The 230,686-nt window shown below is 36.6% G+C and carries 243 protein-coding genes, 1 tRNA gene, 3 pseudogenes, 3 riboswitches and 2 other annotated features (2 of these 252 cut by a window edge); of the genes and pseudogenes, 112 read left to right on the top strand and 135 right to left on the bottom strand.

All coding sequences use genetic code 11. The features are described 5' to 3' along the window. The 20 genes from SCI76_RS02130 to thrS all read left to right on the top strand — a co-directional run. A protein-coding gene (locus SCI76_RS02130) for an aminotransferase class III-fold pyridoxal phosphate-dependent enzyme (protein ID WP_048020901.1) crosses the window boundary here: on the top strand, positions 1-866 show its 3' portion. 430 nt of this gene lie to the left of the window's left edge; only the last 866 of its 1,296 coding nucleotides appear in the window; its start codon lies off the left edge, out of view; its stop codon occupies positions 864-866. A 28-nt stretch (positions 867-894) separates the two neighbouring features. Next, the gene (locus SCI76_RS02125) at positions 895-2,352 is read left to right on the top strand and encodes an aldehyde dehydrogenase (RefSeq protein WP_048020899.1); all 1,458 of its coding nucleotides are present in this window, start codon (positions 895-897) and stop codon (positions 2,350-2,352) included. 29 nt (positions 2,353-2,381) lie between these two features. Continuing rightward, the gene (locus SCI76_RS02120) at positions 2,382-3,902 is read left to right on the top strand and encodes a M81 family metallopeptidase (protein ID WP_048020896.1); all 1,521 of its coding nucleotides are present in this window, start codon (positions 2,382-2,384) and stop codon (positions 3,900-3,902) included. Next, the gene (locus tag SCI76_RS02115) at positions 3,890-4,369 is read left to right on the top strand and encodes an N-acetyltransferase (RefSeq protein ID WP_028413331.1); all 480 of its coding nucleotides are present in this window, start codon (positions 3,890-3,892) and stop codon (positions 4,367-4,369) included. Before SCI76_RS02120 ends, SCI76_RS02115 begins: the two co-directional genes overlap by 13 nt. A 42-nt stretch (positions 4,370-4,411) precedes the next feature. Then, positions 4,412-5,821, top strand: coding sequence for a lysine 2,3-aminomutase (gene ablA / locus SCI76_RS02110; RefSeq protein ID WP_033578990.1), 1,410 nt, complete (start codon positions 4,412-4,414; stop codon positions 5,819-5,821). A gap of 2 nt (positions 5,822-5,823) precedes the next feature. Then, a complete protein-coding gene (locus tag SCI76_RS02105; protein WP_328180152.1) occupies positions 5,824-6,102 on the top strand; it encodes a YokU family protein in 279 nt (92 codons plus the stop codon). 101 nt (positions 6,103-6,203) lie between these two features. Continuing rightward, positions 6,204-7,685, top strand: a complete 1,482-nt coding sequence (locus SCI76_RS02100; RefSeq protein WP_048020895.1) for an amino acid permease — start codon at positions 6,204-6,206, stop codon at positions 7,683-7,685. A gap of 239 nt (positions 7,686-7,924) precedes the next feature. Further along, on the top strand, positions 7,925-8,671 hold the full coding sequence (locus SCI76_RS02095; RefSeq protein ID WP_328180151.1) for an MBL fold metallo-hydrolase: 747 nt from the start codon (positions 7,925-7,927) through the stop codon (positions 8,669-8,671). 30 nt (positions 8,672-8,701) lie between these two features. Beyond that, complete coding sequence (locus tag SCI76_RS02090; protein ID WP_048020892.1) at positions 8,702-8,959, top strand: hypothetical protein; 258 nt, start codon at positions 8,702-8,704, stop codon at positions 8,957-8,959. 39 nt (positions 8,960-8,998) lie between these two features. Next, on the top strand, positions 8,999-9,460 hold the full coding sequence (locus SCI76_RS02085) for a GNAT family N-acetyltransferase (RefSeq protein WP_048020890.1): 462 nt from the start codon (positions 8,999-9,001) through the stop codon (positions 9,458-9,460). 190 nt (positions 9,461-9,650) lie between these two features. Then, positions 9,651-10,823 (top strand): iron-containing alcohol dehydrogenase, encoded by a 1,173-nt coding sequence (locus tag SCI76_RS02080; protein WP_048020889.1) that lies wholly within the window; start codon positions 9,651-9,653, stop codon positions 10,821-10,823. A gap of 178 nt (positions 10,824-11,001) precedes the next feature. Further along, a complete protein-coding gene (locus SCI76_RS02075) occupies positions 11,002-12,207 on the top strand; it encodes a sugar MFS transporter (RefSeq protein ID WP_063247993.1) in 1,206 nt (401 codons plus the stop codon). Between the two features lie 551 nt (positions 12,208-12,758). Next, positions 12,759-14,021 carry an ATP-grasp domain-containing protein gene (locus SCI76_RS02070; RefSeq protein WP_168760774.1) on the top strand — a complete coding sequence of 421 codons (1,263 nt, stop codon included), beginning with the start codon at positions 12,759-12,761 and terminating at the stop codon, positions 14,019-14,021. Positions 14,022-14,036: 15 nt separating this feature from the next. Beyond that, a complete protein-coding gene (locus SCI76_RS02065) occupies positions 14,037-14,597 on the top strand; it encodes a hypothetical protein (RefSeq protein WP_048020885.1) in 561 nt (186 codons plus the stop codon). A gap of 32 nt (positions 14,598-14,629) precedes the next feature. Further along, positions 14,630-15,568, top strand: a complete 939-nt coding sequence (locus SCI76_RS02060) for a DMT family transporter (RefSeq protein WP_048020884.1) — start codon at positions 14,630-14,632, stop codon at positions 15,566-15,568. 28 nt (positions 15,569-15,596) lie between these two features. Further along, complete coding sequence (locus SCI76_RS02055) at positions 15,597-16,832, top strand: DUF6421 family protein (RefSeq protein WP_168760775.1); 1,236 nt, start codon at positions 15,597-15,599, stop codon at positions 16,830-16,832. 15 nt (positions 16,833-16,847) lie between these two features. Then, on the top strand, positions 16,848-18,149 hold the full coding sequence (locus tag SCI76_RS02050) for a valine--pyruvate transaminase (RefSeq protein ID WP_275211126.1): 1,302 nt from the start codon (positions 16,848-16,850) through the stop codon (positions 18,147-18,149). Between the two features lie 191 nt (positions 18,150-18,340). Then, positions 18,341-18,799: a cell wall hydrolase gene (locus tag SCI76_RS02045; protein ID WP_033579000.1), complete on the top strand. Its 459-nt coding sequence runs from the start codon at positions 18,341-18,343 to the stop codon at positions 18,797-18,799. 433 nt (positions 18,800-19,232) lie between these two features. Continuing rightward, positions 19,233-20,975 (top strand): sulfatase-like hydrolase/transferase, encoded by a 1,743-nt coding sequence (locus tag SCI76_RS02040; protein ID WP_407545000.1) that lies wholly within the window; start codon positions 19,233-19,235, stop codon positions 20,973-20,975. A 665-nt stretch (positions 20,976-21,640) separates the two neighbouring features. Next, positions 21,641-21,869, top strand: a binding site (T-box leader). 39 nt (positions 21,870-21,908) lie between these two features. Then, positions 21,909-22,137: a binding site (T-box leader), on the top strand. Positions 22,138-22,190: 53 nt separating this feature from the next. Next, a complete protein-coding gene (gene thrS, locus SCI76_RS02035) occupies positions 22,191-23,408 on the top strand; it encodes a threonine--tRNA ligase (protein WP_328180149.1) in 1,218 nt (405 codons plus the stop codon). Between the two features lie 171 nt (positions 23,409-23,579). Here the strand turns inward: thrS and SCI76_RS02030 are convergent, their stop codons facing one another. Continuing rightward, positions 23,580-23,786 (bottom strand): hypothetical protein, encoded by a 207-nt coding sequence (locus tag SCI76_RS02030; protein ID WP_063247985.1) that lies wholly within the window; start codon positions 23,784-23,786, stop codon positions 23,580-23,582. 386 nt (positions 23,787-24,172) lie between these two features. Between SCI76_RS02030 and SCI76_RS02025 the strand changes: the two genes are divergently transcribed. After that, positions 24,173-25,573: an amino acid permease gene (locus SCI76_RS02025; RefSeq protein ID WP_168760780.1), complete on the top strand. Its 1,401-nt coding sequence runs from the start codon at positions 24,173-24,175 to the stop codon at positions 25,571-25,573. Between the two features lie 68 nt (positions 25,574-25,641). Here the strand turns inward: SCI76_RS02025 and SCI76_RS02020 are convergent, their stop codons facing one another. Continuing rightward, positions 25,642-26,850 carry an MFS transporter gene (locus SCI76_RS02020; protein ID WP_168760781.1) on the bottom strand — a complete coding sequence of 403 codons (1,209 nt, stop codon included), beginning with the start codon at positions 26,848-26,850 and terminating at the stop codon, positions 25,642-25,644. A 255-nt stretch (positions 26,851-27,105) separates the two neighbouring features. On the opposite strand from SCI76_RS02020, the gene SCI76_RS02015 reads away from it, so the two are divergent. The 8 genes from SCI76_RS02015 (at position 27,106) to SCI76_RS01980 (ending at position 34,772) form a co-directional block, all read left to right on the top strand. Further along, the gene (locus SCI76_RS02015; protein ID WP_048020875.1) at positions 27,106-27,567 is read left to right on the top strand and encodes a MarR family winged helix-turn-helix transcriptional regulator; all 462 of its coding nucleotides are present in this window, start codon (positions 27,106-27,108) and stop codon (positions 27,565-27,567) included. Continuing rightward, entirely contained in the window at positions 27,564-30,230 is a 2,667-nt protein-coding gene (locus SCI76_RS02010) for an MMPL family transporter (protein ID WP_063247984.1), read from the top strand. Before SCI76_RS02015 ends, SCI76_RS02010 begins: the two co-directional genes overlap by 4 nt. A 236-nt stretch (positions 30,231-30,466) precedes the next feature. Then, a complete protein-coding gene (locus SCI76_RS02005; RefSeq protein ID WP_165573448.1) occupies positions 30,467-30,631 on the top strand; it encodes a hypothetical protein in 165 nt (54 codons plus the stop codon). A 200-nt stretch (positions 30,632-30,831) separates the two neighbouring features. Continuing rightward, complete coding sequence (locus SCI76_RS02000) at positions 30,832-31,851, top strand: STAS domain-containing protein (RefSeq protein WP_034266230.1); 1,020 nt, start codon at positions 30,832-30,834, stop codon at positions 31,849-31,851. 188 nt (positions 31,852-32,039) lie between these two features. After that, entirely contained in the window at positions 32,040-32,468 is a 429-nt protein-coding gene (locus SCI76_RS01995) for an SRPBCC domain-containing protein (protein ID WP_063247983.1), read from the top strand. Next, entirely contained in the window at positions 32,469-32,804 is a 336-nt protein-coding gene (locus SCI76_RS01990; RefSeq protein WP_407544995.1) for an ArsR/SmtB family transcription factor, read from the top strand. It abuts the gene before it with no gap. A 184-nt stretch (positions 32,805-32,988) separates the two neighbouring features. Beyond that, entirely contained in the window at positions 32,989-33,777 is a 789-nt protein-coding gene (locus SCI76_RS01985) for an MBL fold metallo-hydrolase (RefSeq protein ID WP_048020870.1), read from the top strand. Between the two features lie 125 nt (positions 33,778-33,902). After that, the gene (locus SCI76_RS01980; RefSeq protein WP_063247982.1) at positions 33,903-34,772 is read left to right on the top strand and encodes an N-acetyltransferase; all 870 of its coding nucleotides are present in this window, start codon (positions 33,903-33,905) and stop codon (positions 34,770-34,772) included. A gap of 165 nt (positions 34,773-34,937) precedes the next feature. Here SCI76_RS01980 and SCI76_RS01975 read toward each other — a convergent pair whose 3' ends face one another. Next, positions 34,938-35,741, bottom strand: a complete 804-nt coding sequence (locus SCI76_RS01975; RefSeq protein WP_230683506.1) for an alpha/beta fold hydrolase — start codon at positions 35,739-35,741, stop codon at positions 34,938-34,940. A gap of 334 nt (positions 35,742-36,075) precedes the next feature. On the opposite strand from SCI76_RS01975, the gene SCI76_RS01970 reads away from it, so the two are divergent. The 6 genes from SCI76_RS01970 to SCI76_RS01945 all read left to right on the top strand — a co-directional run bounded on the left by SCI76_RS01970 (position 36,076) and on the right by SCI76_RS01945 (position 41,835). Next, positions 36,076-37,044, top strand: a complete 969-nt coding sequence (locus SCI76_RS01970) for a rhodanese-related sulfurtransferase (protein ID WP_033579013.1) — start codon at positions 36,076-36,078, stop codon at positions 37,042-37,044. 201 nt (positions 37,045-37,245) lie between these two features. Beyond that, entirely contained in the window at positions 37,246-38,103 is an 858-nt protein-coding gene (locus tag SCI76_RS01965) for an SMP-30/gluconolactonase/LRE family protein (RefSeq protein ID WP_034266244.1), read from the top strand. 221 nt (positions 38,104-38,324) lie between these two features. Then, a complete protein-coding gene (locus SCI76_RS01960; protein WP_080968656.1) occupies positions 38,325-38,687 on the top strand; it encodes a group 1 truncated hemoglobin in 363 nt (120 codons plus the stop codon). Positions 38,688-38,828: 141 nt separating this feature from the next. Next, on the top strand, positions 38,829-40,265 hold the full coding sequence (gene hpaB / locus SCI76_RS01955) for a 4-hydroxyphenylacetate 3-monooxygenase, oxygenase component (protein ID WP_063247980.1): 1,437 nt from the start codon (positions 38,829-38,831) through the stop codon (positions 40,263-40,265). 147 nt (positions 40,266-40,412) lie between these two features. Then, the gene (locus SCI76_RS01950) at positions 40,413-41,219 is read left to right on the top strand and encodes a DUF817 domain-containing protein (RefSeq protein ID WP_168760784.1); all 807 of its coding nucleotides are present in this window, start codon (positions 40,413-40,415) and stop codon (positions 41,217-41,219) included. 55 nt (positions 41,220-41,274) lie between these two features. Further along, positions 41,275-41,835, top strand: coding sequence for a hypothetical protein (locus tag SCI76_RS01945; protein WP_048020863.1), 561 nt, complete (start codon positions 41,275-41,277; stop codon positions 41,833-41,835). A gap of 30 nt (positions 41,836-41,865) precedes the next feature. Here SCI76_RS01945 and htpG read toward each other — a convergent pair whose 3' ends face one another. Continuing rightward, entirely contained in the window at positions 41,866-43,743 is a 1,878-nt protein-coding gene (gene htpG / locus SCI76_RS01940) for a molecular chaperone HtpG (protein ID WP_063247978.1), read from the bottom strand. 210 nt (positions 43,744-43,953) lie between these two features. Then, positions 43,954-44,032, top strand: a riboswitch (ZMP/ZTP riboswitch). A gap of 168 nt (positions 44,033-44,200) precedes the next feature. On the opposite strand from htpG, the gene SCI76_RS01935 reads away from it, so the two are divergent. The 4 genes from SCI76_RS01935 to SCI76_RS01920 all read left to right on the top strand — a co-directional run bounded on the left by SCI76_RS01935 (position 44,201) and on the right by SCI76_RS01920 (position 47,662). Further along, a complete protein-coding gene (locus SCI76_RS01935; protein ID WP_013057119.1) occupies positions 44,201-45,400 on the top strand; it encodes a phosphoglycerate dehydrogenase in 1,200 nt (399 codons plus the stop codon). A gap of 133 nt (positions 45,401-45,533) precedes the next feature. Beyond that, complete coding sequence (locus SCI76_RS01930) at positions 45,534-45,986, top strand: hypothetical protein (RefSeq protein WP_048020859.1); 453 nt, start codon at positions 45,534-45,536, stop codon at positions 45,984-45,986. 274 nt (positions 45,987-46,260) lie between these two features. Next, on the top strand, positions 46,261-46,803 hold the full coding sequence (locus SCI76_RS01925; protein ID WP_407544990.1) for a DUF6143 family protein: 543 nt from the start codon (positions 46,261-46,263) through the stop codon (positions 46,801-46,803). Between the two features lie 709 nt (positions 46,804-47,512). Next, a complete protein-coding gene (locus tag SCI76_RS01920) occupies positions 47,513-47,662 on the top strand; it encodes a hypothetical protein (RefSeq protein ID WP_168760790.1) in 150 nt (49 codons plus the stop codon). A 117-nt stretch (positions 47,663-47,779) separates the two neighbouring features. Here the strand turns inward: SCI76_RS01920 and SCI76_RS01915 are convergent. Then, positions 47,780-47,851, bottom strand: a tRNA-Ala gene (locus SCI76_RS01915). 106 nt (positions 47,852-47,957) lie between these two features. After that, positions 47,958-48,506, bottom strand: coding sequence for an HD domain-containing protein (locus tag SCI76_RS01910; protein ID WP_048020854.1), 549 nt, complete (start codon positions 48,504-48,506; stop codon positions 47,958-47,960). A 226-nt stretch (positions 48,507-48,732) separates the two neighbouring features. Between SCI76_RS01910 and SCI76_RS01905 the strand changes: the two genes are divergently transcribed. Both SCI76_RS01905 and SCI76_RS01900 read left to right on the top strand, forming a co-directional pair. Next, positions 48,733-50,034, top strand: a complete 1,302-nt coding sequence (locus SCI76_RS01905) for a GH25 family lysozyme (RefSeq protein ID WP_048020852.1) — start codon at positions 48,733-48,735, stop codon at positions 50,032-50,034. A gap of 180 nt (positions 50,035-50,214) precedes the next feature. Then, positions 50,215-50,445: a hypothetical protein gene (locus SCI76_RS01900; protein WP_231099237.1), complete on the top strand. Its 231-nt coding sequence runs from the start codon at positions 50,215-50,217 to the stop codon at positions 50,443-50,445. A gap of 141 nt (positions 50,446-50,586) precedes the next feature. On the opposite strand, the gene SCI76_RS01895 is transcribed toward SCI76_RS01900, so the two are convergent. Then, positions 50,587-51,483 carry a DMT family transporter gene (locus SCI76_RS01895; RefSeq protein WP_063247974.1) on the bottom strand — a complete coding sequence of 299 codons (897 nt, stop codon included), beginning with the start codon at positions 51,481-51,483 and terminating at the stop codon, positions 50,587-50,589. Between the two features lie 136 nt (positions 51,484-51,619). On the opposite strand from SCI76_RS01895, the gene SCI76_RS01890 reads away from it, so the two are divergent. The 5 genes from SCI76_RS01890 (at position 51,620) to SCI76_RS01870 (ending at position 58,820) form a co-directional block, all read left to right on the top strand. Then, positions 51,620-53,053, top strand: a complete 1,434-nt coding sequence (locus SCI76_RS01890) for a PLP-dependent aminotransferase family protein (RefSeq protein WP_028413297.1) — start codon at positions 51,620-51,622, stop codon at positions 53,051-53,053. A gap of 513 nt (positions 53,054-53,566) precedes the next feature. Continuing rightward, entirely contained in the window at positions 53,567-54,199 is a 633-nt protein-coding gene (locus tag SCI76_RS01885) for a hypothetical protein (RefSeq protein WP_407544986.1), read from the top strand. Between the two features lie 137 nt (positions 54,200-54,336). Further along, positions 54,337-55,182 (top strand): DUF2971 domain-containing protein, encoded by an 846-nt coding sequence (locus SCI76_RS01880; protein ID WP_028413295.1) that lies wholly within the window; start codon positions 54,337-54,339, stop codon positions 55,180-55,182. A gap of 145 nt (positions 55,183-55,327) precedes the next feature. Further along, on the top strand, positions 55,328-56,527 hold the full coding sequence (locus SCI76_RS01875) for a phosphatidylserine/phosphatidylglycerophosphate/cardiolipin synthase family protein (protein ID WP_048020845.1): 1,200 nt from the start codon (positions 55,328-55,330) through the stop codon (positions 56,525-56,527). A 358-nt stretch (positions 56,528-56,885) separates the two neighbouring features. Then, positions 56,886-58,820, top strand: a complete 1,935-nt coding sequence (locus SCI76_RS01870; RefSeq protein WP_063247972.1) for an alkyl/aryl-sulfatase — start codon at positions 56,886-56,888, stop codon at positions 58,818-58,820. 9 nt (positions 58,821-58,829) lie between these two features. On the opposite strand, the gene SCI76_RS01865 is transcribed toward SCI76_RS01870, so the two are convergent. After that, positions 58,830-58,985, bottom strand: coding sequence for a hypothetical protein (locus tag SCI76_RS01865; RefSeq protein WP_162871471.1), 156 nt, complete (start codon positions 58,983-58,985; stop codon positions 58,830-58,832). 198 nt (positions 58,986-59,183) lie between these two features. Here SCI76_RS01865 and SCI76_RS01860 point away from each other — a divergent pair, with 198 nt between their 5' ends. The 6 genes and pseudogenes from SCI76_RS01860 (at position 59,184) to SCI76_RS01835 (ending at position 67,298) form a co-directional block, all read left to right on the top strand. Further along, the gene (locus SCI76_RS01860) at positions 59,184-60,476 is read left to right on the top strand and encodes a Glu/Leu/Phe/Val dehydrogenase (protein ID WP_048020841.1); all 1,293 of its coding nucleotides are present in this window, start codon (positions 59,184-59,186) and stop codon (positions 60,474-60,476) included. Between the two features lie 237 nt (positions 60,477-60,713). Further along, entirely contained in the window at positions 60,714-61,274 is a 561-nt protein-coding gene (locus SCI76_RS01855; protein ID WP_014460005.1) for a nitroreductase, read from the top strand. A gap of 776 nt (positions 61,275-62,050) precedes the next feature. Next, positions 62,051-63,235, top strand: a complete 1,185-nt coding sequence (locus tag SCI76_RS01850) for a hypothetical protein (protein WP_168760795.1) — start codon at positions 62,051-62,053, stop codon at positions 63,233-63,235. A gap of 278 nt (positions 63,236-63,513) precedes the next feature. Then, positions 63,514-63,789, top strand: a pseudogene (locus tag SCI76_RS01845) (FtsW/RodA/SpoVE family cell cycle protein); the annotation flags it as partial. A 240-nt stretch (positions 63,790-64,029) separates the two neighbouring features. After that, entirely contained in the window at positions 64,030-64,797 is a 768-nt protein-coding gene (locus SCI76_RS01840; protein ID WP_407544982.1) for an ABC transporter ATP-binding protein, read from the top strand. Next, a complete protein-coding gene (locus SCI76_RS01835; protein WP_407544981.1) occupies positions 64,794-67,298 on the top strand; it encodes an FtsX-like permease family protein in 2,505 nt (834 codons plus the stop codon). The genes SCI76_RS01840 and SCI76_RS01835 overlap by 4 nt, the downstream gene beginning before the upstream one ends. A 105-nt stretch (positions 67,299-67,403) precedes the next feature. Here the strand turns inward: SCI76_RS01835 and SCI76_RS01830 are convergent, their stop codons facing one another. After that, entirely contained in the window at positions 67,404-67,904 is a 501-nt protein-coding gene (locus tag SCI76_RS01830) for a hypothetical protein (protein WP_407544979.1), read from the bottom strand. A 123-nt stretch (positions 67,905-68,027) separates the two neighbouring features. On the opposite strand from SCI76_RS01830, the gene SCI76_RS01825 reads away from it, so the two are divergent. The 14 genes from SCI76_RS01825 (at position 68,028) to SCI76_RS01760 (ending at position 75,803) form a co-directional block, all read left to right on the top strand. Beyond that, positions 68,028-68,846, top strand: a complete 819-nt coding sequence (locus SCI76_RS01825; protein ID WP_407544977.1) for a hypothetical protein — start codon at positions 68,028-68,030, stop codon at positions 68,844-68,846. Positions 68,847-69,056: 210 nt separating this feature from the next. After that, entirely contained in the window at positions 69,057-69,470 is a 414-nt protein-coding gene (locus SCI76_RS01820) for a hypothetical protein (RefSeq protein ID WP_033579036.1), read from the top strand. 150 nt (positions 69,471-69,620) lie between these two features. After that, positions 69,621-69,800, top strand: coding sequence for a hypothetical protein (locus SCI76_RS01815; protein WP_033579037.1), 180 nt, complete (start codon positions 69,621-69,623; stop codon positions 69,798-69,800). Between the two features lie 15 nt (positions 69,801-69,815). Continuing rightward, the gene (locus tag SCI76_RS01810; RefSeq protein ID WP_048020824.1) at positions 69,816-70,025 is read left to right on the top strand and encodes a hypothetical protein; all 210 of its coding nucleotides are present in this window, start codon (positions 69,816-69,818) and stop codon (positions 70,023-70,025) included. 95 nt (positions 70,026-70,120) lie between these two features. Continuing rightward, positions 70,121-70,450 carry a hypothetical protein gene (locus SCI76_RS01805; RefSeq protein ID WP_063247967.1) on the top strand — a complete coding sequence of 110 codons (330 nt, stop codon included), beginning with the start codon at positions 70,121-70,123 and terminating at the stop codon, positions 70,448-70,450. Positions 70,451-70,578: 128 nt separating this feature from the next. Continuing rightward, positions 70,579-71,394 carry a protein-glutamine gamma-glutamyltransferase gene (locus SCI76_RS01800; protein ID WP_033579040.1) on the top strand — a complete coding sequence of 272 codons (816 nt, stop codon included), beginning with the start codon at positions 70,579-70,581 and terminating at the stop codon, positions 71,392-71,394. A 431-nt stretch (positions 71,395-71,825) separates the two neighbouring features. Beyond that, positions 71,826-72,299, top strand: coding sequence for a DinB family protein (locus SCI76_RS01795; RefSeq protein WP_033579041.1), 474 nt, complete (start codon positions 71,826-71,828; stop codon positions 72,297-72,299). Between the two features lie 133 nt (positions 72,300-72,432). Next, a complete protein-coding gene (locus SCI76_RS01790) occupies positions 72,433-72,648 on the top strand; it encodes a DUF378 domain-containing protein (protein WP_013057146.1) in 216 nt (71 codons plus the stop codon). Positions 72,649-72,781: 133 nt separating this feature from the next. Next, entirely contained in the window at positions 72,782-72,967 is a 186-nt protein-coding gene (locus SCI76_RS01785) for a hypothetical protein (RefSeq protein ID WP_034266296.1), read from the top strand. A 15-nt stretch (positions 72,968-72,982) separates the two neighbouring features. Continuing rightward, positions 72,983-73,261 carry a hypothetical protein gene (locus tag SCI76_RS01780; RefSeq protein ID WP_048020820.1) on the top strand — a complete coding sequence of 93 codons (279 nt, stop codon included), beginning with the start codon at positions 72,983-72,985 and terminating at the stop codon, positions 73,259-73,261. A 101-nt stretch (positions 73,262-73,362) separates the two neighbouring features. Next, entirely contained in the window at positions 73,363-74,166 is an 804-nt protein-coding gene (locus SCI76_RS01775; RefSeq protein WP_048020818.1) for a cobalamin-binding protein, read from the top strand. A gap of 18 nt (positions 74,167-74,184) precedes the next feature. Next, positions 74,185-74,610, top strand: a complete 426-nt coding sequence (gene fabZ, locus SCI76_RS01770; protein WP_063247962.1) for a 3-hydroxyacyl-ACP dehydratase FabZ — start codon at positions 74,185-74,187, stop codon at positions 74,608-74,610. 120 nt (positions 74,611-74,730) lie between these two features. Continuing rightward, positions 74,731-75,006, top strand: coding sequence for a hypothetical protein (locus SCI76_RS01765; RefSeq protein ID WP_048020814.1), 276 nt, complete (start codon positions 74,731-74,733; stop codon positions 75,004-75,006). Positions 75,007-75,182: 176 nt separating this feature from the next. Further along, complete coding sequence (locus SCI76_RS01760) at positions 75,183-75,803, top strand: CoA pyrophosphatase (protein WP_048020811.1); 621 nt, start codon at positions 75,183-75,185, stop codon at positions 75,801-75,803. A 34-nt stretch (positions 75,804-75,837) separates the two neighbouring features. On the opposite strand, the gene SCI76_RS01755 is transcribed toward SCI76_RS01760, so the two are convergent. Further along, positions 75,838-76,482: an SDR family oxidoreductase gene (locus SCI76_RS01755; RefSeq protein ID WP_028413280.1), complete on the bottom strand. Its 645-nt coding sequence runs from the start codon at positions 76,480-76,482 to the stop codon at positions 75,838-75,840. A 411-nt stretch (positions 76,483-76,893) separates the two neighbouring features. On the opposite strand from SCI76_RS01755, the gene SCI76_RS01750 reads away from it, so the two are divergent. Continuing rightward, positions 76,894-78,405 carry a class I adenylate-forming enzyme family protein gene (locus tag SCI76_RS01750; RefSeq protein WP_048020810.1) on the top strand — a complete coding sequence of 504 codons (1,512 nt, stop codon included), beginning with the start codon at positions 76,894-76,896 and terminating at the stop codon, positions 78,403-78,405. Between the two features lie 34 nt (positions 78,406-78,439). Here SCI76_RS01750 and SCI76_RS01745 read toward each other — a convergent pair whose 3' ends face one another. Next, positions 78,440-78,898 (bottom strand): MarR family winged helix-turn-helix transcriptional regulator, encoded by a 459-nt coding sequence (locus SCI76_RS01745; protein ID WP_013057155.1) that lies wholly within the window; start codon positions 78,896-78,898, stop codon positions 78,440-78,442. 400 nt (positions 78,899-79,298) lie between these two features. Between SCI76_RS01745 and SCI76_RS01740 the strand changes: the two genes are divergently transcribed. After that, positions 79,299-80,261: a VanW family protein gene (locus tag SCI76_RS01740; protein WP_033579048.1), complete on the top strand. Its 963-nt coding sequence runs from the start codon at positions 79,299-79,301 to the stop codon at positions 80,259-80,261. Between the two features lie 43 nt (positions 80,262-80,304). Here SCI76_RS01740 and mbcS read toward each other — a convergent pair whose 3' ends face one another. The 6 genes from mbcS to SCI76_RS01710 all read right to left on the bottom strand — a co-directional run bounded on the left by mbcS (position 80,305) and on the right by SCI76_RS01710 (position 88,499). Then, entirely contained in the window at positions 80,305-81,885 is a 1,581-nt protein-coding gene (mbcS, locus tag SCI76_RS01735; RefSeq protein ID WP_328174916.1) for an acyl-CoA synthetase MbcS, read from the bottom strand. 156 nt (positions 81,886-82,041) lie between these two features. Continuing rightward, positions 82,042-82,740 carry a hypothetical protein gene (locus tag SCI76_RS01730; protein WP_407544969.1) on the bottom strand — a complete coding sequence of 233 codons (699 nt, stop codon included), beginning with the start codon at positions 82,738-82,740 and terminating at the stop codon, positions 82,042-82,044. A 1,661-nt stretch (positions 82,741-84,401) separates the two neighbouring features. Further along, positions 84,402-85,145 carry a hypothetical protein gene (locus SCI76_RS01725; protein WP_048020804.1) on the bottom strand — a complete coding sequence of 248 codons (744 nt, stop codon included), beginning with the start codon at positions 85,143-85,145 and terminating at the stop codon, positions 84,402-84,404. A 172-nt stretch (positions 85,146-85,317) separates the two neighbouring features. Continuing rightward, a complete protein-coding gene (locus SCI76_RS01720; protein ID WP_048020802.1) occupies positions 85,318-85,812 on the bottom strand; it encodes a cupin domain-containing protein in 495 nt (164 codons plus the stop codon). Between the two features lie 67 nt (positions 85,813-85,879). Continuing rightward, a complete protein-coding gene (locus SCI76_RS01715) occupies positions 85,880-86,881 on the bottom strand; it encodes a hypothetical protein (RefSeq protein ID WP_394531683.1) in 1,002 nt (333 codons plus the stop codon). Positions 86,882-87,095: 214 nt separating this feature from the next. Further along, positions 87,096-88,499, bottom strand: a complete 1,404-nt coding sequence (locus tag SCI76_RS01710; RefSeq protein ID WP_048020798.1) for a glutamate decarboxylase — start codon at positions 88,497-88,499, stop codon at positions 87,096-87,098. A gap of 224 nt (positions 88,500-88,723) precedes the next feature. Here SCI76_RS01710 and SCI76_RS01705 point away from each other — a divergent pair, with 224 nt between their 5' ends. Next, entirely contained in the window at positions 88,724-89,245 is a 522-nt protein-coding gene (locus tag SCI76_RS01705) for a hypothetical protein (RefSeq protein ID WP_034266323.1), read from the top strand. Positions 89,246-89,303: 58 nt separating this feature from the next. Here the strand turns inward: SCI76_RS01705 and SCI76_RS01700 are convergent, their stop codons facing one another. From SCI76_RS01700 to SCI76_RS01650, 11 genes and pseudogenes are all read right to left on the bottom strand, one after another. Continuing rightward, entirely contained in the window at positions 89,304-89,615 is a 312-nt protein-coding gene (locus SCI76_RS01700; RefSeq protein ID WP_048020795.1) for a hypothetical protein, read from the bottom strand. Between the two features lie 132 nt (positions 89,616-89,747). Next, positions 89,748-91,656 (bottom strand): annotated as a pseudogene (locus tag SCI76_RS01695) (GTP-binding protein). Positions 91,657-91,772: 116 nt separating this feature from the next. Beyond that, positions 91,773-91,964: a hypothetical protein gene (locus SCI76_RS01690; protein ID WP_048020791.1), complete on the bottom strand. Its 192-nt coding sequence runs from the start codon at positions 91,962-91,964 to the stop codon at positions 91,773-91,775. Between the two features lie 295 nt (positions 91,965-92,259). Beyond that, positions 92,260-93,054, bottom strand: coding sequence for a formate/nitrite transporter family protein (locus tag SCI76_RS01685; protein WP_048020790.1), 795 nt, complete (start codon positions 93,052-93,054; stop codon positions 92,260-92,262). A 188-nt stretch (positions 93,055-93,242) separates the two neighbouring features. Beyond that, the gene (locus SCI76_RS01680) at positions 93,243-93,587 is read right to left on the bottom strand and encodes a DUF2294 domain-containing protein (RefSeq protein WP_048020788.1); all 345 of its coding nucleotides are present in this window, start codon (positions 93,585-93,587) and stop codon (positions 93,243-93,245) included. A 398-nt stretch (positions 93,588-93,985) separates the two neighbouring features. Next, entirely contained in the window at positions 93,986-94,177 is a 192-nt protein-coding gene (locus SCI76_RS01675; RefSeq protein WP_048020785.1) for a hypothetical protein, read from the bottom strand. 118 nt (positions 94,178-94,295) lie between these two features. Then, the gene (locus SCI76_RS01670) at positions 94,296-94,487 is read right to left on the bottom strand and encodes a hypothetical protein (RefSeq protein WP_033579061.1); all 192 of its coding nucleotides are present in this window, start codon (positions 94,485-94,487) and stop codon (positions 94,296-94,298) included. A gap of 101 nt (positions 94,488-94,588) precedes the next feature. Beyond that, complete coding sequence (locus tag SCI76_RS01665; protein ID WP_048020783.1) at positions 94,589-95,152, bottom strand: MFS transporter; 564 nt, start codon at positions 95,150-95,152, stop codon at positions 94,589-94,591. Continuing rightward, on the bottom strand, positions 95,149-96,585 hold the full coding sequence (locus SCI76_RS01660) for an FAD-dependent oxidoreductase (protein ID WP_407545235.1): 1,437 nt from the start codon (positions 96,583-96,585) through the stop codon (positions 95,149-95,151). The genes SCI76_RS01665 and SCI76_RS01660 overlap by 4 nt, the downstream gene beginning before the upstream one ends. Before the next feature lie 198 nt (positions 96,586-96,783). Then, a complete protein-coding gene (locus SCI76_RS01655) occupies positions 96,784-96,921 on the bottom strand; it encodes a hypothetical protein (protein ID WP_014459963.1) in 138 nt (45 codons plus the stop codon). 79 nt (positions 96,922-97,000) lie between these two features. Further along, positions 97,001-98,983 (bottom strand): methyl-accepting chemotaxis protein, encoded by a 1,983-nt coding sequence (locus SCI76_RS01650; RefSeq protein ID WP_394531687.1) that lies wholly within the window; start codon positions 98,981-98,983, stop codon positions 97,001-97,003. A 149-nt stretch (positions 98,984-99,132) separates the two neighbouring features. Between SCI76_RS01650 and SCI76_RS01645 the strand changes: the two genes are divergently transcribed. After that, on the top strand, positions 99,133-99,357 hold the full coding sequence (locus tag SCI76_RS01645) for a hypothetical protein (RefSeq protein ID WP_014459961.1): 225 nt from the start codon (positions 99,133-99,135) through the stop codon (positions 99,355-99,357). Positions 99,358-99,392: 35 nt separating this feature from the next. Here the strand turns inward: SCI76_RS01645 and SCI76_RS01640 are convergent, their stop codons facing one another. Then, positions 99,393-99,893: a metallophosphoesterase gene (locus tag SCI76_RS01640; RefSeq protein ID WP_048020777.1), complete on the bottom strand. Its 501-nt coding sequence runs from the start codon at positions 99,891-99,893 to the stop codon at positions 99,393-99,395. 156 nt (positions 99,894-100,049) lie between these two features. On the opposite strand from SCI76_RS01640, the gene SCI76_RS01635 reads away from it, so the two are divergent. After that, on the top strand, positions 100,050-100,349 hold the full coding sequence (locus SCI76_RS01635; protein ID WP_048020775.1) for a hypothetical protein: 300 nt from the start codon (positions 100,050-100,052) through the stop codon (positions 100,347-100,349). Positions 100,350-100,496: 147 nt separating this feature from the next. Further along, the gene (locus tag SCI76_RS01630) at positions 100,497-101,606 is read left to right on the top strand and encodes a metallophosphoesterase (protein WP_048020774.1); all 1,110 of its coding nucleotides are present in this window, start codon (positions 100,497-100,499) and stop codon (positions 101,604-101,606) included. A 20-nt stretch (positions 101,607-101,626) separates the two neighbouring features. Here SCI76_RS01630 and mug read toward each other — a convergent pair whose 3' ends face one another. From mug to pxpA, 11 genes are all read right to left on the bottom strand, one after another. After that, a complete protein-coding gene (gene mug / locus SCI76_RS01625; protein WP_063247954.1) occupies positions 101,627-102,139 on the bottom strand; it encodes a G/U mismatch-specific DNA glycosylase in 513 nt (170 codons plus the stop codon). Between the two features lie 68 nt (positions 102,140-102,207). Then, a complete protein-coding gene (locus SCI76_RS01620) occupies positions 102,208-103,545 on the bottom strand; it encodes a coiled-coil domain-containing protein (protein WP_407544960.1) in 1,338 nt (445 codons plus the stop codon). Between the two features lie 586 nt (positions 103,546-104,131). After that, a complete protein-coding gene (locus SCI76_RS01615; protein WP_033579069.1) occupies positions 104,132-104,941 on the bottom strand; it encodes a uroporphyrinogen-III synthase in 810 nt (269 codons plus the stop codon). Positions 104,942-104,968: 27 nt separating this feature from the next. After that, positions 104,969-105,733, bottom strand: coding sequence for an IclR family transcriptional regulator (locus tag SCI76_RS01610; protein WP_033579070.1), 765 nt, complete (start codon positions 105,731-105,733; stop codon positions 104,969-104,971). 134 nt (positions 105,734-105,867) lie between these two features. Next, on the bottom strand, positions 105,868-107,232 hold the full coding sequence (accC, locus tag SCI76_RS01605) for an acetyl-CoA carboxylase biotin carboxylase subunit (protein WP_407544958.1): 1,365 nt from the start codon (positions 107,230-107,232) through the stop codon (positions 105,868-105,870). Positions 107,233-107,274: 42 nt separating this feature from the next. Next, positions 107,275-107,736, bottom strand: a complete 462-nt coding sequence (accB, locus tag SCI76_RS01600; RefSeq protein WP_033579072.1) for an acetyl-CoA carboxylase biotin carboxyl carrier protein — start codon at positions 107,734-107,736, stop codon at positions 107,275-107,277. Between the two features lie 22 nt (positions 107,737-107,758). After that, entirely contained in the window at positions 107,759-108,754 is a 996-nt protein-coding gene (locus SCI76_RS01595) for a biotin-dependent carboxyltransferase family protein (RefSeq protein WP_407544955.1), read from the bottom strand. Beyond that, positions 108,751-109,506, bottom strand: a complete 756-nt coding sequence (pxpB, locus tag SCI76_RS01590) for a 5-oxoprolinase subunit PxpB (RefSeq protein WP_034266379.1) — start codon at positions 109,504-109,506, stop codon at positions 108,751-108,753. Before pxpB ends, SCI76_RS01595 begins: the two co-directional genes overlap by 4 nt. A 17-nt stretch (positions 109,507-109,523) precedes the next feature. Next, positions 109,524-110,315: a putative hydro-lyase gene (locus tag SCI76_RS01585; protein WP_407544953.1), complete on the bottom strand. Its 792-nt coding sequence runs from the start codon at positions 110,313-110,315 to the stop codon at positions 109,524-109,526. 52 nt (positions 110,316-110,367) lie between these two features. Then, on the bottom strand, positions 110,368-111,606 hold the full coding sequence (locus tag SCI76_RS01580; protein WP_033579076.1) for an NRAMP family divalent metal transporter: 1,239 nt from the start codon (positions 111,604-111,606) through the stop codon (positions 110,368-110,370). A gap of 24 nt (positions 111,607-111,630) precedes the next feature. Next, the gene (gene pxpA / locus SCI76_RS01575) at positions 111,631-112,392 is read right to left on the bottom strand and encodes a 5-oxoprolinase subunit PxpA (protein WP_028413248.1); all 762 of its coding nucleotides are present in this window, start codon (positions 112,390-112,392) and stop codon (positions 111,631-111,633) included. 393 nt (positions 112,393-112,785) lie between these two features. On the opposite strand from pxpA, the gene SCI76_RS01570 reads away from it, so the two are divergent. Continuing rightward, a complete protein-coding gene (locus tag SCI76_RS01570; protein ID WP_394531689.1) occupies positions 112,786-114,381 on the top strand; it encodes an alpha-amylase family glycosyl hydrolase in 1,596 nt (531 codons plus the stop codon). A 134-nt stretch (positions 114,382-114,515) separates the two neighbouring features. On the opposite strand, the gene SCI76_RS01565 is transcribed toward SCI76_RS01570, so the two are convergent. From SCI76_RS01565 to SCI76_RS01555, 3 genes are all read right to left on the bottom strand, one after another. Then, a complete protein-coding gene (locus SCI76_RS01565) occupies positions 114,516-115,439 on the bottom strand; it encodes an anti sigma factor C-terminal domain-containing protein (RefSeq protein ID WP_048020757.1) in 924 nt (307 codons plus the stop codon). Further along, a complete protein-coding gene (locus SCI76_RS01560) occupies positions 115,423-115,929 on the bottom strand; it encodes an RNA polymerase sigma factor (RefSeq protein WP_053074078.1) in 507 nt (168 codons plus the stop codon). The genes SCI76_RS01565 and SCI76_RS01560 overlap by 17 nt, the downstream gene beginning before the upstream one ends. 211 nt (positions 115,930-116,140) lie before the next feature. Continuing rightward, positions 116,141-116,767 (bottom strand): type 1 glutamine amidotransferase family protein, encoded by a 627-nt coding sequence (locus tag SCI76_RS01555; protein ID WP_048020755.1) that lies wholly within the window; start codon positions 116,765-116,767, stop codon positions 116,141-116,143. Positions 116,768-116,903: 136 nt separating this feature from the next. On the opposite strand from SCI76_RS01555, the pseudogene SCI76_RS01550 reads away from it, so the two are divergent. After that, positions 116,904-117,158: pseudogene (locus tag SCI76_RS01550) on the top strand (amidase); the annotation flags it as partial. A gap of 373 nt (positions 117,159-117,531) precedes the next feature. Here the strand turns inward: SCI76_RS01550 and SCI76_RS01545 are convergent. The 7 genes from SCI76_RS01545 to SCI76_RS01515 form a co-directional block, all read right to left on the bottom strand. Then, complete coding sequence (locus SCI76_RS01545; RefSeq protein WP_048020753.1) at positions 117,532-118,089, bottom strand: DedA family protein; 558 nt, start codon at positions 118,087-118,089, stop codon at positions 117,532-117,534. Next, complete coding sequence (locus SCI76_RS01540) at positions 118,076-119,344, bottom strand: cell wall metabolism sensor histidine kinase WalK (RefSeq protein ID WP_196299091.1); 1,269 nt, start codon at positions 119,342-119,344, stop codon at positions 118,076-118,078. Before SCI76_RS01540 ends, SCI76_RS01545 begins: the two co-directional genes overlap by 14 nt. A gap of 230 nt (positions 119,345-119,574) precedes the next feature. Further along, a complete protein-coding gene (locus SCI76_RS01535; protein WP_328180139.1) occupies positions 119,575-120,261 on the bottom strand; it encodes a response regulator transcription factor in 687 nt (228 codons plus the stop codon). A 56-nt stretch (positions 120,262-120,317) separates the two neighbouring features. Then, entirely contained in the window at positions 120,318-120,875 is a 558-nt protein-coding gene (locus tag SCI76_RS01530) for a class I SAM-dependent methyltransferase (protein WP_048020747.1), read from the bottom strand. A gap of 347 nt (positions 120,876-121,222) precedes the next feature. Further along, positions 121,223-121,669: a GNAT family N-acetyltransferase gene (locus SCI76_RS01525; RefSeq protein WP_048020746.1), complete on the bottom strand. Its 447-nt coding sequence runs from the start codon at positions 121,667-121,669 to the stop codon at positions 121,223-121,225. Between the two features lie 104 nt (positions 121,670-121,773). Then, positions 121,774-122,190: a MarR family winged helix-turn-helix transcriptional regulator gene (locus SCI76_RS01520; RefSeq protein ID WP_407544948.1), complete on the bottom strand. Its 417-nt coding sequence runs from the start codon at positions 122,188-122,190 to the stop codon at positions 121,774-121,776. A gap of 346 nt (positions 122,191-122,536) precedes the next feature. Beyond that, positions 122,537-123,532 (bottom strand): acryloyl-CoA reductase, encoded by a 996-nt coding sequence (locus SCI76_RS01515; RefSeq protein ID WP_048020743.1) that lies wholly within the window; start codon positions 123,530-123,532, stop codon positions 122,537-122,539. A 148-nt stretch (positions 123,533-123,680) separates the two neighbouring features. Here SCI76_RS01515 and SCI76_RS01510 point away from each other — a divergent pair, with 148 nt between their 5' ends. After that, positions 123,681-124,274 carry a TetR/AcrR family transcriptional regulator gene (locus tag SCI76_RS01510; protein ID WP_168760813.1) on the top strand — a complete coding sequence of 198 codons (594 nt, stop codon included), beginning with the start codon at positions 123,681-123,683 and terminating at the stop codon, positions 124,272-124,274. Between the two features lie 672 nt (positions 124,275-124,946). Next, a complete protein-coding gene (locus SCI76_RS01505) occupies positions 124,947-125,795 on the top strand; it encodes a class I SAM-dependent methyltransferase (RefSeq protein WP_048020740.1) in 849 nt (282 codons plus the stop codon). 297 nt (positions 125,796-126,092) lie between these two features. On the opposite strand, the gene SCI76_RS01500 is transcribed toward SCI76_RS01505, so the two are convergent. The 6 genes from SCI76_RS01500 to SCI76_RS01475 all read right to left on the bottom strand — a co-directional run bounded on the left by SCI76_RS01500 (position 126,093) and on the right by SCI76_RS01475 (position 130,662). Further along, positions 126,093-127,721 (bottom strand): FAD-dependent monooxygenase, encoded by a 1,629-nt coding sequence (locus tag SCI76_RS01500; RefSeq protein WP_048020738.1) that lies wholly within the window; start codon positions 127,719-127,721, stop codon positions 126,093-126,095. Between the two features lie 581 nt (positions 127,722-128,302). Beyond that, positions 128,303-128,734 (bottom strand): VOC family protein, encoded by a 432-nt coding sequence (locus SCI76_RS01495; protein ID WP_013084307.1) that lies wholly within the window; start codon positions 128,732-128,734, stop codon positions 128,303-128,305. Between the two features lie 437 nt (positions 128,735-129,171). Continuing rightward, complete coding sequence (locus SCI76_RS01490; protein ID WP_407544945.1) at positions 129,172-129,423, bottom strand: hypothetical protein; 252 nt, start codon at positions 129,421-129,423, stop codon at positions 129,172-129,174. 99 nt (positions 129,424-129,522) lie between these two features. After that, complete coding sequence (locus tag SCI76_RS01485) at positions 129,523-129,849, bottom strand: DUF6678 family protein (RefSeq protein WP_048020735.1); 327 nt, start codon at positions 129,847-129,849, stop codon at positions 129,523-129,525. Between the two features lie 49 nt (positions 129,850-129,898). Continuing rightward, positions 129,899-130,246: a hypothetical protein gene (locus SCI76_RS01480; protein WP_048020733.1), complete on the bottom strand. Its 348-nt coding sequence runs from the start codon at positions 130,244-130,246 to the stop codon at positions 129,899-129,901. 47 nt (positions 130,247-130,293) lie between these two features. Further along, positions 130,294-130,662 carry a hypothetical protein gene (locus SCI76_RS01475; RefSeq protein ID WP_048020732.1) on the bottom strand — a complete coding sequence of 123 codons (369 nt, stop codon included), beginning with the start codon at positions 130,660-130,662 and terminating at the stop codon, positions 130,294-130,296. A 244-nt stretch (positions 130,663-130,906) separates the two neighbouring features. On the opposite strand from SCI76_RS01475, the gene SCI76_RS01470 reads away from it, so the two are divergent. After that, positions 130,907-131,587 (top strand): hypothetical protein, encoded by a 681-nt coding sequence (locus SCI76_RS01470; RefSeq protein ID WP_048020730.1) that lies wholly within the window; start codon positions 130,907-130,909, stop codon positions 131,585-131,587. A gap of 100 nt (positions 131,588-131,687) precedes the next feature. Here the strand turns inward: SCI76_RS01470 and SCI76_RS01465 are convergent, their stop codons facing one another. The 9 genes from SCI76_RS01465 to SCI76_RS01425 all read right to left on the bottom strand — a co-directional run bounded on the left by SCI76_RS01465 (position 131,688) and on the right by SCI76_RS01425 (position 136,871). Further along, on the bottom strand, positions 131,688-132,233 hold the full coding sequence (locus tag SCI76_RS01465; RefSeq protein ID WP_048020729.1) for a DUF4241 domain-containing protein: 546 nt from the start codon (positions 132,231-132,233) through the stop codon (positions 131,688-131,690). A 143-nt stretch (positions 132,234-132,376) separates the two neighbouring features. After that, on the bottom strand, positions 132,377-133,048 hold the full coding sequence (locus SCI76_RS01460; RefSeq protein WP_048021464.1) for a hypothetical protein: 672 nt from the start codon (positions 133,046-133,048) through the stop codon (positions 132,377-132,379). 22 nt (positions 133,049-133,070) lie between these two features. Next, positions 133,071-133,649: a DUF4240 domain-containing protein gene (locus SCI76_RS01455; RefSeq protein WP_407544941.1), complete on the bottom strand. Its 579-nt coding sequence runs from the start codon at positions 133,647-133,649 to the stop codon at positions 133,071-133,073. A gap of 180 nt (positions 133,650-133,829) precedes the next feature. Further along, the gene (locus SCI76_RS01450; RefSeq protein WP_155404477.1) at positions 133,830-133,988 is read right to left on the bottom strand and encodes a hypothetical protein; all 159 of its coding nucleotides are present in this window, start codon (positions 133,986-133,988) and stop codon (positions 133,830-133,832) included. 111 nt (positions 133,989-134,099) lie between these two features. Beyond that, on the bottom strand, positions 134,100-134,453 hold the full coding sequence (locus SCI76_RS01445) for a DUF2185 domain-containing protein (RefSeq protein ID WP_048020727.1): 354 nt from the start codon (positions 134,451-134,453) through the stop codon (positions 134,100-134,102). A 143-nt stretch (positions 134,454-134,596) separates the two neighbouring features. Then, positions 134,597-135,196 (bottom strand): hypothetical protein, encoded by a 600-nt coding sequence (locus SCI76_RS01440; protein WP_230683501.1) that lies wholly within the window; start codon positions 135,194-135,196, stop codon positions 134,597-134,599. Further along, a complete protein-coding gene (locus SCI76_RS01435) occupies positions 135,193-135,603 on the bottom strand; it encodes a hypothetical protein (protein WP_048020722.1) in 411 nt (136 codons plus the stop codon). The genes SCI76_RS01440 and SCI76_RS01435 overlap by 4 nt, the downstream gene beginning before the upstream one ends. Before the next feature lie 93 nt (positions 135,604-135,696). Next, positions 135,697-136,098, bottom strand: a complete 402-nt coding sequence (locus SCI76_RS01430) for a DUF4304 domain-containing protein (RefSeq protein WP_048020720.1) — start codon at positions 136,096-136,098, stop codon at positions 135,697-135,699. Between the two features lie 89 nt (positions 136,099-136,187). Continuing rightward, on the bottom strand, positions 136,188-136,871 hold the full coding sequence (locus SCI76_RS01425) for a DUF2711 family protein (protein WP_048020715.1): 684 nt from the start codon (positions 136,869-136,871) through the stop codon (positions 136,188-136,190). Between the two features lie 531 nt (positions 136,872-137,402). On the opposite strand from SCI76_RS01425, the gene SCI76_RS01420 reads away from it, so the two are divergent. From SCI76_RS01420 to SCI76_RS01410, 3 genes are all read left to right on the top strand, one after another. Then, positions 137,403-137,834, top strand: a complete 432-nt coding sequence (locus SCI76_RS01420) for a hypothetical protein (protein ID WP_048020711.1) — start codon at positions 137,403-137,405, stop codon at positions 137,832-137,834. 100 nt (positions 137,835-137,934) lie between these two features. Next, entirely contained in the window at positions 137,935-138,345 is a 411-nt protein-coding gene (locus tag SCI76_RS01415) for a hypothetical protein (RefSeq protein WP_048019287.1), read from the top strand. Positions 138,346-138,463: 118 nt separating this feature from the next. Further along, on the top strand, positions 138,464-139,075 hold the full coding sequence (locus SCI76_RS01410; protein ID WP_048019286.1) for a hypothetical protein: 612 nt from the start codon (positions 138,464-138,466) through the stop codon (positions 139,073-139,075). A 138-nt stretch (positions 139,076-139,213) separates the two neighbouring features. Here SCI76_RS01410 and SCI76_RS01405 read toward each other — a convergent pair whose 3' ends face one another. After that, on the bottom strand, positions 139,214-139,645 hold the full coding sequence (locus tag SCI76_RS01405) for a hypothetical protein (protein WP_048019285.1): 432 nt from the start codon (positions 139,643-139,645) through the stop codon (positions 139,214-139,216). A 395-nt stretch (positions 139,646-140,040) separates the two neighbouring features. Between SCI76_RS01405 and SCI76_RS01400 the strand changes: the two genes are divergently transcribed. After that, a complete protein-coding gene (locus SCI76_RS01400) occupies positions 140,041-140,934 on the top strand; it encodes a DMT family transporter (protein ID WP_048019284.1) in 894 nt (297 codons plus the stop codon). Between the two features lie 578 nt (positions 140,935-141,512). Beyond that, on the top strand, positions 141,513-141,821 hold the full coding sequence (locus tag SCI76_RS01395) for a DUF3139 domain-containing protein (protein WP_048019283.1): 309 nt from the start codon (positions 141,513-141,515) through the stop codon (positions 141,819-141,821). 123 nt (positions 141,822-141,944) lie between these two features. Here the strand turns inward: SCI76_RS01395 and SCI76_RS01390 are convergent, their stop codons facing one another. The 11 genes from SCI76_RS01390 to SCI76_RS01340 form a co-directional block, all read right to left on the bottom strand. Continuing rightward, on the bottom strand, positions 141,945-142,115 hold the full coding sequence (locus SCI76_RS01390; RefSeq protein WP_155404454.1) for a hypothetical protein: 171 nt from the start codon (positions 142,113-142,115) through the stop codon (positions 141,945-141,947). Positions 142,116-142,264: 149 nt separating this feature from the next. Beyond that, a complete protein-coding gene (locus tag SCI76_RS01385; protein WP_048019282.1) occupies positions 142,265-142,819 on the bottom strand; it encodes a hypothetical protein in 555 nt (184 codons plus the stop codon). A 418-nt stretch (positions 142,820-143,237) separates the two neighbouring features. After that, positions 143,238-143,876, bottom strand: coding sequence for a hypothetical protein (locus SCI76_RS01380; RefSeq protein ID WP_255901079.1), 639 nt, complete (start codon positions 143,874-143,876; stop codon positions 143,238-143,240). A gap of 86 nt (positions 143,877-143,962) precedes the next feature. Next, positions 143,963-144,508, bottom strand: a complete 546-nt coding sequence (locus SCI76_RS01375; RefSeq protein ID WP_048019280.1) for an SMI1/KNR4 family protein — start codon at positions 144,506-144,508, stop codon at positions 143,963-143,965. Between the two features lie 238 nt (positions 144,509-144,746). Further along, positions 144,747-145,568 (bottom strand): SMI1/KNR4 family protein, encoded by an 822-nt coding sequence (locus SCI76_RS01370; RefSeq protein ID WP_048019279.1) that lies wholly within the window; start codon positions 145,566-145,568, stop codon positions 144,747-144,749. A 149-nt stretch (positions 145,569-145,717) separates the two neighbouring features. Next, positions 145,718-146,275, bottom strand: coding sequence for a hypothetical protein (locus tag SCI76_RS01365; protein ID WP_048019278.1), 558 nt, complete (start codon positions 146,273-146,275; stop codon positions 145,718-145,720). A 20-nt stretch (positions 146,276-146,295) separates the two neighbouring features. Then, positions 146,296-146,601, bottom strand: coding sequence for a hypothetical protein (locus tag SCI76_RS01360; RefSeq protein WP_048019277.1), 306 nt, complete (start codon positions 146,599-146,601; stop codon positions 146,296-146,298). Positions 146,602-147,061: 460 nt separating this feature from the next. Further along, positions 147,062-147,643 (bottom strand): type 1 glutamine amidotransferase family protein, encoded by a 582-nt coding sequence (locus SCI76_RS01355; protein WP_048019276.1) that lies wholly within the window; start codon positions 147,641-147,643, stop codon positions 147,062-147,064. A 575-nt stretch (positions 147,644-148,218) separates the two neighbouring features. Then, positions 148,219-148,764, bottom strand: a complete 546-nt coding sequence (locus SCI76_RS01350) for a hypothetical protein (protein WP_063247923.1) — start codon at positions 148,762-148,764, stop codon at positions 148,219-148,221. Positions 148,765-148,873: 109 nt separating this feature from the next. Then, on the bottom strand, positions 148,874-149,332 hold the full coding sequence (locus SCI76_RS01345) for a GNAT family N-acetyltransferase (RefSeq protein WP_048019274.1): 459 nt from the start codon (positions 149,330-149,332) through the stop codon (positions 148,874-148,876). Continuing rightward, complete coding sequence (locus tag SCI76_RS01340; RefSeq protein WP_243494693.1) at positions 149,319-150,752, bottom strand: class I adenylate-forming enzyme family protein; 1,434 nt, start codon at positions 150,750-150,752, stop codon at positions 149,319-149,321. The genes SCI76_RS01345 and SCI76_RS01340 overlap by 14 nt, the downstream gene beginning before the upstream one ends. A gap of 153 nt (positions 150,753-150,905) precedes the next feature. On the opposite strand from SCI76_RS01340, the gene SCI76_RS01335 reads away from it, so the two are divergent. Together SCI76_RS01335 and SCI76_RS01330 are read left to right on the top strand one after the other, a co-directional pair. Further along, positions 150,906-151,463, top strand: a complete 558-nt coding sequence (locus SCI76_RS01335) for a biotin transporter BioY (protein ID WP_048019272.1) — start codon at positions 150,906-150,908, stop codon at positions 151,461-151,463. A gap of 14 nt (positions 151,464-151,477) precedes the next feature. Continuing rightward, complete coding sequence (locus tag SCI76_RS01330) at positions 151,478-152,572, top strand: acetyl-CoA C-acyltransferase (RefSeq protein WP_048019271.1); 1,095 nt, start codon at positions 151,478-151,480, stop codon at positions 152,570-152,572. An 11-nt stretch (positions 152,573-152,583) separates the two neighbouring features. Here the strand turns inward: SCI76_RS01330 and SCI76_RS01325 are convergent, their stop codons facing one another. The 6 genes from SCI76_RS01325 to SCI76_RS01300 form a co-directional block, all read right to left on the bottom strand. Next, positions 152,584-153,240, bottom strand: a complete 657-nt coding sequence (locus SCI76_RS01325; RefSeq protein ID WP_048019270.1) for an MtnX-like HAD-IB family phosphatase — start codon at positions 153,238-153,240, stop codon at positions 152,584-152,586. A 17-nt stretch (positions 153,241-153,257) separates the two neighbouring features. Continuing rightward, entirely contained in the window at positions 153,258-156,464 is a 3,207-nt protein-coding gene (locus tag SCI76_RS01320; RefSeq protein ID WP_048019269.1) for a DEAD/DEAH box helicase, read from the bottom strand. Positions 156,465-156,596: 132 nt separating this feature from the next. Further along, the gene (locus tag SCI76_RS01315; protein WP_407544932.1) at positions 156,597-157,814 is read right to left on the bottom strand and encodes an MFS transporter; all 1,218 of its coding nucleotides are present in this window, start codon (positions 157,812-157,814) and stop codon (positions 156,597-156,599) included. After that, on the bottom strand, positions 157,814-158,353 hold the full coding sequence (locus tag SCI76_RS01310; protein ID WP_048019267.1) for an NADPH-dependent FMN reductase: 540 nt from the start codon (positions 158,351-158,353) through the stop codon (positions 157,814-157,816). The genes SCI76_RS01315 and SCI76_RS01310 overlap by 1 nt, the downstream gene beginning before the upstream one ends. Positions 158,354-158,492: 139 nt before the next feature. Next, positions 158,493-159,131: a response regulator transcription factor gene (locus SCI76_RS01305; protein ID WP_033579092.1), complete on the bottom strand. Its 639-nt coding sequence runs from the start codon at positions 159,129-159,131 to the stop codon at positions 158,493-158,495. A 15-nt stretch (positions 159,132-159,146) separates the two neighbouring features. Continuing rightward, positions 159,147-160,265: a GAF domain-containing sensor histidine kinase gene (locus tag SCI76_RS01300; RefSeq protein ID WP_063247919.1), complete on the bottom strand. Its 1,119-nt coding sequence runs from the start codon at positions 160,263-160,265 to the stop codon at positions 159,147-159,149. 341 nt (positions 160,266-160,606) lie between these two features. On the opposite strand from SCI76_RS01300, the gene SCI76_RS01295 reads away from it, so the two are divergent. After that, the gene (locus tag SCI76_RS01295; RefSeq protein ID WP_033579093.1) at positions 160,607-160,945 is read left to right on the top strand and encodes a hypothetical protein; all 339 of its coding nucleotides are present in this window, start codon (positions 160,607-160,609) and stop codon (positions 160,943-160,945) included. Between the two features lie 95 nt (positions 160,946-161,040). Continuing rightward, positions 161,041-161,325, top strand: coding sequence for a hypothetical protein (locus tag SCI76_RS01290; RefSeq protein WP_028408390.1), 285 nt, complete (start codon positions 161,041-161,043; stop codon positions 161,323-161,325). A gap of 44 nt (positions 161,326-161,369) precedes the next feature. On the opposite strand, the gene SCI76_RS01285 is transcribed toward SCI76_RS01290, so the two are convergent. Then, complete coding sequence (locus tag SCI76_RS01285) at positions 161,370-161,927, bottom strand: helix-turn-helix domain-containing protein (protein WP_063247918.1); 558 nt, start codon at positions 161,925-161,927, stop codon at positions 161,370-161,372. Between the two features lie 85 nt (positions 161,928-162,012). Between SCI76_RS01285 and SCI76_RS01280 the strand changes: the two genes are divergently transcribed. Beyond that, positions 162,013-162,990 carry a multidrug resistance efflux transporter family protein gene (locus SCI76_RS01280; protein ID WP_063247917.1) on the top strand — a complete coding sequence of 326 codons (978 nt, stop codon included), beginning with the start codon at positions 162,013-162,015 and terminating at the stop codon, positions 162,988-162,990. Positions 162,991-163,036: 46 nt separating this feature from the next. Here SCI76_RS01280 and SCI76_RS01275 read toward each other — a convergent pair whose 3' ends face one another. Then, a complete protein-coding gene (locus SCI76_RS01275) occupies positions 163,037-163,825 on the bottom strand; it encodes a DUF4240 domain-containing protein (protein ID WP_047750885.1) in 789 nt (262 codons plus the stop codon). Positions 163,826-164,120: 295 nt separating this feature from the next. On the opposite strand from SCI76_RS01275, the gene SCI76_RS01270 reads away from it, so the two are divergent. After that, positions 164,121-164,549, top strand: coding sequence for a GNAT family N-acetyltransferase (locus tag SCI76_RS01270; RefSeq protein ID WP_063247916.1), 429 nt, complete (start codon positions 164,121-164,123; stop codon positions 164,547-164,549). A gap of 67 nt (positions 164,550-164,616) precedes the next feature. Here the strand turns inward: SCI76_RS01270 and ilvD are convergent, their stop codons facing one another. Beyond that, on the bottom strand, positions 164,617-166,293 hold the full coding sequence (ilvD, locus tag SCI76_RS01265) for a dihydroxy-acid dehydratase (protein WP_063247915.1): 1,677 nt from the start codon (positions 166,291-166,293) through the stop codon (positions 164,617-164,619). Between the two features lie 225 nt (positions 166,294-166,518). Between ilvD and SCI76_RS01260 the strand changes: the two genes are divergently transcribed. Next, positions 166,519-167,463, top strand: coding sequence for an alpha/beta hydrolase (locus SCI76_RS01260; RefSeq protein ID WP_063247914.1), 945 nt, complete (start codon positions 166,519-166,521; stop codon positions 167,461-167,463). A gap of 18 nt (positions 167,464-167,481) precedes the next feature. On the opposite strand, the gene SCI76_RS01255 is transcribed toward SCI76_RS01260, so the two are convergent. The 7 genes from SCI76_RS01255 to SCI76_RS01225 form a co-directional block, all read right to left on the bottom strand. Beyond that, the gene (locus tag SCI76_RS01255) at positions 167,482-168,408 is read right to left on the bottom strand and encodes a manganese-dependent inorganic pyrophosphatase (RefSeq protein ID WP_014459925.1); all 927 of its coding nucleotides are present in this window, start codon (positions 168,406-168,408) and stop codon (positions 167,482-167,484) included. Between the two features lie 255 nt (positions 168,409-168,663). Further along, positions 168,664-169,122 carry a hypothetical protein gene (locus SCI76_RS01250; RefSeq protein ID WP_034266457.1) on the bottom strand — a complete coding sequence of 153 codons (459 nt, stop codon included), beginning with the start codon at positions 169,120-169,122 and terminating at the stop codon, positions 168,664-168,666. 104 nt (positions 169,123-169,226) lie between these two features. Next, entirely contained in the window at positions 169,227-169,508 is a 282-nt protein-coding gene (locus SCI76_RS01245) for a hypothetical protein (RefSeq protein ID WP_028413191.1), read from the bottom strand. 137 nt (positions 169,509-169,645) lie between these two features. After that, positions 169,646-169,873, bottom strand: a complete 228-nt coding sequence (locus tag SCI76_RS01240; RefSeq protein ID WP_328174923.1) for a hypothetical protein — start codon at positions 169,871-169,873, stop codon at positions 169,646-169,648. A 225-nt stretch (positions 169,874-170,098) separates the two neighbouring features. Beyond that, positions 170,099-171,172, bottom strand: coding sequence for a branched-chain amino acid aminotransferase (locus SCI76_RS01235; RefSeq protein ID WP_028413189.1), 1,074 nt, complete (start codon positions 171,170-171,172; stop codon positions 170,099-170,101). 219 nt (positions 171,173-171,391) lie between these two features. Beyond that, entirely contained in the window at positions 171,392-171,877 is a 486-nt protein-coding gene (locus tag SCI76_RS01230) for a hypothetical protein (protein WP_014459920.1), read from the bottom strand. Positions 171,878-171,897: 20 nt separating this feature from the next. After that, positions 171,898-172,485 (bottom strand): lysophospholipid acyltransferase family protein, encoded by a 588-nt coding sequence (locus SCI76_RS01225; protein ID WP_394557138.1) that lies wholly within the window; start codon positions 172,483-172,485, stop codon positions 171,898-171,900. Positions 172,486-172,754: 269 nt separating this feature from the next. On the opposite strand from SCI76_RS01225, the gene SCI76_RS01220 reads away from it, so the two are divergent. From SCI76_RS01220 to uraH, 3 genes are read left to right on the top strand one after another with little or no spacing between them, the layout of a single operon-like run. After that, positions 172,755-174,077, top strand: coding sequence for a nucleobase:cation symporter-2 family protein (locus tag SCI76_RS01220; RefSeq protein WP_047750881.1), 1,323 nt, complete (start codon positions 172,755-172,757; stop codon positions 174,075-174,077). A 12-nt stretch (positions 174,078-174,089) separates the two neighbouring features. Continuing rightward, positions 174,090-174,617 (top strand): 2-oxo-4-hydroxy-4-carboxy-5-ureidoimidazoline decarboxylase, encoded by a 528-nt coding sequence (uraD, locus tag SCI76_RS01215; protein ID WP_028413185.1) that lies wholly within the window; start codon positions 174,090-174,092, stop codon positions 174,615-174,617. Beyond that, positions 174,614-174,970 carry a hydroxyisourate hydrolase gene (uraH, locus tag SCI76_RS01210; RefSeq protein ID WP_063247911.1) on the top strand — a complete coding sequence of 119 codons (357 nt, stop codon included), beginning with the start codon at positions 174,614-174,616 and terminating at the stop codon, positions 174,968-174,970. Before uraD ends, uraH begins: the two co-directional genes overlap by 4 nt. A gap of 36 nt (positions 174,971-175,006) precedes the next feature. Here the strand turns inward: uraH and SCI76_RS01205 are convergent, their stop codons facing one another. Then, the gene (locus SCI76_RS01205) at positions 175,007-175,507 is read right to left on the bottom strand and encodes a GNAT family N-acetyltransferase (protein WP_048019258.1); all 501 of its coding nucleotides are present in this window, start codon (positions 175,505-175,507) and stop codon (positions 175,007-175,009) included. A gap of 416 nt (positions 175,508-175,923) precedes the next feature. On the opposite strand from SCI76_RS01205, the gene SCI76_RS01200 reads away from it, so the two are divergent. The 3 genes from SCI76_RS01200 to SCI76_RS01190 all read left to right on the top strand — a co-directional run bounded on the left by SCI76_RS01200 (position 175,924) and on the right by SCI76_RS01190 (position 179,196). Then, positions 175,924-176,418: a hypothetical protein gene (locus tag SCI76_RS01200; RefSeq protein ID WP_063247910.1), complete on the top strand. Its 495-nt coding sequence runs from the start codon at positions 175,924-175,926 to the stop codon at positions 176,416-176,418. Positions 176,419-176,829: 411 nt separating this feature from the next. Then, positions 176,830-177,759, top strand: coding sequence for a PD-(D/E)XK nuclease family protein (locus SCI76_RS01195; RefSeq protein WP_063247909.1), 930 nt, complete (start codon positions 176,830-176,832; stop codon positions 177,757-177,759). Positions 177,760-177,915: 156 nt separating this feature from the next. Then, positions 177,916-179,196, top strand: coding sequence for an Nramp family divalent metal transporter (locus SCI76_RS01190; protein WP_063247908.1), 1,281 nt, complete (start codon positions 177,916-177,918; stop codon positions 179,194-179,196). 93 nt (positions 179,197-179,289) lie between these two features. Here the strand turns inward: SCI76_RS01190 and SCI76_RS01185 are convergent, their stop codons facing one another. The 3 genes from SCI76_RS01185 to SCI76_RS01175 form a co-directional block, all read right to left on the bottom strand. Further along, positions 179,290-179,799 carry a hypothetical protein gene (locus SCI76_RS01185; RefSeq protein ID WP_048019255.1) on the bottom strand — a complete coding sequence of 170 codons (510 nt, stop codon included), beginning with the start codon at positions 179,797-179,799 and terminating at the stop codon, positions 179,290-179,292. A gap of 255 nt (positions 179,800-180,054) precedes the next feature. Beyond that, entirely contained in the window at positions 180,055-180,678 is a 624-nt protein-coding gene (locus SCI76_RS01180) for a hypothetical protein (protein WP_063247907.1), read from the bottom strand. 203 nt (positions 180,679-180,881) lie between these two features. Beyond that, positions 180,882-181,670: an HAD family hydrolase gene (locus SCI76_RS01175; RefSeq protein WP_063247906.1), complete on the bottom strand. Its 789-nt coding sequence runs from the start codon at positions 181,668-181,670 to the stop codon at positions 180,882-180,884. Positions 181,671-181,868: 198 nt separating this feature from the next. Between SCI76_RS01175 and SCI76_RS01170 the strand changes: the two genes are divergently transcribed. Beyond that, the gene (locus SCI76_RS01170) at positions 181,869-182,321 is read left to right on the top strand and encodes a MarR family winged helix-turn-helix transcriptional regulator (RefSeq protein WP_033579104.1); all 453 of its coding nucleotides are present in this window, start codon (positions 181,869-181,871) and stop codon (positions 182,319-182,321) included. A 36-nt stretch (positions 182,322-182,357) separates the two neighbouring features. Here the strand turns inward: SCI76_RS01170 and SCI76_RS01165 are convergent, their stop codons facing one another. The 9 genes from SCI76_RS01165 to thiT all read right to left on the bottom strand — a co-directional run bounded on the left by SCI76_RS01165 (position 182,358) and on the right by thiT (position 192,393). Continuing rightward, positions 182,358-182,792: a hypothetical protein gene (locus SCI76_RS01165; RefSeq protein ID WP_013083346.1), complete on the bottom strand. Its 435-nt coding sequence runs from the start codon at positions 182,790-182,792 to the stop codon at positions 182,358-182,360. A 141-nt stretch (positions 182,793-182,933) separates the two neighbouring features. Next, positions 182,934-184,016 (bottom strand): tyrosine-type recombinase/integrase, encoded by a 1,083-nt coding sequence (locus tag SCI76_RS01160; protein WP_048019252.1) that lies wholly within the window; start codon positions 184,014-184,016, stop codon positions 182,934-182,936. A gap of 381 nt (positions 184,017-184,397) precedes the next feature. Beyond that, positions 184,398-185,594 (bottom strand): TcaA NTF2-like domain-containing protein, encoded by a 1,197-nt coding sequence (locus SCI76_RS01155; RefSeq protein ID WP_047750877.1) that lies wholly within the window; start codon positions 185,592-185,594, stop codon positions 184,398-184,400. A 47-nt stretch (positions 185,595-185,641) separates the two neighbouring features. Next, on the bottom strand, positions 185,642-186,574 hold the full coding sequence (locus tag SCI76_RS01150; RefSeq protein WP_048019250.1) for a TcaA NTF2-like domain-containing protein: 933 nt from the start codon (positions 186,572-186,574) through the stop codon (positions 185,642-185,644). Positions 186,575-186,713: 139 nt separating this feature from the next. Then, positions 186,714-188,063: an ethanolamine permease gene (gene eat, locus SCI76_RS01145; protein ID WP_048019249.1), complete on the bottom strand. Its 1,350-nt coding sequence runs from the start codon at positions 188,061-188,063 to the stop codon at positions 186,714-186,716. Positions 188,064-188,084: 21 nt separating this feature from the next. Continuing rightward, a complete protein-coding gene (gene eutC, locus SCI76_RS01140; protein WP_168760839.1) occupies positions 188,085-188,798 on the bottom strand; it encodes an ethanolamine ammonia-lyase subunit EutC in 714 nt (237 codons plus the stop codon). 14 nt (positions 188,799-188,812) lie between these two features. Continuing rightward, positions 188,813-190,183: an ethanolamine ammonia-lyase subunit EutB gene (locus tag SCI76_RS01135; protein WP_310883857.1), complete on the bottom strand. Its 1,371-nt coding sequence runs from the start codon at positions 190,181-190,183 to the stop codon at positions 188,813-188,815. Between the two features lie 26 nt (positions 190,184-190,209). After that, positions 190,210-191,628, bottom strand: a complete 1,419-nt coding sequence (locus SCI76_RS01130) for an ethanolamine ammonia-lyase reactivating factor EutA (protein WP_255901131.1) — start codon at positions 191,626-191,628, stop codon at positions 190,210-190,212. A 156-nt stretch (positions 191,629-191,784) separates the two neighbouring features. Further along, positions 191,785-192,393 carry an energy-coupled thiamine transporter ThiT gene (thiT, locus tag SCI76_RS01125; RefSeq protein WP_047751853.1) on the bottom strand — a complete coding sequence of 203 codons (609 nt, stop codon included), beginning with the start codon at positions 192,391-192,393 and terminating at the stop codon, positions 191,785-191,787. 32 nt (positions 192,394-192,425) lie between these two features. Next, positions 192,426-192,526: riboswitch (TPP riboswitch) on the bottom strand. Between the two features lie 174 nt (positions 192,527-192,700). Beyond that, positions 192,701-192,885, top strand: a riboswitch (Lysine riboswitch). Positions 192,886-192,988: 103 nt separating this feature from the next. On the opposite strand from thiT, the gene SCI76_RS01120 reads away from it, so the two are divergent. Then, positions 192,989-194,428: an amino acid permease gene (locus tag SCI76_RS01120; protein ID WP_168760841.1), complete on the top strand. Its 1,440-nt coding sequence runs from the start codon at positions 192,989-192,991 to the stop codon at positions 194,426-194,428. 36 nt (positions 194,429-194,464) lie between these two features. Here the strand turns inward: SCI76_RS01120 and SCI76_RS01115 are convergent, their stop codons facing one another. The 5 genes from SCI76_RS01115 to SCI76_RS01095 form a co-directional block, all read right to left on the bottom strand. Next, positions 194,465-194,833, bottom strand: coding sequence for a hypothetical protein (locus SCI76_RS01115; RefSeq protein WP_048019245.1), 369 nt, complete (start codon positions 194,831-194,833; stop codon positions 194,465-194,467). 103 nt (positions 194,834-194,936) lie between these two features. Beyond that, the gene (locus SCI76_RS01110) at positions 194,937-195,428 is read right to left on the bottom strand and encodes a GNAT family N-acetyltransferase (protein WP_033579112.1); all 492 of its coding nucleotides are present in this window, start codon (positions 195,426-195,428) and stop codon (positions 194,937-194,939) included. Positions 195,429-195,522: 94 nt separating this feature from the next. Continuing rightward, complete coding sequence (locus SCI76_RS01105; RefSeq protein WP_033579113.1) at positions 195,523-196,107, bottom strand: cysteine hydrolase family protein; 585 nt, start codon at positions 196,105-196,107, stop codon at positions 195,523-195,525. Positions 196,108-196,128: 21 nt separating this feature from the next. Then, entirely contained in the window at positions 196,129-196,437 is a 309-nt protein-coding gene (locus SCI76_RS01100) for a cupin domain-containing protein (RefSeq protein WP_013057236.1), read from the bottom strand. Then, entirely contained in the window at positions 196,412-197,179 is a 768-nt protein-coding gene (locus SCI76_RS01095; RefSeq protein WP_328174933.1) for a YqcI/YcgG family protein, read from the bottom strand. The genes SCI76_RS01100 and SCI76_RS01095 overlap by 26 nt, the downstream gene beginning before the upstream one ends. A gap of 152 nt (positions 197,180-197,331) precedes the next feature. On the opposite strand from SCI76_RS01095, the gene SCI76_RS01090 reads away from it, so the two are divergent. Further along, the gene (locus tag SCI76_RS01090) at positions 197,332-197,973 is read left to right on the top strand and encodes a LysE family transporter (RefSeq protein WP_063247899.1); all 642 of its coding nucleotides are present in this window, start codon (positions 197,332-197,334) and stop codon (positions 197,971-197,973) included. Here the strand turns inward: SCI76_RS01090 and SCI76_RS01085 are convergent. The 4 genes from SCI76_RS01085 to SCI76_RS01070 all read right to left on the bottom strand — a co-directional run bounded on the left by SCI76_RS01085 (position 197,959) and on the right by SCI76_RS01070 (position 204,139). After that, positions 197,959-198,780, bottom strand: a complete 822-nt coding sequence (locus SCI76_RS01085; protein WP_048019242.1) for an alpha/beta fold hydrolase — start codon at positions 198,778-198,780, stop codon at positions 197,959-197,961. The genes SCI76_RS01090 and SCI76_RS01085 overlap by 15 nt on opposite strands. A 212-nt stretch (positions 198,781-198,992) precedes the next feature. Next, on the bottom strand, positions 198,993-201,419 hold the full coding sequence (gene parC / locus SCI76_RS01080; RefSeq protein WP_221834050.1) for a DNA topoisomerase IV subunit A: 2,427 nt from the start codon (positions 201,417-201,419) through the stop codon (positions 198,993-198,995). Further along, positions 201,416-203,392, bottom strand: a complete 1,977-nt coding sequence (gene parE, locus SCI76_RS01075) for a DNA topoisomerase IV subunit B (RefSeq protein WP_063247897.1) — start codon at positions 203,390-203,392, stop codon at positions 201,416-201,418. Before parE ends, parC begins: the two co-directional genes overlap by 4 nt. A 333-nt stretch (positions 203,393-203,725) precedes the next feature. Beyond that, on the bottom strand, positions 203,726-204,139 hold the full coding sequence (locus tag SCI76_RS01070; protein ID WP_013057242.1) for a CoA-binding protein: 414 nt from the start codon (positions 204,137-204,139) through the stop codon (positions 203,726-203,728). Positions 204,140-204,344: 205 nt separating this feature from the next. Between SCI76_RS01070 and plsY the strand changes: the two genes are divergently transcribed. Beyond that, positions 204,345-204,938, top strand: coding sequence for a glycerol-3-phosphate 1-O-acyltransferase PlsY (gene plsY, locus SCI76_RS01065; protein ID WP_063247896.1), 594 nt, complete (start codon positions 204,345-204,347; stop codon positions 204,936-204,938). A 379-nt stretch (positions 204,939-205,317) separates the two neighbouring features. Next, entirely contained in the window at positions 205,318-205,608 is a 291-nt protein-coding gene (locus tag SCI76_RS01060) for a HesB/YadR/YfhF family protein (RefSeq protein WP_013057245.1), read from the top strand. Between the two features lie 40 nt (positions 205,609-205,648). On the opposite strand, the gene SCI76_RS01055 is transcribed toward SCI76_RS01060, so the two are convergent. The 3 genes from SCI76_RS01055 to tlp all read right to left on the bottom strand — a co-directional run bounded on the left by SCI76_RS01055 (position 205,649) and on the right by tlp (position 207,931). Further along, positions 205,649-206,071 (bottom strand): thioesterase family protein, encoded by a 423-nt coding sequence (locus SCI76_RS01055; RefSeq protein WP_028408348.1) that lies wholly within the window; start codon positions 206,069-206,071, stop codon positions 205,649-205,651. Positions 206,072-206,149: 78 nt separating this feature from the next. Beyond that, a complete protein-coding gene (locus tag SCI76_RS01050; RefSeq protein ID WP_168760844.1) occupies positions 206,150-207,577 on the bottom strand; it encodes a phospholipase D family protein in 1,428 nt (475 codons plus the stop codon). A gap of 111 nt (positions 207,578-207,688) precedes the next feature. Next, positions 207,689-207,931 carry a small acid-soluble spore protein Tlp gene (gene tlp / locus SCI76_RS01045; RefSeq protein ID WP_013057249.1) on the bottom strand — a complete coding sequence of 81 codons (243 nt, stop codon included), beginning with the start codon at positions 207,929-207,931 and terminating at the stop codon, positions 207,689-207,691. Between the two features lie 172 nt (positions 207,932-208,103). Here tlp and SCI76_RS01040 point away from each other — a divergent pair, with 172 nt between their 5' ends. After that, the gene (locus SCI76_RS01040) at positions 208,104-208,718 is read left to right on the top strand and encodes a hypothetical protein (protein WP_168760845.1); all 615 of its coding nucleotides are present in this window, start codon (positions 208,104-208,106) and stop codon (positions 208,716-208,718) included. Between the two features lie 28 nt (positions 208,719-208,746). On the opposite strand, the gene SCI76_RS01035 is transcribed toward SCI76_RS01040, so the two are convergent. The 4 genes from SCI76_RS01035 to acnA form a co-directional block, all read right to left on the bottom strand. Beyond that, entirely contained in the window at positions 208,747-208,890 is a 144-nt protein-coding gene (locus tag SCI76_RS01035) for an acid-soluble spore protein N (protein WP_014459885.1), read from the bottom strand. A 44-nt stretch (positions 208,891-208,934) separates the two neighbouring features. Next, positions 208,935-209,078 carry an FbpB family small basic protein gene (locus tag SCI76_RS01030; protein WP_014459884.1) on the bottom strand — a complete coding sequence of 48 codons (144 nt, stop codon included), beginning with the start codon at positions 209,076-209,078 and terminating at the stop codon, positions 208,935-208,937. Between the two features lie 212 nt (positions 209,079-209,290). Further along, positions 209,291-209,890 carry a TlpA disulfide reductase family protein gene (locus tag SCI76_RS01025; RefSeq protein WP_028413159.1) on the bottom strand — a complete coding sequence of 200 codons (600 nt, stop codon included), beginning with the start codon at positions 209,888-209,890 and terminating at the stop codon, positions 209,291-209,293. Positions 209,891-210,085: 195 nt separating this feature from the next. Next, on the bottom strand, positions 210,086-212,806 hold the full coding sequence (gene acnA / locus SCI76_RS01020) for an aconitate hydratase AcnA (RefSeq protein WP_407544913.1): 2,721 nt from the start codon (positions 212,804-212,806) through the stop codon (positions 210,086-210,088). Positions 212,807-213,027: 221 nt separating this feature from the next. Between acnA and sspO the strand changes: the two genes are divergently transcribed. The 4 genes from sspO to SCI76_RS01000 all read left to right on the top strand — a co-directional run bounded on the left by sspO (position 213,028) and on the right by SCI76_RS01000 (position 215,107). Beyond that, positions 213,028-213,177, top strand: coding sequence for a small acid-soluble spore protein O (gene sspO / locus SCI76_RS01015; protein WP_013083371.1), 150 nt, complete (start codon positions 213,028-213,030; stop codon positions 213,175-213,177). Positions 213,178-213,389: 212 nt separating this feature from the next. After that, complete coding sequence (locus SCI76_RS01010; protein ID WP_013057256.1) at positions 213,390-213,530, top strand: small acid-soluble spore protein P; 141 nt, start codon at positions 213,390-213,392, stop codon at positions 213,528-213,530. Between the two features lie 152 nt (positions 213,531-213,682). After that, positions 213,683-214,123: an Hsp20/alpha crystallin family protein gene (locus tag SCI76_RS01005; RefSeq protein ID WP_063247891.1), complete on the top strand. Its 441-nt coding sequence runs from the start codon at positions 213,683-213,685 to the stop codon at positions 214,121-214,123. Between the two features lie 150 nt (positions 214,124-214,273). Further along, positions 214,274-215,107 carry a Ku protein gene (locus SCI76_RS01000; protein ID WP_048019234.1) on the top strand — a complete coding sequence of 278 codons (834 nt, stop codon included), beginning with the start codon at positions 214,274-214,276 and terminating at the stop codon, positions 215,105-215,107. 22 nt (positions 215,108-215,129) lie between these two features. Here SCI76_RS01000 and SCI76_RS00995 read toward each other — a convergent pair whose 3' ends face one another. The 9 genes from SCI76_RS00995 to SCI76_RS00955 all read right to left on the bottom strand — a co-directional run bounded on the left by SCI76_RS00995 (position 215,130) and on the right by SCI76_RS00955 (position 225,273). After that, entirely contained in the window at positions 215,130-215,528 is a 399-nt protein-coding gene (locus tag SCI76_RS00995; protein WP_048019233.1) for a hypothetical protein, read from the bottom strand. A 187-nt stretch (positions 215,529-215,715) separates the two neighbouring features. Next, a complete protein-coding gene (locus SCI76_RS00990; protein ID WP_063247890.1) occupies positions 215,716-217,428 on the bottom strand; it encodes a DUF2357 domain-containing protein in 1,713 nt (570 codons plus the stop codon). After that, the gene (locus SCI76_RS00985) at positions 217,382-219,016 is read right to left on the bottom strand and encodes an MrcB family domain-containing protein (RefSeq protein ID WP_407544909.1); all 1,635 of its coding nucleotides are present in this window, start codon (positions 219,014-219,016) and stop codon (positions 217,382-217,384) included. Before SCI76_RS00985 ends, SCI76_RS00990 begins: the two co-directional genes overlap by 47 nt. Positions 219,017-219,447: 431 nt before the next feature. Beyond that, positions 219,448-219,900: a hypothetical protein gene (locus SCI76_RS00980; protein WP_372451734.1), complete on the bottom strand. Its 453-nt coding sequence runs from the start codon at positions 219,898-219,900 to the stop codon at positions 219,448-219,450. A 71-nt stretch (positions 219,901-219,971) separates the two neighbouring features. Beyond that, a complete protein-coding gene (locus SCI76_RS00975) occupies positions 219,972-220,451 on the bottom strand; it encodes a (2Fe-2S)-binding protein (RefSeq protein WP_063247888.1) in 480 nt (159 codons plus the stop codon). Position 220,452: 1 nt separating this feature from the next. Then, positions 220,453-221,286 carry a xanthine dehydrogenase family protein subunit M gene (locus tag SCI76_RS00970; RefSeq protein WP_063247887.1) on the bottom strand — a complete coding sequence of 278 codons (834 nt, stop codon included), beginning with the start codon at positions 221,284-221,286 and terminating at the stop codon, positions 220,453-220,455. Further along, complete coding sequence (locus SCI76_RS00965) at positions 221,273-223,603, bottom strand: xanthine dehydrogenase family protein molybdopterin-binding subunit (protein ID WP_221834055.1); 2,331 nt, start codon at positions 223,601-223,603, stop codon at positions 221,273-221,275. Before SCI76_RS00965 ends, SCI76_RS00970 begins: the two co-directional genes overlap by 14 nt. 18 nt (positions 223,604-223,621) lie before the next feature. Then, the gene (locus SCI76_RS00960; protein WP_168760847.1) at positions 223,622-224,266 is read right to left on the bottom strand and encodes an NTP transferase domain-containing protein; all 645 of its coding nucleotides are present in this window, start codon (positions 224,264-224,266) and stop codon (positions 223,622-223,624) included. Between the two features lie 2 nt (positions 224,267-224,268). Further along, positions 224,269-225,273 carry an XdhC/CoxI family protein gene (locus SCI76_RS00955; RefSeq protein WP_168760848.1) on the bottom strand — a complete coding sequence of 335 codons (1,005 nt, stop codon included), beginning with the start codon at positions 225,271-225,273 and terminating at the stop codon, positions 224,269-224,271. A gap of 184 nt (positions 225,274-225,457) precedes the next feature. Between SCI76_RS00955 and SCI76_RS00950 the strand changes: the two genes are divergently transcribed. Both SCI76_RS00950 and SCI76_RS00945 read left to right on the top strand, forming a co-directional pair. Then, positions 225,458-225,688, top strand: coding sequence for a hypothetical protein (locus SCI76_RS00950; RefSeq protein WP_033579133.1), 231 nt, complete (start codon positions 225,458-225,460; stop codon positions 225,686-225,688). 12 nt (positions 225,689-225,700) lie between these two features. Continuing rightward, entirely contained in the window at positions 225,701-225,934 is a 234-nt protein-coding gene (locus SCI76_RS00945; protein ID WP_013057270.1) for a hypothetical protein, read from the top strand. Positions 225,935-226,062: 128 nt separating this feature from the next. Here the strand turns inward: SCI76_RS00945 and SCI76_RS00940 are convergent, their stop codons facing one another. Further along, positions 226,063-226,302 carry a hypothetical protein gene (locus SCI76_RS00940; protein ID WP_033579134.1) on the bottom strand — a complete coding sequence of 80 codons (240 nt, stop codon included), beginning with the start codon at positions 226,300-226,302 and terminating at the stop codon, positions 226,063-226,065. A gap of 70 nt (positions 226,303-226,372) precedes the next feature. Here SCI76_RS00940 and SCI76_RS00935 point away from each other — a divergent pair, with 70 nt between their 5' ends. From SCI76_RS00935 to SCI76_RS00915, 5 genes are all read left to right on the top strand, one after another. Further along, entirely contained in the window at positions 226,373-226,846 is a 474-nt protein-coding gene (locus SCI76_RS00935) for an Hsp20/alpha crystallin family protein (protein WP_047750864.1), read from the top strand. Between the two features lie 147 nt (positions 226,847-226,993). Beyond that, positions 226,994-227,890: a hypothetical protein gene (locus SCI76_RS00930; RefSeq protein WP_063247884.1), complete on the top strand. Its 897-nt coding sequence runs from the start codon at positions 226,994-226,996 to the stop codon at positions 227,888-227,890. 92 nt (positions 227,891-227,982) lie between these two features. Then, positions 227,983-228,114, top strand: coding sequence for a hypothetical protein (locus SCI76_RS00925; protein ID WP_013057274.1), 132 nt, complete (start codon positions 227,983-227,985; stop codon positions 228,112-228,114). A gap of 76 nt (positions 228,115-228,190) precedes the next feature. Then, positions 228,191-228,745 carry a PadR family transcriptional regulator gene (locus tag SCI76_RS00920; protein ID WP_034266508.1) on the top strand — a complete coding sequence of 185 codons (555 nt, stop codon included), beginning with the start codon at positions 228,191-228,193 and terminating at the stop codon, positions 228,743-228,745. After that, on the top strand, positions 228,742-229,212 hold the full coding sequence (locus tag SCI76_RS00915) for a DUF4188 domain-containing protein (RefSeq protein ID WP_063247883.1): 471 nt from the start codon (positions 228,742-228,744) through the stop codon (positions 229,210-229,212). Before SCI76_RS00920 ends, SCI76_RS00915 begins: the two co-directional genes overlap by 4 nt. A gap of 194 nt (positions 229,213-229,406) precedes the next feature. On the opposite strand, the gene SCI76_RS00910 is transcribed toward SCI76_RS00915, so the two are convergent. From SCI76_RS00910 to SCI76_RS00900, 3 genes are all read right to left on the bottom strand, one after another. Beyond that, positions 229,407-230,102 carry a hypothetical protein gene (locus SCI76_RS00910; RefSeq protein ID WP_063247882.1) on the bottom strand — a complete coding sequence of 232 codons (696 nt, stop codon included), beginning with the start codon at positions 230,100-230,102 and terminating at the stop codon, positions 229,407-229,409. Positions 230,103-230,169: 67 nt separating this feature from the next. Next, positions 230,170-230,511 carry a DUF3147 family protein gene (locus SCI76_RS00905; protein ID WP_047750859.1) on the bottom strand — a complete coding sequence of 114 codons (342 nt, stop codon included), beginning with the start codon at positions 230,509-230,511 and terminating at the stop codon, positions 230,170-230,172. Next, positions 230,504-230,686 carry the 3' end of a MarR family winged helix-turn-helix transcriptional regulator gene (locus SCI76_RS00900; RefSeq protein ID WP_033579142.1) on the bottom strand. It continues 225 nt past the right edge of the window, so the window shows 183 of its 408 coding nt (coding positions 226-408); the start codon falls outside the window, past its right edge; the stop codon is at positions 230,504-230,506. Before SCI76_RS00900 ends, SCI76_RS00905 begins: the two co-directional genes overlap by 8 nt.

Here is a 230,686-nt window from a genome sequence, read left to right as displayed (position 1 = left end):
CATTAGGAGCTACAGCTATTACGGCTTCAAGCTCCAAGTACCGAAGCTACTACGAGCCGATTTTGGGAGAAGTGTATCACGCGCCTTATCCGTATCCAAGTCAGCTTCCTAATATTGACGAGGAAGAAGCGGAAGCATATTGCTTAAATCAACTGCAAAAGCTGTTTGAACTGCGAGTGGATCCTTCACGCGTAGCGGCGATTGTTATTGAGCCAGTCATGGGCGAAGGAGGCTATTACCCTGCTCCTTCTAGCTTTTTACGCGCACTGAGAGACATAGCGAATGATTATGGCATTCTGCTTATCTTTGATGAAGTGCAAACGGGATTCGGGCGCACTGGAAAAATGTTTGCCGCAGAACATGCTGGAGTCACACCAGATATTTTAGTTTTAGCAAAAGCTCTTTCCGGTGGTATGCCTTTAGGAGCGATTGTAGCAAGCCGAGAACTGCATGAGAAATGGCCAACAGCCGGACATGGTTCTACTTTTGGTGGAAATCCAGTATCGTGCGCAGCTGCTTTAGCTAACATTTCAATCATTGAAGAAGAAAAGCTTGTAGAGCGCAGTGAAAAAGTAGGTGCCGATATTGTGAAACGTCTTCAGCATTCTATCGGACATTTACCGGCTATTAAAGAGGTTAGAGGAATTGGGATGATGATTGGCATTGAATTTCATGTTGAAACAGCAGCTGCTTATGTTCCTGCCATTAAATCAAAAGCGCTGGAAAGAAGACTGCTTATCATGAACTGTGGAGTCAAAGGGCAAACCATTCGCTTAATGCTGCCGCTGAATATTGATAAAGACGTGCTGAATCAAGGGCTGTCTTTATTAGAAGAAGTCATCACAGAAGCAGTTTCAATTAACTAGCTTTTTAAATGAAAAGGAGGGTAACGATATGAGTCAAACTAAAATCGAACTGTTACAAGGAGATTTATATATTAACGGCGAGTGGGTAAGTGAAGAGGAGCAAACCTATTTTAAAAGTATAAACCCTGCAACACAAGAGCTCGTCGGAATGTGCGCAGCCGCTACGGCTAGTCAAGTCGATGCTGCCGTAAACGCGGCTAGTAAAGCCTACAGCCACTGGAAAAATATATCTATTCCTGAACGTGCAGCATTTTTAACAAAAGCAGCTGGGCTTTTTGAAAACAGAAAAGAAGAGCTAGCCCAAGTAATGACAAAAGAGATGGGAAAACCGCTATCAGAATCCATAGGGGAAGTTGGTGTCGTCATTGCAACAGCTCAGTATATGGCGGGAGAAGGAAGACGTTTGTTTGGCGAAATAGTGCCCGCTGGCTTTCCTGACCGAGATATAAAAATGGTTCGCGAACCGCTTGGAGTTGTGGCATGTATTACACCTTGGAACTTTCCTGTTTCTCTCGCTTCTTATAAAATGTTTGCCGCTTTAATTGCTGGCAATACCGTTGTCTGGAAGCCGGCTTCAGAAGTGGCGCTCTCAGCGAAGATTTTTATGGAAGTATTGCACGCTGCGGGGCTTCCAAAAGGAACGATTAACTTGCTTACAGGATCGGGCAGAATCGTTGGACAAAAGCTTGCTACGCACTCTGAAGTGAAAATCATCTCATTTACAGGTTCTACGGAAGTTGGTCAGCAATTAGCAGAAATGAGCAGCAAAACCTTAAAGCGTATTTCTTTAGAGCTAGGAGGAAAAAACGCGGTTATCGTATTAAAAGATGCCAATCTGGATAAAGCAGCAGAGGGAATCGTTAAATCAGCATTTACGACAACGGGGCAGCGCTGTACCGCAGCTAGCAGAGTCATCGTGGAGCGTTCAGTAAAAGAAGAGTTGTTGAAAAAAGTAATAGCTCTTACAGAAGAAATGAAGATTGGAAATGGTCTTGAACAAGGAGTTGTGATAGGACCGCTTGTTAATGAACAGCAGTGCCGTTTAGTAGAAGATTACGTACAAAAAGCGGTAGAAGAAGGCGGGAATATTGCGCTCGGAGGTCGTGCTTTATCAGAGTTAGGAACTTGTTATTACATGCCTACAATCATCGATAACGTCCATTCAAATCACACAATTGCTCAAGAAGAGATTTTTGGTCCCGTGCTTGCTTTTATTGAAGTAGATGGCTACGAAGAAGCAATGAGCGTCAATAATGGAACGGTGTACGGACTTTCCACTTCTATTTATACAAGCAGCTTGCACTATGCCAGCCGAGCTGCCAAAGACGCTGTTAGCGGATTAGTCTATATCAATAACGGAACATCTAATGCTGAAATGGGGGTAGCATTCGGTGGAATGAAAATGTCTGGCAACGGCCACAGGGAAGTTTCTCATCATGCATTTGATGTGATGACAGAATGGAAGTCTGTCTACACCAACTATTAATCTCGCACCTTAGCGAAAAGGAGGAGCACATGTCTTCATATCGCATTGGCATTGCCTTTTTTTATCATGAATCTCACAGCTTTAGTCCATTAAAAACAGAAATAGAACAGTTTGTACAAGAAGGATATTTTGTTGGAACGGAAATATATAAAGCATACTCAGGAACCAAAACAGAAGTAGGGGGATTTTTGGATGTATTAAAGCAAGAGAAGCAAGTAGAAATCGTTCCCCTTGTTTGTGCAGCTGCAATTCCGTCTGGGGTTGTATCTTCGGCAGCTTATTACACAATTGAAAAGCAAATGCTGCATATGCTTACTCACGCCGGCCCGCTAGATGGCTTATTAATCGCCTTGCACGGCGCAATGGTAGCAGAGCATCTTTTCGATCCGGAAGCTCATTTGTTAGGTCAAATAAGAAGCTGTATAGGAAGTGACGTTCCCATTGCTACTACGCTCGATATGCACGCAAATATCAGTGAAGATATGCTTACGTACACGCCGCTACATTTCGGTTTTAAAACATATCCTCACGTTGATATGTATGAACAAGGAGTGAACGCAGCGCGAGCGCTTTTAACACAGGTAAAAGAAAGCGCTATCTATTATGCGTCTTTAAAAAAACTGCCCATGCTTTTGCCGTCGATTAATATGCGAACAGCAGAAGGACCGATGAAAAAAATGATTGATCTTGCTAAGCAAGCCGAGCAAGAAGAAGACGTATACAATGTTTCCATTTTTGGGGGCTTTCCGTATTCTGATATTCCCATTGCGGGAGCAAGCGTGCTCGTAACAGCTTTGAATCCGGAAACAGCAGAAAAAACAGCAAATAGACTAGCTTCTCAATTTTGGAGTATAAAAGAGGAATTTATGGTAGATTTGCCTACCGTTGAAGAAGGTCTGCAAACAGCGTTAAAACGATCAAACGAACAGCCAATTGTGCTCGCTGATATAGCGGACAATCCTTTAAGCTGCGGAAGCGGTGATACAACAGAGCTTTTAGAATACATGCTGAAGCTAAATATGCCGGGGACACTGTTTGGAGGTCTTTATGACCCTGAATCTATTAAACAATGCGTGCAAGCAGGAGTTGGAAGCTACGTCTCTCTTTCCTTAGGAGGAAAAGTTTCTCCTGAGTTTGGAAAGCCCGTTGAAGTTGAAGCAAAGGTCATTGGCTTATCAGAAGGTGAGTTTTACAATTCGGGACCGTTTAATCAGCATTTAAAAGTAAATGTAAAAGGCGCAGCTCATATTCGAGTAGGAGAATTGGATATTTTGTTGATTGGAAGGCCGATATCAGCAAACGATCCTGAACTTTTTCGCCATATCGGTATCGAGCCAGCAAGGAAAAAAATCATTGGTTTAAAAGCTAAAAATCATTTCAGAGCCGCTTTTGAACCGCTTGTAGGGTCTATCATCTATGTGGATGCTCCAGGCGTAGCGTCAAATCGCTTAACGACCTTTAATTATCAGCACCTTCCAAGTCCAATATGGCCGCTGCAAGATGCAAAATATGAAAGTGAAAAAAGGAGGAAAGAAAAATGGATGCATTAAAAGAGCAGTATTATATCGAAGTCCCAGAGTCGTTAAGTCCCGCGCAGCAAAAAATGATGATTGAACTTGAAAAAGATGCGTTTCCGGGCATGGGAGCCGTTGATGAACAGACGCTTGTACCTTTAGCGCGCTACGGAAAGCTCATTCAATATTTCCAGGAAAATGACGCAAGGCCAATTGCCATTTGCGAGCTGCTTAGAGATTACAAAGATGTCACAAAAGCTTATATCTTTGGGTTCTACGTCCGCTCTGATAAACAAGGAAGCGGAATTGGACAGCTGTTCTTAGAAGAGATATTTTCGATTCTACAAAAAGATAATTTTGAAAGCGTTTGTTTGACTGTGAATGTAAAAAATGAAGGCGCTGTTAAGCTGTATAAAAAAATGGACTTTACGATTAAAGAAACGCGAGCAGGAGAGTTTGGCGAAGGAGAAGATCGCTATTATATGGTGCGGTCAATTTCTTAGTAGAACATCTATTCAAAAAATGAACCTTGGAGGGAATATAAAATGAAAAATACATTATATAAAGCAAGCAGACATTGGAAAGAAATCGAGCTTTGGAAAGATGTAACGGACGAGCAGTGGAACGACTGGGTATGGCAGCTGACAAACACGATTAAAACATTGGAAGATTTAAAGAAAGTGATTAATTTAACACCTCAAGAAGAAGAAGGCGTTAAAATTGCAACTAAAACGATTCCGTTAAACATCACTCCTTATTACGCATGGTTAATGGATGAGAATGATCCGAAATGTCCAATCAGAATGCAGTCCGTTCCTATTTCAGAAGAACTGCATAAAACAAGGTATGATTTAGAAGATCCGCTTCATGAAGATGAAGATTCACCGGTTCCTGGCTTAACGCACCGTTATCCCGACCGCGTGCTGTTTTTAGTTACAAATCAGTGCTCCATGTACTGCCGCTATTGTACAAGAAGACGTTTTTCAGGACAAATCGGAATGGGCGTTCCAAAAAAACAGCTGGATACAGCGATTAATTACATTGCAGCCAACCCTCAAATTCGTGATGTATTAATTTCCGGAGGAGACGGCCTATTAATCAATGACAATATTTTAGAATATATTTTGAAAAATTTGCGCGATATTCCGCACGTAGAAATTATTCGTATCGGTACAAGAGCGCCGGTCGTGTTCCCTCAGCGCATTACAGAAAATCTGTGCAACATCTTAAAGAAATATCATCCGGTTTGGCTAAATACGCACTTTAACACATCAATTGAAATTACAGAAGAATCAAAGCGTGCATGTGAAATGCTTGCGAACGTAGGAGTTCCAGTTGGAAACCAAGCGGTTATTTTAGCCGGAATTAACGACAGCGTGCCAATCATGAAGCAGCTTATGCATGATTTAGTAAAGATCCGCGTGCGTCCTTACTACATTTATCAATGTGATTTATCAGAAGGAATCGGCCATTTCCGTGCGCCAATCAGCAAAGGGCTAGAAATTATGGAAGGACTTCGCGGCCATACGTCCGGCTATGCAGTTCCTACGTTTATCGTGGATGCTCCTGGAGGAGGCGGTAAAATTCCGCTGCAGCCAAACTATATTATTTCTCAAAGCTCCAATAAAGTGGTGCTTCGAAATTTTGAAGGTGTTATTACGTCTTATCCAGAGCCGCAAAATTACCAAAGTGGAAGCGCAGAAGAATTTTATAAAAAAGTATATCCTGAAGTGTTTGAAAAATTTGAAAGCAACGGTGTTCTTTCGATTATTGATGATACAAAGTTCAACTTAACGCCAGAAGGTCTAAACCGTCTTGACCGCCGAAAAACGTATGACCAAAATCCAGAGCATAGCTCTTTAAAAGACAAGCGTGAAAAGCGCGATCAATTAAAAGAGAAAAAATTTGAAACGCAAATGAAAAAATACGAAACGGCAGGAGCGAAGGAGGAATAATATTGAAGTGCCAATGGTGCGAATCATATGAAGCCAAGGAGACGGATGCAACGGTTTATTGGGAGCTTCCTGACGGTACAAAAGCTATAGAAATTAAAGAGACGCCTTCCATTACATGTTCAGAATGTGGAATTACGTATCAAACAGACAAAACAGTTGGACACATTGAAGATCAACTGTTTTTAATCAACACCTCTGCCTTAGAAAAAAGTGTAACGTACGAACAGCTTATGAGCCTGCCTCGTCTATTAAAACGAAACTACTTTGATTTTTCAAAGTGAGCAATAAAGGATCCATCTCCTACTTTTTATAGGAGATGGATATTCTTATACGCTTTACGTTAAACATGTTCGCATAGTTCTTTTATGAAGGTGGGATAAGTATGGAAGCGGTCGATATAAATCGTAATGAAGAAGAAAAGAAGCAGGACGATAAGCATATAAAACGCCATTTAAAAGCTCGTCATATGACCATGATTGCCATTGGAGGTTCAATAGGAACTGGCTTATTTCTAGCCACGGGATCTTCCATCCAAACTGCTGGACCGGGAGGAGCGCTGATTGCTTACGGGGCTATTGGAATTATGGTTTACTTTCTCATGACTAGCCTTGGAGAAATGGCCACGTTTATGCCGGTATCAGGTTCTTTTTCAACGTACGCCAGTCACTATGTAGACCCAGCTCTCGGCTTTGCGCTCGGCTGGAACTACTGGTTTAACTGGGCTGTTACGCTCGCTGTAGAAATAGCTGCTTCTGCTATTATCATGAAGTTTTGGTTCCCTGATGTGCCAAGTATTATCTGGAGCGCTTTGTTTTTAGGCTTAATTTTTTTACTTAATTTCCTATCTGTAAAAAGCTATGGAGAATCTGAATATTGGTTTGCTCTCGTAAAAGTAGTAACCATCATTGTATTTATCGGAGTGGGCCTTCTGACGATCTTTGGCATCTTCGGCGGTGAATATATCGGCTTTAAAAACTTTACATTAGAAGAAGCGCCGGTCAACGGCGGATTTCTGTCCGTACTAAGCATTTTCTTTATCGCGGGATTTTCTTTTCAAGGTACAGAGCTAGTCGGTATTGCGGCAGGGGAAAGTGAAAACCCTCAAAAAAATATACCAAAAGCCATTCGCCAAGTCTTTTGGCGCATCCTTCTATTTTATATTGCAGCCATTGCTGTAATCGGGCTTATCATTCCTTACACCAGTCCATCTCTTCTAGGAGGAGATGTGGATAACATTGCGGTTAGTCCATTTACGCTTGTTTTTGAAAAAGCAGGAATTGCTGCAGCTGCTTCGGTGATGAATGCTGTTATTCTTACATCCGTTTTATCAGCCGGAACATCTGGTTTATATGCTTCTACGCGAATGTTATGGTCAATGGCCAATGAAGGGCAAGCGCCTAAAGCGCTTCGGAAAATTAATCGTCGAGGAATTCCAGTAAATGCGCTTGTTTTAACCACTATTATTGGCGGTCTTGCCTTTTTAACATCCGTTTTTGGTGATCAAATGTATATGTGGCTTTTAAACGCTTCAGGTATGAGCGGATTTATTGCGTGGATTGGTATTGCCGTCAGCCACTATCGTTTCCGAAAAGCATATGTTGCTTCAGGACAAGATCTAAATGATCTAGCCTATAAAGCAAAATGGTTCCCTCTAGGTCCTGTTCTTGCATTTGGAATGTGCCTCATTGTTATTTTAGGACAAAACTATCAAGCGGTACTTTCCGACAAAATTGATTGGTACGGCTTAACGGTCTCCTACATTGGCCTGCCTCTCTTTTTAGCGACGTGGTGGGGATATAAAATAGCAAAGAAAACCAAGGTTGTACCTTTGCACGAGTGCATTCAAAAAGAGGATAAGAAATAAAAAGGCCATAGTGGCTAACGACAAAGAAAAAAGGTGAACCCCGGACAGTGGGGTTCACCTTTTCATTTATAAAAATCGATTATTTTACACTCTATTATACAAATATCATATCATAAAAAGTGATTTTTTTCCAGTCTGGTTTTTATTTTGTTTATTGATAAAATTCAAGAATACCACTGCATGCTAAGCAATTGTGGAGGTTGGAAATCTTTGTACTTTAATAAGAAAAGGGGTTCGTAATGAGAATTTCTGCAGGTGTTGAGATGCTACAGTTGACTGCCAGAGCTTTTGACCAAGATATAATATTAAATCCTACGTTAGTTTGGAATAACGATGAAGCTATTCTAATTGATACAGGAATGCCTGGGCAAACCGATCAACTGAAAGAGATCTTGGGTGAATTGAATATATCTATTGAACAGCTAAAAGTAATTCTTCTAACGCATCAAGATCTAGATCATATAGGGTGTGCGACTGATATACGAAAAAAATCAAATGAAAATATCATCGTATATGCTCATGAATTTGATAAGCCGTATATTGAAGGGAAACTTCCGCTTATTAAAACGAATGCGAGCCGAATGAGTAACGAAGAACTAGCAGCTATACCTGATGAAATAAAATATTTATATAAAAATCCTCCAAAAGTTGAGGTAGATACAGTATTAAAAGAAGATCAACTGCTTCCATATTGCGGAGGCATTGAAGCTATTTTCACTCCCGGACACACGCCTGGGCACGTTAGTTTTTATTTAAAAAAATCAAAAACGCTGGTTGCGGGAGATGCTTTAGTATTGGCAAATGGAAAGCTAATGGGACCTGTTAAAAAAACGACTTTAAATATGGACCAAGCAGTTCACTCACTGGAAAAATTCTTACACTACGACATTGAGCATGTTATTTGCTATCACGGAGGTTATTTTCAAGGCTGTCCGAAAGAAGCGATTTTAAGGATAAAAGAACACGTTGCAGAGAGACAAAGTTAAGATAAATAGAAACCAAAGGGGATGGATAAAATGTTTACACCAACTATTAGCGTTCAAAAAATAAATGATAGCCTCATTATAAAATGGCAGCTTGCACACTTTACGATTCCGTTAGAAGACATTCTTGAAGTAACGGAAGATGACACGTACGGAGGCAAAGAAGCAAACGCCATTCGAATCGGCCCTCCGTATGGAACGACTGACCGCATCTTTATAAAAACGACCAATAAAAACTATCTATTATTTACCTCAAACGCACCGGCTATATTAAACGAAATAAATTCATAACGACCACTACTAAATACGAGATATATAGGAGAGAAAAAATTGAAGATTAGCCGTACTTTCGATGCTGATACAATTGCCAAGCTTAATCAGTCTGTTCATCAACTGCATGTAGAATTATCCCCCGAGCGCTTTCAAATATATGATTTTCAGAAGATACATGAATTTTTTAAGAAAGTGATGGAAAACGATAGGTTTATCTTTCTTTTAGCAGAAGATGAAGGACAGCATGTAGGATTCGCTTGGGTTGAAATAAAACAGTATTCAGAAACAGTGTTTAAAAAAGCTTACAAGTCAATTTATGTTCATCAAATAAGTATCGCAGAACTCCACAAAAACAAAGGGTTTGGTTCAAGTTTGATGAAAGAAATTTATAGCATTGCCCGTACTCAAGACATAAATACAATTGAGTTGGATTACTGGAGTGACAATACGGTTGCGGAGAGCTTTTACGAAAAAGAAGGCTTTGTTACGTATAGAAAAATGGTTTATAAAGAGCTTTAAAGAGAGCATTTACTTGCTCTCTTTTTTATGTCTAGGAAGCCATTTTCTTCATTTTAATCACTCAATAAAACAAAGTACGCGATTTGAGAACTTAACTCTTGAAAAATTTTTGTTTTACATTTATACTTACATTCTTGTTCGCGTAATGCGACAACTTACTTTATATTCAACTAGGAGGTATACAGATAGTATGGAAAATTTCATTTATCACAATCCCACAAAACTAATCTTCGGAAAAGATCAGCTTCAAGCATTATCAGAAGAACTCCCGAAATACGGAAAAAATATTTTGCTTGTATACGGTGGAGGAAGCATTAAGAAAAACGGTTTATATGATCAAGTTCTTACGCTGTTAAAAAAGCTAAACGTAAACATACACGAGTTAGCGGGAGTAGAACCTAACCCTCGATTATCTACGGTACGAAAAGGAATTGAAATTTGCCGAAATGAAAACATTGACTTCATGTTAGCAGTCGGCGGAGGAAGCGTTATTGACTGCACAAAAGCAATCGCTGCCGGAGCTGAGTATGAAGGCGACGTTTGGGATATTATTAACAAAAAAGTAACGGCTACAAAAGCACTGCCGTTTGGCACGGTATTAACATTGGCAGCAACAGGTTCTGAAATGAATCCTGATTCTGTTATTACGAATTGGGAAACAAATGAAAAATACGTTTGGGGAAGCGCCGTTACGCACCCTGTATTTTCTATCCTAGATCCTGTGAACACGATGTCTGTTCCTAGAGATCAAACTATCTACGGCATGGTAGACATGATGAGTCATGTGTTCGAACAATATTTCCATAACGTGAAAAACACGCCTTTACAAGATCGTATGTGCTATTCCGTATTACAAACAGTAATTGAAACAGCACCGAAATTGCTAGAAGATCTGCAAAGCTACGAACATCGCGAAACGATTTTATATTCCGGAACAATCGCATTAAACGGAACACTTCAAATGGGATACTTTGGAGATTGGGCTTCACATACAATTGAACACGCGGTATCAGCAGTATATGACATTCCTCATGCGGGCGGTTTAGCAATCCTATTCCCAAATTGGATGCGACACGTTGTAGATCAAGATGTAACTCGTATGAAACGCGTCATGACAAACATGTTTGATATTGAAACTGCAGGTAAAAGTGACAAAGAAATTGCGTTAGAAGGAATCGATAAGCTAAGCGCTTTTTGGTCAAGCCTTGGTGCACCTTCTCGCTTAGCAGATTACGATATCGGAGAAGAGCGACTAGATGAAATTGCTGGAATTGCTGCTCGTGAAATGGAGCACGGAGGTTTCGGTAACTTTAAGAAACTAAATAAAGATGATATTTTAGCTATTTTAAAAGCATCACTATAAGGTGAATAGCAAAAAGAAGGAGACATAGATCTCCTTCTTTTTGTTTTATCTTATAAATGATTGGAACTTAAGTAGCGTATGGAGAAATTTTTTTCTAGGATTTCGGTTAATAATCTAAGAAAAACCTTTATAATTGAGTACAGAAAGAACGCTTTAGAGGATATAAGGGAGTGGGAAGATGAAAAAATTTGCGCTAGCTTCATATGCGCTTTATTTGTTGGGCGGATTAGTCATTACAGCCGTAGGATCCGTCTTACCGCAATTGTTAACACATTACCATGTGTCTTATACAGTTGGCGGGCAGCTTGTATTAGTAGGTTCTTTAGGATTTTTGATAGGAGTTCCGCTATCTTCTTTTCTATTAGGACGCTTCAGCGAAATGAATTTACTTACAATTTCCGCATTAATGATAGCGCTATCACAAATAGGTATGCTTTTATTGCCTCCATTTGAGTGGATTATCGTATTCAATTTCTTAAATGGTATTGGTGTAGCGGCCTTGGAAGTAGTTGTAGCTACTTTAATGATGGAAGTATTTATCGGTAGAAGAGCTATTGTTATGAGTTATTTAGAAGTATCATTTGGCCTGGGTGCGCTGTTGATGCCGTTAATAGCTAGCTTATTGATTTCACAGAACAGCTGGAGGTATTCATTTTTTATAACCAGTATACTAGCTTTACTAATGGTTGTAGTCTGTAAAATGATTCCTTTTAAAAAAGAGACTGTTTCAACTTCAGAAAGCGGTGCTTCAGACGCCAACTCAGAACCTGCGCCTGTGCTTGCTAAAAATCAAAGATGGAAAATACTCGCTCTTTTTAGTGTAATGATTTTTATGTACGCCGGAGTGGAAAGCAGCATGAATAATTTTCTTTCGTCTATTTTTATCGTGTATCTAGATGTAATTCCATCACAGGCTACTTTAAGCATAAGCGTTTTTTGGGTGGCTATGCTAATAGGACGAGTAGCTACTGGATGGGTTATTCGAATCGTTACATACGAACGCTATCTTTTTGGCAGCATTGGAGGAACAATTGTGAGTTTAGTGCTGTTTATCTTGTTAAAAGAAGCAGTAGCAGGCTATATTTTATTAGCGTTTTTAGGGCTTGCAATGTCAGGTATCTATTCGATAACGATGGTATATGCTAACCATACGTTTACCGGATCTGCTCGTATTGTCACCAGTTTAATTACTGGTTTTTCAGGGCTTGGAGGAGCTATTTTCCCTGCACTTATTGGCTTTACTATGGACGCAAGCGGAATTATCTCAGCACTTTGGTACATAACAGCTTTTGCATGTTTATATCTTCTGGCGCTTTGCATCATTTTTTTCGTTCAGCGTGATGCAAAACAAAAAGCTAATAATCATTTGCAGCCTATGAAATAAATTTTACGTCAAAAAAAGAAGTGAACTTATAAGTTTACTTCTTTTTCTTTTTATTTTCTCTTTCGTTATAGTAAACAAAAAGGGTTCACATAAATTCAAACAAGAAAGTGAAAAATGGATATATCTATGAAAAAGGAGCGCAATATGAAAGAAGTGAATATAAAGGATCCCGCATTAAACCCCGACGTGGCATTAAAAAGAATACTAAATGAGATGGCTGAAAAAGATGTAACTTTATAAATGGTTACTATCTATTTTAATAAAAAACATAAAAAAGAAAGGTTGAACCTAGGTCGACCTTTCTTTTTTTATAAAAATTCTCATTAAATTTTTTCTAACAATATCTTTATAATCAAATAGCAAAATTCCTGCTTTTAATTTCGCTTTAGTATTAACCCTACAAACCATTCTTTTCTTTACTTTTTACTAATATACCAAATATTCTATATATTCCTAATGTTATATAAAATTAAATTGACAAATATATGAAGCGATCATTAGAATTTAGTCATCGAACAGTGAAGAGCTGTTTAAAAGTAGGGGGGAAGTAAATGCCGTTACAAAACAAGCATCTAGCAGTTGTGTTACAAAATACATATTTACCGTTTATTTTTGAAGAAGCAGAAGCTCTCGGAATTAAAGTGACGTTTTTTTATAACCAAGAAGAAGTAGAACCTAAGCATCTTAAAAACGTACAAAATTTCATACCCATTGATTTATTTCACACCCCAGACAGAGCTCTTGAGATTATTAAAGCAGAGCATCACAAAAATCCTTTTGACGGCATTATGACATTATATGAGCCTGCGTTAGAGTTTGTAGCTCAGCTGACAGAAGAATTAAACTTACCGGGCTTATCACCGTTTGTGATTAGTAACTGTCGCAACAAACAGAAAATGAGAGAGGTTTTAAAAGATAATGATCTTAACACTCCGTATTTTAAAGAGGTTGAAAATACGGAGGAATTAACGAATCTTTCACTGCCTTATCCTGTCGTAGTAAAACCTTCTAACGGATTTTCCAGTCAAGGTGTATCACGAGCGAATAATAAAAAAGAACTGATTGACAGCATAGAAAAAGTGAGACGCGTAAATGAAGAAGACCTAAGTAAATTCACAAAAAATAAAACGGGCATGGTAATTGAACAATTTGTAGACGGACCAGAGTTTGCTATTGAGACGTTTTCTGTAGAAGGAGAAGTTTATGTACTTTCTATAGGTTATAAAGGAAATTCCAAAGGCCCTTTTTTTGAAGAAGGTGTTTATATAGCTCCAGCTCCCCTAGAAGAAAACGTTTTGGAATCTATTTCGCAAGAAGCAGCTAGGGCAGCAACCGCTTTAGGGATTGAGAATGGCCCCGCCCATATTGAATTACGCTTGGACCCAGCGGGAAAACCTTATGTGATTGAAATAGGAGCGCGCATTGGAGGGTCTGGGATTTCTCATTATATCGTAAAAGAAAGTACAGGTATTAACTATATGGAGCTAGTTTTTCACTATGTATTAGGATTAAAACCTCCTGTATTAAAAAAGGAAAGAAAACGAAAGAAAGTGGTGGGCAACTACATTATCCCTGTGCAAGGCCATGGGATTTTTAAAGAAATTCGAGGCTTAGAAGACGTGCGTAGAGACACTGAAGTAAAAAGGGTTATTCAATTTATAACTGAGGGGACAGACATTTTACCATATCCGCACTTTTCAGGTTACCCTGGATTTATTTTAACCACTCATGACTCTTATTCCGACTGTGAACAGTATTACAGCTATTTAGATAACAAAGTAAAAATCGTTTATCAAAATAAAGTAAACGCATAGGGGGTATCAAAGGCTATGATAGTTGCAGAGTCGTCTAGTAAGAAAAATAAGCAGCTTCAAAAGATTAGCATTATCCATACCTTAGGGCCTGAAGGAACAAATTGTGAAAAAGCAGGCTATCTGTGGTTTGAACGCCAAAGCATACAAGGTCAGGTCTTTTTGCATCAAACGTTGGAAGAAGCTTTAGTTCATGTAAAAGAAACGGAGAGTTCTGCTCTTTTAGGCTGCGCGGTATATCCTTACTTACATGATATTGTGTTCAAAAATTTAACTAGTTTAGAGCTAGTAGATAGCTTTATTATGCCAACGTATAACATGGTGCTTGCCTCAAAAGAAGAGGTGATAGCGAACAACAGTTTATTAATCGCTTCACATCCTGCCCCTGTTGATTTAGCTCATTCTATCAGTCCCAATGTTCAGTTAGTAAATAGTAATGCTCAAGCGGCGATTGATTGCTTAGAAGAAAAAGTAGACGCATGTATTACAACAAGTAAAGCTGCTAACGAGCAGGGGTTAACAGTTTTAAAAGATTTTGGAGAAGTGCCGATGTGTTTTACGCTCCATGGAAGAAAATAGGCTTAACTTTAAAAAAGAAATAAGGTGAAACAGTGATTTCTAAATTAACCCGTATTCATGTACATCTTTTGTTTTGTCTATTAGCCGTCATCGGGGGAACGACATGGGCTTTTCAAAAGACTGGATTAAAGGATAGCTTGCCTCTATGGTCAGCAGGTATGAGGTTTTTAATTGCTAGTTTAATAATTGCCCTCTACCTCTTATTCACAAAAAAAATGGCCGTTTCAAAAGAAGTAGTAATCATTTCAGCATTAAACGGAATTTTGTACTTTGCTCTACCGTTTGGTTCTGTTTATTGGGCATCCGTCTATTTGCCAAGCGGGCTTGTTTCCGTTTTAGCTGCCAGCATTTCAGTATTTGCTCTTTTATTTAATCGCTTATTTAAAGGAACACCCGCTACAAAAGGGCAAAAGATAGGTGTAGTCATGTGCCTAATTGGTATGAGCGTTGTATTTGGAAATCAGCTGTTTATACAGGGAAATGTTACTCAAATAGTAGCCATGATTGTCATTTTAATGGCTATGCTAGGTTCTGCTTTTATAACTGTTCAAGTTCAATCTCGCATAAAATCCTTGCCTATTATGACCTTTAATTCTTTTTCGATGCTAAGTGGAGGCGCTTGTTTACTGATTGTTAGTTTATTTATAGAGAATGGAAACCGCACTTTCTCTGGGGTTAGTCTTATCTCATTATTGTACTTGGCTATTATAGGATCGGTCTTGGGGTTTTCTATTAATATTTATTTATTAAAAAAATGGCATATATCAAAAGCAACGGCGCATCTATTTATTTCACCGGTTATCGCCTTATATGTAGGATTTGTCTTTTTAGGTGAAACATTAAACAAACAGGTCTATATGGGTACAGCGTTTGTAATAACGGGGGTTATATTTATTAACTTGAAAAAGCAAATAGAGAAAAACACACATAACTCTACTCTTAAATCATCTAAAAATATTTCTGCTAAGTAGCTGTTCTAAAAAAAGGAGGGTTTTAATCATGTTAACAAAAAATCATACTCAAAGTTTAGTGGAGTTATTAAACGATAAAATAGTACCTACTCTATATGAGATAAGAAAATATCAGGGCCCAAATGGAGAGGTCAAAAGAAATTACGAAACAGCTAGAGAGCTCTTATTAAAAGTAGTTACTGAAACTGAAACAATATATAACTCTTTAAATTTACCTGAAGTGTGGAATGCATTAAAAAATGACGTATGTGATTGGATTGAAAGAGGACTCGATCAATCTCCTTATTTTGATCAAACGTTAATTGCTTATAGCCCGCCTGCAAACGGAGAGGTGACGTTCTTTTTAGGACCGATTGTAACGCCTAATGGCCCTACAAAAAGAGGGTTTTATTTAGAAGCCTTTATCGCCGTTCGTGATGAACCTGAAATCATGAACTCCATTGAAGCAGACCTTCCTCATCCTAAAAATGGATGTGAATCTTTAAAGCTGTTGGCTGGTACTCAAGGATTTATGGAAGGGAAGTGTATTGTATTTTTCCCTGAGAATGTAAAAACAAAAGAAAAGGTAACAAGTCAAAACTTCGCGATATTTTTCTTTAATAAATTTCACAGCATATACAATGATGATACATTAAAAAGAGCGTATTCTATCTTTCCTGATTTTAACTTTAAATCTCATACTATGAATAGAGAAGACACCTATCAGGCAAGGGTAATCTGGGGATATCTACATGATTATTACCATCACTGCGGAAATAAACCTTTTGACCAGCATATACAGGCAAAAATGAATTTTTTTGCAGGCATACTGGAAGAAGTTAAAGTAGACTGTCAGACGGTGCTGACTCTTCATAAAAGAAAATATCCTTTTTGGGAAGAGATAACAGAATTTGTTCTCTTTGAACGTCTATTAAGGTATCCTAGTCAGCATAATGCACCTCGAAACTTTGATTCTGGCACAGGATTTTTTCTTTTTAGCTGGTTAGTTGTAAATGGGCGTTCAATTTCCCGAAAAGAAGACCATGCTTATTTAGATTTAGACATGTGTTTGAAGGAACTAGACCTTTTAGTAAAAGAAATTGAACAACTTGAAACAATTCAAAGTGACTCTGGCTATAAAGAAAAAGCTGAACGCTATGTTCGAAAATACTTACTGCCTAGTGAGAACGGTGATAAATTTGTTATCCCGGACAATTACTTTATTAATCAGCAAAATAAAAAGATTGAAGTTCCATACTTACTATTCGATGACCATAATCTTTAAGGAGAAGGTGCACTAGTGACTGGTTTGCATTTAAGTAAAATAGGAAGCAAAATGACTAATAAAGTAGGCGTTCGCGCTATTATGCATGACATCCAAGAAGTGCTCAATTCTGGTCTCAATCAATATGTGAATTTAAGCGCTGGCAATCCTGCCATACTCCCTCAAGTTTATGAAATGTGGGAAGAAGCTTTAAGAGATATTGTGAACGACAAACAACTAAAGAATTTGATTAGCCAATATGGTTCTAGTTACGGTACGTATGAATTAATTGATTGCATAAGAGAATACTTCTTTAGGAATTATCGTATTGAGCTGGACAGAGAACAAGTCTTAATCACTTCAGGAAGTCAAAATCTGTTTTTTTTAGCTATAAATTCATTTTGTGGTACAAGTAAAGAAGGAAGAGTTAAAAAAGCATTAATACCTATGCTGCCAGATTACGCTGGGTACAGCGGAGTGGCACTAGAGGAAGCTATAATAGAAGGAATTCCTCCTATCGTCTCAAAGCTTGATCATCATACGTTTCGTTATGAATTTAACAAACAGGCATTCAAAGATAAAATAGCACAGGACCCAGATATCGGAGCTGTCGTATTATCAAGACCTAATAATCCAAGCGGCAACATTCTTTCAAAAGAAGCCGTACACTTTATATCCCAAGTATGCAAGGACTATAACATTCCATTGCTAATTGATTCAGCGTACGCACCTCCTTTTCCGGCTATGAACTTTGTTGAAATGAATCCAATTATACATGACAACATCATTCACTGCATGAGTCTTTCTAAAGCCGGATTGCCTGGAGAGAGAATAGGAATTGCTATAGGAAAAAGTGACTTCATAAAAGTAATGGAAGCATTTCAATCAAATATTTTGATTCACTCTTCTAGGTTAGGTCAGCGGATGGTGGTTAACACCTTAAAGAACGGAAAGTTACCTGGAATTTCAGCTAACTATATAAGAACTCATTATAAACAAAAACATGACTATTTAAAAAATCTTTTAACTACACGTATGCCGGATGATACTCCTTGGTATTTACATAAAGCGGAAGGTTCGTTGTTTGGTTGGCTTTGGTTAGAAGGTTTGCCTTTCAGTGATAACGATCTATACAATAAATTAAAAGCAGAAAACTTGATTGTAGTACCAGGCGGATCATTCTTTCACGGCAACCGGTCTTGTCCTCACAACCAGGAGTGCATTCGTATAAGTCTTACTGCTACAGATGAGGAGTTAAAGAAAGGAATTGATATTCTTTCGTCAGTAGTCAAGAAAGTATACAGTTCAGATTTTATATGTGAAACAGAAAAAATCTAATTTCTTAAAGATTTAGAAGTGCAACTAATACGTAATCATAAAAGGTCCAAGTTTATAAGTTAAAGATTGCTTAAAGAAGACAATGACATCCAATTTCTTTTGGAATTGGATAATTTTTTGCAATGAAAGACTCCTATATTTCTGCTAGCATATGAACCACGTCAAGAAATAGCAAGGAGGCTTTTATTTTTATGATGAAAAAACTAGTAATTGCTATCGCAATGCTTATCCCGAGTTTTGGTGCAGGTTACTCAGCATTTGCTGCAGCACCCGCTCATGAACAGCACATTCAAGTAAATAAAAATGATAAAGAACTATTAGCTCGTCTTGTATCAGCTGAAGCCAAAGGAGAGCCGTACGCAGGCAAAGTAGCCGTGGCAACAGTTGTATTAAATAGAGTCGACAGTAGCAAATTCCCTGACACTGTAAAAGGCGTTATTTATCAAAAAGGTCAGTACAGCCCAGTCAGCAACGGTCAAATTAATAAACCTGCAGACAAAGGTTCAAAAAAAGCTGTGGAAGAAGCCATTAACTTCCAAGGTCAAGGAAAAGGTTCATTATTCTTCTTTAATCCTGATAAAACGGGAGATCAATGGCTGCGCCAAAAACAAGAAACAATTAAAATAGGGCATCATGTATTTGCAAAATAATAAAAAAGCTAATGGCTAGCTACGTGCTGTCATTAGCTTTTTTAGTTATTAAAAATATGAGGTGATAACTTGAAAGAGAATATGATGTTTGCTTGGATAGCTTCATGGTTAGCTCTTGTTGGTCAGCTCATTTTTTTATGGGAGTAGCGCTTGTTACAGGGGATTGGCGCTACATGATGTGGAGTTTTATGATAAGCGTAATCGTAGGTATACCTAGTATAATGGGTACCTATAAACGAAATCAGCAGCTAAAAGCATACAAAAAATAAGGAATATCGTATTGAAACGCGTTATGAAAGACTTAGAGAAATCTTCTAAGTCTTTTTTTGTTTGGGTATAAAAAGACATGAACCGTACTCCGTTCTTCTAAAAAAAGTACTTTTTACATAGTTTATCAATACAGAACATTTGATAAACACGCGGAGGAGTAAACATGAAGGAGCAGCCTAATTTTTTGTTGATTATGGTGGACGAAGAACGATTTCCACCCGTATATGAAAGTAAAGAAGTAAAAAAGTGGCGAAAAAAACATTTAAAAGCACATGAATTTTTAAAACAGCATGGAATGGGGTTTACTCGTCACTACGTCGGTTCTACAGCCTGTTCACCGAGTCGAGCTACATTGTTTACAGGGCAGTACCCTTCCTTGCACGGAGTGACCCAAACGCAAGGTATCGCAAAGAAGTCACAAGATCCTGATATGTTTTGGCTGCAGCCTAATACCGTCCCAACGATGGGAGATTATTTTAAGCAGGCTGGGTATCAAACCTTTTATAAAGGAAAATGGCATATTTCTGATGAGAACATCTTAATTCCAGGAACACATAACGTTTTTTCTAGCTACCAGATGCAAACAGGAATACCGGATCCAGAAAAAGAGCGCCTCTATCAACGGGCTAATAAGCTTGAAAAGTTTGGTTTTTCAGGGTGGATTGGTCCAGAGCCGGAAGGGAAAAACCCGCACAATTCTGGTTCATCTGCGGCCATTGGAGTGAGTGGACGAGACGAAATATATGCAGAGGAAATCATGGAGCTTATTCAACGATTAGAATATCAAAAGACTGCGCAGCCTTGGCTCATGGTAGCTTCGTTTGTGAACCCGCATGACATTGCGCTGTTCGGAGCGATCACCAAACACCTTGCTATGTTTCAGTTTTCTATTGATGAGACAATTCCGAACATTGAGCCGCCACCTACTATTAGAGAATCTTTACAAACGAAGCCTAGCGCTCAAAGCAGCTATAAATACATCTACCCAAAAGCGCTGCAGCCGACGCCAAATTCTAGTTTCTACCGGCGCTTATATTATCAGCTTCAAAAAAATGTTGACAAACAAATTTTGAAAGTCCTTCAGACTATAGAACAATCTTCGTTCTATGACAATACCATTATTATTTTCACGTCGGATCACGGTGATTTGCTGGGGGCTCACGGAGGACTACATCAAAAATGGTACAACATGTATGAAGAGTCGATTCACGTGCCGCTTCTCATTCATAACAAGCATTTGTTTCCTAGTTATCAACGTACAGACGTACTGACTAGTCACGTTGACTTGATCCCGACAATGCTTAGCTTGGCTAATATCGATGCTTCCGCTGTTCAAAAGCAATTGCAAAAAAGTCATACGGAAGTACATCCATTTGTTGGGCGAGACCTCTCAGGAACGTTGAGAGGAGAAACATCGCTCTATCAAGAAAAAGCACCGATTTTCTTTATGACGGATGATGACCCGACAAAAGGACTTCACCAAACAAATTTTTTAGGAGAAAGCTATCCGTCAGTCGTTCAGCCTAATCACATTCAAGCGGTCATTGTCGAGTTTCAATCAGCCGCAGGAAAGGAAATCTGGAAATACGCTCGATACCATGATAATCCGCAATTTCGGTCAGCACCTAACGAAAAAGATGAAGTCATCCACCGAGAGCAATATGAAAGTTACCCTGTAGATCTTACTAACCTTAAAGAAACATCGGTTCCGGATCAAATTGAAATGTACAATTTGACCAAGGATCCGTTAGAAACAGTAAATTGGGCTTACCCGTATTTTTCAACAAATGAAACAAGGAAAATTCAGCGGCAGCTTGATGTTATTCTTAAAGAACAACTCAGGAAAAAACGGATTTTTCCGCAAAGTGGAAGCATGTACCAGGAGCTTCCGTCTAAAGATAGATAAAAAATAGTTTCGACGAGTTCAAGCCTAATATTGGTGTAAGTAGAAAAAGGTATATTTAATATTTTAGTATATAAATAAAAAAACTGATGATACTTGTGCTATGTTACTTATTCTGATTTGAGCAGTACTGGATTTTAATTCGTTAATAATACTTAGATAAAGCAAATAAGTGCTTGTAATATCTTTCTTTTTTGCCTTTATTTTTACACAATAAAGGTAAAAACAAAATAAAATGCAGGTGTTAATATTATAATAAAAAACTTTTTAAGCCCATATATTCCTAAGTAACTTTTCGGAAATTTAAGCATAAATTAATTCTATAATATTAAAAAATAAAAATTATTTCTTGACTTCTGTAAAATTTATACACTATAATCACTTTTAACAACTAACAAACATTATTTGGCAATGAAAAGGACATGAATTAGGTGCCGTTTTCTTCGCAGAGAATAGGGTCAGCGGCTGGGAGCCCTTAAGAAATCATCTAATTTACCACCTTAGAGCTATTGCAGGGAATGTGCATAACTGAAACTGCAATCGGTAAAACCGTTATCTTTTTTGAGCGTAAAATGCATACAGGTATTTTACGGAATTAGGGTGGTACCACGACCGCATTCGTCCCTTCACTAGGGATGAGTGCGGTTTTTTATGTAGAAAAAATGAATATACAAGCATTGAAAAGGACATGAATCATTTTTGGATTTTCTTTACAGAGAGTAGGGTCACTGGCTGAGAACCCTTAGAAAACGAAATGAATTTACCACCTTGGAGCTGCGGCGGGGAATGTGTATACACTGAAACTGCAACCGGTAAAACCGTTATCTTTTTAAGCGTAAAATACGTATAGGTATTTTACGGAATTAGGGTGGTACCACGACCGCATTCGTCCCTTCACTAGGGATGAGTGCGGTTTTTTATGTAGAAAAAATGAATATACAAGCATTGAAAAGGACATGAATCATTTTTGGATTTTCTTTACAGAGAGTAGGGTCACTGGCTGAGAACCCTTAGAAAACGAAATGAATTTACCACCTTGGAGCTGCGGCGGGGAATGTGTATACACTGAAACTGCAACCGGTAAAACCGTTATCTTTTTAAGCGTAAAATACGTATAGGTATTTTACGGAATTAGGGTGGTACCACGGCCGCATTCGTCCCTTTACTAGGGATGAGTGCGGTTTTTTTGTTGAATAAAAACATATTGGAGGAATGAACATGTCAAAACAAATGGAAGCAGAAAAACGAAATCATCAAAAATTAGGTCAAGAACTGGAGCTGTTTATGTCGATGGAAGAAGCTCCTGGTATGCCGTTTTTCTTACCTAACGGAATGATTGTTCGAAATGAGTTAGAAAACTACTGGAAACAAAAGCATTACAAAGCAGGCTATCAAGAGATAAAAACTCCCATCATGATGAAACAGGAGCTATGGGAACAATCAGGGCACTGGGAGCACTATCATGAAAATATGTATTTTTCAAATGTTGACAAACAAAACTATGCGATTAAACCGATGAATTGTCCGGGAGCCATTTTATTGTTTAACAGCAAGCGAAGAAGCTATCGAGAACTTCCGGTTCGATACGCAGAACTTGGATTGGTTCACCGCCACGAGCTTTCGGGCTCTTTAAACGGACTGCTAAGAGTCCGGTCATTCACACAGGACGATGCGCATTTATTCGTAGAACTTAATCAGATTGAAGTTGAGATTAGCCGCATTCTAGCGTTTATCCATGACTTTTATTCACATTTTGGCTTTGATTACAAAGTGGAGCTATCCACACGTCCTGAAAAATTTATGGGAGATATTGAAACATGGAATCAAGCAGAAAAGTCGCTTCAATCGGTGCTAAATGAAAAAGGCTTAGACTATCAGGTAAATGAAGGAGACGGAGCTTTTTACGGGCCGAAAATCGATTTTCATATTTTAGATTCCCTAGGCCGCAGCTGGCAGTGTGGAACAGTTCAGCTTGATTTCTTAATGCCAGAGAAGTTTGACTGTATGTATATTGGAGAAGACAATAAACCGCACCGTCCCGTAATGATTCACCGCGCTATATACGGTTCCGTTGAACGATTTATGGCCATCTTGATTGAACATTATGAAGGTCAATTTCCTCTTTGGCTGGCTCCTGTTCAATTTAAGCTTTTGCCTATTGCACCGCCGCATGTGGAATATGCATACAAGGTGAAACACGAGCTGGAGTCACAAGGGTATCGTGTTGAAGTGGATGATCGTATTGAAAAAATAGGTTTGAAAATTAGAGAAGCCGAAATGCTCAAAGTTCCTTATATGGCCGTAATAGGAGATAAAGAAGTAGAAAATAAATCGCTTGCTATGCGAAAGCACGGGAAGAAAAACATTGGAACAGTAAGTGTTGAAGAGGCAGCTGTACACTTGAATAAAGAAAAAAATTCAAACGGAGTTTATTGAAGCCATTTACCTTGCTAAATAGAAAAATCCGATTTTTTAAGTCGGATAGTGATTCCCTTCATCTTGTCTTACACCAAAATGAAGGGAATATTGAACTAGAAGGGTATAAGATAATATATATCAGCAGTATAACTTTTGCCTTAGACAAACGCCGGTATTTTATGAAAAAAATTATCTTGTTCCATTCGAATCGTTTGTACGGGGGAAAGCTGAATCTTCATTTGACAATTTGTTCATAGGTTGCTGACCTCGCTTCTTTTTAGAAGGAGAATAAAAAAGAAATTTAAACATAAAGTACACTCCTAATGCTAGTAAAATACAGCCAATAAGTAAGTTAAGCATCTCTCTCCGCCCTTCATACGCTTCAGTTTTCATCATTATAACACCCGTTGAGGTAAAACATTCATCGTTCTGTAAATAATCCCTATGTCAGGAATTTATATTTGAAGATAGGTAGCGAAAAAAACTATCTGGAAATGAATCTATTTATTTTTTAGAATATTAATTTTATTCAAACTTATTATACATAATCACAACGATGATTTCTTTATTTAGTTGATAAAGACAAAATAGAGAGAGATTAAGAAATCGCTTACAAAAACTCTTGAAATATATATAATGATATTAGTATACTAATAGACAAGTTAGTAATTATTTCTATATAATTACTTCTGTATCTGAAGTAAAAACGCGTAGTCAAATAGGAAAAGACGTCATTTTTAAGTTTTTTAATGGATGAGTGGCAACAGAGAGGAGAGAGTGCAATGGGAAAACTATTTAAAAAGAAGTCAATCGAGCAATTATTAGAACAAAGTCAAAACAAATCTCTAGTCAAAACATTAGGGGCATTCGATTTGACTCTTCTTGGTATTGGAGCCGTAATAGGAACAGGGGTTTTAGTTTTAACAGGCTTAGTAGCTGCTAACGATGCGGGGCCAGCCGTTATTTTTTCTTTTATACTGGCTTCTATTGTATGCGGTTTTGCAGCGCTGTGCTATGCGGAATTTGCTTCAACTATACCTGTATCTGGGAGCGTTTACACCTATACATATGCAACCATCGGCGAAGTGGTAGCACACTTAATGGGATGGACATTGCTTTCCGTCTATTTATTAACGATGTCAGCAGTAGCAAATGGATGGTCTTCTTATTTTAATAATTTTTTAGAAGGCTTTGGTTTTTCACTCCCAAAAGAATTGATTACGATCCCTGCAAACGGAGGCCTGGTGAACCTTCCTGCTATTTGTATTACCCTTCTTATTACATGGCTGCTTTCAAGGGGAACTAAAGAAAGTAAAAAAGTGAATAATTTCATGGTGCTTGTTAAATTATTTATTATCCTTCTCTTTATTGTTGTAGGAGCTTTTTATGTGAAGCCATCTAATTGGACTCCTTTTATGCCTTATGGAATTGAAGGTGTTGTGACAGGGGGAGCGGCCGTATTTTTTGCTTTCTTGGGTTTTGATGCTTTATCTACATCAGCAGAAGAAGTAAAGAACCCGCAGCGCAATTTGCCAATTGGAATCATTAGCTCACTCGTGATCTGCACAATTATTTATGTAGCAGTATGCCTTGTTATGACTGGAGTTGTTTCGTACAAAGAACTGAACGTTCCAGAAGCAATGGCTTATGTTCTTCATTCAGTAGGACAAAATGCAGTGGCAGGAGTTATTGCTGCAGGAGCTGTCATTGGAATCATGGCTGTTATTTTCGCCTACATTTATGCAGCAACACGAATTTTATTCTCAATGAGCCGCGACGGCTTGCTACCAAAAGCATTTGCTAAAACAAATGAGAAAACGGGAGTTCCGACTCTCTCCACTTGGCTAGTAGGAATTATCGGAGCGTTAATTTCAGGATTTATCGATTTAAAAGAACTTGCGAATTTAGCAAATATCGGAGCACTTTTAACTTTCGGTATGGTGGGCGTCAGCATTATCATCTTACGCAAAACGCACCCAACTTTAAAACGTGGATTTACAATGCCGTTTGTCCCGGTTTTACCAATTTTATCTGTATTATCTTGTTTATTTTTAATGATTAATCTTCCTAAAACAACATGGCTATATTTTAGCATATGGATTGTGCTTGGTATATTTGTGTATATAGGTTATTCTCGTAAACACAGTCGATTAACAAGTAAAGAAATGAAAAAAGCGAGTTAGAAGCAAAAAAAAGAGCCTTTCATCCAAGAAAGGCTCTTTTTTTTGCTTTTTGTTCAGTTGTTAGACAGTTAGGACGATTGTTCACTATGTTTTTTGCGTGTTTCCACAATAAACAGACAAGTGCTAATAACAAAAGCCGTTCCTACAAAAATAGCGCCAACCCAAGGAAGTGAAGTAAGTCCCATATGGTTAATAATTACGCCTCCGAAAAAGGCGCCAAAAGCATTTCCCAAGTTAGCAAATGAGTGATTCGAAGTAGAAGCTAAAGCAGGTGCTTCCTGTGCTAAGTTCATAATTTTCACTTGAATACCAGGCATTACAGCAAAAGCTGCTGCTCCCCAGAAAAACAGCGTGATAATAGCTGCTGCTGGGCTTTTAACAGTAAACGTAAAAATAGTCAGCACAATACAAAGAAAAGCAAATATACCTACAACCGAAGGCATTAGCTTCCAGTCTGCAAGCTTGCCTCCAACAACGTTTCCAAGCGTAACACCACATCCGTATAATACAAGTATCCACGTAACGCTGTGTTCACTTACTCCCGTAACGTCTTCAAGAAGCGGTGTAATGTACGTAAACACAGTAAATAAACTACCGCATCCTATTGCGCTTAAAAGAAGCATTACAAGAAGTTTTGGTTGGGTAAAAGCAGCAAACTGCTGTTTTAGACCTGTTAATTTGTCTTGACCAAGCTTTGGGATAAACAGAATAATACCGATAAATGCAATAATCCCCATAATCGTGATAGCTCCAAACGAAGCTCTCCAACCTAAGTGTTGACCAATAAATGTTCCTACAGGAACGCCGATGATATTTGCAATAGTTAAACCTGCCATCATCGTTGCGACAGCACTTGCTCGCTTATGCGGTTGTACGAGCCGTGAAGCAATAACAGCGCCTACTCCAAAGAACGTACCGTGACATAATGCCGTAACTAAACGAGCTCCCATTAAAATTCCATAGTTGGGTGCAATAATAGCAATTGCATTTCCGAGAATAAATAAAAGCATGAGTAAACAAAGCAGAAGCTTTTGAGGAAGTCGATGAGTAAAAATAGTTAAAATTGGCGCGCCGATTGCTACTCCTAAAGCATAGCCTGTAATGAGCTGACCAGCAGTCGAAATGCTAACATGAAGATCTTCTGCAACGTTAGGCAGTATCCCCATAATAACAAATTCTGTCATTCCGATAGCAAAAGCTCCAAGAGTTAACGAGATGAGAGCAATTGGAAAGGAATCTTTCTTACTGACCTGCTCATTAGCATGCATTGTATCCATGTGTGTTCACCCTTTCTGTGTATAAAATTTATATCTCCTTGAAAAGAAGTCAATTACTAATAATACTTAAGTGATTGAGCTTTGACAACCAAAAAAGCTGATGTAAGCGGTATCTTTTCGAATTCCATTTATCTTTATCATATATGAAGACAGTCAGACATAAATTTATTGACAGAATAAAGTTTAGTCCTATAAACTATTTTTAAAGTGGGATAGTTTATACCTATAAACTAAATGCGCAAAGGAGAGAAAGAAGTGACGAAAAGCAAGTTATATCAAGCTGTAGAACTTTTTGAAGAAGTGCTGTTTGTAGGAACAGAAGTCATTCACAGAGAGATAAGCCATAACCTCTTCGAACATGTCTCTAGGCAGCAGTTTGATTTGTTAAATAGTTTAATGATTAAAGGTCCGTCTTCACCTGGCAGTCTTGCAGTCTTGCAAGGTGTTCATAAAAGTGCCATTTCGAATCGAATCAAAAAACTGCTCGAAAAAGGGCTTGTGGAGTGGGACACTAATGAACTAGAGAGCGATAAACGTTCTAAGCTTATTAGGATTACGGCTGAAGGCGAAAAGGTAATAAATGACGGAAATGCCGCGTGTTTTAGTATCATTGAGAATTTGTTTGATGATGTAGAAGAAGAAAAAATAGATACATTTATTGAAATTCTTACGATGGCAAAAGAAAAGTTAACTACAAAAGGGGAAAGCAAAGAATGAAATTTATTGTGAAATTTAAATGGGTGATTGCGGCCTTCATTTTAGCTTTAACAGTTATATTGATGCTAACGGCACCAAATTTAACAAAGCTCGCAAGTGAAAAAGGACAGTCTCAGCTTCCTGATGATGCCGTTTCATCTAGAGCCAGCCAAATTCTCAAAAATGCCGGGGAAGACAGTAACACCATCAGCATGGTGATCAAGCTAGATAACGCATTAGATAAAGATAGTGAGAAACAAATACAGAAAATCATTGATAAGACAGAGAAAATTAAAGGTATAAAAGATGTTACAACGCCTTTAACAGATGATCAAGATGTTCGTAATCAATTAATGTCTAAAGACAAAAAAACCGTTTTAGTTCCGGTTACTGTCAGTGGATCGGATGAAAAAGTTGAAAAAATAGCGAATCAGATTTATGATAGCGTGCCAAAAGACACTACGGTATATGTAACAGGTGCATCTCTTATTAATCAGGATTTTGCACACAGTTCAGAAGAAGGGTTAAAGAAAACCGAGTTTATTACTATCTTCTTGATTTTAGGTTTGCTTCTACTCGTTTTCCGTTCAGTCGTGACGCCGTTTATTCCTATTTTAATTGTGGGAATCACATACTTAATCAGTCAATCGTTACTAGGTATTTTAGTTAAAAATGTCGATTTTCCAATCTCAACGTTCACGCAAACGTTCTTAGTAGCTATTTTGTTTGGAATAGGTACGGATTACTGCATTCTTTTACTTAACCGTTTCCGTGAAGAATTGGCTAACGGACATGATAAAGTAGAAGCCACGATCACGGCTTACCGTACAGCAGGAAGAACGCTATTTATCAGCGGAATTGCCGTATTTATTGGTTTTGCAGCCATCGGATTTGCCAAGTTTGCTATTTTCCAATCGGCCGTTGGCGTAGCAGTGGGAGTTGGTGTGCTGCTAGTGATTTTATTTACTCTGCTGCCACTTTTTATGGTTACGCTTGGAGAAAAATTATTTTGGCCGTCTAAAAAAGTGGCTTCTCATAGCGATAATAAGCTGTGGGGATTTTTAGGAAGAAAGGCAGTAGCGCGACCGTTCGTATTTTTAGTCATTACAGCGATTATTACCGTGCCTTTTATTGTAACGTATGACTCAAAAGTATCGTTTGATTCTACTGCTGAAATAAGCAGTGATTATAAATCTATAAAAGGACTAAATGCTATCAGTGACGCACTGGGAGAAGGAAAAGCATTTCCTGTCAATGTTATCATTAAAGGAGATAAAGAGTTAACAAAGGCGGATGTTATTCCGTATTTAGGAAATATAAGCAAAGCAATTGAAAAAGTGGATCACGTGGATTCTGTTATGACAATCACACAGCCTACCGGAGAAAAGATTGATGATTTATATGTTAATTCACAGCTGGGCTCTGTATCAGACGGAATCAAAGATGCTGTTAAAGGAATCGGAGATGTACAAAAAGGATTAAGTGATATTGAAAAAGGGCTAAATCAAATAGCTGACCAAACGGGTTCTGCTTCTAAAGAATCTGGCGGGTCACTTGCACCTGCCGCAGACGGATTAGCTCAAGTTAATCAACAGCTGCAGCTTGTCAGCACTCAGCTCTCTACAACAGGAAATGTGCAGCAAGCGGTTCCTCAGCTTGCAGCAATCAGCAAACAGCTTACTACCATTCAAACCGGTCTTCAACAAGCAAATGAGAATCTTTCAGCTCAGCAAGGTCAAGTTGGAACGTTATCAGACAGTATCAACCAGTTAGCAAAAGGCGTTAACAGTGCGAATGACGGACTGACGAAGATCTCAGATGGCTTAACAAAAGCAACAGGTATGCTTGATAACATGAGTGACAGCTCAACAGTTAGAGATACGGGTATTTATCTTCCAACAGAAGTGATGAAAGATAAAGGGTTTAAACAATCCATCGACAACTATTCTTTTGCAGATGGAAAAGGAGTTAAGCTCAGCGTAGTGCTTGATCAAAATCCATATTCTGAAGAAGCCATTTCAACCGTAAAAAATATTGAAAAAGCGGTGGCAAGCGAAGTCGTTGATACGCCGTTTGAGCATACAGAAATTGTGTACGGAGGCGTATCGAGCTCGAATGCAGATTTAAAAGATTTATCCACAACGGATCTTTCACGCACAATGGTTGTTATGATGATTGGACTGTTTATTGTGCTGACCATTTTATTCCGTTCAATGATCATGCCTGTATACATGATTGCTTCACTGTTGCTTACGTATTATACAGCAATGGGAATCTCAGAGCTTCTATTCGTTGATATAATGGGGAATGACGGAATCAGCTGGGCCGTGCCATTCTTTAGTTTTGTTATTTTAGTTGCTCTTGGAATTGACTATTCTATTTTCTTGTTAGACCGTTTTAACGAAGAAGTGAAAAGCGGCGTAGCAGAAGGCATGGTTACGTCTATGAGTAAGATGGGTTCGGTTATTATTACTGCCGCTATTATCCTAGCCGGAACGTTTGGGGCTATGATGCCATCAGGTGTATTAACGCTTGTTCATGTAGCAACAGTTGTTATCATCGGTCTTTTACTTTATGGTCTTGTTATTCTTCCGCTTCTTATGCCAGCGATTGTCGTGACGCTTGGAGAAGGAAACTGGTGGCCGTTTCTTCGAAAAAAAGAAAAATACAAAGTAGAAGAATAACTTATATATGCTGGATTTTATCACCAATCAGATATAACGTTAAGCATTAGATAGAGTAAAAATGAAGGATAGATGAGCGTCATGAGACTGCTTTATCTATCCTTTTTTTGTGCTATTAGAAAACTTGAGCATGATTAAAAGTAAACTTAAGAAGGCGCTGTGATAAATATACCGGGTCGAATAAAAGGCTTCCTACTAGGAAAACCTATAGTCAAAAACATGCGGAGGTCTTTTTAATGAAATTTGTAAATCTTTTAGCTAATCAGCGAGAAAAACGACGCGAACAAATGCGTGAAGCAGGCACATGTCCAGACTGCTTAGGAAAACGTTTTCACCATGTTGGGCTTTATTTTGTGCACGTTTATGAATGTCCGAGCTGTCAGGGGAATGAGGAAAACTAAATAATTCAGCCGAAAAGCTTCTTCATAAAATAGAAGCTTTTTTTATTTCACCACTATTACAAGCTCAGTAGGTTGAAAAGAATTGTTCCTTTAGAGCTAATAATGATAAGATTAAAAAAAGCAGCATCCAAGGTAATTCATACTCACTTTTACGTAAAAACCACTATAGTAGAGAGACTATATAAAAAGGAGATTCCGGCATGGGTGAAAAAAAGAATATTGATATAGGTGGTCTTAGTTTTGCTTGGGATTTAGAAAAAGGAAAATTTAGCTTTGAAGGAGAAGATGCGATTCTTTTTTGGATTTCTTCGGCGATGAAAACATTGTTTGACACAATCGAAGAAATATCTGGAGAAGAGGCAGCTTCGGTAGTACTGGAAACTACTGGTTTTCGACAAGGATTAGTAGTAGGAGAGTACTTTCAAAACATGAAGGGCGTAACGGTTTTTGAAGCGGCTGAGTTAATTACAAATACATACGCTTCGGCTGGATGGGGAAAAACTACTATAAAATATTTAGATCCTGAAAGTAAAACTCTATCTGCTGAATTAAAAGACAGTTGGGAACATAAAATTAACGTGGCCCAAAAGAAAACAAAGGGAGGAAATTTTCTTCCGGCCCATTACGCAGGGATTTTCACAGGACTATTCGGAACAAACATTTGGTACAAGGTGATTCAACATCAAATAGAAGGGCATGAATGCACCACAGTAGAATACTTCCCTTCCAACATTGATATCACTCAAAATATTCATCAATTAGCGAGAAGAAAAGAAGCGCAGAAAATAGAACATTTGCAAAACATTGTAGCAGAAAAAACAGCAGAGTTAAAAGATCTTATTAAAAAGCTTTCTTCTCCTATTATTCCGGTTTTGGAAGGCATAGTCGTCGTTCCTTTGATTGGCAAGTACGACGAGGATCGAACGGAAGATTTGATTGTCAATACATTAAATAACCTCCCAAAACATCAGGCTAATTATCTTGTGCTGGATTTAACCGGATTGGATAAAGAACTTACTGAATATACGGCAAGTCTTATTGAAAAATTAGGTGCAGCAGCGTCCCTGATTGGTACGAAAACAATTTTAGTAGGAATTTCTGCTGACTTAGGCTTAGTTATATCAAAGACTCATATTGATTTATCAAAATATGATTGTTTTCAAACATTGCAGCACGGTATTCACTATGCATTGGCACAAAGCGGACGAAGCATCGTTTAAAAGATATATTTGAAATATAACAAAATGCACTCATTCAACATCATAACAAATTTCTTTATCAAAGAACGGAGATGTATTGAAGGATTTCATTTTTCGAAAGAAAAATTGACATGAAACCAAAAGGTGTTATATTATTTTTATATAAAACCTTTTGGTGTTATTTTTGGAAAAGGAGAATGAAGACAACGATGAATGATAAAAGTGTAGTAGAAGATGTAAAACAGACGATAATATTTAACGCGCCGATTCAAAAAGTTTGGGATAAAGTAGCAACCGCAGAAGGGCTCCAACAATGGTTCATGCCTAATGATTTTCAGCCTCAGGTAGGATATGAATTTCATTTGCAATCGCCTTTTGGACCATCTCCGTGTAAAGTATTAGAAATAGATGCACCAAACTATCTTTCTTTCTCTTGGGATACAGATGGATGGGTCGTTTCGTTTACCTTAAAAGAAATGGGTAATCAAACTGAATTTACGCTTATTCATAGCGGCTGGAAAGAAGCTGAAACACTTCTTGAAAAAGCAAACGAAAAGAGTTCAGTGGTACGAGATAGAATGAGCTACGGGTGGACTAGTCTCGTGAATGAAAAACTTCGAAAGGTTGTTGAAAACTAAATGACTTCATCAGCTGCCAAGCATGATATCTTTCAAGCCATTGCTGATCCTACTCGAAGAAAAGTACTTGAGCTGCTTTCTGAAAAAGAATTGCCTATTTCAGAAATAACGTCCCATTTTTCAATAAGCCGTACCGCTGTTGTCAAGCATCTTCATATACTTTCAGAAGCAGACCTAGTCCATGGACAAAAAAAAGGCAGAGAAAAAGTGTATCATCTTCAGCCAGAGCCTTTGAAAGAGATAAAAGATTGGCTTTCTTACTACGAACAATTTTGGACAAACAAATTATCTATTCTTCAGCATGTTGTTGAAAGAGACGAAGAAAGAAAGCAATAGAAAAAGCATAAAAACGTTTTTTATAAGGAATATAGCAAAGCCAGTCGTTAAAAAGACTGGCTGTTTTACATAAAAGCTGGTTTTATTCTAGAAGGACAAATAAAAGAAAGATGCAGAACACCATAGGGCATTTCTTAAAATAAAAAGATAGACCTTTAGAAGAAAAAAAGGGGGAAACAGAGCAATGAACAAGCTTTTATTTTATGGGACGAGCGATGCTCAAGGAGTGCCTCGATTATTATGTGACTGTAAAGTATGCACGCAAAAAGATCCATTAAATCAGCGCACAAGACCTAGTGCACAGTTCACACTGGACGGTAACGTGTGTTTGATTGATGTATCACCTGATTTTAAACATCAATTTCATTTATACAATAACAAAAAAATCCCTTCTACCGTGTTTATTACTCATCCTCACAATGATCATGTTGCTGGTTTAGGGGATTTAGCCGACTTATGCTACTGGAATAATGTAAGTACAGAAGTCGTAGGAGCGCCTGAAGTCATCAATGAGTTAATCAAAAGATTTCCTTATCTCGCAAAAAGAAAAGGGCTTACCTTTAATGGCACGTTAAAGTGGGAAAGCGAAGAAACGGCCATTACGTTTCATAAAGTAAATCACGGATTTAACGGTTATTCCTACGGCATTGTGGTTCATCAAAAACAAGGCGAACGCTGGGCGTATGTATCCGATTCTTTTAATGTGACAAATGAACAGTGGAAGCCTTTTTACCACTTAGATTTACTGATATTCGGTACATCTTTCTGGAAAGAATATCTTCAAAAAGAAAAAAGATCCGTATATGATGTGACAGAGGCAATGGAGATTAAAGTGAAGCTACAGGCAAAAAACATGGTGTTTACTCATTTATCACATGATATCGATATCAGAAAGCACGCTGAGATGCTTTTAGATAAAAACGTAAGCTTTGCCTATGACGGACGCGAGATTTCATTACCTTATTTGTGTTGAGATTAGTTAATATTATATAGAATAATAATTTCAAACTAGGAAGGTAAAAGGGGTTAATAAGCAGGGATAGCTTGAAGTAGGAACGAACACGACACTAAATTGGAGTTAAAGAAGGGGATAGTGTTATGGATGCTATTATAGAAAAAGCAAATAACCTCGGTGAGTTATCTCGATTTCTATCAGAAACAAATAGTCAGAAAACATCACATATTAGTTATTGTGGTGAAAAAGAAGAAGAAATCTACCAGACATTAAAAGAAGCTTTTATTAGTGACGAGGGCGATATTAAATTTTTAATCGCTAGAAATAGGACAGGAGAAATTTTAGCGGCTATTGGATTTGATATCGAAGAAACGGTAGCAGAAGTGTGGGGACCTTTTAATAAAACATCTTCTATTTATTTGCAATCTCAATTATGGAAACAGTTAGTTAATGAAAATCCTTTGATTCAAAAATTTCATTTTTTTATCAATGAAGAAAATGAGCTGCAACAAGTATTTATGAATGAAATAAAAGCAAAAAAGACTGGTGAACACTTGATCTTAGAAATTAAAGAACAAAATTTTGATAAAGTTATTGAAATGAAAAGCGAGCCATTTAAACATAGTGATTTTCAAGCATTTGAAATGCTGCATAACGCAATGTTTCAAAATACTTATTATGATGGAAAAACAATTATTGAGAGACTTAACGATAGAAATATGTTAAAGATACTTAAAAATATGTCTAATGAGTTGCAAGGCTATGCGTACTTTGAAGTCGATACTGAAATGCGAGAGGCTTCATTGGAGTATATCGGTGTTTCAAAAAATGCTCAGAGTCAAGGTCTAGGAACGAGGTTGTTAAAGGAAGTTTTAACAGAGATGTTTTCATTTCCACAAATTAATGAAATTAAACTAACCGTTGATAGAGCAAATAGTCAAGCAAATCGAGTATATATGAAAGTTGGTTTTGAACCAAGAGATATTCTTATAAGTTATCGCCTCAAACTGTAAAAGAGTTAAGTTCAATGAGGGCGGAGAACATTAAGTGTAAAAGCGCTCGGATTTTTTTCGAGCGCTTTTACTTACCATTTATATTGCTGATTTGTAGTTCTAACTTATGCTTCTTTCTATCAACCGAATCCGTTAGAAACAAGGCAATTCTTTTTTTGTTGTAAATTAGATGCGCTCGATAAAATCACTCACAACTTTGTTAAACCGATCGCTTTCTTCGAGAAAAGGGCAGTGACAGCTGTTCTCAAAAACTTCAAGTACAGAACCTGAAACCAGCTTTTGAATATGCCTTCCAGCCGCTACAGGAATGAGTTTTTCTTCTTTTCCAAAGCACAGTAAAGTAGGAATTGTAATAAACGGGAGGAATTCTCGATAGTCCACAATGGATTGATCAAACAAAATAGCACTAGCTATCGACTCGGGCATTTTCGTTACTTCTTTCATAATCCAATGTTTATCTTTTTCAGTTAATTCATCCTTAAACATAAGCGGAATAAAACTCTCTAATGTACTTGTTCGATCAAGCTGAATACCTTGCATAAGCGAAATAAGGGCAGGTAAATCAAATGCACCGATTGGAAAGTCTGACCATTTAAAGTCTGAAGCCATTTCATCTACAATAATATTCCCTTTTACATTTTCTTCACCAAATTGTTTCAAATATTCCCACACAACAAAAGCACCCATCGACCAGCCTACTAATATGACGTCTTTTAATCGATTATTATTTATAAACTCATGCACATCGCGAGCATAAGTGGAAATTGTGTGACCATATGGAGTATGACTTGAATTTCCATGTCCTCTTAAATCCAAAAGAATAGTTTGATACTGTTTCGAAAAAAAAGAAAGCTGGTTGTGAAAAAAACGACTGCTCATCCAAACTCCGTGAATGAAAATAATAGGTGTTCCTTCCCCTTGTTGTTCATAGTATAAAGTTGCACCGTCTTTTAATGTATAAAAAGGCATCATTTCCGCCTCCAATCTCAAAGGTTCATATCTCATCATGTATGCGCAGAAAAGCTCAGGTAGAACGTATCTCCGCAAGAAAATGTTCATAAAAAAACAAATCCTAGAAGTGTTCGCCTTGATATGTTATACTATTACAGGCTTAAATACTGTATGTTTTTGAAACAATCATTCACTGTAATACTTTTTAGATAGAAGCATCCTCATAAAAAGGATGTTGTTTTTGTCGTAATGTACCTTTAAGTAATGAATTGTTACCATCAATTCGGTTCACAATAACCGACCTACATGCATTATATCTTGCAAATATAAACAGATAGGTGGAAGAAGCAACATGACTGAAAGAAAACCATATCAAGTACTACTATATTATTTGTACACTCCAATTGAAAATCCTGAAGAGTTCACAGCTCAGCACTTGGCATTTTGTAAAGAGCTTGAACTAAAAGGACGCATTTTAATTGCGGCTGAAGGGATCAATGGAACAGTATCAGGAACAGTTGAACAAACAGATAAATACATGGAAACGATGAAAAATGATCCTCGTTTTGAAGGTATTGTATTTAAAATAGACGAAGCAGATGAACATGCGTTCAAAAAAATGCACGTGCGTCACCGCAAAGAATTAGTAACTCTTCGATTAGAAGAAGATGTGAATCCTCTTCGCGTAACGGGTAATTACTTAAGCCCAAAAGAATTTTATCAAGCGATGCAAGATGAAAATACGGTCGTAATCGATGCACGAAACGATTATGAATACGATCTAGGCCACTTCCGAGGAGCTGTTCGTCCGGATATTCAAAACTTCCGTGAGCTTCCTGAATGGATTCGCGACAACAAAGATCAGTTTGAAGATAAAAAAATCTTAACGTACTGCACAGGCGGTATTCGCTGTGAAAAATTCTCTGGATGGCTTCTTGAAGAAGGTTTTGAAGATGTAAGCCAGCTTCACGGAGGTATTGTAACATACGGAAAAGATCCGGAAGTACAAGGTGAACTATGGGATGGTCAGTGCTATGTATTTGATGAGCGCATCAGCGTACCAGTTAACCAAAAAGAGCATGTGATTGTCGGGAAGGATCACTTTACCGGCGAGCCTTGCGAACGTTATGTTAACTGCTCAAACCCAGAATGCAATAAGAAAATCTTAGCTTCTGAAGAAAACGAACACAAATATTTACGCGCTTGTTCACATGAATGCCGAGTAAGTCCCCGTAACCGCTATGTAAAAGAACATGGTTTAACAGAGGAAGAATTTGCAGCACGTGTTAAAGAGTTAGAAAACGAACACGTAACTTTATAATAAAAAAACAGCACGCTATATACAGCGTGCTGTTTTTTTATGAAAAGATTCTCTTGTAACCTAGTGTTTAGAGAAGGTTATGCAACGGGTATTTATAAAAAGGAAACATATTCCTGTTTTTTGTTTTGCATACTTAAAGGAATATTTTTTAGAAAGCGATTAAAAAACGGTTGTACATAAAAACAATAAAGGAGCATGAAAATGGAAGCGAAAATTGAAAAAAAGTACGATGGACGTTTACTGGAAGGACCCCTATGGGATGAAGAAAATCAAAGATTAGTGCTAGTAGACATTTTAGATAAAAAACTTCTTACGTACGATCCAAAAACGACAACATTAGAAGATATGGATCTTCCTTCAGTTGTTACAAGCGTTTCTACAACCAATCATTCAAAATTGGTCGTCTCCACTCGTAATCAGCTGCTTTTAGTGGATAAAAACAAAAAGAATCATGAAGAGTATATCCGTTTAGATACTCTTGAAAAAAACATGCGTTTTAATGACGGGAAATGTGATCCATATAATCGCTTTTGGATTGGCACGATGAGTGAAGAAGATGAAGAAGGAAAAGCCCAGCTGTACGTAGTAGATGAAAAAGGTGTAATTAAGAGTGCTAAAGAAGGATTAAGCGTGTCAAACGGGCTAGCTTGGAATCGAACAGGAGACAAATTCTTTCTGGTTGATTCCCCAAAAAATAAAATTATGTCTTATTCATTTTCTAAAGAAACAACAAGGCTCGAAGATGAAAAAGTGGTGATTGACCTTTCAGATATAGACGGGTTTCCTGATGGAATGACAATTGATGAGCACGACCGACTGTGGGTAGCGCTTTGGGGAGGTTCGAAAGTTATTTGTGTAGATCCAGAGAAAGGAGAAATTATAGAATCTATTCATCTTCCTGTTTCCAATGTAACCTGCTGTACATTTGGAGGAGACGATTTACAAACTTTATTTATCACCACAGCTAAGGAAGAAGAAAAATACGAAGAAGCTGCCGGCTCTCTTTTTTCATGCCGAGTAGGAGTAAAAGGCTTACCGGCTTATACTTACGTATATTAGACCAGCACTTATCAAAATGTAATGATTCAGACCAGTAACGATAGATATTAAATGCAGTTTCTACAACTCCTTTGCACTGCGTTCATTCCCTTTACATTTTATTCATTATGAGGAAGAGGAATAAAACATGACGATAACGAATTCCCATAAAGAAGCCTTTCAAAGAATATGAATACTTGTATTGGGTAATAATGGTTAAAGGTACAAAAGGAGGAATTGTTTTGAAACAAACATTGTATGAAAAAGTGGGCGGACAAGAAGCGATTGAAAAAGTAGTAGACTATTTTTATTCTGAGCTTGTTTTAAAAGACGAAACAGTTAGTCACTTTTTCGAGCACACGGATATGGATAAACAACGTCGACATCAAGCTAAGTTTATAAGCTTTGCCTTAGGTGGACCGAATCAATATTCAGGAAAGTCGATGGCTAAAGCGCATGCAAATATGAATATTCAGCCCGAACATTTTAATGCAATTGCTAAGCATCTTCACGATGCACTTGCTCACTTTAATGTTGAAGAGCCTGATATTGACCAAGCATTAAGTAAAGTTGAATCCCTAAGAAATGATATTCAATATAAATAAATCATAAAAAAAGAAGGTTATTGTGACCTTCTTTTTTTTATGCGCAAAGCTGTGATGTATGAAGGAAACATGGAAAAGACATCGTAATATGATAAAAATGCAATAGGTGAAAATATTTATTGAAAGTCTGGGAGTGGGAGTATGTCAGCAATTAATGGGAAGCAATACGTAGAGAGAATCAATCAATTAAAAGCAAATGTATGGGTTGATGGCAAACTCGTAACAGGCAATATATCAGAACATCCGGCTTTTAAAGGAGCCATTAACAGTCAAGCTAAACTTTATGATCTTCAGCATGATAAAAAAATTAAAGATATCATGACATACCAATCTCCGGATTCCGAGGATTTTTTTGGTACATCTTATTTACAGCCTACAACAAAAGAAGAGTTAAAAAAGAGACGAGAGATGACTCAGGAGTGGGCTCGCTTAACTCACGGTATGATGGGGAGAAGTCCAGATTATATGAATACCGTATTGATGGCTTTTGCATCCTCTGCAGAACTCCTGAGAGGAGAAGAAAATTGCTTTCCTGAAAACATCATTTCTTATTATGAATATGTGAGAGAGCACGATTTATCGCTCACTCATACATTCATCGATCCTCAAGTCAATCGAATCCAATTTTATTACGAGCAAAACGATGAACCGATAGCAGCAAAAATAGTTGATAAAAACAATGAGGGAATCGTTATCCAAGGTGCGAAACTGCTTGCTACACAGGGCGGCATGACGGATGAGCTGCTCGTACTGTCTTCAGCGGGCATTCAAGGAAAAGAAAAAGGATTTGCTTTTTCGATTCCAAGTAATACAAAAGGAATTAAATTTATTTGTAGAGAATCATTTGCAGGAAAAGATTCGACGTTTGATTATCCATTAAGTTCTAGATTTGAAGAAATGGATACAATTGTTGTCTTTGACCATGTATTAGTACCGTGGAACCGCGTGTTTTTCTATGAAAATGTAGACGTATCAAATACATTCCTTGCTTCTAGTTCCTTCTCAGCTTTTGCACTGCATCAAGTAACTTCAAGGAGAATTGTCAAAACAGAGTTTGTATTAGGGATTGTACAATCTCTGATTGAAACCATTAACATTATAGACTATCCGCATGTACGAGAAAAAGCAACAGAGCTTATTATTGCGTTAGAAACGATGAAAGCTCTCGTGATGAAAGCAGAAGAAGAAGCGGAGATTGATACATGGGGATACATGCGTCCGAATGAAACTACACTTCGTATTGCCGCAAATATATTTTCAAAAACATATCCTACCTTTACAGAGATTATCCAGCTTTTAGGTGCAAGCGGACTAATGGCAATACCAACGGAAAATACGTGCCGCTCGTTGGTTAAAGAAGATATTACGCGTTATTTGCAAGCTAAATCGAGAGGTGCAGAAGATCGAATTAAGCTTTTTCGACTTGCATGGGATTTAACGATGAGTCCGTTTGGCACAAGGGAAACACTGTATGAACGTTTTTTCTTTGGAGAGCCTGTACAGTTAACCAGTTATCTGTACTTATCTTACGATAAAGAGCGCTATGTGCAGAGAGTAACCGATTTTTTGAAAAGTTAACGGAGAAAACGAATCTCCGCTGGATATGATAGTTTAGTTGCAAAAACAGCGGAGATGCTTATTGAATAAATTTGAAAAATCTGCAATAATTTTCAGGGAATCATTCTGTGAACACACTAAAGAATACTATAAAGATAGGATGTTACAATGAAGCAATTAATCTATTTTGGTTTAGAACAAGCAAAATCTTGTGTTTTTCCTGTTATTATTTTTCTTACATTGGCCATGACAAAAATAATTGAAGTACCGTTCATTTCTAGATATGACCTTATTTTATTAGTCTGTCTAGGAACTCAAGTTTTAATGGTGATGTTTAAACGAGAAACGCTTGATGAAGTAAAAGTCATTGCAGTATTTCATTTAATTGGACTAGCGTTAGAACTCTACAAAGTTCATATGGGCTCATGGAGCTATCCGGAAAAAGCTTTCACTAAAGTCTGGGGAGTTCCGCTGTACAGCGGATTTATGTATGCTAGTGTAGCCAGCTACATGTGCCAAGTGTGGAGAAGGCTTGAATTAAAGCTTACGAATTGGCCTTCTACGTGGATTGTCAGTATACTAAGTATGGCTATTTACCTTAATTTTTTCACGCATCATTTTATTTACGACTTCCGCTGGTTTTTAAAACTTTTTACTTTACTTATTTTTTATCGAACTTTTGTATATTTTACGGTTAACAAACGTACATATCGCATGCCTTTAGTATTGTCTTTTGTACTGATTGGCTTTTTCATTTGGATCGCTGAAAATATCGCAACATTTTTCGGAGCATGGCAGTATCCAGATCAACAGCAGCAGTGGACAATGGTTCATATAAGTAAAATTAGCTCTTGGCTTCTTCTTGTGATTGTTAGTTTCTTGATTGTTGCTTTACTAAAGCATTTAAAAGAAAATCAAAATCAATTTAAACAAAGTAAGAAATCAAAAGAAACAAACGAAATATATGAAAGATAGAAACATAACTATGTACATGCTGTTAATATAAGGTACAGAATCTTTGGAGGCTTATATGCAAGAATATATCTTTTATCTTCCCTATTTTAAATCAGCGGGAAAGACCGTAGCAGTTACAAATGAAAATGGAGAAAATGTCGGACAACTTAAGAGAGTGCATAAAAACATGTGGACTAAAAGTATTGATTTTTTAACTCGTGATGGACTTCCAGTGTTAGATTCTATTTCTTGGTTTCCTATCTTTTCCTGCGGCTTAAAGGTACATGTACAAGTTCAATGGGAAGGAAGAACGGTGTTTATTGATCACGTGAAAAAACACCGGTGGGTGATAAAAGAAAATGGAAAAATAATAGGGGATTTATTAGGTAAAGGAATAATTAAAAACGAAGGAGCACAAGAAATTAGATGGGGAAATAACGTCTACATGTTAAGCAGTCATGAAGCCGTAGAGGAAGCGTGTATTTTTAATCAAAAAAGAGAAAAAGTCGCGGAGTTTAAATCAGACCTTTTTCATTTTAAACAAGGAAAACACTCAATAAGAGTAACAGAAGAACTGCCCGTACCCATTTTTATCGCTTCTTACTATATAACTACTTTTATTATGCCATACATATAATCAGGCGCAGAATGATTCTGCGCCTGATTTTTATATCATGATTTTACAAATATCATTTGTGAATTCAACGGGATCACTAATAGATAAGCCTTCAATTAAAAGAGCTTGGTTATATAATAAATTTGTATAAAGGTCTAGTTTCTCTTTGTCATTTTCAAATGCATCTTTTAAAGAAGCGAATACATCATGATTTACGTTAATTTCTAAAACTTTTTCTGCTTTTACATGCTGATTATCAGGCATAGCACTTAAAATTTTCTCCATTTCAATCGTTACTTCACCATCAGCTGATAAGCAAACGGGGTGTGTTTTTAAACGTTTAGACGCGCGCACATCTCCTACTTTTCCCGCCAAAGCTTTTTTCATATAGTCAAATAGCTCTTTATTCTCTTTTTCCTCAGACTCATTGAGCTGTTCTTCTTCTGCTTCAATCCCTAAGTCACTACTTGAAACAGACTTAAATTCTTTTTCTTTGTACGTCATTAACATTTTAATCGCAAATTCATCGATATCTTCTGTAAAATACAGAATTTCGTACCCTTTATCTGCAACTAATTCTGCTTGAGGAAGCTTTTCAATGCGGTCGTACGATTCTCCTGATGCATAATAGATATACTTTTGATCCTCAGGCATGCGTGATACATACTCGTCTAGTGTTACGAGCTTTTTCTCTGTAGAAGAATAGAATAAAAGCAGGTCTTTTAATACATCTTTGTTGCTGCCAAAGTCACTGTAAACGCCGTATTTTAGCTGACGGCCAAATGATTCATAAAACTTCTCGTACTTTTCACGTTCGTTTTTAAGCAAACTTTTTAACTCATTTTTGATTTTCTTGCCGATGTTTTTGGCAATCAGCTGAAGCTGGCGATCTTGCTGTAAGATTTCACGCGAAATATTAAGAGATAAATCTTCAGAATCTACCATACCTTTCACGAAGCTAAAGTAGTCTGGAAGAAGATCTGCGCATTTATTCATAATTAATACGCCGTTTGAATACAGTTCAAGTCCTTTTTCAAATTCTTTTGAGTAGTAATCAAACGGACTATTTTCTGGAATAAATAAAATAGCATTGTAGCGAATCGTTCCATCCACATTAATGTGAAGGTGAGTGAGCGGTTTATCAAACCCGTAGCGCTTTTCTGAATAAAATTGCTCATAGTCTTCTGAAGTCAATTCATTTTTATTTTTCTTCCAGATCGGTACCATACTGTTGATAACTTGCTCTTCTGTATAATCTTCTAGCTCGTTATCAGAACCTTCTTTAGGACGTTTTTCCGTTATGTCCATTTTAATTGGGTAGCGGATAAAGTCTGAATACTTTTTAATGATCTCTTTTAAACGATACTCTTCTAGATACTCATCATATGTTTCATCTTCTGTATTTTCTTTGATTTTTAAAATGATTTGAGTTCCAACCGTTTCTTTTTCGCAAGGTTCGATTGTATAACCATCAGCACCAGTAGATTCCCATTTATAGGCTTCATTGCTGCCTAACGCTTTACTAATCACCGTTACGACATCTGCCACCATAAACGCTGCGTAAAACCCAACGCCGAATTGGCCAATAATCGTGTGTCCGTCCTTTGTTTCATTTTCATTTTTAAACGCAAGGGAACCGCTTCGCGCAATTGTGCCCAAGCTGCTTTCAAGCTCTTCTTGCGTCATGCCAATCCCAGTATCTGTAATGGTTAAGGTACGGTTAGTTTTATCTGGTGTTACTTTTATGTAATAGCTTTCTTTGTTAAAACGCAAGGAGTCGTCTGTTAAGGCTTTGTAATAAATTTTATCGATTGCATCGCTTGAATTTGATAGAAGTTCTCTCAAAAATACTTCTTTTTGAGAATAGATGGAATTAATCATCATCTCTAATAATCGCTTTGATTCGGCTTTGAATTCTTTTTTTGACATAAGAAGTTCTCCTTTCCAAATAGGGCTTATAAAATAATTAGCACTTGAGTGGATAGAGTGCTAATCACTCTTTTTATTTAACATGTATTAGGATATTTGTCAATATATTAGGAGATTCACTAAAGAGATTAAAAATTTGACTGAAAAAAGCAAACTTTTAAAAAAAGGTTGAACGTTCTGAAAGAGTTTGCTAGAATATACTTAATTTCAAAGACTATATGTGACTGGCGAAACGCGGATAACCGTGAGGAAGCATATAGTGACGTAGCCGTTCGCCTGGGCAGAGGTAAGGGATTAATACATATCTCTTACCTCTTTCTGTTTAGGGGGAGAGGATATAGAAGTTATCAGACATGTAGGCTAAAAAACCAGACTTTTAAAAAAATTAAAAATGAAGTTCCTTTATCCAAAGGTAAAAACATGTAAAACTACGATGATAATCAGAGGAGAGTACAAAATGAGCACATTAACATTAGAAAAAGTACAAACAATCAAAACATTAAACAACATTGCACAAAAAGGTCTAAATGTTTTTAATCAAGAAGGTTATCAAATTGACAACGACAGCGAAAATCCAGATGCGATTGTCGTGCGTAGCTTTAACATGCACAGCATGGCATTTGACCAAAATTTAAAAGCTATTGCACGAGCTGGAGCAGGGGTTAATAATATACCGGTGGACGCTTGCACAGAGCAAGGTATCGTTGTATTTAATACGCCAGGAGCTAATGCAAACGCAGTAAAAGAAATGGTTTTAACTACAATTATGGCTTCTTCTCGTAACTTATTTGCTGGAGTTGAATGGACAAAAGGATTAGACGGCCAAGGTGATCAAATTCCTAAGTTAGTTGAAGCAGGTAAAAAACAGTTTGTTGGAAAAGAAATCAAAGGTAAAACATTAGGCGTTATTGGTTTAGGTGCAATTGGTGCTCTTGTAGCAAACGACGCGCTTGATTTAGATATGGACGTAATTGGTTTTGATCCATTCATTTCTGTTAATACAGCTTGGAATTTGTCTCGCAACGTACAGCGTGCAATGTCTCTAGAAGAACTATTTGCAGCATCTGACTATATTACGGTTCACGTTCCATTAACGGACGACACAAAAGGTGTTTTCAATAAAGAAACGTTTAGCATCATGAAACCTGATGTTCATATTTTGAACTTCTCACGCGGTGAGCTTGTAAACGAAGAAGATATGAAAGCTGCTCTTGAAAGTGGAAAAGTTGGTCGATATATTACAGATTTCCCAAATCAAAATGTCTTGAACATGAAAAATGTTGTGCCAATTCCTCATTTAGGGGCATCAACTCAAGAATCAGAAGAAAACTGTGCGGTAATGGCAGCACGTCAAGTGAAAAATTTCTTAGAAACAGGAAACGTTAAAAATTCAGTGAACTTCCCGAATGCATCTCTACCTTACACTGGGAAAAAACGCGTAGCTGCTTTCCATCACAACGTGCCGAATATGGTAGGACAGCTTACGCAAGTATTCTCAAACTACAATTTAAACATCGCAGATATGGTGAACAGAAGCCGCGGTGAATATGCGTATACAATGATCGATATTGACAATCAAGTAAGTGACGAGATTGTGCCTGAGCTAGAAGAAAAAATTGGTCAAATTGAAGGGATTATTACAAGTCGTATTATCTAATTTGGTTATCATCATATTTTAGTGTTTCAGCCCTAACTTTTCTAAGTTAGGGCTGTTTTTACATGGTATTTATCCTCATATCATTTCCTTCAGTCCCATAGCATATAGAAATACCTTTAAAGAGGTGAACGTTTTGTCAGAAGAAATGATAGGGATTTTGATAGGGTCACTCATCGCGCTGGCAGGAACATTCATTACGTCTGTCGTAGCTATAGCGATGTCGAAAGAGCAATACAAGCAAGAGCTTCGCAAAGCATTTATCCAAAAGAAAGTTGATGCCTATACCCATGTGTGTCAGGTTATTTTAGCTATAAAAAATGATTTACTGACAATAACCGTTTCTTCAGCCGGCTTAAACTGGACGGCCCAATCTATTAACAAACTAGCAGATGTATGTATTACGGAAGGACTGTGGATCGATGAAGAAGACAGCAAAAAGCTGGAGGTTCTGCAAAAGCAGCTTTCAAAGTTTGTATTGGATGAAATAGAACTGTCTAGACATGATATCCTCACAACCTGTTATGAAATTATTGAGTATTGTGAAAAAAAGGTAAGGATTCTTCATTTTATGACTAAAAAAGAATAGGTGATTACTACTTTAAGAAGGGGTAGTAGACGGATTAAAAAAGAATCGGAATATAAGGTCAAAAAACAATCCGTTTATACGCCAGCAGTCGACGAGGGCATTAGTAAGGAAAGGGCCAAGGGGGAATTTTTTGTAAAAACGATAGAAAAAGATAGGCTCAGTACCGGGTCTATCTTTTTGCGTTTATATAAAGATTAAATATATTTATATATGCATGTGTCCAAGCATTTACAGAAAAAACTCCTAAAATATAGTCCAGAAAGGAGACGATTGTATGTCAAATTACGAGTCGAGCAAACCGTATATTAAATCCGTTAATATACCTAATCCTTTATATCAATCGTTAAAAGGAGACTATTTTGTTGGACAAACTGAGCCTATTCGTTTTGATGGAAATAGAAACGCTTCGGGCGGATTAGTGAACCCTTCCGGCTCCGGAGTAGATTTATTTGTGAATGCTTTTACTATCACTAACTATTCAAACGAACCTTTTACTGCTGAAATTTGGTTTAATTCTATCCCCCCTGGAAAAGGAACAACTTCAGATAATGTGAGTCCAGCAAATACTACAATACGTTCAAAGCCAAAAGGTAAAATTAAATTTGCAGAAATGGTAAAAGGCGTTCCTGCTAAAGGGGTAAACGTATTTAACCGTGTTGTTCCGCCGAAAAGTACATTAGTAAGTGATGAAGACGGCAAATTTATCTTTCCAAACAACGGTTCATACGTTATTTTCTTAGTTTCTCCAGAAAATAAAGAAATTGAAGCTGAAATTGCATATGGATGGTTGGAGAAAAAACGTAAGAAGGACTGTTAACTGAATAGGTCTTAGCGATTGTATGAGAAGTGTATGAGCTATTTCATATTTAATACAGTTCTTAACAAACGGTAAGTGTTTATGAAAAGAACTTTACAGTAGCATCCAAAGTTCTTTTTTATAGCTTGCGTTTTTTCGTTTGATTGTAGATATAACTAAAGAAAAACAAGCAAACGTATAATTCCGATTACGCAAGCGATTTGAACGGCATTTAAAGAAGTTGAGGACTCAAGAAGCAAAGCGATAATACATAAGTAGAATGAAGTAACTTTTTTGTCCAGGATATAAGCATGCTTAACATCTCACGTTCATGTCTACATTCACATTATCTTAAGTTTCAATTCATACTGGCTTCATATAAATGAATCATACTGAATGTATTAATGAAAGATACGAGGTGAAACAATGTTAAACAAGCTTTTTAGACTATTTACACAAGAAACCAAGATATCTAAAGATAAAGAAGGAGATCTCCAAGAAGAGAACGATTTTAACGAAGTTTGTGATGATCATTTCATTATAGATGAGTATTAGAAACCTTATAAAACGCTGCAAAATTTCAAGGATTGATTGAGTATATCTGTACAACCAGTAATCGTACAAGGATCGTAAAGGTATACTTTTATGGCCGATTAATATTGATAAATTGCTTTTTACATGAAACAATGCGAAAAAGATGGGCACCCTAAAAGCAAAAGGAGGGGATAAAATGGGCAAAGAACCAAACGATGAAACAAGTGAAGGGCTGAATCAGCTTTTTGAAATCATCAATGCAAAAGGCGATGAGGGCGAACTTAGAGAAATTGTAAGCAGGAGCAGTGAAAAGAATAATTATAAAAATCATGAGGATCAATCGTAAAAAGAAAATAAAAAACCTCTTCATGAAAATCATGAAGAGGTCAGATGAAATAGTATTACACCCATTCCATCCGGCAGAGTTTTAAAGTGTTTTAAACTCTTGATGCGACTGGTTTTATGGAACTGATGGGATTCGAACCCACGACCCCTTGTCTGCCAGACAAGTATTCTCCCACTGAACTACAGTCCCGCTTATGTAGAGTCTTTATTGCCTGTTGACTCTACTATATTTTAATACGTATGACGCACGTTCGCAATAGTTATTTTCAGTTTTTTCTAATTTCTTCATATGAATATTAACTTCTAAAAAAATCATTTACTTCTTGTTTGTACGTATTAAAAAAACTTGGAATTTGGCTTGGTTCCAATCCTTTTTCAGCGTATTTGCTGATGGACTCGTAGTACCATTTCTGTTTTTCGAATCCTCTTTTAAAACTATTCCAAATTGTATCTCCTTGCTGATCGTAGCTTTCTTTTAAAGACCGTAAATTGTCTAATTTATCTGCTACAATTAAAGATTTCACTTCAAGAGAACCAGTTTTCACAATTTGAATTGTATGCTGTTTACGTTCTTCCCAGCTTTTGGATTTGTCTTCTGTATGAGCTTCAACAATCTCCGCTACCTCTAAGCCAAATCTTTGTACAATTTCTTCGAGTGTTAAACTTGTATCTTCTACAGCATCATGCAGATAAGCTGCTGCAATTACTTCTTCACTAAAACCTGCTTTTTCTAAAATATTACCTACGTTAATAGGATGAACGATATAAGGTTTATCAGACAGCTTACGCATTTGGCCGGTATGAGCATGTTCTGCATACCTACGTGCTTCTTTTATTAAAGACATCATATTCCTCCATTTTTTATACAGTATATCTTCATATTATTAGTATAAACGAATATAGCTCTTCTAACGTTATGAAATTGCACAAATTCATTTCTTATAATAAGGTAAGGCTACCAAAAGCCCTTCTTATTGTACGGTTTTTTATAAAGCCTAATATCTATTTAATAGGCCTGTATCAGTTGCCATTTCCTTTTTTATTCATAGTTTGTATGAAGGAGTGATAGCAATGCAAAACCGTAATAATCAAAATATTAAGGTCATTGATGTTTCTCATCACAACGGAACAATTAATTGGGCAAAAGTGGCGTCGGATGGGGTAAAAGGCGCGTATATTAAATTAACAGAAGGTACAACCTTCTTAGATAAAAAATCATATGATAATTATATAGGAGCAAAAAATGCAGGTCTACGTGTAGGCTTTTATCACTTTGCTCATGCTGATAATGATCCTATTGCAGAAGTTAATTTCTTTTTAAATAAATTAGGCAGCATGAAGGTTGATTTGCCTCATTGCTTAGATTTGGAAGAAAATAAAGGGAAAACAAAAGCGCAGGTCACAGCCTTTGCAGTTAGATGGATGGAATATATTGAAAGGAAAACAAGCATTACGCCTATTCTTTACACCGGGTATAGTTTTATTAAATCCAATTTTACAAGCGCCGTGGCAAGATATCCGCTATGGATAGCTCGTTACAGTGGAAGTAACCGTTCCAAGGGATTTACTAATCCAGGTGATACGGCCATTTGGGATAGATGGTCTATGTTTCAATATACAGATCAAGGAAAAGTAAACGGGATTAAAGGCAATGTTGATATCAATGAAATGGATCTGGATTTCTTTAATAGTATTAACACAGGGGTGGCGGTGGTGGAAAATAATCAGCCATCAGCACAATTGCAGCAAGGTGATAGCGGACTAGCTGTAAAAGAACTGCAGCAAAACTTAATTAAATTAGGATTTGAGCTTTCCCAGCAAGGAACCGATGGCCAATATGGCAGTGAAACTGTTGCAGCTGTTAAAGCTTTTCAAGAAAAGTATGGATTAACGTCAACTGGAAAAGCTGATGAGAAAACATTAGCTAAAATGATGGAATTGCTTAAGGGTGTAAGTAATCCTATAGAAGAATCATTACCAAAGGTTACTTCACTCGGAGATAAATATTCTTTTCAAGTAAAAGCGAAGAAGGATATTGGAGTCTACAAGTATGCGAATGTAACAGAGAATTTCAGAACTATAAAAAAAGGCACGGTATTTAGCGTATATGGCTATACGAGTGCAGCATGGGCTGTTCCAGGCGGATTCGTGCAAATGAAAGACGTAGAACCTATCCCAGTTACAATTAAAACAGGCGGATTAAGTAAAGACATGGAAACAGAGTTTCGTGCTTTCTTAAAAAATGAAGGAATTGACAGTGAATTAAACGTACATGCAATAGGTAATCCGTCAGCTGAACTCACAGCAGCTGGACTGGATTTTGTAAAAGTTAAGCAATTTTTAGATAAAAAAGGCTGGTACTACAAGCAATAAACCCCCGCTCTGAAGAGTAGGGGTTTATTTTGAGGTTTTATAAAAAAGAAGAGCAGACATCAATTAAGTAATTAAAATATGTTCTAAATAACAAATTAGGTGGCAACAAAAAAGTTTTTATGTATAGTCGACCTCTAACAGTCATATTTTTAGTCAATGGCTCATGGAGGGTGAATGAATATGAAAAATACGCAGATTCGAATTGAAACACTATCCTATCACTATGAAAGCATTATGGTGAATAATGAAGTAGAGCGTGCGATAAAAAGTATTGAAGTGACGTATCGAGCATATAAACATAACCACGTTTTAAACGGGCACGTAGTACTTTCAGGAGAAGAGATTTACGATCTTCAGCAGCTGACTCACGCAGTGGCTGGGAAAATAAAAGCAGAATTAGAAACTACATAAAAAAGCGCCTTTCTTTAAATTTCAAACATTAAAGAAAGGCACTTTTTTATATTAATTATTAATTAAACTGCAAAAAGAAGAAATTAAAGTATGTTCTAAATAAAATATATAAATAAAAAACATAGCATCTAAGAGAATTCCCTAAGCCCTACGCATTACCTTTGCATTGTGAACTTTCTCTCTTTTACTATGTGTAAGCAACACGCCGCATAACGTAATGATGCTTCCAACAATGGAAGCTGCACTCGGGATATCTTTTAAAAGCAGCCACGCTAAGAAAAAGGACAGCGCAGGAGTTAAGTAAAGAGAGATGGCAGCCTCAGCAGAACCTATACGCGATGTCAGATAAGCGAGTACCATATAGGGAATAACGGTTGGAAATAATCCTAAATATATCACGCTTATTGCTGATCTGACAGAGATATGTGCAAGTTCTGTTTCTAACCCAGGTAAAAAAACAAGCATAGAAATTGTAGCCCCCCAAATACTGTACGTCACAAAAGAAAGGAAACCATATTTTTTTAATAAATTTTTTTGACATACTATATAGACGCTTTCTGCAAGGGCAGCTAGCAGAACCAGTAAGATTCCATTAACTGAGTGTACAAAATTCTCTTTGCTGAAGGTTAAAAGTACAATACCCGCAAAGCTTACTGCAGATCCAATCCATTTTCTTTTTCCGAACTCCTCCTGAAAAAGAAAAATAGCTAAAAGCGAAGAAAAAATAGGAGTAGTCGAGATCAGTAAACTCGCAATACCCGCACTTACCGTTTTTTCTCCAATGTTTAAGGCCGTGTGATAGACGGCAAAACCTAAAAAACCGAGAGCTAAAAGAAGTGGAATATCTTTTATGTCAGGCAAGGGCATGCGTGTGGCTATTGCAATAACTAACAGCACTACAGAAGCAATACTTAACCGAACAAAAGCGAGGTGCTGAGGAGAAAACGATTCCAGCCCTATTTGAATAACTGGAAATGCTGAAGCCCATAAGCTAATCATCAGTATATGTAAGAACACCAGACTAAACGTTAATTTCATACCTATTCATCTCCATTTTTCATTTTGAATCCAACCAGTATCTATTGTGGTTCCCATGTTAATAAACATTTGATAAAATGTCTTCAACCAGTTTGAAAGCAATTAACCCAACCACTTTAAAAACAGGAGTACGTGTATGAATCAAGAGAACAGTTCGAGTTATCCAAAATACAAGCAAATCATTGATTTTATGAAAGAGAAAATTGCGCGTGGAGAATGGCCGATTGGAAGTAAAATTCCTAGTCAGCGAAAGCTTGCTGCTATGTTTGATGTCAACCGAAGTACGGTCATCACCGCATTAGAGGAATTAACAGCGGACGGTTTAATTGAAGGTAAGATGGGAAAGGGAACCATCGTTATAAATAATACGTGGACACTTTTGGCTACAACTCCGCCCGATTGGAATGTTCATGTGAAATCAGGCATGCATCATCCGAGTCAAGCAATGGTACAAGATATTAATGAATCCGAATTTAACTCAAACCTTATTCAATTAAGCAAAGGAGAGCTTTCACCTGACATATTTCCTAAAAACAAAATGAAATACGCCGTAGAAAAAGTAGCAGAAAATATGGAGGTTCTAGGATACGAAGAACCAAAGGGGTATTTGCCTTTACGAAAAGAGTTAAGTGCATATATGAAAACAATAGGGATTGAATCTTCTCCAGATTCTATTTTAATTGTTTCCGGCGCTCTTCAAGCTCTTCAGCTTATTTCAATTGGACTGCTGCAAAGAAACTCTTCGGTTTTGCTCGAAAAACCTTCTTATCTATATTCCTTACATGTATTTCAATCAGCCGGAATGAAACTCAAAGGCCTTGCTATGGATGAGGAAGGAATAAAAGTAACAGCTATAAAACGCGCCGACCCTCAAGAAGGGCAAGCTATTTTATATACAAATCCATGTTTCCATAACCCAACGGGAACATTAATGTCACAAAATAGGCGTTACGATTTGTTGAAAGAATGTGAGGAACATCAGCTTCCTATTATTGAAGATGATTTATACCGCGAATTATGGCTAGATAAACGGCCTCCGCTGCCATTAAAAGCTTTAGATAAAAATGGACACGTGTTATATGTTAGCAGTCTTTCTAAAACATTAAGCCCGGGATTACGGATCGGATGGATAGTCGGCCCAGAACCAGTCATTGAGCGTTTGGCGGATATTAAAATGCAAACAGATTATGGATCTAGCTCATTATCTCAAAGAGTAGCAGCAGAATGGTTTAAAAATGGCTTATATCAACAGCATATGGAAACTGTACGAACGGAATTGCGAACAAGAAGAAAAGTGATGCTGAATGCTTTGGGAACATACGCAGGAGATATAGCAACATGGACGAATCCTGAAGGAGGCTTTTTTATATGGGTGCATATTCAACCTTCTATTTCAATGAAATCTTTATACTCTCGTGCTTTAAAAAGAGGGATATTGCTTAACTCTGGAAGTATTTATGCACAAGAAACCGGCAGTTATCTTCGGCTTTCTTACGCCTATGCCTCTTTACCAGATATCGATAGAAGCATTAAAATTCTTGCTGAACTGATTCGGGAATTGCAAGTATAGTAAAAAAAGGAATAGTGGATTACCCACTATTCCTTTTTATTTGTATCAAACTCTTCTTCTTATAAAAAACATCAAGTAACAACTGACTATATATTACCATCTATAAATACGTGTTATTTTTTATGGAAAAAATAAGTTAATAAAACTTTTAATTGACTTTCTGTACGTTTTACATGTAAATCGTGAATGGTTTTAACTACGTAATCATTATCAAACATTTCCAACACCTCAATTATTGTTAAGTTTCCTGTTTGTTATAGTTTATGAAATCAGCAGATGCATATCATCGGCCATCAGCTGTAACTTTACGGTTTATCTTTTACAACTAAAGGCTGAAACGTACGTTCATGATTGAACGCACGAATAACAGGATATGCAAAAAAATGAAAAGTGTGCACGTTTTGTTTTAAAAAAGCTATATCTTTAAAAAAAGAAAATTGTCACACACATTTATGAATATGTATCTACTAAGTAAGAAGACTTTTTTAGTTGGTGGGATTGAAGGTGAAAAAGATGGATGAATTATTTAAAGATCTTGATCTGTACAGAACGCAAGAAGAAATGAAGCAGTATTTTGAACATACGCAGCAAATTATTCATCAAAACAAAGAGTATATAAAATTAGCCAGACTTAAAAAAGGGCGTTTCAAAAAGTTTTTTGAAGAGTTTTATCCGCTTTATTGCTTCAGCCAATCTTCTTATTGTCCGAGGAATTCAAAATTGAAGCTTATTATTGGAAGTCAAGGATACGACGGATTAATTATTCAGCCGGATGGTACTGAAAAACGAATTGAAATTACTTCTTACAAAGATGGGAAACTGGAATTTGAAGATGCACAGAGGGTCAATTCAGGAAATTTTGCTCTACCCCGTATCCAGACGGAAGGTTCTGTGGAAGAGTATATAGAAAAAGTGCTAGAGAACATTCAAAAAAAGAGCAAAAAAGATTATAGTGGCGCATCCATTTTATTTGTTGTACACACGTTTCATTATTTTGAAGCCTATGGAAAAAGTTCAGCTGCCTTTATTCGTACCTTAAAAAAAGAAATGAAGAAGACAGATTTTCGAGCGGATGAAATTTATTTATTGGAATTAAATCAGCCAGAAAGTGAAAGTGTTAAGCAAAACATTCATTTCATTAAATAAGAAGACACGCTGTAGATGTTGAGGTGTGTCTTCTTTTCTGATAACAGTAGAACTTAATGCAGGTTGATAATTTTGAAAATTACAACAATTAAGTGCTATAATTCAAGTATGAATATGCATTCAGAGGAGGAAAACCAATGGATTTAGCTTATAGAGAGAAAGCGTACGAATATGCCAAAAGATTCGAATCTAGCTATGACGATTATGATGAACGCTATAAGGTGCACAATAATCCGACGGTATGGCGATTTATGCCGCTGGCTGATTTTCAAGATTTACTAGAAACCAATGCGCTTTTTTTCGCAAAACCTGATGCATTTTCAGACCCCCTTGAAGGATGCTCTTCGATGTGGAACATAGAAGAGTTAAGAAAAAAAGGCGAACGTCATAACCGTACCTCTAGAACCTATATAAGAAAAATCCATGAATTTTCTGCTGTTTCATCCTGGCATATCAATGATTACGAAGCCGCTGGAATGTGGGATCTATATTTAAAAGGGAATGATGGCGTAGCTATTAAAACAACCTATGAAAATTTATTATGCAGTATTAAAGATTTACGCTATAAAATCTTCTCTGGAAAAGTGCAGTACATAGACTTCCAAAAAGAAATGATCAGTCACTCTGTATATGACACGTTATTTTACAAGCGCAAATCCTATCAGCATGAAAATGAATTGAGGCTTGTTATTGTAGCAAGTCGTATACACGCTTGGAAGCTGCAAAAGCTATTCGAAATTCAAGGTATTTCCGCAAATCAATGGCAAAAACGAATGGATATCCTCGAAAAAAGATCGTATGAGTTTTCTCACGAGCATGGCAACCTCCTTACATGTAATTTACATCAGCTTATCAACGATATTTACGTATCGCCAAGAAGCGCTCAAAGCTGTGTAGATGAGGTAAAAGCTCTTACTAAGAAACACGGTCTCGCTTATAAAAAGGTTATTCAGTCTGACTTGTATAAGGACTATATTTACTAAATGCTAGCGAAGTACACAAAGGCTTAATCAAAAAATGATTAAGCTTTTCGTGTTACACGTTTTATATTCCCATACATTTCCTCATATAAAATAAAACAAACCTTCAAAGCCTATATATACATATTAGACGAATCAGGAGTACAGTATGGTTAAAAAAATGCTGTTTATTTTAGTATGCGGGCTTTGTTTGTGTTTGTTTTTTCAATGGGACGTAAAAAAAGGCTATAACGCTTATGTTCGCGTACATCCGCTTATCGAAACGCCTGTTTACCAAGGCAAGATAGCGCTGTATACACAAGGAAGTAATTTATATCCTACTTTATTTGAGGATATTAAAAAAGCAAAAAAGTACGTGTACATTCAATTTTTTATTATTCGAGCGGACAACATCAGCATGAAGCTATTTGAGCTATTGAAAGAGAAAGCAGCTGAAGGGGTAAAGGTTAAACTTTCTGTAGATCGTTTTGGAGGAAACGATCTCTCCCGAACACTCATAGATGATCTTAAGAAAAATGGAGTTGAGTTTACCTTTAGTCGAAAAGCAAGCAGGCAGCACTTTTTTTATAGCATTAATCATCGAAATCATCGAAAGTTTGTCGTAGTAGATGGCCAAGAAGCCTATCTCGGAGGTTTTAATATAGGAGAAGAATACTTAGGGAAGCATAAAAAATTGGGCTATTGGCGTGATTACCACTTGCGAATTAAAGGAGAAGGTATTTTTGAAATTGAAAAGCAATTTTTGAAAGATTGGGAAGAAGACACGGGACAACATATATCTCCTCAGCGAGTTCCTATCGCTCGCTCTCACGGAGCAAACTATCAGCTATTGTTTTCAACTGGAGAAGAACTTGAGCAAAAGATGATTGATCTAATCAACCGTGCCAAAGTAAAGCTTACCATTGCTACCCCTTATTTTATTCCAAGTGAACATTTAATGAATGCACTTATTTCAGCAAAAGAAAAAGGCGTTTTAATCGATATTATACTTCCGGACAATACCGATGCGTGGTTCACTAAACCGCCTAGTTACCCTAAAACAGAGCAACTATTAAACAAAGGTATTCGAATTTTCTTATATAAAAAGGGGTTTTTTCACGGAAAAGTAATGGTCATCGATCATACGATTGCCAATATTAGCACAGCCAACTGGGATCCCCGAAGTTTTTATTTAAATGATGAAGCGAGCTGTCTTATTTATGATCGCGAGATGATTGCACACATAGAACGAGAAATTAATGAAGATAAAACAAACAGCCGCAGATTAACCAAAACAGTAATAGATGAAATCCCTAAATGGGAACGTTCTCTTAAAAAAACACCGGAATGGATTTATTATTATTTTTGAAAAAATACCCAAATCAAGTTTTAATTATTTTTCCCCGGGTATATATTCTGTGTAAGGCCAATACAGGAAAGGAGAGACTGTACACATGCATTGTTTTACAGCGACTTCAAGAAACGTATTGAGCACCTTAGAAGGAAGATTTGCTTTAATTACAAAAGGAACATTGGTAAACAATCGTTATACTAAGTGCTAGGCTGTCTAATTCAGACAGAATACTCGACTATTCTATTCAAACATAACATTCAGTATAAAAAAGAAGATGCATGCTAAGCGCATCTTCTTTTTTGTTGACTCTATTTTCTCTCTCTTTTGTACTTCGTCTTATTTTTACGCATAAAATAATAAAAAGGAGGGGGTTATGCTGTTTGATTATGAACGGGAGTTAACGATTGACCGAAAAGATGCTACTCGAAAGACTGCAGTCACTAATGCTGAGACTTATAAAAAAATAGACTGGGAACAAGTGAAATCAGAACAAAATCTTGCGGATGACCAAGCCCTTGTACGCGTACCTTTTCCGCTGATTTTCAAAAAAAATCAGCTGTATCCTGTATGGGATTTAAGAAAGTACGCTTTTTTATTTGAACAATCTACACCTGCTACTGTCCACCCTAAACTGTGGGAACAAGGAAAATTAAATGTACAAGCCGGTTTATATCAAGTAACTGAAAACATCTTTCAAGTAAGAGGCTTTGATATGGCTAATATTACATTTGTTAAAGGGAAAACGGGGTGGATTGTTATTGATTGCTTAACATCCAAAGAAACGGCAGAAAAAGCGCTTGAACTAGTAAACCAGCAGTGCGGGAAGCGTCCTGTTAGAGCTGTTATCTTCTCTCATTCGCATATAGATCATTACGGCGGAGTTCTAGGGATATTACCTGACTCAACACAAAATAAAACTAGTAAAGTTTATGCTCCTGCTGGATTTATGGATGCGGTTATTGATGAAAACGTCACGGCGGCAACAGCAATGACACGAAGAAGTCAATACATGTACGGTATTCGACTGCGACGCGATGAAAAAGGCTTAATTGACAACGGCATCGGAAAAGAAATTTCATTTGGAACAATCACGCTTATTAAAGGAATAGAAGAAATTCATCCTTCCGAACATCATTCTTATGTAAGTAAGAAAATTGACGGCGTCTCATTTCAGTTTCAGCTTACGCCAGGGACGGAGGCGCCTGCTGAAATGAACATCTATATTCCTAGTGAAAAGGCTCTTTGTATTGCAGAAAACTGTACGGCCACTCAGCACAACCTCTATACCCTTAGAGGAGCAAAAGTAAGAGACGCAGCAGCGTGGGCAAAATACTTGCAGCAAGCAATCAATTTATTTGGCCAAGAACTAACAACTGTATTTGGGGTACATAATTGGCCAAGGTTCAGAAACGAGTCGTGCATCACATATATCGAAAATCAACGAGATGTTTATCAATATATTCATGATCAAACATTAAGGCTGATGAATCAAGGCTATACCATCGACCACGTCGGCCGAATGATGAAGCTACCGGAAACCCTATCTCACGAGTGGTATACAAACGGCTTTTATGGAACGGTTAACCATAACGCAAAAGCGGTTTATCAGCGCTATATGGGCTGGTATAACAGCAATCCTGTAGATTTAAATAAACTGTTTCCTGAAGAGTCAGCTAAGAAATATGTAGAGTATATGGGCGGAGCGGACAACATTGTCCAAAAAGCACAGCGCTGTTTTCAACAAGGCGACTATCAATGGGTAGCTGAAGTGACCAAACAAGTTATTTACGCTGATCCTCACCATGTGAAGGCAAAACTTTTATGCGCAGACGCGCTTGAACAATTAGGGTATATAGCTGAATCTGGTCCTTGGCGAAATGAATATTTAACAGGAGCCAAAGAACTTCGTTTAGGTAATATACCGCTGCCAGTCAACATTATTACAAAAGAAGTATGGGATACACTTCCTTTGAAAAATATTTTAGAACTATTTAGCATTCGCGTAGATGGATTAAAGGCGGGCGCATGTAACTATCGTATATTGTTTGTGATACCCGATCGTAATGAAGAAGCTCTCACAGAACTTAAGCATGGAATCTTTAGGTATCTTGGAGATACGCGAAAGAAAGCTGAGGTGACGGTAACGATGTGGCAAGATACCTTATACCGGCTAACAACTACAAATGATCACTCTTATAGCTCGGTCATATTTGTTCAAGGAGATAAATCAAAATGGGATTTCTTTTTGTCTTGTCAGGATTCTATTGATCCAAACTTTAATATTGTGACACCTGTTTCTAAAAAATAGAGTACCTGATTACAGCTCAGAAAGCACATCGTTGACTTTTTGTTCAAAACAGCTGTCGCATGTGAAGATTTCTTTTTCTTGAAAAGATGTTAGCCTTTCTCCACAGATGGAACAGCATTCTATATAGTGATTGTTTCGCTCTTGTTCTTTTCTTTCATGTAACATAGCACTTTCCTCCTTTTCAGTATAAATAGTTTGTCTTATTTCTTTAAGTATATACTAATATCAGCCTATGCAGGGAATATAAGGCTTGCTAATGCAGATTATTTATAAAATAAAAGCGTTGTAAAACCGCCGAAATTGGCACAGGAATTGCATATTAAATCATTGAGAAATTTGAATGATTAATATGAGGTGAACAGAATGTCCATTACAAAAACAGCTAGTGAATTAAAAAAAGAACAGCAGCAAGAACAGGAATCACTTAATTTATTTTTATCTACTCAAACCGTTATTCAAGAAGCGCTTCAAAAACTAGGGTATGGTGAAGAAATGTATCATTTGTTGAAAGAACCGCTGCGCATGATGACGGTTCGTATTCCAGTTAAAATGGATAACGGATCGGTAAAAGTATTTACGGGCTACCGCTCTCAGCATAATGATGCTGTCGGGCCTACTAAAGGAGGCGTACGCTTTCATCCTGAAGTAAATGAAGAAGAAGTGAAGGCATTATCCATTTGGATGAGTTTAAAATGCGGGATTGTCGACCTTCCGTACGGCGGAGGTAAAGGCGGAATTGTATGTGACCCAAGAAACATGTCGTTTGGTGAACTAGAGCGACTCAGCCGCGGCTATGTAAGAGCCATCAGTCAAATAGTTGGGCCTACTAAAGATATTCCTGCACCGGATGTCTATACAAATTCTCAAATCATGGCGTGGATGATGGACGAATATAGCCGACTGCGTGAGTTCGATTCCCCTGGTTTTATTACCGGAAAACCTATCGTACTCGGAGGATCTCAAGGACGCGAAACTGCAACGGCTAAAGGAGTAACCATTTGTATAGAAGAAGCTGTTAAAAAGAAAAACCTTAACTTGCAAGAAGCACGGATTATTATTCAAGGCTTCGGAAATGCCGGCAGTTTTCTTGCTAAGTTCATGCATGACGCAGGAGCAAAAGTAATTGGCATTTCAGACGCGTACGGAGCTCTTTATGATCCGCTTGGTCTTGATATTGATTACCTGCTTGATCGACGCGACAGTTTTGGTACCGTAACGAATTTATTTACAAATGTGATAACAAACGAAGAACTATTAGAAAAAGAATGTGATATTTTAGTACCCGCAGCCATTTCGAATCAAATTACGGTTCGTAACGCTCATCGCATTAAAGCTTCTATTGTAGTCGAAGCAGCGAACGGACCGACTACACTTGAGGCTACGCGCATTTTAGACGAAAAAGGCGTGCTTTTAGTGCCAGATATTTTAGCGAGTGCTGGAGGCGTAACGGTTTCATACTTCGAATGGGTGCAAAATAATCAAGGCTACTACTGGTCTGAAGAGGAAGTAGCTTACAAATTACGCAAGGTAATGGTGGATTCATTTGAAACAATCTATCAAATCGCTCAAGAAAATGACGTAGACATGAGACTTGCTGCTTACATGGCAGGAATCAAAAAATCAGCTGAAGCTTCTCGTTTCCGCGGCTGGGTATAAGATGAAAAACGATTTGGACTACATGTTCCAAATCGTTTTTTATTTACCAGAACTGCCAAATAATTAAAAGAAAACCTGCTAAAAAAACAAACATGCATAAAAAATTGGCATATTTATTTATCGCAACCCGAATGATGGCAAAACAATTGACAGTGAGAATGATTTTCAATTATTCTATATATAAGATATATACATACCTATACTAATAAATTGAATGTAGAAAAGGAGACAGACAGCATGAGCGTATTAGATATTATTAAAGCCAGAAGAACGATTGGGGCTATGCAAGACAAAGACGTATCAGAAGATGCTATCAACCTTATGTTAGAAGCAGGCACTTGGGCTCCTAACCATAAAAAGACAGAGCCTTGGAAATTCCGAGTGTTTACAGGGGATTCACGCGTTCGTTTAGGAGACGAAATGGAACGTATTATGAAGCAAAAAACTGCTCACTTAAGTGAGGAAGAAGCGTTGAAAAAAACAACAAAAGCTAAAAAAGGCCCGCTTCGTGCTCCTGTCATTATTGCTGTAGCAGTAAGTCCTTCAGGAAAAGTGCCTGAAATTGAAGAAATCTCTGCCGTAGCGGCAAGCATACAAAATATGCTATTAGTAGCGGAAGAACAAGGTTTGGCTACAATTTGGAGAACGGGTGATATTGTCTATCAGTCAGAACTGAATGACTTTTTATCTCTAGAAGAAGACGATAAGCTCTTAGGCTTAATTTACGTCGGACACCCTAATAAAGAAGCTTCATCAAAACGTATTCCATATCAAGATAAAACGATTTGGTATCGTTAAAAGGTTCTTCCTGTGCTTCTATAAATATTAAAGTAAAAAGGGGCAGTCACTTATACAATTGTGAGCTGTCTTTTTTATTGTTTTTAAGAAGTGGCAGAAGGGAACTTAACGGGAATATCAAATGATTATTTATGATAAAACAACAAAAGAGAAAGATAAGATACCTTAGATATTTTTCTTTTGTTTACTTTGTAATTAACGCTTTACTGATAGTTAATGCCTTTACAGAAGCAATAGATGGAGGTAGTCTCTTTGGGTAAGGGGAATAATTTTATGTGCCATTATGTTATCATTTCCCTTTGCTTACATGATTTTAGGAGCTCTGATATTCGTCCCATAACTTATTTATAAAATTGAATAGTAGAAAAGATAATGGTTAGGAACCGATAAAACAGTTCATAACATCTTATTCTCCCGAGTGACTAACCTGTATCTCTGTCGTCGTAATTTATAGCTCTTGCCTAGACTTAGGTAGGGGCTATTTTTAACGGGGTGAAAAGGGGAGGAGTGTCAATAAAATTTAAAATTCCAAGCTAAGTAACCGCTGCTTTTTTTCTTCAAAGTTATTGTATAACTTTTTAATATCTTAATATATGGAACGGAATCATAGTCCAATTCTATCTCAATGTGTTGCAGGTGAATAACCTCTATCTAGAAGTGAAGTTTGCTTGAGATCCTATATAAAGCTGTCCTTTACTGGCTGTATGCTTTGCATTGACTGCTTTTTAAAATATAATGTATAGTAAAAATATACTGTATATTCCAAGGTGATTCCAATGAGATTTTTAATTGAGTATAAGGATTTTAAAACGAAAGAAGAAGATAACTTTTCTTTGCAATTATTAGATACTTTTTTAAATGAACATTTAATAGGAGAGTTTCACGGAAGCACGTTTGAGTGTATTTTAATCCGTTTTATAAACAATCCTACCTCTAAGAAGAAGTACAAATTACGTGTTCTCTATGAAAATATAGCCGAAATTGAGTTGCCTGGAAATTTTATCAATAACAAAAATCTTAATATAGAGGATTTCTTAACAGGTCTACATAGAGTTGAAGAGGCTATTGTGCTAGTTAAAACTATAAAACTAAAGTCAGAACTCGACTTTAGTGAAGATAAACTTCTATTAGAGTTTCAACAATCGATAAAAGATGCACCGCGTACACTCGAGGAGCTAAAGGCATACTTCAAGAAGCAAAAGCAAACAGCTCAAAGTAACTGGGCTAAACTAGCTGACCTTTCAATGAAAAGGTCTTTGGCTAATCCAAAACCGCTAACAAAGCCATTAACAACGATTAGTATTTCTGCTCCTATCGAAGAAACAGAACCAAACCACTCTTTTATCTACACCGAAGTTTTCAGCAACCTGCTAAGGAAAGCAGAAGTGATGCTGCCGGGTTATAGTCACATCTTTATACATTTAGCGGATACACTAGTGGAAGCTAAACAAGAGTTTGCCCCGAATCACCGGATAAAAGATGCATTTTCGATAATAGATACTAAAAAATATATGGCGAGTGACAACGAAACTAAATCAAATATGATGTTTAATAGTATAGTTTCAGCATTAAGAAGCATTACGAAGTTTGATCACTTAGAAGAGCATAAAATAGAATCTGTTATTGAAAAAATAAAAGAAGAAGGCACCGACATTGAGCTCACATACTTCTCGAAACAAAATGGTAAGTATTTAGCCGAGGTCATTTATACAGTGCCCAAATCTCATCTTACAAATGCTCCATTTAAACTGCGTGTTACGGACCTTAATTCTAACGTTGTTAAAACTACAAAAATAGATGATATTAATTTATTTTGGTGCCCGTATAGCTTCGGAAGCATAAATATAAAAAAAAATTCAGTTGTTATTAACGGGAGAAAGAGCCAGAGAGCAGAGATTTCAAGGAGAGCTGACAAATTACCGGATGAATACATTTTTAAGATTAAAGATATATTTATTTAACTTTTTATAATGACTAGGAATAAATTTACAATCAGGAACAAAATAGTAGTAAGGATGACCGTTCTTATCCCCAATTTTTTATAAATATCTTATACCCTAAAAAACAAAACAAGCTGGCATTTTAAATGCGCAGCTTGTTTTGTCTGTTTTCGTATTCTTTAAAAACGATTAATACAGGCATCTAATATATCTTCATACTGTGCTTTTGTGTCATCTTTACTAAACTTTGTTCTTCTCGAGAAGTATGAAAAACTCCTTTTCATTATCTTTTTGCAGGATTACTAATAGCTAAGAGATGCTCGTATCTTTTTTATTTGTTACTAGCTATTGGTATCTCTACTATGATTGGCATCCAAACATTTGTTAATCTTAGTGCAGTGTCAGGAATCTTACCAATCACCGGAGTAACACTTCCTTTTGTCAGTTACGGTTTTTCCTCAATTACTTTGCTATTGTTTACAACTGGTGTACTTCCCGAAATCTCTATGTTGGACAAGTTTAAAAATAAGTACAAACAAACTGGTACAGAACCAACTCAATTGAAAAGTGTCTGATTAGAAGATAGCGGCTTACTTCATACCACTATCTTTTTTATACTAAAAGCGAACTAAAGAGACGATATCTTGTTGTGTTTCTTATAAATAATTAAAACTTTTTTACCTATTTTCTTTAAAATGTAAAACTATTCCTGTTTTGAAACGTACTAGATATAGTAGAAATTTACAAAAGGAGAGGCGATATAAGAGTTAACTATCTTTGTTACTACAGAAAAAAACTTACTTCGAGGTGAAGGCGTGAAAAATAAACATATTTTAGAGGTGAAAAATTTAACTAAAGTTTATAAAGGAGAGGGTTATGAAGTTACTGCACTAAATAATATATCCTTTCAGTTAAGGGTAGGTGAAATGGTTGCTGTTATGGGAACAAGTGGTTCAGGAAAAAGCACACTGCTGAACATTTTAGGAGCACTGGATGAACCAACTAGTGGAACAATTAAATTAAAAGGAATGTTTTCAAAAGATATGTTCCAAGAAACTCAAGCTTCAGCGTACAGAAGAGATAATATTGGATTTATCTTTCAATCATTCCACTTATTAAAAGATTTATCTGTAGAAGAAAACATAGCTCTGCCGCTTGTTTTAAAGGGACTTACATCGGATGTAATTGATTTAAAAGTAAATAACGTTGTCGAGCTCTTGGGCTTAACAGCTTGGAAAAAACACCGTCCTGTACAACTATCAGGTGGACAACAGCAGCGCGTAGCTATAGGAAGGGCTATTATAACTGACCCACCTATTATTCTGGCAGATGAACCTACAGGTAACCTTGATTTTAATACTTCCGAAGGCATACTAGACACACTGGTAACCACAAAAAACGAACTTAGCCAAAGCATACTTCTTGTTACTCACGACCCTAATGTAGCTACTTATGCAGATCGCGTTCTATTCTTTCATGATGGCTCTATTGTCGATACGTATATCTGTAGTGGAAATAGTGATTTGGATCATATACTAGAGAAGTTTAAGCTGATTACAAAAGCCGAGAGTCTTAAGATATGAAAACACTACGAGGTTTAGCTTTTCGTTTATTTAAGTCCAATAAATTCATTGTGTTTTCGTCTATTGTAAGTATAGCTATTTCTACCATGCTTGTACTTAGTATGGTTTTATTCTCTTTTAATGCGCAGGACACATTAAAAAGTCAATTAAAACAAACTTACGGTGCGATGGATTTGTCCGTAGGGTTTGATATGAATCAAGGCAAAATTTTGACATCAACTTTAGTTGAAGAAATTCACCAGGATAAAATGGTAGATAAGGTATCAAAAGTATCTATTGCTCATTTAAACCTAAATCAACTACATGCCTCTATCTATACAGTAGGTGTTGAAAATGATTACTTAGCTAAAAGTCGATATCACTTTTCCAAACCTCTAAATAGTAGCTCTGTGGCAATGAATAAGAGCTTAGCCCAAGATTTAGACATAAAAACTGGAGATAAAGTCCTTATTGAAAACAGAACATACACATTAGCGGAAACCGTAAATAATTTATCCGCTACTGGAGTAGCACCGGATATGCTGATACTTAATCAAAAGAATGTAAAACGCTATATTCAAACAAAAGAAAAAAGCAGCGCAGAAGCGACTTATTTATTAATAAAGGCACAAAAAAACGAGAGCGCCTTAAAGTTGGCCAATCATATTAAATCATATAACAAGGACTTACGTATTGATATAGCTGAACAAGATGCAGGCGTGCAAAATAATTTACAATCCTTACATACATTTATTATGGTTTTATCGGCATTGGTATTAATCATCACGTCTCTTATTCTCATTTCAAACTTTGAGCTTTTGCTTTACAAAATGAGAAATCAGTTCGCCATTATGCGGTCGATAGGAGCCACTGCTAAACAGATTAGAGAGATTATCACACTTCAAAGCACCGTTATAAACACCGTAGGTACAGGTGTCGGGTTTTTGCTAACCTTTTGCAGTCAAAGGTACTTATACAGCTGGTTAGGAAAAGTGTCGAAAATAGCTTCCTCTCCATCTGATTTTAACGTAGGTACTGCCGTTATCATTACAGTTGTAATGTTTGTTATTATTCAATTCTTTTTACTCATTCCAGCTTATCGAAGTACAAAAGTATTGCCACTAAAAACAATGCAGAAGAACGAGAAAATTAACTATGGTTTTTCCAAGACAAGAATAGTAATTTTCAAGGTACTAATAGCAATGTCCTTATTTTTAGTTATAGGAAGCCAGGTATTTCCTACAAGAGGCACATACGGACCTGGGATGTTACTAATTACAGTTATTTTAGTCTTGTTTGCCTTTATACTAATCTTTCCTATCCTAGTGACTAAAGGATTAAAGTGGTTTTTACCATATGGAAAAAAACTATTTGGGAAAGAATTTTATATTTCCGTTAAAAATCTAATTCCTCAAGTTAGAAAAAATACAATGATTATCTTAATAATATGCGGATTAATGGTCATTACTGTATTTGGGTCAATTACATTTAGAACCATTCAAAATAATGGACTAACCTACTTAAAAAAAGAATATGTAATGCCGATTATTGTGGAAGCTCGTTCTGACAATTTAAAGATAGATACGGAAGAACTGATTAAAAAGGTAGAAGAGTTACCTAATGTAAAGAGTGTTAGTAATATTAGTTCTCAAAGTACAGCTCGACTTCTAACGTCAGAAAAAAACACAGGTATTAATTACTCGGTAGTCGATATTAAAAGGTTACAACAACAAGGTCTGTTAGAACAGTTTCCTTACAGTAAAAAAACAACTTCAAATAACAAGATTGTACTTTCAAAAAAGTTTGCTGAAAAGAATAACTTAAAATTAGGACAGACAATACATTTAGGATTATACGCACAAAATCAAAACGGATTTTATATAACGGAACAAATAATACCTAAAGGCGATTATGTAATATCCGCTACACCTGACCACCTTCTTGACCATAACCAAGCATTTTTAGACTTAAAGAACAACTTTGAAGGTTTAGAGTTCTATCGATTATATGTGGATTCAAAGAATGTAAAGGCCGCTGTAAAAGAAATTGAGGGCTTAAAAAGCCAGTATCCCGAATTAAAGGTAAGCAGCTATGATCAATCTTTTAAAGAGACAAACGAAATGTTTTATCAGCGTTGGGGAATTTTTATAGTTGTTATTTCCACATTGGTTATTTCTACCATGTTAGGAGTATTTAATTCATTGGCAAATAATATTTATTCAAAACGAAAAGAATTTGCTGTTTTACGCGCGATGGGCATGACGCCAAAATCCATTCGTAAAGTCATTCTTTCACAGGTGAATTTATATATTACGATTGGAGTAATATGTGGAATTGTAATGGGGCTTCTAGTGACATTAATTCTGCTATTAATGGATCCAGGGAAGTTTGTTATAGATTATAAAACAATTCTTTCTGTAGTAGTATCAATGCTTGTAGTTAGCACTTTTTTATTCTCATACGTAAGTCGAAAAATATCTGGACAAGATCTTTCTATAGAGCTTACTAATGATAATAAGTAACTTCTCATATAGATATATTATAATATTAATAAAACCCAATCTCTTTGTAGAGGTTGGGTTTTATTAGTTTCTATAGTTAGTTGCGACTAATAAAAACATTGCTGCTTAATTTCTTGGAACAGGGGAGAGGTAATAATAAATATCATATTCTTTATCAATATGAGGGACTACTTCAGTATCGGTACGGGTTTCAATTGTCATATTTGATTTTGTTGGGGTACCGGCATAAAAATCGTACTTTACACCTTTTGGAGTCGTTATTTCACTAGTGATATCTGTATTTCCCTTTGATTGTTTGATAATAGCTGGATTCCCATTAAAATACCAACGGATTTTTTTATCCTTTTGAGTTAATGTAGCTGTCCCAATACCTATATTGGATTTTTCTTTAATTGTGTAAATAACAATCTTTTCGTTATCTACATATTTGCTTTCACCGATAATGTCTTGTATCCCTGTAGACTCTTTTTTTGCATTTTCAAAGGCTTCATCCTCACTAGAATAGAATTCCACATCTTTTTCACCGTTTACGTTCGTTTCTGAACAAGCCGTTAGTATACTGGCTGACAGTAGAGATGCGAGTAATGCAGAATATAACTTTTTCATACAAACCCCCATTTTATTAATTTCTTTAATTTTAATCTTAATATAAATAGTTAAAATAATCCATTTATGTGATATAGTTGTTCAGTATGTAAAAGTTAAACAACAAAGAAATGGAGTTTCACGATGAAGAATTCAAGGAAGATAGCAGCAGGAGCAGCAATTCTAACTGTTGCTTTTAGTTTAATGGGATGTACCTCAAAAGAATCAATTAGCAAAAGTACAAAACAAGAAGAAGCCCAAAAAGAAATAAAAATAGAGTTAACGTTTCTCCAAAATGAATGTGATCGTCTTATTAATAAAGATGAGGACATAGAAAAAACGTTTCAAAGTTACAAAAATGATTTTAATTTGTTATCTACGTCCGTTAACAGTACTGCAAAGGTTAATAAAATGAATAAGGACGAGTTAGAAATAAGTATCAATAATCTTGAAAAAGATGTCGATAAACTAAATGGAGAAGAGGCTTTCAAAGCTTATACGAAATACACTTCCCCTAAAACAATATATAAAGTAACAATGATGGACAATATGCATTCGGTTATAGAGGCCACTAGAGGTTGGGATGACGGCAAGGATCTAGGTGTATCATTCTTCTACGACCACCTCCATTCCTCTCAAGAAGATATTAATAGAGACATAAAACCTACAGTTAATGACATAACAAACGGACCAGTATACAAACTGCGTATAATAAAAGATGAATTACAAAAGCATCGAGATGCTTTTAGTAAGGAACAGCTTGAAGAGTTAGAAACAGCAATGAAAGGTTTTGATTATTCCTTGGATACTCAATTAAAAACCATCAGATCATATAAAAACATTGTTAACAATCCGTACACAAGTAATAATTATGACTATGAAGAAGAAGAGAAATATAACGGAGCCCGCACGTACCTTACTGATTTTGAATCGAATTTAGGTGTTGCTAAGCCTGAGTATTAAAAACGCATCCTTCCTATAAAGTTTTTGGAGTTTGAGGGGATTAACAAAAAGTGCGTGGATATTTAAATATCCACGCACTTTTTGTATGAATTATTTTAACTAGAAAGATTAATTAGGTGGCAGATACCTAAAATTTACAAAAAAGTGTAATTATTATAAAATTTAGTTAGGTGTACGTTAAACAGAAGTAATTTCTATAGGGGGGATAGTATGAGTTTAAAAGAGAGAGCAACTAAAGAGTTTAAAGAAAGGGTAGATAGCGACGAAGAAATTAGAGAATCTATTTTAACTTACTATGAATGTGAAAGTGGATTTTCGGGACTTGTAGGTGTACCAAATGGAAATTCTGTACCTATTCGAGGTGTTTTAGCTTATACAGAAAAAAGCCTACTTTTTTACGGAGAAGTTTTCTCTAAGCTGCCTATTGTATTACATATCCCATTTAATAAAATCAGGGAAATAAAAACAGGAAAGCAAATCCTTACAATTTTCAAATCAACTTTTACGATGGTTGTTGTTCATGATGATCAAGAAGTTTTCTCTACACGGGGAAACAAGGAGGACTTTTCTAGGTTGGAGTCGTTTTTTGAAAATGTGAATGAAGAAGTATTTCTTGCTAAATAGGTAGTACCAAGATAAGCCTAGACTTAAAAATTAGGCTTATCTTGGTATGGCGTTCGCTAATAACGTACTTTTAAGAAAGGATTTGGTTGTGTATATAGAAAATACGTTAGACGTTAGGATGCTATTTCAGTTCAGAGAGAGGTGGTAAGTATGCGCAAAAGAGATAAAGGGTTTTGGATAGCTTACCTTGTGTTTGCAATTATTATGCTATTAATCTACAAATATATACCGGCTGAAAACGGGTTTCTCGTTATCGTTTTATTTCCTCTAATTTATTGGTTCATCTACGAATTTATATTAAGACCTAAGAAAAGAAGAAGCAATGGTTAAGGAGGGGCGATTTGCTTGTTTTGGAATTATCTTAACATGTCAACAGGACTTATAATAGCTTTAGCAAACATTTTTAATTCTGCATTCCAAGGAAGTATGCGTTGGATTATGGTTGGGTGTGGTTTGTTAATTTTTATATACAATTTAATAGTAACTTTTGATCAAAAACAAAGTGAAGCGGCTAATCAAAATACTGTAGGAATTGTATCTAGAAAAAAGCGTTAATTGTTTTAGGCAGTTCAAAGTACTTAAATTTACTTTTTTTATAAGTGACGCAACGAAGATTCTGGAGTGAAAATTTTATAAGAAAGAGGGAAGTAATGGACGTTCAAAAGGTAGCAAATTTATTTTCGATTTTTGTCTTAATTGCAGCAGGCATTTCATTGGTAATTGGCTTTGTTGTTGCTGTGAGAAGTACAAACTATAAGAAGGGATATATAAGTACTTTTATATCCAGTGTTGTCTTTTTAATAATTATTGTGAGCTGGTATGATAAAGCATCTTCAAACGTTTTTATGGGGACAATACCTTGGATTTTAAATGTTATTGCCGTCATTATTGTGTTACCACTGTACGTGTTAGTTGCTCGCTTTATATTTAAAAAGGTGACAAAAGGACAAAAAGGAACAAATGAAAAAATTAGCGGTTAACTTACTTTTTTTATCGTTTTTCCTAATCTTCACGATTTTAAATAAATGAAGATACACAAAATAATTTTTTATCAATATCCTGTTAGAGAAGGTGATTGATATCATTTTCTGTAAAGGAGAGAACGTCTATGATTAAAGTTAATCAACAAATTGTGAAAATAAGCGATTTAAATAATAGTTCGTTAACAAAAGAAAAAGCAGACATTTTAAAACAAATGGATGCCTATAGGGAAGTGTATGAGTATGCTACATTTGACCAGCTTGATTTTGATGTATCTGTTAAATTACAAATTATTGAATCGTCTGTATTATTGCGCAAAAGCGGCGCTAGGTTTGCTACATTCGCCCGTTCTAGGTGCAACGAAAAGTATTGGAAACGAACCGATAACGGAGGGTTTCAGCTACTACCTACCGTTTCTCCTCATCAGGCCATCGATGATATTTTTTACAACGGACACGAATACGCGTTTGAGTGCGCGACGGCTGTTATCATCATCTTTTACAAAGCTGTATTAAATAATATTGGAAAAGCAAACTTTAACAGGCTTTTTGCTGATCTTTACTTACACGATTGGCAATACGATGAAGATCTTGAGCTCCATGGTTATAAAGGATCTGACTACTTGCCCGGAGACTGTGCGTATTTTAAAAACCCTGATTATAACCCTGATACTCCCCAGTGGAAAGGTGAAAACACCATTGTATTAGATGAAACTCTATATTTTGGTCATGGAATTGGAATTACGACGCGGGAAAGAATTATTGAAGTGTTAAATTTAAAGAGAAAAGACAACGCAAAGCAATCAGCTTACCTGTCAGATGAAATTGTCAGGCTTCACACCGCTCACCTCAGTTATTTGGCGGTTAGATACGAACCTGTTGTTTGGTATGACAGAAACAGCGCTATTATTTCCACTATTGGATCGATTACGTATGTAGCTTGAATGATCAAAGTTTTGATACTTTGGTCTTTTTTTGTAAAAAGGAAAGAATTACATGAAGGTAAATTTGAGAATTCAAAAGGATTTTATGTATAAAAGAAGAATCCATTTAATACACAGGTCTTAAAACTAAAAGGAAAGGAGGAGATTACTATTAAAAATCGTGATAAAAGACGCAAGAGAAAACGCGGCGCATTAAAAGATTATCTGAAAAATAAGCTTGGTCAGCTAAAACCGAAGCCAAACAAAGGACCTGTCTCAAATTTAAAGTCTTCTGCTTAAAAAATCCCCCTAGTTTTTATATAGGGGGATTTTCTTTTGAATTTTCTTTTATTTTAAGGTTTAAATGTTATGAGTGGCATTTAAGGGGTAATTTGTGCACAATAGACATTGAATAGTTTATCTAATACGACAACGTAAGGAGAGATTAGACGATGGAAAACATGATTTTAAAACATATGGACGTTGTAAGAGGAATTACGATTAGTATCCTTGAAAAAACAACAGAAGAGGCAGCGGACATCACACCAAAAGGGTTCAATAACAATATTCGCTGGAATCTTGGACACATTGCCTTTATTCAAGAAAAGCTTGTGTTTGGCTTAGCTGGTGAACCGATGCAAACGCCAGAGAGTTATGAAAGCTTTTTTGGTGCCGGAACAAAACCTGCTGATTGGAACGAGGCTGCTCCATCTCTTGAAGAAATTGCGAATGTGTTGAAAGACCAAGCACGCCGTATTAAAGAGTTCATGCCGGGGCAGTTTGATAAGCAGTTGATCACACCTTTTACAAATAAAGCGGGTATCAACTTTACAACAGTTGGCGAAACGTTTTTATTCAGTTTCTATCACGAAGCGATGCATGTAGAAACGATTAAGCAAATTGGGAAAGCAGCAGCTGCACAATAAGGAAATAAAAAAGAATAAATCACATATTCTTTATAACTATTTTACATAGCGCCTATGCATATACTGATCTATACAGCGCATAAGATGTAACATGAGCTGCTTTTCCTAATGCAGTTCGCAAGGAGGTGACAACGTGAAATTTCTTTCAGGTTTAACGACTCTTCTTGTGATTTTAGGCGGTTTAAATTGGTTAGCTGTAGCATTAGGCGTGAATGTAGTAGAAGAGCTATTTGGCTCTTGGGATTGGTTAGTAACAACGATTTATTGGTTAGTTGGCCTGTCTGCTCTTTATCAAATTTTTGATAAGTTCTTTGGAACGGGAGCGAGTGTCAAAAGCAAAGCGCTATAATAAATATTATTTTTTATTATCTCTTTAGGGGGTTTGAATGTATATTCAAACCCCCTTTTTCATGGATAAAAGACGTGACATCTTTACAAAATACGGTAAAATAAGGTAATAACCAAAAAGTAGGAGGGATGAGATGGAGCTTTGGGGTGTAGTACCTATCTTAGTGTTTGGAGTTCTTTATATAGGAATCATTGCTGGTATGATAGCTGTTATTGTTATAGTGTTAAAGCGAATGAAAGAGAGAAATCAATATTTACGTGAAATACGGGATGAACTGAGAAATCAAAACAAGATAACTATAGCAGAAAATAAAGAATAGAAGAGGGTTTAATAGATGAATAAAAGTGTACTTCCTATCTTTTTTATCGTAAATCTTTTTTTTATTTACTGTTTATTATTTAATCAAGGATACATCTTTCAACTAAAGAATCTACCTTACATATGGGCTATTTATTTACTTATTGGCACCCTTTTAGCTTTTTATTATATGCTGCGATACAAACAAAAAAGAGACGGACAGGTGCTGCTTTCAATCGGTATTTTAACTACAAGCATTAGTTCACTAGGCTGTTTGGGTTTCTTTTATTTCTTTTATCGTGCGATGGGTGGATAAGAAAGAGCACCAAAAGCAGAGACTTCAGTGAAAGTCTCTGCTTTTTATATGGAAATCTATTGTATAATAGAAAAAAAAGAAATGGATGCAGGAGGGGAAATATGCGAATTGTTTCGCTTTGTCCAAGCAATACAGAACTAATAGCGTATTTAAAATGTGAGCATTTGCTCGTAGCAATTGATGATTATTCCGATTGGCCGCAGTCTATTCAGAGTCTGCCGCGTTTAGGTCCCGATTTATCTATTAATATGGATGCGGTGGAAGAAGCCAAGCCAGATTTAGTCCTAGCTTCACTAAGCGTTCCTGGAATGGAGCGAAATATTGAAGAACTTAAAAAACGAAAGATACCTTACGTCGTATATAATCCTAATTCGCTAGAAGATATCCGTCAAAATCTACAGGATTTAGGCCAGCGATTAAATATTGAAACAAAAGCAGCTGAACTGTTAGAGCGGTATGATCAGTTTCTTTCTACATATAAAGGAATGGCACGTCAAATCGAAAAAACCACTGTATACTGGGAATGGTGGCCAAAACCCGTTTTTACTCCTGGAAAAGCAAACTGGCTGACCGAAATTAGCGCGTTAGCGGGAGGAGAAAATATATTTGCTGATCACAAAGAAGCAAATGTACAGAGTGATTGGGAAGAAGTGCTCAAACGAAATCCACATCACGTGTGTTTGGCTTGGGTAGGCGTACAGACAAACAAAGTAAATCCAACGATTTTACACAAGAGACCGAACTGGTCTGACATGCCGGCCATAAAAGAACATCGTGTATATGTACTAGAAGAATGGCTGTATTGTCGTCCTTCACCTCGATTGCTGTTAGGGTTAAAAAAACTCGCGCCGCTTCTTCATCCAGATACGTTTCCTGCATTTGACGGTAAGGACCCTTTATTATAAGAAAAAGGAGCGATACATATGAAAGATATTGAACAAATAAAACATACCCTTCAACACCGCTATCCTTTTTTACTTGTTGATCGCATCTTAGAGCAAGAAGAAGGAAAGCTTGCTGTAGGAATCAAACAAGTAACAGCAAATGAACCTTTTTTTCAAGGTCACTTCCCGGACTACATGGTAATGCCTGGTGTACTTATTGTGGAGGCTCTTGCTCAGCTCGGCGGATTTGCCATGGCTACGGATGACCACCAAAAAGGAAGACTTGCTTTTTTAGCAGGAATAGATGAATGTCGCTTTAAGCGTCAAGTAAGGCCAGGAGATACACTACGCTTAGAATTTGAGATTCTTAAGCAGCGCGGAAAGATTGTAAAAGGAAAAGGAAAAGCATTTGTAGGCAGCGAATTAGCTTGTGAAGCGGTCATTACCTTTGCTCTTGATATATAAGCGTATTGAAGGAAACCGCCTTATGGCATAAGGCGGTTTTTTGTAAATACCTTAGTCAAACTTCCTTTTGATGAAAGAAGAAACGGGGTATAGAAGAAAAAAGGGAGAGGGGAGAATGCGGTGAGAACACTAACGGAAATTGTTGTATTACTCACACTATTGGGTACGTATATAGGCATCTCACTACTTGTCTACAAACGGAAAAGAACGAATCCGTTTTTCTACAGCATTTACTTTTATTTAGCTACCAGCGTCATTTTGATTTGCTTGGTTATCTTTTGGCTTCAGCTTCGTTTTGGACTCACTGATAAGCAAGTAGGAGGATTGCTTATCAGTGTGGTGGCATTCTTTTTACTTATTTATGGTTTGTTAAAAACAAGACAAAAAGACAGGTAGCCGGTGCTATCTGTTTTTATTTATATTTATGTTATATATTTTTATCAATTGTAGTGTCAATTCAATACATCTCTTCATATAATAAAGATAACAGCTTTCTTTTGCAGGTTAGTTGACATCGCAGCTTATAACTCGCTATTCTTTTGATAATTCATTTTGTGAAAGGAAGTGGACGTATGGATGCATCCCGCATTATAGCTAAGTTAGAAAACCGGATGCCGACAATCCTTGGGATGGAGCAGTTCTCCCGCTTCGGCATTCTTGTTCCGCTTATTGAAAAACAAGGGGAACTACAAGTCTTATTTGAAGTAAGAGCGCTCGATTTACGTAGACAGCCCGGAGAAATTTGTTTTCCAGGAGGGCGTGTTGAAAAGACGGATGTAGATGAAAAAGAAACGGCTATCCGTGAAACCTCTGAAGAGTTAGGGATTACACCCCAATCTATTCAGCACGTACAAGCTTTAGATTATATTGTTTCTCAATTCGGAACAATCATTTATCCTTATGTAGGTTTCATTGATGAGTCGCTTGAACTTCGACCGAATCCTTCGGAAGTAGCAGAAGTATTTACCGTGCCTCTTTCTTTTTTTCAGCGTACCGAACCTGATATACACAATATTAATTTCAGAGTAGAACCCGAACATAATTTTCCTTATGACGCGATTATTGGTGGTGAAAATTATAATTGGCAAACAAGAGAGATGGAAGAACATTTTTATTACTATGAAGATCGAGTCATATGGGGACTGACAGCAAAAGTAATTTATCATTTAATACATGTATTAAATGATAAATAAAAAGCAGCGAATACGCATTCGCTGCTTTTTTATATTAAATAGATTGAATAGCTTCTGTGATAGGTGTATCACCTGAAACTAAATCAAAAGAACGTCCGAATGTATGATCTTCACTTAACGTTTCTACTACCACACGCGCGACATCTTCACGAGGAATGGATCCGCGCTCTTTGTTCTCACCGGCATCTACACGTCCTGTTCCTGGTTCGTTTAACAATCCGCCTGGACGAACAATTGTATATGTTAATCCGCTTGCTTCTAAGATTTTATCTGCATAATGTTTGGCTACATAGTAAGGAATTAGTGAAGTATTCCAGTTTTCACGGTGATGTGCTTGAAGGGCGCTTACCATCACAAATCGTTTAATTCCTAAATCTTCTGCAGCTTCCATCGCTTTTACTGCTCCATCTAAATCAATTAAAAGTGTCTTATCATGACCTGTGCTGCCGCCTGACCCTGCGCTAAAGATAACGGCGTCACAGCCTTTCATCACTTCCTTAATTTCATGCACAGTGCCTTCTAAGCTTGCAAAAGCCGTTTCTACACCTCTTGCTTCAAGCTCTTTTGCTTGTTCTTCTTTACGAACCATCGCACGTACAGTGTGCACATCACTTTCATTCAAAATGTTTACAATATGTTTGCCTACTTGACCATTCGCACCAATTACAAGAACTTTCATGTCTAAATTTGCTCCTTTCAAATCCAAATACTTATATATTACTGTTTCATATTCACCGTTTTCATTCAATGAATGAGCTCAAAATCCGGTGAATAAGGGGAAAGTAAGAAAATATATTAAAAAAATGAAAAACAAGAAATAAAAACTAATTTACAAACAAAAAAAGGAAAAAAATAGTTCATTAAACCCAGTGTCTGAACTGTTTAAATTTTGTAAATTTTTCTCAAACCCTTGGTAATACAACACTTCTTAAAAACAGCATCTCTTTTAACATTTCCCGATACAACCTATATAAACACATTTTGATAATTTTAAACTTTTACTTCGGAAAAATTTTTTGTTATTATGTTTTAGTCATTAAAATATTCATGAACGAAATATTTAGTCCGAGCGGACAAAGGAGAGGATAAAATGAACACATTACAATACTTAGTCGCAGAACGTGCAGAGATTTCTCCTCAACATGAAGCACTAGTTGAACATAATGAACGTTATACATTTAATGAATTTCATGAAAAAGTAAATCAATTGTCTCATTACTTCTTAGAGAAAGGAATTCAAAAAGGAGATCGTATTGGTATTTTAGCTCATACAAGCATTGCTTACCCAGTTGTTACAATGGGAATTTTACAAGTGGGAGCAGTCGTTGTTCCATTAAGTAAGAGCATGACACCTTATGAGCTTGATAGCATTATTACAAGCGGACAGTTAAAAGCGATTATCCACCACAATGAATTTACGTCTGTATTAGAAAAAGCGGAACAAACGGCTGGACTTAGCTTTACGTTAAAAATTGAGGATGCAAAAGAATTTACAACTCAATTCTCAGCGTATAACACAAACACACCAGAAGCACTTCCTGAAGTACTTCCTGAAGATTTAGCATTAATGATGTTTACATCAGGTACAACAGGTAAATCAAAAGGATGTATGATTGCACACGGATCGGTAAGTGCCTTTTTAAACTCTGGCGGACAGGAAGAACGTGCAAATATTGATAAAAGCATGCGCTATTTATTTGTTCATCCATTCTTCCACATGAGTTCGATGAGCATTTTATTTATGTGCATTAACACAGGAAACACAATGGTATGTTCTGAAGAAACAGATCCCGCTAAAGTAATTGAGGTAATCGAAAAAGAAAACATTAAAATGCTGTTTGCACTACCACCAGCATTAAAATACATCGTAGAAGAGCTTGAAAAAGGAGATCACTATGATTTCCCTCTAAAACTTGCTGTGTCAGGCGGAACAAAAGTATCAGAGTCTTTAATCGAACAATATGACCGTAACGGAATGATTTTAGCTCAAGGATACGGAAGCACAGAAGCTTGGATTATCAGTTCATGGCATCCTCAAATGGGATGGAAGAAAGTAAGCTCAGCTGGGAAACCGGCTCCACATGTGGAAGTTAAAATTGTAGACCCAGAAACACGTCAAGAAGTTCCAACTGGAGAAAAAGGTGAAGTGCTTGTACGAAGCCCTTATCTATTTAAAGGCTACTGGCAAAACGAAGAAGCAACAAATGCTGTCTTACAAGATGGCTGGTTAGCGATGGGCGATGCAGGTCGATTAGATGAAGACGGATTTCTTTATATTGAAGGACGCTATAAAGATGTAATAGTATATGGAGGAGACAACATCTACCCAGATCAAGTAGAAGAAGTTGTCCTAGCAGCAGACGGTGTGTTAGAAGCGACAGTTGTCGGCATGCCTGATGATGTGTACGGCGAAGTTCCATATGCATTTGTTGTTAAACAAGAAGCATCTGCTTTAACTGAAGAAGATGTAGTGAACTTCTGTAAAGAACGATTAGCACCATATAAAGTGCCAACTGTTGTATTTGTTTCATCACTTCCTAAAAACAGTGTAGGAAAAGTGTTGAAAAACGAAGTGAAAAAACAAGCCTTAGCACACGCATAATAAAAAAGCGGCCTTATAGCCGCTTTTTTTATATTTATTGCTGTAATTTTTGAGATATTTTTTTCATAATGTGAAAGTATTGATCTCTTTCTTCTTCTGATAAGTGTGAAAGTAAATCTGACCAAAAATCGACACGAGTAGCTTGCAATATTTCGACAACTTTTTCGCCTTTTTCCGTCAACTCTACCCACACGCTTCGGCGGTTTTGCTTTTTATATATACGATTCACAAGCTCATCATCTTCTAATTGATTTAATACAATGGTGATAGCACCGGGTGAGAGCCCAAGTACTTTTGTGATATCGCTAACAATACAGCTTTTTTTATCGTGAATCGTCTTTAAGATTGCCTCTTTTGTTGAAGTTAAATGGTAGGGAAGCAAATCATATTTCTCACCGATTACGGTGTTTTTATATTTTAAAAGAGCTTCTTTTACATGATCTATACTTTCTAGCTGATGACTAATCTCTTCTTTGCTATAACGTTCAGTCAAGCGTAAATCCTCCTCATAAAACAAATTCCATTTTTACCATTATACCATGTATAATGCCCATAGAAAAATGAACAACACCGCGAAAATTGTCAGAAAAATTTTAAAATAATTACCATAATTCGTTAAAAAATCCTTGTTTTCGTGCTATTATATATAAGAATAGTAATAACAGGAAACGCATACAACATTTGTTTTCTATTGAGTTCATAAGAAAAAATGGGGTCTATGAACATCATTCCGCTTTACCTCATGTGTTGAATAAAGAAAAAAATATAAAAAATGGTGATTATTCACTTTGGCAGATCGTCTTTTATAAGATGTTTGTATAAAATGAATGTATACATATTTTTATAGAAAAAACATATTGAGGTAAAGCCGAGATATGGGGGGATTCAATTACATGAAGAAAGTCTTAGGGGCGCTCTTGCTTGGCGCGACAATTGTTAGTGCGTTTATTGCGTACGGCATGTATACAAATCATTCCGCAAAGCAAACAGCTGCGATAGAACAAAAACAAGCGGCTAAAAAACCAGAAAAAAAGGCTGAGAAAAAGAAAAAGCCAGTCCTTAAAGTCGAAGAACTGACGTATCAGTTAAAAGATTCCCGTACAGGAGAAGTAATGAAAGAATTCAAGCCGGTTCATTACAAGGATAAAGGTGTATATGATCAAGAAATTAAACAGTTAGCGTCTGAGCTGGCAAAAGGGATCGATACACCTATGCAAAACATAAAAATAGATGAAAATGGATCGTTGACTGGCGGATCCAAGCAAATCATCTTAAAAGAAGCAGAACTTGTTAAAAATCTGCAGAACTTAAATACGAAACAATTGGAGGTAAAGGTTCCGATATACGAAACCGCTCCAAATGTCACGGCAGCATCTGCTCAAGGGATCGCCGATGTATCATTAGCTTCGTATTCTACACGTTTTCGTCCAAGTGATACAAGCAGAAACAGAAATGTTCAGCTATCAGCAGAAGCAATTAATAACGTTGTGTTAGGACCAGGAGATTCATTTTCTTATAATCAAACAGTTGGGGAGCGCACAGCAGAAAGAGGCTATCAGCCTGCTCCTGAAATTATCAATAAACAGCTGGTGATGGGAATTGGCGGAGGTATTTGTCAAACATCTTCTACGTTATTTAATGCGATTGACGGCGCTGGTCTTCAAGTGACAGCTAGGTCTCACCATTCAAAACATGTAGGTTATGTACCTGCGGGAAGAGATGCGACCGTATCGTGGGGAGGACCTGATTTTAAGTTCACAAACAACAAAGATTATCCTGTCATCATTAAAGCATATGCAAACGTAAATACAGGTGTTTTAACGGTAGATGTTCGTACTTCACAGCGTGCTATCTAATAAAAAAAGACGTATCCTAACAGATACGTCTTTTTTTCATTTATTATGCTTTTTGTTGCTCGCGTTCACGAAGTTCCACACGTCGAATTTTACCTGAATTAGTTTTTGGTAATTCATCAATAAATTCAATTACGCGAGGATACTTGTAAGGTGCAGTAAGAGTTTTTACGTGATTTTGCAGCTCTTTAATAAACCCTGTATCTGTTGTTTTCACATGATCAACAAGAACAACATACGCTTTTACTACATGGCCGCGATCAGCATCTGGACTAGCTACAACGGCACATTCTTTCACTGCTGGATGCTTAATTAACGCATCTTCAACTTCAAACGGCCCAATTGTATAGCCGGAACTGATAATAATATCATCTCCGCGTCCTTGGAACCAGTAATAGTTCTCTTCATCTTTAGAAGCGCGGTCACCTGTTAAATAGTAGTTTCCTTTATACGTTTTCTCAGTGCGCTCCATGTCTTTATAGTAGTGCTTGAAAAGAGAAGGGAGGTCTCTACGAACGGCAATGTCTCCAACTTCTCCAGGCTCACAAGGCTCGCCGTCTTCGTTAATGATTTCTACAAACCCTTCAAGCATTGGTTTACCCATTGAACCAATCTTCGTTTTTACACCTTTTAAGGTACCAATCAAAAGGGTATTTTCCGTTTGGCCGTATCCATCACGTACTTGGATATTAAAATATTTTTTAAACACATTAATTACTTCTTCATTTAGCGGTTCTCCGGCAGATACAGCGCTATGAAGGTGAGACAGGTCAAAACGTTCAAGTTCATCAATTTTAGCCATAAAGCGATACTCTGTTGGCGTGCAGCACAGTACGTTTACTTGTTCATCCTGTAAAATTTCTAAAAACTTTTTAGGTTCAAAACGTCCGTTATAGATAATGCCTGTTGCACCTTGTCCAAGTACAGATAAAAACGGAGTCCAAATCCATTTTTGCCAACCAGGACCTGCTGTTGCCCAGACCGTATCGCCTTTTTTAATATCTAACCATTCAGCAGCAGCGATACGAAGGTGAGCATAAGCCCATCCATGAGTATGAACAACGCCTTTTGGCTGTCCTGTTGTACCAGATGTATAAGGAAGGAATGCCGTATCATCCTTAGTTGTTTTAGCTGCATGGAACTGTTCTGATGCATCCGCTGTAAGTGACTCTAAGCGCGTCCACGACGTAACATCAGCACCAAATGTAATTTTATGTTGTAGAGAAGTAGGGAAGTTTTCAATCTTATCGATCTCATTGCAGAAAGGATGGTAAGAAATAATCGCTTTTGCTTCAGCGTGATGTAAACGATATTGGATATCTTTTGCGCGTAATAGTTCTGAAGAAGGAATTACAATAATACCTGCTTTTAAACATGCTAAGTAAATAGCATACGATTCAATAAGGCGAGGTGCGATAACCAACACGTGATCACCTTTTGTTAATCCTAGCTCCGTTAGCCCGTTTGCCACCTTATTTGCTTTTGCTAACAGCTGGTTATATGTAATTTCCTCACGCACACCGTCAGCGTCCTGCCACTTTAGCGCAAGCTGATCGGATGCATGTTTTTCAATTTCCTCTGTTAAGTTGTAATGTTCACTTGGAACTAAATCTTTTAGTTGAATCATAAAAACGACTCCTTATATTATAGATATCAATGATTTTTTATCATTACTATTATTATATTACTAACTATTAGTACTTGCTACTAATTTGTTTTGGGTTTTAGTAAAAAAGCAAAAAAAGACCCGCTTGTCTTATTACGACAGCGGGTACAATATATGTTATTTAAATAAGCTCCATTTTGTATGAATAGGTACTAGCTCTTCTTCAGACTCGTCCTCTTCGTATAAACCACGTTCTTTTAAGTATTCCACAAAATATAAGTCTGCTTCCTTACGTTCATCATAAGGCTTAATCGATAAAACAAACCCTACTTTATGCTGATCTTCATTTTCAACGCCTGAGAGATACGCTTTTACATTATGCTGCAAGAATAGCTCTTTAGCGGGAATAATTAAGTCCTTGACGAACTTCGACAGTAATTCTAACTCAAAGTCGAAGGTGAACTTAGCAATTTTTTCTAGATCTGCAAATACCACGCCGATAAAACTCGTATTATGTATTTCGTAGTCTTTCGTTTTTTCATCCCATTCAATATGTCCGATTTCCTTTAAGTAATTAATAAAATACCCAATGCCTTCATCGCGGCCAAAAGGTTGTTTAGAAAGAACCAAACCGATCTTTTTGTACTTAGGCAGATACACGCATGAGATAGCGGCTTTAACTTTATGCTGTTGAAATAAGTGCGTTGCCCCTTGAAGCAAAGCATCTAAGACATGATGGGTAATTTTCATTTGTTTACGAGGAAAGTGATATTCGTTGCGTGCTAATTCATCTGTATCAGCAAACGTTGCTCCAATAAAGCCTGTATTGGATAGGGTAGGAGGGAGCTTCTTTCTTTTTCTTTTTCGTACCGTCATTCAAAAACACTCCTTGTGATCATCAATACGATAAAAAATAAATCGAACGTATGTTCTTATCTAATGATACAAAAAATGTGTCGAAAAGTAAAGAGAAGTTAACGGAGAATTTGAAATTTTATAATAAAAGTAGCTAATGATCTTAAAACGCAGCGGTCATTAAAAGGTGGAAAAGAAGAGGGGGAGCAAAAAAATAAAAGGCTGCAGATGAAAAGCATCCACAGCCTTTTATATATTCATTAACGAGCTTCTGTTAAAGCTACCATATCTTCATCATCTAAATCGATATCTACGTGACAATCCATTGTGTGAATTGTTTTATCTTCATGATTTCCATAATAAATTGTAATGTTCATGAGTATCGCTCCTTTAAAACTGGATAATGACATCCAATTTATACCGTCATCTATTTGTTTAATATTATACCCGATGAAAAAGGAAACTACAACTAAAATCACTAAAAAGCTGATAGGAAAGGGGTTTATAGTGATTTTAACAAGGAATTAGGTGGAATAAAAATACTTATAACTGTATTTTATTACAGAAAATACGAGGTTTTCACTTTTGTTGATGAATAAAAATCCATTTAATGCAAACTTATGTACTAAATGAAAAATATACGTTCAGTGGCAAATAAATCCTTAATATATTAATTACAAACAGATTTCATCGTTTTGCAAAAGGTTCATTGAGAATACGATGAGAAAAAATGAATGAGTGTAAAACTTAATTTCTATAAGTAAACTCATTCATTTTTCAAACTCTCTAAATATAATCTAAACATCAATCGAACTGATCAATCCTAAAAATAAACTGGTGAAATTCATATGTATTTCTATAAAATCATATCTGCAATTGTTCAATTAGAACAAATTTTGTTGCTAATTAGTTTAGTGAGTTAGATCATATAAATACGAACCCTATCTCATTTTTAAATTCTGTCTCACTATCATAAGTATACTTTTATAACGAGACAGAATTTGTGTTTTATCAATTGGTTCCTAGAATATATATTATGTAAACTAGAAAAAGAAATAAAATCGTTAGGGTCTCCCTTGCTCTTAAATCCTTGGAATACTTTGCTTTTCCTTTAAAATGTGTAGGTTCCTTTTAAATCAGCTGTTTTTGCTTTCGGGATTTTAATTTTTGGGTTGTGAACAGAACTCTCAAAGATCGCCTGAATGACGCGCTTAAGGTCAAATGAATTAAATTATGTACAAGCTATGGATAGATTATATCTTAGAAATGGTTAAAATGACCGCTCACTTAATCGCAATCTCCTGAATACGCCAGTACGTATCATTTTATATGTAATTAAGTAATGCCTTATGCTTTATCCTAGAACTTTACAATTTTGCATCCCAAGTTTAAAGTAGCTATGAATCAGTGTGATAGTAGTTGATTTAATGTAGAAGCGAAAAAAAGGAAAAAGAACAACTTCTTCCCCTCCATCCGCTTGTCATACAAACTTTTCGAGTTACTAGTTTCAAGGCTTCACTCACTAAGGTACGTTTCCTAATCGTAGTCATGAATTTTATCAAATAGCCCAAATTTATTTCTTTTGTAAGTAAACAATGGTGATTCATTAAGAATACAAACTGATTGAACATTAAGTGAAAAATAGCACATGGTGTAACCAGAACACCATGTGCTATTTTTAATTATTTCGTTAATCCGCAAAAACCTGAATCATCCACTTCCTGCATACCATTATCTAGCGCGTACCGAACTTGTGAACACTTCCATAAAGTTCTACTAAATCCAGAAGGGTTTTCCTTCTTTTCCTCTGCCACTTTTTTCTGTGTTTCAGTAGGTAATTTTGGAATAAGATAAGCCGCTGCTTTTTCCTCTTCTACCATGACGGGTGTTACTTTAATGAATAACCCATCTTCGGCAATAGACTTTTCTTCATCTTCGGCACGATCACGTTCACTTTTTTCTTCCGCTTTTCTAGTTCGTTCTTGCTCCTCTTCTGCATGTTTCGCGATAGCTGCTGAATCTTCCCACAATGGTGCTTCTTCTTCAGAGGGAACAGTCTTGTCTTCTCCTTGTAGGGAGGATTCTGAAGAATAATGATCGCTCTTTGATTGTTCCTTTTCTACTGAATTACTTTTAGGGTGTTCTGTTGCGGACCCATGGGCATTACCTGCAGGAGTGTTTCCTTCTTTTGATGAAGGTGTCTCTTGTTTATACGTTGGAGACTGCTCCGCTACATGAGTTGAATTAGTTTTATTGTTGGTTGTTTCTTCTTTTTTAACTTTCTCTCTCTCTGTTTGGTCCGATGACGTAATTTCTTTTTTTGCAGTATTTGATTGATTTTCTTGAGATGTTTGCGCACCTTCCCCACAGCCTGCCAAAAATCCTAGTGTTAAAAACGGAAGTGCCAGTAAGCGTTTCATCTTCATAACAAGTTCCTCACCTTCTTATTCATTGGATGATTGACTTCAATGCAGCGAACTACTTAAGTTCGTACCTACCTTTGTTTCGTTTGCTTTATAGGTTGGATCAGGTGTTTTTAGACTTCGCATCTATTTTTTATATAAAGGAAAATCAACTGAAATTCACTTGCATATAAGCTTATTCTAAGATGAATTTGTAATTATATTTTTCCGCAACATTAACTAATTGTTGCATCTGCTCTGGAGTTGGACCTTGGAAATCTGGTAGCCCAGAATCTTTTGGAACTTGTAAGCCTAATTCTTTTACAAAGCTGTCAAATTTAGCTGGTGATGCTGTGACAATCATTTCTCCACCGTCAATTCCGGCCTCAAATCGATGTGGAATTCCTTTAGGAGCAAAAACGTACTCGTTTTCATTTACCTCAAAGATTTCATCACCTACAAAAAATATAAATCTCCCTTTTTTTATATAAAAAGTTTCATCTTCATTTTCGTGGACATGCAAAGGAGGCCCCATTTTGGGAGGTTCTACAAGGTGAACAACTGAAAAGGCACCATTAGTATCTTCTCCTGAAGCTAATATCGTAATTGTCTCTTGCATAAAATGATACGTATTTTGGTCATTTGGAATTCCGTGTAAAGGTTTGATTACTATATTTTTTAACTCACTCATAAATTATCCCTCATTTGTAATTTAATTTTAAAGGTATTCATCTATCATCTAAAAACCTACTACAGTATTAGTAACCATCTACCGTAACATCAGTAATTGACCCATCACTAGGACTTACTTGATACCAACCTTGTGTAGCTGTATGTTCCTCTCCTGTATCTTCATTACCCACAACATTTTCATAAACATGGATAATATAGTTTCCTGAGTCGTCAAGGTGATCGTATTCTACAAGAAGAGGTGAATCTTCAGATATGCCTTGTTGGTCACGAACTAGCTGGATAGCTTGCTCTTGGGAAACTGTTTGTTCGGCTGGTTCCTCTTCCTCAAGGGTTTCTGTATCTTCTTCTTGCTCTGATTCTGATTCTGTTTGCGCCTCATCTTCCGAATCAGCCTGAGCTTCTTCCTCATCCGCTTTTGCCTGAGCTTCCTCCTGCTGTTTCTTTTCTTCTTCTGCTAAACGTTCTTCTTCCGCTTTACGATCTGCTTCTGCCTGAGCTTCAGCTTCTGCATCAGCCTTTGCCTGCGCCTCTTCTTCTTTTTGTCGGTCTTCTTCTAGCTGCGCGTAGTAATCATCTAATTCTTTTTCCATTTGCTGCTGCTCAAGGTCTGATAATTGCTTTTGTTGTTCTTGTATTTGGTTTTGAAGCAAAGCAATTTGTTCTTCTGAAGCATTATCAACAAAATTGATGTTTTCTACATAATCACCACTGGCGTCAAAATTAACTTCCATCATACAAAAAACATTTTGCTCTTGATTAATCCCGTAGTAAATATACTGATTGTCACCTACTTGGATATACTGATAACCATTCATTACGTTTAATAAGTAGTCGCGATCAGCTTCTTTAGAATTAACGGCTTTTTTAATGGTTGATGCTTTTGTTTGTAATGTATTTGGCGATGATTCTTTTACAGCCGTTTTGTTGCCGTTTTCTTTCGTATGAACCGCTGTTGATTTCTCTGCAGACTCTTCTTTTTGCGATACCGTTTCACTGGACTCATCACTACACCCTGCTAGCAATACGGCTAACAACGGAATACCAAAAGCAACTTTCAACATTTTCATAGACTATTATCCCCTTTTTTTAGGTTTTTTTAGGTTTTATATAATTCTAAAGAACTATAAAACCTTAGGGGTTATTATACCAAAATTAAGAAAATATAAGAATATTTTCTTGTTTGATTTATGTTATTTTTTTGAAAAGATTATCTTTTTATACATAAAAAAACACAAAGCCATGTACTTTTCATAACACGGCTTTGTGTTTTTGTAATCGATGTTAATGATGAAATCCATTGTCGTATTTCGTGTCTTTAAGAACAGGTCTATCCAATGAGTTAAGAAATTCAACGGCTTGTTTGAAATTAACCATAAATAAATGAGCAAGGTCTCTTGAAAATCCATTTCTAACAACAATGCGCATGATTGTGATTTCTTCCATGTCTGCTGGGAGTGGATAAGCAGGCACTTGCCATCCATACGTTCGCAGTTGTCTAGACAGGTCATAAAGAGTCCAGTTTGGCGTGTATCCTTCTTTTAGCTTCCAAGCAAGCACTGGGATATCTGAACCATCTGCGATAATTTCGAATGCTTCCATTTCTCCAATTTCTTTGCTGAGAAACAGCGCGTTTTCTTGGGAGGTTTTTTGCACGGCATAATAGCCCTCTTTACCTAAACGTAAGAAATTGTAGTACTGTAAAAGGACTTGTGCTCCTGGTCTAGAGAAGTTAAGTGCAAAAGTTGGCATGTTGCCTCCTAAGTAAGAAACGCGGAAAATAAGATCTTCAGGCAAGTCTTCTTTTTCTCTCCAAATCACCCATCCTAAGCCAGGATAGACTAAACCGTACTTGTGTCCCGATACGTTAATGGACTTTACTCGCGGCAAGCGGAAATCCCAGATAAGGTCTGGTTGAAGAAACGGAGCGATAAAACCTCCAGAAGCAGCGTCTACGTGGATAGGAATATCTAATCCTGTCTTTTCCTGCAACTCATCCAATGCTTTTGCAATAGCAGCAATTGGTTCGTAAACTCCTGTATATGTGACTCCAAGAATCGGTACGACACCAATTGTATTTTCATCAACCGCATTAATGACGCCTTCTGCATCTAAATAAGGATGATCTTCATTAATGTTCACATAACGAGGCTCTACGTCCCAATAGTTTGCGAATTTCTCCCATACCACTTGAACGGATGAACTAAATACAATGTTCGGCCGTTCTGTTGATAGCCCTTTACTTTTACGCAGTTTTTGCCAGCGTCTTTTTAACGCAAGTCCGCCAAGCATACATGCTTCAGATGAACCCGTAGTTGAAACGCCCATCGTTGTATCTGGATTAGGAGAATTCCACAAATCCGCTAAAATACGTACGCATCTCTCTTCAATAGCCGCTGTCTGCGGATACTCATCTTTATCAATCATATTTTTATCAAAAGATTCGCCGTACAAACGCTTTGCATCAGGCTCCATCCACGTAGTAACAAAGGTAGCTAAATTTAAGCGGGCATTCCCGTCTAAAGCAATTTCATCATGAATGATTTGATAAGCTGTTTCGGGAAGCATACCTTGATCACTAATACGAAGCCTTGGAATCGTCACTTCTCCTTGTCGAGAAAAAAGCGGATTAACAGGAAATTCATCAGGTAAATTTTTTTGTTCACGATGCGGATGCCATTGAGGCATAAAGTATCATCTCCTTATGTATATCTAACAAATTGCTTTACGTTCCACCTGGTGTTGTAACAAGCAGGTCTCCTTTACACATTATGAGCTTTGAAACCTATTTTCATTCTTTTCATTATTCGCAGCACGTAAGGACGAACTTTATTTAATAATACCCATGAAAATAGTCTTATCAAACTCAAAAGGCGTAAGATATGGTAATATATTCTAAAGGAGGTTTTTAGATGGAGAAACAAGGAATTATTTTGCAAGACAAGTTTTTCGAATTAGGTGAATCTCCTATTTATAATGAATCACAAGACATTGTTGGAAATGTCGCATATAAGTTATCTATTGCTAATAAATTTGAGATTTTGAAAAACGAAGAGACCGTGTTTACAGGTAAATCTAAAATGTTTGCCCTTATGCCAAAGCTGATTATTTCAGATCACCACGGAAATGAAGTTGGAATGATTCAACGGAAATTCACTTTTTTTAAAAAGAAGTATCTTTATATTAGAAACGACGGCGATACATATGAAATTACGGGGAATATAACAGATCGTAAATTTGACGTTTTGCGTTCCGGCGTTCCTGTCATTCAAGTCCGCACACTTTCTTCGTTTCTGTCATTACGTCCACACACGTTTGCTTTAGAATTTCTCGAACCTGACCTTGATAAGTGGGAAGGAATTGCGGTTGTACAAGGTGTAAGGATGATGGTAAAAGACGAAAACAGCAGTACAGCTACTGCTCCGGCTCAATAGTGGTTATGTGATATCAAAAAACGAACAAACTTTATATTGAAGTTTGTTCGTTTTTTGATTAAGGACCGAATACTAACGTACCGATGACATGGTAGCCAATTGGTACAAGAAACAAGATGATATTTAAAATAATCGCCCATAGACAGAGCTTGTCTTTTTTTATAAAAAAACCAATAATTGCAGGAACAACCATGAGCGGAACTAAAAAGATAGGTGCGATAATAGGAAGACCTTGAAGCTTTTCAGCCGCAATAAGTCCTGTAAAAAAGTTAAGGATCAATAAAGTATTAATAATGACATATAAAAGTGAAATTCCTCCGAGAATTCCACCTATTATCCCGCTTTTAGTTGTTTTAACAGTAGTATCCATGCTTCTATCACCTCATTTCTAGAAATATAAGTAAACTATACTATAATGTGGTTTTTATTGTAAAGGTATGGAGAAAGCAGCTGGTGAAAGCATATGACGAAAAAAACACTGTAGCGATTGCTACAGTGCTTGTTATAAACAGTGCATTTTTTCTTCTGCTTCTTTCCAAGGAACCGTATATCCCTGTCCTTTGGCGCAAAAGACAGAGGATGAGCTGTATTCCGGATCTGCCTCTTTATTGTAGCGGATTCGTTCAATAACTTCTTCTTCATTATGACAACGTTCATACCCTCCGAATAATAGAGACATCGCTCCTTTTCCGTGCGTAAAAGATGCTAGCGTCGAACCGTAGTTCATAAAAGTAGCAACAGGAACTTTCCCTGTAATAATCGCTTTGTTTTCGGTTGTTACAGGAGAATCAAAGCGGCCGTGTGCGCTTTGAACATCAGCTAATACCCTCCCCATTTGATCAATATCCACTTTAATTTTAAAGTCATAATACGGTTCTAGCACAATACTTTTGGCTTTTTCTAACCCTTGTCGTAATGCTCGGTACGTTGCTTCTCTAAAATCTCCACCGCTTGTATGCTTGTTATGAGCTCGTCCGGTACACAACGTCACTTTTAAATCAGTAATAGGCGACCCCGTTAGCAAACCGTGATGCGGCTTTTCAAATATATGCTGACGGACTAGATTTTGATACCCAACGGATAAATCATCGGCGTGACAAGCATTTTCAAAGGTAATTCCGCTGTTTCGTTCCGCTGCTTCTATTTTCAAGTGAACTTCTGCATAGTGTTTCAACGGTTCAAAATGCCCGTAGCCCATCACTGTATTTTCAATGGATTCTTTGTACAAAATTTCTGGTTCTTCAAACTGTACGTTTATATTAAAACGTTCTTTTATCAGTTTTTCGAGAACTTCAAGCTGAATGGCTCCCATCACATGAATATGAAGCTCTTGAGTCCTTTCTTCCCACGTCACATGTAAAGAAGGATCTTCGGCATCTAATTTTTGATTTTAACGTAGGCAAAAGTTCGTAGGAGCGGCTTTCTTTTAACGTTCCAAGACCGTTTCCAACGGAGGCTGAAGTCAATCCTGTAACTGCAAAAAGTTCGCCGGCTGAACCTTCATTTACGTTTTTGAATGTGCTTCCGTTATAAGCACGAATTTGAGTGATTTTTTCTTCGTATAGCTCTTCGTTTTTTTCATAAGCCACTTCATCACGCACTTGCAGTGTCCCGCTTAGAGCTTTGATAAACGTGATGCGCATGCCGTTTTCATCGTGCCGAATTTTATATACACGCCCTGAAAATGCTTCTTCCTGCGAGTAGTGAGTTTCTGTTAGCAAATCGAGCTTTTCTAAAAAACTTTCAATACCGATGTCTTGCAAAGCTGAGCCACAAGCACACGGGAAAATCCGATTGGCTTGAATAAGCTTTTGCATAGCCGCTTTCCAATAAGCTTGATCATTCTTGCCTTCCATAAATGCATCTAAAAGCTCTTCATCTTTTTCAGCTGTAAATTCAATAAGTTCCTCACTTAACGAGCCGTCTATAAGCTCTGAAGTTATGTCAAAAACATCAGGGGTTAAGTTATGTTTAATATCATTTATAACACGTTCAGGATCTGCTCCTACACGATCGATTTTATTGATGAAAAAGAATACGGGCACACGATGTTTTTGAAGCAGCTGCCAAACCGTTTCTGTATGCCCTTCCACTCCCTCGACTGCGCTTAAGATAACAATCGCATAGTCCATCACTTGAATAGAACGTTCCATTTCAGGTGAAAAATCGACGTGGCCAGGCGTATCAATTAAATAATAAGTAGAACCGTTATATGAAAAAGTTCCTTGGTCAGCAAATACCGTAATGCCCCGTTCTTTCTCAATCGTATGAGTATCAAGAAACGAATCTTTGTGGTCAACTCTTCCTCGCTGTTTAATACTTTTTGTGTGGTAAAGAAGCTGCTCGGAAAACGTAGTCTTCCCTGCATCCACATGCGCTGCAATACCGATTGTTTTGTTAGATTGTTTCATTGTTAAATACCACCTTACTGCTGTATGTATAGCTGTTATTCTCTATTTTATAATAATCGTAAGAAAAAGTGGACGACAAAGGCCTAGAGCTGCTTACATCAAAAAAGAATGCGTGATTAAACATCGCATTCCTTTTTTGTACGGTGTTTGATATCTTTTTTGCCTTTTGCTATAAAAATAGCTACTATAAGGCACCCAATTCCAGCTAAATGCATGATGTTATTACCTGTTGCGCCTAGACTGTTACTAGTCAAACCAACTAAAATACTACCAAGTATAATCAATAAAACAGCAAGCATGAACTTCATTTTTTCACTCTCCATTAGCGTTAGTAAGTTATTAAATATGATTTGCATATGAATCATATAAAACAGTAAGTAGTACTAGATATTCAATTGCGAATGTATTAATCAACATCTAGTTAACCATAATATTATTATGGAAATAATATTATGGATTCAAACGCTCATCGTACCATATTCTAATCGATTTATATGTTATCATACATAAATTGTTAAAAGTACATTTTTTCACCTTTCACTATCAAAAAAGCAGCCTCTTTACTAAGAGACTGCTTTTTTAATGACAACTGATAAATCCTGATTAAGAAGCTTTTTTTAATCGTTCTTTTTGTTTCTGTTGATAAGAAGAAAAATAAATAAGGCCTACAAATACAGCACCACCTATCATATTTCCAATAAAGGTAGGGATAATATTTGTCATAAAATCAATCCACGTAAAGTGACCTGCAAAAATAGCGGCGGGAATAATAAACATATTGGCTACAACGTGCTGAAAGCCAATCGCAACAAATGCCATAATCGGAAACCAAATACCAAGAATTTTCCCCGTAACGTCGTCAGCGCCGTATGAAAGCCAAATAGCTAAACATACAAGCCAGTTGCAGCCCACGGCAGAAATAAGCGTTTTAAAAAATGAGTCGTCAATTTTAGCTTGAGCAATTGCTACCGTTTTATCTAAAAAAGGCCCCGTTTCTGTTAGCCCGACAATATGTCCAAAGAAATACGCAATAAATACGGCACCTAAAAAGTTAGCAAGCGTGACCCAAAACCAGTTATGAAGCAAGTGACGAAGCGAAATTTTTCTTGCATACAGGGCAATAGAGACAGACATCATATTCCCCGTAATGAGCTCTGCTCCGCCAAGTACTACCAGCATAAGACCTACAGGAAAGACGGCCCCTCCTAAAAGATTTGATAAACTTCCCCATTCAGCTGGTAAATTACCAATGACGCGCACATCTAGTAAAAAACCAAGCGCAATAAATGCGCCTCCTAGAAACCCAAGCATAAGAATAGAAGAAAGGGATAACTTCGTCTTTGAAACCCCCGCTTCTAAAGCGATGTTTAACATTTTATCCGGCTTGTGAAATGCCATAAAACTCCTCCTTAATTAAAAAAGGCAGCACTCAAAAACACCTTTTACACAAGGTTTTTGAATGCTGCCTAATAATCCTGCACTTTCTTTACAGTATATCAGTCATCATTATTTATAATAAAACTAAATAAAAAACAAGCAGATCCTACTTCTCTTTCATTTAATTAAATTATGTATTTTGCGTTGTTCTACTGAATATTGGTTTCGAACACAAATACGGAAACGGCGATATCTTCTTCCACTTTGATATCGGAAAATAAATAGTTCAGCTTAGCTCCTAACAAGTCTTCAAGTCCTTCTGGAGGAGATGAAGCATAAAGGTTTTGAATAAGCTTCGTTCTTGCCATATGTACCGTCTCTTTACCTTCGGTTGTTCTCGCGATAAATTGTTCAGCTGGCGTTAAGTTGCCGTACAAAGTTGAAATAGCCATGTTTTGAACGAATACAGTATGAATTCGTTCTGGACCTTTTCCAAAAAGTTTTTTGCGCAGCTTTCGGATAATATCATTAAAATCATGTATTTTTTTAGACACCGGTGTATGCCTCCGCTTATCTCGAGTATGTCTGTCCTGCTCATTCAAGTTTTCAACTAAGAATAAGTTACATTATACATGACGACGTTTACATTGTATACAATGTATCTGTTTTATCCCCGTTAATCCAAACAATCGCAAAATCATTACGAAATGATAAAAAAAATCCTTCACTTATTAAAGTGAAGGATTACCTTTATATCTCTACTTAAAGGTTACAAATGAATTCTCAGTTATTAAAGAAATAACTAAGAACTTTGACAAGATAGCATGTCAAAATAGTCAAGTGGTATGTTTGTACCAGTACTTAATGCTATCACGTTAAAGTCATGGAATCCACTTAGTTTACTTTCATAATACTTTATTTAATTTAAATATTCTTTTTTGATAGGTAGCCCTTAATCTTCATCACGATCTGCTCTAAATTCATCATCAGATAATGAATTTAGTTGATGGCTAAGCTTTTCGTAGTTATCTTGTTTTTGATTTTGTTGTACATCATTAGATATAGGAGGTTTACTAGAAACAGTAGATTTTTTTCTAGTCTCTTCGCTTCCGTTAACTCCAAACCCAACATTGTTATCTGTCATCGGATTCACCTCTTTAACTGTTATTATGGAGAATTGCTCTAAAAAAATAACAGGAAACAAAAGGGACTCCCACTTAGCTAATAGCGGTCCAAGCTTCCTTATTTAACCTAAACCGTATTTAAATAAGAAAATGACCCGCTTTAACTCCATAGACAATACCGATAAAAAAACTTGCTATACCTAGTGTTTGACTTTTACATAAATACTTTATAGTTAAGCCTGGAATCAGACCCCATATAATGATGAAAATAGCGAACGATACTATAATAGAAGACCATGCATCTTGCCCTGATATACTTATACCTTGCATAAACGTTTCTCCTTTCAGTACTTATATCGGGAGAACATAAATTTTTTATAGTATCTTACTGTACGAACTAAAAAATTCAGGTGACCTGTCCATATATGCTTTTACAGCGAATGGTGGCGTTCAAGCTCGATTGTTTTTGGTTTTTGCCATATTAATACCCCTGCCGCTACGTACATAAACGAAGTGATGTAAAAAAGGCTTCCGATTGTCAGAAAATCAATGATATACCCTGTTGCAATAACGGCCAAGGCTGCCCATATAGAGGTCCATAAATGATAGTGTCCTACTTGTTTTCCTGTGTGATCACGATCTGTCTGCCTAGATAACGCTATTTTTTCTGCTGTTTTTTGAAGAGCTCCAAGCAGACCCATTATAATTTGAATGATATACACCTGTGTGATCGTTGTTAAAACAGGAATCACAATCATAACAACGGCCATCCCAAACGTATATAAAAGAAGCAAGCGCTTTTCTCCTACTCTGTCACTCCATGAACCGATCAACGGATGACTCAAAGCTGCGGTTAAAGCAAAAATTCCGTAAGCTAAGCCAAATTGTGAATAGCTATCGCCAAGATTTCGAAGCAGTAAAAGGTAAAAAGGAAACACAATACTGCTTGCGGTAATCATCAGGCTTTGTGAATGTAAGAGTTGTTTGTACGTCATTTTCCATACTCCTTATAAAATAAATTAACGAACGTTTCGTTCCGGTCATATTTTCTTTTCAAATTAAAAAAGGCGGTTGTATGAGGGTAAGCCTCTTCTAATTGCTTCTTGCTTGGGTAGCCGTAGTAAGGCAAGTAATAGCTTCCCTGATGCTGCAGCGTCACATCCACCATTTTTCGGACAACTCTTTGTGTATCAGAGATGCCTTGATTGTCTCTTTTCTGGTTAATAAGTAAAACAAGAGCAAACATATCGTCTTTTGCATAAGACATGACGGCTTTATTATCCTTCTCTACATAGCGAACGGTAATGTTCAATAAATTTAATTCCTCAGTTGATAACACTTGACGTAAATCATCGATGTAAGAAGCAAATTCATCAACTGGAACAAAGTATTCTTGCAAAATTTCCGTCTGGCTAGCACTTTCGTATTCCATAAAATCACTTTCAGAACGCATAACATTATTTCTTGTTTCAAGCCGTCCATTTTGTTTTAAGAAATAAGCCTTTTGTGTTTCCCACAGCATATCTTTGCCCCAGTCGCTATACCGAGACAGCCCTAGCATAAATTTAGGAAGTGCCACTATTTTTTCTGTCTTGAGCGGTTCGTTTGCAGTAGAAGTATTTTGAGAAGATAAACAGTAGTTTGTGACGTACATATCTGTTAGCAATTGATTAGGAGAAACAGAAATACGCGCCATATGCATACGAACGTCAGGGTTCTGCTGTACGTAGTTTTTAAAATACGCTGTATACTGCCTATAATCTAAGCGAATAATTTCATCTTCGTACCATTCATCGTCCGTCAAACGAAGCGTCACATCTAAAATGACCCCAAATAACCCGTAGCCTCCGTTTACTAAAGAAAACAGCTGGGGGTGTTTCGTCCGGCTAATTTCGATAATAGATCCGTCCGCCTGCAGTAGACGCATAGATTTGACCGTATCCATTAAAGAACCGTATCGAATATCTCTGCCGTGTACGTTCACGCTGATAGAACCTCCAACGGTAAAAATATTTTGTGATTGCATAACCTGAAGAGCAAGGCCGTCTTTATGTATATATTGCTGAATATCATTCCACGTTGTCCCGCTTTGAACCGTAATTTCTTTTTGACGGGGCTTGTAATCTATAATTTTATTGTACTGCTTCATATCAAGTAAAATAGCATTAGGATAGTACGTCTGCCCTCCTTGGCTGTGCTGCATCCCTGAAATCGCTATTTTTTCATGATGCTGTGAAGCAGTTTTCACCCAATTTTTAAGCTGTTTTTCAGTGGTCCCATGCTTTATTTCTTTAACTTTTGTAGGAAGAAGCTGTGCAACATCCTCCGTTACAGGACGGGTTTGCTGCTGTTTATAGATATGATATGAGGTATACGAACCTACTAGATAAAAAGATAAAAAAGATCCTAACAACAGGTTTTTCTTCATCACAAACTGTAAGCTCCTTTCTTTATTTCTGTGAAATTATACCATACAAAAAGTGAAATAACACTAATATAGTGTATTTTTACACTATATTATAACTTATTTTGAGAAAGTATATGAAAAAAGCTTGTAATTTAATGTATGTTAACCTTATTGAAACAAAAAAAGAAAAGACACTAGGTCTTTTCTTTTTTTGTTTTTTTATTTTTCAGCTTCGTATGCAACTAAAGCTACTCTTTTTCCCAACGTTTGTTGAAACTGCTCTTCTAGTTGTTTAAGCTTCGCATGCATATCATCGTTAATTGAAGCTGGCTCAAAGGTCATTTTTGTTTGCTCCATCGGATACTGTCACCTCTTTCATATGTGTATGTTCTACTTTTTCCAATATAAAAGAGGTCTATGACGATTTGACGAAAGTTTACAAATTAAATTTGCTAATGAGTGCTGTCAATTGTTCTGCCATTTGAGACAGAGATTGTGCGGAAACAGCAATTTCCTCCATTGAAGCCAGCTGCTCTTCAGTTGATGCAGCCACTTCTTCAGATGTAGCTGCATTTCCTTTAGCAAGGATTGCCATTTCACCTGCTGTACGAGCCACTTCTTCAACCGCTGCTGAAATTTGCTGAGCAGTCGCAGCCACTTCTTCTACTTGCGGAGTCGTTTCGTTCATGCTGCTTAGAATTTGTTCGAACTTTTGAATAGCCGTTTGTGAAATTGTTCGTCCTTCTTCAACTTTGTTTGTAACTTGCTCCATTGTATGTACAGATTCCTGAGTATCTTGTTGAATAGCTTGAATAAGCTCAGAAATTTGAGACGCGGACACTTGTGATTGTTCTGCCAGCTTTCTTACTTCTGCTGCTACAACGGAAAACCCTTTTCCATGTTCTCCAGCTCGTGCCGCTTCGATTGCAGCATTTAAGGCTAGTAAATTTGTTTGAGCAGCAATGCCACTGATTACTTCTAAAATGGTTCCAACTTCTTTTGAACGTTGAAACAAAGTGCGAATCGTTGCATTAGATAGCTCGACGGATTGAGAAATGGATTCCATTTGTTCGACCGTTTCTCTCACGGCTTTTCCGCCTTCTACAGCTTCAGACGTTGTGTGATTTGATAGCTGAGAAACAGTTTCTGTACGCTTGGCAATGGTAGAAACTCCTTGGACAATCTCATCTAAAGAAGCTGCATTTTGGTCAATAACAGCCGTTTGTTTTTCCGCACTAGAAGCCACTTCTTGTATCGCAACCGATACTTGTTCAGTCGCAGCGCTCGTTTGCTGTGAACTGGCCGTTAGCTCTTCTGAAGAAGCAGCCACTTGTTCTGCACTCATTTCAACATTTTGAATTAATGTACGAAGGTTGTTTTGCATCTGACTAAAAGCATACCCTAACTCACCGATTTCATCCTTTGAATTGACGGTAATCGCTGTTGTCAAATCTCCTTCACTAACGCTTAGAGCCTGATTCTTAAGCTGTTTGAGCGGTTTAATAATCGATTGTAACACCACAAAAATGGTAAGACTCCCGATTATCAGACAAACTACAATAATAAATAGTGTTTTGTAAAAAATAGGATGTGCTGCTTCACTCACTTCTGATGAATACATAGTGCCTGCAACTTTCCAGTTCGTTGTTTTATTTGTCGTAAAGACCATCTTTTTTTCATCACCGTTAAAGGTATATTCAAAGAATCCGGATCTCTTTGCATAAAGCTTGTCAAAAAGAGAATCTGTTGCTTTTGTACCTGCTTTTTCCGTAGGGTGAACAATATATTTTCTTTCTCCATCTAAAAGAAATGGATATCCTTTTTCTCCGATTTTCACTTTGCTGACAGCTTTATTGATGCGGCTTATATCTAAATTTAAAGCAATAACCCCTGTGCCATCAGCCATTGTTTTTGCTACAGTAATAACGGTTTGACCTGTAGAGGCTGAGGGATAAGGTTCAGTGACAACTGTTTTCCCTTTGTTTTGCATGGCTAGCTTGTACCAATCTCGTTTTCTGGGATCATAGCCTGCTTTTGTCACTTTTTTAGGCGCTTGAATAAACTTCCCCTGCTGATTTCCTGTAAAAATGCTGACGGCTTCCGGATGAAGCGAAGCATATAAGTTAAAATCTTTGCTTAAAGTAGCCATATCTTTTTCATTGTAGCGCTCGTTGTTTACCACTGATGCAAAAAACTCTACATCATGAATTTTTGGTCCAATGGTATCGTCAATCACCGAATTAATGGACTGTACATTTTGCTGTGCTGTGTTAATAATTTGGTTTTCAATTTCATGTTTCGCTGTTATGTAAGCTGATACACCTATCGTAACAGATGGCACTAATAAGATCGCTGCAAATGCTAGCACCAGCTTTGTCTTAAAGTTATTAAGGGACCTTTTTTTTCTTACTCTCTCCATGCTATGTAGCCTCTCTCTCTGTAGTTAAAAGTGATCGTGCACTTCCTTTCTATCGGCAAGACTTCATATTCCTTTAGTCATCGAGTGTATACATAATTAACAATGGGAGTGAAAAGATAAGAGTACGATAAAAAAAGTAGGTGATTTTAATGGAAGAAAGTAAAAACAGCAAGTCTTTTTCAATGTTTGAAACAGAAAAGGTTCAGCGCGGAGAAGAAAAAGATATTTTTAATATCTATAAAGAAGGAGTAAAAATTGCGGAAGTAAGAGGAACGGATCCTCAAACTCAGCAGGTTATTCCGATGCATGACTTAAACGACTATGAAGAAAATAAGCTTCACGAATATATCGCTCATTTAGACCACACAACGTAAACGTAAAAGTGCTAAAACAAGAGTACCCTCTTGTTTTAGTCTTTAGAATCATAAAAAACATGTTCAAAGTGCGGCGTGTCTTTTTGTATGTACAGCAGTCCAAACGAAAATTGCTTTTGACGCCGCTTGTCAGTAGCGGAACCTGGATTAAACAATGTAATATCACCAATTTGTTTATGAACAGGAATATGAGAATGACCAAAAATTATTGCATCGACTTGTTGATGTTCAAATGCCAAAAGTGCACGTTTTTCAGTCGTTTTTCCTTTGCCATGACCGTGGACTACGCCAATCGTAACATCATCAAACGGAAGAAGTAATGAAGTTGGAAGTACTTGCTGAAGCTCTTCACTGTCCACATTTCCAATCACGCCGTGTACAGGAGCAAAAACGCGCAGTTCATTGTAGACATCTATCGTTTGAAAATCTCCGGTATGAATAATCGCATCAGCTGTTTTCAGTTCGGCTAGGAGTCTTTTTGGAAAATGTTTCGCTCTTTTGGGGATATGAGTGTCACCTAAAATAACGATCTTCATTTATGATACGCTCCTTTTTCATTCAATATGGTGTAGTGTAGCGTATTATGTTGTAATGAAGCAACTCTATACGGAGCGTCAGGCAAAAAATTTCTCTTTTTCGTTTAAGTTTGCGAAAATACTTTACATACTAAGTTACAGAATGGAGTTTTCGAAATGGAAGTAAAAATTAATCGAAACGCAGCAAAAGTATTAAAAAATGCCTTGGCTAGCCCAGAAGGTCAAGGAAAAATGATCCGTGTATATGTAACTATCGACCACGGTGATCATGCGCATTATGATTGGAAATTCGATACGCCGACTGAACATGATGAAATCGTAAAAACAGATAAAGATATCGATATCGTTTTAGATAAACGCGAGAAATTTTTAGAAGGCGTATGGATTCAATATTTCCACGTTCCAGAGCCTGAATTTGTGATTAGCAGCCTTTACCACGCGCATCACCATCATTAATACAAAAAACACACCTTGTTTTATAGGTGTGTTTTTTCGTTTGTGCAACAGGCAAAAATTTTATTGATGAAAGAAGAGATAAAATTTTGTTGAAGCAATAAAAATGAGCTATAGTGGAATTACGGATGAAAGAAAAGAGGTTAGCGTATGAAAGTAAGTGTGTTAGTAAGGTCTATTTTAGTTGTTATTTTATATAATTTATTCGTTCTGTACATCGGATGGAACGCTTGGGTGTGGCTTCACACAATGTTTGAAGTGGAAAACAAATGGATTCTTACGGTGATCGTTGTGTTTTTTGCTTATTCCTTTATCATCAGTCGTGCCTTTCAACAAGTGAGCATGTTTAAGGTTGTAGGATCGTATTGGTTAGGATTTATTCAATATTCAGTCCTTTTGCTTCCTATAAGTAATCTAGCCGTATATATTCTCACTTTTCTAGGCGCTTCGCTTTCTACAGCTATCGATTCAATCGGACTTTTCATGATTGCTGCTTTTTTATTCATTTTTGCTTACGGTACGTATAATGCTTACAGTCCTGTAGTAAGAAAATATACAATTTCGCTTGCTAAAAAGACGAATCGGAAAAACCTTCGCATTGCCGTAGCATCTGATATGCACTTTGGCACATTGTCCGGCAAAAAACATTTACAGCGGCTAATCACTCATGTACAAAAGATACAGCCAGATCTTATTTTACTTCCTGGAGATATTATTGACGATGATCCCCACGTATTCTTTAAAAAAGAAATGGATTATATGATGAAGCAGCTCAAAGCGCCTTTAGGCACATATGGAATTTTGGGAAACCATGAGTATTACGGTGGGAAGATCCCTCAGTTTGTGGAAAGAATGAAAGAAATGAACATTCCTATTTTAATGGATGAAGTGTTAAACATAGGCGATAGCTTGTACTTAATTGGAAGAAAAGATAAGACGGATAAAAATCGAGACAGCTTTTTCGATTTAGCGAGTGAAACGGATCGTTCTCTTCCAGTCATTGCGATGGATCACCAGCCGCTTTCTTTAAAAGAAGCGGAACAAGCAGGCGTAGATTTACTTTTATGCGGTCATACTCACAGAGGACAAATGGCCCCTAATCATTTGATCACAAAGCGGTTATTTGAAATTGATTGGGGCTACAAACAAACTAATCAGCTGCATACCATTGTCTCTTCAGGATTTGGCTTTTGGGGTCCTCCTCTTCGAATCGGAAGCCGGTCAGAAATTATTCAAATTGATATTTCATTTACAAAATAGAGAAAGCCCTAAGGCTTTCTCTATTTTAATGTACGCAGCAACTTCGGAAGTTCTGCGTAAATAGCCACTACTTCATCTATTTTCATCCGAACGAGCCCGCTTGAAGACGGGGCAACAAAATCCATTATTCCTGATACCATCGATTCTTCTTGTTTGCCCCACCTCACTTGCTTGCGTCCGCTGTACTGCTGATAGACACCTTTTCCAACAAAACAAACGATTTTAGGCGTGTATGTAGCGATTTTTTTCTTTAGGATTTCTCTGCCTTCTGCATATTCTTCTTTTGTAATCTCATCAGCTGCCTTTGTAGGACGCTCCACAATATTTGTTAAACCGTATCCTAGCTGTAACAGCCAGTGATCTTCCTCGGGATGGTATTTACGATCTGTTAAACCTGCTTTATGAAGAATCGTCCAGAAACGATTGGTTGGATTAGCAAAATGATGACCCGTTTCACCGGAACGGATGCTTGGGTTAAAACCGACAAATAAAATATCTAAGTTGGGCTGTATATGATCAAAAATAGAGTTCATAGTCATACGCTCCTTACAATGTAAAAAGAAAACATCCAAATTGGATGTTTTCTTTTTACTATACCCTATTAAATACGAACTACGCGTCCGTTGAATTTTTGTTTCCAGTAGCCGCTGCTCATGTTTGCAATTGCAACACCTGTTGAGCTTTGAGCACCGATGAACTTGCCGCCGCCTACATAAATACCAACGTGTCCGTCTTTTTTATATGTATCGAAGAAAACAAGATCTCCAGGCTGGATTTGACTAGAAGACACTTGCGTTCCAGCATGCTTTAACGTTTCTGTACTTACAGATCCAAGAGGCCCAAGGTTAACACCAACTTGAGAATATGCCCAGTGTACAAATGACGAGCAGTCAAATAAACCGTGGTTAATATCAGACTGGCTGCGTCCTCCGCCAAATACGTAAGCAGAGTTTCCAATCCAGCGGTTTCCTACCGTTACAACATTGCTAGCTTTTGGAGCCGGAGCGCTTGTAGGTGCAACATCATTGCTGCTTGCTTTTGGTGCTGCTTTAGGAGAAGGCGAATCAGCTTTTTCAGCTGGTTCTGCCGCTGCTTTTTGAGCTTGTTCGGCTGCTTTCTTAGCTGCCTCTTTAGCTGCTTGTTCAGCTGCTTTTCTTGCTGCTTCTTCCGCCGCTTTTTGATCTTTAATATTTTGTTCAAGCGTAGACTGTTCATTCGCAAGAGAGCTGTCTTTTGATTGTAGAGAAGCTTTTAGTTCTTCATTTTTTGCTTCTTTATCTTTTAGTTCTTTTGCCAACGCATCTTTTTGTTTCTTTTGAGCTGCTAGCTGGACAGTCATTTCATCCAGTTCTGCCTTCATATCTTCTAAGCTAGCAAGCTTAGATTTAACATCTGCTTGTTTTGTTTTTAGTTCGTCTTGCATATTTTTAGTTTCTTTTAAAATACCGCGGTCTGCATCTACAATCGTCGAAACAGCTAGCGCGCGGTCTACAAAATCACCAAAACTTGAAGAACCGAGTAAAACTTGTAAATACTCTACGTTACCGCCGCTTTCTTGCATGGAACGTGCACGATCTTTTAAAATATCATTTCGCTTTTCAAGTTTTTCTTGAAGCAGCTTAATTTCTTTTTCAAGCTGGTCTACTTGTTTAGACGTTTCTTTAATATCCGCTTCTGTTTTTTGGGCTTTTTTATTATTTTCTTCTTCTGCTAATGTTAATCGCTCAAGCTGTGCTTTCATTTGATCTTGTTCTGCTTGAAGGCGTGTTAATTCATCAGAAGCTGCTTTGATGTTAGATTGCACATCTTGGCGTTGATTTTGAATTTGAGATTTTTGTGATTCCATATCCTGAATGGTAGAGGCATACGCTGGAGTTGATAAAACTCGTCCTAGGCCTAATAAAACCATTGTGTTAAGTAAAAGCATTTTCTTTTTCAATATGAATTCCTCCGCTTTCTCGCTCTGTTAAACTAGTAATTTCTAATTATGTATCAATATGTATAAAAGTCTGACAATTTATGTAAAGTTCACTGTATTTGTCGATAAATAGCTAAATATGCTAATGAAAATCTACGAAAATTATACCACGATAAACGTTCAAAAAAAGAATAACAATATTACAATTGTATTTCAGTAATGTAACATTTAACGCTTGTGTATACATTCACTTCTTGCCTGCAAAAATATACCTTTATTTCCCCATGCCAGTGAAAGATCTATCAAGCTTCAAACAGCAGTGCTTTTAGCGTTATAAAGTAGATAATTATTATTGTTTAAGCTGTTTAGATTTAAGATATTTCTAAAAGAAACGTAACAACTCTTTAACATATTCGTCTATTTTTACCCTTTATCTACCATTTTTACAATATTTGAAAATGATTTTCTGGAATAACAATGAATTTATTTCTATTCGATGTTTGAAGAAGTTCAAAAAGAGGACAATAGGCAATTTTCAAACAATATTCGACAATGCTTGGATGAAGCCATACAAAAAACCTTCTCGCCATGAGGCGAGAAGGTTTTTTTAATCACGCTGCTGATAATAGTGTTCTAAAGCTACAATTGCGCTTCCCATTCTTTCTTGGTCAGGAATAACAATACGATCTACTCCTTCTTCTTTTAAAGCAGCAGCGGTTACTTTCCCAACGGCCACAGCTACTACAGAGCTTTCAAAGAGTTCTCGAATGTGATCAGCTTGTCCGTGTTCTCTTGCAAACGAAAATAAAAAGCGGGCTTGGGGAGCGCTTGTGAAATTAACAGCATCGACTTTCCCGCTTGTTAATTCGTTTATAAGCTGTTCCATGACTTCTGCTTTTGGAGGAATATGCTGATACGGTAAAATCTCTTTAAATTGGGCTTTTTGATTCGAAAGAAAATCAATCAATTTTGGTGCAGGATCTCCGTGAAGCTGAAGCGCTACATGCTTTCCTTCAAAAGAAAACGAATGAAGCGCTCTGACTAGGCCCGCTGTACTTCCATCATCATCTCGAACGGTTGGAGTAACACCGAGCTTTTTTAACATATTTACGGTTTTATACCCGCGTGCAGCAATATTAGCTGCTTGTAAAGAAGAAAGGAATTCATCAGCTAGTCCTAGCTTATCTGCTGTTTTATATAAAATTTCCGTCCCGACGCCTGTCGTAAAAATAAACCAATCATAATTTCCTTTTACCAGTTCTTTAATATCTGCTTCTAAGTGTGTGTCATCTAAAAAGATGGTTCCTTGTGCAGGTCGTACAAGCGGGGTCCCGCCAAGGTTTTCAACAATTTTGCTGATTTCTTCTACTTTACGCTGACCTACGAGTGCGACTGTTTTACCTTCTAATCGTTTCAATGGTTTACCTCCATTTTTCTATGTATGCTACTTTAATGAACCTTGATAACCGAGTTTTTCAGAAATTAGGCTCGCCGCTTCTGTTACTTTTTGAATAATGAACGGCAGTCTGTCTCCTTGAAATCTCGCTTCAATTCCCGCTACGCTAATGCCTGCAACCACTTCATTTTGATGATTTACAATCGGCGCGCTCACGGATGTTGTAAAGTTTTCTAATTCAGAGGTGCTAATGGTATACCCTTTTTCTTTTGCTTCTTTTAATACATTTCTTAGTTTCTTTTGATCTGTAATGGTTCCAATACCTATTGGAGTTAGCTCCGTTTGAGTAATATATGCCTCTTGTTCTTTTTCGGGTAAATGCGCCAAAATAATGCGTGAACAAGCTCCTGCATAAAGAGGTGAACGCCTTCCAATTGATGTATAGAGACGCACGGGATGAAGCGTATCTACTTTTTCAATATACATGGCTTGATCCCCATCTCGTACAATTAGATTAACCGCTTCTTCTACTTCGTCTCGGAGCGTTTCCATTACGGGCTTTGCGATATTTCTAATATCTAAGCGATTAGCCACTAGCTGACCAAATTGCAAGAATAAAAGTCCTAGCGAATAGTATCCTTGCGCGTCTTTTGTTAAAAATCCCATCTCTTCAAGCGAACCAACCATCCGATGTAAAGAAGTTTTCGGAACGCCTGAATATTCCATCATTTCTGTGAAGGTCAGCTTAGGGTGGTTGATAAAAAGCGTGAGAATCTGCATGGATTTAACGACTGTTTTATTATTAGCTTGCATAAAACCTTCTCCCTTATTTGTGCGAATACATGTATTTGATAGACGTATAGCTTACTAGCTAATCACAATATGTTCTTTTTATTATACATGAAGAAAAAAAGGAAAGCACTCCCTTATAAGAGCACTTTCCTTTCTTACACCGTTTCTAGTTCTTTAATTGAAATAGGGTTACTTTCTAGAAATTTGGTTGTAAAATCCCCTTCGTTAAAAGAAGGATGATTCAGTAATTCTAAATGAAAAGGAATGGTTGTGTGAATACCTATAATGATGAATTCTTCTAGCGCACGTTTCATTCGTTGAATCGCTTCATTTCGGTCTTTCCCTGTTACAATTAATTTCGCCACCATTGAATCATAAAATGGAGAAATTTCATAGCCTGGGTAAACCGCGCTGTCTACACGAACGCCGTAGCCGCCAGGAGGTAAATACATCTCGACTTTTCCAGGAGAAGGCATAAAGTTTTTAGCCGGATTTTCTGCGTTGATTCGACATTCAATTGCCCATCCCTTTAACTGAACATCCCGCTGAGCAAATGATAGCGGGTAGCCTGCTGCTACTGAAATTTGTTCTTTAATTAAGTCGATGTTTGTTACAAGTTCTGTAACAGGGTGTTCAACTTGAATCCGTGTGTTCATTTCCATAAAGTAAAAATGTCCGTGTTTATCTAACAGAAACTCCACCGTTCCCACACCTGTATAATCGACTGCTTTAGCTGCCGAGACTGCCGCCTTGCCCATTTTCGCACGAAGATTTTCATCTACTGCAGGAGACGGAGCTTCTTCTACTAATTTTTGATGACGTCGCTGAATCGAACAATCTCGCTCACCTAAATGAACTACATTACCTTCTTCATCAGCAATAATTTGAATTTCGATATGTTTTGGTTCTTCTAAATATTTTTCAAGGTATACTCCGCCGTTTCCAAAAGCTGTTTCTGCTTCGTGCTGAGCTTGACGAATCGCTTTTTCTAGCTCCTCTTCGCTATGAGCTAGCCGCATTCCTTTTCCGCCGCCGCCCGCTGTAGCTTTTACAATGATTGGATAGCCTATTTCTCTTGCTACTGGAATAGCGGTGCTGCTATCTTCAATCAGTCCTTCCGTGCCGGGTACAATAGGCACACCGGCTTGTTTCATTGTTTCTCTTGCTACAGCTTTTGCTCCCATTTTACGGATGGCTTCCGCTTTTGGACCAATAAAGGTAATATCATAGGATTCACACATCTCAGCAAAATCAGCATTTTCAGCTAAAAATCCGTAGCCGGGATGAACAGCGTCTGCCTTGGTTACTTGTGCTACGGTAAGCAAATTCCGAATATTTAAGTAGCTTTCTTTAGAAGACGTTTTACCAATACAAAATGACTCCTCTGCTAGCTTTACGTGAAGTGCATCTTTGTCTGCTTCTGAATACACGGCCACGGTTACAATTCCCATCTCTTTACAAGCTCTAATGATACGAACTGCAATCTCACCGCGGTTTGCGATTAACACTTTTTTGAACATAGTGGCTCCTCCTGACAATATGTATACTTTAATACGTATACTTTAATATGATTTTACGGTAAATAGAGGCTGTCCAAACTCAACAACATCTCCGTCTTTCACAAGAATTTCAAGCACTTCTCCGTCCATTCCTGCATCTACTTCGTTAAACAGCTTCATCGCTTCAATTACACATACAACATCTTTACGTTCAATAGTTTGTCCTACTTGAACAAACGGATCAGCGTCTGCTTCTGGCTTGGCGTAAAAGGTTCCAACCATTGGTGATAAGATTTGTTTTTCATTATTCTCTGCTGCGTTTACAGACATAGAATCTTGAGGCGTTTGCTCAGCAGCAGCGGCTTTTACTTCCTCTGTTTTTACTTCTGTAACAGCTGTGTCTTCTAAAGGAATTCCCGCTTTATCAATGACAACTTTTGTTCCTTCATGTTCAATATGGAGCTTTTGAATACCAGATTCATTCATTAATGAAACAACTTCTTGCAATTCACGTACGTTTATCATTTCTTGTCACTCCCGTTTTATGTTATTTAGTTGACGCAAGGTTAATAGCAATCTTCAATTCTTGAAGCAGCTGTTCTTTTTCTAAATAGATTTTTTCTGCTTCATGAAGCGAAATGTGAGAAAAATAGATGGATTCTCCGGGCTTTACTTGAGCTAAAAGCGGTAAATCCGCTGTGATGACTTGAGCGATTTTAGGATATCCTCCTGTAGTTTGGCGGTCTGCTAACAGGATAATGGGATTTCCATCTGGCGGGACTTGAACAGAACCTTGTGAGACGGCTTCAGACAATAGCTCTTTTTTTTCTTGAAGCTGAAGAGAAGGTCCATCCATTCGATAACCCATTCGATCTGATTGATTTGATACTTTAAAGGGTTCTTGAGTAAAATGACTTTGGCTTTCAGCTGTAAATAAATCAAATTGACCCCCATTTATAACACGGACACTTGGTTTCTTTGTAAAATGGACAAATTCTTTATAATTTACGGACCATGAAGAAGTATATACTCCGTTTATCAGTTCATTGGAAAGAAAAGCAGGCTTTGAAGCAGCAGGAACAGATACAGGTAAAACGTCGTCTGTTTGTAATGCTCTTCCTTTATAGCCACCAATTTCGCCCCTCAAATACGTGCTTTTACTATTTAACACTTCATTAATAGAAAATCCTCCAGCTACAGATAGATAAGAACGACAACCAGTTCTACAAGGCCCAAATGATAAAGTGCCTCCTTTTGGAATAAATAAAGGTTTCCACATCGGGACTGGCTTTCCATTGACCGAAGGAGTTAAATCTCCACCTGTGATCGCTACTAAACAATCACTTTCTATTTCAAGGGTAGGCCCCATTAGCGTAACTTCAAGTCCCGCTTCTTTTTCATCGTTACCAACTAGTAAATTAGCAATTCGGAGAGAATAAGAATCCATTGCACCGCTTACAATTACACCGTGCTGCTGAAATCCTTTTCTTCCCAAATCTTGAATGCTTGTTAATAACCCGGCTTTACTAACTCTTATACTCATTTTTCCCCCTCCTTTGCCTGCAGTTCTTGATACTCTTCTTTAGAGATAGGCTCAAATTTTACAATATCTCCAGCCTGCAGCAAACTTGGAGGATTTTGCTCCGGCAAAAACAGTTTAATCGGCGTTTGACCAATTAGCTGCCATCCTCCGGGAGTGGAAATAGGATACACTCCTGTTTGCATTCCTGCAATACCAACCGAACCTGCAGGAATAGAGGTGCGAGGAGACGAGCGGCGAGGCGTAGCAATTTTTTCAGATAGTCCTCCGAGAAACGGAAATCCAGGAGCAAATCCAATCATGTACGCTAAGTATTCGCCTTCAGAATGAATACTTATTACTTCTTCAGGTGTTAAGTTATGGTGACGAGCGACATATTCAAGATCAGGTCCATACTCTCCTCCGTAGCAAACTGGAATGGAAACCGTACGATGGTCTAACTCTTTTTCTGTCTGTTCGTTCTCTAATTTACTTTGAAGGATAGAAGACACTACTTCAAAAGGAGACACAAATTCTTTTTTCTCCTTCTTTTTCACGGCTGCTACCACTTCAAGAGGGTTATAAAAGATCGTAAGGTTCGTAAATGCCGGCACGCATTCAATAAACCCAGGGAAAGGATTTAATTCTATTGAATCTTTACACGTTTTGATTTGTTTATGAATATCGTACTGAATACTATCTCCAAACGTTATAACAAGCGCTGAGTCGCCAAGCGGAGAAATAACAGCTGACGCTTTTGTTACGGTTTGATTCATATCTACACCTCTTTCTTTTATAAAACACCTAGTTTTTCATCTCGAATATCTGTAATAAACATATGTCCAGGAGCATGTGTAATCATAATAGAAAGTTTTGTTTCCATTGCTACAGCTTGAGGAGTTACACCACAAGCCCAAAACACGGGAACTTCGCCTTCTTTGACGGAAACAGCATCGCCAAAATCCGGAGAGTGAAGGTCTTCAATGCCTATTGCAGCGGGGTTTCCAATGTGAACAGGTCCTCCGTGCACAGCTGGAAAACGTGAAGTTACTTGCGCTGCCCGCACTACGTCTTGCTGAGGAATTGGACGCATACTAACGACCGTCGAGCCGTGGAATATTCCCGCTTCAGCGCATGAAATATTTGTTTTATACATAGGAACATTACAGTTTTCTTCAATGTGACGAACAGGTATGCCGTTGTTTAAAAGTGCGTGTTCAAATGTAAAACTGCAGCCGATGAGAAAAGCTACCATATCTTCTGTCCAATAGCCTTTGATATCGGTTACTTCTTTTACCAGTTCCCCATTTTCATAGATTCGATACTTCGGAATGTCTGTACGAATATCTCCGGACGGAGCCGCAAACTTTGGAACAGGAGATCCAACGTCCGTTACATCTAAAAGCGGACAAGATTTAGGATTACGCTGACAGAACAATAGAAAGTCAAAGGCTTGTTTCTTTGGTAAAATAGCTAAATTAGCTTGAGCATAGCCGTTTGCCATGCCTGCCGTTGGGTGAATAAGCTGGTTGTTACGGATTTGCTGACGAAGTTCAGCTGGAGTTAGTTGTGAAAGGTTTGACATGTTTCTATCTCCCATCATTACCCGCACACAACTTGCGTGCGGGCACATTGTTTTATTTAAATAATTGAGGAAGCTGATCCATTAACGTATAACCGCCCATTAAAGCCATTACAATAACGACAAGTACACCAGAAATGGTAAGCCATAAAGGATGCTTATACTCACCAACGATGCTTTTTTTATATGCAGCAACTAGTAATGTTCCAAGGGCGATCGGCAGAATTAATCCATTAATTGCTCCAACTAATAGAAGAACTTTTACAGGTTTTCCAATTAAGACAAACGACAGAGTTGAAATAATAATAAATCCAATAATAATCCAGTTTGAGTTTTTATTAAGTTTTTCACTAAACGTTTGAATAAACGAAACGGATGTATAAGCAGCTCCCACTACAGACGTAATAGCAGCAGACCACATGACAATACCAAAGATTTTATAACCGACGTTTCCTGCTGCGAGCTGAAACACGGATGCTGGAGGATTGGCTGGGTCAATTTGTAACCCTTTAGATACAACGCCAAGTACAGCTAAAAACAAAGCGATTCGCATAACGGAAGTGATAAGAATTCCTGTTACAGAACTTTTAGTGACTTGAGGTAAAGAATCGATGCCTTTTACCCCGGCATCTAAAAGACGATGTCCGCCTGCAAAGGTAATATAACCACCAACAGTACCTCCAACAAGCGTAACGATCGCAATGATGTCGATTTGATCAGGTTTAAAAGATTTCACTACAGCTTCTCCAACGGGAGGTGAAGTAGTAGCTGCTACATATAGCATTAGCCCAATCATGACAAAACCTGCAATTTGCGTGAAGCGATCCATTGCTTTTCCAGCTTCTTTTACAACGAAGATTAGCACGGCAATAACTGCACTAATTGCAGCTCCGGCTGTTGGAGAAATACCTGTAATCGCATTTAATCCAAGACCGGCACCGGCAATATTTCCAATATTAAATGCAAGTCCTCCAATTACAATTAAAATAGCGAGCACGTATCCTAATCCGGGAAATACCATATTGGCGATTTCTTGTCCGCGTTTTTCAGAAACGGCAATAATCCTCCATACGTTGGTTTGAGCAAAGATATCAAGAATAATTGAAATTAAAATAACGAATCCAAAGCTTGCGGCTAAATTTTGTGTAAATACGGTAGTTTGAGTTAAAAAGCCTGGTCCAATAGCCGATGTGGCCATTAAAAAAGCGGCTCCAAGCATTAACGTCCAGTTTACTTTAGGTGCAGCCGAAAGCTTTTGCTGAGGTGTTGATTTTTTTATTGGCTCCAATATCATCTTCCTCCTGATTGTATGTAGTTTTTATTGTGAAATAGCCTTAACTACCACTTCTGATGCTTGTAAAGAACGGTTGACATGACGAGCAAATTCAAGTGCGTGAGCCCCGTCTCCGTGAATACAAATCGTGTCTGCCTGCAATTCTACATCCTTGCCTTGCTGAGATTTGACTTTCCCTTCTTTCACCATTGTAATAACTTGAGAAACAGCTTCGTTGTCATTTTCAATTAAAGCATTTGGTTCTGTACGAGGCGTAAGAGAACCGTCTAACTGATAGGTACGGTCTGCAAATACTTCGTTGGCCGTTTTCAAACCAATTCTGTTACCGGCTTGAATCAGCTCACTTCCAGATAATCCAAACAAAATCAGCTCAGGATTTACGTTGTAAACAGCTTTTGCTATTGCTTCAGACAACGCTTTATTTTTAGCAGCCATGTTATATAGTGCACCGTGAGGTTTTACATGCTGCATTGATAACCCTTCTGCTTGCAAAAAACCGTTTAATGCACCAATTTGATAGACTACGATATCGTAGGCTTCCTGAGGTGAAATATTGATGTTTCTGCGTCCAAAACCGATAAGGTCCTGTAGACCAGGATGAGCACCAATTTGCACTTTTTTTTCAGCGGCCAATTTTACCGTTTTTCTCATGACGCTTGGATCCCCTGCATGAAATCCACAGGCTACGTTCACAGACGTCACGTGTTCTAAAATGGCTTCATCATTGCCAATGCGATAAGCACCAAAGCTTTCCCCTAAATCACAGTTTAAATCTACTTTATTCAATTCGTTCTTCCCCCTTAAAAACTTCATTGTAAGCGTAATCATTTGCAGATAGTAAATAAAATCCAAGCTGAATTATCTGCATTAATACTTCAAGTTCCGTTTTTCGGAACTTAAGTACCGTTTTTCAGTTATATTTGGATTTTAGCACGAGATGATGAATTGAACAACAACATTGTCAGAATATTTGACATAGTCATTATTTTTATTTGGATAATACTCCCTTATTTTATTTGTGTTTTCTATCTATAGCCTTAATATAATGCAGCTTCTTAATGTCATTGGACACAGTAAATAACTAGGTTGTCAGAATAATTACTAGTTCAAAATAATCAAAATGAAATTTTCATTGTAATCGTTTTCAAATAGGTGCTATATTTCAATTGTAGTCAATTTATGCAAACGATTGCAAAAAAAGGGGATGAAACGATGAAAGGGAAAAAATGGACAGCTTTAGCTCTAACACTGCCGCTGGCTGCTAGCTTATCAACAGGCGTTCACGCCGAAACCGTACATAAAGGTAAATCTGCAGCTGCAGATAAAAACGGTGTCTTTTATGAGGTGTATGTAAACTCTTTTTACGATGCAAATAAAGATGGACATGGTGATTTAAAAGGTCTTACACAAAAACTGGACTATTTAAATGATGGCAATTCTCATACAAAGAATGATCTTCAAGTAAACGGGATTTGGATGATGCCGGTCAACCCTTCTCCTAGCTATCATAAATATGATGTAACGGACTATTATAACATTGATCCTCAGTACGGAAATCTGCAAGATTTTCGCAAGCTAATGAAAGAAGCGGATAAACGAGATGTAAAAGTTATTATGGACCTCGTTGTGAATCATACGAGCAGTGAACACCCTTGGTTTCAAGCTGCGTTAAAAGATAAAAACAGCAAGTACAGAGATTACTATATTTGGGCTGATAAAAATACCGATTTGAATGAAAAAGGATCTTGGGGACAACAAGTATGGCACAAAGCTCCAAACGGAGAGTATTTTTACGGAACGTTCTGGGAAGGAATGCCTGACTTAAATTACGATAACCCTGAAGTAAGAAAAGAAATGATTAACGTCGGAAAGTTTTGGCTAAAGCAAGGCGTTGACGGCTTCCGCTTAGATGCTGCCCTTCATATCTTTAAAGGTCAAACACCTGAAGGCGCTAAGAAAAATATTGTGTGGTGGAATGAATTTAGAGATGCGATGAAAAAAGAAAACCCGAACGTATATCTAACGGGTGAAGTATGGGATCAGCCGGAAGTGGTAGCTCCTTATTATCAGTCGCTTGATTCCCTATTTAACTTTGATTTAGCAGGAAAAATTGTCAGCTCTGTAAAAGCAGGAAATGATCAAGGAATCGCCACTGCAGCAGCGGCAACGGATGAGCTGTTCAAATCATACAATCCAAATAAAATTGACGGCATTTTCTTAACCAACCATGACCAAAATCGCGTCATGAGTGAGCTGAGCGGCGATGTGAACAAAGCAAAATCAGCTGCTTCTATCTTACTTACGCTTCCTGGCAACCCGTATATTTATTACGGTGAAGAAATCGGCATGACTGGTGAAAAGCCTGATGAGTTAATCCGTGAACCGTTCCCCTGGTACGAAGGAAACGGACTTGGACAAACTAGTTGGGAAACACCTGTATACAATAAAGGCGGCAACGGCGTGTCTGTAGAAGCACAAACCAAACAAAAGGACTCTTTGTTAAATCATTATCGTGAAATGATTCGCGTACGTCAGCAGCACGAAGAGTTAGTAAAAGGAACGCTTCAATCTATTTCAGTAGACAGTAAAGAAGTTGTTGCTTATAGCCGTACGTATAAAGGCAACTCCATTAGTGTGTATCATAATATTTCAAATCAACCTGTAAAAGTATCTGTAGCAGCGAAAGGTAAATTGATTTTTGCTAGTGAAAAAGGTGCTAAAAAGGTCAAAAATCAGCTTGTGATTCCGGCGAATACAACGGTTTTAGTAAAATAATTCAAAAAACCTCTAAGTAATTACCAGGTAGTCACTTAGAGGTTTTTTTACCTAGAAGGAATAAAAAAAGGATTCTTTTTATTTATCTATCAGTTAATATACAACGGGTTTCCTTCATTTCAAGTCCCTAAAATTCAATATTTATCTACCACTGCTCCCAAACTAGCTGCTTTAACATATGGTTTGTTTTTCAAAGAAAGCAGTTCTTCTTTTGTTCCTGTAACAACTACGCCTATAATCAATCCATTTTTCTGTCTGTTTTTTAAATTTTTCACTTCTCCTGGATCTGTTTTTTGGAGCTCATTTAAAAAGTCTGCTTCTGTTTTAATTTTAGTAGTCGTTAGTTTTGCTCCTAGTTGTGGTGATGGTTTAGAAATACCTAATAGCCATCGCCCATTTTCTGGATTGTTTCTGTAACCAGTAGACTTTCCATAGTTATCTACCCAATACCACGTTTGGTGAGTAGATGTAGGCAGCATCTTTTGTACTTCTTTCAATGTGTAATTTTTATTGAGAGATATGGCCATCTCCATGTATTTATCATTTGGATATTTTTTAATCATGTCAAAGTCATTCGCATACAACTTATATTTGTATTTGGGTACGTAAAATAACATCTCACGTTGCCCATTAGGAATATGATAAACTGTCGTTTCATTGACAATTGTACTACTCATGGAGAATGATGCATTCAAGTTTCCGAGTAAATCATACGTTATTTCTTCTGTATCCCAAGGTATCACTTTGTTTTTAATAACTTTAAATACTTCACTCTTAATAGTCCCCTTTAAAACTCCAATTGAAATTGTATCTGTACTAGTAAATGTATTTGGAGACATCCTCACATAATTTTCTGTGATTAACCGATCAGCAATTTTTTCTCCTTGTGTGTTAATAAAGTAATTATTCCCTTTTACAAATATACCAATAATAAAGCTGACTACGAGTGCGGAGATAAAAATTGTTCGTGAAATTGCTCTATACTTTGCTTTTCTAAGTGTTCTATGTAAAGACTTTTCATCAAAAATAGAATCTAACTCATCATTCGTTTTCTTCATTATATTCTCTCCTATACATCTCTTTAAATGTTTTTCTAGCACGAGCTAAATATGTTTTCACAGCCTCAGGTTTCATATCTACATATTCCGCAATTTGTTTATATGACCACTCTAGCTCGTATTTTAAAAGAAGCAGTTGCTTAAAGGTGGGAGACAACTTTTGAAGTATACTTCTTACTAGAAGCTGATTTTCTTGTACAATCATTATCTCTTCAATTAATCGTTCATTGGTAATAAGGTAATCTTCTACTACCACGTACTGAGATTTTTTGTTCTTTCGACAGTGATCGTAATATAAGTTTATAGCTACTTTAAAAAGCCATGATTTATATTTATCGGTATCAATCGATTCAAGATGAAGAAGTAGTTTACAAACAGCTTCTTGAACAATATCTTTAGCTGTTTCTTGGTTTGCACCTTGTTTAATTAAATATGAGTAAAGTTGATTCATGACAATTTTTAGTTGATCGTTTGATAACCGATTTTTCAAATGTTTTTCCTCCTTCCTGTCTTATAACGTCTGAACAGTGAAAAAGTATACAATTATTTCATATTTTTCTATAAAAAAAGAAAAGTAATTGCTTTTTAGGCAATTACTTTCTTAAACAAAAAATCAATTTAGTTAATATAAAACAGAATATAGGTATCTACAAAAATAAAAAAGAAAATTATTGTAATCCACCTTGTATATAATTAGGAACCTATATTGAGCTCATTAACTGAAAAAAGTATTCGGACTTCTGAGTTTTATTTAAGCTATACCATGAATCTAATGTATTTGATGCAAATACATCTAATTTTTTTAATACGTCCCTCGCGAATTCTAGAGGTGCTACTCCTGAAGCAGTAATCATGTTATTATCGGATACTACAGGTCCAATCTCATACAACTTCTCCCCTTTATAATTAGGACAGACCATTTGCGTATATTCTAAGTTATTAAGCGTATGCTTTCTAGAATCTAAGTATCCACTATTTGCAAGGGCATCAGTAGCACCACAAATTGCAGCTACAATAGTACCAAGCTCTAAAACTTCCCCAACTTTTTTCAATATAGGTTGATGAATCTCCTCACTCCATGTATTTCCTCCCGGTAGAATTAAAAGATCTTTATCCAAAAGAGTGCACTCATCAAGAGAAATATCTGGCTGTATACTCAGCCCCCCCATTGTTTTAATAATTTCTTTATTAACTCCTACCGTCATTACTTTTAAAGGGGCTAAACCTTGTCTGAAATATCTTCCTGAATTTAGTTCAGCAATTAAATATCCATACTCCCAATCTGACATTGTATTAAATACATAAATATAAACTTTTTTTGTTTGCATATTAAGCCTCCCGAACTGACGTTCTCTATATTATACCATTTTAAAGGTATATATCTATAAAAAATGTTAAAATATTCAGAAAAAACAAGGAGATTGAGAATCATTTGAAAGAAAACAAAATAGAAAAAGTCGTAATAGCGTAATAGTAGGATTAACAACTCCACATTATGTATCAACTTTTACTCGAATGAGTGATAATTTAGGATTTGAAACGTATCTCGTATCAGATGCCACAGCTACATTTGCAATAAAAGGAGAAGATAATGCATATTATCCAGCTGAACAAATACATACTGTGTCATTAGCAACTTTAGATAATGAGTTTGCCAAAGTTTTAACAACTGAAGAATTGATCAAAAAGTTAAATTTGACTGAAGCAATACAATCATAAGATCTTTATTTTAACTGTATATCTTCTACAAGTGGAGTTACCATAATGTGACTTTTAGGAATAAAAAAAGAACCTTTGTAAAATTAGGGTTCTGATTAAGATTTATTATTTGTCGTATGCAGCCTTTTACAAGCATATAGCTACTTAAGCCTAATTAATGGTTATCGTAAGTTACTTTTAACATGTAATAATAAATTTATAAATTCCCAAATCGCTAATACCACGCCTAATATCAACAAAAATAAACAAATTGAAGAGAAAAGTTGTTGTATCAATTTCACATCACTTTGCTCCTTTAATTAGATAAGTCCCGTATCACTTAGGTCTTTTATAAAACAAGTTTTTTCATGAGCAGTATGAAGTAGAAATAATATCACGACTCATTTTTATTTCTTTTCACCTTGTAGAAAATGAAGCATAAAAGGGCAATAGCGACTAATGGTAGTACGATAGACAAGGGTTGATGTAACCAAAGTAACACTAATTTGATCCCAATTTTTTGGTTAAACTTATAAACCATAAAAGTCCAGCCGCCCGAATATAGGGAAGATGCTAAAAAGTTAGCTAGCAAATATTTTTTTATCGGAAACTTTAAAATTCCGGCTATATAATGAATAGGGTGTCGAACTCCAGGTGCAAAAAAAGCTAACATAATCGCCCCAGCCCCAAAATGATCAAGTAGCTTTTCGGCTTTTTGTAACCATTTCTTCGCCATCCATTTTTCAATTAGAGGCACCTGTCTAAAGAATTTTCCTACTAGAAAGAACCATAGAAAAGCTATAAAGAGTGTAATCCAAGACGATACCCACACTACATAAGGGTTGATGCCCTTAGAAGCCCAGATACCGACTTGAGTTAGCATTAGAACATCATCAGAAATAGGCGTAAACATAATTTCTACTGATAGTCTAATTAGTTCATAAATCTTCATAAATGGTCTCTTTCTCCTTTGTATCTTGGTGCAAAGGCAACACAACATACATCGTTATCTTGTTTTGCTCGCTTTCTGCCCATATTTCGCCTTGATGAAGTTCAACAATTCGTTTGGCAATGGAAAGGCCAATTCCCGACCCTACGACTTTGCTAGAGCGTGCTTTATCCATTCGATAAAACTTATCAAACAGATGGCTTAATTCTTCAGAAGCAATTTGATCAGTTGTATTAGAAATACGTGCAATGACTTGTTTTTCGTTAGTATAGAGGACTATCTCAATATCTCCACTTTCATGACTGTATTTTTCAGCATTCGAAAGTAAATTATCGAAAACGCGAATCATTTTCTCAATATCTATGGAGATAAAAACAGCCTCATCAGGAATCTCTACTTTTACGGAAAGCCCACGATTTTCAAACATGGGAGTATACTCTCCTACAAGCTGATATAACACCCCACTTAAATCGACTTCTTGAAATTGCATGTCTACGTCAGGTAGAGACAACTTCGTATATTCGAATAGTTCATCCAATAAATTTTTCAATTTGAATGAAATACCGTAGGTGGTTTGAATGTATTGCTCCAGCTCTTCACTATTTTTATACTGTTTATCTTTCAAGAGTGTTAGATATCCAATAATAGAGGTCAATGGAGTTCGTAAATCATGCGAGAGATTTGTAATTAATTCATTTTTGGCTTGTTCCACTTTACGTTCTTTTTCAAAACGTTGCCTCATTTGTTCGGTCATCCAATTGATGTTTTTAGCTAAGAATGACAGTTCATTTTTTCCTTTCACCGGAATGGAATACGTCCAGTCCTTGTTCACAATCCTGTTGATTCCCTCTTCAATCTGCTTAATGTACCGTGTAATAGGCCTTGTCCATAATAAAAACAAGACAAAAAAGATGAGCACACTACCTCCAAGTCCCATATAGACTTGATAAATATATCTATTCGGACTGAAAATAGGATCAAAAGAAGGTCCTTCAATAACGAGGTATCCGATATCATCTTGAAGGGAAAGGAGCGATATAAAAGAAGAATAATGTGTATTAAATGATTGATTGCCCGTAGATTCAGCTGTAAGCTTTTGTTTGAGTAAATACTTTATATTGGTACTTTTTATTTTTTTGTTATTTGAATGAAAAAGAACGTCTCCTTTGGCATTTGCTACTAAGAACCCTAAGTTAGGATGAGCATCCGTTATAGGATTTAGCGTTGAAGCAATGTTATCTATATCATCTAAGTTCATGTGCTTCTCTTCGATTGAATGAGTGAGCTGAACAAGGAGCTTTCTAATAGTCTCTTCCTCTTTTTGTTGCTCTATTTGTTGGTTACGGATATCCCCAAATTGGGGATTTATGAAGATAAAAAGAAAAAAGCTAAGGATAGATACAATCAAGGAGATAATAAAAATAAGGAATAATTTTGTGTTCAAATTGACTGATGGTCCTCCAATTTTGTCTGCATTATTTCTCGTTTTCATGCTTTATAGCCTACGCCCCATACAGTCTGAATATAGATTGGCTTTTTAGGGTTCTCTTCTATTTTGTCTCTAATTTTTGTCATATGGACCATAATTGTATTATCCGACTTATAAAAAGGTTCTTTCCATACAGTTTCATAAATCTGTTGAATACTAAATACTTGTCCTTGATGCTGAAGTAATAAAGAGAGAATTTGAAATTCTTTAGGAGTTAAACGAACCTCTTGATCTCTTACAAACACTTCATTTGTTCTTCCGTTCACTTTTAAGTCTCCCTTTTCTAAAAAGTGGGAAGAAACCTCTCTTTCAGGCGCCATATAGTATCGACGAAGTTGAGATTTTATACGCGCCATCAGTTCTAATGGGTTAAAAGGCTTCGTAACATAGTCTTCTGCTCCACTGGCTAGGCCGTGAATTTTATCCATGTCTTCTGATTTAGCCGATAAAAAGATAATAGGCATGTTATATTCCTCTCTAATTTTTAAGCACGCATCTATCCCATTCATCCCTGGCATCATCACATCTAGAATAATCAGGTCAATTTTTTGTTTTTTTAACATATCTATAGCTGTTGCAGCATTCGGTACATCTACTACTTGATATCCTTCATTTTTTAAATAAATGGACATAAGATTTCTGATTTCGTCTTCATCGTCGACAATAAGGATGGTTCTTTCTGACATGTTTCTTCACTCTTTCTATTCTTAAATTCAATATAAACTAGAGAACATGAATAGGATTAGTTATTACATACGAATACATAAGCTGGTGGAACATTTCTATACACTTTTTCATACTGAATCGTAGTAAAAAAGGATTCAAAGAAAGAGCGTTTTACTTTCGAATATTGGAATGTAATGAACTTGCCTTCTGGTCCCAGCAAAGATCCTGTCTCATGTAAGATCTGTGTAGAAATAGTTCCTGGTAAGCTTGTAAAAGGCAATCCAGATACGATATAGTCTACTTTTTCAATGCCATATTGTTTTAAATAGGCACTTATATTTTCAGCAGAGTCATGAATAATGTACACATTCTCGATATGTCCATATTTCTTCTTTAATATATTATAGAATGTTTCATTGGCTTCTATCGCTAAGAAAATGGTGTCTTTCCGTTTATTTTGAACAATTTCTTCTGTAAATACGCCTGTTCCTGGACCATATTCAATGATACACGTTATTTCCTCAAATGGTATAGGCTTCATCATTTTCTTAGCTAATGATTTAGAGCTAGGCATAATAGCTCCAACTGCACGCGGGTGTCTCAAATATTCTTGAATGAAATGCATGGCATTCATTTATTTCTCCTCGTTTCTTCAGGTGATAGGTTATAAGCAGTAGTTTAATGCCAAAACCTTAATACGATACGAGGAAAAACCTTAACAATTCTTAAGAAATACTTATGAAAAGATAACTTTTATAAAGAATCTGAAAGTAAACGTTATTTGCTGGTCTTAAAAAAGGAGGGCATTAACTTAACCTAAACCTTCAGTCATTCAGAGAAAACAACCTTTTTAGCACCCCATTTCTTTGCTTGTATACTTGTTAACATAAAACGTCTTATTGGAAATAATGTCTCTATAGAACTATCCCTTCAGTTTTCTATATATACTGAAGGGGTAACCTTAACCCTAAGTATTAATTTTTAAATGTCTAATTCTAGCCATTCATCAGCCTCTTTAAAACCAAACTTTTTATATACGGGCCTACCTAAATTTGAGGCTCCAAGCCAAATTTTTATAATACCTGCTGTTTTCGCCTCAGCAACTAGTTTAGTTAATAACTTAGTGGCAATTCCTTGTCCACGGTAACTTTCTTTCGTATACATATTGGTAATATAAGCTTTTTTGCCACTCTTGTTGGTGTAGGTAGGTGGAAATTCATAAAAGACGATAGCACCAGTTGCAATTATTTCTTCATTATCTTCTACTATCCATTCAATTAGAGAACCATCGCTCATTTTATTAGTAAAGAACTCTTTTAGTTCCGTATCAATCTCTTGATTAGGCTCAATTCCTTCATCAACTAATTGTTTCTTTCTTAAATAAATCAATTGATCAATTTCATTGACAGTGGCTTTACAAAATTTCACCTTTTCATCATCCTTATCTCATATAAAATGGGTCAACAATATATTTTCTTTCCTGCTAACGGTTGTACCAATACCATTTGGTGTATAGCTAAAAATTAATCGTTTTAAGTGGAATATACATGTTTTATTTCTTCTCTTAACACAGAAAAAGCATTTATAATTTTCTGTTGTTCCTCCAATGAAAGTCGCTCTAAAATCATTTTTAACTTTTCTTTATCTAATTCTGTGTTTCGTTTCAAGACTTCTTCGCCGTAAGGAGTAAGTTTTACATAAACAACTCTCTTGTCATAAGCAGAACGTTCTTTTTCTAAGATCCCTTTGTTAATAAGTCTCTTAATATGTTCAGAAGCCGTATGATGGGTAACATCAAGCACTTCTGATAAATCCTTTACCGTTACCTCTTTTTTCTTCTTAATCATTTGCATACATCGAATATTTTGGTGGGTTAACGTTTCTTCATGTTTATAGTGCAAGTAAAAATAGATATCGGTTAATGAGTCATTAATTTTCGTAACATCCATATTTTAGTCCTTTCTTATACATCGTTATATACGATATATTAACGATTAATAGGCATAATAACGAGAGAAATAGATATACTAACGCTTATTCTATTAAAAAATGATGCCCTCTAATTATGTCGTCATATGCGATATAATAACAAAAGAAATCAAAGTACACAAGTCCTATATCACATAAAACATTTATCTGTATATATATAGGTTTAGTTCACATAATACGGCTTCTAGGCAACAAAAAAGCTAAGGGTTTAACCCTTAACTTTTTTGGATGTATTTCTCAAATATTTTAAAAATCTTTTATAGTGCGTGATTTTTGACATTAAGAAATCTCAATATAAATTTCTTATCAGACTAATTTTACAATCGTTCTTCCTCTTACATGCCCTTTTAATATGTTAGGAAGAACAGTAGGAAGCTTATTTAAATTAATTTCTTGTGAGATAAAATCTTCAAAATTTGATGGTTTGAAATCTGTTGCTATGCGTTTCCATATTTTCAAACGTGTTTCCATTGGGCAGTATACAGAGTCAATGCCAAGTAAGTTGACGCCCCTTAAAATAAATGGAAAAACAGTAGAGGCCAGTTTTGTCCCAGCTGTTAACCCACTAACAGCAACTGAACCACCATATTGAATCTGACTTAAAACAGAGGACAGAGGATCTCCACCAACAGGGTCAACGGCTGCAGCCCATTTTTGTGCCCCTAAGGCTTTAACCTTTCCTCCATACGTCATATCCCTTGAAATAATGGAATGAGCTCCGAGTTTTCGTAAATACTCATACTCCGATTCTTTCCCTGTGCTAGCTTCTACTTTATAACCCAGAGAGTTTAAAAATGAGACCGCAAAACTGCCAACGCCACCGGTTGCACCTGTCACAAGAACTTTTCCTTTGTCTGGTGATACCCCATTCTCCTCTAGACGTTGTATAGATAGGGCTGCCGTAAAGCCTGCTGTTCCTACTACAATGGCTTCTTTAAGAGTCAAATTTTCAGGTAAAGGTACAATCCAATCACCTGGAATACTGGCATATTCGCTGTATCCACCAAAGTGGGAAACACCTATATCGTAACTTGTTGCAATGACTTCATCTCCTTCATGAAAGCGAGGGTCATTAGAAGAAACGACTACACCTACTAAATCTACTCCTGGTATAAATGGATAATTTCTTACGATTTTACCATCAGGAGTACCTGCTAGCCCATCTTTATAGTTAATCCCTGAATAATGTACCTTGATTAAGACATCACTCTTAGGCAAAAATTCTAGAGAAATATTTTTTACATTCATTGAAAATTCATCATTAACTTTGTCTACTACTAGCGCTTTGAATTGATCTTTCATTTTGTCATTCCTCCTTTGTGAAACTACTTCTAGTATACATTATTATTCTGACCGGTCAAACTTTTTTGACCGGTCAGAATAATTTTTTGTTCAAATTTTATAAAATGTTGTATACTAATTTGTACGTTTAGTTTGCTGGAGGTTTATTATGAAGAAAAAAGCAGAAGAGAGAAAGAATCAAATATTAAGAGCAGCTTTCCAAGCTATGTCAGTACAAGGTTATAATTCGGTTACCTTACAGAGTATTGCTGATCATGCAGAAGTTAGTAAAGGAGTCGTCCATTATTATTTTGAGAATAAGGAAGATACCTTATCTCAACTCCTTGAGTGGCTTACAAATAAAATCTATAACTATGAGCTTGCATCAGTGAATTCAGAGTCTACTCCCTTGGGTAAATTAAAAGCTTATGTAAACTCAGTGTTTGTCGCCCCTGAGAAAAATGCAAAATTTTATAGAGTTTATTTAGATTTCTTGTCTCAGGCAGGTCAAAATGAAACATATAGAAAAATTAATCATCATTTTTATCAAAACTGTTGGGGCATTACATCTGACATTATTACTTCTGGTCAGAAAACAGGAGTGTTTGAACAAAATATTAATATAGAAAACACTTCAAAAACCATGCGCGCTATTATAGATGGATTGCTCATTCAATGGCTAATGAACGAAGATATAAATTCCCATCAATATTACAAAGAGACTTGCTATCAAAGCTTTTTAGACTTGCTAAAAGTTAATTAGATGCTCTTTTTGACTTTTTAATCTGTCTGAACTGTCTACCTTCTATACTTTAAATGATAAACAAGAAGAACAAAGTCTAAAATCAAATGACGCTTTGCTCTTTTTTATAATATGTAATTTCCATAAAAATTAGATAACTAAGGATTTTTATCATAACAAGCATATGTGTTATAAGCTATCGGTAGAAACAATCCAATAATCAAAGTTAGACATATCATATGCAAAGCTAGTCACCATAATGTGAATTATAAGAAACAAAAAACCTGTATTTAAAAATACAGGTTTTTTCATATTTCTCTTCAAAATATCTATTTGAAAATTATTATTGTTAATAAAAATCATTCATTTCCCACCTCTATAATACCACATTTTTGTATTTTTTTTTAGTCTAGTATTTAAATCTTTTTTCAATAAAATACAGAATATGATTAGTATTCATATAAAAGCAATGAGGGGAGAATTTAAAGGTAGCTAGTGAAGTAGAAATTATAGAATAAAAAATTACAGCACTTGGTTACCAAATTTTATTAAATCCTCCATCTGAAGGGGTTTCCTATAGTAAAAGTAATATAAGGTTATACCACCAACGGGCCATTTTCTGGAATAATCCTTTAAAGGTAAAATAGTATTTGAATGTTAAAATCAAATGTAATTGCAAAAGGAGATTCATAGATGAAAGAAAACCAAATCAGTTTTACCGCGATGATGACAGCTTATATTCGAGGTATTCACTCAAAATATGCAAACCACAAAATTTTCAATGACTTTTTGGCATACGAACTAGTTCCTGAAGAACAAAAAAAATTAATAGAGAAGATTATGCCAAAAGAAGCCTTAATGAATTCTACAGCCTCTATCACCCGTTCTCGATACACAGAAGATTGTTTTATGAAGGCGATTGAAACTGGTGTAGAACAGTATGTAATCTTGGGTGCTGGCTTAGATACTTTTGCATTTAGATATCCTGATTTGTTAAAGAGTCTTAATGTATTTGAACTAGATCATCCTGCGACGCAAAGTTTTAAACGTCAACGTGTCGATAAGGTGGGTTGGGGTCATCCAGAAAACCTACATTACATTTCTATTGACTTCACTCGGGAGGATATAGTAAATAAACTCAATTCATCACTAAACTATTCTGCCTTATCCAAAAGTTTTTTTAGCTGGCAAGGAGTTACAATGTATTTATCCAAAAAAGAAGTATATAAAACACTGACTAATATACCTAAAGTAACTCCCTCTGGGAGCATGATAGTATTTGATTACTTCAGTGTAGATGAATTTGATGAGGAAACTACTTCCACTGATTTGAAAAAGAAAGAAAAAATGATGAATAAGATAGGAGAGCCAATGAAAACAGGTTTTGATCCAGCTAGTATGAAGCAAGAAATGGCAGAACTCGGATTGAATTTGCTTGAGAATTTAAGCCCGACGGATATTGAGAAACGATATATGACAGGATTAAATGTGAACTTAAAGGCGCATAAAAACGTGTACTTTGCACTAGCTGTAGTTGAATAAACTTTCATACTCTTTAATTTAGAAGTGTAATACTTTATAGAAAAATTGCTAATTTGCCGCCGATAAGAGTAAATAATAAAGGTAAATACTTTTAAATTTAATATCTAGTTAATATAACAGTTGATCAAAAGATAAGAGATACAATGTGTTATCTGTCTGCAATATCTGATATTGATATTTTGTAATTTTTATGAAAGCTCACTCACAGGGCATACGTTTTAACACGTATGCCTTTTGAGGTGTTATATTCTTTAATTTTTAACTAATCTTAAGTCAGGAGCATGCGTATTAGTTTATTTACCATAGTACGCTAGTCATGACCTGCTTAAGAGTTAGATGAGGATTTGATTCGCCTTCTTTTGTACGCCATGCTACAAAACCATCTGGTCTTATTAATACAGCTCCTTGAGAGGTAACATCGTACACTGCTTCCCAGCTATCCTCGTCCTCATCCTCACACTCAACACAATCTCCTTGTAAACCAATCCCATAAACATTAATAGGAACACCTAGGTGAGAAGATACATTCCGGGTAGCAGTGCGCCAAAGGCTATTATCTTTTCCCGTAAATAAGACGAAATTTTCACCTATTAGATCTAAGGTAGATATACGCTTACCTTGGTACTTCAACCACATATGTGGAGCACGAGTACCTGGCCTTCCGTTTAGTTCTAATTGATCCATTCTATGCGGTGTATCGGAGTTTTCCTTGATAATTGCTGTTGAGTTATATTTATACCCTACAGTAACTGCAGTATGGTCCATACTATTGAGGGTGCTTACACCTTTCTTTATAACATTAAATAACAAATCACTGGCATATTTCGTTGTTACTTCTGCAGCATAGTGTCTTTCATTATGATAAGTTTGGAGCAATCGTGGATGAGCTTGTTTGTGTATCACTGCAGCAAGTTTCCAAGCTAAATTATGAGCATCTTGAATACCTGTATTCGAACCAAATCCTCCGGTAGGTGGCATAAGATGAGCTGCGTCTCCAATTAGAAAGACTCGACTATCTTGAAAACGAGTGGCTGTCTGTTCTGCAGCTGCCCAAGGTAAAATACTGAAGATGACAATATCAAGATTTGAAACTCCTATAGCTTTTTTTAAAATCTCACAGCATCGCTCTTCAGAAAAATCTTCTGGACTTTCTCCAGTTGAGGGATTATAGGCCACATGATAAATCCATTCATCACGATTGTTAACAGTGATGAGCGCACCAAATACTTCTGGATTTAGGATTTGAATCCAGCCAAACTGGCTCGGTTTCAGAAAGCGACTTAGATCAGCCTGAAAGTAGATGTTGATATAATGTCCGCCGATCACTCCTCTTCCTGTAGTTGGAATTTTTGTATGTTGACGAATTGTGCTTTTAGCACCATCTGCCGCAATTAAATAATCACTTCGAATTTTTTCTTTCGTTCCTGTCTCTCTATTTATTATAGTTGCTATAACTCCTAAATCGTCTTGTTGATACTCTATAAGTTCAGTATTATAGCGTATATGCCCTTTTCCCTCTTTAGCAGCTTGAAGAAGGATAGGTTCTAGTTCAATTTGATAACAAGATGCTGGCTTTGAAGGGCTCACCTTTTCAAAATTTTCTATTCTCTCTTTTTCAAGAGCTTTTTGGGAATTCTCCGCAGTTTCTAATTTCTCAGGGTCTATGCTTTTGATTGTCTCTACAGCAATCCTTCCACGAATATTATCTAATGGTTCGCTAGCAGTCCGGATAGCTGCCTCCAATCCAAGTTGTCGAAATATTTCCATCGTACGAAATGTAATCCCTCCAGCTTTTGGATGGATAGCTGTACCAGTGTGTTTTTCAATCAGTAAATAATCAACGTTATGACGTGCCAAAAAGAGAGCAGAGGTAAGTCCACTAAGACCACCACCTACTATTAAAACAGGAACATGTTTGTGTATCATAGAAATTTTCCTTTCAAATTTAAATGTACCCATGGGTCTTACTGAATTCAGTAATCAAACTATAACCTAAAAAAAAATGAAATTGTAGACTGTTTTTAGGTTATGTTTTATAATGATAATAGAGTACGCCCCAAATAAGGGGCGTTTTTTTCTATAACTTTTAAAAGAATATTCACTAATGTTAATGGAAACAACAAACACTTCCTGACTTTATACATGTGTTCTATTCTGTATTATCTTACTGTCTGTGTTCTTCTATTTTATACATGTTAAGTTCTCATAATGGATTTTATCGGTAGGAAATATAAAAGTAATCGTTTTCATTTTTTACTTTCTCAAAATGATTTGATAGGTTATAATAAATACCTACAAAAATATTAAATGATATGTAAGTAACAAGCAATTACACCCTTAATATTTAACTAAAAGAAAAATCCACCTCTCAAATTAGGTGGGTTTTTCTTCTTTAAATGTATGTGATGCACATCCTTAGTTAATATAAAACACATTCAGGAACCCAACCAAGAAAAGCTTGCATGAGAAGAATTCTTGAGATAATAAGAATAACAGCTTTTCATTGATTACTCATTATCAGCAGGTTGTGTGGAAATTTGCCAAGTAACACCGAATTTATCTGTTACTTGGCCATATGATGGGCTCCAAAAAGTTTCTTGAAGTGGCATTCCTACTTGACCACCTTCTTTCAGTTTTTCAAATACTTCTTTTGATTTTTCTACACTGTCTATAGTGATAGCTACCGTTACTTGTGATCCAATTTGGTATGGTTGACCCGGGAATGTATCAGAAAGCATCAAATCATTATCACCAACTTTTAAGTGCGCATTCATTACACGGTCTATTGCTTCTATAGGAGTAGGGAATTCTGGATTTCCAGGCATTTCTCCGAACGTTTGAACTCCAATAACTTTTGCATCCAATGCTTTTTCGTAAAATTTAACAGCTTCTTGTCCATTACCGTTCATAACTAAATAAGGATAAATTCCTAAAACCATTAAAAACACCTCTTTTAAAATTTTAGTTAGACTTTACTAAATCACAGTTAGATGAAAAAAGAACTCACGTTTGATTTAGTCATAACTCTCACTACATATCTATACAACAAATTCATTGGGTTATCCTGCAGCGTTAGTTTATTAAGAAAAAAGATACACGTACATCTGAAAACGTAGATTTCTATGTACACCATATACAAACCTAGTTACCATAAAACGTGTTATCGGAAATTATTTAAAAAACCTATTCTCATTTCTCCGTCATGATAAATTTCTATTACGTATTTATTTTCTACATAAAGAAAAGTGTCACTACCTACAGCTACAACATCGTCATATACGCTTAAGATGTTCTCAAAGTTTGTCTTTAGTACAGGAAAATTGTTTGTACTCCAATATATCTCAAGATCATCGTCATTTATTAAGCTTTTTGCATCTTATAAATAAGTGATTACGCAGTATTTATCAAATTTATCCCATTCTATCCTTCCGTAAAATGTGAATAGGACCTCTTTTTGAAACGAGTAATATCTTTCTTCACTTTTTTCAGGAGAATAAATAATAACGCCTTTACCTAAGGCATTTACACATTCTGAAAAAAGAGGCCCTTTATCCTCTTTTTTCTCTAATTCTTTTCTCATTGCAAATAGAAACTCTAATCTTTTTTGTCGGTCTTGTTTTTTTATCATACAATACCTTTCTTCATATTCTTGTCTTATTTGGAGGTCAAGAAATAGTTAGTATGAGACTCTAGTTATCATAACTAGGATTATAAGAACCACTAGCTATTATAAATAATCTATAGGATTATTGTTTTGAACGTAGCCATAAACTTTTATAACATCATCTTTTGTTTCTCCTGGTATGTTAATTGTTCTAAGTATATTTATCACCTGATCCTTCTCTTCTAAATTTTCGACCTTTATTTCTAACCACTCAATGTTTTTATAATTACCTTTGAAATGATAAAACCAATCTCCATCCCAATTACTTATATACTTAGTTTTGAAATTCTGTATTCTCCAAATTGTATTTATAGAACAATTGTTCATTGCATTTCTAATTTTTTGCCATTTAGTGTTATTCATTACTGATTGATATTCATAAAAACTCATGAAAAACTCCCCCTTAGTGGCCCTAAGTGCGTTATTGGTAGTAGGTGTGCTAAAACTTAATGTCTATCCACTTTCCATTTACGAATTCCTCATAAGTCCCCCATTGAGGATTACAAGTATTTATAGCTTTAATTCTTACTGGTTTAATAATATCTTCCTGACAATCCTTAGTTGGATTTGGTACATAAATCCAGGAAGCTATACTATCTTTTTCTTTTGAAAATTCCTTGCTAAAAAAGTCTTCAGCTTCTTGTAATGTTTCAAAACTATAGTCTACGATTGAAGGTACATCATCTGACGTATTATAAAGAAACATATTTACTTCATCTTTGATGTCCACTATCATAACTTTCTTAATGTCATTTATAGGCATATCTAATATTATGTATTTTCTCATTAAATCTCCTTACTAAAGGTGTATAGTTTATATATTTTATGTTCCTTCTAGGAATCTGAAACCTCTTTTAGCACAACTTTAAATTTGGGTCTAAATACTAAATCCATAATCATTATAAAACGGTCAATTCCTTGATCTATAAATAATCGAATTGCTTTGCTTTCTTTATTATCATTCATGATCTCAATCTTTGTAACCGATTCGAGACTGTAGTAAAAGATCTCATCATCTTCTAAATCCTTTACTGAAAGCGAGAAAAAATTATAGAATGGTGAGATTTTCACTTCAAACCTGTTCATTTCGCTCGTAAAGGTAAAAGTGGACTCATCGTACAAAAAGCTCTCATTTTGGTCCTTTTTAATTGGAATACATTCAAATAATGAAATAAAGTCTAATTCTTCGGGACAATCTCGCATTTGTTTGCTCCTTGGTCGTAACTATTTATTTAAATAGATTCCTTTGCACAATATTAAAAAACAAAAATTCCTCAATTATTTTCCCATATACTTTAATACTCTTCAATTACCTTATGTATATTCCATACAAAGTTAGTTAACGTAATCACAGTGATTAGTAGCATTTCTAAAATTAATGTTTAAAATGGTAGTTAGCTAAGTAATATTTAATTTTTATTTATAAACAAGAAGGGACACCATTTAAATGTTTGATATTCATATTATGGATTGGGCAAAGAAAAGACCTAAAAAGCATTACAATAATATACACGGACTTAGGGTTTTCGAATTGATTTTTTGTAGGGAATTAGAGGATCTAGGATTACAATTAGACGAACTTAACAGTATTACTTTATATTGTCTAGCCGACCCCAATAAGGACATATCATACTCAGAAATGAAAGCTTTTCAGGAGGTTGAAATCCTTCTTCCAGATGATTATATGTTATTTATAGAATTAGAATCTGTTGAAGAAAAATATCAAGCATTTTGTAACATAGTTAGAAGCTATGTAGTACCTGTCTTAGAAAAATACTCTTCATTTTCTTTAGTAACTACACAGAATTATGTAGAAGAAGCTCTAGAAGAAATAGTTAGCCAAGGTTATGAAGCCAGTTTTTTAGTTGCAAAAACACCAAAGAAAAGCCCTAATCGCAAGCTCTTAGCAATGTTAAGGGGAGTACATAGATATTCTGGATTTCAATTATGGTGTGAAGTGTACAATGAAAGAGGCTTAAGAATAATTAATGAGCTACTGGTAGAAGAAGTTGGGAATGAAGTTGTATATGCTAGATTCTTAGGACAGTTGAAATGGGAAAGCAATCAATTGATTACTATTAAGTCTAAAACAAGCAGTTGGATGAAAGAAGTCCATATCCCTTTATAATATAATTTCTACTTGTATATGGTATCCACATCCTTAGTTACCATATACAAAACTCTATGAAGAAGTAAAAGGCTTCCTTTATTGAAAGTCTCTTACTTCTTCATTCTTCTTCATCTTCTACGTAAAATTCCAATAAAACAGCAACAATTTCATTTTGATCATTTTGTTGAACAAAAACGGGGTAGTATCCATCACCTATACCAGACATTGAAACTGTACCACCTGCTACGATGCCAGCTTCGTCATCAGAAGAAGCGATAATGTCTGAGCACGCAACATAATATTTCATGCCTTCTTCATCCATTTCTATCTCATAAATATTTTTTACCTCATATGAAATAGCTTCATCTCTACCGAAAACGGATGCATCAAATATACCCGCCATAGCAGAATCAACGCCGATATTTTTACCTGTTTCTGTCCATTCTGAACCCAATTCAACATCACGGTGACAGGCTATTAATTTAGTTATCGTAAAATCTTCAGTGAAGAAGACAATCGATTCCCATTCTCCACTTTTAGCTGGCTCCAATACCCAAGATAATATGTCACTTTTGTCAAAAGCGTCCTCTACTGGATAACAAGGATCTGAAACAATAAGTTGATTTCCTTTCACCTCGAAAGAACCTAATATTTTTTTATTCATATTTTTACCCCCATTTATCTAATAGTTTAATTCATCTAGTTCTCTAAATGAAGGTGCATAGGATATGCAAAACAAGTTCACATAATCAATCTAAGTAGAAGTACAAAAAGCCCGTAAAAGGGCTTTTATGGTTTATGTAGTTGTTATGTACCTTGTATCTCTGTTTTTAGGGTTAAACATTCTTTACAAAAATAAAAGTATATAATCATTTCTCCCAGGAAAAGGTCCACTACGGATACAAGATCTACTTCAAAATCATGAGTAATACTGGAAACATATTGCATGTCATGGTTACAGATTGGACAGCTTATATCATTTGGCTTGTTAACGTATAGAGGTGCTCCCAACACTCTACATATGTACTCCTGACCAAATAAGTCAAATGCATCGTAGTAGGCATCTTCATTGACTGGTATATCTTCTTCTAACATATCGATAAGTTTGAATTTCGCATAAGGAAGAGGAACAGTTATTTTACCTTCTTCGTCTTGAATCCATTTTTCCTTATCATTTTGAATCAAAACAGTAACACTTTTTGTTGCAGGATTTAATTGAAATAGTTGAGGCTCCCATAAAGTAGAACAATTTAGGCATGATGTTAAAGGTAGTTCTTCTAGTTTAGAAGTTCTAAGTTCACTTAATCGATCATCCTTTAGATCAAAACATAAAATCTGATGTAAATCTTCCCCACATAACCGACATTTTGGTACATTCCACTCTTGTCCTCCAAAACGATGATTATAAACATCATTACCTTCAATAGCTCTAAAGCCTTTATGCCCCTTCCAATGCTGTCCATAAGGTCTATTTATCATTGTAAGCACCCACTTTTTGTTCTTAAAGAGTATTTGACCACCCTTCTTTATTCGAAAATGTCTCATAACTACATCCACTTTCATATTCGAATTCTTTACCCTTTTTTACATAATAAGCTTCTGATGAAAGAGACAATAAAATTTCAAATTCAGTGTCCTTAAGCATTTTTGAAGGATTGGATACGATATCTTCAAAAACTTCTTTACCATGAGCGACGACTTCAAATCTGGCATATAAGAAAAGGTCAGGTGAAAAGTGTTGATCTTGTTGAGAAAAACTGTATTCACCAATTTCTTTTGCATGTTCTTCTGTATCTAATAAGAAAAGCTTATAAGAGAGAGTTTCTTCAAAATGTCTTATTTTCCATGCAGTGAAAGTAGAAAGTTCCTTAATAACAGCCTCTACAATCTCATCTGCATCTTCTTTACTCCAGTCTAATAAAGAAATAATGTTCCAGAAGACTTGATCATCTATCATTTTCTTTGGTTTCACAATCTTGTTTCTACCAGCATAGGCGTCAGCTTCTTCTATTTTCTTCTGCATCTCAAGTTTAAACCCTTGAGGATCTGTTTCTTCTCGCCATTTATAGTAAACATCCATCGCACATTCTTTTGACCATATCCCTCCATACACATTTGACTCTATACCTAATTCCTCTTGAGATAAAGGAATGTTTCCAATATAGATTAACTCTTCAGGTAATCTTCCATCTACCCACTTAAATGTAGGTTCTTCTTTTTCATTAAGTAAAGACTTTGTAATTAAAATCTGACAAACATTCTAATCATCGATTGCAGGCATCTGTTCACCTATATAATTTGTAATACCAAAAAGATAAGAGCGATTAATGATATCCATTACTTTAACTGCACCATACTTATTCATCGGCAATGGAGCAGCAAATATATCTCCTACTTGCACGGTTCTCTTTGAGTTCAATATATGTCATTCCTTTCAATTAAAAGTGTAAGTATAAGTAGAATAACAAGGAACGTTAAAAGAACCTATCATATATAAGCTTATTTAAAGTAATGTATCAACAGGAAGGTTTTATTCCTCATCAAGGACGAAATTACCTTTTTCATCACGAATATATGCAGTACCAGGTTCTGCATCAAGAAACGGCATTATATCTGGATCATAATTGCATATTGTATTTACCAGATAAACACCATGTTTTTTAGAGTTATTCATGTAACGATCATCTTCATCTCCAGAAAGAAACCTCCAACCACTATCTGCTTCGTTATATTCATAGGGTTCTTCTCTATACATATAACCAACCTTACAACCATCTACTGTAATCCTATCAGTTGCAATACATCCTTCATATGAATCAATAAGTTGTTTTATTTGGCTTGCATCTAAATAAAATTTCTTCTCTTTTTTTCTAAAATTAAACATGTTTTATGCTCCTCAATTAATCTATCATCTATTCAGCTTTATTTAAGATACTATAATTCTATTGAATATGTATATCTTATTTATATAAAATGTATTTTAGGTAGCAAAAGACGTTAGAACATTAGTCTAACGTCTTTTAGAAGTTAATTTATTTTAAAGAAGTCTTCAATTATTTGATTAGTCTCATCAGGGCTTCGTAGTTCGACTATGTTATCATTTTCATCGTACGTATAATGATTCTTAAACTGGAAGGGCATAGCTTCATACTGTTTTTCTACTTGCTCTAATACTTGATGAAAGCAGTTATAATTATATTCCTTAATTAGATAAGGTAATCCACTTGGTGAACGCAAATATTCATATTCTTTATAATTGTAAGGAGTGTGTTTAGGCCTCTTTATCAAGATTTTCATGAAATGATTCATAATTTTACGTATTTCATTTTCTTCAACGTATTTCACTAAACCACGTACAGCTATTAATTTCATTTCTAAATCTCGCTCTTTCTTATAGGCCTTTTGAAAAAATTCACCAAGCTGAGAATTATAGATATCTCGTAACACCAAGAGTAATTTATGACGTAGAGAAATGTCCTTTACTTTGAAATATAAATACTTCAAAGTTTCAAGATCATCGAGTTCTATCAATTTTGGCTCTAAATTAAAAATTGATTCTCTAAAGTCCATATTGCCTTCATAAAAAGAACCAGTTTCGTAAGCACTAGATAAAGCTTTATTTATCAATCCCACCAAACTCCGAACACTTTATGATTAGGATACAACTCTGGAGCAATAGGGGGGGGACCAAACATATAATCTTCTTCTATTTCGTCAGGTTCTAAGATTTTAACCCATTCCTCTATTTCTTCGGGATTAGCGCTTGATAGGATATATATTCTTTCCGAAAATGGCCAATATTCCTCGTCTTCCACTTCCATAATTTCAACAAGTACGTCTTGTACACTTGGCTTACTTTTAATTTCCAGTAAAACAGAATAAAAAGTATCAATTCCTGGATGGTCCATAAGATTACAGCCAATAGAACCTTCATCTTCATTACCTTTAAAAAACTCTTCTAGACACACTAAAGGTGCAGTTTGTGCATTAGGATAGCCCTGTTCATATATCTTCTTTATCAAATTATCTTTCATACAATATCCCCACCTTTTAAGCACTTATAACTATGAATATCATATACAACTTAAGTGTACACAACAACTCTTATCGTTACTTAATTATGTATATTAAACCCACCAATTAGCAGAAGAATTCCAGCATTCTTCCCCTTCTTTCAATGATTCTCTCACGTTCAATGAAATCACTTCTGTGTTATCTTTATTAAATTTAAACATTTCATCTATTTCTTTTCCTAACCTTTGTCTATGGGCGGTATCAATATTATAGACCTTTACCTTGCTAGGTGTATAAAACGTTTCAGATACATCTATATGACCTTCTGGAGAACATTTAGAAACCTCTACGTAGAGCACTCCACCCCAAGCACTAAATTGAAACATTAACAAATCAACACGATTCTCCAGTTTTCGATAAAAATGAGGAAAGGAACCTTTAAAACCACGATCTCTCAAAGTAGGAATAACATTTTTTCTTAAAGAATTAATCATATTATCTCTTTCAACAGACACTTTAGCACTCCTTACTCTTTTCTTTGTAATAGCCCTAAGCCTATATACTATAGTCTTCTAGTTATCATAAAATCTATTCTAGGCCCCTACTAAAGGAACAAACTAGGGGATACTTCTTTATCACATATTAAAGCTTCAAGATTGTGGGATTTAATTATATCCTCAATATTTGTATCCTTAGCTAAAAGCAATGTTATAAACGAATCATAGATCCCCATAAATGCAAAATCCATATTTTCATCTGTGATAATTGACTCGTTAGGAGATAAGTTAGCTATTTCTAAAGGTGAGATATCAATGACTTTAAATGAACCATTTGTGTCATGAATAGGTTCAGAAAAATATAAAGTATTTGCCCCTTTTGAACAAAGAACCTTTAATAAACTATCTATTATAAATAGTGAAGTGCAATCAGAATCTGGATAATATAAATCAGGAATAGTTTCAAGATAGGAATTTAATAGATTGGCTAAATCCTCCCTTTCATATTTATATCCAAGCGCACCAGTAGAAGTTTGCAACGCTAAGGATAATTCCTTATAAGACTTTAAGCCACTCTTAGACATTACTTCTATCCATGATATTGGTTCGCCAAGGTTAATCATTTCTTCATCACTAGGATATATATGCTGATAAGGATTTTCTCTCTTTGTTTTTTCCCAACCATAGGGCATCTGAATAAAAGGATGAAATAGAATAGCAGCAGACTTAAAGCCATTAGGTAATTGAGGTAAAATAGGTAAATCCCAGTCTAACCGTATATAATCCAACAATATAGGAACATCTCCTTTTAATGTACTTAGTTAGGTATATTTTATATGTATAGAACATTTACTTCTAGTTACCATAATGTTTTTTTATCGACACAAAAAACAACCTGACAACTAAAATATATTTTAATTGTCAGGTTGTTCTTCAAGATCTATTTTATCAATGCCATATAAAAATACAGTGAAATATATTGAAATATAAAGAATTATAAAAATAGCAGTCCTGTAACCATTGGTTATAAAATCTAAAAAGTGAATCTTCCCTATAAGAATGTCTATCAACATAGGTATAAACATACATAACCATATAAAATTTCTATCTTTAACAATGTTGAAGATAAAAATTATTGAAACTATAATTGTGCAAACTAAATAAATCAAGTATATCCCCCCGATATTATTAAATTTAACACATTTATCTAATAGATTGTTAATTACCATAATCCATATTCTCCGTAGTAAATAAAAATAAAGTGTTTATTTACTAAAAATGCTATTATATATAAATTAAGAAATTTAATAGGAGATTATATTATGTTTAAAAAAATCATATCAGTGCTAATTTCTTCTCTATGTGGTAGTTTAGTAGTTGCTGTAGGAGCCCTTGATACTTCTTCCTATGAACAACTTACTTTTAGTAATTTGATAGCTGGGTTAGTTCTTGGATTAATGTATGTTGTTCCAGTCGTTATTGTTTTAGGCATCCCCTCATCTATTTTAATTGATATTGTAATTAAAAATAGAGATAAGAAATATAAACAATTAATTGAAATAGCACTATACATTATTTTTGGAATGATAGGTGCAACGATAGTTTCACTTATTATCTCATTAGATGATGGTACAAACGGTATAAATCTGTTGGCATTCAAACCTATTTGTATTCTCGCTTTAAGTTGTTCCGTTCCCTTCGGGATTTGTTCGATTTTATTGAACTATAGATTAAAAAAGAGTTCTGTACAGTAGATAAACATTATCCATATTACTCGGTAGTAAATAGAAATAAAATGTTTATTTACTTAAGGTCCTAATATAAATAATAAAACTCTATTGGGAGACTACATTTATGAAAACAAAGATTATACCAGTGATTATTTCATCCATCTGCGGTAGTTTAGCTTTTTCAATTTTATTCCTGGAAGGCAGATATATAGATTTTACTGATTTTATTGACCAATTCGTGACTGGATTGATCCTTATTCCATTTGTTATAGTATTTGGCCTTCCATTTTCTATAATGATTGACACGATTATAAGAGATACAAAGAAGTATAAAGCTTTATTTGAATTCCTACTGTACGTCCTTTCTGGAGTTGTAGGGACTTCAATCATTTTATTAATATTTTCGCTAAGTGATGGTATAAGCATTTTCCTAGAATTTAAACCATTTCTTATTCTTGCCCTAAGTTGCTCAGTCCCCTTTGGAATCAGCTCAATTATATTGAAATATGTATTTAAAACGGTTCCCTCTCACTAAAAACAGTTTGTATGCGCTATACACCTTTAGTTACCATAACGTAGCTTATAGGAACTTATTTACATATCAGTTATAATTATACTTAAAATACACTTTAAGTATTGAAGGAGAATATATAATGGATATTGAAGTAGGGTTTCTTTCCAAAAGCTACATAGGTGATATTCCCTCATGGGGTGGTTTGTTTCCCTTCGGAATAGATGGCGATGCACCTTACATTGTAGAGTATGAAGGTCATGATGTAGACATAGAAACCTTTATTAATAAATGGATGAAAGAATTAAACAGTTTTCCGATATATGCACTTTTTACATATATAAGCTACGATGCAGAAGAAATAGGTAATGTATTTTCATCTGCTAATATTGAATATGTAAAACTAAAAGTAGACAGAGAGACTTTTATTAAAGCTAAAATTGAAGATTATACACACTTTAAAGTCGTTATGCCTTTTTTATATAGCCAAGGAAGTATGAATTGCTTTGCTGCTTGGTCTCTTTCGGAAGATTTATTTAGCTTTGAAAAACGGGATATGAAAACCTTATTTGGGAGAAAAAAGGTTCAAATGCCTATTGTTACATTACGAAAAGATTGCACAGTGTTTTGGATTTTTTACGATGGTGCATCTGTTGTTTCCCTATCTAATGACGATTTATTTTCTTCAACTAATTCAATTATTAGCTCCTTTCCCCAAAATATTAAAGGGGCTGAGGTGGAATATGAAGATTGATTCTTATATCTTATAAGCTTTACAAATCTAATTACCATAATCCATACTCTAGGAAGTTTATTAAAATAAAAAGAGCAAACCCATATTTTTATGAGTTTGCTCTTTGTCATTAACATAGAAATATAAAAATAAGCTCTATTAACCTGCTGCAATAATTTTAAATCTTTTTGTAGGTGAATGTATATCGTCAGTATCTTCATCCGTTCCAAGCCATTTTTTCGAACCACTTTCGTAATATCTCCAATTAGCTGTACGTCCATGACCTTGTTGCCAGATACGAGTTAAATCTCCTTCATTATCACGTTGGAAGGTCCAAACAGTTGCATTATCTTTTGTATCAAGATAAATCCATTCCTTACCTGATTTTGTTAGATAATTATAGTTATCCCAATGAGAACCAGTCATTCGAATTTTATATGATCCAAAATCGTCCACAGGTTCAAATTTTAATGCTGTTCCTGCTCCTTCAACTTCTCGAACATAATCGTAACTTGCATAAACTTCGTAAGATAACCCTTTTCCAGAATGTACATCAACAAGATGATATGTTTTGTTTGGATCTAAACTCATTTTTTCTCACTCTCTTCCCTTTGGAATAATTTGATTTAAAACTACAAAAAATAACAAAATATGATATTTTTTCTAGATAATTAGTTTACAACACATTTTCATATTTTAAAAATGTATGTTATATACATTTTTAAAATATGAAAATGTATGTTATATACATTTTTAAAATATGAAACATTTTTATCGGAAATTATTATTCTTCCATCGTCTCCTCTAAATTTCAGCTTGATACTTAGGAGTGGTAATTCTATAATATAAGTTATTAAAATAACTAAAAGCTGTAAAAGTCTGTTTACAGCAGGTGGATTTTTCGTTTAAATTGATTCTTTTACTTTTCGCCACCCATCTCCTATAGGAGATGGGTGGCTTTATTGTATTTTATGGAGGATTTTATAATGAAGATTTTCAACTATGCCTTACTTGTTTTTCTAGGGGGGTGCTCTTATGGATTCGTATCAACGTTTGTTAAATTGGGGTACAGTAAGGGATTTAGACTAAGTGAAGTGACAGGAAGTCAATACTTCTTTGGTGCTATCATGTTGTGGATTATTGCAATCTTTGTTCCAAAGAAACGTTTGAAATGTAAACAATGGCTTACTTTGACCATAGGAGGCATACCGATGGGGCTAACAGGTATTTTTTATAATCAAGCACTTGATTATATTAATGCCTCATTTGCTATCATTCTTCTATTGCAATTTACATGGATAAGTATGGTTTTGCAATATGTCTTTACAAAAGAAGCACCAAGTCGAAAAAGCTTAATGTCAACGATAATTATTCTTTTCGGCTCTGTCCTAGCTTCTGGATTATTGCAAACAGGAATCATTTTTTCTTTGGCTGGAATTGGCTGGGGGATACTTGCTGCTATTTCCTTTTCTTTTTTTATTTTGATAAGTGGAAACACCAATATACCTGTGCACCCTATTTATAAAAGCGCTATTATGACAACCGGAGCGTCATTACTTATCTTTATTTGTTTACCACCAGTATTTCTTATAAATGGTGAGCTTACAGGTGGGCTATTTATGTACGGTCTTCTTACTGGACTATTCGGTTCACTTGTTCCACCTCTTTTATTTAATATCGGCATGCCTAAAGTAGGCGGAAGCTTAGGAACGATTCTAAGTGCATCAGAGTTACCAACGGCCGTAATTCTGTCTACACTTGTTCTCCACGAAACCGTCACCTTCCTTCAATGGATTGGTGTAATTGTCATTCTAAGTGGAATTGCTTATCCAAATGTTCAGAGTCATAAGACCACTCGTATAATAAAGAAAAACGTATAACATTGATACTTACTATTTCTATAATTTAAAAATTACGCTTCCAAGCATCGTCTAAAAATAGTCACGTTCATATCAGTAAACGCTCCTCAGCAGGAACCAGGAGCATTTGCTGTTTTTATTTATAAAACGAATAAGGCAGACCAACATGAGCAAGCTATTCGAGATGTTTTAGGGCATCTACTCGTAGAACTCACTTAAATAAAATCAGAAAAAAAGATTATCTTCCTATTCAGAAGGTAGTCTTTTTTCTTTATTCTATGTAATAAGATATTGCGAATTTGCTCTGTGAAAATGGCATACATGCTGTGACACTTGAACAAGCTACTTAAGACGCTTTGTACGCCCTGAGGCATCCAATATGGCGAATACTGTATAACATCCAAAAACAGAAAAAACGCTTCTTCCCCGATGGTAGTTTTCTGTTTTATGAGTATATACCCTATAGGATTGTAGTTAACATAAAACATTTTACCGGAACAAATTGAATTATTAGATTAAGAGTATCCAAATACTCCATTTTAGTGTAAAATTACACTAAAATGGAGTATTTATTTTGATCATAAAGAGGAGTCAATGTAATGAAAAAGATAGTAATTATAATCTTATTTTTAGCACTTGGAATAGCTGGTTTTTCTGGTTATATAAATTACAAAAAACATTCTGCTAAAGCAGCAGTAGAAAATTATCTGGTAAACGAGAAGCATATAAGTGAAGATAATATTGAAAAAATAAGTCCCTTTATGGGGAATCTCCAGGGTGATAAAAATTGGTTGGTTTATGTGAAAATTAAAGGTGACAAAAAGAAATATTACTATTACAAAAACGCTAAAAACAATAAGGTTATTCTGGAATCCTATATTTTGAATGGAAAAGAATACGGTAAATGAAAAAGATTCTGTACTAAATACACATGTCTTTATTTCAATAAGTTGTAACCTGATACCAATACAGTTCACATAATGTACCTTACCAGTAGCAAAAAAGAGCTTGGATCAATTGATCCAAGCTCTTTACCAGTTATACCAAATAAAAATTCCGACTATTATTAAAGGCACACAAGCCATTAAAATTCCATAAAGCGAGAACTCAAATTTCTCTGGGTTCCCCATATAAGACCTCATCCCTGCTCTATCTAGGCTAGGCTTTTCAATTTCTGATTCCTTTTTCTCTTTATCAGACATACTAATCCACTCCTCCATCAGGCAATAACATTACTATTAATTACTATTTTATCAGAAAATGGATTTAATTGACGTTATATACTATATTCATTTCTAGTTACCATAATCCAGATTACCAGCACCAAAAAAGGCTCTGAAAAGAGCCTTTTTTAGTAATTAGGTATGTCTTCAAAGGTCATAATCCCTTCAACTTCACATCTCAATTTGTAAAACGCTAAGATTAATGGATGAACACTGGAACTGTATCTCAAATTTTTTAACTTTCTCTTACCTAGCCTTTTATCCAACAGTGCAAAGGCTTTGATAATAACACTCTCAGAATTTAAAGCATTGTCAATGGATAGTTGAGGATACTCAATAAATGCATCATAAACTAGATCGACATTAAAGATACCTTTATCCTCTAGAATCACTGCAGTGTAGTCTGAATCGTTCGTCTTGCCAATAAACTGTGGAAAACATTCATATAAACAGTCGGGAAAAGGTTTCTCAGTCTTCTTTCTTATTTCCGCCCAAAGTTTATCATGTTCCATTAAATAATTTGCTGAAGACGCATTGAAGACTTCCTTTTTATTTAGAGTAATCCATATACGCTTTTGCTCACCAAGAGAAACATTATATTGCGTCAAATGGATACTTAATCTGTGTTTTAATTTATCGCAAATTAAACTCTCTATATTTCCTTTTACTTTTGTCCATTTCATAGTATTATCTTACTCCCGTTTTTTGTTTAAAACTAAATATTACAATTGAGATCGTAGAAATACATTATACAAAACATTCTTATTTTAAATGATATTTTTCCTGTATACTCTATACAAAGATAGTTTACATAAACACTCTTTCCGGAACACATCACAAAAAGAACCCCTTGGCGCACAAGGGCTCGTTTGCTTTTTAATTTTATCGCTTATGCAGCTTTTTATACATCGTTGATCTCACAAGGTTTCTCTTGAAGACGGAGGTAAGAGACATGTATAAAAAGCGAACGTTTTATTCATATGCTCGTACAGAAAAATATAGTCCGTAAGGTAAAAAATGTGTTATTATATGTCTGCACATGCATTTTATAGTAAAAAGCCACCTGTCCTGCAAATAATGGGTGGCTTTTTATTTTGTTAACTAATTTAGTATCCAAGGAACGTAACATATAAATACCATTTCTTCTAATTCTGGTCGTGCAGTAGCTTCTTCATGAAAAAAATAACCATGTTTATATATTAAACCTATCCTTTTCTCGCTTAAAAAATTAAGTATTCCACCTGCTTCTTTATTTCTCCAAAGATGTGATTCCTCATTTTTTAAATAATCAACTATTAAATTTTTAGAAATGTCTTCTTCAGAAAATAAAATAACTGTATCTAAACTTTTGTTAAACAGATCAAGAGTGAATTGTTCATCATCATACTTAGTTAAGTTCTTATAACAATATTTAATCGTTCGAATCTCTTCCGACACAAAAGGTGTGTAATCCTTTTCGTCCTTTACATAAGAATAGTCTAACTCTTTAAATCCATTCTTTTGAAGGTTTCTTTCATATAATAGTTTTTGTATTTTACTCTGGCCCTCAACAGCCTGCAGAATATAAAAAAAGTAACCATTATTACTCAAAAACGAGAATAGCCTATTTTTTTCAATTAGATATCTATTTACTAACCGCATTGCTTCAATGCTATTATCAAATTTATAGTCCCACTTATAAGCCCCTACTTTTGATGCAGGTTCATACTTAGCTAAAAACCGTTTGTTATTTACATTCATCTCTACCTTTTCCTTTGTAACCTTTATATTCTGCCATGTAAATAGACTAAATTACAGGTTTATTCCCTTTAAATCAAACTATGTGATTATTTAAATTCAAAATATATCTCATTAGCTATATTATCTTTACCTTCTTGAACAATCTGGACAATAAAATCTTTAAGAGTATCGTAGCTTTCTATTACTTTTTTTGTTTTACAATCAACTTCCACTACATTTTCATCCTTATTCATTACATAATAAGTATTTTTCACCAAAGAATCTGCAAAAATGAAATGTTCTTTAGGCGTACGCTTTCTCAAATGTATCCCTTGAATATCCTCTACATCAACAGTAGAACGTACTTGTTCTTCAATAGTCAAGCCTTTATAACTTTCAAGTTCTTTTCCACCCATTCTTAATAAATCAAATAAGTAACAACCATTGTAGAAAGAAAGAAATTCTTTATATGCTGAAGGAAAGCTAATTCCTACCCTTGACTCAAACTCTTTTACCTCTTCCCTTGTCAAACTAGGGTGTAGATACGTATGCCATCTATGTTCGAGTTTCCCATACATTACTGTTTTTGTTCGTAATTTCTTATTATCATCTTGGTATATATTTTTTATTTCTTCTTCTAGAAACTCATACATTGTCATCACCTCTGTAACATAATTTTAAATCTTTCAAGGTGAACATGATATACAAAATTAGTTAACATAATACCTCTTCTGGTACACCTCAACAAGCCCTTGTGTAACAAGGGCTTGTTGAGGTGTTAAATTTATCGTTCGTACAGCGAATCCATGTCACTTTAGAATAAAGCTTGATCATGTTTAAATATACCTCATTAAAACGACATGCTATCTAATCTAAAGAACTTATTCCATATTAAGACTCATTTTCTAATAGCTTTTCTTTAATATCTCCAACATATGCTCTAACATCACTATCAGAGTCACGTTCAAACCTACTCATTAATTGCTGAAGGATCTCACTTTCGCATACATCCATAAAGAAATTCCAAACTAAGTTAGCTACTTCAATCCTCACATTCTCATCAAAATGGCTACTAAGATTCAAGAACTTGTCTCCTAACCACTTAATGTCTATTGGATTCTCTGAAAAATCTACGATTTCTTGTGTTATATAACTTAATGCGCCTTTTAATTGATCAATATCATTAGTTAGCATTAATCTCTCTAGATCTGTTTTGGTATAATCCCATTCCAAATTATCATTTAGTTCTTCTTCATTACTAAAAGCATCTTCAATATATAATCCACTTAAAAACAAGTCAAAAGAATTAGCTATCTTAATTATTTGATTTATTTCATTATCGATATATACAATAGGTGGATTACTTCTTACGTGCCGATAATCGAATGCAAGCCAAGTATGACCTTCGCCACTAAAGAGTATGAACCCTTGAGGAATTCCCCATTCTTTTAAGTAATATGGAGTTTTAAGAATGCCATTTTCTTTACTAATCCCCATGATAAAATCTACATTTACGTGTGTTTCAGCCCAAGAAGTAGCAATAGGACATGGATGAGAATTGCAGTTAATTTCTCCTCCATTTTGTAATCTAAGCAAATCAAGATACTCTTTTGGTAAAGACACATTAAAAAATAATTCTGCTTGTTTAATATCTTGTTCTGTAAGAGAGTTTAATCTGTATGTATCTTCAGCAGTTTCTTTCCAAAATTTCATTTCGTCGTCTCCAAATACTTTTAATATTTACTTGCTTTAATAAGTCCCTAAAATCATAAAATTAACCATAGGCACAAAACAAGCTTATAGGATTATACATTCTACAAGCTCTGGACGTTAATACAACATAATTTCTACCTAATCAGATACTAAAGTTGATTTCTATTAGGTAGCAGCATGTAGCTAAAATATTCTTGAAAAACACCCGTCCCTTTAAGCATATTCTTAACAGTGGTAAAATGCTTTTCTACTGCGTTACTATAAGCCGGATTTCTGGATGGAGTTCGTCCGGAAAGGTAAATAAGCTCTATAAATGGATCTTCTTTGTTCAAATTGAAGGATTTATTAATCAGTGAGTCACCGAACTCTTTCGTTTTATCATAATCTTCTCCAAAGTATTCTGGAAACAACTCAATCATAAAACCAAAAACAGCATTAAAAAATGCATCTTCTTTAAAATGGATGATTCCATAATGATAAAGTTCCTGCAGCAATTCTTCATAGTCATCATAATCACTTTCTTGTACTTTACTCGTGTTTTCTACGCCCCATTCTACAACTAAATACCAACACAAAAAGCTAAGTTTGAGAAAAACCTTTAAGTCCTGGGGATTTTCTTTCCAATTATGATATAACTTATTCCTTGCTGCGTTCCAATTAGATTCTTTTTCTAACTGATCGGTATCTTTCAGTTCCCAGTTTTTCATAGATTACCTCCAATTTTCTTTTAGTCTCCTAATATAGATATTTTTTGGATTTCATGATTACTTAATATTTTTATTAATTTGCTCAATGCCGGATGATAATCTCCAGGGATAAATATTTTTATGTTCTCTAAATCCTTTATAAATTGATCAATTTCGTCTCGATCAAATTCTACGTTAGTCAAATAGTAATCTCTAATTTTTCTTAAATACAAATAACTTCTCCAATTATTATTTGTGTGAAACAGAGCATCATGTAATGACCCCTCAATTTCTTTAAAATCAAGAAACCGATCTTCTTTACCGTACATCTCAATATCAAGTCCCATGTGCTTACCTCGCTTTCTGATTAATTTATCCAACTAAAGTAATTATATCGCTTTATAGATAAGTATCCTCTAATTAAATTTAATAAGGACATCCACGATAAAAAAGACCTTAAACTTTAAAAGAGTAGCTGTTGGTAAACAGCTACTCTCTTTGGTACTTTATATCCAGGCCAATCAAGGTTCTCCCATGTAGCCACAAAAAAGCTTTTATAAGAATCTTAGTACTAACTAACTGACCAAAGGGACTTTTTAAAAAGCCCATGATAACAAGACATTAAAATTTCTAAAGCTCCGAAGTGCTGAAATTTGCATCGAATGATCTAGTATACACAAAATCAAACTTGATTTTCTCAGAGAGCGTTTCTCTGCGTATTAAATGCAGGTATCTAATTTTTTTCTTACTTTATACAATACCTTTAAAGAGACAAATTTATTAATGAGCATCCAGACATCTATGCAACTATTTTTTAATAAAACCATTTTTAAATAAAGCGTACCATTCTTCTAACTCTTTCCCTTTTAAAACATCCAATTTACTTAGAATGTCTCTTGAAAATTCTAGTGCACCACTACCGTTAGCTGTAATTAGGCAACCATCACTAACAGATTGTGCTTCTATATAGTTTTTGTCACCTCGATAATTAGGGGCTCCTTCTTTTAAATAAGGTAATGAATTTCCTGTATGTTTATTTTGATCAAGAAACCCGTAATTACCTAAAAAGGTAGTTGCATCACAAATCGCTGCAACAGGAATATTACGTTCAAAACAAAAACTCACAAGTTTCTTTATCTGATGATTTTTCTCTTCTCTCCATCCAGTTCCTCCAGGAATAATTAACATAAAAAATTCTAATTTAGAAGAAAAGTCTTGTAAGCTGTAATCTGGAAGAACAGTCAATCCCCCCATTGAAACTTTAGGATTTTTGTCAATTGCAATTGTTTGAACTTGGAATCCTGCTTCCGGTTTATTTAATTCAGCTGTCACATAACTGGCTTCCCAATCAGCAAAACCATCTGTAATAAAGACCAACACTTTCTTCATGTATATTTCCTCCCTAATTCTTGATTAGAAATATAACCAAGTACATTATCAATCTTCTGTTTAAATTTACCACATTCTAGATATTCCATAAATTAGAGAATTATAACGTTCATAAAAGTATACTTTTGCGAACTTTTGATTTATATAGACAATCTATCATTTTCACCGTTCGTTTAAGTTTTGAAATATTATACGAACGCTCTCTAAAACACATAAAACTTTGCGAACGTTCTTGTTAGGAAAAAATGATGGATTCAAATCGAATCTTGATAGTGTGTTAGAACAAATAGCTTAAAAATAGTAGGATTCTACATCAAACTTTTAATATAAGTTTTGAAAAAGAAATGTGGCCAGCTTGAGATGAAAAATAATTGATTATAGTCATATCTAAAAAAACGCACCTTATTTAATTAATAGTATCTTCTCTCATTATTTCTTTATATTGAAAGAGCTTTATTTACATACGGTGTTTTACACCCTTAATCATGTGAAAACCCATAAGTACAAAAAAACTGGACCTAGATTTAAAATAATCGAAGGTGCAGTTTTTATTAAACATTGTAATTTAATCTTCCTTATTCAATTCCCCAATAGAAAATTGAGTCCATTCCATACTCATCTTCACTGATGAAAATGCCAAATTTCTCATCAACATTTATGAGTATGAACCAGAAATAAGCTCCAGAATTATTAGCTTCTGTATAATATAATACACTTTCTAAGCTTTCATAAAAATCTTTTAATTCAATTGTTAAATTAGGCAATTGTTCATGTTTTCTACCATTATAAATTACAATTTTTTGATTGAGATAACCCTTTATTTTGTTTTGAAATTCTTCTAATTCAACTTTTATTCTTTGTTCATCATGTTTGAAGAATGCCTTAATTTTAAGCTTCGACGAATAAATAAACTCTAGTTTGTCCAGGTAAACTTTTTCGTTATTTATCTCAAACGATGAAATATCTGGAATGCTTTTTTTGAAATCTTCTTCAGCTCTTTTTAAGTAGTTTTTTCTCTTTAATTCAGCTATTTTTTCTTTTCTTAAATAGTTATCTATTGTTCTTCCCTCGCTTTTTGTATCCTGAACGATTTTCTGGGTAATGGGTGCTTCTTTAATCATATCTACCTTTTTTATAAGGATTTAACCCATCTACCACGTGAAAATACGGACCTCTTCCATTTGCATTCCAGTACAGTAAAAAATCCGCGGATATAATCCACGGATTTTTTTACAGCCCTTTTTCCAAACAGTTAACTTGATTATGATGCAGCGGCTTAGTGGCGTACTGGGTAAAACCAAGGCGTTCCCAAAACAGCTTGGCTCTAGGATTTTGAGACAGAACCCCAAGACGTAGAACGGAAATTCCCTCTTCTTTTAGCTTGTCTTCAAACGCTAGATACGCTTGCGTTCCGAAACTGAAATTGTGATAGGCGCTATGAATAATAAAAGCTCCAATCCACGGATGATCATCGTTAGGATTTTGCTTCATGTAATCAATAACCCCTACGTATGTATCGTCGGCTTTTATAAAATAACTGTCTGTTTTTTCATTCATGTATTCTTTAAAAAGTTCTTCTTCCCTCCGCTCTTTCTTGCCGTTTTCTAACACGTTATAAGCTTCGTTTGAATTGATAATCTCTGACACAATATACATCGTGTCAGCTGTAACGGGTTCAAATGAAATCATATGTCTTCCCTTCTTTCTCTGTAAAGTAGCTGTATATCGTTGCTTTGTCAATTTTACCATTTTTCATTCGCGGAAAGGACGTTAAAACTCTCCATACGCGCGGGATTTTATAAGGGGATACTCGTTTTGACAGTGCTTGTCTCACATCAGAAAGAGAAATGTTCTCTAAGACAATTGCTGCACCTACGACTTCTGAACGTTCAGCATCTACTATGCTAAAGACAGCTGCTTCGCTAACGCCCGGTATTTGTAGTAGCAGCTCTTCAATTTCTTCAGCATATACTAAGCTTCCGCTGCTTTTGATTACATTTTTGTCTCTTCCTACGATGGTAATGTTTCCGTCTGGAAGCTGAACCGCAATATCATGCGATGTAACATATCCGTTAAAAAATGAGCGGTTCGTTTCTTCGCTGTCATTAACAAACCCTTCAAATGCTTGAGTTGTTTTCACAAACAGTATTCCTTTGTCTCCTTTTTCTACTTCTTTTCCACGTTCGTTCAGGATTAAAACGTCTACACTGTCAACAGGATAGCCTACTGTATGAGGCAGCGTTTCAGCGGTATCTGGTGAAAGTACCGTAACAAATCCCATTTCAGAAGATCCGTAATATTCATAAAGAGAGGAGTTAGAAAACGCTCGTGAAAATTTCTTTCGAACGGAAGGCGATAATTTATTTCCTACTGAAATCACGGTTTTTGGCAAAAGTCGTTTTTCTTTCGGTCTGCTTTGTACATAACGAAGCAAAGGAGAAATTAACGCGGGTGTAATAGACATACAGCTAGCTTCCTTGTTAAAAACAGCAGAAGGTGTAAACGCTTCTAGCATGATAGCATGCATGCCGCTGCAAAGCGCATGCAAAACCGGATAAAGCTGGGCGGAATACGAAATATGTAAGGGGATAAGTACTTTTTCATGTTTCTGTAAAGAAAATACGTCCGACCATTCTTGAAATGATGAAGACCAAGAATAATGCGATTTTACAAATCCTTTCGGTCTCCCTGTTGACCCAGAGGTAAATCCAAATAAAAATAGATCGGACAGTGCATTCACTTGCCGTATAGGCAGGATTGGTTTTTCTTTTGTTATGTTAGTTAAAGAAGACGTTTTCCATAGCCAATTCGGGGATTGAATAGAAAAATAGGTATCTACTTCAGCATCTGTTAGCTCATTATGTAAAAGCAGCACAATTCCACCGGCTTTTAAAATCGCTAAAAATGACACAACAGCTTCTGCATTGTTTGGCATGCTTAACGCAACGAGCTCTCCTTTTTCCATCCCTTTTTCTTTCAGCCGTTTTTCGGCTTTACATACACGATTCCACATTTGACCGTAGCTTAACTTATTAACAGAATCCGATAGTGCGAGTCTGTCCGGCGTTTGTTGACACTGATTAAAAACTAGTTCTTCAATTCGATTCATTACTCCGTAAGCTCCTTTTTATTTTACTTTTAGTGTACCGTAAATACGGGTTTGAGAAAAGAAAAATGTAAACTTTAATAAAAATTAAGTTGACTAATTTAAGTTTAATAAGATACGATAGTCATGTTTTATCCTACATAGCGGAGGTTTACGATGAAAACAAAAGATATGACGTACGTTGCTTTATTCACGGCTATAATGGGAGCACTAGGACTCGTCCCTCCTATTTTTTTATCTTTTACACCTGTTCCAATTACTCTTCAGCCTATGGGTGTTATGCTGTCGGGAGGAATTCTTGGCGCTAGATTAGGAGCTTTAAGTCAATTTCTTTTTTTATGTTTGCTAGCAGCTGGCGTTCCTTTACTTGCTGGAGGACGCGGAGGAATTGGGGTATTTTTGAGTCCGAGTGCTGGATATATCATTGGCTATGTGTTTGCCGCTTTCTTTATTGGCTGGACGTTAACAAAGTTAAAAAATGTAACGGTTGCAAAAGTTTTTGCTGTCAATGTGTTATTTGGGATTGTGTTAGTCTATGCCTGTGGTATTCCTGTGCAGGCAATGCAGCTTCACATTCCGTTTCTGAAGTCCCTTCAGCTAAGCTTTGTTTACCTTCCAGGTGACTGTATAAAAGCAGCGGTCGCGGCTTATTTAATTACAAAAGTTCGAAAAGCAGTAGCGGTACCTGGCCGTTCGAACACGGCTTCTATGTAAGGAAGTGATGACTTATCTATCAAGCAGCAATTGTAAAAGCGAAGCGTACGGTCATTGGAAAAGAAAAAGGTCTACTGAAAGATTTTCATGTTCAAGAGCTAGCAGCTCCTTTATTAAAACAGCTTAGCGCTGGAATTGAACATGAAATTGATGACGTTATTTTAGGAAATGTTGTAGGTCCAGGAGGAAATGTAGCCAGGTTATCCGCTTTAGAAGCGGACCTCCCTTTTTCTATCCCGGGAATGACCATTGATCGTCAGTGCGGAGCTGGCTTAGAGGCGATTCGAATGGCCAGCTATTTGATAAAAGCAGGTGCAGGAACGTGCTATTTAGCTGGAGGCGTTGAAAGTACAAGTACTTCTCCTTTTGAAAAACGAGCACGTTTTTCTCCTGATAAAATTGGTGACCCTGACATGGGAATTGCAGCAGAAAACGTAGCTCAGCGATACAATATATCTAAAGATCAGCAGGACAGATATGCTCTTTTAAGTCATAAAAGAAGCTGGGAGGCTTTTGAAAAAAGATGGTTTGAAGAAGAAACGCTTCCTCTTCCAAACGTGATGCACGATGAAGCATTTATGAAAAAACGAAACCTAACGAAGCTTCTTCAAAAAGCCAGCCCCATCTTTTTAAAAAATGAAGGCACCGTCACCGCAGCCAACAGCTGTGGAATTAACGACGGAGCCTGCATTGCGCTTGTGATGGAAGAGCAAAAAGCACGCGCTTTAGGCTTTCAGCCCGTTTTGCGTTTTATTGACGCTGATATTTCAGGAGTGTCACCTCTTTACCCTGCTATTGCACCAGTTTCTGCGATTAAAAATATCTTGAAGCGAAATTCTCTTACGGTAGATGATATTGATTTATTTGAAATCAATGAAGCATTTGCTGTTAAAGTTGTCGCTTGCATGCAAGAACTGGGAATATCAGAAGAAAAAGTGAATATTCGCGGAGGAGCGTTGACCCTAGGACACCCTTACGGAGCATCAGGAGCTATTTTAGCTACGCGTCTTTTTTATGAGAGCAAGCGCCGTGACGTGCGATATGTCATAGCAGCTTTAGGAAGCGGAGGCGGAATAGGAACAGCGGTATTATTTGAAGTAATCAAATAATACCGCTGTTTTTATGCCTTTTTTATTACATTATGTTGCATCAAATATTGCTCAATATCTTTAAATGTCTCAACCGGAACAAATGAAACGTTTTGTTCGCGCAGTAAATCTTGCAAAGAATCTTTCGCAAAGGTAACATCTGCATGTTTTGCGGGATGTGAATCCGGTTCGCTGTCTCCAGCAAAATAAATCGTTTCGTATGTCTCTTTTAGTTCTTGAATAACAGCCGATTTATCGATGCCGTAGCGTTCTGAATGCCATCTGTGAGCAGGGTCTAGACGCAAGTGAACATTGTTTTGATGGAAATATCCTTCATTCGAATAAACTTCCACTTTTTCAACACCGTATTTATCTAAAATCGGTTTAATATAGTACGTTGTTCCAGCGCTTAAAATATAAAAATCCCCGCCGTTTTTCTGGACAGCTTTAATAAAAGCGGGCACGTATTTATCAATTGGAATATTCGCTACTTCTTCTAAAATTTTCGGTTCTTCTTGGTGAATGGATTGAAAAACAGTAGATAAAAAATCAATATCTTTCATTTCCCCTGCTTTCCACCGATGGAAAAGTTCTTCACCTTCTGGAAAATACTTTTCAATCACAATCCAGTAAAAATCTTTTTTTGAAATGGTTCCATCAAAATCTGATACAAACGCCCATTTTTTCATTCCTCACACATCCTTTGCTACATACTAAGCAGTTCTCGAAGCTCTTCTTCTGTCAAACTAGAAAGCATTGTTTCTCCCGGCTGAATAACCTGTTCAATGAGTTCTTTTTTCTTTTGCTGTAAGCCGTAAATTTTTTCTTCGATGGTTCCTTGAGAAATAAGCTTGATCACCTGTACAACATTTTTTTGGCCAATGCGGTGTGCACGGCCTGCGGCTTGTTCTTCAATCGCCGGGTTCCACCATAAGTCATATAAAATAACCGTATCGGCTCCCGTTAAATTTAAACCCGTGCCTCCGGCTTTTAATGAAATTAAGAAAATGTCTTGTTCTCCATTATTAAACCGATCCGCCATTTCCACTCGTTCTTTTGATGGCGTTTGACCGTCTAAATAAAAGTATGAGAGATTTTCTTTTTGAAGCTCTTCTCGAATAATATGAAGCATGCTTGTAAACTGAGAAAAGATTAACAAGCGTTTTCCGTTGGCAACCGCATTTCTTGTAATCTCAAGCAGCTGCTCTAATTTGCTTGAATACCCTTCGTAATTTTCAACGAATAAAGACGGATGACAGCAAATCTGGCGAAGTCTTGTTAATCCCGCCAAGATCTTCATTCGGTTTTTATTAAAATCTTCACCGGCTAAAGATGATTTTAACTGCTCTAAATAGCCTACATACAACTCTTTTTGTTCTTTAGTTAGCTCAGATAAATGAGTGGTTTCAATTTTATCAGGCAGTTCTTTTAACACATCTTTTTTTACTCGTCGCAGTAAAAATGGTCTTACAATTCGGCTGACCTGCTCCGATGACATGTTTTTAAACTGGCGAAGCCCTGGAAATAAGCCAGGAAGAATGGTCTGGAAAATTGACCAAAGCTCATCAAGTGAGTTTTCAATAGGAGTACCGCTAAGCGCAAAACGTTTTTTAGCTGAAATAGTCCTAACAGCTACTGCTGTCTTCGTTGTATGATTTTTAATACTTTGAGCCTCATCTAGAATTAAAGCATGAAAATGAAGATGCTGATACAAATCGATATCTTGACGCAGCGTTGGGTAAGATGTAATCCATACGTCAGCTGTGCGTTTTAGCTTCTCCTCACGCTCGCTCGGCGTTCCTGTAATGGTTTGAACCGTTAAATTCGGTGCAAATCTCTCCAATTCGTTGCGCCAGTTATAAATCAAGGAAGCCGGCACAACAATTAAAAAGGCATTGCTGTCTTCATCAAGCTCTTTTTCAGATAAGATATAGGCAATGCTTTGAAGCGTTTTTCCAAGCCCCATATCATCAGCCAGTACGCCTCCTAAAGAGTAGTGAGACAGAGATTTAAACCACTTAAATCCATTACGCTGATAATCACGCAGGGATGCCTGTAAGGATTCCGGTACTTCCCAATCCATTTCCTCTGGAGATTTGAGCTGTGTAAGTAATGTTTTAAATGCTGAGCCAAACTTAGCCGCTGATTTATCACCTGCACTCATAATTTCTTCCACTTGCATTCCTCTGTATAAAGGTACTTGCAATGAGTTATCCTTTAAATCTTTTTCCGTTACGTTCAGCTCCCGAAACAGATTTTGAATATGTTCAAAGCCCTCATTTTCAAGAGGGATAAACGCACCGTTATCTAGACGATGATAGCTTTTCTTTTCTAAGACAGATTTTAAAACATCTTGAACGGTCTGATGATCAATGTCTCCTAAATCAAAATTAATTTCTAATAGCCCATTGCTATTTTGAATGTCAACCGTTGTTACTGGCGCAGAAAAATCCGTATAAGCATAATCTTTCATCTCATCCGTAATATACACATCCGCTATTTCATCAAGCTTTGGAACAATATGAAACAAAAATTCATATAGAGAGTATTCGTCTTGATTTAAGTACAGCTGGTTTTTATAAATATTTAAAGGAGCCGTTTCAATTAAGTCCATAACGCGGTCTTCTTTTTCTAAATCTCGTATCAAGATTTTATCGTGTTTTTCAGACTGGAGTGAAAATGGATTAATCGAAATCTCTCCGTAGTTGTACCGAAGCGTCACAAACAGCTGTTCATCCTCACGGTCAATAAATACTTTTGCTTTTAGTTCAGGTGCAATAATTTGATGGGATACTTCTTTTGCGATATCCACTTTCCCCACTTTTTTCAGTCCCGGAACGACGTGAGATAAAAAATTGCCCATCTGCTCTTCTGCTATAGGTACGACTGGCTTCAAAGGAGCCGTTTTCCGAAGGCCTTCAAGAAGCATACGCTGATCTTGAGATAGCTCATAAAACGTCCCTTTTAAAAATAGCCAACCGTATCGATCAAAAAATGAAGCTTGATGAAGTTCCGTAAAGTCTAGCTCAAATCCAGCTGCCGAGTGCTTATTTATTTGAAATGAAAAAGGAGCTGAACTTTCAGCAAAGATAATATTTTCATATGAATGCCCTTCATGAATAAATGTAAAGTTCCGATCTTTAAGGAGTTGAAATAACTCTTTGGCTACGATAGATGGAATGATTAGTTCTCTGTTATTTGCGGACGAACGATACATAGAATAGGAATTTTTATAAAATGATTCATTCGTCATAATATCCATCAGCATCTCAATGATTTTCTTATCTTCTTCTATAAAAAAATGTTCTGCAGGATCATATTCGAAGCGCTTGGTAAATTCGTGAGTTTGGAATTCTTTAGCGTCTGTTAAGAATTCTTGAATGTTTTTTACTACATACGTCCGATCGACGCCTACTTTCATTTCAAGCGCTACGTACATTCCTTCTGAACGTAAAAATTCTTCTGAGTAAGACTTGCAAATAAATTCTACTTTCAACGGATCTTTATCTGCATATTTCTTATGGTCGCTTATGGTTTGCTGATAGCTCGAAAATAAGTCGATAAAATGATTTACATTTTCGTATTCTTTGCTTTGGCGAAAAGGCTTTGTTTTAATTGGCTGCGGCTTTGCGCGCTCATCGCAAATGGTTAATAAAACAGCTACTTCGTGTTTGCATTCTGAAAACTCGTGATAAGCAGGACAATCGCAGAATGAATAAAAAGAATTTCCTTTTTGTTCAACCATTACTGTATACATTTCCGCTCCTCGAACGGATGCTGTCCACGTAGTGGTCTGTTCATTGTATTCCAAATCAAGCACACGCCCCTGCTTGTAATACGTGTGTCCTCTATAGTACGTTCTGCTTGAGTACGAATCTTTTAATTGTTCTTTGTTTAATGTTTTATTTATCATCGCTTCACAATCTTCCAATCGCATAACAGTCAATGCTGTTGCTGTTTAATTTCTATTCAGAACAAATAATGTCCAACGTCATAAACGTTGAACATTATTTGTCAATTCTTCTATTATAACATGCAACAGACATTATAAAACACTCTTAAGCAGTGCAGACTGTTTTCGTTGTTTTCTTTTGTAGAGTGTCCAGCCTGCCACAGCGGATGATAATAAAAGCAGGCTAAGTCCTAAAAAAGCCAGTCCTATACGATCATTAGCCGTAACGTACGTAAAGAAGAAAATCAATAAAATACGAATCCCTAATGTGATAAAGCGAAAACAGCTGTCGACTCTTCCCACGATAATATTCGGTATTTTTTGCATCATAAACGTATTTCGAGCTACTCTTGTACCTGCATTTGCAAAAGCAAGAAGAAACACAATAGAAAAGTAAACGGGCAGAAGCTTCATAAAGAAGATGATCGATATTCCAAGTGCAAAAAGGCTTATATTCAGCATAATAGCTAGCTCAGTGCCTGTTCTTCTCATAATAGATACGATCAATATCCCTGCGGTTAATGCTCCGAAACCATATACAGCACTTTCAATCCCGTATGCTGCTGGACTTGCGTTTAATTCTTGAGTCAGATAAATAGGAAACAAATAGTTCGTCATCATCACAGCAATGAAAGGCATAAAAGAAAGCAGTAAAAAAAGAGATACCGAGCGATTTTCTTTTATGAATGCTAATCCCTCTTTCATCGCAGTGTGTTTTTTATCGCTTCGTTCACTGCTTTGTTTATATGGAATACTCAATAGAAAAAGGAATGCAGCTATGTACGTAGCTGCATCTACTGTTAAAATCCATTGAAGCGACCAACGGGTAATGACTAGACTCGCTGCAGCCCCTGCAAGCATACTCGATAGCTGGCCTTGTATTTCCATAATACTGTTTAATGATTGAAACACATCTTTTGAAAAAACTTCTTGATTTAATGCAAAAATCGTTGGATAAAAAAACGTGTAGTAAAGGTTTCCGGTTCCGTACAAAATGATGTAGTGAATGGTTGAATAGTCTGTCATAAAACCAACGATAACAAATAGCATGACCGTGATAAAACCTATCAATTCTACGGTTAACAACATTTTCTTTCGTGACATTCGATCAATAAGAACACCTATATACGGAGTAGCCACAAAGCTAATCACCGTCATAATCAGCATAATCGTGCCAAATAGTTTATTTCCATCTGGAGATGCAACTAACAGTAAAGGAATGGCAAGCATCGTAATACCGGAACCAATAGAGGATAAAACATTCGCAGCAACTACGGCTTGAAAGCGACGGTCCTTATAAAGCGCCTTCATCAAACATTTTGCTTAGCTTCTAAAATTTGCTTAGACACTTGTGTATACAGAGTCAGCTCATTAACTAATTCATGAATTCCGTCAGCGGCGTTTTTTCGTAAAGTTCCTTTTTCCACGATGTCTGCAGGGTCTAATACCAACTGCTTAGATAGAACATTCGCATACAAAGCGCGTGTAACGGTTCTAAGGTTGTTTAAAGCATTGATACCTCCTTTTCCTCCTCCTGATACGGCTACAAGTGCGACGGGCTTATGTGCAAAATACGCACTGTTTAAAAAGTCAAACGCGTTTTTTAATGCTCCGCTCATAGCGCCGTGGTACTCAGGCGTCGCAAGTAAGATACCATCCGCTTTTTCTATTGCTTCAGTCAGCACTTTCACTTCTTCTATTTCATACTGATGAGGTTCACCGGTGAATATAGGAAGTGATAATTGACTTAAATCTAGAAAAGAACTTTGATAGCTTTTGTGAAGTTCTCTCGTTACTTGTGTTGTTCGGCCTGTTTCTCTAGGACTTCCGTTAATAATAAGTATATTCATATTTATCTACCCCTCTGTCGTTTGGTTATATGTATAGTATAGGGATGATTGAACTTTTTTCCGTCATGCTATTGATAGAAAGAAAGCTACCAATATAGACTGAGGTGAACAGAGAAAAACCTACAACTAAAGTCGTAGGTTAGGAAATTCCATGCTGAACAGCATATAGAGCAGCTTGCGTGCGGTCTTGAACCCCAAGCTTCGATAAAATATTAGACACATGTGTTTTTACTGTTTTTTCTGTAATATGTAAGGCAGCACCAATTTCTTTGTTGCTTTTGCCTTTTGCAATTTCTTTTAATACGTCTTTTTCTCGTTTTGTTAAGTGATCAATAAAATTGACTTTCTTTTCGCTGCTTTTGGTTAACCGTGTTAGCAAGTGCGTAGTGACTTTGGGATGAAGCTGATTTTCTCCGTTCATTAGCTTTCGAATAGCCGCTACAAGTTCATCTGGATCGCTTTCTTTTAGCTGATAGCCTGAAGCTCCTGCTTCTAATGCCGGTATCACGTGATCTTGATCTGAAAAGCTTGTTAGAATCATGACTTGTATATGCGGTGCTTGTTTTTTTAGTTCTTTTGTTGCTTCGATTCCATCGAGAACCGGCATCGATAAATCCATTAACACAATATGAGGCTCTAGAGATGTCGCTAACTTTATAGCTTCTTCCCCGTTAGAAGCTTCTCCTACAACTTCTAAATCAGGCTGCGTTTGTAAGAAAAAGACAAGTCCTTTTCGGACAACGTGGTGATCATCTGCAATTAAAATCTTTATTTTCATGTGCGCTCCTTTCCGTTATGAAAGAGGAATAGATACTTCCACAATCGTTCCGTTTCCTATGCTGCTTGTAACAGATAGTTTTCCATTTAATCTTTTTATTCGCTCCTGCATGGTTTTTAGCCCAAGCGTCGGCAATTCTGCTGAAGGGCTATACATAAACCCATTGCCGCTATCCCGGACTTTCATAATTACTTGGTCTTTGCTTATATTTACGTTTAGATGTACCTCTGCCGTACCCGCATGCTTTCGGCAATTATTAAAAGCTTCTTGTCCGACTCTCCACAGTGTCTCTTCAATCACAGCAGGCAAAACGGACACTCCTTTAATTTGTTCTTTTACGTTAAGCCCTAGCATTTGACCATAGCTTTTTAACGCACTGACAATGCCGTTTTCTAATCCTTGAGGACGAAGTTGCCAAATTAAAGCTTTCATTTCCACTTGAGCATGCTGAGCGGTTTCTTGGATTAAGGAAAAAGTCTCTTTTAACTGCACATCTTTTGCTAAGCTGCTTCCGGCTTTGGCTGTGACATTAATTGAAAACAACAGCTGATTAACAGAATCGTGAAGGTCTTTTGCCAGCCTGTTTCTTTCTTCAATAAGTTTTACTTCCTGCTGAGATTGAGTCAGCTTAATCCGCTTGATAGCCGTGCCAATTTGAAGAGCGACGGATCCTAATAAATCAAGCTCTCGCTGTTCAAAATGAATTTTATGAGGGGCAGCTACATTTAATAATCCAAAGCGTTCATCCCCTGCTTGTAAAGGAACCGTTGCATGATGAGTAATGTCATGTGTATCTCCCCACTCATGAATGACGGAATCTTCAAGTCTCTTACACTCCATAATATTAGACGCTTTTTGAAGCCGGCCATCCATATACCGGTCAACACACCAGCAGCTTCCATTACACATAGGCTGAGCGGTTTTATTTAATAAAGCTGGCGGTAAATGCTGAGCGGCAATCATCTCATGCTTTCCATTTTCATCAATAAAAAAGATCCATCCTGTTTGTAAATCTGTGATTTGCAGCAGTTTTAAAAGCGCATCATGAAGCATGGTATGTAAATTAGTGCCTTCATTTAAAATCTCGGAAATGTCTTTTAAAATCTTCAGCTCTGAAATATGATCTTTTTCCATAGCCTCTCTCCTATATTATATGATGTATTTTCCATTTTTTATTTTATCACAATTAAAGCTGCTTCCGACTCACAGAACGTTATTTTTAAAGCATTTCCGCTTAGATATGTAAGACCTTTTAACATCAATAATAAAATTTTCAAAAAGTATGTCAGGTAGTTTAACAATTAGCTAGAGTCTTTACGTAAAACGAACTATACTACAGATAATTCAAGTAAGAACAGAAAAAATGAAGGGAAATGAGAAGAAAAAAATATTAAAATTAATCCATTGAAAACGCTTCCAAATATGAAGGCATAGTGCTATTATATAATTATTAACAGAATAGGGATGTGAGAAAGATGAATAAATTATTTTTAGAAGAGTTACGATACATTATCTTGTGTGAAGTGCCTATGACAAAGTACCGAGTAGAGCAGCTTCAAGACAAATTTGATCAAAGCCCATACTTAATTAATGAACTTTATCAACTCCTATTCGAAAAGCGTCACATTTTAGCTTTTGTTGATGATATTGAATCATCCCTGTATGACTATATTGTGAATAAAGAAATGATGGATGCTAAAACGTATTACGGAGCTATTGCACATGCAGCAAATCTTTTCGGCGAAACGCCTACATATATAAAATGCAAAATAAAAAAATATAGACAGTCTTCGATTTCAAGTATCAGTGCCTAAAAGTTGTGCACAGCTGATTCAAATAAAAAGCAAAAAAGAAATCCTAGCACAAGGGTTTCTTTTTTGTACCACTAACATATAGGGAGGAAAATAAGATGAAGACATTTTTTATCACAAATCGCTATTCGTTTCTTGAAACGCAAGTAAATGAATACATGCAATCGTTACTGGTAAAAACGCCTGAGCAAGTTATTTTATATTTCGAAAGACAAATTCGAAAGTATAAAGTGTATTTACAGAAAAAACATCATTACCCAGAGTGTATGGTTCAATCTATCCACCGATTAATTGAAGAATATTCATTAAGTATCATTAAAGTAAAAAAATATATTAGCTATCAAAACAAGCTGATGAATAAACAGCTATTAGAGCCGCAGTAAAACGAATCATTTTTTATGGTTCGTTTTACTGCGGCTCTGCCGCTTTACTCCTCATATTTTAGCAGTAAATGCAGAACAGCGGGACGTTCTTCAAGATTTTTGTAGGAGTGTACATGACTTCCTTCAAATTTTATAGAGTCAAATTGTTTTAGCTCGTATAGCTCTTCTTCGATTTTCATTTCGATTTTTCCTTCCATTACCGTTGCTACTTCAATTAATCCTTTATGATGAGGTTCGGGACAGTATGTAGCAAGAGGAGAAAGAAAGGCTCGGTACATTTCAATTGTCGAATCTATCTGATTTTGAAAAATAAATTCTACTTTCCAAGTTTCGTCCGGTCCTTTGAGAGAAAAACCTTCTCCACACTTAGATAGGGATACTGAAGGCTCCACTGATACTAATTTAGTTAAAGGGATATTTAAGCCTGTTGTTATTTTCCACATTACTCCTAGGGTTGGATTAGTCTCCCCTCTTTCAATTTTCCCTAACGTGAGTTTGCTGACTCCTGTCTTTTCAGCTAGTTCATCCAGTGTCAAATGATTTTGTACCCTGATTTTTCGTAATTCACTGCCTACTTTTTTAATCATCTCTTCCGTATGCATTTCTTCCTTCCTTTCTGATATATATTATGATAAACTTTTTTTAGTGATTAACATATTATAATATATTTAATAAGGAGGGTAAACAATGAAAGCAATAATATGGGGACTATTATCTTCCATGTTCTTTTCCGCTACGTTTATCATTAACCGAGCAATGAATGTATCTGGAACGAGTTGGGCATGGACTGCATCCCTCCGTTTTTTATTCGCTATTCCTATTTTACTCATTTTAGTACTGCTGCAAAAGAAATTTATGCCTCTGTGGAAGGAAATGAAAAAACATCCTTGGTCTTGGCTGGGCTGGGGTACACTTGCAGGAGTAGGTTTTTATTCTCTCTTAAGTTTTTCCTCGCTTTTCGGACCATCATGGCTGGTGGCGGGAACGTGGCAAGTGACCATTCTAGCAGGAGCTCTACTTTCTCCGTTGTTTTTTATAAAAGTTCAAACTGCAGAAGGATATAAAAAAGTGAGAGGAAAAATCCCGCTAAAAACGCTTAGCGTTTCAGCGTTTATTTTAGTAGGCGTGATTCTTATGCAAGTAAAAGAGGCAGAAAATATTACGGCTATGCAGTTTATATTAGGATTTCTGCCTGTTGTTGTCGCTGCTTTTTTATACCCGCTTGGAAACCGTAAAATGATGGAAATATGCAGCGGGAAGCTTGATACGTTCCAACGTGTTTTAGGAATGGCGTTAGGAAGCATTCCGTTAAGTATTATTTACGCTATATACGGCTTCTTTACTACAGGTATCCCGAGTGGGCCACAATTTTCTCAAGCCTTTATCTTAGCAATGAGTTCAGGTGTAATTGCTACGATGACGTTCTTTTACGCAACAGACTTGGCAAAAGAAAATTTAGGTTTGCTTGGAGCGGTTGAAGCAACTCAATCAGGCAGCATGATTTTTACCGTGCTTGGCGAAGTGTTTTTATTAAATGGACGTATGCCAACAGGGATTGCGTTAGCTGGTATGACGATAATCGTAATTGGAATGATTATGAACAGTATGCTAAACAAAAAAACAAAACTGTCTTCGGCCCCTCCGTCGCGTACTCTATCAAAATAAAAAAAGAGGAGATGAAAATCTGTTTAAAGGTTTCCATCTCCTCTTTTTAATATTCGAGATGATTGTTCCAATAGCGGCTCCAAAGCACAGGGAATCGCATCTGTAAACCATCCTCATCATCTTCATCCCAATCAAGATCCAAATCTTGCTCATCGTACCACACTGGATCAAACTGGTCATATTTATCATAATAATAGTCGTTATCTAAACCTGTCTTTTCTTCGTAAGCTTCACACGCTACAGAAAGTAATTCTTCTAATTGAGGAGCATAGCCTTCTGCTTCTAATGGTTTAAGTACAGAAATCATCGTCTCAGGAGATTCAATCGCTTTATAATATATGTCTTTTCCCTGATATAAAAGCCACGCTCTAAAATAATCAAAACAATCATCTGAACAACCGCCCATTACAATATAAGCTGCTGCCCACAATGAAGAAGTATAGGATTGATCAAAATGCTGATTTAGTAGCTGATCAAAGCGAAAAATGTCCTTTTCAGAACGCTTCGCTAGCGTGGAGCGGAGCCATTCCATTTGCTCATCGACATCTAATTTTGTCTTCGCCTTTTTTATCAATTCCCAAAAGAGAGACTCTGACATCGTGCTGTCTTTCATTACTTGCATCGAACAAGTTAAAGGCTTATATCCTTTCTTCAATTTTGCACGAATCAGCTTTTCAGCTTCTGCTTCACAAGCTTCTGCGGAAGCAAACTCTTTCACTTGCATGCGACCGGCTGTATCAACTTTTCCAAAGTGAATGATTAACTTGCTGTCTCTTCTTTCAACTTTCCAAAATTTATTCGATTGCTCATCTTTATACACTAAGGTTATTTGCATGATACATTCCCCTTTTTCATCCCACTACTATTGTGAATAGTTCTCTTTTTACAATTTATGTAGATTCACAGCGATTCATAATCCATTTTCTTTGCTTTTTTAACGTGTTTCAGTTGATTTTACTATTGTTGAGGTCGTTTAAACAGTGAGTAATGACCACAAATTTGTGTAAAATGTTTATTGGTTGCTTTTTGTTGCATTTACAACATTTTATTTTTCCTTTATACTCTTTTTATATCACGTATTTTTATTATACAAAAAAGAAGCCTAAATTCGTAGAAAAGGAAGGATTTTAATGAAAATTGAGCATGTTACAACAAAAGAGCAGCTTGAAGAAGTATTCCGTATACGTAAAACAGTGTTTGTTGAAGAACAAGGCGTGCCCTTAAAAGATGAATTTGATGAGCATGAAGAAACGGCAAAACATATGTTGGTTTATTATAACAACGAACCAGCTGCTTCTGGTAGATTCCGCATAGTAGACGATTACGCCAAAATAGAGCGAATATGCGTATTAAAGGAATTTAGAAAATACGGGCTCGGAAAAGAAGTGGTGACCAGCTTAGAAGAAGCAGCGAAAAAAGAAGGCTTAACTCAATCTAAGCTTCACGGTCAAGTTCAAGCTGAACCTTTTTATCATAAATTAGGGTATAAGACTGCTTCTGATGTCTTTATGGAAGACGGTATTCCACACGTTATTATGAAAAAAGAGTTTACGTGTTAAAAAGGCTTCTTTGCACAGTTGCTTTAGTAAAGAAAAAGGCTCTCCGTAGAGAGCCTTTTTTGTGCTATTAGATTTTCATAATTCCGCCTGTGCTTGCAGAAGTTACAAGTTTAGAATATCTTGCAAGATAGCCTTTTTTCACTTTTGGCTCAAAGCCTTTCCAGTTTGCTTTTCGTTCTGCCCAAACATCTGGAGAAACTTGAACATTCATTGAACGATCTTCAATGTCAATCACGATGTGGTCGCCATCTTCGACAAATGCTAGCGGTCCGCCTTCAGCAGCTTCTGGAGATGCGTGGCCGATTGATAATCCACGTGAAGCGCCAGAGAAGCGTCCGTCTGTTAATAGTGCTACTTTTGCACCTAGTCCCATTCCCATAATTTGAGAAGTTGGAGCTAACATTTCAGGCATTCCCGGTCCGCCTTTTGGTCCTTCATAACGAATGACTACGACATGTCCTTCTTTTACTTTTCCGTTAGCAATACCATGCAGCGCCTCGTCTTGAGACTCAAATACAATTGCTGGTCCTTCATGGCGAGTAATGCCGTCTTGAACACCGCCTGTTTTAATGATCGCGCCGTCTGGAGCTAAGTTACCAAACAATACAGCAAGTCCGCCTTTTCCTGTGAACGGCTTATCGATTGGATGAATAACGTTATAATCTTTTACATCGCATCCTGCAATGTTTTCGCCTAGCGTTTTTCCAGTAACCGTCATCGTATCTAAATGAAGAGCTCCTTCTTTTTTAGATAGCTCGTTTAAAGCAGCCGATACGCCTCCTGCTTCATGTAAGTCTTCAATAAATACATCCGAAGCCGGAGCGAGTTTTGCCAAGTGAGGCACGCGTTCCGCTACTTCATTAATGCGTTCTAACGGATAATCAATTTCAGCTTCATTCGCAAGAGCTAGCGTATGAAGAACTGTATTTGTAGAACCACCTAACGCCATGTCTAAAGCAAATGCGTTGTCGATTGCTTTTTCTGTTACGATATCACGTGGTTTTAAATCTAGTTTAATTAATTCCATAAGTTGTTTAGCTGATTTTTTAACAAATTCTCTACGTTCAGGAGCAACTGCTAAGATTGTACCATTTCCAGGTAAAGCAAGTCCTAACGCTTCAGCTAAGCAGTTCATTGAGTTCGCTGTGAACATTCCTGAACAAGATCCGCATGTCGGACAGCCAAACTGTTCTAATTCAAGTAATCCTTTATCATCAAGTTTACCAGCTTGATGAGCTCCTACGCCTTCAAATACTGAAGAAAGAGAAATCTTACGGCCGTCGCTCGTTACGCCAGCCTTCATTGGTCCGCCGCTAACAAAAACTGTCGGAATATTCAGACGTAACGAAGCCATTAACATCCCAGGCGTGATTTTATCACAGTTTGGAATACATACCATTCCATCAAACCAGTGAGCAGATACTACCGTTTCAACTGAGTCAGCAATGATTTCACGACTTGGTAATGAATAACGCATACCGATATGTCCCATCGCAATACCGTCATCTACACCGATAGTGTTCATTTCAAAAGGTACGCCACCAGCTTCGCGAATCGCATCTTTTACGATTTTACCAAACTCCTGTAAGTGAACATGACCTGGTACAATATCAATATATGAATTGACAACCGCAATAAACGGTTTGCCGAAATCCTCTTCTTTTACACCAGCTGCACGCAGTAGGCTGCGGTGTGGTGCTCTGTCGAATCCTTTTTTGATCATGTTACTTCTTAATTCTGCCACAATAATTCCCTCCGTATTCATCTAACCTATTAAAAACTGAATCTTTTTAAATTGTTTAATAATTTTTAATATAAATACTAATTTAACAAATCACACAAAGGTTTGTAAAGGTTTATGACAAAATAATCATTTTTTATTTTAAAATAGTAAAATCACCTGCATAAATTAGTATAATATATACATATATCCCTTATTTTACAGGAAAACAGAAGGTGGATGCTGAGCATGAAACAATCCTTTTATTACAGAGGTCATCAGGAAAAAGAAATATTTGCACAAAAATGGAATGTTGAAAACCATTCTGCAAAAGGCGTTGTCCAAATAGCCCATGGGATGGCCGAACATATTGGACGCTACGAGTACTTTGCTAATGTATTAACGCAACATGGATATATCGTATATGGGAATGATCACCGAGGTCATGGTCAAACAGCTTTAAAAGATGAAGACAAGCGTTTTTTTGCTGAAGAAAATGGTTTTGATACAGTAGTCTACGACATGATTGCTCTGACTAAGCACATTTCGACGGAACACTCGGACCTACCGATCTTTCTTTTCGGTCACAGCATGGGGTCTTTTCTAACGAGAAGATATATTCAATTGGATACGGATCATATTCAAGGAGTTATTTTAGAAGGTACAGGAACGGTTGATGCGCTAGCTAGAAATGGAGGAACCCTTATAGCTAAACTACAGATGAAAGTAAAAGGAAAACGGTCACCAAGTCCTCTTCTGGATAAACTATCCTTTGGGAAATATAATAAAGCGTTTGAACCTGCTCGTACGTCGTTTGACTGGTTTACCCGAGATCATGAAGTGATTGATGCCTACATAAATGATTCAAACTGCGGAGGAGTTTTTACCACAGGTTTTTTCTATGACTTACTAACAGGAATCAAACAAATCTCTAACTTAGCTAATATAAAGTTAGTTCCATCAAGCCTGCCGATTTATTTGGTATCTGGAGAATATGATCCAGTAGGCAACTATACAAAAGGCGTAGTCAAAGTATATAACGACTTTAAAAAGGCAGGATTACAGGATGTAAGTTATCGTTTTTTTAAAGAGTGCCGTCATGAATTGCTGAATGAATTAAATAAAGATGAAGTGATAGAAGATATACTAAATTGGCTTAACGTGCAAATAGACAAAAAAACGGTTCGTGTGTAGACACGAACCGTTTTTTTGTTAAGCAAATACAGATGTTAATACAGGTACTACTTGTTTTTTACGTGATACAACGCCTTCTAAGACAGCTGTATTGTTTTCAAGCGTTACATTGTATGCTTCTTCTACTTTTGAAGCAGCAGAACCTAATGCTAATGCAGTAGAGTTGCTGTTTAAAATATCTGTAACAACTAAAAGGAATAATTGTAATCCTTTTTCTTCGATTGTTTTAGTAATCGCTTCTTCCAATTCAACTTTGCGCACTAAAACGTCGTTTACGTCAATTGCATTCACTTGTGCAATTTCAACTTTGCTTGTGCCCATGCTGAATTCTTTAGCATCTAATGAAATTAATTGTGAAGCTGTTTTATCACCTAAGTCAGCTCCAGCTTTTAGCATTGCTAATCCGTACTCTTCTGCATCTACGCCTGCAATTTCCGCTAATTCTTTAGCAGCTGCAACGTCTTGGTCTGTGCAAGTTGGTGATTTGAATAATAAAGAATCAGAAATGATAGCTGATAGCATAAGACCTGCGATGTTAGGTTCGATTTCTACGCCGTTTTCTTTATACATCTTGTTTAAGATCGTTGCCGTACATCCAACTGGCTCTGCACGATAGTATAAAGGATCTGCTGTTTCGAAGTTAGCAATACGGTGATGATCAATTACTTCAAGCACACGAACTTGATCAATATCGTTTGCACTTTGCTGGCGTTCGTTGTGGTCCACTAAAATAACTTCATTTGTTTCTTTAGATACTTCATCAACGAAACGTGGTAGTTCAGCGTTGAACTTTTCAAGAGCGAATTGCGTTTCACCGTTAATATCGCCTAATCGAATTGGTTCAGCGTCTACACCTAATTTATTCTTTAAATCAGCGTATGCAATTGCAGAACAGATTGTATCTGTGTCAGGATTTTTATGTCCAAAAATTAACGTCTTTGCCATCTTAAATCTCTCTCCTTCTTACGTATGTAAATAGCATTCTTGCGTAAAGTTAGTTAATTCGTTCACGCAACATTGCCATTTTAACATAAACTTTTACATTATTTTAATTTTTTTGCGAAAAATGATGTTCATCCGCAGATATTTTGCCATTTTGTATCTTTTTCACAGTAAAAACACCTCTATTTCCGATATAAATAGAGGGTTTTATACGTTCATTATATAAAAGTTAACGATAAAACACAACCTGTCTCTCTATCACTTGATAGATAACTTAAACGCAGTATCTTGCCACTTTTGATAAAGAAAAAGTAGAACAGCAATAACCATCATTAGTACAAATAATAAAAAATGATTCATTCCCTTCAGTGTATAAATGTCTAGTTTTTCAAAGATAGGACTCATGACAAATGCCTGAAATAAATCGAACGCTGCATTGATAATCATAAACATCCAAAAGCCAGGATAGGTAAAATAAAAAATAAAAAGCGTTCCTATTATAAATATGCCAAAAGGAAAAGGCGTCATATTAACAAAGAAAAAAAGAGTTTCATTGACTTCCCACCAGTTAAAGCGATCTGCGATTTGAAAAACCACCGTTAACAATACCACTCCGAATAGCGATACAGCCATATACCGCTTTACTCGCTCTTTATCAACTGCAAAAAGCAATAGCCAAGGACCGATAAAAAGCACCCACATTACGATTTGCGCCATGAGCTTTCCACCTTTCACTTTCAAAAAGAGAATATATATTATTCTGTCCTTATTTATGTAAAATAACCAAGAAAAGCACCCTTGTTAAAGGATGCTTTTCTTGGTTATCGTCGCAGTGTAAAGTTGAAATGTTCATTTACTATAGCTCCTAGCTCTTCAAGAAACTGCTGAGCAGTCATTTCCTCTACGCTTTGGGTATACCAAGCAAGCTGAGATTTTTTATGAACATTGTTGTAATATACATCTCTTGACCAATATGTTTTTGATCGGTATGTATAATTAAAGTGAATGAATAGTTCACTCCCGTCTGGACACTGCAACAACACGCGGTAATGTGGATTACGACGATTTTTATCTAAACTCATTTCTTTAATCTGCGCTAACATTATTCACCTCTAAAGCCATTACTTAATCATTTAAAGGTAAATGCCACACCACGCTATATCCTAGCTCTGCCATCAACTAGAAAATCATATATTTTCTAAAATTCTACACGATATAGGACAAAAGAGGAAGAGATAATTTATTGGTGGACGTGTAAAGTTTCATATAAATCTTTTAGCTGCTCAGGGTATTGAGACCTTACGTAATAACCTGTAGGACGGTGCTCGATTAAATGAGAAGCAAATAAGTAGCCGATGAGCACGTACATTTGTTCATCTGAGGTTTCTTGGTTTAATTCCCATTCGAGTCGTTCAGCTAAGTGTGAAGCCAGCTGTTTAATTTTTTCATCATGTGATAAAAAGAGCATTTTGTTCTCCCCCTTATAACGAATAAGTAACGCGGCCAATTCTAATAAAGACAAAGTCTTGCTTTTATAAGGATAATTATATTTTATTTTACAATAAAAGTATATAAATAGTTCAAAATATTCAAAATATAATTTGTTTCTTTTGGACTATTCGGCAACAAACAAAAAAAAGAAGCGGGACAGCTCCCGCTTCTTTTACGTAAAAAGATGTTCGATTATCGAAATTTATTCCACTTCCACTGCCCAGCCGAATGGATCTTCCACTGTACCATTTTGAATACCTGTTAGAGTGTCATACAGTTTTTGTGATACTTCTCCTGTGTTTCCACCGTTGATGACCATTTTCTCGTTATTCCAAAATAGCTCGCCAATCGGAGAAATAACTGCAGCTGTACCTGTTCCAAATGCCTCTTCTAGTTTGCCTTCCGAATAAGCTTGCTTAATTTCTTCCATAGAAATACGGCGCTCAGTTACAGGCATATCCCAGTGTTTTAGCAGCTCAATGATGGATTTACGCGTAATTCCTTCTAAAATGCTTCCGTTCACAGATGGCGTTACTACTTCTCCATCAATTTTGAAGAAAATATTCATGCTTCCTACTTCTTCAATGTACTTGCGTTCAACTCCGTCTAACCACAGTACTTGTGAATAGCCTTTTGAGTCAGAAAGCTGCTGAGCTTTTAAGCTTGAAGCATAGTTTCCGCCTGTTTTAGCAGTCCCTGTCCCTCCGGCTACAGCACGAACAAATTCGCTTTCAACCGCAATTTTTACAGGAGCAATCCCTTCTTTATAATATGAGCCAACTGGAGATAGAATAATGATAAATTGGTAGCGGTCAGATGGCGCTACTCCTAAGTAAGGCTCTGTCGCGATGACAAATGGACGAATGTATAGTGATGTACCTTCAGCAGTAGGAATCCATTCGCGGTCAATTTTAATCAGCTGTTTTAACGCTTCTAATGCTAAGTCTTCGTCAACATGAGGAATACAAAGACGATCGTTTGATTTATTTAAACGTTTGAAATTCTCATCTGGTCTAAATAATAATACTTGCTCTTTTTTTGTTACATATGCTTTTAGTCCTTCAAAAACAGACTGCCCGTAATGAAAGATCATGGATGCAGGATCTAATGTGATAGGTTGATAAGGTACAATACGAGCGTCGTGCCAGCCTTGGCCTTCTGTATAATCCATAATGAACATATGGTCCGTGAAGATTTTCCCGAATTGCAATTGATCAGATTGCGGCTTTTCTTTTTTTGTTTGACTTAGTGTTACATCGATTGAATAAGTTGTCATAGTTGTTTCTCCTTGCTCTTTATATTTACGGGTTTTTCGCTTAAACCTCTATATAAGTTACATTGTACAACTTTAGGGAAGCGTGTCACAATAGTTAGAGACGAAAAATTCTAAAAATTTTATAAAAACTATAAAGAAATAGCACCTAATCGAATTAAGTGCTGAACTGAAAAGGTTTTCTTTCTAAAAAAACTATTTCTACATTTTATTTACAACCATTTATAAACCAATTTTCACTCGGAGCTTTTCATCTTGTATTGAAAATTGTTTGATTTTCCCTACTGGAATGACCTTTATTTTATCAATTTCATTGAGGTTGATATGAATTTGTTTTTCTTCATACGTAGTAACAGGCGGCTTATGAAAAATTCGATAGTTGATCCAATTTTGATTAAGAGGTTTCATTTCATGGATTTTGAATAAAAGCGTACGTTCTTTTGCTTCAAGAGGTTCTAGCACAATGGAAAATGGAATTCTCACCAGAAATTTTTTAATAATTCCATTCACGTGAATATAGGAGTCTTGAAATGAAATAGAAAATTGCTGAATTTGATCTTGCTTTGTCATTTGTTTTTGAAAAATTCGCATGAGCATAGAAGCGGATATAGGAACGGTTACACCGCTTTCAGCCATCTTTTCTTTCATTTTCGCCTGCACATCATCACTAATCACATCGTTTAGCTTTCTCTGTACCCAATCCTTCATGATGCACCTCCGCTATGAAGTTATGTTTCTGTTTCCTCTAACGCACGAATCGAAGCTGTTAAGTGATTTGACACGTCAGCAAGGCGATCTTTTGTCAGTTTGCCTTCAGCAAGGTAGATAGGCTTTCCAAAGGAAATGACAATGGGATCTTTTGAAAATAAATCTTTTACATTTGCGGGTCCTTTGTAAACTGCGGGTACGATAGGAACCTTTGCCATACTTGCTATAGTGACTGCTCCTCTTTTTAAGGGAACGTCTTCCTCCGTTCGCGTACCGCTAGGAAAAATCCCGACGATATGTCCTTCTTTTGCTAATTTAATAGGTGTTTTAATGCTGCTGGGTCCAGGGTTGTTACGATCTACTGGGAATGCGTTAAGTTTTTTTAATACATTACTAGTGAGTATATGATTAAAAAGCTCCTTTTTTGCCATAAAATGAATTTGGTGAGGCAAAATAGCCGCACCAAGCGCTACAACGTCTACCCATCCCTTATGCGAACAAGCGATCACAAAACCTGTGTCTGTTGGTAAAGACTCTTTATTCCTTATGTAAAGCTTACCTCTTCTTTTTAATAAAAATTTACATGCGTGAGCCGCAAGATTATACATAAACATTTCCTCTTCCCTCTATTATTTGAAAATATATACAAAATTATATCACTTGATATTAATATCTGGTACTAAAAAATAAATGTAACATCTTTTTACACGGTAGCTTACCTACTTCTCTATATATTGTAAAAAAGGAGATATTGAAACCTCTGTTTTTGGTCAACTTGACTAATGACATCCCTTGAAAAACATTTTACTATTAATGTATCATTCTAAATGTAATATTTATTAACATTACATGTGATATAATTAAAGGAGGTTTTTAGGTGAATAACCAAAATCGGCCGTTTCGACTAGCTTCATTGGGATTACAGCACGTACTCGCTATGTATGCGGGTGCCATTCTCGTTCCGCTGATGGTAGGACGCGCATTAAATTTAAATGCACATGACTTAGCCTATCTCGTAGCCATTGATTTACTGACCTGCGGACTAGCTACGCTGCTGCAGGCTTGGACGAACAGGTGGTTTGGGATTGGTCTTCCTGTTGTACTTGGAAGTTCATTTGTAGCGGTGACTCCTATGATTGCGATTGGAACTCAATATGGAATTAGCGCTGTTTACGGAGCGATTATTGCCGGTGGTATTTTTATCGTACTGGCAGCAAGTTTTTTAGGCAAAATTATTAAATTTTTTCCTCCAGTTGTCACAGGAACGGTTGTGACGATGATTGGTTTATCACTTGTACCATCCGCTGTCCGAAATATGGCAGGAGGAGTAGGAAGTAAAGATTTTGGTTCTCTTTCTAATCTTCTTCTATCTTTTGGTGTTCTAGCGCTTATTTTAATTTTAAATCGATTTTTCAGCGGTTTCCTTCGTTCTCTTTCTGTGTTGATTGGAATTATAGCCGGAACAATAGCCGCTGTATTAATGGGAAAAGTTAATTTCACTAACTTTAATGAAGCTTCTTGGCTGCACATTCCCACTCCTTTTTATTTTGGGATGCCCACTTTTGAAATTGGACCGATTTTAACGATGATTCTCGTATGCTTGGTCATTATTATTGAGTCTACAGGCGTATTTTTAGCGTTAGGAAAACTGTGTGATCGGGAATTAACTGAAAAAGATTTTACAAAAGGCTACCGTGCCGAAGGAATCGCCATTGTTCTTGGAGGGCTATTTAATGCTTTTCCTTACAATACATTCGCTCAGAATGTAGGACTGGTTCAATTATCGAAAGTAAAAACAAAAAATGTAGTGGTAGTAGCCGGCTTTATTCTCGTATTATTGGGACTTGTTCCTAAAATAGCTGCTTTTACAACCATTATTCCTACTCCTGTTTTAGGAGGAGCAATGGTCGTGTTGTTTGGTTTAGTTATTTCATCAGGCATCAAAATGCTAAGCGCTGTTGATTTGGCTAAACAAGAAAATTTGCTGATTATTGCGTGCTCTCTTTCGCTGGGTCTTGGTGTAACGGTGGTACCCGATTTATTCGCCCAGCTCCCAAATGCTTTGCGTGTAATTGTAAGCGATGGAGTTATTACTGGAAGTTTAGCTGCCATTTTATTAAATCTCTTTTTTAACGCATCGGTTGAACGAAAAGTACCTTCTGTCTCTTTAGAGAAGACAGATTATTCAGAAGTAAAGTAAAGGTGGTTTAGTATGAATAATGTATCTGTGCAGTATGTAAATCAGCTTAGCAAGCAGCATTTTGTCTCATTAGTTGGCGATATATTTGAACATTCACCTTGGGTTGCAGAAGAAGCTTATTCTAAGCGCCCTTTCTCTTCCGTTGAACAACTTCATGGAAAGATGAAAGAAATTGTAGCGCAAGCATCTGTAGAAAAACAGCTTAAGTTGCTGAAAGCTCATCCAAATCTAGGTGAAAATATCGCTATGACATCTGCTTCTACTGAAGAACAAACAAAAGCAGGCTTACAAAACTTAACACAAAATGAGTATGAACAGTTTTCTTCTCTTAATGGAATGTATATGGAAAAGTTTCCTTTCCCTTTTATTTTGGCAGTACGAGGTAAACAAAAAGAAGATATTTACGAGGCAATGCAAAGTCGCTTACAGAATACCAAACAAACGGAGTTTGCTACAGCGTTAGAAGAAGTATATAAAATTGCTTTCTTTCGTTTAACTGATAAAATTACTGAAGATAAGGAGACAAAGAAACGAGCATGACTAAAATTACAACGCATATTTTAGACCTCACTCACGGATGTCCGGCTGCTTTTGTCAAAGTTGATTTCTATCACATCCAGTCAGAAAGTAAACGAATAAAGCTTTCTCATGGTACTACAAATGAAGACGGAAGATTAGCAAACCCGCTCTTCTCTTCTGAAGCGTTTGAATCAGGAAATTATGAACTTTTGTTCCATATTGGGGAATACTATAAAAAACAAGAAGTCCAAACAACAAATCCGCCCTTTTTAAATCAAGTTTCTGTTCGAGTCGGATTGTCTTCTGAACAAGAACATTATCACATCCCTTTGCTTGTGTCACCGTGGGGGTACCAAATTTATAGAGGAAGTTAAAAAAAGAAACGGCGTCTTTAAACGTCGTTTCTTTTTTTAGTTGAGCAATTTAGACATATAGTACTCATCAATAAACAAACCGCCAATTCGCAGTGAATGTTTCTTTGTTCCTTCGATTCCAAATCCTACTTTATCATATAAAGAAAGAGCCTTTTCATGCTGTATAGCGACTGTCAGTTCAAGACGATGAATATGGTGTTCTCTCGCCCATTCTTCAAGTGCACCGATTAAAGCCGTCCCAATTCCTTGATTTTGAAACGTCTTTCGAATACCTAATGTCAAAGAAGCGATGTGAGCGTTTCGGTTAGCTTCGCCCCCTGTTGCAGCTATATATCCCACAAGCATCTCGTTTTCTTCTGCTACAATAATCGTAGAGTTTGGCTGCTGCTTAAAGATTTCGATGTTTTTCTCCTGCTGATCCGTACTCAGCTTTCGCTCTCCACTTTCGAACAGCATAAACTTACTTTCTTCTTCAATCTGTTTAAGCAAATCTACAAAGTTTGCAGCATCATGTAATTCTAGTTCTCTAATTTCCATGCTGATCCCCCTTTTTGTGTGTCCCTTTTGTTTGTATATGTATTGGTTCACCTTTATAAAATATAGCTTTACAGTTTCTTACGAAAAATACGGCTTTTTAAGTAGCTGCAGTAGAACGAAAAACCTACTAATCTCCCTTTTTTTGAAATCCTTTTTTCCTCTGTATAATTTTAAATCACTTATCAACTTCTGTAAATTTTTTAGATTCCCTCTTTTAAATTCCATTTATCTTCCTTTTATATGGGTTTGAATTGGATATAAGGAGACCTTTTATAGAAAACACATGACTATTATCCTGTTTTTTGTGAAGAAAGAAAGCAATAAATGTAATTTCACTTGTAATCGTTTAGAATAGAAAAAGTGGAAATTTTATGTACCTATCCTCTTTAATTATTGGTCTGTGAAAGGAAATTATTATGAAAGTACAACCCGCAAAATGTGGTGTATATGTCTTAAGCGGTCTAGGAGCTGTTACGGTGTTCTTCTTACTCTTACTTAAGAACAGTGCTTTCTTTCTAGAGGAAGAATACGACCAAAACAAACCTGAAGCTGCGCTTGGGGTCAACGAACATACCTATCACCTTCACAAAGGTTCTATTAACTGGTCAAACGGCCGTTCAACAACAAAAAAAGAAATAAATGTATATGATTTATATACATACATATCGCAGCAAAAAAGTATCCCTTTAAAGCAGCAACAATTGGTTAAGCTCCATTTTTCCAACCTAGACGGCGCTTATATTCGCGGCGTGAGCGTGCATATATGGAAAAATAACGGTGAAAAAACCAAGCTGTTTGTCAAAAATAATGAATTTAAGATTCCTGAAAATCAAGGTTTTTACGTTGTAGATATCGTGATTAACTCTACAAGAGGAACAATGCAATATGCGGCAAATGTGCAAATACAGTAAGTTTGGCTGCAGTAAATAAAAGGGGCAGAAATTATAGAAGGGATCAAAAAGTTACCACAAAAAAAGAGAGCAATATGCTCTCTTTTTTATAAAATGAAAAAGACGTCCACGCAGGACGTCTTTGATGCGTTTGTGGCGGGGACCGTGTGACCACATTCACACGTTTAGCTCGAAAGCATGTCCTTCGACTTACACAAATTAGCTCATCGCTTTATTAATATAACATCTGCCATAGAAAAAAGCAACCAATTTTTAAATAGTTTTTTCTATTTATACATATTTCGCAAGAATCCACAAAATAATATGCATGCGTAGCTATTCACTCTCTACACTTTTAGTCTATTTTAACTCATATACGAATACACTAATAGACCAACCTATGCGCAGTTTTTGAAAAAGGATGTGAATAGCTTGTTTCAAATCACTGATTTCCCTGAATTTTCATGGTCCTATTCCAGGCATAAAATGATCACACAGTGCAAACGAAAGTATGCATATCATTATTATGTCTCACACAACGGATGGCTTGACAGCGCTTCTGCACAGTCTCAAAGCGCTTATCGTTTAAAAAAGGTTTCTACTTTATCTATGTACGCAGGACAAGCCGTCCGTCAGGTGATTACAGAAGCCATTTCTGACTATACATCTACACAGATTGTCCCGGGTGAACAAAATTTAGTGAAGAAAGTACAGCAGCTACTAAATAACGCACTGCGTGATTCTACTGACTATGGAGAGCTTTGGTATCATAAGCCTGCTCAGTATAAGATGCTTTTAGAATTCTACGAAAACGGCTATATTTCTAAAAAAGATCTTAAAGACATGCAAAAGCGGGTACACATTTGTGTACATAACTTTTTACAAAGTAAATCGTTTTGCGACGTGGTGTCTTCACCTTCTTTAGAAGTAGATTCTCCTCAGTCGTTTCGTTCTATAAATGTGTATGATCATAAAGTATATGCGCCTTTTCATTCCCTTTTTAAAAATCCAGTCACAGACGAATTTACGATTGTTGATTGGAAAACAAGTAAACAAACAAAAGATGATTTGTTTCAACTGGCAATTTACGCTCTCTACGTGCTAGCTGAATATAATATTTCTGTTGATCAGATAAAAGTCCGAAACGAATACTTGCTTTCAGGCAGTGCGCGTACGTATCAGCTTACTCTTCACGAAATTGAAGCTGTTCTTCGGCAAATCGATACAAGCATTGACTATATGAAAACTTTTTTGGAACACTCAGAGGTAAATCAGCCTCTTCCGCTTAAGCATTTCCCTCAAGCAGATACGCCTTCCTCCTGTCACGGGTGTGCATTTAAAGAATTGTGCCAAACGGGATAAAAAACAGCTGAAGATGATTTATATTTTTTGCTAAACTTTTTTATTGTCAAAAGAACCTTTGCTAGCATATAATTTGCATTAAGGAAACATTTTATACTTCATATAAAAAAATTAGCTTGGGCTATTTATTGTTCATCAAAGAAAGGAGCACTAGACATGAAAGATCAAAACGGCAGTAAAGCATTATCAGCTATGCAGCTAAGTGCTCAAGACGTATTGTCGGGTAAAACAAAAGGAATTAAGCGATTATTACCTTTCTTAGGGCCTGCCTTTATCGCAGCGGTTGCCTATATTGACCCAGGTAATTTTGCTACTAACATCGCAGCAGGCTCTCAATACGGATACATGTTGCTTTGGGTTGTATTAATTTCTAACTTAATGGCTGTCTTAATTCAATCGTTATCAGCTAAATTAGGTATTGCAACAGGCTTGAATTTACCCGAGATAGCACAGGAACACTTCCCGTCCTTCGTTTCTTTTGGGCTTTGGATCCAAGGGGAATTAGTCATTATGGCGACGGATTTAGCAGAATTTATTGGGGCTGCTCTTGGAATTTATTTATTATTTCATATTCCTTTGTTCCCAGCTGCACTCATCGCAGCGGTAGGTTCTTTTGCTATTTTAGAGTTACAAAGACGAGGTGTTCGACTGCTAGAAGCAGCGATTGCAGCAATGGTTTTTATTGTGGTATTAGCTTTTGGGACTCAAATGTTTCTTGCGCATCCAGACGGCGCAAGTGTTGTCCACGGCTTATTTGTCCCTCAGTTTCACGGGACAGACAGCGTGCTGTTAGCTTCTGGGATTTTAGGTGCTACAGTTATGCCGCACGCGATTTATTTGCACTCAGCTCTTACGCAGCGCCGCGTGGTAGGAACTACAGAATCGGAGAAAAAAGCGATTTTCCGCTTTGAATTTATCGATATTGTGATTGCCATGATTATCGCTGGTGCAATTAATGCAAGCATGCTGATTGTCGCAGCCGCTCTATTCTTTAAAAACGGACTAAACGTGCAAGATTTGGACGTGGCTTTTACACAATTTGAACATTTAATTGGTCCTTTTGCAGCTATTGCGTTCGGTGTTGGATTATTATCTTCAGGACTTTCAAGTTCTTCGGTCGGAACAATGTCTGGAGATGTCATCATGCAAGGATTTATTAAACGCAGAATTCCTTTATATCTTCGTCGTTTCATTACAATTATTCCGCCGCTTTTGATTATCGGACTTGGCGTAAATCCAACAAGTGCACTAGTTGTCAGTCAAGTTATTTTATCGTTCGGAATTGCATTTGCGCTTGTACCTCTTATCATGTTTACAAGTAATAAAAAAATCATGGGCGGGTTGGTTAATCATAAAGCAACAACTACTGTAGCTTGGGTGATAGCTGCATTAGTCATTTGTTTAAATATCTTTTTGATTTATCAAACATTCGCATAGTAAATAAATCAAACTTTCAAGAAAAAACAAAAAAGAGACCCTGAAAAGTTAGATATAGTCTAACAATTGGGTCTCTTTTTTATTATTTTTTTATTAAACGATAGTAAAAATGAAGTAGACGAGAGTTCCAATAATGGCCGACAGTACTAAGCAACCTAGTGGATATAAATAAGAATAGTTTTCTTTACGGATTGAAAGAAGGCGATCCACAATAAAAATAAGAATGACGCCCAACATTCCGAATTCAAACATTAATAACCCAAAAATGGCGTGAAATATGAATGACATGATAAAATCAATTTTTTTACTACGGTCTTTTACAAAAGCACTGACTAATAAATCAACGATAACCGTGCCTAACGTCCCCATTATTAAAAAGAAGGGTGTAAAAAATAAAAGGTATAAAGGAAATAAATCAATGAAATTCTGACTGGTTTTTTTAATAGAAAAATTAGGAATTGATTCTTTTATACCTGGCATAAAACAAAAAAGTAAAGTAAAAAGAAACGCAGCTATAATGGCGGCTGATAGCTTTCTATTTAAATGCATGTTTATTTTTTTATTACTAAATTCAGTAGTTGTTTTTGTATGTTTATGATTCATATGTCTTTAACGTGATGTACGCACCTTTTCCTTTCTCATAACTTTTTTATTTATATTTTATGTCTATCTTTTGGTACCAGTAGTTACAATGATACACGTTCTTTTTGAACTTGACTACACTAACGCGTTTTATGTCTATTCTCTTTTTCTTTTTATGTCTATCGTTTGCTCTTTCTATGAGAAACAAGATAGTTTTACAAAAAAACGCCTTCTTTTTCTATACAACAAAAGATAGGCGTTTTTTTCTGTATGTAATTAATAATCTTGTTTGGCTTCTTCAAACTTAAACACATCTGCTCGTTCTGATTGCTGTGTAATTAACAGGTTATACGTATGGTTGGCCTTTTTTGGAATTTTAAATGCAACATCGAGGTTAAGTGGTTCGTCGTCAGATAATGACGGTGATGAAAAAGCTGTCCACAGGGTGTGCGGGGTTTCTGTCAATAAATTTCCTCCATCAGACGGTTCGTAGGTTTGATAAGTTGCTGTGTCTTGTAATGTAAACGTTGTGTCGTTTAATACTACAGCCGAATGTTCATTAGGTGTTCGCTGAAACTGAACGGATACGACAATGTACTGGGTGTTTACTTGTTTAGCTCCTTTAACAGGATAAAATTGTGCATCCGTTGTGGAAACGTAATATTGACCGTGTTTTGATCGTTCTCCAAACGCTAATCGATCATCGGTTTCATCTTCTGTAGCTACCCGGCTTACAGGCGCCATCGTTTCATCTGTTGCTGAAATGGTGTCTGCTCCAGGGGCATGTTTAGGTTGAGGGTTTTTGTAAGTGACGTGCGTATCGCCTTGTTTGTCTTCACAAGCGGCGAGACTTGTGAACAAAACAGCCGCTACAAGGCTTCTGGTAACTATTTTCTTCATGTTATTCCTCCAATGACTAGTCTATATACTATGCTACATGGTATTTATCTGGGAATCAAGGATAAGATTGGTTTACTATGCAGGAAGAAGAAAAAGTGACTGAAGTCAGTGAGGTTTGGAACGGATATAGGACTTTCAGAGACTTTTGTACTTGTTTTTACAACAAAAAAGAGACGATTTACGCCTCTTTTTGTTTGTTCGTATTACGAATTTAGTTCATCTAAAATTGAATGCAGTTCACTTAAATGGGTAATTTCATAAGTAGGAATGACTTCATTTCGCTCTTTATCGTGACGATTAATCCATACAGATTTCATTCCAACGCGAGAAGAACCCAGTATATCTGTCATTAAATTATCTCCAACCATGATCGCTTCATCTTTCTTTAAATCCATAAGTGATAAAGCATGGTCGAAAATAGATGGATCAGGCTTACCCCGGCCAAATGCCCCTGAAATCACAATCTCATCAAAATATGGAACTAGTTCCGATGTAATATCTAATTTGGTATTTTGTAAGTCAGGTGAACCGTTTGTTAACAGCAGCAGCTTGTACTTTCCTTTTAATTGATTAAGCACTTCAAACGTTTCTTCGTATACAAACGGTGTTTTGCGGCGCTCTAAAGGAAAACGTTCAGCTAATTCCGCTCCAAAAGCATCGTCGTGAATTCCTAGAGCACGAAGGCCTCGAGTCCAAGCTTCTTTGCGATAAGTAGGAACAATATCTTTCATTTTTCGGAATTGATCATGATCGTCTAGAAAATTTCCCCATAACCCTTCAAATGGATTAATGCCAATCATTTGCGTAAATTCATAGGTTTCATACGAAGCATATAATTCTCTTGCTTCTTTGCGCACCGCTTCTTCTAGTTCTTCAGGTTTTAGATTATATTTTTCACTTGCATATGTACATGTTGCAAAGAATGCTTCTTTTACGCTTTTTTGATCCCAAAGTAGCGTGTCATCTAGGTCGAAAAATACCGCTTTAATCATGGATGTGTGTACCCCCTACTATTTTTGAAAAAGTTTAACTATTCTTACACTAGATTACAAGGATACACACAATAAGTCTAGTGTATTTGCGATTTATTGTGTAAATTTATTTTTATAAAGGATCACCTTTACAAACAAATTTACAGAAATAAAAACAGCTGATATAATCACAGCAGGTATATATGCAGGAGGTTTTATATGGAATCGTTAGAAGAAATATTCGGCATTCCCACCGTTCGTACAAGTAAGCGCTTAAGCAGAGTCGTTGCCGCACACTTACGTCCTTTTGGGATTACGCCAGAACAGTGGACCGTTTTAAAGCGCGTATCAGAAGCTGAATATAGTACACAGAAGCAATTAGCTGAGCGAGCAGATAAAGATCAAGCGACGCTGACTAAAATTTTAGATTTACTAGAAAAACAAAATTGGATTCAGCGTGTTAGAAATCCAGAAGATCGCCGCTCGTTTTTTATTCAAATAACAGAAGACGGCCTGCGTTTAAAAACGGAAGTGACACCTGCTGTAGAACAGGTATTTTCCGAATTAACGTCCCAGCTAAACGAGCAGCAGGTAAAGATTTATACCGACACTTTACAAAAACTTGAATTCCGCGCCGAACAATTGCTTCAAGACGCAGAAAACCTGCGTTAGATACCCAAAACCCCACAGGTAACATTCTGCGGGGTTTTATACGTAGTTGGCAATACATAATACTTCTTTAATTTTTGAAATCACTTGTTTGGTTTCATCTGTTAAAGAGGTGAATTTAAACGCGATGGATTCTGCATTTGGATTAATGAAGGGTTCTTTATTTGTGTCTTTGCGGTAGTCTTCAATTTGTTCTAAACAATATTTTAAAATAAACGACAAGTTTGCACGTCGAAATCTCAAACTGACGGTAGAAGGCCATCTTTTTTGAAACTGATTGCTCCCTTCATATTGAATCGCTCCGATATAGCGTTCTCCGGATAAAAAAGATTCTTTACTTCGATATAGCTGAACGGTTTGGGCTGTTCCGCTCCAGTCGATATAAATACCTGCTGTTTCACAAACTTCGTATATGTAATGAAAAAGCTCCGTTACTTCTCCGAAATGGTAGTGAAGCGGATGTTTAGCCGTCATAGGTAGCTCCCTCCTTTATCGACTTTCTACCATTATATTGTAGGAAAAGTAACTTATTCATTTATACAACTTATTTCATACGCATAAGCAGTAAAAATGAAAATATATATTTTTTAGTTTACATAAAAATATTATAAGTGATTAGCGATAGCCCGACTTTCGAAACGCGTCGTATACCGTATCCTCTTGAAGTTTTTCAAGATAAACGTTCGTTGTAGCAATAGAAGAATGCCCTACTACTTGTTTCACAACCGCAAGCGGAACGTCATTAGCTAAACTGTTTGTAATAAAGGTATGACGAAACCAATGAGGAGAAATAGACGCGTTTCCTTTCACTTTATAAACAGCTGATTTAATCGTTCGATACAACGTTGTATAGGATAATCGCTTTTTTTCGCCGGTACGATAATACTCTTTAATGGAGTAAAAAAGCGGTTCAGTGTCAAAAGGACTTAGTTCGGTGCTTTCATTTAACGCTTGCCGATAAGTGAAAAGCGTTTCTTTCACATCATCAAACACGGGAATAGTGCGTTCTTTTTTTCCTTTACCAATCACATCTACAACCAAATTTCCGCGGCGGTCTTCGCGGAAGCTTCCCCAATTTAAACTTAGCAGTTCACTTGAACGCATTCCACTCATATACAAAAGCATTCCCATTAAGCGATTGCGCGCTTTGAATTCCTTTTCATGCTGGCGAATGCGCACGACGGATTCTAACGCATTTACAATCACCTGGGCTTCGCGATCGGTTAGCTCTCGGTATTCGGTACGATTTTGTTTTTCCTTATCACTGTAATGTCCTTTTGCGATAGATGGTTTTTCAATCCACGTCGTATACAGCGAAGGATAAAAATGAGTAGCGTGTCCAAACTCTAGCATTCTTCTAAAAAATTCTAGTTTTCTTGCAGCAGTGCGATTGGCATATTGATTTATCATTTCTTCATTAAATAATTTGACTTCCATAAATCCAATCGATTTTAATGTAATCTCTCGTTCATAGAAAAAAGACAGAATCGTTTTCATGTCTTGATTATAAGATCTGATCGTATGAGGAGAAAGTGATTTTTTGATAATACGCATTGAAAAAAAGAGCTGAATAAATTCTTCATCTGAAACGTGCTTTAAATTCAAGTTGTTATCTTCATCTAACAGCTCTGCCTCTTCCCACTGCTCTTTTAGCTGGCGAAACGAATTTTTCGCAGGCGATAATTCAAATTCTTCCATTTTAACCCTCCTAATTACCACAAATAAAGAAATACCTTTTAAATGACCCAAAATTGTATATAACGAATTTTTATCAAACTGCAACAAATACCATTAAAAGTTTTCAAAAACCTCTCAAAACTTAATTTAGAAAGTCGTTTTTTAAAGATTCCAACATAAATATCCATTATATGTAAAATTTCTTCTATTTTCTGCTTATTTTTATACTTTATCATATAAACGCTTGATAAGGAAGAGTTATCTTGCGTTAGTATAGTAAAGTGTTTTTTTAAAATGCTCTTTCTAAAGATTTGCTTTTTATGGTGGAACGTTAAAATCTATCATGATAGGAATTACACAAATTGTGTATACATAAAAACATCACGCAAAGCGTGATGTTTTTTAAAGTGATTCAATTTTTGTCAGATACAACTGTTTGTTGCTGTAAGAAACGGTATACGTTCGGTAATACTCTTTTTCTTGACTTTGACCGTTCGTTGTAATGGAAATAACTTCTTTTGTTTGGATTGTATAGACCGTTTCATCATCATCTTCTTCTTCACTCACAGGTTCAACGTCTAATACCGAATAATCAACGAGTTCTTCTCGAATGTCTCTTTCATACAGCATTTTCACAAGCTGCTTTTGATCATTCCACAAAACACTGTCACGCTGGATATAAGGCTGTACGTGTTCGAATTTATTTGTGTTAATGGACTTTGTTAAATCTCGCAAATAATGTTCAATAAAAATATCTGCTGTTTCTTGATCAACTTTTGGGATATTTTTTAAATTAAACTCTTTTTCTTCCTTCTCTTCTTTTTCTTTTTCATCTTCTTTAAAGTCGTCGATTCGCTGAGAGCTGTTTTTGCTGATGGCATACTTTGTATGGTTCTCTTTGAAAACCATGATTTCTTCCTTTTCCCCTTTTTCATTTGTGCGGGTTGTTTCGCCTTGGTATGAAATATCACTAGAAGGATTAATTGACTTCACGTATTCCATATATTCATCGGCCGTAATGTTGAGGTATTTTTGATGATAGGTAACTTCATCCCATTCATTTAACTTCCATTGCTTATTAACGTATTTAAAATTCATGTAAATGGTCAGTCCGCCGCTTCCTTCTTTACTAATTGGCTCAATGGCTGACACCGAAAATTGCCCGGCGTGATTGTTAATAAGTTCAAATCGAATAAGATGATTAACATCAGGGAAAAAGCTCATATTACATTCTTTACAGTAATAGTTAGTGGAGATACTTTTTAACTTTGTTGCAATTAAAGATGATGTTGCATATGGCGTTAGCGCTTTTTTTAACGTTTCATAATCAGCAGGGTTAGATTCATTATCCCATTCATACTCTTCACCTAATTCTTTATAGGTGCTTGAAATTTTATTCATCGTCTCAACTGCAGTTTTTTCTGCTTTTTTTTCTGATACAAGATCAGGCTTGATAGATGACTTAGCTTGATCTTTTGGGATCACTTCATCTGAGGAAGGTTCGGTTGGTTTGGATAACTTAACTGTTTCTTTTTCTTCACAGGCCGTCAAAACCATTAGCAGCAGTAGAACGAATGCAATCGTCCATTTTTTATGCATAAGGTGTCCTCCTCAATGTCGAATTTAGTCTGTTCTTAAAAGGATTTTTAATTCTCAAACGTATCAAGTACGTAATCACCGCTTGGAATTCCCCATTTTGCCTTTTTATTTTGATCTGTTTTAGCGAGTAACGAAATGGAGTTTTCTTTAAGCGTAATGACAATGGTTCCTTTATTTCCTTGTCCATCATTTTCATATTCAATGGCGGCTTGGTTATTTTCAAAGCGAATATTTTTTTGTTCAACGGTTGACACGCGGATTTTGCTAGGTGGCTGGTACGAATTTATTTTAATCGTCGCTTCCGAGTTGGATGTAGCAAGAAATTGAATGATAGGAGATCCGTTATCATTGCCAGTGGTCCATTTTCCATCGTAGTCGTGTAAATCTGTTGTTTGTGTAGTGGGAGTTTCAGTGTGTGCATTTGGTTTAGATGAAAAGTCGAATGGTTCTACACTCGATAGCTTTAACGTATCGTTTTGGTAAACAGCTGTATAAAGGCGGTCGCAAACTTTGCTGTAAGGATCTTTACCCGGCTGCTTTAATAAGCTTTCCTCGTGGGTTTGTATTTTGAACACATGGTTAGGTTCTTCATACCAATTGACAATATGAAACGTTTGCTTCTTCTGCTCGATGCCTTGTCGTGTGAAATTTTCAACAAGAAGGTTCTGCTCTTTATAAAAAGAACTGTCCGCTTTCAAGTAAGCTTTTAGATCATTAAAAGAGTTGTCATCAACTGCTTTTCCAAACGCTGAAAAATAATCAGTCATCCAGGCTGTGATAAATTTTCCGCTCATTGCTTCTTTATTCAAATCAATTGATTGAATGCTTTCTACCTGTGTTTTTGGTTCATTTAGTACTTTTTTTGCATCTTTTTCTACTATCATTGTATTTCCGTCTTTTATTGTCTCTTCTTGCTGACAGGCTGATAACAGAATAGATGAAACAACCGTGATAATGATTGTATTACGTTTGTTCATCATAATTGCCCCTTCTTTATCTAATATAAATGTATGTATATTCTTCCAACAAACAGACCTAGTATATCATTCTACAAAAAAACGCTCAACCCTTTAATTTCACAAGAAAAACGGCTTGCCTTTACAGCAGCCGTTTTTCTTCTTATTTAATAGATGCTTCTTGATATGAATTGGATGCCTCTTTTTTAAGCTGTCTTGAACCATAAAAAACATAGTAAATAATTGAAAGAAGGAAAATGCCAAGAATCACATACATTAAAGGTAGAGAAACACCAAACAGCATTAAACTTGTTGTAAGCACACTGTATTTTATAATGCTGTATAAGCACAGAATCCCTAATACTAAAGCAACGCTTGGCACTACCGGGTAATTTACTTTAAAAGGACGAGACAAGTTAGGTTCTTTTTTGCGTAAAATAAAAAGAGAAACTAAACTGATGCAGTACATCATCATTGCTCCGAATACAGATAAGATAATAAGGGCATTGGCAAACGTGGCAGATCCAGCGCAAATCACACCGATTGCTCCCGGAATCAACAAACCGCCGACAGGAACTCCTTTTTTATTCGTTTTAGCAAGAAATTTAGGGAAGTAACCATCTCGTGCAAGCGCATAGGTTTGTCTTGAAAATCCCATGATGATTCCATTTAAACTAGCAATCAATCCGAATAGCCCGATAATAGCAACAACGGTTGAAATGCCGTTTCCATATACAGAAGACAGTGCCTGCGGAAGTGGATAATCGGCTAGCTTCCCGCTTCCTCCGCCAAGTCCTGCTGTTACAAATAGTGTAAACAACGTTGCGGTTGCAAGAGTAATAATCGCTCCAATAAATCCTTTAGGAATGTTTTTCTTAGGGTTTTCCACTTCTTCCGCTGCCATTGCTCCGCCTTCTATTGCAAGATAGAACCAAACAGCGAATGGAATAGCCGCTAGTACCCCTGTTGGCCCGTTAATAAATGAATGAGCGTTGAAAATATTTGATGTTTGTACATGAGGCAAACCAGCTACATAAAAAATAGATAAACCAATTAGTGCAACAATGGTAGCTGTAAGCTCAATCACCGCTACTTCTTTTACCCCGATTAAATTTAGTAAAACAAAGAAAATAAAGGCACCTACCGTTGCATATACAGGGTTAACGGCTGGGATAAGAAAGTGCAGGTATGCTCCTGTTGATACCGCAATAGCAGGAGGAGCAAAAATAAATTCAAGCAAGCATGCAATTCCGGCGATATATCCGCCGAAAGGTCCAAGTGCTCTTCTTGCATAAGCTGAAGGTCCACCAGCTTGCGGGATAGATGTTGAAAGCTCTGCATAGCTGAACATAAACGTTGTGTAAAACACGGTTACAATTAAGGTTGCAATTGCAAGTCCGATAATCCCGCCTTGTTCAAACCCGTAGTTCCACCCAAAGTATTGTCCTGAAATAACCATACCAACTGAAATAGCCCATAAATGAATAGGTTTTAATTGTTTTTGTAACGCCATACGTTCTCCTCCTTTTGATGTTTAGACAATAAGATGTACACCGCTTGTTTGCTGCTTAATCATTTTGTCAATCATGGTACCGATATGTGCGGCTGCCTCAATAGGAGGCGTTCCTCTTTTATGAATATTAGAAATAACCATACGATCAGACTCTTTTTTTCCTTTGCTAGGTTCATAGCACATGTAAGCACTCATGGATTCAGCACTGACCAGCCCAGGTCGCTCTCCAATCAATAGCACAAGTGCTTTTGGCTTTATGATTTCACCAATTTCATCCATACATGCAACTCGTCCTCCTTTTACAAAAAACGAAGTCCCGATACGAAGTCCATATGACTCCAGTGAATCAATTAAAGCAGGATACACGTCGCTCACGTTTTCTTCAATTGCCTTAGCACTCAGTCCATCTGATACCACTACTTGTACATCAGGCTGCTGCACGCAGTTTTTTAAAATCTCTTTCTTAGCGTCATCTGCTAATAACCTCCCTTGATCCGGCCGTTTTAAATAATGTTCTTTTGACTCCGCGCGTGTATTCACAGAAAAAAGGTTAAACTCAGATAGAATATCTTCTGAAACTGAGCCGTATACAGAGTCTACGGCTGCGGCATGATCTGTGCGAAAAGATAAAACGTCTTTTGTTAGCGGCCTTGTTCCCGTACGGCCAACACCTATGCGGGCAGGGGTAAATTGTTTAAGTGTTTCAAGAGGATCGCGATTTGACTTTGGTATCATAGTAAGCACCTTCCTTAAATCAAATTCATAAAAATAGTTGGGTCTCCAGCTCTTGATGTGAAGCGTCCGTTTTCCATAATACGCTGATCTTCAAGCCATTTTTGAAATAACGGCGTTGGGGTACGGCCGAGTACATTGCGCACGGTTGCGATATCATGATAACTAAGAGACTGATAGTTTAGCATGCAGTCATCAGCCATGGGCACTCCTATTACAAAGTTCACCCCAGCTGTTCCTAGAAGCATACTTAAATTATCCATATCGTTTTGATCAGCATCCATGTGGTTGGTGTAACATACGTCTACTCCCATAGGTAAGCCGTGCATTTTGCCCATAAAGTGATCTTCTAGCCCAGCTCGCAGGACTTGTTTGCTGTTATATAAATATTCAGGTCCAATAAATCCAACAACCGTGTTAACTAAGAAAGGCTTGTAGTGGCGAGCTAAGCCGTAGCATCTAGCTTCGAGCGTTACTTGATCAATATTATAGTGGGCTTCTGCTGACAATTCAGAACCTTGTCCTGTTTCAAAATACCAGCGGTTCGGACCTTTTGCTGTCCCTTTTTCATGAATTAACGCTGTCGCTTCATCGAGCATAGACAGTGAAATCCCAAATGAATCATTACCGGCTTCTGTGCCTGCTAAACTTTGGAAAATCAAGTCAGCAGCTGCTCCTTTTTCGATTGCTCTCATTTGGCTCGTCACATGTGATAATACACAGTTTTGAGTAGGAATTGACCATTCGTTGATTATATTTTTTGTTTCATTTAAAAGCGCGTAGATATTATCCGTTGTATCAATAACAGGGTTAATTCCGATAACCGCATCTCCAATTCCATAGCTTAACGCTTCGTAGAGAGATGCTCTCATTCCTTTTAAGTTATCTGAAGGATGATTAGGCTGGGCTCTTGAAGCCAATACGCCTTTTTGACCGATAGTCGTTTGACAAGTAGTTTGCACTTCTATCTTGGCAGCTCCTTGAATTAAATCTAAATTGGACATAATTTTGGTAGCTGCCGCAATCATTTCGCTGTTTAATCCCTTGCTAAGCGCAAGAAGCTCTTCTCCGGTATGCTCATCAGATAAGATGTATTCTCTTAACTCCCCTACTGTCCAATTTTTAATAATGTCGTAAACCGATGAATCAATCTGACTTTCGATTAATGCCGAGACGTTGTCTTCATCTGCGCTTAGCAGCGGGTAATTTCGAATATCAGCAAGTGTGATATCAGCTAGCACTTGTTTGGCTGCCATTCGTTCTTTCATTGACTCAGCGCTAACTCCTGCGAGCTGATCTCCAGAACGTTCTTCGTTTGCTTTGGCCATAATTTCTTTCAAGCTATAAAATGAAAATGTTTCTCCTAACAACCGGGTAGTTTTAAACATCGTTTCCTCCTTGTATGTTCAGTTGATTATGATGAAAAAGCGAGTGTTTTAATCGAAACAGAGATTGCCTCTCCAGCTACGGGTAACCCTAGATCGATATAATCTCCGTGGGTAAAGTCAATTTGATCTAAACAAATAATTTCTAATTCGTTCTCCTGTTTGGCTAGTGCTTGTCCTAAAGCTTTAGCAATATCCTGCTCGCATAAAACAACGAGGCACTTAGCTCCTTTAAAACAAGCACCAAATTCAGCGCTTATTACTTTTGCTAATTCTTGCAGCATTCTATAGCTGCAGTAAGGGAAATGAGATAAAGCAATAGCAACGGGAGGATCTTCTGCGCTGAAAACAGTTGAAGCCTGCATACATGCCGTTCGAGCTCTTTCTTGAAACAGCTGCGGATTCCACTCCTCCTCTTGCTGTACGGGTATCTCTATAATCGGAATATTTTTTAGCGGCAGCCGCTTTGATTCAATGTATACGGTTGATCCACTAACTTCTGTATTTTGCATACCAGCTCCAATGACAGTGGCTCGCGTTGTTTCAGCGGCTTGAGATACCTGTATGGCTTGAAACTGATAAGCTAGCAGCGGACCAATGTCTCCGTGTATGGCCACTTCCTTCACTGTTTTTGGTTTCTCCTTCTCTATCATGGCTCCTACTCCTCCCGAGACCATGATTGTCTCTGGCCGAGTAGAAGATCTTGTATGAGGGGAAACGAGCAGCAAAGAGGTTTGCTTCAGTGCGCTCACATAATCCACGGTTTCTTTAGCTAGCAATTTGCAAATAGACGAGAGTTTTTCAAATGTTGCTTTTTCGCCTTCTTGAAGCATCAGAGAATTATTTTTTAAAAATTCAGTTAAATAAGACGAAACGTAGGTAACAATACCATCTTCGTTTAGCCGAATTAATCTTCCGCCTACATGCAGGGTAAACGTTTCAATCACTTTTCCATTTTGACATAAGGCGATGTTAGCAGTGCCTCCACCTACATCAATGTTGGCAATCACTTTATTGGTTTCAGCAGAATGTTCGATTGCTCCCGATCCTTTTGCCGCTAACATTCCTTCTAAGTCAGCACCAGCTGTTGCAACAACAAAATTCCCAGCGTGTTCAGCTAGATAGTGAACGATACTCTCTGCATTTTGCTTCCGAGCCGTTTCTCCTGTGATGATCACAGCACCCGCCTCCACCTGATCTAAGGAGATTCCTGCTTTTTTGTACTCTTTTTCTAGTAATAGCGTTAACCTCCGAACATCGATTTCAACCTCGTTTACCATAGGTGTTGTATAGATGGAACTTGCATACGTTACGCGACGATCAATAATTTGACAGCCTGGCAGCGTAAACTGATTTTGTTGATTTGCTATTAACAGTTTGCTTACAATCAGTTTTGTTGTGCTTGTTCCAATATCTAAACCTATGCTCGTGATCCATTTCTGTAGCATACGATCAACCCTTTATCTCGTTTGAATATGTTGACTATCATAAAACAGTTTTTTGAATATTTCACTAACTATGTTATCAAACCTGACACACTTTTGTGTAAACAAAGGTGACAAATAAGAAAAAAGACTAAATCTTGGCAGATTTAGTCTTTTTTCTTATGATGAGTGTGATTTAGTTACAATCATTCTTGATGCCGATGGAATTAACAATGAAAGAATGACTAAGCAGGCTATTAGTGACCCTACCATTGAAATACCGTTCATTGAAAAAGAATACCACAGAGCGGACATACCCTTTGGTGCGTACGATCCCCAGAAAATAATACCAGCAATAAAGTGCCAGAAATAACGTGCGAAGCTGCCGATAATAAGGGATAAAACAATTAAAACAAAAGCTTTTGATCTGTTATTGGTAGCTAAATTTGTTTTAATAGATTGTGAAAAAATACCTCCAAAACCTATAAAAGCAAAAGCTACAATATATTCAATAAATGTTTGTAGCGCTGTTAAAATATAAGCTGTTCCTGTCGCTAACTGCAAAAGCCCCCATAATAGACCGGATAGAGCCCCGCCTTTTACTCCCCAGCGAAAGCACATAATAAAAATGGGCACCATGGAGAACGAAATGCTCACAGCCGTCGCAATTTTAATTGAAGGCAAAAGGTCAAGTAGAAGTGCCAATGCTGCAAAAATAGCTATTTCAATTTTAGCCTGTAAAGGTAATGCTTTATTCACGTTTCTCACTCCTGTTTTTGAATCATTCATATCAAACGGTTTACACAGGAGTAAGCAAATATATGCTACTATTCCCACATTCCTACGCTAGCGTTAACTAACAGGTTCAAAGGGTCTGAACATTTCGTTCACTCTCAGCACGGCGGCTCCCCCTGTGGTACGTTTGGATATTTATGTAGTATAAAGACAATGTTTATTATACCATACGTAACAAAATAGATTCGAGAGATTTCAAAGATGTTTCTATTTTCTGAATCTATTTTTTATAATGACAATCGTTTTAGTATTTGTTATACTTCTTTTATGTCAATTGAATATAAAAAACCCTCATCCTAATCGATGAGGTAGAGGTCGCAGTTTTTAATAGTAAAGTAACGGAAATGCAGAGAACATTGAGGATGTTGCTTGAAAGGAAAAATTGCCGAAGTTTAAATCACTTCTCGGTTGATTTAAGCTGGGGCTGTCTCCGAACAGGAACAGAACTGTCACATCATGCGAGTGATGTGAAGAGCTATCTTCACGGAAGGTTGACGCGGTTTTCAGATTTAAAAGCGCGCACATATACTGCGGGCTTTTTTTATGTTATCCCCGTCTCTTTCCGTACATTCGAAAGGAGTATTTATCTATGCAAGAGCAGCAAGAATTAAAACGTGGGTTGAAATCTCGCCACTTAACGATGATTTCATTAGGAGGAGCCATCGGAACCGGCTTATTCCTAGCAAGTGGTGGAGCAATTCACACAGCAGGACCTGGGGGAGCGCTTTTAGCTTACGCTATTATTGGCGTAATGGTTTACTTTTTGATGACCAGCCTAGCAGAGCTAGCAGCTTATATGCCTGAAGCTGGTTCATTTAGTACGTATGCGTCTCGTTTTGTAGATCCATCCTTTGGTTTCGCTCTCGGCTGGAACTACTGGTATAACTGGGCTATTACGATTGCAGCTGAATTATCCGCTGGAGCCCTTATTATGAAATTTTGGTTCCCGAACTCTTCTTCTATTTTATGGAGTGCCCTGTTTTTATTAATTATGTTTGGGCTTAACTACCTTTCTGTAAAAGGATTTGGTGAATCTGAATTTTGGTTTTCGTTAATTAAAGTAGTAACGGTTATTATCTTTTTAGTTATTGGTATTATGATGATTTTTGGTATCTTTAACAATGAAGCACCAGGTTTTAAAAACTTCACGCTTGGTGATGGACCGATTCACGGTGGATTCTTCACTGTACTAGGTATCTTTATGGCAGCTGGTTTTTCATTCCAAGGAACAGAGTTGCTTGGAGTCGCAGCTGGAGAAAGTGAAGATCCGGAAAAAACGGTTCCTCGCGCAGTTAAACAAGTCTTCTGGCGCATCTTGTTATTTTATATTTTAGCTATTTTTGTTATTGGGATGCTTATTCCATACACAGCGAATTCATTAGCAAGTGATGACGTGCGAGTAAGTCCGTTTACTTTAATATTCGAACGAGCAGGTCTGGCGTTTGCAGCATCAGCGATTAATGCCGTTATTTTAACAGCTGTTTTATCTGCTGGTAACTCAGGCATGTATGCTTCTACGCGTATGCTGTGGAACTTAGCCAAAGATGGAAAAGCACCAAGGTTCTTAGCAAAAGTGAATAAACGAGGCGTTCCAGTTAATGCCTTAATCGCAACGGCACTTGTCGGTACACTTGCATTTGGTGCTTCATTTTTTGGAGACGGTGCGGTATATACGTGGTTACTTAACGCTTCTGGTATGTCTGGTTTTATTGCTTGGTTAGGAATTGCGATCAGCCACTATCGTTTTAGAAGAGCATTTGTTGCTCAAGGTCATGATTTGAGTGAACTTCCATATCATGCAAAACTTTTCCCATTTGGCCCTATCTTTGCCTTTATTTTATGTGCCGTTGTTATTTTAGGCCAAAACTATTCGGCGTTTATGGGTGACTCGATTGACTGGTACGGTGTACTTGTTTCTTATATCGGACTTCCTTTATTCTTAATTGTTTGGTTAGGATACAAATGGACGAAAAAGTCGAAGCTTATCCCGTTAAAAGAATGTCAAGTAATAGTGAAAAAATACGAATAAAAAAAGCTCTCTATTCAAAAGAATAGAGAGCTTTTTTTATATGAGCTGATCGGCAAAATGAAGAGATATATAAGCGGGTTGGTTTTTCATAACAAGCATATAACCTTTGAGGGGACGGTTATAGTAATCAGCAGCTTCGATATAATAAATACGCTGAATTAACCTGCTTAAATGAGTTGCAAAAGATGGAAGTTGGTGATTAGGAATGGTTTGGATGTAGTCTATGATTTCTTGTTTAGTTTGAAGGCCTGAACGGGTACATTCTAACAGATGAAAAAGCGGATCTGCTGCTATAGTAGATAGTTCAGAATTGTGTTTGATTCTATTCAGCTGGATATGCAGTTCTTTTTGAGACCATTTTTTCGGCACAGCTCTTAGATGTTGATATTGAAAATGTGTACTCATGATAGCTAACACCTTTCGTATTAAAATAATAAAACAACTTATTATTTTAATAACCTTTACACATGAAACTAAAACGTTACAATGTGTAAAGGTGTCATACATCTTATAAAATAAGCTGATAAAAAAGTACATCTTGCCACTGATCAAATTTCCAGCCCACTTCTTTAAACTCTCCGCAAAATGTAAAATTAAATTGCTCATGCATTTTGATACTGATATCATTCCCTTTTGTAATTCCTGAAATGACAACGTGATGGTCGAGCTCTTTAGCTAATTCCAAAATGCGCTTCATAAGCTGTTTCCCAATACCATGCCCTTGTTGATTTTTATCAATATAAATCGATAGCTCTACTGTTTGAATGTACGCTTCTTTATCTCGATACGAGGAAAGCGAAGCATAGCCCGCTACTACTCCATCTTTTTCCGCGACAATAAGTGGAAAAAGTTCATTGCTAATATGATTATTAAACCAGCCCCTTCTTTGTTCTACTGTTACAGGCGTTAAGTCAAAAGTAGCAGCACTTGTTTGAACGGACTGATTATAAATTTCAACAAGCATAGGTAAATCTTCTTCTTTAGCATAACGAATGATCATATGTACAAACTCCTTATAGTATAGAATTATCTTTATTTTACTTCTTTTAAGAAACATAATCTACATAAAAAACCGATGTGCGTATGCACATCGGTTATTGGTTTTGGGCATATTGAAAGGTTTGAAGGACTTGAAGAGTCTCTTTTGTAGAAACGACCGTTGCAAACTCTCCGTGCAAGGAAGACAGTGCGAATGTATGTACATCTTCTGCAAGAAGTCTGGTTTTTCCATCGTAGGACATACAATCAAAACAGGCCGTTGCATCGTTCACAACATACGTCCTATACCCTAGATTTCCAGCCATGCGCGCAGTCGTAGAGACGCAGTGATTAGTAGTTAGTCCTATTAAGATAAGCGTATCATAGCCATTTGCTTTTAAATAGCTATCTAGCTCTGTTCCAATGAAGCAGCTGTTCACGTGCTTGCGAATTAAGTATTCGTCTTCTTGTGGACCAAATCCTTCTTTGAACTGAAACCCCTTTGAACTTGGATGTAAAGGAGAGTCTGGATTTTCTGATGCATGCTGCACGTGAATGACAGGATAGTCTTGGCGCCTCCATGCTTGCAGTAGCGTCAGCATATTCTTTTCTGCATCTAAATTGTTTCTTTCTCCCCACTGGGGTGAATAAAACCCTTCTTGTACATCGATAAGTAGCAACACTGGCCGGGAACGTAGCATAAGCATCATCTTCTTTCGTCTTTATTTTAAAATGGAAATAACGTATGTGCATCCATCAGGACCGGCTTTTGAAGAATGAACCGTTTGTTTCGGTAAATGTATCCGATCTCCGGCCTGACATAGAACCGTATCACGTTCAACTGTAAAGTAAATAGATCCTTCAAGGATATGAAGAATTTCATCAGTTGGATGCGTATGAGACGGATGTGTTTGAAAAGCAATATCGTGCTGTACTTCAACGTATCCAGTATACGCCGGAAGCAGCTCTTTAATTACTTCTTCAAACTTTCCGCCAACTCCTTTTTTAATAGAGGCTTTTTTTACGTCCATGCTGCTCACTCCTTTTTAATTTAAATGGACACTGTCCGGTAGTATGGTTATTATCATCGTGTAAAAAATATTGCTTCCACTCTCTGTTTTCCTGCTGTCCATACCAGCCTAACTCAGGGTGAGCTGATACGTCATCATATGTTTTTAACCGATCGCGGACGACTTTTTGTACATGCTTCCCTATTTTTGAATCTCCTGTCATACCTTCAAACACCCACCGCGGCTGAAATGTAATCATAAATCCTCTGCTCTTACGGCTTTTACGTAGAGAATGAGCAGGCGTATTACAGACGACAAAAATAGGTTCTCCGTGAAAACAAAATTCCCATAATGCATCTTTTGGGTCTTTCGGAATATCTTGCGGCCATTTCTTTTGATCAATTTGATGAAGAAACGTCAGCGTATCCCAAAACATCGTTTCGTACTCTTCGATTGACCGTTCTTTATGTTCAGGCTTAAAAAATAACACAAAGGATGTATAGCGACCTATGGTCTTAAATGTATCTATGTATTCTCTAAGTGCCGCCGCTGCATGTTTAATATCTTGATAGTTATAAGGAGTCGTCACAAATGAAAAACGCAGTAAATCTTTTTTAAAGCCTTCTACCCCTAATATACAGGGAAATGGATTTTCTTCTGATAATATATCGCTTTGGAAATATTGAAAAGCATCTTTCCCCCAGAACGGGACATGCGTTGACTCTAAAATCTCATTAGCTCGAAAAAGCATTTTTGATGCCATTAAAACCCTCCTTATGGAACTCAACGTTACATGTGTATTAAAAAAAAGAAAGTTTATGAGTATTTTTAACTAAATCTCGCTTCTAAATTATAAAATTCTAATCTATATATATATAAGCTACTATTGGACAAGTTAGAAAGGAGGCTGTGTTTGTGGAGTGGTTTTTGATTGCTATAAAACAAATAATTCTAGGTATTAGTCTCGCAGCACCGGTAGGTCCAATTAATATAGAGATGATTAAAAGAGGTCTGACAAAAGGATTTTGGGCTTCTTGGCTAGTTGGTTTAGGAGGAATGACAGCCGATATCTTATTTATGCTTCTCATTTTAATAGGGTTAACCCCTTTTGTTCAGATGCAGGCTGTTACGGTTGTCCTGTATGCAACGGGTTTTGTCATGCTCACATTTGTTGGCTTTCAAAGTATGAAACAAGCTGTCTCTCGTTCCTTTTCAGTAGATGTAAATAACCCTTCTGCTAAAAAAGATAAGTCGTTTTTTACAGGTTTTTTTATTGCTCTTATGAACCCTTTAAATATTGTGTTTTGGTTCGGTGTATTTGGATCAAGCTTAAGCGAAAGCCTTCAAAGTCAAACGTGGCTATCCGTCTTTTTTCATAGCTTCTTTATTATTTTTGGCATTATTCTTTGGAATTTAAATATTGCGGGCAGCATTCATTTTACAAGAAAATTTATCACGCCTAAGCTTTTTCGCCTCATTACGTTAGGTGCTGGTTTTTTACTTTTTTTATTTGGCTGCCAATTCGGTTTTAAATGTGTATCCTTACTTATCGGCTGAGCTTTTATTGATGAGTTCAATAAGGGTGTCATTTACTTTCTCACGTTCATCATAAAAAAGACCGTGTCCACTATTTTCAAATGGGATCAGTGTAGAAAATGAAATGTGGCGATTCATTACTTTTGCAAGATCAAATGGACAAATTTGATCTTTTTTTCCGTGTAATATATATGTCTCAGCGAAAATTTGACTCAAATCTTCCCGTAAGTCTTCGTCTCGTAAAGACACCGCAGTTTTAATCGTTCCATGGCCAGATGCCTCTAAACCTAAATCTTGAAACCATCCTCTAAAAGCTGCGCTGACAGGCTGATTAAAAAATTTTTTCCCAAAGTCTTCAAGCATGTTAGGACGATCTCTATACGTATTTTGAATAATTGTATTTACTTCTTCAGAAGGAAGTCCGTATGGAAAATCAGTTTTTTGAATAAAGCTTGGAGCCGCTGCCCCTAATAAAATTAACTTCTTCACGCCATATCCTAAGTGTCTACTCATATATCGAATGGCAATGGCTCCCCCCATAGAAAAGCCTACTAGCGTATAATTTTTAAGTCCTAATTTTTCTACTAACATACGAATATCATCCGCTAATTGATTGTAAGAATAGCCGGTGAAAGGCGTATCTGATTTTCCAAATCCCCGAAGATCAGGAGCAATACACCGAATACCGCAGGCCGGCAGCGTTGTAAATTGGTATTCGTACATTTTAGCGTTAACAGGCCACCCGTGAAGGAAAAGAACGGGTTCCCCTTTTCCAATATCCCGAACAAAAAGTTTAGTCTTAGGAGTTACGTGAATAAAATAGTTCATATATAACACCTCCTAGATGTTCTTATATATATATGTTTTGGACAATTTGAACATTCAAAAGTTTCTTAGAGGCTTGTGTAGGAGATGTATGATGTTTATTTGGAATGAGGAGTAGGAAAATCATTTTATATTGTTTATTTAGAACATAGTTTAATTTAAAAATATTGAGTAAAAAAAGTAGTAAAGCTTTAAAAACTTTACTACTTTTTTTGTTATTTTTCTTCCAGCCACATATCAACTAAATTCCCAGCTTCGCTTTGGTCCAATACGAATGAACCGTTGCTGTATCGGTCACTAGCTCGCATTGTAGATGGATCAACCTGCTCGATTTGACCTTTAGATGATTCCACTATCATGTAATGCTCTTTAGAGATTACTTTTACTTTTGCAATTTGATGCGGATTAGATTTTAGTTCCCGGACCATCACTAGCCCTCGTTTTGCTCGTGCTGATTCTTCAAACTCAGTAACTTTTGTCTTTTTCACAGCTCCTCGCTGCGTGGCGATAAATAATTCAGTTGATAGAGCTTCATCTTCATCGAAGATAACGCCGCTTACAACATAATCATCGTCTTTTAAGTTAATTCCTTTTACACCAGAGGCGCGAGTTCCTACAATATTGATTTCTTCTTCCGAAAAACGCAGTCCGTAGCCAGAGCGAGTGGCAATAAACACTTGTTTTTTACCATCCGTTTGATATACATCGACAACTTCATCATCGCCTTTTAAATTAACGGCGACAAGAGCCTTAGAGTAGCGCTGTGCTTTATATTGAAGTAATTCTGATTTTTTGACCATACCATTTTTCGTAAAGAAAAGCAGATACTGATTTTCTTTAAACTCTTTTACCGGTATAGCCCGTACAATCTGCTCTTCTTTATCAATTGGAACAATGTTCATGATATGCTGACCCATGTCTTTCCACCTGATATCAGGAAGTTCGTGCACTGGCATATATAAATAATTCCCTTTGTTTGTGAAGATGAGCAGCGTTTCGGTTGTATTAATTTCATACTTCGCTAAAATTCGGTCCGTATCTTTCATACCGAAGTCTTGCCCGTTAGACGCGGCGTAAGAACGAAGACTTGTTCGTTTTACATATCCGTCTTTTGTGACTGTTACCATCACTTCTTCAGATGGAACCATCACTTCTAGATTAATTTTAATCTCTTCGATTTCCGCTTCAATTTTTGAGCGGCGTTCTGTACTGTATTGCTTTTTTACACGGCGTAATTCTTTTTTGATTACATTAAAAAGTTTTTTCTCGCTATGTAAGATTTCTTCTAACTCGTTAATTTTAGCACCTAGCTCTTCAGCTTCTGCTTGTAGAGCTGTAATGTCCGTGTTTGTCAAACGGTATAATTGAAGCGACACAATCGCTTCTGCTTGAGGTTCTGTAAATTCATATTTGCCAATTAAATTATTTTTAGCGTCGCGCTTATCTTTAGAAGCTCTAATCGTCGCAATAACTTCATCTAAAATCGACAGTGCCTTAATCAATCCCGCTACAATATGTTCACGTTCACATGCTTTTTGCAGTTCGTATTTAGAACGATTTGTTACTACTTCTTTTTGATGATCAATATAAGCATCAAGAATGTTAGCCAAACTCATAAGCTTTGGTCGCTTTTTAGCAATGGCAACCATGTTAAAATTATACGGTACTTGAAGATCCGTATTTTTATAAAGGAAGTGAAGTACTCCTTGAGCATTTGCGTCTTTTTTTAATTCTACTACGATGCGCAGACCCGTACGATCCGTTTCATCGCGAACTTCAGCAATACCTTCCACTTTTTTATCTAAACGAAGCTCATCCATTTTCTTCACAAGGTTGGCTTTGTTTACTTCAAACGGAATTTCCGTAATGACAATTTGCTGTTTTCCGCCGCGAATGGACTCCACTTCCGTTTTTCCGCGAATAATAATTTTCCCTTTACCTGTCTCGTAGGCTTTCTTAATCCCGTCTACACCTTGAATGATTCCCCCTGTAGGAAAATCAGGACCTTGGATAGCCGTCATTAATTCTTCAATTGTACACGTTGGTTTATCAATTCGCATGATCGTTGCGTCAATTACTTCACCTAAATGATGAGGAGGAAGTTCTGTAGCATAACCAGCTGAAATACCCGTGGATCCATTCACTAGCAAGTTAGGAAACATAGCTGGTAACACAGTTGGTTCGCTGCTTGTATCATCGAAGTTAGACACAAACTCAACCGTTTGTTTGTCAATATCTCGTAGAAGTTCTGCAGCAATCGATGAAAGGCGAGCTTCTGTATAACGCATTGCTGCTGGGGGATCTCCATCAATACTTCCGTTGTTTCCGTGCATTTCGATTAATACATTTCTAACTTTCCATTCTTGACTCATTCGAACCATGGCATCATATACAGATGAATCACCATGAGGGTGATAGTTACCAATTACGTTCCCTACAGTTTTGGCTGACTTGCGAAACCCTTTTTCTGCTGTATTTCCATCTACGTGCATTGCATATAAAATACGGCGCTGAACGGGTTTTAAACCGTCTCTTGCATCCGGCAGTGCACGCTCTTGAATAATATATTTACTGTATCGACCAAAACGGTCGCCTAGTACATCCTCAAGAGGTAAATCTAAAAAGCGTTCTGTTTGTGTCATTGTACGTCCTCCTCTGCGACCGTTAATACATTTTCATTATCTAAAATATTTGGATCTTCTTCTAATCCAAACGCTACGTTGCTTTCAATCCATTTTCTGCGTGGTTCTACTTTATCGCCCATCAAAGTGGTCACACGACGATCAGCGCGAGCAGCATCATCAATACGAACACGAATCAGCGTACGCGTCTCTGGGTTCATTGTTGTTTCCCAAAGCTGATCTGCGTTCATTTCACCGAGACCTTTATAGCGTTGAATCATATACCCTCTTCCTACCTTATCGATAGCACCTTGCAACTCTTCGTCACTCCATGAATATTCAACCACTTCTTTTTTACCTGACCCTTTACTTACTTTGTAGAGCGGTGGAAGAGCAATAAACACTTTTCCTGATTCCACAAGCGGTTTCATATAGCGGTAGAAAAACGTTAGAAGAAGCACTTGAATATGAGCCCCATCCGTATCCGCATCGGTCATGATGACTATTTTATCGTAGTTAATATCATCGATTGTAAAATCTGCGCCTACTCCTCCGCCTATCGCGTGAATGATCGTACTAATTTCTTCGTTTTTAAAAATATCTTGAAGTTTGGCTTTTTCGGTATTGATAACTTTCCCTCGCAGCGGCAGCACAGCTTGAAAGCGGCGATCCCTTCCTTGTTTTGCTGAACCTCCGGCGGAATCCCCTTCGACTAGGTACAGTTCGTTTCGCTGAGGATTTCTTGATTGCGCAGGCGTTAACTTCCCGCTTAGAACAGTTTCTTGACGCTTTCGTTTTTTCCCGTTTCTTGCGTCTTCTCTCGCCTTACGTGCCGCTTCACGCGCTTGAGCAGCTTTGATTGCTTTTTTTACAAGAAGAGAGCTTACGTCTGGATTTTCTTCTAGGAAATAGGCAAGTTTTTCAGAAATAACTGCATCTACCGACGAACGAGCTTCACTTGTACCTAACTTTCCTTTGGTTTGTCCTTCAAACTGAAGCAACTCTTCAGGTATTCTAACGGAAACGATGGCTCCTAATCCTTCTCGTATATCCGTTCCTTCTAAGTTTTTGTCTTTTTCTTTTAGCAGGCTTACTTTACGGGCGTATTCATTAAACGCACGCGTCATAGCGCTTTTTGCACCGGACTCATGCGTTCCCCCGTCTTTGGTACGAACATTATTAACAAATGATAAAATGGTTTCAGAATAACCATCGTTAAATTGAAACGCAAATTCAACTTCAATATTATGATGAATCCCTTCAAAAAAGACGACTGGATGAAGTGAATCTTTTTCTTCATTTAAATATGAAACGAAGGCTTGAATACCTGTTTCATAATGAAAGATATCTTGACGATCATGCCTTTTATCGATTAACTCTATTTTGAATCCTTTTAATAGAAAAGCCGATTCGCGGAGCCGTTCACAAAGCGTATCATAATTGTACACGGTTGTTGAAAAAATCGTGGCATCCGGTTTGAAATGAATCGTTGTTCCCGTTTTTTTTGTTTTCCCTATTTTTTCTAGCGTCGTAACCGGCTTTCCTCCATTTTCAAAACGCTGTTCATAAATAAATCCATCTCTATGAATGGTTACAGTCAACCATTCAGACAGCGCATTTACAACAGATGCACCTACTCCGTGTAAGCCTCCGCTTGTTTTATATCCACCCTGTCCGAATTTACCTCCTGCATGCAAGATGGTTAAAATAACTTCAGGCGTTGGTTTTCCTAGTTTATGCATGCCCGTTGGCATACCTCGACCTTTATCTTGTACAGAAATTGAATTATCTTTGTGAATGGTTACAATAATTTCTTCTCCGTAGCCTGCTAGAGCTTCATCGACAGAGTTGTCGACGATTTCATATACTAAATGATGCAGACCTCGTGTATCCGTACTTCCAATATACATACCAGGACGTTTACGAACGGCATCTAATCCTTCTAGTACTTGAATTGCATCTTCATTATAATTAAATTGTTGTTTCCTAGCCATTCATACTACCCCTTTCATCACAACGAACATTACTACTTTATGTATGAAACACAAACGTTTGCGCTTCGTGTCTAAGAATAAATGATCATGTATCCTATCTTTTAATTTTATAGTGTTCGCATCAATAGAACGTATGTTTCTATTTTTGCGTACTTACAAGATTTTAGCACAAATTTCCGTATTATAAAAGCAATATCTTGTGTATTCATGGATTATAAGCCTTATAAAGTTAGCTGTCTAACGTCTATTGTAGCGGAAACTCTCTTACTATTTCAACGCATGGTGAAACCCATGCAAGCAGTGTGCATGGGTTGGTTGTTCTGCTTATAGATCTTACTTTGTTAAAGCATGCTCGACTTTTATACAACGATCCATAACTACAGTATACCCTTTTTTAGCGAGCAGGTCATATGCTTCTTCATTAATTAAACCAGATTGTGCCCAAAATACGTCTGCATCTACTTCTAAAAACTCTTCTGCAACTTCAAGCAAATGCTCAGAGCGACGAAATACATTAACGATATCAATATGCCCTTCAATTTCTTTTAATGAAGATACGGCTTTTACGCCGAGCGCTGAATTGATTGTTGGGTTCACCGGAATTATCTCGTAACCTTGCTGCTGCATGGCTTCTGAAACCATATAAGACGTTCGATGAGGATTATCTGATAAACCTACTACAGCAATGCGCTTGCTTTTTTTTAATATTTTACCAAGCTCTTGACGGGAAGGAATTTTAATGGACATGTCTATTACCTCTCTTAGCTATATAATATGTACTGAACAACATTCGCGATTTACAGTTGATTTCCTGCATATAGTACCCGTTTTCTCTACTTTTGTAAACGCCTTCTTTTTTTAAAATAATTGTCTCTCACCCAAAACTAACTATGTTTTTTTAAGTATCTCATGGTAAAATAGAAACGATATAGAAATAAAGGAGCTTTCAAACATGAATTATTTATTACCTATTCTTGCCTATATCTTGGGCTCTATTCCTTTTGGACTAGTTGTTGGAAAACTAGGATACGGCATCGATATACGAGAGCATGGAAGCGGCAATTTAGGCGGCACCAACTCGTTTCGTACATTGGGTGTAAAAGCCGGAATTATCGTTACGCTTGGAGACATTCTAAAAGGCACCTTAGCAGCTTCTTTACCGCTTTTATTTGATACAAATCAAAACATTCTCTTCATTGGTTTATTTGCTGTCATTGGTCATATTTTTCCTATTTTCGCGAAATTTAAAGGCGGGAAAGCTGTTGCCACATCCGCCGGAGTGATTTTATGTTATGAACCTCTTTTATTTGTTTTCGTGCTATTATGTTTTTTTATCTGCTTATACATAACGAAGTATGTATCACTGTCATCAATGGTTACTGGGGTATTAACCTTTATCTACACGCTATTTAAACAAGACTACATGCTTATTATGATTATTGGTGTAATTGTAGCCTTTGTCATTTACAGACACCGCGCAAACATTACGCGAATTCTTAACAAAACCGAACCGAAAGTCACATTTTTTTCAGGTAAAAAGAAATAAGAGGCTCTTCCTCTTATTTCTTTTTTTATAACCACTTTGTAAGCGAATACATTTCTTGTTTATTAGTTATACTGATACTAAAATAAGGAGGTGAATACTGTGAAGAAAAAATGCCCTATTTGCAAACGTAATAAGAAAATGGATTCACAGCTAGAAGGAAGCCGCTACTGCGTTCACTGCTGGGAAACCATTGGAAAACAATATGATTTTAAATGAAAGAATGAAACGATTTAATATAGAAATGAAGCATTCGCCTCTATATTAAATCGTTTTATTTTATTTTATCTTATTCCTTCCTAGCTGGATTCGTATATATTGGTAATTTATCTATCTTTCTACTATAATAAATGTATCCGCAGTATTGGAAGGAGCATAATTAATGAAATTAACAGTAACAGAAGCAGCAGCTACGTGGTACAAAGACGAAATGATGCTAGAAGGAAACGAAACAATTCGCTTTTTTGTTCGCTACGGCGGATGCAGCAACGTTCAAAAAGGTTTTTCTTTAGGTGTAAACACAGATTCTCCTAAAAACGTTGGCGTTGAAACAAAAGTTGACGGTTTAACATTTTTCGTAGAAGATGAAGACCTTTGGTACTTTGATGGTCATGATTTGACCGTAAATTATAATGAAGAAACAAAAGAACCTGACTTTCATTACGAAGCGTAAGAAAAAAGCATCGATTTATCGATGCTTTTTATTCTTACGCTTAACCCTGCTTTTTGGCGTCTTCATAGGCTTTATGCCATTCTGGATAATTACGGCGAATCGAAATAGGCTTAAAGTTTTCTTTTTTTACACATACGTGTGACGATGTTCCTGTTAACGCAAGTTCTTCATTTGAATTAAAAATTTCGTATCCATACACAACGCGTAGACCGTCATAGTTCTCAACCCAAGTATGTACCACAGCTGTCTCGCCATAATGAAGCGGCTTTTTATATGATGCCTGTATATCAATAACTGGCGACAGCACACCGTCTCTTTCCATTTGTGCATAGCTAAAACCTAAATCACTGATAAACTGTGTTCGGCCTATTTCCATCCATACTAAATAGTTAGCATGATACACAACGCCCATCTGATCGGTTTCTGCATAGCGCACTTCGATTTCTTTCTTCGATACTAGCATGATTCTACCTCCTCTTGCACTGTTCCTGTTTTATCTTACCATATAAGGAGAATATACTCCTACTAGTTTGGTCCTGACTCAGTAGGTTGTAAGACTAAGCGCTTCTTGAATTCGGTATATCAGTGTTTCCAGCCCCGTCATCTTATTTTCATACTTTTTATAGGGAAGCGTATATGTGTGACCTTTATTTGTCCATAGACGCTCAAAATAAGCGTTTAGTTCGGTCATAACCTTTTCGTTAGAAGGTCCTGATACTTTAATATCCGTTTCTAAGTTCAAATCATCCAAATTTCGTTTTGTGAAATTTGCTGCTCCTGCAATAATCATTGCCTTTCTTTTGTTTCGAATAAATAAAGTTTTAGGATGATACTGCTCTTTTCCCGTATGATACCAGCGAACTTTAATATCGCCTTTAGATTTTTTCACAAGTTCTGCTGCGACTGGACGGTTAGGCAGTCCGAACTTTTTTCTTCCGAACGCATTTTCATTAGGGTCTAAAATTAATCGTACGTTTGCCCCTTGTTCGGAAGCTTTCAAAAGCGCCTTTATTACGTCTCGATCTCCAAGATAAAACATGCCAAGCCACACATCATCGCCTTTTTTAGCATGACGTAAATCTTGTAATACGTGCTTATAGATTTTGCCTTCTGTTAACAGCTGAACATAGAGGTCTCCCTTTTCTTTTTCTTTCTTTTTATATAGAGGTAAATCTCCTCCGTAAGAAAAATCAGACACGGCTTGTTCGCTTTTTACAACATCTCCAATGATATTCCCTTTTACTTCAAAGGCCATGTTGGAATTATAAAAGCTTGCATCATGAGGATTGGCAGAGGAGATAATAACGCTTTGATCGGTTGCTACTACTTTTCTGTGATTAGCTTTTACATTTAACAACTTAAAATAAGCACGGGCCGTCACGTTAGGCGCATTATTTCCGAAAGGATTCGTGATCCATCCAGTTCCTTTTTCACCAAACCACTGAACAAAAGTTCTCCACACTGAAGAATATAGTGGAATGGAGTCTCTGAGCTTAGATAAATTGGTTTGCACCACTTTGATTCCGTTTAGCCGCAGTGAATCTAACCACTTTGAATCATGTGAGCCGTAGGTTGTGTTTATTTCATCCGTAATAAAGACTATTTCGACATTGGGATGTTTTCGTTTCTTCTCAATCAGCTTACTTGCAAGCGTATCACTAAGGTGAGGAAACGTTTCACCTTGGTTATAGTAGCCATTAAATAGAAACATATCCATAATAATAAAAGCTTTTGCGTCATCAATCGCATTCGTAACTGCTTGAAAAATATGTTGTTCGGAAACCGACGTCTGCTGGTCTTGATACGTTAGGTCCGATAAAAGAAATACATCTTCTACTTTGTGAGGCTTACTTTCGTATGAAACTCCTTTAGGCAAGGGCTTATGCGTTTGATAAGAGCCCACAATAATCAAAACGACAAGTAAACTGACCAAAATCCTTACTATTTTCTTTTTCACGTGCTTTTTCACCTACATAAACCTCTTCGCTAGTTTATATTATTATTCACCTTACTAAAAAATATAGAAAGAAAGCAGCTAAAACCGTTTATTTTTAGCTGCTTATTGTCGCTGTTTTACTTATTAAATCGTACCTTCGTAACCATTTTGACGAGCTTCTGATTCATCTTTTATTTCGCTGCGCATTGCTTCAATGCTTACTTCGCGATTGTGATTTTTTTGCTGAATGCGCTGACGTTCTTCTTCAGTGCTGCATGCAGCAGCTTCTTCTGCTTCTTCAATGTTTTTCATTGTATTTTGTACCATTGTTTGTAATTTTTCAACGTTATCACTACGATCGTCTGGATTCGGTTTATTCCATGCCATTGTATCTTCCTCCTCAAAATAACTTTGTTACAATTGTAGTATGCCGGATTTGTTCATCTCTATAAGTGGAAAAAAATGATTTTAGTTTACATAATATAATTATAATTAAGTTAAAATATATATATAAAACATACATAATATGGTAATATATACATACAAAGGGGGAATCGCTATGACCAAACGAATGATAACATTACTAAGCGTCATCTTTATTGCAGTGCTTGCCGTATTTTTTATGTCGCAAACTTCATTGGCATCAAAATTGACAATAAGTGCCTCTATCAAGCCTCACCATTACTCAAAACATGAAGAAAAAATGTTAGCCGTGACAAACTTAGACTACAAAAGCAATATCATGGCATACGATGTTAAAGCTCCTAATGGAGCAAAAGAAGCTTATGTAAAAGCTACTTATTATGAAAAGGGAAAAGCCAAACAACCTTTATTCTCAGGAGGGTTGACTGTTTCAAAAGAATTTGACATGTTTGCTATTACATATAAAATCGATGATGATACTCACAAAGTAATGTTTAATGTGGGAAGCAACGATACAAACCTAGGGATAGAAGCGGAAAAGCCAAAGAAAATGAACGGCTATTCCTTTACTGGATTAGAGAAAAAACAAAAAGTGAAAATGAATAAACCATATCCAGTTGCTGCTTTATTTGGTGACGATGGCAGTGGCATACGAGTTGCTCCGCTTTCAACCGATGACGGAGAAGTTGTTAAAGAGCTTATTTCGAGCAACCCTTACGTTTATTTATTCACAGTAGAATTCAAAGAATAAAAAGTCGCTGAATTCAGCGACTTTTTATTCATTCACCTTTGGTTTGAATAACTTGAGGATGCTTGCCGGATGTATCTTGCATTTGTTTTCCGTTATTTCCACCAGCTTCTCTCGGTTGAGTGCCGATGTGATTCGGAACAAAACTTTTGCTTTGTTTTTTAGGATTTCCCATGCTTATCCCCTCCTCACCGTTACTCTAACCAACTTACTTTAAAGTTATTCAGCTCTTTCAAGCATACGATCTTCTAACCGCTTTTCAATTTCCAATTCAATGCGTTCAATTTCTGACTGATCTTTTAACAGCTGCGTTTTATTTTCTTGCACTAACTCTTCAAATGAACGTTTGCGTAATTTTCTCATGATTCCAACACCTACTTTATGTAATTTTTATGAAAAATCTGAAAAATCAAAAGAAACTGATATCATATAACTATCTATATTGTAACCAATTTGTCAGATAAGTAAACATACTTTTTGAAAAGTTGTAAGAAAGTTTGACATATTTACTGACTTATCTATATATACGATGGTAAAGTAAATAAGTTTCATTTTTAATAAAACAAGCAGCGAAGTTAATTCGCTGCTTGTTGGGCAAAGTTTTCCATTTGTTTAAGCGTCATTGGACCATTCACTCGCTGAACAATTTTCCCTTCTTCATCTATAAAGTAAGATGTCGGAATGGTGGACACCCGGTATTTTTTACTTCCCACAGTATCTTGGTCGTCCAATAATACATGAAACGTAAACTGTTTTTCTTTCAGAAACTTAGATACTGCCTGTTTACTACCTTCTGATGAAGTTAAATTAACCGCAAGCAGCTGTACGTCGTTTCCATATTTCTTATAAAATGCTTGCATATCGGGCATTTCTTTTTGACACGGCGGACACCATGTGGCCCAAAAGTTTAAAATAACTTTTTTTCCTTTAAAGTCCGATAATTGAACAGTTTTTCCGTTCGTATCTGAAAGTGTAAACGGAGGTGCTGTATCTTTTGGTTCTAACCCATAAGCTTGACCAGAAGCCTGACGAGCACTATCGCCTTTTTTAATATTTAAATCCTTGTATTCGCTTAAGTTAGAATTATCGGATGCTTCATTTGGAGAAAGCCCTTCCCAAAGTGCGTAGCTAAGAAAGCCTACTAGAAGCAAGACCGCAATTATTTTTTTAACCATATGATCGGCTCCTTTATTTCTTCTAAAAAGTGATAATCTATGTACTAATAGATATGTGCAATATCTACTAAAATAATCCTTTTATCGGGCATTTTCTTTTATAATATAGCATATTTCCCTCTCACTTTTTGTCGAAAACGGTGCGTTTGCATAAAAAAAGAGCGGCTCACGAGAACCGCTCTTTTTCTTTATACCTTACGCATGTGTTTTAGACTGTAATTTATCACGAAGCACCATTTGAAGGATACCACCGTGACGATAGTAATCAATTTCAACTTCACTATCGAAACGAACCAGTACTTCAAATTCTTTTTTGTTTCCAGCTTCATCAGTTGCTGTTACTTTTACAAGATCACGTGGTTTTACTGTTTCATCAACTGCTACTGCAATTGTTTCTTTTCCAGTTAAACCTAATGTATCCGCGCTTTCACCATCTTTAAATTGAAGAGGTAAAACACCCATTAATACTAGGTTTGAACGGTGAATACGCTCAAAGCTTTCAGCGATTACTGTTTTAATACCTAAAAGATTTGTGCCTTTTGCTGCCCAGTCACGAGAACTTCCCATGCCGTAATCTTTACCTGCAAGTACAACAAGACCTGTACCTTGCTCTTTGTATTTCATACAAGCATCATAAATGCTCATTACGTCATTTGTTGGCCAGTACGTTGTCCAGCCGCCTTCTGTACCAGGAGCTACTTGGTTTTTAATGCGGATGTTTGCAAACGTACCGCGCATCATCACTTCATGGTTACCACGACGAGAACCGTATGAGTTAAAGTCTTTTGGTGCTACACCGTTTTCTTGAAGGTAAAGACCTGCAGGTGATGTTTTAGCAATTGAACCCGCTGGTGAAATATGATCCGTTGTCACTGAGTCACCAAATTTCGCTACTACGCGAAGCTTATTTAACGGTTCTACTTCACCTGGCTCTTCTGATAAGCCTTCAAAGAACGGTGGGTTTTGAATGTATGTTGAATCATTCTCCCACGTATAAAGAGCATCTTCGCTCGTTTTAATTTCATTCCAGCGCTCATTGTCATCGAATACACGCTCATACTCGTTGCGGAATAGTTCAGGCGTTACGGTACGGCTAACCACTTCTTTAATTTCATCTTGAGAAGGCCAGATGTCGCTAAAGAATACTTCATTGCCGTCTGTATCAATGCCGATTGGATCTTTTTGTAAATCTACATCTACCGTTCCAGCCAGTGCATATGCTACAACAAGCGGCGGAGAAGCAAGGTAGTTACCTTTTACTAATGGATGAATACGTCCTTCAAAGTTACGGTTTCCTGAAAGAACAGACGTTACAAGCAAGTCGCTTTCTGCAATCGCTGCTTCAATTTCAGCTTCTAATGGACCAGAGTTACCGATACAAGTCGTACAGCCATAACCTACGATGTTAAAGCCAATTTTATCTAAGTATGGAAGCAGCCCTGAATTTTGAAGGTAAGCCGTTACTACTTTTGAACCTGGTGCTAAAGAAGTTTTCACGTAAGCTGGAACATCCAATCCTTTTTCTACCGCTTTTTTCGCAACTAAACCGGCTGCTACTAATACGTAAGGATTTGATGTGTTCGTACAGCTTGTGATAGCCGCAATGGCAATGGCACCTGTTTTCATTGTTGTTTCTGAACCGTCTGCAAGCTTAAACGTAATTTCTTTATCCGCGTCTTTAGCATCAAGTCCGAAGCTTTGATTGCTAACAGGAGCTGTTAAAGCTTTCTTGAATTCTGTTTGCATTTGAGAAAGTGGAATTAAATCTTGCGGACGCTTTGGACCTGAAAGATTTGCTTCAATCTCAGCAAGATTAATCTCAACAACATCAGTGAAAACTGGATCTTCATTTTCTGGTGTAAAGAATAAACCGTTTGCTTTTGTATATTGTTCGACAACCTGAATGTCTTTTTCATCTCTTCCTGTTAAACGCATGTATGCTAATGCCTCTGCGTCAACTGGGAAGAATCCACATGTTGCACCGTATTCAGGAGCCATATTAGCAATTGTTGCACGGTCAGCTAATGGAAGTTCTGCTACGCCAGGACCGAAGAATTCAACGAATTTTCCGACTACTCCTTTTTGACGAAGCACTTGCGTAACTTTTAACGCTAAGTCTGTAGCTGTAGTACCGTTTGGTAATTCACCAACAAGTTTAACACCGATTACTTCAGGAACTGGGAAATAAGAAGGTTGACCAAGCATGCCTGCTTCCGCTTCAATACCGCCAACACCCCATCCTAAAACACCGATACCATTAATCATCGTTGTATGAGAGTCAGTACCTACTAGAGAATCAGGGAAAGCTACGAATTCACCGTCTTCTTCAACAGCATGAACAACGTTTGCTAAATATTCTAAATTTACTTGATGCACGATACCAGTAGCTGGCGGAACTGCACGATAGTTATTAAATGATTTTTGAGCCCAGCTTAAGAAATTATAGCGCTCTGTATTACGTTGAAACTCAAGGTCCATATTAATTCGTAATGAATCAGCTGTACCTGCTTTATCAACTTGTACGGAGTGGTCGACAACGAGGTCTACTGGAATTTCTGGATTGATTTTGTCAGGATCTCCTCCTAAATCAGCCATTGCTTTACGAAGTGACGCTAAGTCTACAACCGCTGGAACTCCAGTGAAATCTTGAAGAATAACACGAGATGGTTTGAAAGGAACATCGATATCTTTGATATCTTTTGTTCCCCATTTTGCAAGGTTTTCGACGTGTTCTTTTGTAATAACACGGCCATCTACCTGACGAAGAACAGATTCTAATAATACTTTAATTGAATACGGCAGCTTAGATACGTTACCTAAACCTGCTTCCTCTAAAGCTTGTAAGCGGTAATAATTATATGTGCTGCCATTAAGATCGAATGACGAACGAGCGTTAAAAACGTCTTTTTTAGTCATTGCTTTTACCCCCTTAAAATTCTATGTATAAAGGATTTTCTTACCCCATCCTCTATTCCCTTCACCATCTATCTTAATATAATATTATACATAAGTAAATAAAAAGAATGTTATTAATTAACATAAGTTTCACTTATAACCTTTTTCCATCTTCCTTTTATTTTTCTAATAATTCATATTTCATTGATTTTTACGCATGCTAGAAACGGAGGTGATTCAACATGGCTAAACGCAAGTCAAACCACGTCATTCCTGGAGCTAACGCGGCTAGCGCTCAAGGAAAAGGAGCGGGTTATAATGAAGAATTTTCAAATGAACCATTAACCGAACAACAGAAACAAAATAATAAAAAACGCAAAAAAAATCAATAAAACACTCTCTTATTGGATATACTAATCACTAGTTAGAAAAGCAAAATCGTTTAACTCCATGAAATCTAACGAGAAGGCGTCATTATATATGGCGCTTTTTTTCTGTTCCCATTTCCTGTTTTTGCTAAACCTATTTTTAGAAAGGGGAATTTTTCATCGGATAAATCCCCTGTCACTATCCCACCCTAATAAATGAAAGGGAGGGTTTAACTATGAACAAAAACAGCAGCAAAGACATCAGAAGAAATGCGCCAAAAAGCAATTCTGGACAGCCCGAACCGCTAAGCGGATCTCATAAAGTAAAGAACCGTAAGCATTCTCGTCAAAAACACAATAGCGGACATGATATGTAAAACAGCGGCAAGCTCTCTACAGAGCTTGCTTTTTTATGCATGGAAAAGACAGCTAGGACTTCAAGCTTATTCTTTGCGCAGGAGTTCACTAAGTACATAAACGCGCATATGATAGTAAAGTGAAACAGTTTAAATAATGGAGGAACGCAGAAATGAAAAACAAGCGTCTGCCAGCAGACCAAATGTTTGTAAAAGGCTTTCAAGAGTTGTTAGAAATCATGCTTTCAAATCCCTTTATGAGTTATTTAGATTATGATTCCGTTCGTATAGATTTATTTGAAACGGAACAATCATTTATTGTCGAAGCTGAATTATTAGGATATCACCCTAAGGATATTATCGTTCAGATACAACCTGACCATTTACAGCTGACAGCCAAAAAATACTGTATTAGAGAATTTCATGATGAAAAGCAAGGAACGCTTGCAAGAGAACAAATGGAAGAAAGCGTTGAACGTACAATTGACTTTCCATTTTTATTGTTGAATAAAAAAATTACCGCTACATTTAGTAACGAAATCCTCGAAATTACGATTTCTAAACATGAGACAAATGAATCTAATCAGCAAATAGTCCCTATTGAGTTCCAATAAAGCTGCAGATGTTGTCTCTGCAGCTTTATTGGAACTATTTAATTGTTTATTTAGCACATAGTTTTTTTAGAAAGTTTTCCTTTTCAAAACCCTAGGATATCTAATTGGTTTTACGGCACACTACTAAAAAAGAGTAAAAGGAGAACGTTTATGCTTCATACTGCTTGGAAAGGTAAAATCAGCTTTGGATTAATTGATATCCCTATTAAACTCCACGGAGCAATTGAGGAAAAAGATGTAAAGCTGCGCACGCTACACTCCGTTTGCCATACACCTATTCATCAAGAAAAACATTGCCAAACGTGTGGACGAGAAGTAGAATCCGATGAACTGGTTAAAGGATACGAAACAGCGACCGGTCAGTTTGTTGTACTTTCACAACAGGAAATTGACAGTGTCAAAGGACCCTTCGCAGCAAACAAAGCTGTTGAATTGTTACACTTTGTTTCATTAAATGACATTGATCCCCTGTTTTTTGATAAGCCCTACTATATCTCTCCTGGAGAAACGAGCCTAAAAGCTTATTATACGTTGTTAAATGCGCTTGAAATAACGAATAAAGTCGGTATTGCCAATGTATTTTTATATTCCAAACAGCAAATCGCCATTATTCGTTCCGTGGGCGGCTCTCTCGTTCTTCACACGATGCATTTTGAAGAAGAACTTCGTTCAGTTACAGATGTGCCTAACTTATCTAGTACTTCTTCTATTAATGAAAGTGATACCCAAGTGACGGTGGAATTAATTGATAAGCTATCTACTTCTTTTAATCCGTCTATTTACAAAAACAACTACCGAGACGCCTTACAAAACGTCATTCAACAAAAAATAAATCAAGGCGAAGTTACAAAAAGCAGCGAAAGTGAAGAAAGAGACATTCGACATTTGATGGAAATGTTAAAAGTGAGCATAGATCCTTCTACTTTACAGCCGACAAAATCAACAGCAGAGAAAAAAACGTCATCTTTAAAAAAGAAAGCATAAAAAAAGCTAACGAAGAAGTTCGTTAGCTTTCATTTGCAACAGAAGTCTTAGGAATAATTGCTCCATATGACGCCGGTATTTTTAAATATTGCGTTACTTGATCATTTTCCACAAAAACAATAAAGTTATCTTTTTTATCTTTTCCAATACCTTTTGCTTTTGCTTCAGACCAATTGAAGCCCAGCTTTTCATTTACCTCACTGCGGGTCGTTTCCGGTCCAAAAACATATACTTTATCCCATCTAAAATCACATAATTCATTAAAATCAAGGATGGAAGCTTCTTCTTTACTTTGATTTGTTTTTTTAATTTCATTAATTACGGTTTGCTGAAGTTGCGCTTGGTTGCGTTCGCTGTATACCCTGTCAATAAAAAAAGTTGCCAATAGCGCTACTAACGTGAATAGTAGAATCTTTTTCACTTCGTTGTCCTCCTGATACGTTCTCTGCACATGATACGACTTCTTTTCGATACGGTTTTATTCTCTACTATTCTAGAAAATTCAACAGGAAAATACAACTAAAATCTCGAAATGTCATCAAAACATAAAAAACTTAACACTATGTCAACGCATAAAAAAAAGGCTTGTTCACGTTCTACCTATTTACCTAATCAGCGCTGAAAAGATTTGGTTCTTCCGTACAAATAGTTTTAATAAATTCTTCTACTAGCCCTTCCTCTCCCGGCAAAAAAGGCAGCGCACCCACTCCAACGCGTTCAATACTTTTATAAAAATGATGCTGCTTATAGCCTTCTGCTTTCCCTGGAAACAGCACAACCGCTGTTTGTACCGGTTTTATTCCATTTCCCTCTACAATAGCGTCTCGGTAACGATGCATGGTATTAATATCTTCTTCTCTAGGTGAAGGCGTATCGTGATTTGGTTTGATACGATACTTAGCGTCAAAAAGGTATACACTTTTTTTCTCCCCTTGCTTTACTTCAAGCAGTAAGTCAGGCTTTTGAATAACAGTATGAGTATGATGGTATGCTTTCTGATACCATAGCGTGACTTCTGCTTTCCCCACTTGAAAACGATGATAAGACGGCTGCATCCTGACGTTCAACCCTTGTTCTGTCGTTGTCATGATGTTTTGTTCTATCCGTTTGCCGTAAATTTGCAACTTCTTTAAAAGACTAACATACGTCCAGTATTCATAGAGAGTTGCGATATCTTTTAATGAAAGGTGGTAAAACTCTCCGTTAAGAGCCAACCCTCGCGTTAAGAACATAAAGTATCTGCTTGCTTCCCGGTAGCGGGGTGCCGTACGCAGTGTAGAAGAAAGCGTTGAAACTTGTATGGTCTTCACTCTTTGCCAGAACACATTGTTTAGCAGCCTTTTTAATTCGGTATGATTAGTTTCTAGAGCCGATACGGCTTCTTTTTTTACATATCTATCTTCTATCAATTTGTCAATTAGTGTAGTTAGCTTGTGATACAGCTGCGTCATCATCCATTTTACACTTTGATTTTCCAGATTATCGTAAGTAGACACATGCCTGGTGCCAATCGCTTTTGTGGGTACTACTTTTATATTTCGATCAATTTTAATCCCCCTGCTTGAAGGTGCAAGATAGGTAGGGTGGGTTCGGACAAAAGATATAGCACGGCTATCTTGTTTTTTTATTTGATCTCCTCTCATGAGCTCATGTTCAACTTTTACCGATTGAAACGGCTGATTTTCAATCTGACGCACAGAATGAAGAAAGGGTTTCATATAGTGAGAGAGAACATGATAAAATTCTGTCCATGTTGCTTGCTTAGACCAAACAGATTTGGCTTGAATATATGTTTTACGAAGCATATCGTATGCCAAATCATGAATGTATTCGTTCACTTCATCGACCATGTGTACATAGTCTGTCTTGTAGCTCATCTTTGAAGGGAAAATTTCAAGAGTAAAGGAGAGCTCTTTTTCTCTTTCGCTGTAAACATGAAACGTAGAATACCCTACCTCATTTTGAAAGCTTATATTTCCCGTCAAAATGTAGGGAAATCCTACGCTTTGAAAGCTTTGTTCAACCCCTTTTGAATCGTGGTTAACAAACAGTCTTGTTTGATTTTTAGAAACAACTGTAATTTGATAGGTTTCATTTTCAAAAAATAAAGGCTCAAGCGGCGGTTTTGAAGTCATCATGCCTTTTGTTTGATTTAATACTTTTACATGTGTAATTCCTTTTCCTGTACAAGAAAAAAACATCATTTCTTCTGCAGATTTTATTTTTTTCTTATTTTTCCCTTTTATAACCACCGTACACGTGTCAGTTTCAATTTCAACGTACGGTATTAATCCAAAATGACGTGTATCCGTATACTTCAAAACGTCTCATCATCTCCATTATTTTGCGTGCGCTTTTAGGAAATCTCATCCCATCTGCATTTACGACAGCTGTCTCAAATTCATCATCGAGCAGCGTATTTGTACAGTAATAATAAAGATTTTTTAATAGGTCAAATGTGTACCCATCGCTTCCTGAAATACGAGGCAAAACTTTTTGCAAAACCTGAAAATCAAACGCCTGATCAAATGTAAACATTCCGCTTTTCACCGCGTAAATTAAATAAAAGCATATTTCGTCGCGTACGCGGTAACCTATTTGTAAATCGACTTCTATAAGCATCTCATTGATGGTTATCAGTTCATTTGTTACTTCGTGAATGAGCTCAGCATGTTCAACATACGCATCTTTTAAGTGAACGTATTGACTGTGAATTTGTACATTTTCAATACTGTGCCGAGGTGGATCTCTATCATCTAAAAAATCAAAAGAATCTAGCTGAATCTTATTCAGCTCAATGGTGTTGGTACGATCTAACAACTTTTGACTGAACCCATGAGTTGTTTCATCCATATTAATCGTACCAATAATGAGAAGGTTAGACGGCAAATAAATATCTCGGAACATCTTATGTCCAGGAAATAAAGGAGCTGTTTTGATTTTCCCTTTTGACCAGCTTCTGCTTTCCATCACGCTTAAAATATCGCTAAAATAATGTTCAACTCGAGCTAAGTTCATTTCATCCAATATGGAAACATATGTATAAGCTGGATGCTGAATGGCTTGCTGTATAATCGACAGAAACGATCCTCTGCGAAAATCTCCTCTTAAATCAATATACCCTAATAAATCTGAACTATCGTGCCAATCGGGCCGAACTGGAATAAGCACTTGTCTTCCATTTTCAATCGTAGCACCGATACTATCTGCCAAGAGCTGCGCAAGCTTTGTTTTTCCCGTCCCGCTCATTCCTGATAAAACAATAAACGGCTTGGTCTTTAAAGCAAAGTAGGCGTTGGCTATATCTTGTCGTTCGTATGTAAATCCAGATTTCTTAATATACTCATGAATGTGGACGATGGCGTTTTTATCGCCCATCATCTCTTTGCTCATTCCGTATGTTTTTATATACTGTTCATGCATACTCAGCAGTAAATGCAAATCATCTTGAAGCTGATCATTGTTAGGTAAGTCTGCTATATTGTAAGGAAGGTAAAGAGCTACTCTATCCTCAAAGCTTTTCGCTTCCATGCTTGTACCAATGACAATATGATTATCTTTCAATACGCGGGCATGTTCAGGAGTAAAAAAACGAATGTCTTTCAGATCAGTTCCTTCCCCTGCATCTCCTTTCATCATGACTAAGTAAATGCGCTGACCGTCTTCACTGAATAAATATGCTACTATCACATCACTCTCTATATTCTTATTAGCAAGAGTCACGTAAGGAAATGTTTCAGCGTGGTGGCCCGATATACGCATTTCTTCTCGATTTATATGATCCAATCGATAAAGAGAAATCGGAAGCCTGCGTGTAAGCATATTTTCTACTTCGTGTTTTACAAGTACGTCTCCACCCATTTGTTTATAATGTTCCGCTACATAAAGCAGCCGATCGCGCAAACTCATCGAATTCTCTCCTTTCTGCCTTCACTGCAGTTTGTAAAAATAAAAAGCATCGTCAGCTGACCACGCAAAAGTTTCGTTTCTTTTATTATAGACGCTTTCTTCGTATCGTAAGCTATTTTATAACGTTAGAAAACACTACATTATTCTTTTCTCTACTTATCTCTACATATATGTTTATGTTCATTTTAATGAAACATGACAGAAAAGAAAAGCGTTAGGGGGCTTAATGAATGAAGAGGTAATGATACGAACAGAAAATTAGGCAGCTTCTGTACGCAGTGATACAATCGCCATTATGCTACACGATTATTTAATGTCTGATGCTTTTGGCTGAGTAAAGAAAAAAATAAAAATAACCAGCGGCAGCGCCATAAGAAAAATACTCGTCTCTGAAGGTCTTACTGTAGGTATATCCGTTAATGACATCTTGATCAGTCCTTTGTAAATTTTTCAACTAAGTCAGGATTTACATAAAAATGTTTTGATACGGTACGATGAAAAAACTGAGAGGATTGATTTAGTTCACTTAATGCAGGTTCTGTTTTAGGAACGCCAAAAATAGGTCCACTTACATTAATGGTAAACCTTCCAGAAGAAATAAAGGCGCCCGACACATTAATCTGGTTATTAAGCAGCAACGCCGCAAGAATTACATCAATCATATCAATAATGATATTAATTCCCGCATCTCCGCCTTTTCCTTCTATTCGGCTAGTTCCTGTAATAGGTCCCCCTACTGAAATACGAAAAGCTCCGGGTGTCACAAATACGCCTATAATTGTTATTTGGCCAGTTAATAATAATATAGCTGTTACTACATCCAGATTTCGTTGAATGGCAAAGATCAGTTCCCTTTCTTTGTCAAAGCCGCTTTTCCATTCCACATTCTCCACACCCTTAGCACATACTATTCTAAACACGTGTAAATGTTATTCTATTTTTTCTTTTTCCTGTCTCACTCCCGCTCCGAAAAGTGTAAAACAGATTTTACTGCGTCTTCAATTTCTTTATATCCTGTACATCTGCATATATTGGAAGCAAGCCACTCCTTTATAATATCGTCACTGCCTGAAGGATGGTGTTTGGAAAGCAAATGAGCATTCATGATAAAACCCGATGTGCAATAACCGCACTGAAAAGCAAAGTGTTCAATAAAAGCTTTTTGCATAGGTGAACTCTTCAGCCCTTCTATAGTCATTATTTCTTTCTCTTCTGTTTCTGCCGCTAACATGAGGCAAGATTTCATTGGCCGCTGATTTATCCCTACTGTACAAGCTCCGCAGTCCCCGTTTAAACAGCCTGGTTTTGCTCCGGTAAGGCCCAGCTTTTCTCTTAATACATAAAGCAACGTATCTGCTGTTCGGATATCAACCATTTTTTCTTCACCATTAACCTTTAGCTTAATTGTTATTCTATACCGTTCATCTTTTAGCACATTACGTTCCCCCCAACTCTGTGAAAATATCAAACAATAAATTTTTAATCACAAATTTGCGATAGCGATCCGACCCTTCTCCATCATTCAAAATCTGAGCGGGTATATACTCAAGAGCAGTTTGAATTCGAGCTTCTAATGGCGTTTCTTTATGATTTAGCACTTCTTCTATTTCTGCTGAGCGAAAAGGAAACGAACATACTCCGCTGAAAGCTACTCGAATGGTTCCTTCTGTTTTTAACGCTGCTATTGTCACTAACGGATATCCTGTATCCCACTGCTGGCGCTCTTTTATACTCATATATGGCCGGGCAGCATACTTCGTTTCAACAAACACCTGAACAAGAAGTTCTCCGTTTTTCAGCTGTAAACGCCGGTTAAAAAGGTCGTGAATCGAATAGATATTTGTTCCAGCAGGACCTGCCACCGCAAGTTGACTATCCGTTAAAAGCAGCGGCAATACCGCTTCTCGATAAAAAATATGCCCACAAATATTTCCTCCTAGCGTTATTTTATTTCGAGCCGTGTGATCAGCCACTTCGCTAGCAGACTTACTTAATAAAGGAAATAAGTTTTTCTCTTCCAGTTCAGTTAACGTTACTCCTGCACCAAAAATCATCCAATCTTCATTAGCTTCGGTTTGTTGAAATTCAGGTATATTTTTTATATCAATAACAGCATGGGTAACAAACAAACCCAATCTGCCTAATGTCAGAACTTCGGTGCCGCCAGCATAATACCGCGGCTGTTTGCCTTGATTCTCTAACTCTTGAAACAAGGCAACTGCTTCTGAAACAGTTGCAGGTTTATAGTATTCAAAGTCAAACGAAATCATCTGCATTCCCTTCTTTCATTCTCCAAATCAATTCTGGAATAAGAGGAAGTTGATTTAATTCTGTTTCTGCTGCCACCGTTAAGCTGTTTCCTAAAGAAGCCGGCATACCAAGCAGCCCGTGTTCTCCGACTCCTCTAGCTCCGTACGCCGCATCTAATTGAGGCGTATGAACAAAATCTACTACGTACTCCGGATGCTCTCCGTAGCGAAGAGGACGATATTTCCGAAGCTGAGGATTTAAAATACGGCCATTTGAATCAAACCAAAATGTTTCTCTGCCTGCAAACGATAGTCCCATACTCATCGCACCCATGACTTGCCCTCTTGCCATTTTCTCGTTTAGCACGGTTCCTATATCAATAACAGAAATAGCTTTTACAATACGATATCTATACGTTCTAGGGTTATATTCCACTTCAACTCCTTCAGCTGCTACCGTCCATTCAGGCCCTGGACGCCCAGCTCCTGTTTCTTTATCCAAGTAGGTCATGCCTCTTAAAATATAGTTTCCTCTCCCTATGATTTGCCCTCCAATTGCATTTCCGTTCGGATATTTATAGCCATACACAATTTCTTTAAATTTCAAAGAAGTCTCAGGCTCATCCCGTAAAAAAACTTTTTCATTTTTTATTTCGATATCTTCCTCAGAAGCTCGAAATATACAAGAAGCTATCTTTTTTAATTGATTAATCACATCTTCAGCCGCTTCTAAAACCGCTCTTCCTGCCATAAAAGTGCCTCTGCTAGCCACCGTTTTCCAATGTTCAGGAGTCGTTTGAGTATCTACTTCCATTCGCACATGAATACGTTCCACGGGCATCTGCAATTTTTCAGCCAGTATTTGCGCGAGCACGGTTTTTGTTCCCGTGCCTAATTCAATAACGCCAGACATTAAATTTACGCTTCCATCCGGATTGAATGTGAGAATAACACCGGAACCTGCGTTTGTTTCAATAGTGGAGGTTTTCCAGACGCAGCTAATCCCTTTGGCAGTAATAAGGCCGTTTTCATGAACCGTTCTCTGTCCTTCCTCCCATTTGATCAGCTGCTTCAAGCGACGAATACATTCCGGTAAGTTACCGACGCTGCTAGAAGTTAAACGGACTTGCGTAGGCGTAGTGTCGCCCGGCAAAATAGCATTTTTTTCTCTAAACTCCAAAGGATCTATACCTGCTTTTTTAGCAAGGATGTCCATCGTGCGCTCAAACGCAAATAATAGTTCGGAGTGGCTAAATCCTCGAAAAGGAGAAGCGTAAGGGTGATTTGTATATACACATAATGAATCACAAAAAATATGTTCAAGCCGATAAGGTCCCGTACAGTCAGCTGCTGCAGCTTTACTCAGGTCTGTTCCTTTATCTGCATAAGCACCGCTGTCAAACAAATAAAGAATGTCAGCAGCCTGCAAGAGTCCCTCTTTAGAACAACCTAGCTTGATTTTGGCATCTAGACCTATGTGAGCAGGCGAAGTGAGCATATCTTCTTCTCTTGTATTTAATATTTTAACCAGTCTTCCACCAACAGCTTTTGAAGCTATATATGCAAGCAGCTCCAGCTGGACAGCTGCTTTTCCTCCGTAGCCTCCTCCTACTAGCGGTGTTTCAACAATCACTTTTCCCGCTTCAATTTCAAAGTACTCACTGATTAATTTTTTCACCATAAAAGGAGCTTGAGAAGAAGTAATAATTTTAACTAATCCATTTGGAAGAATTTCAGCAGCCGCGCTTCTTGTTTCCATTGCCGCGTGATCTGAAGGAGATAAAGAAAACGTTTCTTCAACTATTAACTCGCTTTTTTGCCAACCTTCTTCCATATTGCCTTTTCGTATTTTAACTCTGTTAGCTACGTTGGTCCCTGGCTCTGGATATACCGTTTCATCATGCTTATAGATGTGCATATTTTCATGCACCAAAGGAGACTCAGACTTAATTGCTTCGCTAGGAGAATGAACGACAGGTAACGGCTCATATTGAATATGAACAGCACTCGCCGCACGCTCAGCGAGTGCAGGATTTTCTGCTACTACAAGGACTACCGCTTCTCCGTGATACCGCACTTTTTCAAACGCAAGCGGTCGCCGGTCACGAACTCCTTCCCCGGTTAACGGCAAATGCTCACCGGTCACAACCGCGTGAACACCGGGAGTAGCAATCGCTGCTTGAACGTCTATTGCTTGAATCCTTGCATGAGCGTAAGGGCTGACCACTATTTTGGCATGCAGGGAACCTTTAAAACTGTAATCATTTGTGTACCTAGCCGTACCCGTTACTTTTTCTAACGCATCTTTTCGAATCACGCTTTTCCCAATAACATCCACTCTTTTCACCTCCATCAATCAAACCCGTCTACATTTCTCTTTATATATCTTTTTAATGAGTTCATACGCTTGTTTTGTATCAACATCCATAAAAAAGGAAGCGTCGGTACATTCATAAAACATTCCATTTCCAGGTCCGTTTTGCCTTATAATTTTTCTTGCTCCTTGATCTCCTTGCAGCTTATCCAAGCTTGAAAACATTTGTTTTGAAAATAAAACCGGTGCTCTGGCAATTCCTTGATAAAAAGAAGAAATAAACGGAGAGGAAAAATGGTTCTCAAACAGAGAAACAAATGTATCTATCAGCACGATACTTATAAGAGGCTGATCTGCCAGCAGCACAATAATAGCATCAGCGCTTAATTCTTTTGCTTTTTTTAATCCGCATTTTAAAGACGCAGACTGACCTTTTAAGGCGCTACTACAAGAAGTATGACTCCACTTCTGCTGATATGCTTCTGAAAAAAGAATAGGGTCAATCCACTCAAGAGAATCTCCTTTCTTTGTGACTACTATCGTATGATTTACTTTTGAACAAACCGCTGTTCGTAAAGCTTTACTCCCTAAACATCCATTCCCTAAAGGCAGCAGCAGTTTATTTCTGCCCATCCTTTTACTAGCTCCTGCGGCAAGATAAACAGCAACAATATTTAACCCGGACATTTTCATCCCTTTTTTTCATCATACATTCGGAGGTTTTGAATTAGTTCAGCAAGAATACTAACAGCAATTTCCTGCGGTCCTACCGCTCCTATAGAAAGTCCCACCGGGGAATGAATATGTGAAGAAATATCAGTATTCAATAATCGAAGTGTTCGCTTTTTAGATCCTAAAACTCCTATATACTTTACAGATTTTGATTTTAATAGCGAGAGAATTTCTTGATCGCGATAAAAATTATGCGTCATGATCACAACAAAATTATCGCTCTGCACGGACAATTGTTTGTCTACTTCCTCTGGGAATCCAATCTGTATTTCCTCTGCTAGCGGAAAATGTTCCTTATTACATAAAGCTGGTCTCCAGTCGCATAAGGTAACAAAAAAACCCGTATTGGCAGCAAGTGATACTAAATATTTTGCATCAGCACCTGCTCCCCATATAATTAGACGAGGCTTCGGTTTATATAGATGAGTATATGTGAGCAGAGAGCAATTTGAAAGTTGAGTACCGCTCTTTTTCCCATTCCAATCATCTGTTGCAAAAGATGATTGGTCGCTATTTGCACCAAATGTTTCGCCCGTCTTTTCTACATAAAAAGAAGTTGTTTGAATAAAGTCTTTTTCTAATTTTTTAATATGTAAAACAGGATTTCGGTTATCTAACTGACGTTTTACCCGCAGAAGATCTTGCTTCATCTTCGCAGTTACAGGTTCTAGGAGAATATAGAGAATTCCATTGCAGCCTGCTCCTTGTCCCCACCCCGCATCACCTTCTTCTTTTAAATTGTACGTAACGGTTAATACGTGCTCAGTATCGAACAACTCTTTTACGCGCTCAGCAAGATCTGCTTCTACACAACCAGCGCTTAACATCCCAATGTTCTCCCCGTTTTCTTGAAACAGCATGGACGTTCCTTCTTTTAAATAAGAGGATCCTTCTACATGAATAATCGTTGCCAACACGCTTTTTACTGTTGATTTTTCTACAGTATGTAAAATGTCGTGCATTTTTATTATTTCCTCCTTTTACTACTGATTTTTTAAAATCTTTTCACGTTTTGTGGAGAACTAAAATACGCTACAGTAGGCTACTTCTGCTCTCGGAATGAATCCATGTATTATTCATATTTTCAACGAAGCTACAATAAGCTTTTAAAGACTTAGAAGAACTGTCGTTTGAAAGGAGAATAGTATGCTATTTGACTCAACAAAAATCAACCTAGGAAAATTGAACGTTCGCAGTGCTGATCAAGCAAGCAGTATTTCTATTGGAAATACGTCAAAAGTTACAAGGTATGTAACAGCAAAGAAAAATCAGGCCTTCGGACAGCAGCTCGCTGATCAATGTTTTTCAGCAGGATCTGCTTACAAAACTGTAGATAATGATTATGTGGATGCATTTGCAACAAAAAATGATAAATAAGGAGGAAACCATATGATTTTTTCACCTATGGTCATTAACTTACAAGCCTTCAAAGTGAACGTTCTGGATAATTCATCCGTTTTAAGTATAGGACCTAATCAGCAGCTTGACGTGTTCGTATCTTATAAACGTAATCAAGGACTAGGAGAATCAAACGGAGATTTTTCTCCAAACGTAACTCCGTTCTCATGGATTATAGATTCAGATGTAAACGATTCAAACTCAGTTAAAAACAGCGTAATTTAAGCTTCTACACCGCCTCTAACGAGCATGACTACTAGCAGCATACCTTCATCTATTCGTCTACTAGTATTCAACCTGATGCCTAATAAATATAACCTGCGTCTGAACTGGCTATATTTATTAGGCTCTTTCTATGAAATGGGTACTTTTTGAAAAGACGATGGGCTATCAATTTGATCACGATCATCAACACAGCTTCTCGTTCCTATAAACCCGCTATCATCACCGAAATTTTGCCCAAACCCCTGTGTTTTTTTATCTGAATTATTCCAGTCTGCTAGTAAATTCTGTCCGATATTTACCGCAGACGCATTTTCAAAGGAATTTATCTTTAGCATTAAAATATTAATATTTATAGATGCACCTGACATTTAAACCACCCCCTTTTCAAACTATATTCAAATTCCATCTTTTTATGATGTGTGGTAAGGAGGAAACCATATGGACTTTGATAAACTTATGCAATGGATGGAATTTGCTAAAAAATATCAAACAAACGACTTTTGGAACGGTGTTTTTGATCAAACTGCTTTTAACGAATTTATGAAAGAAAATATGGATATGACTGCCCAGGATTCGCATCAGGCTCCTCAACCTCCTAGAAGTAATTTTCCACCTATCGACATTTATGTTACTCCTCACGAGATCATTGTTATCGCTGACCTGCCTGGTTATCTAAAAGAAAACTTGCACGTTTCTGTTTCAGGCAGCCGGCTTCTATTAAAAGGCTCGCCCCACCCTCTCATTACAGGGCAGCCTGTTGTACAAGAACGACCTTCTGGAGATTTCAACCGAATTATCGAATTGCCTGAGCCTACAGATGCGCATCATCTGCGTGCAAAATTTGAAAATGGACTGCTTATTCTTTCTTATCACAGGCAGTTTTTTCAAGAAGAGCGTATTCATATTGAATAAGGTTTAGTAGTTTTACGAATGAAATGTAATGCTGCACATAAGCATTTATAAATGCAAAAAATTTAATATTAACTCCCAAACTGAATCAATATGTATTTATCTAACTGTGATTACAGAGGAAATAAGCCCAAGATGAGGAGAAGCGAAATGTCTATGAAAGGATTTTTCAACCCCAAACAGACTAACCAACATCTTCAAACTGAGCTAGCGGACTTCAAACATCAAATCAAGCGTATTAACACGCTTGAAGTTCACATGAACCGTTTTTTAAAACTCGAACCGCAAATGGGTTCTCTCATAATGTTCAAAAAAAAGCTGGAGGCTCAGCCAGTGCTTTCCAACGATTCTTCATCTTCACAAAGAGATGCTCACAAAAACACTGAACAATCATATACAAAAGACATGCAAGAGACTGCTAGGCAGCTTCATTTTTTAAAAGAAAAAGTAGCGCAATTGGAACAAATCATCTCCACGCAAGACCCTCGCGATAAAAAGAAAGAAGCTGTGCCTTATCCGGATATAGCTAGCTTAGTAGAACAATCTGTAGAGAAACAAATGGCTCCTTATCTCGAAAAAATGACCGAACTAGATAACAGAGTTTCAGCATTAGAGCGAAGCATGTCGCTTTTAACTGAAGTACAGGTGGACATGCTAAAACGAACGTCTTCTCTTCAAGAAGAAGTAAGATTGATTCATCAAAAAGCGGCACTTTTAGAAAATGCTCCTCCGCCTATTCATATTGATAAATTTTTTCTTGATAAATACGAACAAAACAACAATATTGGCCAAGTGGGCATTAAGGAGCTCGGAGGTGCTTTAAACATCGGAGCTACATACGGAAGCGGAGCTATACCAAAGGATTTTACGGACCAAATCCAAAAAGATATGGAAGAGTTAAAAAACGCTAAATCAGATATTTCTTCTGGTAAACCGAAGCCTGCACAAGAGGATAAAGAGAATTCTTCTTCCGCTTTCAAAAAAGAAGAAGCGTATACAGAAGTTCCTATTTTTGATGAAGATGATCCAAAGGAAGAGTCAGTCTAAAAAAGTTATAAAATTATATTTAGTTATGACTAGAATTTTTGCAAGCTATTCTTTACACTATAGGTAATAACTTCAAAAAAGGAGATATGCTGATGCCAAAGCTTTTATGGAGAATAGGTGCTGTCATGTTGCTAATGTGTGGAGGCTTTATCTTTTTATTTATTGCTGCTTCGCAAATGATGGTTCAGCAATACAAACCTTTTTTTAGACGCGAGAGTGCATAACTCTCGCGTTTTTTTATTGAATAATATCCTGTTTATGGTAATATATATATCAAAAAGATATAGGTAAGGAAAGTAAATGAAGGAAAATCAAACAACATATGCGATTTTAGGACTGCTTACCACTGAATGCAGAACTGGTTATGAAATTAAGCGGTTAATGGATCGAAGTTTAAATCATTTTTGGAAAATTAGCTATGGTCAAATTTATCCCACTTTACAAAAGCTTGTGAATGAAGAACTAGCGACGGTAAATTCCGTTGCTCAAACTGATAAGCCGGATAAAAAAGTGTACGCAATAACAACTAAAGGAAAAGAAGTTCTGCAAGATTGGCTGCGTGAACCTATTAAGCAGCTCCCCTCAGAACGAAATGAACTTTTGTTAAAACTATTTTTTAGTAGTCACCAAGAAAAGCAGCTCACAATTTCGCAGTTAAAAAACGCTCAGCAGAAACTAACTGAACGCTATCACATGTATTGCGGAATCGAAGACAGCATTTCTAAAAGCCCTTCTCCTGACAGAACGTATTGGCTTATTACCCTAGACTACGGTAAACGAACAACTCGTGCTTCGATGGAATGGTGCAAAGATACGATTAATAAATTATATGATGAGGAGGCGCAGAATTTATGATTCATTCCAATCGTGTAATGGCTAAGCCCGGTCAGGATCTGGTCGTCTTTGTTATAGGAATGCGTATTAATAAATGGACAGCCGTACACAAATGGCTCCCTGTATTTAAAGCAATGCCTCCTATGATTCGAGAGTTGTATGCAAACAAAAATCTTGGCTTTTTATCTTTGCAAGGATCTTTTAATTTAAGAACCATTACGCTGATTCAATATTGGGAGTCAGTTGATCAATTGACCTCCTATGCCAAAGGTCCTCAGCACTTAAAAGCTTGGAATTCTTTTTATAAACAGGCTTCAAAAACGAATGCAGTTGGCATTTATCATGAAACTTACGTCATTCCTGCAGGAAATTATGAATCAGTATATGTGAATATGCCTTCGTTCGGCTTAGCTAAAGCGCTTGGATCCGAAACCATAACGAAGCATACTCAAACTGCTAAAAAACGTTTGAATGTTAAAAGAGGTTAAGACATGACGAAATGAATCCAATCTAAAGACGAACAAATGGGATACATGAGCTGAACCGCTTGTGACGCCGCAGTTGAAACATACGTTCACCCTAACAAAAGAAAAAAAACGAACCCTTGATTAACATGTTTGATCAAGGGTTCGTTTTTCACTTGAGCTAAAATACTTTTTCCTCAGCTTCTTCATTACATTTGTTATACATATATTTTCAGCATTTGATTGGCACCTTTTTGAAATTCATACGGGACATCTGCTATTTCTGTTCCTTTTACTAGAGGTGCAATCTCTTCTAAAAGCTGCGGCAAATAGGTAGAAATCTTGCCGCTCAGGTCCGTTAAAGGAAACAAGCGCACTTCCTCTTTTGTAACGCGTATCAGTTCTTTTAAAGCCTCTAAATGAAACGTATAATCTAACCGGTCGCTGTACATAAATAAAAAGTTTGCACAAAGCGTTAAATCAAACTCGTTCTTTTGAAACGGCAAATTAGGAAGCGCTCCGTACTGATAGGCTTCGGGGCTCTTTTTCATATGAGCAATACAATCTTTTAATGCTCTTTTTCGATGTTCAGTTAAATTATCAATAGATGAAAAATATTTCCACACATATTGCTCCTGTACGTGCTGCATTTGATTCATCGTATGAATTAAATCCAGGCTTCCCTTCTTTTCAAGCTCTTCTGCCGTAAATTTATAGGCAATATCACAGCTAGTAGCCGCCGCACCTTGCTGCAAGGCATGAGCAGTAAAAGAACAGGCTCCGCTAGCACAATCTAACACTTTTTTTCCTTTTAAACGCTTGTCATTCAAATTAAACATAGCTCTATACTCTTCAAACGTTCTGCCGATAAAAACAACTCGGTCAATTCCTAACTTTTTCTCTGCTAAACTCAACTCTACTCAGCTCCTATCTTTTACTTAGACCTTTATTTTACAGAAAATTGGATTAAATTCCAATAGTTTATGTAGTAATTAGGTTAATCACCATCTTTTGAAGCACTAAAAACAAGGCCCAACACATAACTCCTATGGATAAACTCACAAACAAATGAAGGGAGTTTTTTACACAAATATAGACGACAGCAAGTAATAAAATAGTGCCTGGGAGTCCATAAAGAACGCCAAGTGTAAACTGACTGACCACTTCCTTTTTTTCTCCTTGCACTGACAACCATATAATACTTAGTAAGCTCACAATTGGAAGAGCAGCCACGATTCCACCGTATGCCGGAAATCTTTTGGCCATTTCTGTTACCCCTGCAATAATAAGAGCCGACATTAAAATTTTGATGATACTATACATGTTCTGCACGCTCGCTCAATAACTGAAAAGCCTGTTGAATTAGCTGTTTTTCAGATGCTGTCATTTCGCGTAAAATAGCTGATACTTTTTCTTCATCCAAGCTTGAATTCCGTTTTAAGATGTCTTTTCCTGCTTCTGTTAAATGCAGAATTACTTTTCTTTCATCCTGTATATC

Origin of the sequence: Priestia sp. HNGD-A6 (genome assembly GCF_045784335.1) — a bacterium.
Taxonomy (GTDB): domain Bacteria; phylum Bacillota; class Bacilli; order Bacillales; family Bacillaceae_H; genus Priestia; species Priestia zanthoxyli.
Note: the sequence above shows the minus strand (reverse complement) of the source record. Positions and strands in the feature narration are given on the sequence as shown.

What these genes read in the sequence shown, in the direction of transcription:
- parE (WP_063247897.1), bottom strand. Translation starts at nt 203,392, where the DNA reads ATGGCTAGGAAACAACAATTTAATTATAATGAAGATGCAATTCAAGTA.
- SCI76_RS01990 (WP_407544995.1), top strand. Translation starts at nt 32,469, where the DNA reads ATGACTTCATCAGCTGCCAAGCATGATATCTTTCAAGCCATTGCTGAT.
- SCI76_RS01335 (WP_048019272.1), top strand. Translation starts at nt 150,906, where the DNA reads ATGAAAACAAAAGATATGACGTACGTTGCTTTATTCACGGCTATAATG.
- SCI76_RS02030 (WP_063247985.1), bottom strand. Translation starts at nt 23,786, where the DNA reads ATGATGAAAACTGAAGCGTATGAAGGGCGGAGAGAGATGCTTAACTTA.
- SCI76_RS01880 (WP_028413295.1), top strand. Translation starts at nt 54,337, where the DNA reads ATGGATTTAGCTTATAGAGAGAAAGCGTACGAATATGCCAAAAGATTC.
- SCI76_RS01660 (WP_407545235.1), bottom strand. Translation starts at nt 96,585, where the DNA reads ATGAAGAAAAACCTGTTGTTAGGATCTTTTTTATCTTTTTATCTAGTA.
- SCI76_RS02100 (WP_048020895.1), top strand. Translation starts at nt 6,204, where the DNA reads ATGGAAGCGGTCGATATAAATCGTAATGAAGAAGAAAAGAAGCAGGAC.
- SCI76_RS01975 (WP_230683506.1), bottom strand. Translation starts at nt 35,741, where the DNA reads ATGCCTTTTTATACATTAAAAGACGGTGCAACTTTATACTATGAACAA.
- SCI76_RS01055 (WP_028408348.1), bottom strand. Translation starts at nt 206,071, where the DNA reads ATGCTAGTATCGAAGAAAGAAATCGAAGTGCGCTATGCAGAAACCGAT.
- SCI76_RS01535 (WP_328180139.1), bottom strand. Translation starts at nt 120,261, where the DNA reads ATGTCAGAAAGAACCATCCTTATTGTCGACGATGAAGACGAAATCAGA.
- SCI76_RS01040 (WP_168760845.1), top strand. Translation starts at nt 208,104, where the DNA reads ATGACCAAACGAATGATAACATTACTAAGCGTCATCTTTATTGCAGTG.
- SCI76_RS01490 (WP_407544945.1), bottom strand. Translation starts at nt 129,423, where the DNA reads ATGATAAAAAAACAAGACCGACAAAAAAGATTAGAGTTTCTATTTGCA.
- SCI76_RS01545 (WP_048020753.1), bottom strand. Translation starts at nt 118,089, where the DNA reads ATGAAGATTTATGAACTAATTAGACTATCAGTAGAAATTATGTTTACG.
- SCI76_RS01460 (WP_048021464.1), bottom strand. Translation starts at nt 133,048, where the DNA reads ATGATAAATAGACCTTATGGACAGCATTGGAAGGGGCATAAAGGCTTT.
- SCI76_RS01190 (WP_063247908.1), top strand. Translation starts at nt 177,916, where the DNA reads ATGAAAGATCAAAACGGCAGTAAAGCATTATCAGCTATGCAGCTAAGT.
- SCI76_RS01700 (WP_048020795.1), bottom strand. Translation starts at nt 89,615, where the DNA reads ATGGATACTACTGTTAAAACAACTAAAAGCGGGATAATAGGTGGAATT.
- SCI76_RS01110 (WP_033579112.1), bottom strand. Translation starts at nt 195,428, where the DNA reads ATGATCATTCGTTATGCTAAAGAAGAAGATTTACCTATGCTTGTTGAA.
- SCI76_RS01890 (WP_028413297.1), top strand. Translation starts at nt 51,620, where the DNA reads ATGAATCAAGAGAACAGTTCGAGTTATCCAAAATACAAGCAAATCATT.
- SCI76_RS01835 (WP_407544981.1), top strand. Translation starts at nt 64,794, where the DNA reads ATGAAAACACTACGAGGTTTAGCTTTTCGTTTATTTAAGTCCAATAAA.
- SCI76_RS02055 (WP_168760775.1), top strand. Translation starts at nt 15,597, where the DNA reads ATGTTAACAAAAAATCATACTCAAAGTTTAGTGGAGTTATTAAACGAT.
- SCI76_RS01070 (WP_013057242.1), bottom strand. Translation starts at nt 204,139, where the DNA reads ATGTCCATTAAAATTCCTTCCCGTCAAGAGCTTGGTAAAATATTAAAA.
- SCI76_RS01245 (WP_028413191.1), bottom strand. Translation starts at nt 169,508, where the DNA reads ATGTTAGCGCAGATTAAAGAAATGAGTTTAGATAAAAATCGTCGTAAT.
- SCI76_RS01155 (WP_047750877.1), bottom strand. Translation starts at nt 185,594, where the DNA reads ATGCATAAAAAATGGACGATTGCATTCGTTCTACTGCTGCTAATGGTT.
- SCI76_RS01980 (WP_063247982.1), top strand. Translation starts at nt 33,903, where the DNA reads ATGGATGCTATTATAGAAAAAGCAAATAACCTCGGTGAGTTATCTCGA.
- SCI76_RS01385 (WP_048019282.1), bottom strand. Translation starts at nt 142,819, where the DNA reads ATGAAATGGACAAAAGTAAAAGGAAATATAGAGAGTTTAATTTGCGAT.
- htpG (WP_063247978.1), bottom strand. Translation starts at nt 43,743, where the DNA reads ATGTCAAAAAAAGAATTCAAAGCCGAATCAAAGCGATTATTAGAGATG.
- SCI76_RS01775 (WP_048020818.1), top strand. Translation starts at nt 73,363, where the DNA reads ATGCGAATTGTTTCGCTTTGTCCAAGCAATACAGAACTAATAGCGTAT.
- SCI76_RS01480 (WP_048020733.1), bottom strand. Translation starts at nt 130,246, where the DNA reads ATGAGAAAATACATAATATTAGATATGCCTATAAATGACATTAAGAAA.
- SCI76_RS01885 (WP_407544986.1), top strand. Translation starts at nt 53,567, where the DNA reads ATGGATGAATTATTTAAAGATCTTGATCTGTACAGAACGCAAGAAGAA.
- accC (WP_407544958.1), bottom strand. Translation starts at nt 107,232, where the DNA reads ATGTTCAAAAAAGTGTTAATCGCAAACCGCGGTGAGATTGCAGTTCGT.
- SCI76_RS01280 (WP_063247917.1), top strand. Translation starts at nt 162,013, where the DNA reads ATGAAAGCAATAATATGGGGACTATTATCTTCCATGTTCTTTTCCGCT.
- SCI76_RS01455 (WP_407544941.1), bottom strand. Translation starts at nt 133,649, where the DNA reads ATGGATGTTTACTATAAATGGCGAGAAGAAACAGATCCTCAAGGGTTT.
- acnA (WP_407544913.1), bottom strand. Translation starts at nt 212,806, where the DNA reads ATGACTAAAAAAGACGTTTTTAACGCTCGTTCGTCATTCGATCTTAAT.
- SCI76_RS01750 (WP_048020810.1), top strand. Translation starts at nt 76,894, where the DNA reads ATGAACACATTACAATACTTAGTCGCAGAACGTGCAGAGATTTCTCCT.
- SCI76_RS01100 (WP_013057236.1), bottom strand. Translation starts at nt 196,437, where the DNA reads ATGGACGTAAAAAAAGCCTCTATTAAAAAAGGAGTTGGCGGAAAGTTT.
- SCI76_RS01225 (WP_394557138.1), bottom strand. Translation starts at nt 172,485, where the DNA reads ATGTATAATCTTGCGGCTCACGCATGTAAATTTTTATTAAAAAGAAGA.
- SCI76_RS01295 (WP_033579093.1), top strand. Translation starts at nt 160,607, where the DNA reads ATGAATAAATTATTTTTAGAAGAGTTACGATACATTATCTTGTGTGAA.
- SCI76_RS01865 (WP_162871471.1), bottom strand. Translation starts at nt 58,985, where the DNA reads ATGTTACATGAAAGAAAAGAACAAGAGCGAAACAATCACTATATAGAA.
- SCI76_RS01175 (WP_063247906.1), bottom strand. Translation starts at nt 181,670, where the DNA reads ATGATTAAAGCGGTATTTTTCGACCTAGATGACACGCTACTTTGGGAT.
- SCI76_RS01520 (WP_407544948.1), bottom strand. Translation starts at nt 122,190, where the DNA reads ATGGATGTTACGAAAATTAATGACTCATTAACCGATATCTATTTTTAC.
- SCI76_RS00945 (WP_013057270.1), top strand. Translation starts at nt 225,701, where the DNA reads ATGATTTTTTCACCTATGGTCATTAACTTACAAGCCTTCAAAGTGAAC.
- thiT (WP_047751853.1), bottom strand. Translation starts at nt 192,393, where the DNA reads ATGAATGATTCAAAAACAGGAGTGAGAAACGTGAATAAAGCATTACCT.
- SCI76_RS02125 (WP_048020899.1), top strand. Translation starts at nt 895, where the DNA reads ATGAGTCAAACTAAAATCGAACTGTTACAAGGAGATTTATATATTAAC.
- SCI76_RS01345 (WP_048019274.1), bottom strand. Translation starts at nt 149,332, where the DNA reads ATGATTTCATTTGAACCCGTTACAGCTGACACGATGTATATTGTGTCA.
- SCI76_RS01860 (WP_048020841.1), top strand. Translation starts at nt 59,184, where the DNA reads ATGTCCATTACAAAAACAGCTAGTGAATTAAAAAAAGAACAGCAGCAA.
- SCI76_RS01170 (WP_033579104.1), top strand. Translation starts at nt 181,869, where the DNA reads ATGGAATCGTTAGAAGAAATATTCGGCATTCCCACCGTTCGTACAAGT.
- SCI76_RS00925 (WP_013057274.1), top strand. Translation starts at nt 227,983, where the DNA reads ATGCCAAAGCTTTTATGGAGAATAGGTGCTGTCATGTTGCTAATGTGT.
- SCI76_RS02070 (WP_168760774.1), top strand. Translation starts at nt 12,759, where the DNA reads ATGCCGTTACAAAACAAGCATCTAGCAGTTGTGTTACAAAATACATAT.
- SCI76_RS01150 (WP_048019250.1), bottom strand. Translation starts at nt 186,574, where the DNA reads ATGATGAACAAACGTAATACAATCATTATCACGGTTGTTTCATCTATT.
- SCI76_RS01500 (WP_048020738.1), bottom strand. Translation starts at nt 127,721, where the DNA reads ATGATACACAAACATGTTCCTGTTTTAATAGTAGGTGGTGGTCTTAGT.
- SCI76_RS01785 (WP_034266296.1), top strand. Translation starts at nt 72,782, where the DNA reads ATGGAGCTTTGGGGTGTAGTACCTATCTTAGTGTTTGGAGTTCTTTAT.
- SCI76_RS01085 (WP_048019242.1), bottom strand. Translation starts at nt 198,780, where the DNA reads ATGAACTATTTTATTCACGTAACTCCTAAGACTAAACTTTTTGTTCGG.
- SCI76_RS01000 (WP_048019234.1), top strand. Translation starts at nt 214,274, where the DNA reads ATGCTTCATACTGCTTGGAAAGGTAAAATCAGCTTTGGATTAATTGAT.
- SCI76_RS01200 (WP_063247910.1), top strand. Translation starts at nt 175,924, where the DNA reads ATGAAAGTACAACCCGCAAAATGTGGTGTATATGTCTTAAGCGGTCTA.
- SCI76_RS01340 (WP_243494693.1), bottom strand. Translation starts at nt 150,752, where the DNA reads ATGAATCGAATTGAAGAACTAGTTTTTAATCAGTGTCAACAAACGCCG.
- SCI76_RS01595 (WP_407544955.1), bottom strand. Translation starts at nt 108,754, where the DNA reads ATGAGTATAAGAGTTAGTAAAGCCGGGTTATTAACAAGCATTCAAGAT.
- SCI76_RS01780 (WP_048020820.1), top strand. Translation starts at nt 72,983, where the DNA reads ATGAATAAAAGTGTACTTCCTATCTTTTTTATCGTAAATCTTTTTTTT.
- SCI76_RS01230 (WP_014459920.1), bottom strand. Translation starts at nt 171,877, where the DNA reads ATGAAGGATTGGGTACAGAGAAAGCTAAACGATGTGATTAGTGATGAT.
- SCI76_RS01720 (WP_048020802.1), bottom strand. Translation starts at nt 85,812, where the DNA reads ATGAGTGAGTTAAAAAATATAGTAATCAAACCTTTACACGGAATTCCA.
- SCI76_RS01905 (WP_048020852.1), top strand. Translation starts at nt 48,733, where the DNA reads ATGCAAAACCGTAATAATCAAAATATTAAGGTCATTGATGTTTCTCAT.
- SCI76_RS01025 (WP_028413159.1), bottom strand. Translation starts at nt 209,890, where the DNA reads ATGGTTAAAAAAATAATTGCGGTCTTGCTTCTAGTAGGCTTTCTTAGC.
- SCI76_RS01135 (WP_310883857.1), bottom strand. Translation starts at nt 190,183, where the DNA reads ATGTTTAAAACTACCCGGTTGTTAGGAGAAACATTTTCATTTTATAGC.
- SCI76_RS01965 (WP_034266244.1), top strand. Translation starts at nt 37,246, where the DNA reads ATGGAAGCGAAAATTGAAAAAAAGTACGATGGACGTTTACTGGAAGGA.
- SCI76_RS01095 (WP_328174933.1), bottom strand. Translation starts at nt 197,179, where the DNA reads ATGGCATCAAAAATGCTTTTTCGAGCTAATGAGATTTTAGAGTCAACG.
- SCI76_RS02040 (WP_407545000.1), top strand. Translation starts at nt 19,233, where the DNA reads ATGAAGGAGCAGCCTAATTTTTTGTTGATTATGGTGGACGAAGAACGA.
- SCI76_RS00960 (WP_168760847.1), bottom strand. Translation starts at nt 224,266, where the DNA reads ATGTCCGGGTTAAATATTGTTGCTGTTTATCTTGCCGCAGGAGCTAGT.
- SCI76_RS01580 (WP_033579076.1), bottom strand. Translation starts at nt 111,606, where the DNA reads ATGATATTGGAGCCAATAAAAAAATCAACACCTCAGCAAAAGCTTTCG.
- SCI76_RS02005 (WP_165573448.1), top strand. Translation starts at nt 30,467, where the DNA reads ATGAAATTTGTAAATCTTTTAGCTAATCAGCGAGAAAAACGACGCGAA.
- SCI76_RS01475 (WP_048020732.1), bottom strand. Translation starts at nt 130,662, where the DNA reads ATGCGAGATTGTCCCGAAGAATTAGACTTTATTTCATTATTTGAATGT.
- SCI76_RS01360 (WP_048019277.1), bottom strand. Translation starts at nt 146,601, where the DNA reads ATGGGACTTGATATTGAGATGTACGGTAAAGAAGATCGGTTTCTTGAT.
- SCI76_RS01415 (WP_048019287.1), top strand. Translation starts at nt 137,935, where the DNA reads ATGAAAACAAAGATTATACCAGTGATTATTTCATCCATCTGCGGTAGT.
- SCI76_RS01300 (WP_063247919.1), bottom strand. Translation starts at nt 160,265, where the DNA reads ATGGAAAAAGATCATATTTCAGAGCTGAAGATTTTAAAAGACATTTCC.
- SCI76_RS01665 (WP_048020783.1), bottom strand. Translation starts at nt 95,152, where the DNA reads ATGACGTACAAACAACTCTTACATTCACAAAGCCTGATGATTACCGCA.
- SCI76_RS01530 (WP_048020747.1), bottom strand. Translation starts at nt 120,875, where the DNA reads ATGAATGCCATGCATTTCATTCAAGAATATTTGAGACACCCGCGTGCA.
- SCI76_RS01585 (WP_407544953.1), bottom strand. Translation starts at nt 110,315, where the DNA reads ATGTCAAACCTTTCACAACTAACTCCAGCTGAACTTCGTCAGCAAATC.
- SCI76_RS01540 (WP_196299091.1), bottom strand. Translation starts at nt 119,344, where the DNA reads ATGAACTTAGATGATATAGATAACATTGCTTCAACGCTAAATCCTATA.
- SCI76_RS01985 (WP_048020870.1), top strand. Translation starts at nt 32,989, where the DNA reads ATGAACAAGCTTTTATTTTATGGGACGAGCGATGCTCAAGGAGTGCCT.
- SCI76_RS01320 (WP_048019269.1), bottom strand. Translation starts at nt 156,464, where the DNA reads ATGATAAATAAAACATTAAACAAAGAACAATTAAAAGATTCGTACTCA.
- SCI76_RS01855 (WP_014460005.1), top strand. Translation starts at nt 60,714, where the DNA reads ATGAGCGTATTAGATATTATTAAAGCCAGAAGAACGATTGGGGCTATG.
- SCI76_RS01795 (WP_033579041.1), top strand. Translation starts at nt 71,826, where the DNA reads ATGGAAAACATGATTTTAAAACATATGGACGTTGTAAGAGGAATTACG.
- SCI76_RS01690 (WP_048020791.1), bottom strand. Translation starts at nt 91,964, where the DNA reads ATGAAGTTCATGCTTGCTGTTTTATTGATTATACTTGGTAGTATTTTA.
- SCI76_RS01895 (WP_063247974.1), bottom strand. Translation starts at nt 51,483, where the DNA reads ATGAAATTAACGTTTAGTCTGGTGTTCTTACATATACTGATGATTAGC.
- SCI76_RS02080 (WP_048020889.1), top strand. Translation starts at nt 9,651, where the DNA reads ATGGAAAATTTCATTTATCACAATCCCACAAAACTAATCTTCGGAAAA.
- SCI76_RS01270 (WP_063247916.1), top strand. Translation starts at nt 164,121, where the DNA reads ATGAAAATTGAGCATGTTACAACAAAAGAGCAGCTTGAAGAAGTATTC.
- SCI76_RS00920 (WP_034266508.1), top strand. Translation starts at nt 228,191, where the DNA reads ATGAAGGAAAATCAAACAACATATGCGATTTTAGGACTGCTTACCACT.
- SCI76_RS01380 (WP_255901079.1), bottom strand. Translation starts at nt 143,876, where the DNA reads ATGAATGTAAATAACAAACGGTTTTTAGCTAAGTATGAACCTGCATCA.
- SCI76_RS01725 (WP_048020804.1), bottom strand. Translation starts at nt 85,145, where the DNA reads ATGAAGATGAAACGCTTACTGGCACTTCCGTTTTTAACACTAGGATTT.
- SCI76_RS01920 (WP_168760790.1), top strand. Translation starts at nt 47,513, where the DNA reads ATGGGCAAAGAACCAAACGATGAAACAAGTGAAGGGCTGAATCAGCTT.
- SCI76_RS02075 (WP_063247993.1), top strand. Translation starts at nt 11,002, where the DNA reads ATGAAAAAATTTGCGCTAGCTTCATATGCGCTTTATTTGTTGGGCGGA.
- SCI76_RS01350 (WP_063247923.1), bottom strand. Translation starts at nt 148,764, where the DNA reads ATGATTAAAGAAGCACCCATTACCCAGAAAATCGTTCAGGATACAAAA.
- SCI76_RS01650 (WP_394531687.1), bottom strand. Translation starts at nt 98,983, where the DNA reads ATGGAGAGAGTAAGAAAAAAAAGGTCCCTTAATAACTTTAAGACAAAG.
- SCI76_RS02090 (WP_048020892.1), top strand. Translation starts at nt 8,702, where the DNA reads ATGTTTACACCAACTATTAGCGTTCAAAAAATAAATGATAGCCTCATT.
- SCI76_RS01370 (WP_048019279.1), bottom strand. Translation starts at nt 145,568, where the DNA reads ATGAAATTTTGGAAAGAAACTGCTGAAGATACATACAGATTAAACTCT.
- SCI76_RS01670 (WP_033579061.1), bottom strand. Translation starts at nt 94,487, where the DNA reads ATGCAAGGTATAAGTATATCAGGGCAAGATGCATGGTCTTCTATTATA.
- SCI76_RS01260 (WP_063247914.1), top strand. Translation starts at nt 166,519, where the DNA reads ATGAAACAATCCTTTTATTACAGAGGTCATCAGGAAAAAGAAATATTT.
- SCI76_RS01465 (WP_048020729.1), bottom strand. Translation starts at nt 132,233, where the DNA reads ATGAATAAAAAAATATTAGGTTCTTTCGAGGTGAAAGGAAATCAACTT.
- SCI76_RS01945 (WP_048020863.1), top strand. Translation starts at nt 41,275, where the DNA reads ATGCAAGAATATATCTTTTATCTTCCCTATTTTAAATCAGCGGGAAAG.
- SCI76_RS01400 (WP_048019284.1), top strand. Translation starts at nt 140,041, where the DNA reads ATGAAGATTTTCAACTATGCCTTACTTGTTTTTCTAGGGGGGTGCTCT.
- SCI76_RS02000 (WP_034266230.1), top strand. Translation starts at nt 30,832, where the DNA reads ATGGGTGAAAAAAAGAATATTGATATAGGTGGTCTTAGTTTTGCTTGG.
- SCI76_RS01870 (WP_063247972.1), top strand. Translation starts at nt 56,886, where the DNA reads ATGCTGTTTGATTATGAACGGGAGTTAACGATTGACCGAAAAGATGCT.
- SCI76_RS02120 (WP_048020896.1), top strand. Translation starts at nt 2,382, where the DNA reads ATGTCTTCATATCGCATTGGCATTGCCTTTTTTTATCATGAATCTCAC.
- SCI76_RS01570 (WP_394531689.1), top strand. Translation starts at nt 112,786, where the DNA reads ATGCAAACGATTGCAAAAAAAGGGGATGAAACGATGAAAGGGAAAAAA.
- SCI76_RS01310 (WP_048019267.1), bottom strand. Translation starts at nt 158,353, where the DNA reads ATGAATATACTTATTATTAACGGAAGTCCTAGAGAAACAGGCCGAACA.
- mbcS (WP_328174916.1), bottom strand. Translation starts at nt 81,885, where the DNA reads ATGATTCAACTAAAAGATTTAGTTCCAAGTGAACATTACAACTTAACA.
- SCI76_RS01800 (WP_033579040.1), top strand. Translation starts at nt 70,579, where the DNA reads ATGATTAAAGTTAATCAACAAATTGTGAAAATAAGCGATTTAAATAAT.
- SCI76_RS00915 (WP_063247883.1), top strand. Translation starts at nt 228,742, where the DNA reads ATGATTCATTCCAATCGTGTAATGGCTAAGCCCGGTCAGGATCTGGTC.
- SCI76_RS01710 (WP_048020798.1), bottom strand. Translation starts at nt 88,499, where the DNA reads ATGCCTCAATGGCATCCGCATCGTGAACAAAAAAATTTACCTGATGAA.
- SCI76_RS01900 (WP_231099237.1), top strand. Translation starts at nt 50,215, where the DNA reads ATGAAAAATACGCAGATTCGAATTGAAACACTATCCTATCACTATGAA.
- SCI76_RS01505 (WP_048020740.1), top strand. Translation starts at nt 124,947, where the DNA reads ATGAAAGAAAACCAAATCAGTTTTACCGCGATGATGACAGCTTATATT.
- SCI76_RS01305 (WP_033579092.1), bottom strand. Translation starts at nt 159,131, where the DNA reads ATGAAAATAAAGATTTTAATTGCAGATGATCACCACGTTGTCCGAAAA.
- SCI76_RS01825 (WP_407544977.1), top strand. Translation starts at nt 68,028, where the DNA reads ATGAAGAATTCAAGGAAGATAGCAGCAGGAGCAGCAATTCTAACTGTT.
- SCI76_RS01935 (WP_013057119.1), top strand. Translation starts at nt 44,201, where the DNA reads ATGAGCACATTAACATTAGAAAAAGTACAAACAATCAAAACATTAAAC.
- SCI76_RS01160 (WP_048019252.1), bottom strand. Translation starts at nt 184,016, where the DNA reads ATGGAAGAATTTGAATTATCGCCTGCGAAAAATTCGTTTCGCCAGCTA.
- SCI76_RS01030 (WP_014459884.1), bottom strand. Translation starts at nt 209,078, where the DNA reads ATGAGAAAATTACGCAAACGTTCATTTGAAGAGTTAGTGCAAGAAAAT.
- hpaB (WP_063247980.1), top strand. Translation starts at nt 38,829, where the DNA reads ATGTCAGCAATTAATGGGAAGCAATACGTAGAGAGAATCAATCAATTA.
- SCI76_RS02025 (WP_168760780.1), top strand. Translation starts at nt 24,173, where the DNA reads ATGGGAAAACTATTTAAAAAGAAGTCAATCGAGCAATTATTAGAACAA.
- SCI76_RS02095 (WP_328180151.1), top strand. Translation starts at nt 7,925, where the DNA reads ATGAGAATTTCTGCAGGTGTTGAGATGCTACAGTTGACTGCCAGAGCT.
- SCI76_RS00985 (WP_407544909.1), bottom strand. Translation starts at nt 219,016, where the DNA reads ATGAGTTTGCGCGATCGGCTGCTTTATGTAGCGGAACATTATAAACAA.
- SCI76_RS00935 (WP_047750864.1), top strand. Translation starts at nt 226,373, where the DNA reads ATGGACTTTGATAAACTTATGCAATGGATGGAATTTGCTAAAAAATAT.
- SCI76_RS01495 (WP_013084307.1), bottom strand. Translation starts at nt 128,734, where the DNA reads ATGGTTTTAGGAATTTATCCTTATTTAGTTATGAACGGTAATGGACAA.
- SCI76_RS01485 (WP_048020735.1), bottom strand. Translation starts at nt 129,849, where the DNA reads ATGAGTTTTTATGAATATCAATCAGTAATGAATAACACTAAATGGCAA.
- SCI76_RS01925 (WP_407544990.1), top strand. Translation starts at nt 46,261, where the DNA reads ATGTCAAATTACGAGTCGAGCAAACCGTATATTAAATCCGTTAATATA.
- SCI76_RS00955 (WP_168760848.1), bottom strand. Translation starts at nt 225,273, where the DNA reads ATGCACGACATTTTACATACTGTAGAAAAATCAACAGTAAAAAGCGTG.
- pxpB (WP_034266379.1), bottom strand. Translation starts at nt 109,506, where the DNA reads ATGAATCAAACCGTAACAAAAGCGTCAGCTGTTATTTCTCCGCTTGGC.
- SCI76_RS01715 (WP_394531683.1), bottom strand. Translation starts at nt 86,881, where the DNA reads ATGAAAATGTTGAAAGTTGCTTTTGGTATTCCGTTGTTAGCCGTATTG.
- SCI76_RS01815 (WP_033579037.1), top strand. Translation starts at nt 69,621, where the DNA reads ATGCGCAAAAGAGATAAAGGGTTTTGGATAGCTTACCTTGTGTTTGCA.
- SCI76_RS00970 (WP_063247887.1), bottom strand. Translation starts at nt 221,286, where the DNA reads ATGATTTCGTTTGACTTTGAATACTATAAACCTGCAACTGTTTCAGAA.
- SCI76_RS01185 (WP_048019255.1), bottom strand. Translation starts at nt 179,799, where the DNA reads ATGAATCATAAACATACAAAAACAACTACTGAATTTAGTAATAAAAAA.
- accB (WP_033579072.1), bottom strand. Translation starts at nt 107,736, where the DNA reads ATGATAAACGTACGTGAATTGCAAGAAGTTGTTTCATTAATGAATGAA.
- tlp (WP_013057249.1), bottom strand. Translation starts at nt 207,931, where the DNA reads ATGGCATGGAATAAACCGAATCCAGACGATCGTAGTGATAACGTTGAA.
- SCI76_RS01740 (WP_033579048.1), top strand. Translation starts at nt 79,299, where the DNA reads ATGAAGAAAGTCTTAGGGGCGCTCTTGCTTGGCGCGACAATTGTTAGT.
- SCI76_RS01445 (WP_048020727.1), bottom strand. Translation starts at nt 134,453, where the DNA reads ATGTTTAATTTTAGAAAAAAAGAGAAGAAATTTTATTTAGATGCAAGC.
- SCI76_RS01635 (WP_048020775.1), top strand. Translation starts at nt 100,050, where the DNA reads ATGGAAGTAAAAATTAATCGAAACGCAGCAAAAGTATTAAAAAATGCC.
- SCI76_RS01630 (WP_048020774.1), top strand. Translation starts at nt 100,497, where the DNA reads ATGAAAGTAAGTGTGTTAGTAAGGTCTATTTTAGTTGTTATTTTATAT.
- sspO (WP_013083371.1), top strand. Translation starts at nt 213,028, where the DNA reads ATGGCTAAACGCAAGTCAAACCACGTCATTCCTGGAGCTAACGCGGCT.
- SCI76_RS01275 (WP_047750885.1), bottom strand. Translation starts at nt 163,825, where the DNA reads ATGCAAATAACCTTAGTGTATAAAGATGAGCAATCGAATAAATTTTGG.
- SCI76_RS01005 (WP_063247891.1), top strand. Translation starts at nt 213,683, where the DNA reads ATGAAAAACAAGCGTCTGCCAGCAGACCAAATGTTTGTAAAAGGCTTT.
- SCI76_RS01390 (WP_155404454.1), bottom strand. Translation starts at nt 142,115, where the DNA reads ATGTCTGATAAAGAGAAAAAGGAATCAGAAATTGAAAAGCCTAGCCTA.
- uraH (WP_063247911.1), top strand. Translation starts at nt 174,614, where the DNA reads ATGACTAAAATTACAACGCATATTTTAGACCTCACTCACGGATGTCCG.
- SCI76_RS01705 (WP_034266323.1), top strand. Translation starts at nt 88,724, where the DNA reads ATGGAGAAACAAGGAATTATTTTGCAAGACAAGTTTTTCGAATTAGGT.
- SCI76_RS01510 (WP_168760813.1), top strand. Translation starts at nt 123,681, where the DNA reads ATGAAGAAAAAAGCAGAAGAGAGAAAGAATCAAATATTAAGAGCAGCT.
- SCI76_RS01830 (WP_407544979.1), bottom strand. Translation starts at nt 67,904, where the DNA reads ATGAAAAAGTTATATTCTGCATTACTCGCATCTCTACTGTCAGCCAGT.
- SCI76_RS00930 (WP_063247884.1), top strand. Translation starts at nt 226,994, where the DNA reads ATGTCTATGAAAGGATTTTTCAACCCCAAACAGACTAACCAACATCTT.
- eutC (WP_168760839.1), bottom strand. Translation starts at nt 188,798, where the DNA reads ATGATACCAAAGTCAAATCGCGATCCTCTTGAAACACTTAAACAATTT.
- SCI76_RS01675 (WP_048020785.1), bottom strand. Translation starts at nt 94,177, where the DNA reads ATGACAGATAACAATGTTGGGTTTGGAGTTAACGGAAGCGAAGAGACT.
- SCI76_RS01235 (WP_028413189.1), bottom strand. Translation starts at nt 171,172, where the DNA reads ATGACAACTTATTCAATCGATGTAACACTAAGTCAAACAAAAAAAGAA.
- SCI76_RS01180 (WP_063247907.1), bottom strand. Translation starts at nt 180,678, where the DNA reads ATGAAGAAAATAGTTACCAGAAGCCTTGTAGCGGCTGTTTTGTTCACA.
- SCI76_RS01115 (WP_048019245.1), bottom strand. Translation starts at nt 194,833, where the DNA reads ATGAGTACACATTTTCAATATCAACATCTAAGAGCTGTGCCGAAAAAA.
- SCI76_RS01640 (WP_048020777.1), bottom strand. Translation starts at nt 99,893, where the DNA reads ATGAAGATCGTTATTTTAGGTGACACTCATATCCCCAAAAGAGCGAAA.
- mug (WP_063247954.1), bottom strand. Translation starts at nt 102,139, where the DNA reads ATGAACTCTATTTTTGATCATATACAGCCCAACTTAGATATTTTATTT.
- SCI76_RS01060 (WP_013057245.1), top strand. Translation starts at nt 205,318, where the DNA reads ATGAAATTAACAGTAACAGAAGCAGCAGCTACGTGGTACAAAGACGAA.
- SCI76_RS01105 (WP_033579113.1), bottom strand. Translation starts at nt 196,107, where the DNA reads ATGCTACGTTCCCGGCCAGTGTTGCTACTTATCGATGTACAAGAAGGG.
- SCI76_RS01410 (WP_048019286.1), top strand. Translation starts at nt 138,464, where the DNA reads ATGGATATTGAAGTAGGGTTTCTTTCCAAAAGCTACATAGGTGATATT.
- SCI76_RS01515 (WP_048020743.1), bottom strand. Translation starts at nt 123,532, where the DNA reads ATGAAAGATCAATTCAAAGCGCTAGTAGTAGACAAAGTTAATGATGAA.
- SCI76_RS02020 (WP_168760781.1), bottom strand. Translation starts at nt 26,850, where the DNA reads ATGGATACAATGCATGCTAATGAGCAGGTCAGTAAGAAAGATTCCTTT.
- SCI76_RS01375 (WP_048019280.1), bottom strand. Translation starts at nt 144,508, where the DNA reads ATGTATGAGTTTCTAGAAGAAGAAATAAAAAATATATACCAAGATGAT.
- SCI76_RS01565 (WP_048020757.1), bottom strand. Translation starts at nt 115,439, where the DNA reads ATGAAGAAAACGAATGATGAGTTAGATTCTATTTTTGATGAAAAGTCT.
- SCI76_RS01850 (WP_168760795.1), top strand. Translation starts at nt 62,051, where the DNA reads ATGAGATTTTTAATTGAGTATAAGGATTTTAAAACGAAAGAAGAAGAT.
- SCI76_RS01645 (WP_014459961.1), top strand. Translation starts at nt 99,133, where the DNA reads ATGGAAGAAAGTAAAAACAGCAAGTCTTTTTCAATGTTTGAAACAGAA.
- SCI76_RS01240 (WP_328174923.1), bottom strand. Translation starts at nt 169,873, where the DNA reads ATGCTCTTTTTATCACATGATGAAAAAATTAAACAGCTGGCTTCACAC.
- SCI76_RS01760 (WP_048020811.1), top strand. Translation starts at nt 75,183, where the DNA reads ATGGATGCATCCCGCATTATAGCTAAGTTAGAAAACCGGATGCCGACA.
- SCI76_RS01130 (WP_255901131.1), bottom strand. Translation starts at nt 191,628, where the DNA reads ATGCTACAGAAATGGATCACGAGCATAGGTTTAGATATTGGAACAAGC.
- SCI76_RS01435 (WP_048020722.1), bottom strand. Translation starts at nt 135,603, where the DNA reads ATGAAAGATAATTTGATAAAGAAGATATATGAACAGGGCTATCCTAAT.
- SCI76_RS01325 (WP_048019270.1), bottom strand. Translation starts at nt 153,240, where the DNA reads ATGAAAAAATGGGCGTTTGTATCAGATTTTGATGGAACCATTTCAAAA.
- SCI76_RS01255 (WP_014459925.1), bottom strand. Translation starts at nt 168,408, where the DNA reads ATGGCAAAGACGTTAATTTTTGGACATAAAAATCCTGACACAGATACA.
- SCI76_RS01420 (WP_048020711.1), top strand. Translation starts at nt 137,403, where the DNA reads ATGTTTAAAAAAATCATATCAGTGCTAATTTCTTCTCTATGTGGTAGT.
- SCI76_RS01405 (WP_048019285.1), bottom strand. Translation starts at nt 139,645, where the DNA reads ATGAGTTTAGATCCAAACAAAACATATCATCTTGTTGATGTACATTCT.
- SCI76_RS01755 (WP_028413280.1), bottom strand. Translation starts at nt 76,482, where the DNA reads ATGAAAGTTCTTGTAATTGGTGCGAATGGTCAAGTAGGCAAACATATT.
- SCI76_RS01995 (WP_063247983.1), top strand. Translation starts at nt 32,040, where the DNA reads ATGAATGATAAAAGTGTAGTAGAAGATGTAAAACAGACGATAATATTT.
- SCI76_RS01555 (WP_048020755.1), bottom strand. Translation starts at nt 116,767, where the DNA reads ATGCAAACAAAAAAAGTTTATATTTATGTATTTAATACAATGTCAGAT.
- SCI76_RS01685 (WP_048020790.1), bottom strand. Translation starts at nt 93,054, where the DNA reads ATGGCATTTCACAAGCCGGATAAAATGTTAAACATCGCTTTAGAAGCG.
- SCI76_RS01165 (WP_013083346.1), bottom strand. Translation starts at nt 182,792, where the DNA reads ATGACGGCTAAACATCCGCTTCACTACCATTTCGGAGAAGTAACGGAG.
- SCI76_RS01730 (WP_407544969.1), bottom strand. Translation starts at nt 82,740, where the DNA reads ATGACGGTACGAAAAAGAAAAAGAAAGAAGCTCCCTCCTACCCTATCC.
- SCI76_RS01820 (WP_033579036.1), top strand. Translation starts at nt 69,057, where the DNA reads ATGAGTTTAAAAGAGAGAGCAACTAAAGAGTTTAAAGAAAGGGTAGAT.
- uraD (WP_028413185.1), top strand. Translation starts at nt 174,090, where the DNA reads ATGAATAATGTATCTGTGCAGTATGTAAATCAGCTTAGCAAGCAGCAT.
- fabZ (WP_063247962.1), top strand. Translation starts at nt 74,185, where the DNA reads ATGAAAGATATTGAACAAATAAAACATACCCTTCAACACCGCTATCCT.
- ablA (WP_033578990.1), top strand. Translation starts at nt 4,412, where the DNA reads ATGAAAAATACATTATATAAAGCAAGCAGACATTGGAAAGAAATCGAG.
- SCI76_RS01950 (WP_168760784.1), top strand. Translation starts at nt 40,413, where the DNA reads ATGAAGCAATTAATCTATTTTGGTTTAGAACAAGCAAAATCTTGTGTT.
- SCI76_RS01395 (WP_048019283.1), top strand. Translation starts at nt 141,513, where the DNA reads ATGAAAAAGATAGTAATTATAATCTTATTTTTAGCACTTGGAATAGCT.
- SCI76_RS02065 (WP_048020885.1), top strand. Translation starts at nt 14,037, where the DNA reads ATGATAGTTGCAGAGTCGTCTAGTAAGAAAAATAAGCAGCTTCAAAAG.
- SCI76_RS01250 (WP_034266457.1), bottom strand. Translation starts at nt 169,122, where the DNA reads ATGGCGCAAATCGTAATGTGGGTGCTTTTTATCGGTCCTTGGCTATTG.
- SCI76_RS01205 (WP_048019258.1), bottom strand. Translation starts at nt 175,507, where the DNA reads ATGGAAATTAGAGAACTAGAATTACATGATGCTGCAAACTTTGTAGAT.
- SCI76_RS01610 (WP_033579070.1), bottom strand. Translation starts at nt 105,733, where the DNA reads ATGCAAGCTAATAATAAAACAGTCGTTAAATCCATGCAGATTCTCACG.
- parC (WP_221834050.1), bottom strand. Translation starts at nt 201,419, where the DNA reads ATGACACAAACAGAACGCTTTTTAGATTTACCTCTTGAGGATGTACTA.
- SCI76_RS01470 (WP_048020730.1), top strand. Translation starts at nt 130,907, where the DNA reads ATGTTTGATATTCATATTATGGATTGGGCAAAGAAAAGACCTAAAAAG.
- SCI76_RS01910 (WP_048020854.1), bottom strand. Translation starts at nt 48,506, where the DNA reads ATGTCTTTAATAAAAGAAGCACGTAGGTATGCAGAACATGCTCATACC.
- SCI76_RS01805 (WP_063247967.1), top strand. Translation starts at nt 70,121, where the DNA reads ATGGACGTTCAAAAGGTAGCAAATTTATTTTCGATTTTTGTCTTAATT.
- thrS (WP_328180149.1), top strand. Translation starts at nt 22,191, where the DNA reads ATGTCAAAACAAATGGAAGCAGAAAAACGAAATCATCAAAAATTAGGT.
- SCI76_RS02010 (WP_063247984.1), top strand. Translation starts at nt 27,564, where the DNA reads ATGAAATTTATTGTGAAATTTAAATGGGTGATTGCGGCCTTCATTTTA.
- SCI76_RS01285 (WP_063247918.1), bottom strand. Translation starts at nt 161,927, where the DNA reads ATGCATACGGAAGAGATGATTAAAAAAGTAGGCAGTGAATTACGAAAA.
- SCI76_RS01035 (WP_014459885.1), bottom strand. Translation starts at nt 208,890, where the DNA reads ATGGGAAATCCTAAAAAACAAAGCAAAAGTTTTGTTCCGAATCACATC.
- SCI76_RS01355 (WP_048019276.1), bottom strand. Translation starts at nt 147,643, where the DNA reads ATGAAGAAAGTGTTGGTCTTTATTACAGATGGTTTTGCTGATTGGGAA.
- plsY (WP_063247896.1), top strand. Translation starts at nt 204,345, where the DNA reads ATGAATTATTTATTACCTATTCTTGCCTATATCTTGGGCTCTATTCCT.
- SCI76_RS02115 (WP_028413331.1), top strand. Translation starts at nt 3,890, where the DNA reads ATGGATGCATTAAAAGAGCAGTATTATATCGAAGTCCCAGAGTCGTTA.
- SCI76_RS01365 (WP_048019278.1), bottom strand. Translation starts at nt 146,275, where the DNA reads ATGAAAAACTGGGAACTGAAAGATACCGATCAGTTAGAAAAAGAATCT.
- SCI76_RS00905 (WP_047750859.1), bottom strand. Translation starts at nt 230,511, where the DNA reads ATGTATAGTATCATCAAAATTTTAATGTCGGCTCTTATTATTGCAGGG.
- SCI76_RS01315 (WP_407544932.1), bottom strand. Translation starts at nt 157,814, where the DNA reads ATGAAGGCGCTTTATAAGGACCGTCGCTTTCAAGCCGTAGTTGCTGCG.
- SCI76_RS01875 (WP_048020845.1), top strand. Translation starts at nt 55,328, where the DNA reads ATGGTTAAAAAAATGCTGTTTATTTTAGTATGCGGGCTTTGTTTGTGT.
- SCI76_RS02045 (WP_033579000.1), top strand. Translation starts at nt 18,341, where the DNA reads ATGATGAAAAAACTAGTAATTGCTATCGCAATGCTTATCCCGAGTTTT.
- SCI76_RS01290 (WP_028408390.1), top strand. Translation starts at nt 161,041, where the DNA reads ATGAAGACATTTTTTATCACAAATCGCTATTCGTTTCTTGAAACGCAA.
- SCI76_RS00940 (WP_033579134.1), bottom strand. Translation starts at nt 226,302, where the DNA reads ATGTCAGGTGCATCTATAAATATTAATATTTTAATGCTAAAGATAAAT.
- SCI76_RS01120 (WP_168760841.1), top strand. Translation starts at nt 192,989, where the DNA reads ATGCAAGAGCAGCAAGAATTAAAACGTGGGTTGAAATCTCGCCACTTA.
- SCI76_RS01655 (WP_014459963.1), bottom strand. Translation starts at nt 96,921, where the DNA reads ATGGAGCAAACAAAAATGACCTTTGAGCCAGCTTCAATTAACGATGAT.
- SCI76_RS01970 (WP_033579013.1), top strand. Translation starts at nt 36,076, where the DNA reads ATGACTGAAAGAAAACCATATCAAGTACTACTATATTATTTGTACACT.
- SCI76_RS01010 (WP_013057256.1), top strand. Translation starts at nt 213,390, where the DNA reads ATGAACAAAAACAGCAGCAAAGACATCAGAAGAAATGCGCCAAAAAGC.
- eat (WP_048019249.1), bottom strand. Translation starts at nt 188,063, where the DNA reads ATGGCGTTACAAAAACAATTAAAACCTATTCATTTATGGGCTATTTCA.
- SCI76_RS00950 (WP_033579133.1), top strand. Translation starts at nt 225,458, where the DNA reads ATGCTATTTGACTCAACAAAAATCAACCTAGGAAAATTGAACGTTCGC.